We start from the raw sequence: 228,881 nt of genomic DNA, 5'->3' as shown, positions 1-228,881 counted from the left end.
ACAGTCCCGGTCTACAGGCCTCTGGCGACCGGAAACGGTGTAGTCGCGAATTTTCGTCAACCATAAGAAACAGGGGAAAGGGTCAAACCCATGAGCAAGAATTATCGCATTCTCGACCTCATCCGGCGCAACCGCTCGCCGCTCGAAAATCACCTCATCGACGGTCTCGTCGACGGCCGTGTCAGCCGCCGCGACTTCATCCGCCATGGCAGCCTGCTCGGCCTGTCGCTGCCGCTGCTGGGCGGCATCACCACGGCCGCGGGCCTCGGCGCCATGCCGTCGCTCGTCCGGGCGCAAGGCGCGCCAGGCGCCACAATCCGCGTCGCAAGCAGCGTGCCGGCGGCGACGATCGATCCTGTCACCATCGCCGATGCCGGCGGCCTGCTGATCATGCAGCAAGTCGCGGAGTTCCTCTGCGTCGACGGCCCCGATCTCGTGCTCAAGCCGGCGCTGGCTGAAAGCTGGAAGCCGAACGACAACGGCTCGGTGTGGACTTTCAAGCTGCGCAAGGGCGTGAAGTTCCATAGCGGCGGCGAGATGAAGGCCGACGACGTGGTGGCCAGCATCGACCGGATCGCCGACCCGGCCAACTCGTCCAACGCACTGTCGGTGTTCACCGGCATCCTGTCGAAGGGCGCCAGCAAGAAGGTCGACGACTACACGGTGGAATTCCACCTCGACGCCCCGAACGGCAACTTTCCCTACATGGTGTCGTCCGACAATTACAACGCCGTCATCGTGCCGGCGAGTTACAAGGGCGACTACGAAAAGAGCTTCGACGGCACCGGGCCCTTCAAGATCGACAAATACACGCCAAAGGTCGGCGCGTCCTTCGTCCGCAACGAAGGCTACTGGGGCGAGAAGGCGCTGCCGGAACGCACCGAATTCACCTTCTTTGCCGACATGCAGCCAATGATCCTGGCGCTGCAGGGCGGGCAGGTCGACATCATCAACCAGATGCCTGTGCTGTCTGGCGTGGCGCTGCTCAACGATCCCAACATCGACATCATCAGCCTGAAATCGTCGGCGCACCAGCAACTGCACCTGCGCTGCGACGACGGGCCGATGAAGGATGCGCGCGTGCGCCGCGCCATCGCGCTCAGCCTGGACCGCGACAAGCTGGTCGCGGGCCTGATGAAGGGGCGCGCCGTGGCTGGCAACGACAGCCCGTTCGCCCCGGTTTATCCCTCGACCGATGCGAGCGTGCCGCAGCGCAAGCAGGACATCGCGCAGGCCAAGCAACTCATGGAGGCGGCGGGCGCGGGCAAGGGCTTCAAGATGACGCTGACCACCGAGCGCTATCTCGAAATCCCCGAATACGCCCAGCTCATCCAGAACTGGGTCAAGGAAATCGGCATCGAGCTCGAGCTCAACATCCTCGACCAGAGCGCCTATTACGGCGACGCCGTGTTCGGCAAATCGAACTGGCTGGACTCGGAAATGGGCATCACCGACTACGGCCACCGCGGCGTGCCGAACGTCTATCTTGCCGCCCCGCTGAAGAGCGAAGGCACATGGAACGCGGCGCACTTCAAGAACAAGGACTACGACGCGCTGGCGACCAGCTATATCGCGGCCCTCGATCTCGAAGCGCAGAAGGCGACGGCAGGCAAGATCCAGAAACTTCTGCTCGAGGAGACGCCGGTCATCTTCGGCTATTTCTACGACTATCTGACGGCGACGGCGAAGGGCGTGGCCGGCGTGCAGCCGACCGCGATGTCGCAGCTGTTCCTGGAAAAGGCGTCGAAGGCCTGAGCGGAAGGGAAAGCCAATCCTCTAACAGCCAGCTTCCTGACGGGAGCTGGCTACTCAGGGAGTGTTAGCCATTCTCTCCTTCCTTGTCCGGCGCGTCTCGCTTTCGCTCGTCACGCTGTTCCTGCTCAGCATCATGGTCTTCCTGGGCGGGCAGGTGCTGCCCGGCAATGTCGGGCGCGCCATATTGGGGCCGTTCGCCGACCAGCGCGCCGTCGATGCGCTCAACCATTCGCTCGGCGTCGACCGGCCACTGCTTGCCCAGTACTGGAGCTGGATTTCAAACTTCGTCCAGGGCGACATGGGCACGTCCTACATCTTCCGCTCGCCGGTCGCCCCCTTCGTCATCGATGCGCTGGGAAATTCGATGAAGCTGGCGGCGGTCGCCTTCGTGCTGGTGGTGCCGATCGGCATCCTTGGCGGCGTCGTCGCGGCCCTCAACCTCAACCGGCCGCTCGACCGCATCATCAGCCTTGGCGGCCTGTCAGTGACGGTGCTGCCGGAGTTCGTCACCGGCATCATCCTGATCCTGATCTTCGGCGTCTGGCTGCGCTGGCTGCCGATCTCGGCGGCATGGCCGCGCGATGCCGGTTTCTTCACGCAGCTTTACTACCTGATCCTGCCGGCGCTGCCGCTGTTCCTGGTGCTGTTCGGCTATATCGCGCGCATGGCGCGCTCGGGCATGATCGAGGCGCTCGATTCCGACTATACGCGAACCGCGGTGCTCAAGGGCCTGCCCTGGCGCACGGTGATCTGGCGCCATGTGCTGCGCAATGCGCTGCTGCCGACCATCACCGTCATTGCCACCCAGACCGGCTATCTCATCGGCGGGCTGGTGGTGATCGAGACGCTGTTCCGCTACCAGGGTATCGGCTCGCTGATCTTCACCGCTGCGCGCGGCAAGGATTTCCCGATGCTGGAATCGGGCATCCTGACCATTGGCATCGTGTATGCCGTGGCCACCCTTGTGGCCGACTTCCTCTATTCCGTGCTCAATCCACGCATCCGGCTGGGGTCAGAACAATGAGCGCCGTCCAGACCAGTCCCGCCAGACAGGACGACACCCGCCAGCGCAGCCCCCTGGCGGAGGTTTTGTCCTCGCTGCTTCGCTCCGGCACCTTCCTCGTCGGCATCACCATCGTGCTGTTCTGGGTCGCCTGTGCGCTGTTCGGCGAACATTTCGCGCCCTACGATCCGCTCGCCGACGACATCATCAACGCGCTGGCGCCGCCTTCGGCCGAACACTGGTTCGGCACCGACCAGATCGGCCGCGACGTCTTCTCGCGCGTCATCGTCGGCTCGCGCGACATCCTGACCGTGGCGCCGCTGGCGACATTGCTGGCGACGGTGGCCGGCACGGCGCTCGGGCTGCTCACCGGTTACTTCCGCGGTATCGTCGACGATGTCGTCAGCCGCATCCTGGAAGCCTTCATGGCAATCCCGGTGGTGATCGTGGCGCTGCTCGCCATCGTGGCGCTCGGCACGTCCAAGACCACCGTCATCGTGGTCATCGGCCTGAGCTTCGCGCCGATCATCGCGCGCACCGTGCGCTCGGCGGTGCTGGCTGAGCGCGAGCTCGACTATGTCGCCGCGGCCCAGCTCAGGCATGAGAGTGCGCTGCATACGATGTTCGTCGAGATCCTGCCCAACGTCATTCCGCCGATCCTGGTTGAAACGACCGTGCGGCTTGGTTATGCCATTTTCGCGGTTGCCACGCTTTCCTTCATGGGCTTCGGCATCCAGCCGCCGTCGCCGGACTGGGGGCTCTCGATTTCCAGCAATTACGGCATGATCGGCGGCGGCTTCTGGTGGACCGTGCTGTTCGACGCGCTCGCCATCGCCTCGCTGGTGATCGGCGTCAACCTGGCGGCCGACGGCGTGCATGGAGCCTTCAATGACTGAACCCTCCAAGACCCGGAAGGCGCAGGCCCAGAACGCACTCGACCTCAACGACCTGTCGGTCGCTTATCGTGTTTCCGGCCGAAACCGGGCGGTGCTGCGCAATCTCAGTCTCACCATCGGCCAAGGCGAGGCCTATGGGCTGGTCGGCGAATCCGGCTGCGGCAAATCCACGGTCGCCCTTTCCGTCGTGCGCTACCTGCCGCGAAACGGTTCCATATCAGGCGGCGCGATCTCACTCGACGGACAGGACGTCATGAAGCTCGATGCCGAGGCGCTCAGAAAGATGCGAGCCGAAAGCGTCTCAATGGTCTATCAGGACCCCGGCAAGGCGCTGAACCCGTCGATCCGCATCGGTCGCCAGCTGACCGAGATCTTCGAGCTTGGGGGCAAAACGGGGCAGGCAGCCGAGGATCGCGCAATCGCCATGCTGAACCGGGTGCGGATCTCCGATCCGGTCAGCGTCATGCAACGCTATCCGCACCAGCTTTCCGGCGGCATGCAGCAGCGCGTGGCGATCGCCATGGCGCTGGCCAACGATCCTTCGATGCTGATCCTGGACGAGCCGACGACCGGCCTCGACGCGACCGTCGAAGCCGAGGTGCTCGACCTGATCGCGCAGCTGCGGCAAGAATTGTCGGCCTCGATCCTGTTCATCAGCCACAATCTCGCCGTCGTCTCCAACATGTGCGATCGCGTCGGCGTGCTCTATGCCGGCATGCTGGTCGAGGAAGGGCCGACGGAGGCCGTCTTCAACGATCCGCGCCATCCCTATACGGTAGCGCTGCTGCGCTGCCTGCCGCGCGGCGGCCAGCGCAAGGACCAGGGCCGCCTCGACACCATCCCGGGCTTTTTGCCCGGCATCGGGGCCGACATCAAGGGCTGCCCCTTCACCGACCGCTGCGCTCTCGCTACCGACCGCTGCCGCAACGAGTTGCCGCCGCTCTACGAACTGGGCGGCCGGCTGTCGCGCTGCCACTATCACGAGAAGGCGCAATCCCTGCCGCGCGCGACGCCCGGCGACGCGCCCGCCGCGCCGAAAGCCGCAGCCGCGCCGGTATTGCGGGTCGCCGGGCTGAACAAGACCTTTGCCAGCCATGGCCATTCGCTGCGCGCGGTGAAGGACGTGTCGCTCGATCTCAGGCCGGGCGAAACGCTCGGGCTGGTCGGCGAGTCCGGCAGCGGCAAGACCACTTTCGCCAGGCTGCTGCTCGGCCTCGTGCCGCCCGACGACGGCGGCAGCATCGAGCTCGAGGGCAAGGCGCTGGCGCCGCGGCTGGGGGACCGCAGCGACGACCAGGTCAAGGCGATGCAGATCGTCTTCCAGAACCCGGACTCCGCACTCAACCGCTCGCATTCGATAAGGCATCTGATCGGCCGCGCGCTGAAGCGGCTGGCCGGCTTGAGCGGCAAGGCGCTCGAGGCGCGCCTCGACGACCTCGTCCGCTCGGTGCGGCTGACCGACCGGCATCTGGCCGTGAAGCCGCGCCAGCTGTCGGGCGGGCTGAAACAACGCGTTGCCATAGCGCGCGCCTTCGCCGGCGATCCACGCATCGTCGTGTGCGACGAGCCGACCTCCGCGCTCGACGTGTCGGTGCAAGCCGCGATTCTCAACCTGCTCGCCGATCTGCAAGCGAAGGAAGACGTCAGCTACATCTTCATCTCGCATGACCTTGGCGTGGTGCGCTACCTCTCAGACAAGATCGCCGTGCTCTATCTCGGCCGCATCATGGAACTCGGCCCGTCGGAAGACGTCTTCTCCGGCCCGCATCATCCCTACACCGAAGCGCTGCTGTCGGCCGTGCCCAGGCTCGACCAGACCGAGACGGCGCGCATCCGTCTCGACGGCGAAATCCCCAGCGCCGCCAATCCGCCGCCGGGCTGTGTCTTCCACACGCGCTGCCCACGCAAGATCGGCCCGATCTGCGAACAGCAGGAACCGCCGCTGGCCGAGGCGCGCCCCGGGCACTCGATCCGCTGCCATATTCCCTACGCGGAACTCGCCAGGCTGCAGAGGCCGGCAGCGGTCGATACCGAGCCGGCGTAGCCGAACATACGGCCCCTGCCCTTCACGGATGGCCGGCCATGCTGAAGGACCGGTCGCCTTCGGCAAAGCCCTGCTCGCCGGCCCAATCCCTCGTCAGCGCCCGCAATCCCGCCAAGGCCACGTCGAGCACATCCGACGACGCCGGATTGCTGGGATAGGCAAGATAGATCGGCCGCTGGAACACGGGCGTGTTCGCGACGCGTTTCATTTCGCCGCGCTCGATATGGCCGCTGACGGCGCTGAGCGGCAGATAGGCGGCGGCTTGCTGCGACAGCACGTGCTGCAAACCGATGAAGACCAGGCCGGCCGAAATGGCCGGCTTGACCATGCCGGCAAACGCCCGATCATGCTCGATGCGGAATTCGAGCCCCCAGTCCATCAGTATGTAATTCTCGGTCCATGGCTTCGTCTGCGCGGCATGCTGGACAAGCACGACCTGATCGACGGCCAGCGTTTCGTAAACGATTCCGGGATGCGGCCGCGGCAGATAGAGGATGCAGATGTCGAGCAGGCCTTCGGCCAGTTGGTCGATCGCCAGATCGGGAAAACTGCCCTCGAGCCGTAACGCAACGTTCGGCCGCTCGGCGCGCATCCATTCGACCCATGGCGAAGTGATGCGCTCCCACAGATAGGCGGGCGCGGTCAGCCGCAGCAGTGTTTCATAGCCATCGGGAACGGCGATGTCCTGCCTCGATTGCTCCCAGGTGCGGGTGATGGCGGACGCATGCGGCAGGAACTGGCGGCCGGCCGGCGTCAGCGTGATGCCATCGCGGTCGCGGACGAAAAGCCGTCGCCCCAACTGCTCCTCCAGCACTCTTATCCGCGCACTGACGGTGGACTGGGCAAGGTTCAGCCGATTGGCCGCGACGGTGAAGCTGCCATGCTCGGCAATCTCCAGGAAACTGCGCAGGTTTTCGGTGTCCATGTCTTGGCTCTCCGCATCGAAAATTCCGATGGCCCCTATCAAAAAATATCGCTTTCCGCTGGCGGTCAACGATGAACTAGATGGCCTGCCCCAATACAAGCGAGGATTGCAGCCATGCCGAAGCGTTTCGAGAGGATCGACATCGCCCGCCGGAATCTCACTGCAATCGAAAATTCCGCTGTCGACGAATTGCTGGCCGGCCGGCTCGACCGACGCGATTTCCTGCGCCATGGCAGCGTTCTCGGCCTTTCGCTGCCGTTCTTGGGCAGCCTTCTCGCCGCCGCCGGTCTCGGCACGCAAGAAGCCCGCGCCGAAGGCAAACCGGGCGGCACGGTGCGCGCCGGCGTGGCGACGCCGGGCGGGGCCATCGATCCCGTCACCTACTACGACAGCGGCAGCTACCAGCTGGTTTTCCAGACCGCCGAATTCCTCTGCGTCACACAGCCGGACCTCACGCTGAAGCCGGTGCTGGCGGAAAGCTGGTCGCCGAACGAGGACGGCAGCGTCTGGACGTTCAAGCTGCGCAAGGGCGTGAAATTCCACAATGGCGAGGACTTCAAGGCCGACGACGTCGTCGCGACCTTCGACCGGCTGGCCGACCCGGACGGGGCCTCGAACGCGCTTTCGGTGTTCAAGGGCCTGCTGTCGAAGGGCGGCACCCGCAAGGTCGACGACCACACCGTCGCCTTCCATCTCGACGTGCCGAACGGCAGCTTTCCCTATTCGGTGTCGATCGACAACTACAATGCCGTCATCCTGCCGGCGAGCTACAAGGGCGATTACGAAAAGACCTTTGAAGGCACCGGCCCGTTTCGGCTGGAGAGCTACACGCCGAAAGTCGGCGCGACGTTCATCCGCAACCCCGATTATTGGGGCGAGAAGGCGCTGCCCGACCGGCTCGAGTTCAAATTCTACGGCGATGTCCAGCCGCGCATCCTGGCGCTGCAGGCCGGCGAAGTGGACATTCTCGACGCCGTTCCGCTCGATGTCAGCCAAGTGGTGCTGAACAGCCCCGACATCACCGTGCTGCGCGTCGCCTCGACCGCGCACCGCCAGCTCCACATGCGCTGCGACATGGCGCCTTTCACCGACAAGCGCGTGCGCCAGGCGCTGGCGCTGTGCATCGACCGTTCCAAGCTGGTGGATGGGCTGTGCCGCGGGATGGCGGCGACCGGCAATGACAGCCCGTTTGCGCCGGCCTTCCCCGCGACCGACAGAACGGTGCCGCAGCGCGCCCAGGACATCGCCAAGGCCAAGCAGCTTATGGAAGCCGTGGGCCTCGGCAGCGGCTTCGACATCACGCTGACGACGCTGCGCTACTCCGACATTCCCGGCTACGCGCAGCTGTTCCAGAACTTCGCCAAGGAGATCGGCGCGCGCGTCTCGCTCAACATCGAGGACCAGGACAAATATTACGGCAAGGCGGTGTTCGGTCAATCGGACTGGCTGGACAGCCCGCTCGGCATCACCGACTACGCCCATCGCAGCGTGCCGAACGTGTTCCTGAAAAGCCCGCTGGTCAGCGACGGTCCGTGGAACGCGGCGCATTTCAAGAGCCCAGCCTATGACGGCATGGTCACTTCCTATCTCAAGGCGCTCGACATCGGCGCACAGCGCGCGGCGGCGTCAGACATCCAGAAGCTGCTGCTCGACGAGACGCCTGTCATCTTCAGCTATTTCCCCGACCTCCTGGTGCCGGTGCGCAAGAATGTCAGCGGGCTGCCGCCGATCGCCGCCGGCCTGCTGCTCGACCGGGTGTCGCTGGGATAGGGGCTGGATGGACAATTTCTGATTTCGGGCGGCGAGGCTATCCGCCAGCGGGCTGCGAAGGGCGATGGGGGGCCATTGTTCGAGCCGCTCGACTCAGGAGAAGCCCGCCGCCCGGAAACCCACTCCGATACGATGACTCAATCCAGCTCCATCTCGCTTTGCGCGAACACTCGATGACAAAAGAAAAGAAACGGGAGACTACCATTCGCAAGCCTCATTTGCGCGGCCGCGGGCCGCATTTTCCCTTGCTCGACACGATCGTGCAGTATGAGTTCGAGCCCGGCTACGTCGCCTTCACCATGCCGATGCAGAAGCGGCTGCGCGTGCAAGTGGGATCGATGATCGTCGCCGACACGACCAGGGCGCTGGTGTTCTACGAATCCGATCACCTGCCGGTCTACTACTTCCCGATGAGTGACGTGCGCGAGGAGTTCCTGCTGCCGAGCAGGACGACGACGGAAGATCCGTTCAAGGGCCTGGCTACGCACTACTCGCTCAACACCGGCATCACGCTGGTCGAGGATGCCGCCTGGCGCTATCTCGACCCGGTCAAGGGCTGTCCGCCGATCGCGGACTACATGTCCTTCTACTGGCCCAAGATGACGCACTGGTATGAGGAGGACGAGGAGATCTTCGTCCACGCCCGCGACCCGTTCCGGCGGGTCGACTGCCTGCCGTCCTCACGGCGGGTGCAGGTCATCCTGGACGGCGAGCAGGTCGCCGATTCACGGCGCGGCGTGTTCCTGTTCGAGACCGGCCATCCGGTACGCCATTATCTGCCAATCTCCGACACGCGGCTCGATATGTTCGCGCCCAGCCGCTACATCTCGCGCTGCCCCTACAAGGGCATCTCCAACTACTATCACGTGACGACGGGCAAGAAGCGCCACGAGAACCTCGTCTGGTATTATCCCGAGCCGGTGCATGAGGCTGAGCGCATCAAGGGCCTGGTCTGCTTCCATCACGAACTGGTCGACAAGATCCTGGTCGACGGCGTCGAGATCCCGAAAGAAGCCACGGCCGCCTCCGACGGCTATTTCTAGCCGTGTCGCCATGCCCGCGCTGAAGGCTTGATCGGAACGCGGGACAGCGCATACCCTCCCTGAAGCAGGGAGGGCTATCGATGGATCTTTTCAAGCTGGACGGCGATGTCGCGCTGGTTACCGGTGCCGGCAGCGGCATCGGCCAGGCAATCGCGATCGGATTGGCGCAGGCCGGCGCCGACGTCGCCTGTTTCGGCCATGCATCGAAGGGCGGGCTGGAGGAGACCGCACAGCGTATCACCGCGCTTGGGCGCAAGGCGCTGGTGCTGACGGGCACGGTGACGTCCGAGGGCGATCTCGCGGCGGCGACCGACCGCGTCGAGAGCGAACTCGGCGCCCTGACGATTGCCGTCAACAATGCCGGCATCGCCGGATCGGAGCCGGCCGAGACAATGGCCCTGGAGACGTGGCGGAAGGTGCACGAGGTCAATGTCGCCGGCGTGTTCCTGTCCTGCCAGGCCGAAGCGCGCAAGATGCTGGCGCGGCGCAAGGGCTCGATCGTCAACATCGCCTCGATGTCGGGCACCATCGTCAATCGCGGGCTGACGCAGGCGCATTACAATTCCTCGAAGGCCGCCGTCATCCACATGTCGAAGAGCCTCGCCATGGAGTGGGCCGACCGCGGCCTGCGCGTCAATGTGGTCAGCCCGGGCTACACGCTGACGCCGATGAACAAGCGGCCGGAGGTGGCGGAAGAGATAAAGATCTTCAAGCGCGACACGCCGATGGGGCGCATGGCGGCGCCCGAGGAAATGGTCGGGCCGACCGTGTTCCTGGCCAGCCGCGCGTCGAGCTTCGTCACCGGCCTCGACCTGATCGTCGATGGCGGCTACGTCTGCTGGTAAGGTGGCTCGGCAGGTGGGTTGGGTGCGACCTCGCCTGCGGTCCGAATTATGCATCCAGCAAAGCCTTAGTCGTTGCGCGCGATGAACGTTGGTATATATAATTTCATCCCATGAAACCGTCCTGGCGATGGGGCTTGCCGGGCCGATAGCCGAGGTCAGGGGACCCTGATGGCTCGCATTTTGCAGGGCGCCATAAGGCTGGCAATCGACCGGCAGGTGATCGCTGTCGTAGCGATGCGTCGGCAGCTATGACGCCGACCCTCTCAGCACCATTTCCGCAAATCAAAAACTCAGCACAATCCCGCCTGCGCCGGTTTTGGCCGCGCCATGGCGGAAACGGCCTTGCGCAAAGGCAGGTCTTTCCAACACAATCAAGAAAAAACCCAACAAGGGCAGAAAGACGCAAGAAGGGAACGAACGATAACCGTCACAGCTTGAAGGAGAACAAGCATGTCATTTCGGAGCAGAGTTTCTAAACTGTCCCTGGGCGCCGCCGCGCTCGCGGCACTGAGCCTGCCAACGCTTTCCGTCCACGCCGCAGCCCCTGAATCCAACGACCCCATCAAGATCGCGCTGTTCGACTGGACCAGCGTCAACCTCAACGCCAAGATTCTCGGCGGGATTCTCGAAAAGCTCGGCTACACCGTCGAATATCCGACCGCCGACTACCTCTCCAGCCTGACCACCGGTCTCACCAATGGCGACCTCGATATCGGCCTGGAATTCTGGGACACGACCGCCGGCGAGGCGATGAAGGCTTCCGACGCCACCGGCCAGACCGAGCGCCTCGGCAAGCTCGGCCCCAAGGCCAAGGAAGAGTGGTGGTTCCCCGAATATATGAAGGAGAAATGCCCCGGTCTGCCCAATTGGGAAGCGCTGAAGGACCCGAAATGCGCCGAGGCTTTTTCGACAGCCGAGACGGCACCCAAGGGTCGTTATCTCGGCGGTCCGGTGACCTGGGAGGGTTTTGACGACGAGCGCGTCGAGGCACTCAAATTGCCATTCACCGTCATCCACGCCGGCACCGACGCGGCGATGTTCGCGGAGCTGGATTCGGCCTATCAGCGCAAGGCGCCGATCATGCTGTGGATCTATTCGCCGCATTGGGCGCCGGCCAAATACAAGGGCGAATGGGTTGAATTCCCCGAATACACGCCCGAATGCTACAGCGACCCGAAATGGGGCACGAATCCCGACGCCAAATATGATTGCGGCAAGCCGCATGGCGAGATCTGGAAATACGCCTGGAACGGCATGAAGGACAAATGGCCCGTCGCCTACAAGGTGGCCAAGGCCTACACGGTCGACACCGACGAGCTCAACAAGATGAGCGGCGAGATCGACCTCGGCGGCAAGACGCCGGAGGACGTCGCCGCCGCCTGGATCGCCGCCCACGAAGCCGACTGGAAAGCCTGGGCACAGTGATCGCTCCGACTGGAGAATGAGACCCGGCCGTCGATCGGCCGGGCCTCAATCGTCGATATTCCAGAAGGACGCTTGAATGCCTGACAAGACCGAACACGGACCGAACGCTGCGGGCGCGCCAAAGGATGCCCGCCCGATAAAGCTGGCTTGCCGCAATGTCTGGAAACTGTTCGGTTCGAGCGCGGCGAGTTTCATCCGCGAGCGCGACGGCAAGGCCAGCATGGCCGATGTCGCCGCTGCCGGACTGGTCGGGGCGGTACGCGGCGTCGATCTTGAAATCCGCCAGGGCGAGGTCTTCACCATCATGGGGCTCTCGGGGTCGGGCAAGTCGACCCTGGTGCGCTGCATGTCGCGTCTGGTCGAGCCGACGCACGGCAAGGTCGAGTTCGAGGGCAAGAACCTGCTCAAGATCTCGGATGCAGCGCTCATCGAACTCAGGCGCCACCGCATGGGCATGGTGTTCCAGAATTTCGCGCTGCTGCCGCATCTCAACGTGCTGGACAACATCGCCTTTCCGCTCAGCATCCAGGGGCAGGACCGTGCGACGCGCGAAGCACGCGCCCGCGAAGTCATCGAGCTTGTCGGCCTGCGCGGCCGCGAGCATTTCTATCCGCGCGAACTTTCAGGCGGCCAGCAGCAGCGTGTCGGCATCGCCCGCAGCCTGGCGACCAAGCCGGAGATCTGGTTCCTCGACGAACCGTTCTCGGCGCTCGACCCGTTGATCCGCCGCGAGATGCAGGACGAGTTGATGCGATTGCAAACCATGCTGCACAAGACCATCGTCTTCATCACCCATGATTTCGACGAGGCGACAAGGCTGGCCGACCGCATCGCCATCATGAAGGATGGCGAAGTCATCCAGATCGGCACGCCGGAGGAACTGGTGGTTAATCCCGCGACAGACTATGTCGCCGAATTCACCCGCGACGTCGACCGCGCCAAGGTGATCTCGGCGAAGAGCCTGATGCGCGCCTGCGACGGCGCCGAGCATGGCGGCACGGTGGCGCCGGAGGCCAAGATTGCCAGCTTCTCGGCCAGCATCGTGGCGGGCGGCAGACCGTTCGCGGTGATCAACGGCAGCGGCAAGCCGATCGGCGAGGTGACGCCGCAAGCGGTGATCGACCTGCTCGCCGGCATCGAGAGGTCAGGAGCCGGTGCATGACAGTAACGGCAAGCGCCAGTGGGACGAGGCCGCGACCGGCGCAGACCCGGCTGCTGGTCTGGGCCGCAGCGCTTGGCGTGGTGCTGGTCGTGTTCCTGCTCCAGGACAGTCTCCCCTGGGCCGTCAATTATCCGGCCGAGGCGATCGTGCCGGTCGCCGACTGGATCAGCGCCCTGATGCGCTGGATAAAAATAAACCTGTCATGGCTGACGCGGTCGATCACTGCCGTGCTCGGCGTGCCGCTCGACTTCGCGCTCGACCTTCTGGCTAAGAATTTCAAGATCGGCCACGGCGCCGACGCCTATGTGCTGCCGCGCCTGTCCTGGATCGGCATCTGCGCGGCGGCCTTCCTCGCCGGGCATGCCGCTGGCGGTCGCAAGCTCGGCATGCTGGTCGGCGGCTGTTTTCTCTACATCGCGCTGTTCGGCCAATGGACCAGCGCCATGCTGACGCTGGCGCTGATTTCCATCGCCGTGCCATTCTGCATCGCCACGGGATTGTTCGTCGGCATCTGGGCTTGGCGGAAACCCTGGGCGGAGCGGCTGGTGGTCTCCCCTGCCCTCGATCTGATGCAGACCATCCCGACCTTCGCGTACCTCATCCCGATGCTGCTTCTGTTCGGCAACAGCCCGGTTTCGGCGATGATCGCCACCGCCATCTTCGCCACGCCGCCAATGGTGCGGGCAACGATGCTCGGCCTGTCGCGGGTGCCGTCCGAGATCGACGATTTCAGCGAGATGGCCGGCTGCACGGCGCGGCAGAAACTGTGGCGCGTGCTTTTGCCGTCGGCGCGGCCGACGCTGATGGTCGGCGTCAACCAGGTGATCATGCTGGCGCTGAACATGGTGATCATCGCCTCGATGATCGGCGCCGGCGGGCTAGGCTATGACGTGTTGCTGGCGCTGCGTGCGCTGAAGGTCGGCGAAGCCATGGAAGCGGGGCTGGCCATCGTGGCGCTAGCCATCGCGCTCGACCGGCTGAGCCAGGCCATCGCCGCCAACCATGCAAAAGGTCACGTCCACCGGCAAGTCCAGCCCGCCTTCTGGCGGCGCAATCTGACGCTGGCCGTCGCCATCCTGATCGTCACCACACTGCTTGGCCTCTTCGTGCCTGCCTTCGCGGCGGTGCCGAAGGCGATCACCTTCACCACCGCGCCATTGTGGAAAGCGGCGGTGAATTGGGTGACGATCAACTTCTTCGATGTCATCGAGGCGTTCCGCGTGGCGCTGATCCTTAACGTGCTGAACCCGGTGCGGGCCTTCTGCGAGGGCTTTCCGTGGCTGGGCGCGGTGTTCCTGCTCGGCCTTGCCGGCTTTCAGCTTTCCGGGTTGCGCCTGGCCGCTCTGGTGGCAGTGCTGACCGCCTTCTGCGCCGTCACCGGGCTGTGGGAAAAGACGATGGCGACCGTCTATCTCTGCGGCATCTCGGCTTTCATCGCTTGCCTGATCGGCATTCCGATCGGCCTGATGGCCGCGCGCAGCGACCGCTTCGAGAAGGTGACCACGCCCGTCATCGACACGCTGCAGGTGCTGCCCTCCTTCTGCTTCATCATTCCGGTGGTGATGCTTTTCCGCGTCGGCGACGTCACCGCGATGATCGCAACGATCGCCTTCGCCGTGGTGCCGGGGATCCGCTACACCAATCACGGCATCAGGCAGGTGCCGCCGGCACTGATCGAGGCGGCCAAGGTTTCGGGCTGCACGCCGCGCCAGACTTTCTTTCGCGTGCAATTGCCACTCGCGCTGCCCGAGATCATGCTGGGCGTCAACCAGACGATCCTGATGGCGTTGGCGATGATCATCATCTGCGCCATGGTCGGCACCCGTGATCTCGGCCAGGAGGTGTTCATCGCGCTGTCCAAGGCCGATTCGGGCCGCGGCATCGTCGCAGGGCTCGCCATCGCCTTCATCGGCATCGTCGCCGACCGGCTGTTCAATGCCTGGACGGCCAAGGCACGGGCGAGGCTGGGTTAAAGCTCAACCGGCGAACTTATCAAGGGAGGAAGACATGACCAGCAGGATTGCCCGCTGCACCTGTGGCCAATTGCAGATCCGCTGTCCGCAACAGCCGGCCAAAATATCGCTTTGCCACTGCCTGGACTGCCAGCGGCGCACCGGCAGTCCGTTCGGGATAGCGGCTTTTTTCGATGCCGACGCGATCGACATCGACGGCTCATCCCAGACATTCCGGCGCAATTCCGATAGCGGCTTTCCCGTCACGTTCCACTTTTGTGGAAACTGCGGCTCGACGGTGTTCTGGTATCCGTCGCGCAAACCGGAGGCGGTCGCTGTCGCGGTCGGCTGTTTCGCCGATCCGTCTTTCCCTGCGCCGACGCAAGCCGTCTATGGCGAAAGCCGCCACGACTGGGTCGTGTTGCCGGCCTGAAAGCCGCTACTCCGCCGCGACGCCCTTCACTTCCAGATAGCTCTCCATCGAATCGTCCAGCGCCTGCAGCCACGGCGTATGGTGCAGCGGCGCCATGGTGCCGGTCATCAACGAGCGGTAGGAATGGTCGCGGAAGCTCATGATGTCTTCCACCTTGTGGTGCTCCCATTCCATGAAGGTCTGGTTGACCGCCTCGACGTCGAAGCCGGGATAGTCGGTCTGGTCCATCAGTTCCTTGGTGTAGTCGCCCTGGAACCAGATCATCTGCTCGGCGTCTTCCAGCGTCTCCTCGCGCGCCCGCCATCTGGCGCCGTGCTCGGCCATTGCCTGCGCGGACGGCAGCTTGATGCGGCCCATGATCACGTCGCGCGCGAACCAAGCCTGCGCGTCGAACATGTTGAAAGTGTAGAACTGGTCCTGCATGCCGATGTAGAAAAGCTTCGGGTTCTTCTCCCAAACGACGCCTTCATAGAGATCCAGCGGCCACATGCGGTTGGCGGTCTTGAGCTTCAGGTCGTCGGTGAGGAAAGGGAAGGAATGGAGATAGCCGGTGCACAGGATGATTGCGTCGATATCCTTGGTTGAACCATCCTTGAAATGCGCGGTCTTGCCGACGACCTTCTGGAGCAGCGGCACCTCTTTCCAGTTCTCAGGCCATTTGAAGCCCATCGGCTTGGAGCGGTAGCTCGAGGTGATCGACTTCGCCCCGTATTTGTAGCACTGCGAGCCGATGTCCTCGGCCGAATAGGAGCGGCCGATGATCAGGATGTCCTTGCCCTTGAATTCCATCGCGTCGCGGAAATCGTGGCTGTGCAAGATGCGGCCGTTGAAGGTCGAGAACCCCTCGAAATAGGGAACGTTTGGCACCGAGAAATGCCCGGACGCGACGACGACATTGTCGAACTCTTCCGAATAGGTGACGTCGTTGGTGCGGTCATGCGCGGTGACGGTGAATTTCTTCGTCTCGTCCGAGAAGGTCACCATGCGCACAGGACTGTTGAAGCGCACCCATTTGCGCACGCCTGACTTTTCGACGCGGCCCTTGATGTAGTCCCACAGCACGGCGCGCGGGGGATAGGAGCCGATCGGTCGGCCGAAATGTTCCTCGAACGTGTAGTCGGCGAATTCCAGGCATTCCTTCGGCCCGTTCGACCAGAGATAGCGATACATCGAGCCGTGCACCGGATCGCCATGCTCGTCGAGGCCGGTGCGCCATGTATAATTCCACAGGCCGCCCCAGTCGGACTGCTTTTCGAAGCAGACGATCTCGGGAATGTCTGCCCCTTTGTCGGCCGCTGACTTGAAGGCCCTGAGCTGTGCTAGGCCGGACGGTCCGGCCCCGATGACGGCAACGCGAGTGTTCATTTCCGGGCCTCCATTTTTTTGATTTCCCCAGCGAAACAAATTTCACTGGCAGTGACAGTAATTGGCCCTTCGGCACTGTCAACAGTCATATGCGGGAGCGGCGTTTGCGCAAGGCGGATTCCTGGCGAAGAACCCGCATTGGCCGAAATCGCGGGATTGGCGCATGCGACATAAGACGGCTTGCCGACGCGGCTGCGCTCATGTATCGCCACCGAACATGTTCACCTTGAGTGAAATAAATCCGCGAAGTCCGGGGGGCGACATGGCGAAAAACGCTTCAAATCCAAAGGCCGGTGCTGGAGCCGGCGGCGCAAAGGCAAAGCCGCTGCCAAAGGTCTCGGTGGACGGGAAGACCATCCGCGCGCCGCTTACCCAGAACCCGCACGCCATCCGCGACACGCGTGAAAAGGTGCTGGAAGTGGCGATCGGCCGCGAGGTGCGCGCGTTCCGCAAGAAGCTCGGCATCACCGTCGCCGATCTGGCGGTCGCCACCGACATTTCGCTGGGCATGCTGTCGAAGATCGAGAACGGCATCACCTCGCCGTCGCTGACCACCTTGCAGGCGCTGTCGCGGGCGCTGGGTGTTCCCGTCACCGCCTTCTTCCGCCGCTTCGAAGAGGAGCGCAGCGCCGTTTTCGTCAAGGCGGGCGAAGGGTTGGACGTCGAGCGCCGCGGCACGCGCGCCGGCCACCAGTACAATCTGCTTGGCCATATCGGCTCAAACACCAGCGGCGTCGTCGTCGAGCCCTATCTGATCACGCTGACCGAGGATTCGGACGTGTTCCCGACCTTCCAGCACGAGGGCATGGAATTCCTCTATATGCTCGAGGGCGAGGTCGTTTACCGGCACGGCAGCAATCTCTATCCGATGAAGCCCGGCGACAGCCTGTTCTTCGACGCCGACGCCCCGCACGGACCGGAGCAGCTGACGAAACTGCCCATGCGCTATCTGTCGATTATTTGCTATCCGCAGAGCGCGGGTTAACGGGGCTCGATTCCTTTTTTACAGCATTGGCGATTGGCGAAAGCCGAAGTGACATCCGATCTCCCCCCTTGAGGGGGAGATGTCCGGCAGGACAGAGGGGGGCGAACCGCGATGACGCATAATCTCGTATCCTCCAACAACCGCCGCAATGCGCGCAGGATGCGCAAGGTGATGACCGACGCCGAACTCAAGCTCTGGAATGAGATCAGGGCACGTAGGTTGATGGGACTGGGGTTCTCGGCGCCAGATGCCTATCGCCGGCCATATCGTCGATTTTGCATGCCCGGACACAAAGCTGATCGTCGAGCTTGATGGTTCCCAGCATGGCCAAGCCGAAGCGTTGGAATTGGACGCTGCAAGAACCGCCAAGTTCGAAGCCCTGGGCTGGACCGTCCTGCGCTTCTGGAACGACGATGTTATCCGCGACATCGACAGTGTCTGCCAGCATGTCGTGATTGTGGCCGGACTGGGCGGCGGGTGAGTTTCGCGGAGCGTTAGAGGTTGGACATTGGGCAAGGCCTGCGCTCCACGGCGCCCCCCTCTGCCCTGCCGGGCATCTCCCCCTCTTGGGGGCAGATTGGCTGCTTGGAGGGCAGCGTCAATACAGCAATCAATCCGGCCCGAATCCCGGGCTCGTCGCACTGCCATCATCCAATTTCGACAGCCACTCGACCAGTGTCGGGCGGTAGCGCGTCAGCCCCTTGTAGGTGGCAAGCTCCTCGGGCAGGTCGCGGACGACGCGGTGCAGGCGGCGCGCCCATTTCGGTTGCGTCACCAGCTCGTCCATCTTGATCAGGTAGCAGCGGATCGGGAAGACGATGGCGTTGGAGCGCGGCAGACGCCAGAAGCTCTGCAACTCGACGCGCAGATGCACCTTGTCGCCGACATTGTCGGGCGTCACCGTCGCCCGGTCCGGGCCCCATTTGTGATAATTCTCGGGGCTGGTGTCGAGGCGCGGATTGACGGTCATGGTCCAGTTCAGGCGACGCGCCGGCTTGCCCTGCTGGATGTTGATGAGGAACTTCAGCGCCCTGACGAAAATCCCCTTTTCATGTGCCAGCGGTACCGGCGCGTGCCACTCGAAGAAGTTCATGCCGATGTCGAAGTCGAGCGACCAGTCGGCCTGGGTGGTGACCATTCCGGCATCCATCCAAAGATTGCCGTCGCGCTGATCGAGGATGCAGAAATCGCCCTGGCTCTGGCGGGTGATGTACTCCATCGGCCCGTAAGGCAGCGTCGTTGTGTCGCCGAAGGTGAAGGTGTCGTCGATGCCGAGCGGCCGGTTGATCCAGCGCCAGCGATCGCCGTCTCGGGTCAGCGTGAAATGCTCGGGATAGCCCAGCGCCTGCTGCTCCATCAGAAGTTCGAGCAGATCCCAGCCGGCGAGCGTCATGTGCGGCAGCGACTGGCAGCGCAACGGATCCTCGGCCAGGACCAGAGCGCGGTCCTGCATCTCGGCGACATAGTGCTCATCGACATCTATCAGGTTTTCCAGCACGCTGCCCTTCGGACCGACGACATGCGGCTCGATGTTGACCGCATACATGTAGCTGTCTTCATGGAACGGAAACGGGAACCGCCTGATGTGCTCAGGGCTGTTCCTGAAGGTGAAGTCGTCGCGAAACGTTTCCTTGCGAAAGGTGATGCCCAAGCTCGCCTCCTATCTTTCCAAGACCAGCGATTTGCCTTCGAAGCGCGACACGCACGGCATGATCTTGCAGCCGGAGCGATGATCTTCCTCGCTCAGCCAATGGTCGTTGTGGATGAACTTGCCGTCGGACGCGATGACGTTGGTTTCGCATTGGCCGCAAACGCCGCCGCGGCAGAGATAGGGCGGATCGACGCCGGCCGCCTCGATCGCCTCGAGCAGGCTCTGCTGCTCGCCGACCCGGATGCTCTTGCCGCTGACGGCCAGCGTCACATCGAAGGGCAATCCCGGTTGCGGCGCCGCGAAATGCTCGAAATGCACGGTCTCCGGTGGCCAGCCAAGCGCGGCGGCGCGCTCGCGCACCCAGCCGATCATGCCTGCCGGACCGCAGACATAGAGATGCGTGCCGAGCGGCTGCGACGACAGCAGCCGGTCGAGGTCTATGCGTTCCCCGCGGTCGTCGTGATAGAGCCGGACCCGGCGGCCGTAGCGCTGTTGCAGCACATCGGCATAGGTGCCGAGCGAAGCCGTGCGGCAGGTGTAGTGCAGTTCGAAATTGCCGCCATCGCCTGCCAACTGCGCGGTCTGGGCCATGAAGGGCGTGATGCCGATGCCGCCCGCCAGCATCAAATGTTTCTTCGCCCGGAGATCGAGTGAGAACAGATTGACTGGATAGGAGATCACCATCTCCAGGCCGGGCTTGACGCTCCGGTGCATGAAAAGCGAGCCGCCCCGGCCGACATCGTCGCGACGTATCGAGATCGTGTATTCGCGCGTGTCGAGCGGCGAGCCCATCAGCGAATAGGGATTGAGCCTTGTGCGGTCGCCGTCGCGCATCTCGACCACGACATGGGCGCCGCCTGAAAAGGTCGGCAACAGCTCGCCGTCGCGGCGGCGGAAATGAAAGCGGGTGACCAGCTCGTTGACGGGGACAACATCGCTGACGACGACGTCGAGTTTGGTGGTGCCGGTGCTCATCGGAAGACCTCCTCGAACGGAGGAATTTCGCTGCGATCCTCGGCACTGATGCAGACGCCCTGGAACGCCGCCAGCCGCCGCGAATAGTGGTCGCGCACCAGAAGTAGCAGGCCGCAATGCGAGCAGGTGGCGGGTTGCGTCGTTACATTCTCGGTGATGCCCTTGCAATGCACGCACTGCACGCGGCGCGCCAGCGAGCCGCGATGTTCGGTCTGGATCGCGGTGTGGTCGATGCCGGCATCGAGCGCCACCTGCATGGCCTGGCCGATCAGCCCTTCGGTACCGGCGAGATAGAGGCGCAGGCCCATATGCGCGTTATCAAGCGTCTGTTTCAGCCGCGGCAGCAGGCTGGCGAAGGACGGCGCCTGGTGGAAGCGCGCCGGTTTCAGCGCTTCGAGAGCGGCGACATGCTTGTCGTCCGGCCCGGGAATGAAGACGATTTCGGCACCGTCGAAGAACCTGTCCGGAGCCGTTTTGGCCATGTCCGCTATCGCGAGCGCACCCTCGGCATCGGCGATGAAAAGATGATGCTTGCCGGGCTGCGGCGACAAGATTCCGTAGACGGGCCGGCTGATGATCGACTTGGCTGCCATTCTCTGCTTCGCGCCTCGAACCCTCGCTTCGACTATGCCTCAGCCTTTCGCCGTGCGCTTGGTCTTCCTTGGGTCATCGAACGGCAATGGCTGCGCCGTCGCCTTGATCGATCCGCTCCTGTTGCGGATCTCGAGCCTTGTGTCCTTGACGGCGCAGTCGACGTCGAGGCGGGCGATGCCCATCGATTTCTCGACCAGCGGCGAATACATGGCGCAGGTGACGACGCCGACTTGTCTGCCATCGCGATAGACCGGAGCGCCCTCGTCGGCCGGCTCCTTGCCGTCGAGCAACACGCCATAGATCTTGAAGCGCTCCTTGCCCTTGAGACGGTAGTGCTCCTCGGCGCCGCGAAAGCCGGTCTTGCCCGGGCTGACGGTGAAGTCGAGGCCGAGTTCCCACAGCGTGTCGCCGGGGCCTTCATTCTCGAACGGATATTTCTGCGAATTGTCGTAGGGATAGAACAGGAGATAGCTCTCGACGCGCAGCATGTCGAGCGTGGTGAAGCGGCACGGGATGATGCCGGCGCTCTTGCCCTCGTCGAGGATCCTGTCCCAGATCGTGCCGGCATCCTGGCCGCGGCAGAAGATTTCATAGCCGCGCTCGCCGGTATAGCCGGTGCGCGAGATCATCACCGGAAAACCGAAGAGCTGCGTCTGCATGTGATGGAAATAGTTGAGGTCGCGAATGCCCGGCACGTGCCTGGCAAGATAGTCGACCGCCGCCGGCCCCTGCAGCGAGAGGTCGTGCAGATTGTCGTCGAAGCGCAGCGACACGTCCCTGCCCATCGCCGCCCGCTGCAACTCCTCATGTCCGGTTCCCGAGCCATGCACCACCATCCAGCTATTCGGCCCGGTGCGGTAGAGGATGCAGTCGTCGGTGAATTTTCCCGCCTCGTTGAGCATGCAGGCATAGGCCGATTTGCCGGGATAGATTTTTTCGACGTCGCGCGTGGTGGCGAGATCGATGAGGTGCGAGGCGTGCGGGCCTGTGATGTGGACCTTCTTCAGGCCCGAGACATCCATCAGCCCGGCTTTGGTGCGGATAGCGATGTATTCCTCGTCGGCATCCTTGTCGTAGGTCCAGGCGGTGCCCATGCCGCTCCAGTCTTCGAGTTTCGAACCCAGCGCGCGATGGCGATCCGCCAGGGTTGAAAATCTCCAGGATGCCGTCATCCGATCCTCCGTTCGATATTTTGATTATGTTCCCTGCTCCTGTGCGCGCGGGCTGGAGCTTTGAGCGAATATTGATCGCAAACGCGTGGGGCCTGCAATCCCCTGAAAGCAAATAATTTCATTGTCAGGCAAAATTCGTCATCCGAACAAGGCGGTTAACTCTGCGTAAATTCGCCTTGACAATTTCCGAATTCGGTCTGAATTTATGAAAAAAATTTCACTCTCTTGAAAGAGAACGGCGGGCGGTGGATTCGGAACCGGACGTCGAAAAAGGGGAAAACCGATGTCAGACCTGCAGCAGCGCATCGAGGCGCTGTACCGTTCCGACTTGCGCGGATCCGCGCTCCTGATCGTCTGCCTGTGGGCGACGATCCTCTTCGTCCTCTTCATGACATGGCCGCATATCCCGCATGACGGCATCAAGGCCGTCGTCGCGATTGCCGCCGCCGCGGTGCTGATCTTCAACACGGCGGCGATCCTGGCCATGGTCAACCACTACAAGGAAGACAAGGAGTTCATCTACGGGCTCGACATCAAGAATTACGACCGCAACCGCAAATCCTGAGAGGGGAGAGAAGCATGTCCCGCTACACGCCGCCGCAACAGAGCAAGGCCGGGCAGGTCTTCGATATCGCCGTCGTCGTGGTCGCCATCTTCGTGGCGCTGTGGCTGCCGCTGAAACTGGGATTGGCGGGAGCAGCCAAGTCCATCGATGCGCTCGACGCCAAGACTTGGGAGGCGCTCGGCCAGAACCCGACCATGGCCTCGATCTGGGAAAGGCTCGGCTATACGCCCGAGACCGCGCACGACATCATCCAGAATCGTTTCCACTACATCATCGACTGGCCGACGCTGGTTGTCATGGCAGCCGTGTTGATCGGTTATTTCGTGTTCCTGTTCCGGGCATCCGACCGTGAATATCGCGACGTCATCAACGAGAAGTTCGACGAGAAATAATCCGGGGACAGACCATGTGGATAGTACTCTCTTACGCATGCTGGGGCATCTCGATCGTGCTTGCGCTGTGGATGCTCTACGATTGGTTCAAGGTCGATACGACCTACTCCGAGGATATGCTGACGTCCTCGCGCGAAGGCGAACTTGAAGCCGCTTCCGAAAAACACCGGATCTGAGTGGGGATTGATCGATGACGGTCGTGGTTGAAACTGCGGGTTCGGCAACAAATGGCGACAGGGTCTCGCTGCTTCGGGTGCTTGGCCCGGCCCATGTCTGGGCGTTGGGTGTGGGCATCGTCCTGGTCGGCGAGTTCACCGGCTGGAATTTCTCCGCCGACAAGGGCGGCGCGCTTGCCGCGCTGATTGTCTGCTGGGTCGTCGGGCTGCTCTATACCTCGGTCGCCATGATCGATTCCGAAGTGACGTCGACGGTCGCCGCCGCGGGCGGCCAATATGCGCAGGCCAAGCACATCGTCGGGCCGCTGATGGCCTTCAACGTCGCGCTGTTCCTGGTCTTTGCCTACACGATGCTCGAAGTGTCGGACGCCATCCTGCTCGGCGACACGATCGTCGCCAAGGCGGGCGTCGAGGGTCTCACCCACAACTCCTTCATCGCCGCCACCATCGTCGTCCTGGCATGGCTCAACTATCGCGGCGTGCTGATGACGCTCAACGTCAACTTCGTCATCACCGCGATCGCCTATATCTCCATCGTCATCCTGTTCTTCTCGGTCAGCCCGTGGACGCAAGGCGCGGTGCTGAAGCTCAACGAATTGGTCACCCCGGACAATGCGCTGCCCTATGGCTGGATCGGCGTCATCGCCGCTTTCCAGTTCGGCATCTGGTACTATCTCGGCATCGAGGGCACCACGCAGGCGGCCGAGGAAGTGCGCTCGCCCGCGCGCTCGCTGCCTTATGGCACGATGGCCGGCATGATCACGCTTCTGATCGCCGCCGCCATGACCTGGTATGTCTGCGCCTCGCTGATGCCCTGGGAATATCTCGGCATCACTTATTATCCGCTGTGGGACGCCGGCAAGCTGACCGGCAACCCGCTGCTGGAAAACCTGCTGTTCATCGCCACGCTGCTTGCCGCACTGGCGTCCGCCAATGGCTGCATCAACGACGCGGCGCGCGCCTGGTTCTCGCTCGGCCGCGATCGCTACCTGCCGAGCTGGTTCTCGGCGGTGCACCCGAGATACCGCACGCCCTACCGCTCGATCCTGTTCCTGCTGCCGATCGCGCTCGCCTTCGCCTTTATCGCCGACCTCAACCAGGCAATCACCTTCTCGATCCTGTCCGGCGTGCTGCAATATACGTTCATGAGCATCAACATCATGATGTTCCGGAAGAAGTGGCCTCTGGGTTCGATCCGCCGCGGCTACACGCATCCCTTTCACCCGCTGCCGGCGATCGTCTTGTTCTGCCTGTGCGTGGTCACCTTCTTCGCCATCTTCCTCGGCTTCGGCTCGCAGCTCATCGCCATGGTCGCGTTCTATTTCCTGATCTCGCTGTGGTTCCATTTCTACCGCTACAAATTCGTGCGGCGCGGCGACCAGTTCACCATGCCGTGGCCGAAACCGCAGGGCTATTGATGGGAGTAGGCCCGTCCGAATTGGGCGGGCCTGGCATGACGAAATGTCCGAGGTGACGTCAGCACTGCTTGCCGGGGCGGCTGTCCTGGCTCTCGTCCTGCACTTTGCCTGGCTGGCACGCCGCAGCCGCGACAGGGCTGCCGTGGCGCGCGCCGCCGACCAGGCCAGCATCCGCGCCGTCATTGCCGACGCCGAAGATGTCTCGGACGGTACTGCCGGCGTCGTTACGTGGGAAGGCTCGTGGAACGGCCAGCGCGTGCAGTTGCGCACCATCGTCGACACGCTGGCGACGAGAAAGCTGCCGGCGCGCTGGCTCAGCGTATCGATAACGGAGAAAACAGCCGTGCCCGGCACCTTCGACATGATGATGCGGCCGGGCTCGCCGACGACATTCTCCAATTTCGACCATCTCGACCACACGCTGCCGAAGGCGCCCGGCTTTCCCGCCGAGGCGGTGCTTCGAACGGACCGCAGAGGCGTGCGCTTCCCGCAAAACATCATCGCCGACCATCTGGAGCCCTTTTCAGAAGGACGCGCCAAGGAGCTACTGATCACGCCAAAGGGTGTGCGTATCGTCTGGCTGCTGGCCGAAGCCGAGCGGGCCCGCTACGGTGTCTTCCGGCAAGCCGCTTTCGGTGACGCGCAAATCGACCCGGCGCTGATCTCGCGGCTGCTCGTATCCCTTTCGGGACTGCGCGACGCGATCAACAGGAACGAACGGAAAGCGGCATGACCGGCGCAACCCCCTCGCCCGGACCTACCAGCCCATATATCGTCTTGGGCGCGGCAACCCTGCTGCCGGGCAGCGGCCACGTCATGCTGGGCGTTCCCACGCGCGGCCTGCAGTTTCTTTTCTTCATGGTCATCCTGGCCTGGGTGACGGCGAAGATCGCCCCGCCCGACGCCAGCTTTGTCGGCCGCCACGCCGGCGGCTTCCTGATCTATGCGCTGTCGATCCTTGACGCCTACAAGATGGCTCGTATCCGGACCGCCAAATGGGCCCATTCCATGCGCCGGCAAGGCGATGGGCCGCCGGATGGGACAAAATACAACGCGTAACGAGAGGAATATTTTTTTCATACCAATTGAATTCCCCGAACTCATTCGATACATCATTTTTAGCTACAAAGGGTCTGGAGGCTGGCATGTGCGGAATCGTTGGACTTTTCCTCAAGGACAAAGCGCTGGAGCCGCAGCTCGGTGCGATGTTGTCGCAGATGCTGGTATCGCTCAGCGATCGCGGACCCGACAGCGCCGGCATCGCGATCTATGGCGCGCCGTCCCGCAACGAGGCCAAGATCACCATCCAGTCGCCGAGGCCGGAGCGTGATTTCCGTGGACTGGACGCCGAACTCACCAAGGCGCTCGGCGTGCCGGTGAGCGTCATGGTAAAATCGACGCATGCCGTCATCAGGACCACGCCCGAAAAGGTCGATGCCGCGCGTGAGACCATCCAGTCGCTCAGGCCCGACATCCGCATCATGGGTGCCGGCGAAGCCGTGGAAATATACAAGGAAGTCGGCTTGCCCGAGGCTGTGGTCGACCGCTTCGACATCCGTGGGATGACCGGAACGCATGGCATCGGGCACACCCGCATGGCGACGGAATCGGCGGTGACGACGATGGGCGCGCATCCGTTCTCGACCGGCGCCGACCAGTGCCTGGTGCACAATGGCTCGCTGTCCAACCACAACAACGTTCGCCGCGAACTGGTCCGCGAAGGCATGAAATTCGAGACCGAGAACGACACCGAAGTGGCGGCCGCCTATCTCTCCTCCCAGATGGCGCATGGCAAGAACCTCGGCGAGGCGCTGGAGGGCACCCTCTCAGATCTCGACGGTTTCTTCACCTTCGTCGTCGGCACCAAGAACGGCTTCGGCGTGGTGCGCGACCCGATCGCCTGCAAGCCCGCCGTGATGGCCGAAACGGACCAGTATGTCGCCTTCGGCTCGGAATATCGCGCGCTGACCAAATTGCCCGGCATAGACAATGCGAGAGTCTGGGAACCGGAACCCGCAACCGTCTATTTCTGGGAGCATTGAGTTCATGCCGGCAACAAAACTTTCAACCGCGGCGGCGAGCGACCATGCCTCCCGGGTGTTCGACCTGGACCAGATGTCGTTGCGCGAGCTCAACCAGGCACTGCACAATCTGACGCCAGGCTCGAACGAGACCGCCTGGGAAGTGTTGAACCCGAAGGGCAGCCATTCGGTCGCCGTCGGTGTCGACCAGCCGGTCAGCATCGATGTGCACGGCAGCGTCGGCTATTACTGTGGCGGCATGAATTCCGGCAGTGCCATCACCGTGCATGGTTCGGCGGGACCCGGCGTTGGCGAAAACATGATGTCGGGGTCGATAACAGTCAAAGGCGACGCCAGCCAATATGCCGGCGCCACCGGCAAGGGCGGGCTGCTCGTCATCGAGGGCAATGCGTCCTCGCGGTGCGGCATTTCGATGAAAGGCATCGACATCGTCGTGCACGGCAATATCGGCCATATGTCGGCCTTCATGGCGCAGTCCGGCAATCTGGTGGTGCTGGGCGATGCCGGCGACGCGCTCGGCGATTCCATCTACGAGGCACGGCTGTTCGTGCGCGGCAAGGTCGACAGCCTGGGCGCCGACTGCATCGCCAAGGAAATGCGGCCCGAGCACCTGGAACTGCTGCAGGGCCTGCTCGATCGTGCCGGCGTCACCGGCGTCAAGCCGTCGGAGTTCAAGCGCTACGGCTCGGCGCGCACGCTCTACAATTTCAATATCGACAACGCCGACGCGTATTGAGGCAGCATGACCTATCGCAACCCGCCGACGACGCCGCGCAAATCCGCGACTTTCGACGACTACACGCTTTCCGAGATCCGCCGCGCCGCGGCCACCGGCATCTATGACATCCGGGGCGCCGGCGCCAAGCGCAAGCTGCCGCATTTCGACGACCTTCTGTTCCTGGGCGCATCGATCTCGCGCTATCCGCTCGAAGGCTATCGCGAGCGCTGCGACACATCAGTCGTGTTGGGCTCACGCCATGCCAAGAAGCCGATCGAGCTGAAAATCCCGATCACCGTTGCTGGCATGAGCTTCGGCTCGCTGTCGGGCCCGGCCAAGGAAGCGCTCGGGCGCGGCGCGACGCTGTCGGGCACCTCGACCACGACCGGCGACGGCGGCATGACCGAGGAAGAGCGCGGTCATTCCAAGCAACTCGTCTACCAATATCTGCCGTCGCGCTACGGCATGAACCTGCGCGATCTGCGCCGCGCCGATGCAATCGAGGTCGTCGTCGGCCAGGGCGCCAAGCCTGGTGGCGGCGGCATGCTGCTCGGACAGAAGATCTCCGACCGCGTCGCCGAGATGCGCACGCTGCCCAAGGGCATCGACCAGCGCTCGGCCTCGCGCCATCCCGACTGGACCGGGCCGGACGATCTCGAGATCAAGATTCTCGAACTGCGCGAAATCACCGACTGGGAAAAGCCGATTTACGTCAAGGTCGGCGGCGCCCGCCCCTATTACGACACAGCGCTTGCGGTGAAGGCCGGCGCCGACGTCGTCGTCGTCGACGGCATGCAGGGCGGCACGGCGGCGACGCAGGAAGTGTTCATCGAGAATGTCGGCCAGCCGACGCTCGCTTGCATCAGGCCGGCGGTGCAGGCGCTGCAGGATCTCGGCATGCATCGCAAGGTGCAGCTGATCGTCTCGGGCGGCATCCGCAACGGCGCCGATGTCGCCAAGGCGCTGGCGCTCGGCGTCGACGCGGTCTCCATCGGCACGGCTGCCCTTGTCGCGCTCGGCGACAACGATCCCCGCTGGGAGGCGGAGTACAACGAGCTCGGCACCACATCAGGCGCCTATGACGATTGGCACGAGGGCCGCGACCCGGCCGGCATCACCACGCAGGATCCCGAACTGATGAAGCGGGTCGATCCGGTGGCCGCCGGCCGCCGGCTGGCGAACTATCTCAAGGTGATGACGCTGGAGGCGCAGACCATCGCCCGCGCTTGCGGCAAGAACAGCCTGCACAATCTCGAACCCGAGGATCTCGTCGCGCTCACGATCGAGGCCGCCGCGATGGCCGGCGTGCCGCTGGCCGGCACCAACTGGATACCGGGGAAGAACGGCTTCTGATCAACAAAGGGCCGAAGGCCATATGCTCTAGGGCCAACAATCGACAAAAAATGGGGAACTTCCGTGACAGTTGATCTTGCAGAGTTCGCAAGGGCGAAAAACGTCAAATATTTCATGATCTCCTACACCGACCTGTTCAGCGGGCAACGCGCCAAGCTGGTGCCGGCACAGGCGATATCAGATATGCAGAAGGATGGCGCCGGCTTCGCCGGTTTCGCTACCTCGCTCGACCTCACGCCGGCACATCCCGACATGCTGGCGGTGCCGGATCCGAATTCGGTTATCCAGCTGCCCTGGAAGCCTGACGTCGCCTGGGTCGCCGCCAACTGCATCATGGACGACAAGGAGGTCGACCAGGCACCGCGCAACACGCTTAAGCGACTGATCGCGGAAGCCGCTAACGACGGCATGCATGTCAAGACCGGCGTCGAGGCGGAATTCTTCCTGATCTCGCCCGACGGCAAAACGATCTCCGACGAATATGATACGGCGGCGAAACCATGCTACGACCAGCAAGCGTTGATGCGCCGCTACGACGTCATCGCCGAGATCTGCGACCACATGCTGGCGCTCGGCTGGGGCGCCTACCAGAACGACCACGAGGATGCCAACGGCCAGTTCGAGATGAACTGGGCCTTCGACGATGCGCTGGCGACCGCCGATAAGCATTCTTTCTTCAAGTTCATGGTCAAGTCGATCGCGGAAAAGCACGGCCTGCGCGCCACCTTCATGCCCAAGCCCTTCCAGGGACTGACCGGCAATGGCTGCCATGCGCACATCTCGGTGTGGGACAAATCAGGCAAGACCAATGTCTTTGCCGACAATTCGATGGAGCTCGGCCTGTCGGCCAAGGGTAAGCACTTCCTCGGCGGTATCATGAAACATGCCTCGGCTCTCGCCGCCATCACCAACCCGACCGTCAATTCCTACAAGCGCATCAACGCGCCTCGCACCATTTCGGGCGCCACCTGGGCGCCGAACACGGTGACCTGGACCGGCAACAACCGCACCCACATGGTGCGCGTGCCCGGCCCCGGCCGCTTCGAGCTGCGGCTGCCTGATGGCGCGGCCAACCCTTATCTGCTGCAAGCCGTCATCATCGCCGCCGGCCTCGACGGCATCCGCTCCAAGGCCGATCCCGGCAGGCGCTACGACATCGACATGTACCAGCACGGTCACACGGTGGAGGGCGCGCCGAAATTGCCGCTCAACCTGCTCGACGCGTTGCGCGAATTCGACAATGACAAATCGCTCAAGACGGCGCTGGGTGAGGAATTCTCGTCGGCTTATCTAAAGCTGAAGCACCAGGAATGGAATTCCTATGCTTCGCACTTCACGCAATGGGAGCGCGACCACACGCTGGATATCTGACCGGCGCAGCGTGCGAGCGACCTCGGAATGAACGTATGAAATATTCGATCTTCTCGCTCGCCCGCGCCGCCTTCTCCGGCCACAAGAACTGGCAGCGCACCTGGCGCGACGCCAGCCCGAAGGACCGCTACGACGTGGTGATCATCGGCGGCGGCGGGCATGGTCTGGCCACCGCCTGGTTCCTCGCCAGCGAGTACGGCATCAGGAATGTGGCCGTGCTGGAAAAGGGCTGGATCGGCTCCGGCAATGCCGGCCGTAACACCACCATCATCCGTTCCAATTACGGCCTGCCCGGCAACACCGGCTTCTACGAATTATCGATGAAGCTGTGGGAGCGGATGGAGCAGGACCTCAACTACAACACGATGGTCAGCCAGCGCGGCGTCATAAACCTCTATCACTCCGACGCGCAGCGCGACGCCTATGCGCGGCGCGGCAACACGATGCGCATCAACGGCATCGATGCCGAATTGCTCGACCTTGCCGCGGTCAAGAAGATGATGCCGTTCCTGAATTTCGACAATGCGCGCTTTCCCGTGCAAGGTGGGCTCTTGCAGCGGCGCGGCGGCACGGCGCGGCACGACGCGGTGGTCTGGGGCTACGCCCATGCGGCGAGCGCGCTCGGCGTCGACATCATCCAGAATTGCGAAGTGACGGGCTTCGTGCGCGACGCCAACGGCAAGGTGACCGGCGTCGGGACCTCGCGCGGCAAGATCGGCGCCGGGAAAGTCGGCATGGCCGTCGCGGGCTCCTCCTCGCGCGTCGCCGCGATGGCGGGCCTGCGCCTGCCGATCGAAAGCCATGTGCTGCAGGCTTTCGTCTCCGAGGCGATCAAGCCGCTCATCCCCAATGTGATGACATTCGGCGCCGGCCATTTCTACGTCAGCCAGTCGGACAAGGGCGGCCTGGTCTTCGGCGGCGACATAGACGGCTACAATTCCTACGCCCAGCGCGGCAATTTGCCTGTGATGGAAGACGTCTGCGAAGGCGGCATGGCGCTGATGCCGATGATCGGCCGTGTGCGCCTGCTGCGCCAGTGGGGCGGCATCATGGACATGTCGATGGACGGCTCGCCGATCATCGACAAGACGCCGGTCGACGGGCTCTACCTCAATGCCGGCTGGTGCTATGGCGGCTTCAAGGCGACGCCGGGCTCAGGCCTCGTTTTTGCCCACCTGCTGGCCCGCGACCAATCCCACAAGGAGGCCGCCCGCTTCCGGCTCGACCGGTTCCGGTCCGGAGCCGTGATCGACGAAAAGGGCCAAGGCGCCCAACCGAACCTGCACTGAAGGCCCTGCCATGCGCATCACCTGTCCCTTCTGCGGCGAACGCGAACTCGGCGAGTTCACCTATCTCGGCGACGCCAAGCCGGTGCGTCCGGCGACTGGCGCTTCGGAGGACGATGTCTTCGACTACGTTTACCTGCGCGACAATGTCGCCGGCGTGATGGACGAGAATTGGTACCACGGCGGCGGCTGCCGGGCGTGGCTGAAGGTCACCCGCAACACGCTGACGCACGAAATTTCGGCCGTGGAGCCAGCGGCGGGCGCCGGGGCGAGGCAGGTTGCGAAATGAATTTTTCTGTCCAGCTCAGCGCCGCGAACTCCGCCAGGCCTCTACCTCCCCCTTGTGGGGAGGTCGGACCGCAGGTCCGGGTGGGGGTCTGCGCCGCCCCCCCACCCCGCTGCTTCGCAGCGACCCTCCCCACCAGGGGGAGGGTAAGAAGCGGCAGGGCGATGAGCGGCAGCGCGACGCCAGTGCATGGGACTGCATCGTGACTTCCTCCCAATCCCATCGTCTCCCGACCGGCGGCCTCGTCGATCGTTCGTCACCGCTGAGCTTCCGCTTCGATGGCAAGACGTTCTTCGGCTTCGAGGGCGACACGCTGGCGTCGGCGCTGATCGCCAACGGCGTCAAGCTGGTCGGCCGCTCGTTCAAATACCACCGTCCGCGCGGCATTCTGACCGCTGGCTCGGAAGAGCCCAACGCGCTGGTCGAACTGCGCACCGGCGCACGCCGCGAGCCGAACACCAAGGCCACGACCGCCGAGCTCTATGAAGGGCTCGAGGCCGCCAGCCAGAACCGCTGGCCGTCGCTCCATTTCGACGTGATGTCGGTCAACCAGCTCTTCGCGCCGATCTTCGTCGCCGGCTTCTACTACAAGACCTTCATGTGGCCGGCGAAATTCTGGGAGGCGATCTACGAGCCGGCGATCCGCCGCGCCGCAGGCCTCGGCCGCGCCGCCGGCGTTGCCGATCCCGACCACTATGACAAGGCCTGGGCGCATTGCGACGTGCTGATCGCCGGCTCCGGCCCGACCGGGCTTGCGGCGGCCCTTGCCGCCGGCCGCTCCGGCGCCCGCGTCATCCTGTGCGAAGAGGATTTTATTCCCGGCGGCCGCCTGCTCTCGGATGGCGGCACGATCGACGGGCTGCCGGCAGACGAGTGGCTGTCGCGAACCCTGGCGGAACTCGAGGCAATGCCCGATGTCCGCATCATGACCCGCACGACGCTGTTCGGCGTCTACGATGGCGACACCTATGGCGCGATCGAGCGGGTCAACGACCATCTGCCCTCGCCGCCCGAGCACCAGGTGCGCCAGCGCATGTGGCGCATCGTGGCCAGGCGATGCGTCGTCGCGGCCGGCGCCCTCGAGCGGCCGGTCGTCTTTGCCGGCAACGATACGCCCGGCGTGATGATGGCTTCGGCCATGCGGACCTATGTCGCGCGCTATGCCGCCGCGCCGGCAAAACGCATCGCGCTGTTCACCAACAATGAGGATGGCTGGCGCACGGTCGAGACAGTACTCGGCGCAGGCTTGCAGATTGCGGCGGTCATCGACGCACGGCCTGACGTCTCGCCCGCCCATCGTTCGCTCGCCTCGAAGAGCGGCTTCCCGGTGCTGCATGGCGCCGTCAGCCGTGCGGACGGCGGCAAGGACGGTGTGAGGAAAATCTCCGTCTCTCTCACCGGCGGCGTGCGAGCCGAAGTGGAAGCGGACGGGCTTGCCGTCTCCGGCGGCTGGAACCCGGCGGTCGGGCTCACCTCCTATCATCGCGGCCGGCCGAAATGGCGCGACGACATCGCCGCCTTCGTGCCCGACGGCGCGCCTCCCGGCATGGTCGCCGCCGGTGCAGCCAATGGCTCGTTCGGTCTCGGCGCCTGCCTGGCGGGAGGGTTTGCAGCAGGCGCGGCGGCCGCGCTCGACGCCGGGCGCTGCGGCAAGGCCGGCACAGCACCGACTGCCGATGACGAGGCGTTCTCGTTGACGCCGCTCTGGCATGTCGCCGGCAAGGGCAAGGCGTTCGTCGACCAGCAGCACGATGTCACAGCTTCCGACATCGAACTGGCGCAGCGCGAGGGCTTCGAGTCGGTCGAGCATCTGAAGCGCTACACGACGCTCGGCATGGCGACCGACCAGGGCAAGACCTCCAACGTCGCCGGCCTTGCCATCATGGCCGTGGTGTCGGGCAAGTCCATTCCCGAAACCGGCACGACGATCTACCGCCCGCCCTATGTGCCGGTCGCGATCGGCGCCTTTGCCGGCCATCACCGCGACGAGACTTTTCACGCCACAAGGCTGACGCCCTCGCATCACTGGGCCGCCGAACAGGGTGCCGTCTTCGTCGACACCGGCCTGTGGAAGCGCGCGCAATGGTATCCGCACACGGGCGAGAAGGACTGGCTGGAATCAGTCACACGCGAGGTCAAGACGGTGCGTTCCGGCGTCGGCTTCTGCGATGTCTCGACGCTCGGCAAGATCGACGTGCACGGCCCCGATGCCGGCGCCTTCCTCGACCGCGTCTACATCAACACCTTCTCCAGCCTCGCCGTCGGCAAGGCGCGCTACGGGCTGATGCTGCGCGAGGACGGGTTCGTCTACGACGACGGCACGACCTCGCGGCTGGCCGAGGATCATTATTTCCTCACCACCACCACCGCCAAGGCCGGACTGGTGATGCAGCATCTCGAATTCTGCCGGCAGGTGCTGTTCCCGGAACTCGATGTGCAACTGACCTCTGTCTCCGACCAGTGGGCGCAGTTTTCGGTCGCCGGGCCGAAGACGCGTGATCTGCTGAAGGAGATCGTCGATCCGGCCGAGGACCTGTCGAACGAGGGCTTCCCCTTCATGGGTGCACGCGAAGTCGCGCTGCGCGGCGGCATCAAGGCGCGGCTGTTCCGCATCTCTTTCTCCGGCGAAATGGCGTTCGAAATTTCGGTGCCGGCGCGCTATGGCGAGGCGCTCGTGCGCAATCTGATGCTGGCCGGCAAGCCGTTCGGCGTGACGCCATACGGCACCGAGGCTCTTGGCGTCATGCGCATCGAAAAGGGCCATGTCGCCGGACCGGAACTGAACGGCACGACCACGGTCGCCGACCTCGGCCTGGGCAAGATGATGTCGACCAAGAAGGATTTTGTGGGCCGCGTCATGGCCGGGCGCGAGGCACTGGTCGCGCCGGACCGGCAGGTCATCGTCGGCATCAAGCCGACCGACAAGGCGCGGCGGCTGCGCTCCGGCGCGCACATCGTTCCGAAGGGCCAGACGCCCGGACCTGATAACGACCAGGGCTATGTCACCTCAGTCTGCTTCTCGCCGACATCGGATCAATGGATCGGGCTTGCTCTCGTGGAACGTGGTCGCGAGCGTATCGGCGAGGCCGTGCGCGCGCACGATCCGCTGCGCGCAGAGGAGTATGATGTCGAACTGTGCAATCCCGTCTTCTACGACCCGGATGGAGGGCGCCAGCGTGGCTGAATTTACCTGGGATGCGCGCAGCCCTCTCGACCGCACGCTGGTCGTCGGTCCGCGTGGCGCGCAGGGCGATACCGGCGTTTCGCTGACCGAGATCCGCAATTTCGACCTCGTGCAAGTGATGGCACGCCGCGGCAAGGCGGGTGACCTGGCCAGGGCTGCGACGGCGTGTTTCGGCATTGCCGGTCCGGATGCGCCCAAGGCGGTGCGGATTGCGGACGCCACGCTGATCTGGTCCGGGCCGGATCAGTTTTTCGTGCTGTCGAAGAGTGGCAAGCACGGGATGAAGGCGCTTGCTCCTCTGCTTGCCGGATCGGCTTCGCTGTCCGACCAGTCGCATGCGCGGGCGCTGATCAGCATCTCCGGTGACAAGGCGCGGGCGATGTTGGCCAAGCTTTCATCGCTCGATCTGCATGCCGGTGTGTTCGCGGTCGGCTCTGCCGCCGCAACCTCGATGGATCACACCAGCGTCACGCTCTGGCGTGGGAATGATCGGGCGGACGGACAGGCGGTGTTCAACGTTCTGGTCTTCGCGACCTTTGCCGAGAGCCTGTGGCACACGATGCTCGATGCGGCGGCGGAATATGGTGTGGATATCAGCCATTCCGAGGAAGTGACGTAGCTTTGCGCACGCCCTTCCCTTCTCCCCTTGTAGGAGAAGGTGGCCTCGCGGAGCGAGGTCGGATGAGTGGCGCTCCAGCTTGGCAATGACGGCACGCCGTCACCCACCCCCTCAACCGTCTCGGCGCTGGGCACTGATCCACCGCCCTGGGGCGAGCCACGAATCTCGCCCCGTCCTTCGGACCCCACAAGGGGAGAAGGAAGAACCTGCCCCACCACCGCCTTGCCAAACCCACCCGCACTGCTATTCTTGCTGCTAAAATAATTTCACACACAGGCAAACTTGTTTCTCGAACCGCAAGGCTGAGATGAGCCAGTCGCCCTACCCTGCCGTCGCATCCGGACCACCCCGGCCGAGCCTGATCCTGCGGCCCGGCCAGATCGCGCTGCCGCCGGGCATGGAGCGCTATACGGTCCAGGGCAATGGTGCGGTGCTGATCGAGGTCGAGGCCGGCGACACCATCACGGTGCGCAATGTCGAGGGCGGCCAGGCTTGCGAACTGCTGGCGTGGGATGGCACGGGTGCGACCGATCCCTCCATCCTCGGGGAAAAATCCAACAGCAATGCCGCCGGCATCAAGGTGCTGCTTGCCGAGGGCGATGACAGTCTCGCGTCCCTGCGGCGCGGGCTCGCGCGCCGGCAGGTGCAGCTCGACCAGGCCAAGGCGGTGCGCGTATTCGGCGGCGCCACGCCGGCCGGCACCGAACAGGCTTTCAGCGTTGCGCGCGTCGGCTCGGTGGTGATCGCCGCGCCCGGCGGGCCGATGCTGGTCGACGGCCATGATACGGCGACGCCGCTTACCGTGATCGTGCGGCGTGCCACCATCCGTCCGGCGGCGAAGTCGCAATTGGCCGACCCGCTCGCCGATCCGGTGCTCGACCTGCGCGTCCATTCGGCGACGGCGGAATCCTATTTCGTCAAAGCCGGCGACTATCTGCAGATCATCGACGTCGACGGGCGCCAATGCACCGACTTCCAGTGCTTTTCGGCGCGCAAGCTGGACAGGGGGCTCGACCATCCGCTCGATGTGACGACGACACGCACGCTGATGGGATCGAGCTATCCGATGCCGGGGCTGCACTCGAAATATTACGACCAGGACATGGAGCCGCTGGTCGAAGTGGTGCAGGACACATGCGGCCGGCACGACGCCTTCGCGCTCGCATGCGCCGCCAAATATTACGATGACATCGGCTATCCCGGCCATGCCAACTGCTCGGAGAACTTCAACCGCGCGCTGTCGGACAAGGGCGTCACGCCACGCGCCGGCTGGATGGCTATCAACTTCTTCTTCAACACGGCAATCGACGCGCATGGCGTCATGGTCTCCGACGAGCCATGGTCGCGGCCAGGTGACTATGTGCTGCTGCGGGCGCTGACCGACATCGTCTGCGTGTCCTCCGCCTGCCCCGACGACACGACGCCGGCCAATGGCTGGGACCTGACCGACATCCATGTGCGCACCTATTCCGGCCAGCACAAATTCTCGCGTGCGATCGCCAGACGCATGACGCCCGATTCGGAACCGAAAATGACCCGCGAGACCTCCTTTCATTCGAGCTTTGCCAAGCACACCCGCGACTTCGTCGAGTACAGGGGCTATTGGCTGGCCAATTCCTTCGCCAGGGAAGGCGCGATCGCCGAGTACTGGGCCTGCCGGCAGGACGCCGTGATCATGGACCTGTCGCCGCTGCGCAAATTCGAGGTCACCGGCCCGGATTCCGAAGCGCTGCTGCAATACACGCTGACCCGCGACGTCAAGAAGCTCGGCGTGGGCCAGGTCGTCTATTCCGCCATGTGCTACGAGCATGGCGGCATGATCGACGATGGCACGCTGCTCAGGCTCGGCAAGGACAATTTCCGCTGGGTCGGCGGCGACGATCTGTCCGGCGAATGGCTGCGCGAGACGGCGACAAAGCTCGGCCTCAACGTGCTGGTGCGCTCGTCCACCGACCAGATGCACAATATCGCCGTGCAGGGGCCGAAGAGCCGCGACATCCTGAGGAAGGTGATCTGGACCTCGCCGCTGCAGCCGTCGATCGAGGAACTGGAATGGTTCCGCTTCGCCGTCGCGCGCATCGGCGGCGGCAATGGCGTTCCGGTCGTCGTCTCGCGCACCGGCTATACCGGTGAACTCGGCTACGAGATCTGGTGTCATCCGCGCGACGCCGAAAAGGTCTTCGACGCGATCTGGGCCGCCGGCCAGCCGCATGGATTGAAGCCGATGGGCCTGCAGGCGCTGGACATGGTGCGCATCGAGGCCGGGCTGATCTTCGCCGGTTACGAGTTCTCCGACCAGACCGACCCGTTCGAGGCCGGCATCGGCTTCACCGTGCCGCTGAAGTCCAAGACCGACGACTTCATCGGCCGCGAGGCGCTGATCCGGCGCAAGGAGAACCCGCAGAACAAACTGGTCGGGCTCGACATCGATGCCAACGTCGCGGTCGGCCATGGCGATTGCGTGCATGTCGGCCGCGCCCAGATCGGGGTCGTCACGTCGGGCATGCGCTCGCCGGTGCTGAACAAGACCATCGCGCTGGCGCGGCTCGATGTCACCCACGCCGCCATCGGCGCGCGAGTTGAAATCGGCAAGCTCGACGGCCACGCCAAGCGGCTGCCGGCGCGAGTCGTGGCCTTCGCCCATTACGATCCGCAGAAGACCAGGCCGCGTTCCTGACCGCGGCCTTCCGGGCATACGGGATTGCCCATCGGCGGCGCCGCGGGGCACATTTGTGCGCCCGCCCGCAAGCGTGATGTGCACGGCGCGACAAAACGCTTGACGTGAAAGCGCGCCGGATCAATCTTCACTCCTAAGAAAAAAATACGACTGAGTGGAAACACTGAAGTCGCGGCGATATTGGCCGGGAGCAAGCTTCGCACAGCCGAGGCGTCGCCGGCGGGGAACATCAAAAAGGGGAATTCACCGACATGAGCACCATAAGCACAGTCCTGGACCAGCCTGCCGAAAGCAAGCTGCTCAGGCATATCGACTGGCGCGGCGCCTTCTGGGTGGCGAGCGGCGTCCCGGCCCTCGTCCTGTTCTCGATCGGCGGCATTGCCGGCACGACCGGGACGCTCGCTTTCCTGATCTGGACGGTGTCCATGGTCATGGGCTTCCTGCAATCCTTCACCTATGCCGAGATCGCCGGCCTGTTCCCGAACAAATCGGGCGGCGCCTCGATCTACGGCGCCACCGCCTGGCTGCGCTACTCCAAGTTCATCGCGCCCTTGTCGGTATGGTGCAACTGGTTTGCCTGGTCGCCGGTGCTCTCGCTCGGCTGCTCGATCGCCGCCGCCTATATCCTCAATGCGCTGGCGCCGGTGCCGATCTTTACCGACACGTCGCCCGAGGTCGCCGCCTATATCGCGGCACATGCCGGAACGAGCGCCGGCGACGCCATTACCGCGGTGACCGCGGCGGCGACCCCGGCGATCCGCACGTGGTCGGCGTTCAGTCACACGCTGGGTCCGGTGTCCTTCACCTTCAACGCCACCTTCTTCATCGGCGCCGTGCTGATGCTGATGATCTTCTCGATCCAGCATCGCGGTATCCTGGGCACCGCCAATGTGCAGAAATATATCGGCCTGCTGGTCATCGTCCCGATGCTGATCGTCGGCGTCGTGCCGATCTTCACCGGCCAGATCAACTGGGCCAATTTCTCGCCGCTGGTTCCCTTGGCCGCCGCCTATGCGCCAGAGCCCGGCGCCTGGAACATCGCCGGCTGGACGCTGGTGCTCGGCGGCATGTTCATCGCCGCCTGGTCGACCTATGGCTTCGAGACCGCCGTCTGCTACACCTCCGAGTTCAAGAACCCGGGCACCGACACCTTCAAGGCCATCTTCTATTCCGGCCTGCTCTGCATGCTGCTGTTCATCCTGGTGCCGTTCACCTTCCAGGGCGTGCTCGGCCTCAACGGCATGCTGGCGACGCCGATCGTTGACGGCTCAGGCGTGGCGGATGCTCTCGCCGGCATGGTCGGCGGCGGCGGGCTTATCCACAGCCTGCTGGTGATGCTGATGATCCTGGCGCTTGTGCTGTGCATCATGACGGCTATGGCCGGCTCCTCGCGCACGCTCTACCAGGGCTCCGTCGACGGCTGGCTGCCGCGCTACCTCAGCCATGTCAACGAGCATGGCGCGCCGACGCGGGCGATGTGGACCGACCTGTGCTTCAACCTGATCGTGCTGGCGATCGCCTCGGCCGATGCGACGAGCTTCTTCTTCATTCTCGCCGTATCCAATTGCGGCTACATCATCTTCAACTTCCTCAACCTCAATGCCGGCTGGATCCATCGCATCGACAACGGCCATATCGCGCGGCCATGGAAGGCCCCGACGTGGCTCTTGGGGATCGGGGCGGTCTTCGCCTATGTCAACGCGATCTTCATGGGCGCCGGCGCCAAGGTGTGGAACCCGATGGCGCTGTGGGCCGGGCTGATCACCGCGGCGCTGATCATCCCGGTGTTCTGCTTCCGCCATTACATCCAGGACGGCGGCAAGTTCCCCGACCACATGCTGGCCGACCTCGGCATGGCGGGAGCGGACCTCTCGGTGAAGAAGGCGGGCATGCTGCCCTATCTGACGCTGGTCGCCGGCGTGGCGGTAATGCTGATCGCCAACTGGTTTTTCGTCATCTGATTTGCCTGACGGGCAAGCGGCCTTCGGCTCCGCAAGAACAGAAATTGGCCGGTCTCAAATGAGACCGGCCGATTTCGTTCATTCAGCCGCCAAAGCGAGTTGCGGCCTCTCGACGCCTTCGACGGTTTCTGGTTCGGGCGTCTGTTCGTCGGTCGGCACCTTCTTGCGCTCGCGGCCGAAGAACAGGGCGTAGCCAGCGGGCAGCACCAGGATGGTGAGCACGGTTGCAACCAGAATGCCGCCCATCATGGCGTAGGCGAGCGGCCCCCAGAATACGCCGCGCGAGATCGGGATCAGCGCCAGAACCGCGGTCATTGCCGTCAACACGATCGGCCGGAAACGGCGCACAGCCGAGCCGATGATCGCTTCGGAGCGTTCCATGCCTTTCGCGATGTCCTGGTCGATCTGGTCGACGAGGATGATGGAGTTTCGCATGATGATGCCGAGCAGCGCGATGACGCCGAGGATGGCGACGAAGCCGAACGGCGCGCCGCTGATCAAAAGGGCCGCGGCCGCACCGATGATGCCGAGCGGACCGGTGGCCAGCACCAGCATCGCCTTGCCGAAATGCTGCAGCTGGACCATCAGCAATATGACGATGACGGCCAGCATGATCGGCGCCTTGGCGGCGATGGAAGCCTGGCTTTCCGCCGAATCCTCGGCACCGCCCTGGATCTCGATCTTGTAGCCGGGCGCCAGGCCGTCGCGCAGGCCCTTCATGTCGTTGTACATCTTGGTGACGACGTCGTTGGACTGCACGCCGTCGGGCAAGGTCGCCCGCACGCTGATGGTCGGCAAGCGGTCGCGCCGCCACTCGACGCCTTGCTCCAGCACCGGCACAACCTTGGCCACCTGCGACAGCGGCACGAAGCCACCGAAATCGGTCGGGATGTAGATGGAATCGACCGAGGACAGCAGCGCGCGGCTGGCATCCGGCTCGCGGGCGACGATGGACACCGTTTCTTCGCCGTCGCGGAAGTCGCCCAGCGGCGCGCCGGACATGGACGCCTGCAGCATCTGGCGAATGCGTTGCGAGGTGACGCCCAGCGCGCGGGCGCGGTCCTGGTCGATGACCAGCTTCATCGCCGGCACAGGTTCCAGCCAGTCGTCATGGACGGCGCCGAGCAGCGGGTTGGCCTGGAATTTCGCCTTCACCTGGTCGGCAATGCGCCGCACTTCCTGGCGGTCCGGACCCATGACGCGCATCTGCACCGGCCAGCCTGTCGGCGGCCCGAGGAACAAGCGGTCGACCTTGCCGCGGATGGAGGGGAAGTCCTGCGCCAGGATGGTACGCAGCTTGACGATCAGCCGCTCGCGCGCCGGCTCGTCATTGGCCATCACAAGAAGCTGGGCGAAGTTCGGATTCCTGAGCTGCTGGTCCAGCGGCAGGAAGAAGCGCGGCGCGCCTTCACCGATATAGGTGGCGATGAAGCGCTTGTCCTTGTCGTCCATCATCTTGGCTTCCAGCGCCTTGGCCTGCGTCTCGACTTCCTTGATGCTGGTGCCTTCCGGCAGCCAGAGATCGACGAGGATTTCCGGGCGAGACGATTGCGGGAAGAAGTTCTGCGGAATGAACTGGAAGGCCCACAGGCTGGCGGCGAAGGTCACCAGCGTCATCGTCAGCACGATGATGCGATGGCGCACGGCCCAGGTAACGGTCGAGCGAAGCCGGCGATAGAAGCTGGTGTCGAAGACGTCGTGGTGGGAGCCGGCATGCTTGCGCTGCTTGAGGATCATATATCCCAGCCATGGCGTGAAATAGACCGCCACGAACCAGGACACGACGAGCGCGATGCCGACGACGTAGAACAGCGTGCGGACATATTCGCCGGCGGTGGAGGCGGCGAAGCCGACCGGAATGAAGCCGGCGGTGGTGATCAGCGTGCCGGTCAGCATCGGGAAAGCGGTCGAGGAATAGGCGAAACCCGCCGCCTCGATCTTGACCAGCCCCTCCTCCAACTTGCGTTCCATCATCTCGACGACGATCATGGCGTCGTCGACAAGCAGGCCGAGCGCGATGATCAAGGCGCCGAGAGAAATGCGCTGCAGGTCAATGCCGATCTCGTACATGATGGCGAAAGTGGCGGCCAGGACCAGCGGGATGGCGATCGCAATGACAAGTCCGGAGCGCCAGCCGATCGACAGGAACGAGACGACGAGCACGATCAGCAGCGCTTCGCCGAGCGCATGCATGAACTCGCTGACAGCGTCCCTGACGACCTCGGGTTGGTCCGATATCTGGTCGACGGAGACGCCATAGGGCAGCGCCTCCTCGAATCGCTTGTAGGTCGCCTCGACGTCCTTGCCGACATCGGTGACGTTGAAGCCCTTGGCCATGACGACACCGAGCTGGACGCTCTCGTGGCCATTGAACCGGTACTTGCGCTCGAAAGGATCCTCCAGCCCCGAGCTCACGGTGGCGATATCGCCAAGGCGCGTCACCTGGTTGCCGGCGCGCAAGCGCAGCTCGCGAATGTCGGCCGCCCTGGTGACATCGCCCTCAACCGAAATGCGGACCGAGCGCAGGCCGGTGTCGACAGAGCCTGCCGGGTCGACATTGTTCTGTCCCTTGATCGCGTTCTGCAGGTCGGTCAGCGTCAGGCCGCGCTCGGCCAGCGCCTTGGACGAGACGTCGATATAGATCTTCTCGGGCTGGTCGCCGATGATGACCGCCTTCTCGACGCCGGGCGTCGTCAGCAGCATGTCGCGGGCCTGGATGGCGAACTTCTTCAATTCGGGATAGCTGAAGCCATCGCCGCTGATGGAATGCAAGGTGATGAAGGTGTCGCCGAATTCATCGTTGAAATAGGGGCCGAGCAGGCTCTGCGGCAGATCGCCTGCTATGTCGCCGACCTTCTTGCGCACCTGATAGAAGGCGTCGTTGACCTGGGCAGCATTGGTGTCGCCCTTGATCTGAACCGTGATGATGGTGCTGCCGGCGCGCGTGTAGGAGCGCACGAAGTCGAGATGCGGCGTTTCCTGCAGCTTGCGTTCGATCTTGTTGACGACCTGGTCTTCCATCTCCTGGATCGAAGAACCCGGCCAGATCGCCTGCACGACCATGACGCGGAAGGTGAAATCGGGATCTTCCTTCTGGCCCATGCGCATCAGGCCGAGCGCACCGGCAAGGATGATCAGGCCGAACAGGAAACGTGCGATGCTCGGATGCCCGATCGCCCAACGCGAGAGGTTGAAAGGCCGCTTTTCAGTGTTGCTGTCGGTGGTCATGGCGCCAGTCCAGTCCAATTGATCTGCAAGGCAGGTTCATCATGCCGTTCATGCGTTCTTCGTCTGGCTTCCGGGCGGCGAAGCTCCCTCAAGCGGAGAGACTCGCATCGCGTGTGACGCGACACTGATGCGGGGGAGCCATCTTGCCGGCGTCTCGACGATCGGGCGCCTGCCGCCCGGAAACCATGGCCTGCCCGGTCTTGCGGCTCGCGCCGCCAAGACAGGGGGGGCTTTCGTAGTGCCTGGCTGTCAGCGCAGGCTGCTGGTGGCAGCGTCGTCCGCCGCCGAGGCGGACTGCTGGAGACTATCGCCGGACAGCTTGACCTTCAGATTGTCGGTCATGAACTGGGTGCCAGCGGCAACCACGACGTCGCCCTGCTTGAGGCCGTCGGCAACCGCGACGCCATCGGCGGTGAAGTTCGCGATCTTGACCGGACGCGAATGCACGGTGTCGCTGCCGCGGTCCACGGTCCAGACGATCTTCTGGCCGTCCTTTTCAGCCAGGGCGCTGAGCGGGATCGAGACCAGCTGGGTCTTGCTGTCGATCGACGCCTGCACGTTGGCGGTCATGCCGAGCAGCACGCGCGGATCGTTGGGAAGCGAGACGCGAACGGCGAAGGTACGCGACTGCGGGTCGGCGCTGCCGGCCACTTCGCGGACCTTGCCGGCAAGCGTCAGCGCATCGTCCGCCCAGAAGCTTGCCTTGACCTCCTTGCCCTGCCTGAAGCCGGCAATATCCATTTCCGGTACCGCGATCAGCACTTCCTTCTCGCCATCGACGGCAACCGTCATCACGGGCGTGCCGGCACCGACCACCTGGCCGACATCGGCACTGACCGCGGTGACGATGCCGTTCTCGCTCGCCTTGAGGTCGGTATAGTGGACCTGGTTCTGAGCCTGGGCGAGGGTCGAGCGGGCGGCATCGCGCGTCGCGACCGCCTGGTTGTAGGCCAGCGTCGCCTGCTCGAGCTGCGATTTCGGCGCGAAATTCTTGGCATAAAGCTGCTCGGCGCGCTTCCTGGCGAGATCCACCGTCTCGACCTGGCGCTCGGCGGCGTCAAGGCTCGCCGCGGCGCTTTTGACCGAAAGCTCGTAGTCGGAGGGATCGATGCGGGCGAGGACGTCGCCCGAGGTGACATGCTGGCCGATGTCGACGAGCCTCTCGGTGACCTTGCCGGCAACGCGGAAGCCGAGATTCATCTCGGTGCGAGCACGCACCGAGCCGGAGTAATCGAGCTGGCGGGTGGTCTGCGCCGCGCCGATCTCGACGACCTTGACGGGGCGGATGATATCCCTGACCTCCGCCTTCTCCTGGGAACAACCGGCCAGGCCGAGTGCCGCGACGATCAGGCCGGCAACCGGCAGCCAGCGGATAATGGAATTGGACGAAGACACCTTAGCACTCCCAAACTGGAGATTGACTGTCGTTGCCGGCGCCCGGCGGGCGGCGGCTATTTCTTCAAGGCCTTGATCGCATACTCGATGAGGTCGTCGGGCATCGCCCGGTTGGTCTTGGCAAGACACTGGGCCACCATCTGCGGGTGGCACAAAATGACCGTGGCGGCGCCGAAGCAGCGCGACGCAATCACCGGATCCTGCTCCCTGAATTCGCCGGCCGTGATGCCCTCGCGGATCACCTCGGCAAAAAGATCGTGGATACTGTCGACATGCTTGTCGATGACGCCCCAATCGCGCTCGAGGGCGACGATGACCATCTCATGGACCTTCTGGTCGTCGAGCATGACCTCCATGGTCATCTTGTACTGCGCGTGCACGTAGCGCCGCAGCCGTTCCTCGGCGCTGATCGGCAAATGCATGATCTCGTAGGCCATCCTGTAGCTGGCCCCGAGCATCCGGCCACAGACCGCCTGGTGGATTTCGACCTTGGACGCAAAGAAGCGATAGATGTTGGCTGGCGACATGCCGAGTTCGCGGGCAATGTCGGCGACATTGGTCTTGCCGTAGCCATAGTGCCGGAACAGGCGCTCGGCGCAATCGAGAATGCGCGTTACATTCTCCTGGCGAGCGGCATCGGCGACGAGGTTGGCGGTTTCGGACATAGCCTCTTTCGATTTACTAGTGATGAATTTTAATTTTCGTCACTCGTAAATCGAAAGGAACGCGATGTCAACGCGGATTCGGCGTACGCGTACAAAATGGTGACAGATGGTGACAGTGAGGGGGTGGCTCGCCTCGCACTTCGTCATCCCAGGGTGAAGCAGTCGCGAAGCGACGTAGCGGAAACCTAGGATCCATGCCGTGGCCTTGCGGCCGTGCTCCGGCAGTCGAGGATGGCTGCTGTGGGCTACAGTAACTTCCTGATCCGCCTCATTTTTTGACTGACATCGGGGCATGGATCCTGGGGTCTGCGCCGCGTCGCTTGGTCCTTGCGTCGCCCTGGGATGACGAAGTCACAAGGCCCGCCGCAAATGTCGGGGTCATCGCAAGAGCGGCCATGCGGCCTACGCCTCCTTCGCCATCTCCCTTAGCCGGAATTTCTGGATCTTCCCCGTCGAGGTCTTGGGAATCTCGGCGAACACCACCGCTTTCGGCAGCTTGAAGCGGGCAAGCAGCGCACGGCAATGCTCGATGATCTCGGCCTCGGTCGCTGTCTTGCCGGGCTTCAGCTCGACATAGGCGACCGGCACCTCGCCCCATTTCTCGTCCGCCCGCGCCACCACGCCGCAAGACGCAACGGACGGGTGCTTGTAGAGCGCGTCCTCGACCTCGATCGAGGAAATGTTCTCGCCGCCCGAAATGATGATGTCCTTGGAGCGGTCCTTGAGCTGGATATATCCATCCGCATGCATGACGCCGAGATCGCCGGAGTGGAACCAGCCGCCGGCGAACGCCTCGTCGGTGGCCTTGCGGTTCCTGAGATAGCCTTTCATGACGATGTTGCCGCGAAACATGACCTCGCCGATGGTCTGGCCGTCGGCGGGCGTCTGCGTCATCGTTTCGGGATCCATCACCGTGAGGCCTTCGAGCGCGGCGTAGCGGACGCCTTGCCTGGCCTTCCTCGTGGCCCTCTGCCCCTTCTCCAGATGATCCCACTCATTGTGCCATTCGTTCACCACCGCCGGGCCGTAGGTCTCGGTCAGACCATAGAGATGCGTGACGGCGAAGCCGGCATCGGCCATGCCGGTGAGCACCGCTTCCGGCGGCGGCGCGGCGGCCGTGTTGAAGGTGACGGCTTGCGGGAACTGGCGCTTGTCCTCATCCCTGGCGTTGATCAGCACCGACATGACGATCGGCGCGCCGCACAGATGGGTGACGCCATGGTCGGCGATGGCGTCGTAGATCTGCTTCGGCCGAACCCAGCGCAGACAGACATGGGTGCCGGCCTGGACGGCCAAGGTCCACGGAAAGCACCAGCCATTGCAGTGGAACATCGGCAGTGTCCACAGATAGACCGCGTGCTTGGCCATGCCGGCATGGACGGTGTTGGCGTAGGCCATCAGCGCAGCACCCCGATGATGATAGACGACGCCTTTCGGGTTGCCTGTCGTGCCCGAGGTGTAGTTGAGCGAAATGGCGTCCCACTCGTCGTCTGGCATCGACCAGGCGAAATTCTCCTCGCCCTCGGCAACGAAGGCCTCGTAATCAAGAGTGCCGATGCGACCACCCTTCGGATAGGGAGCGTCCGCGGCGTAGTCGGGATCGTCATAGTCGATGACCAGGGGCTTCACCTTGGCCAGATCGAGCGCTTGCCGAACCACTCCGGAGAATTCGCGATCGACAATAAGCACCCTGGTCCCGGCATGGTCGAGCTGGAAAGCGATCACGGCGGCGTCGAGGCGAGTGTTGAGCGAATGCAGCACCGCCTTGGCCATTGGCACGCCGAAATGCGCCTCCAGCATCGGCGGCGTGTTCGACAGCATCACCGTCACCGTGTCGCCCTTGCCTATGCCGCGCCTGGAGAGCGCCGAGGCGAGCTGCAGCGAACGCCGCCAGAAATCGCGATACGTCACGCGCTGCCGGCCATGGATGATGGCGACATGATCGGGATAGGTCTTGGCGGCCCGCTCCAGATAAGTGAGCGGCGTCAGCGGCGGGTGGTTGGCAGCGTTCCTGTCGAGATCCTGTTCGTAAGGGTTGCCCATCGTGTCCTCCCCGTATGTCCCTTTGCCGATATGTTCTAACCACAGGCTGGGGCCGCGTCACCAGCAACGATGCCACGACAAAGCGCGTCTGGCGCAATGATGATCTAGATTTGCCGCGCGTAAAGGCATCGCGTACCTCCGCGCGGTTTGACTTTTGTCGAGAGCCGTGACTAATGTCAGCCGAGGAGAAGGCATGGCGATCCGACCGGCAGAACAACTTATCCACAAGGCCGCCTGGCTCTATTATGCGCATGGCCTGCGCCAGGACCAGGTGGCGAGCCAGCTTAACATTTCCCGCGCCTCGGTTGCCATGTATCTGCGCAAGGCGCGCGAGACCGGCATCGTCAACATCTCGACCTCGACCCAGCTTTTCACCGACGACGTCATGGCGCGCAAGCTCGAGGATGCACTCGGTCTCGACGCGGTCTGGATCGCGCCGGAAAACGGCCATATCGCCGATCCCGCCACCGACATCGCGGTGCTGGCGGCGAGCGTCTTTCTCGAACTGGTGAAAAAAGGCGACCGCATCGGCGTCGCCTGGGGACGCACCGTCTACATGATCGCCGACATCATGTCCTACGCCGATCTCCAGGATGTCACCGTGGTGCAGCTCTGCGGCAATCTCGGCGCGCCCTATTCCTATCGTCCCGACCAGTGCACGATGGAGATCGCCCGGCGGCTCAACGCCAAGGGCATCAATTTCTACGCGCCGCTCGTGCTGACCACAGAAGAGCTGGCGCGCGGCCTGCGGGCCGAGCCTGTAATCCGCGAACAGCTGTCGAGCATCCACGAATGCGATCTGGCGCTGTATTCGGTCGGCGCCGTCGATGCCGACAGCCATCTGGTCAAATGCGGCGCGCTGACATCAGACGAAATGGCCGACCTGCGCAAAGCAGGGGCGGCCGGCGTCATTGCCGGGCAGATCATCGATGCCGAGGGCAAGGTGCTCGACTGCGGCTACAACAGGCGGGTGATCTCGGCGGAGCTTTCCTCGTTGCGCGCCATTCAGAAGCGGCTGATGGTGGTGCAGGAGAACAGCAAGTTCGAACCCCTGCTCGCTGCGATCGACGGCGGCCTTTGCACGCATCTGGTGGTCGGCGCCGACATGGCGCAGCGGCTTCTGGATCATGCCGGAGCGCCAGGCAAAAAGGTATCCTAGAGACCATTCCTGCCGCGGCCGTCATCAGGGCGTCGCGGCATTCCTGTTTCACCACGATGACAGCAACCGGACGAAGCTAATGAAGAACCTGTGGAATGACGGCGACGCGGAGAAGATGGTTGCCGACTATGCAAAGAAAGGCGTCGGACGCGACCTCGCGCTACGCGTCTACACGACGCGCCTGCTGGGCGGCGAACCGAGACTGGTGCTGCATGGCGGCGGCAACACCTCCTGCAAGACCAAGGCGACCGACCTCGTCGGCGACGAATGGGACGTGCTGTGCGTCAAGGGCAGCGGCTGGGACATGGCCGTCATCGAGCCGGAGGGCTTGCCGGCGGTGAAGATGGGCGCGCTCATCAAGGCGCGCGCGCTGGACAAGCTCTCCGACGAGGACATGGTCGCGCTGCAGCGGGCGAACCTCATCGATCCGTCCTCGCCCAATCCTTCGGTCGAGACTTTGCTGCATGCCTTCCTGCCGCACAAATTCGTCGACCACACGCACTCGACCGCCATCCTGGCGATCGTCGACCAGGAAGACAGCAAGCCGTTGGTGAAGACGGTGTTCGGGGCCAAGATGGGTTACGTGCCCTACATCATGCCGGGCTTCGACCTCGCCAAGGCGGCTGCCGACGTTTTCGACGCCGACCCTGATGTGGAAGGCCTGATCCTCGACAAGCACGGCATCTTCACCTTCGGCGACGACGCCAAGCAGGCCTACGACCGGATGATCCACTATGTGAATGTCGCCGAGGAGTATGTAGCCAAGCATGCCAAGCCCAAGGCGGCAAAGGCCGCGCTTCCGGCGAAGCTCGCGACGCCGGCTTCCATCGCTCCTATGTTGCGCGGCGCCGTGGCGGTGGCACGCGGCGAAGGCCGCTTCGACCGCATGATCAGCGATTTCCGCACCTCGGATGCGATCGTCGATTTCATCAATTCGGCCGAGATCGCCGACTACGCCGCGCGCGGCGTGTCGACGCCGGACCTGTCGATCCGCATCAAGACCGGGCCGATGGCGGTGCCGGCGCCAGATGCGGACAAGGCCGGCGACTACAAGGCCGTCATCAAGAGCCATGTCGACGCCTTCGCCAAGGAATACCGCGCCTATTTCGACACCAATGACGCGCTCGACGACGTCAAACGCACCATGCTCGACCCGATGCCGCGGCTGACGCTGGTGCCAGGGCTCGGCATGTTCGGCCATGGCCGCACGCTCAAGGATGCCAGGATCGCTTCCGATGTCGGCGAAATGTGGATCGAGGCCGTGCGTGGCGCCGAGGCGGTCGGCCGTTTTCATCCGCTTTCCAAGGCCGACCTGTTCCCGCTCGAATACTGGTCGCTGGAACAGGCCAAACTCGCCTCCAACAAGCCGAAGCCGCTGACCGGCCAGGTCGTGCTGATCACTGGCGGAGCCGGTGCGATCGGCGCCGCGACAGCCAAGCTTTTCGCCGACAATGGCGCCCATGCGGTGGTCGTCGATCTCGATGGCGAAAAAGCCGCTGATGCGGCCAAGAAAGCGGGTAACAATTCGATCGGCGTCGCCGCCGACATCACCGATCCGGCGCAGGTGCGTGCCGCCTTCGACAGTGCGGTCGCCGTGTATGGCGGCGTCGACATAGTGGTGTCCAATGCCGGTGCCGCCTGGGAAGGCCGGATCGGCGAACTTGACGACGCGCTGCTGCGCAAGAGCTTCGAGCTCAATTTCTTCGCCCACCAGTCGGTGGCGCAGAACGCGGTGCGCATCATGCTCGAACAGGGTACCGGCGGCGCTCTCCTGTTCAACACCTCTAAGCAGGCGGTCAATCCGGGTCCGAAATTCGGCGCCTACGGCGTGCCGAAGGCGGCGACGCTGTTCCTGTCCAGGCAATATGCACTGGATTACGGCGCGCATGGCATCCGTTCCAACGCCGTCAATGCCGACCGCATCCGCTCCGGGCTGTTGACCGACGCCATGATCGCCAGCCGATCGGGCGCACGCGGCGTGTCGGAAAAAGAGTACATGTCCGGCAATCTGCTCGGCCAGGAGGTGACGGCGCAGGACGTGGCGCAGGCTTTCCTGCACCACGCGCTGGCCGACCGCACAACCGCCGACGTAACGACGGTCGACGGCGGCAATATCGCGGCGGCGCTGCGGTAGCACGGTCACGCACAGCGCAGACGGCAGGCTTGCAAGAACACCCGTTTGTAGCTACATTGTGGCTCAACAGTAAGGAGTCGCAACATGGCTACGGATACGGTTGTCCGCGCTCGAATTGATGCCGCGACAAAGGTCCAGGCTACCGAAGCCCTGGCGGCAATGGGACTGTCGGTCTCCGACGCCATTCGCCTGCTGCTGGTCCGCGTCGCCGCCGACAAGGAATTTCCCTTTCCGGTGAAGGTGCCGAACGCAACCACCCAAAAGGCCATTGCCGAATTGGAAAAAGGCAAAGGCAAGCGTTTCGCGTCAGCCGACGAATTGTTCAAGGATTTGGGCATCTGACATGCCGACGCCCGTTCACTCCGGGCAATTCCGCAGGGACGTTAAGCGCATGGAGAAGCGTGGCAAAGATCTCGATAAATTGCGCGAGTTGTTGGGCCTGCTCATCGCCGGACTGGAACTGCCGGCGCGTTATAAGGATCACCCTCTAAAAGGCGACTGGAAAGACTATCGGGATGCGCATGTAGAACCTGATTGGCTCTTGATCTACCGCATTGCCGACGATGAGCTGCGGCTTGCCCGCACCGGCTCCTACTCCGATCTGTTCAACGAATGAAGACAGCAAAAAAGCCGCCTGCAGTTGCTGCAAGCGGCTGTTCCAAGTGTGAGCGAATTGCAATATCGATTGGCCTACTTCGCGTTCGGGTTCGGCATCCAGGCCGGCATGGCGACATCGGCATGGGCGAACTGCGGCAGCTTGGCCGACAGGTCCTCCATATTCTTGATGTCCTTGTCGAGAAGGTCCTTCTGGGTGATCAGCGTCGGCGGCACGACGACGTTGTGTCCGGGGTCTTCGCCGGCCAGCAGCTGCGCCAGCGCACGCACCGAGACCTGGCCGACGACGGCCGGATTGGTGGCCGCGGTTGCCGCCCAGGCGCTGTCGGGCTCGCGCATCGCCGCAATGTCGGAGGTCGAGATGTCGGCCGAATAGATCTTGATGTCCTTGTTCAGGCCCGCCTCGTCGACGGCGATCTTCACGCCCTTGGCGAACTCGTCATAGGGAGCAAACATCACCTTGATGTCGGGATGGGCGGTCAGCACCGAGCGCGCCTGGTTGGCGACCGAGTTGGCGATCGGGTTGTCCAGCGTGCCGAACATGGCGACTTCGTTGATGCCCGAGTATTTCTTCTTCACGTCGACCCATGTTTCATTGCGGCGGTCGAGCGGGGCTATGCCCGCGACATAGACATAGCCGGCCTTCCAGCTCTCGCCATTGTCCTTGACCGCCTGCTCGAGCGCGAGGCGCGCAAGGTCGCGGTCTGACTGCTCGATCTGCGGGATCTTGGGGTTGTCGACGTTGACGTCGAAAGCGACCACCTTGATGCCGGCGTCGACCGCGCGCTGGGCGGCGTCCTTCATCGATTCCGTCAGGCCGTGCTGGATGATGATACCCTGCACGCCAAGCGCGATGGCCTGGTCGACCATGTCGGCCTGGAGGGCGGCGTCCTGGCGGCTGTCGAGCACGCGCAGGTCGACGCCGAGGGCCTTGGCCTGCGCCTCGACGCCGGACAGATAGGCCTGGAAGAAGTCACCGGTCGAGAGATAGCGCACCAGGGCGATCTTGACGCCAGGCTTGTCGAACGGTGCCGGGCGATCGGCAGCCAGGGCCGTCCCCTGCATCAGCAACGCCGCGCCGGCGAGCCCGAGCGCTGCCTTGCCCAAAAGTCTTCTTGTGATGTTCACGTCGTTTCCTCCACTTGTTGAAATGCAACCCGGTCGAAATCTATGTCCTGCCCCTGCCGGAAAGAGCGAAGGTGAAGACAAGGGCGACGACCAGAACGGCGCCCTTGATGAAATCCTGCGTGTAGTACGGCGCGTTCATCATCGTCAGGCCCTGCAGCAGGACACCGACGAAGACGGCGCCGACAGCCGTGCCGAACGCGTTCGGCTTGGCGGCGCCGAGCACCGCGTAGCCGATCAGCGCCGCGGCGACAGCGTCGAGCAGAAGATTATTACCCGAGGCGATGTCGCCGCGTCCAAGCCGGGCGGCGAGCAAAATACCGCCGATCGAGGCAAAAACTCCTGAAATGATATAGGCCCAGATTTTGTATGCCTTGACAGGCGCGCCGGCGAGCTCGGCGGCGCGCTCATTGGAGCCGACGGCATACATCATGCGGCCGAAGCGGGTGTATTCGAGGAAGAACCAGATCAGCACCGCGAGCACCGCCAGGACGACCACCGAGACCGGAATGAGATTGGGGATGAAGAAGTCGAAGCGGTGGCGGCCGAGCGCCAGGAACGCCTCGCCGAACTTGCCGTTGGCGACCGAGCCATCGGGCATGGTCATGCCGGTGGCGATCGAGCGGCCTTCGGTCGGGATACGCTGCAGGCCGACCAGCAGGAACATCATGCCGAGCGTCGCCAGCAGGTCCGGCACGCGCATATAGACGATCAGCCAACCATTGATGAGCCCAACGACAACGCCGATCAGCAGGCAGACGATGACCGCGACGACAGCGTTCTGCTCCAGCACCACCATCACATAGGCCGCAGCCATCATGGCTGACGTGGCGACCGAGCCGATCGACAGGTCGAAGCCACCAACGACCAGCGTGGCGGTGACGCCAAGCGCCAGCACGCCGGTGATAGCGACCGACTGGAAGATGAAGACCGCGCTTTGCGGCGAAACGAAACCGTCGGCGGCAATCGCGAAATAAGCGACGAGCCCAAACAACAGGACGATGAAACCGTAGCGGATGGCGTGGTTGCGCTGCGTCATTCAGCGCCCCCGCGCGCCGCTGCCGTTTTTACCCAACTCGAACCCATGCTCTCCATTCCAATTGTCATCGTCAGTTCTTCAATTCCAGCCGGTCAAGCCGCGCGGTGCGGCAGCCCACCGGCCACCTCGGCCAGCAGGCGATCGAGATCGATGTCCGCGTTGCGATGTTCGCCGACGATGGTCTGCTCCGACATCACCAGGATACGGTCGGCCGTCTCAAGAGCCTCGTCGAGTTCGGTCACGAACAAAAGCGTCGTGCGGCCATTGGCGCTTGCCCTCAGCTTGGCGGCGATGTCGCGCCTGGCCGAGATATCGACGCCCTGAAACGGCTCGTCGAGAATGAACAGCCTTGCATCCTGCGCCATCCAGCGGGCGACCATCACCTTCTGCTGGTTGCCGCCGGACAATGCCGACATTTCGTCCTTCTCGGAGCGGCAGACGATGCCCAATTCCTGGATCTGCCGGCGCGCCGTGGCGCGTTCCAGGCGGCGCTTGAGCACGCCCAGGTTCGACATCCTTCTCAGAAACGGCAGGCTGACATTGCGCTCGATGTTGAAGCCGCCGACGATGCCGCTGGTGGCGCGATCCTTGGCGACGAGGAAGACGCCGGCGGCGATCGCATCGCCGGCCGAGCGCGGCGCGTAGGGTTTGCCGTTCATCGTCATGGTGCCGGCGAGCGGCCTGCGCACGCCGAACAGCGTCTCGGCAAGCGCTGTCTTGCCGACGCCGACCAGCCCGGTGACGGCAACGACCTCGCCGTCGCCAAGTGTCATCGACATCGGCCTGGCGCCTTGGGCGATGCGCAGGCCTTCGACGGTCAGCACCGCCTTGGCCGAGTGCCTGGCGACGATCTGGTCGAGGTGGATCTTGCGGCCGAGCATGGCATTGACCGCACCTTCGTAGTCGAGCGGCTTCTTGTCGAAGACGCCGGACACGGCGCCGTCGCGCATCGAGACGATGCGGTCGGCAAGCCGCCTTATGTCGGACATGCGGTGCGAGATATAGAGGATCGCCACGCCTTGCGCGCGTAGCCTGTCGACCAGCGCAAAAAGCCGATCGGCTTCGGCGCTCGATAGCGATGAGGTCGGTTCGTCGAGGATCAGCACTTTCGGCTGATGTGCCAGCGCGCGGGCAATCGCCACCATCTGGCGATCGGCCAGCGAGAGATCGCTGACGCGCGCCTTCAAGTCGATCGCCAGATCCATGCGGTCGGCAACCGCCTTGGCCTCGCGACGCACACGGACCGGGTTGAAGAGCACCGGGGCGCCACTGCCGCTCAGCCTGTCCAATGTCAGATTGGTCGCCACGTCAAGGTCGGCGACGACACCGTCATTGATGTTCTGGTGAACGGTGACGACGCCAGCGCGGATCGCTTCCGCCGGTCTTCCTGGCGCAAAGTCCTGGCCGGCCAGGGTCATGGTGCCGCCGTCGCGTTCGTAGACGCCGCTGACGATCTTGACGAGGGTGGATTTGCCGGCGCCGTTGGCACCCATCAGGACGGTCACTTCACCGGCATGGAGTTCGAGCGAGACGCCGCCAAGCACCTCGTTACGGCCAAAGGATTTCTTCAGTCCCTCTACGCGGAACACGGCATTGCCGACCATGCGTTCCTCCCTGACGGTGACGCTATGGGCTACATCGGCAATTGTCAACACGATTGACAATTGCCAGTGCGCTACCTAGCTTGGCCCCGCCGCCGTGGCTCCGCTATTATGAGGGACGAGCAGGAGAGGTGAGGATGACCGGGAAAACGCCGTTCGAAGCACTGTCGGTGGAGACGCTCGCCACGCGGCTCGGCAGCAACGAAGCGCTCACCCAGCGCATCGGCGAGGACACCAGCCGCTGGAAGGTGCGCGAGGTCGGCGATGGCAATCTGAACCTCGTCTTCATCGTCGAGGGCGACAAGGGCGCGGCTGTCGTCAAGCAGGCCCTGCCCTATGTCCGGCTGGTCGGCGACAGCTGGCCGCTGCCGCTGAAGCGTTCCTTCTTCGAATATCACGCGCTGACACGGCAGGAGGCGCGCGCGCCGGGCTCGGTGCCGGCCATCTACCATTTCGACGAGACCCAGGCGCTGATCATCATGGAGTATCTGTCGCCGCACATCATTTTGCGGCGGGCGCTGATCGAGGGCCGGCAATTGCCGAACATTGCCAGGGATATCGGGCTGTTCATGGCCCGCACCCTGTTCCGCGGCTCCGACTTCTCGATGGTGACCAAGGATCGCAAGGCGGACCTGGCGCTGTTCGCCGACAACGTCGAGCTGTGCGACATCACCGAGAATCTGGTGTTCTCCGATCCTTATTTCGACGCCAAGATGAACCGGCACACTTCGCCGCAACTCGACGCCCTGGTCGCCGAGTTGCGCGCCGACCGCGACCTCAAGGTGGAAGCGCAGCGCCTGAAGCATCTTTTCGCCGCCAATGCAGAGACATTGCTGCATGGCGACCTGCATTCCGGCTCGATCATGGTCACGGATACAGAGACCAGGATGATCGACCCTGAATTCGCCTTCTACGGGCCGATGGCGTTCGACGTCGGCATGTTGCTCGCCAATTTCTGGATGGCCTTCTTCTCGCAGCGGGGTCATGAGCAGAGCGGCAAGCGCGACGCCATGCGCGCTTATCTGCTCGATGTCACGGCGCAGACATGGTCGGTGTTCCGCACCGAATTCTCGCATCTGTGGCGCACGGAGCGCAACGGCATGCTTTATCAAAAGAGCCTGTTCGAGGATCAGGGCGACAGGCTCGGCGCCGAGCAGGCGCTCGACCATGTGCTGCACCAGATCTGGGACGACCTCCTCGGCTTTGCCGGCATCGAGGTGCACCGGCGCATCCTCGGCCTCGCCCACAATGCCGATTTCGAAACCATTGCCGACGAAGACCTGCGCGCCACATGTGAAGCGAGGGCGCTGAAGTTCGGCCGCCACATCGCCGTCAATAGGCGTCATATCCACAGCATCGACGAGGTCAACAACCTGGCCGCGCTGATCGAACAGGAGAACCGCATTTGAACGTCGGCGAGCGCCACTATCGCACCATCTGGCTGAGCGACGATGGGCGCTCGGTGGAGATCATCGACCAGCGCTGGCTGCCGCATGACTTCCGTGTCGTGAAGGTCGATACCGTTAACGGCATCGCCACCGCCATCCGCGACATGTGGGTGCGCGGCGCGCCGCTGATCGGTGTCACCGCTGCCTATGGCGTTGCCATGCAGATGGCGGACGATCCGGCGGATGCCGCGCTCGATGCCGTCTGGGAGACGCTCCACGAGACGCGTCCCACGGCGATCAATCTGCGTTGGGCGCTGGATGAGATGCGGCGGCTCCTGCGGCCGCTGCCGACGGAACAACGCGCCGCAGCCGCCTATCGTCGCGCCAGCGAGATCGCCAACGAGGATGTCGGGCTCAATCGCGCCATCGGCGAGAACGGTCTCGCCATCATCAAGGACATCGCGGCGCGCAAAAAGCCGGGCGAAACCGTCAACATCCTGACCCATTGCAACGCCGGCTGGCTGGCTACCGTCGACTACGGCACGGCCACCGCGCCGATCTACCTGGCAAGGGAGGCCGGCATTCCGGTCCATGTCTATGTCGACGAGACGCGGCCGCGCAACCAGGGCGCCCAGTTGACGGCCTGGGAGATGGCCGGCCACGGCGTGCCGCACACGCTGATCGTCGACAATGCCGGCGGCCATCTGATGCAGCGCGGCGCAATCGACATGGTCATCGTCGGCACCGACCGCACGACGGCCGACGGCGACGTCTGCAACAAGATCGGCACCTATTTGAAGGCACTCGCCGCCGCAGACAATGACGTGCCGTTTTACGTTGCGCTGCCTTCGCCGACCATCGACTGGACGGTGGGCGACGGACTTGCCGAAATCCCGATCGAGGAACGCTCCGGCGACGAGGTTTCGCTGGTGTGGGGCAAGACCGCGAGCGGCGAGATCGCCCAGGTGCGCGTCTCGCCGGAAGCGACGCCCGCGGCAAACCCCGCCTTCGACGTGACGCCGGCGCGGCTGGTCACCGGCCTGATCACCGAACGCGGCGTCGCCAAGGCCTCGCGTGAAGGGCTGAAGGCGATGTTCCCGGAGCGTGGATAGCCGGCTCTCGCAAAGGCAAGGAACCACCTTTCGCTGTTCAGAAGGTGCTGCTCTTTGCGATCTCCAGCGAATTGACGAAATCCAGTGAACGCCGCAGCGCGCTCCGAATGGTGGCGATATCCACCGGCGCGCTCCGCCGTTGGGGATCACGGTGCTGCGGGCGCCGCAGCCGCAATGGCAGTTCGATGCTGGCCGGCAGCGTCGCGGGAAGCGTTGCCCAGTACGGTTCGTAGCCGATCGAGCCGTCGCCGATAGCGCAAAATGTCCATCCCTCCCCGGTGCTGACGACATCCTTCAGATGAGCATGCCCAACGGCATCGATGGCATCAGCGATATCTTGCGCCGGCTGCACCGTCTCGTTGCTGTAGGTAAAGACATTTCCGGCGTCGTGGTTCAGGCGCACGTGCCGCGATCCGATGTCACGGATGAAGCCTGCCCCCAACCGGGCGCTGCCGAGCAGATCGCCTTGGCCATGTCCGGGATTCTCGAGCGCCAGGACGATGCCGACTTCCTCCAGCCTCGGCAGGAGGGCGTCAATCGTTTTGCGGATCGCCGCGCTGTTTCTCGCCGGGCCGGCATTGGTAATCAGGAAGGACGCACCAAGACCGGCGGCAAAGCCGATGCGCCGGGACAAGGCGTCGGGGGCATCGGCCCCCGACAGGTCGAGATGAGCCGACACGGCATTGATCCCGAGCCCGGCATGTTCCGCTGCCTGGCGCAGCTTCGCGGCGTGCGCAGCCGCAAACATGCCTTCATCGAAATCGACATAGCCGCGAATGAAGGCCGGCTCGACATGGAGGGCACCGGCCGCCGCAATCTCCTCGATGGCCAATTCCATGGAATAGCCATCGAAGAGCGCGGTCGATACCGATATGATCCGGGCCGGCGAAGGCAGGGCTCAGGCTCCCTTGCCGTAGACGATCAATTCCGAAGCTTCCTTCACCTTGGCCGGTGTGAGCGCTTCGCGCCAGTCGTCCCGGACCACGACGCCTTTGGCGAATCGCATCAGCCTCAGCGCCGCATCGGACGGCACTTTCGGAGAGAAGCCGAACCACATGGCGATCTCGACGTTCAGATGGCCTATCAGGAAGTCCAGCGCGGCCTGTCTGGGAATGCCATATTTGCGCTCACACTCCTCGACGGCCTCGACCATGGTGTCGACGAAGGGCATGGCCACCATTTCGGACAGGCCCGGCTCCAGGATCGCCAGTTGTTCGACCGTGACGCGATGGCTGTCGATGATCGGCGACCACATGGCCCTGCACACTTCCTCGCCAAGCGCATAGTGCTCTTCCGGACCTTGCATCAGGGCACAGACGATCGATTGCCTGGCGATGCCGCCATGGTAATCGCGACGCGCGGCCCATTCCGTCTCTTCGCCGAACAGCGGCGGATGGCAGGGATGGCCGACGAAATAGGTGAGATCCGGCCGATCCGCGGGCAAGTCGCCGGCATAGGGCGCTGCCGCATCCAGAATGAGGATCATGGTGCCCGCGGCAAGCATCGGCGAGATCTGCCGCGCCACCTGGCCGATGATATTGTCCGGCAGGGCCATTACCACCACCTTGGCGCCGGGAATGCCCTCGTCCATGGCGACGGCGCCGATATCGGCCTCTCCCAGCCGCTTGCGGCCGGCCTCGCCGATCTCCACGGCGCGGACATCGTAGCCCGCTTCGATAAGCTTGCGCGTCACGCGGAAGCCCATCTTCCCTCCGGCTCCAAGCACCGCCACGGATGTCGTCATTTGCTTCTCTCCCATTTGCCATGATGGCGCGCCGATGGCGCAAATTCAGCCGAACGCTTGCAGCGCGGCTTCGAGCTCCGGATGCGTGGCGGCGTAGTCGCGTGCGGGAACCCCTGCCGCCGCGGCTTCGAAAGCATCATGCAGGCTTCGAACGCCGGCGGCCGGCCCGCCTGGATGCGCCATGATCCCGCCGCCGCAGCAATAGATGAAATCGTCCGAGCCGAGCCTCGTATAGGTCTCGGCCGCCTGCACAGCGGTCTGTCCAGACGAAAACACCGGCATGACCGTATCGGGACGGCCAGCCCGCTCGAACATCGGGGTGAGACAGCCATGGGCCGACGCCATCACCGATTCGTCCGGCTCGCAGAACTTGTTGGACAACCCGTTGACGTGCATGTGGTCGATGCCCGCCAGGCGCCAGAATTTCTGATAGGCGAGATAGCTCATGCCGAGATCGGGAGAGCGGCTGAAGAGGCCCCATCCGGCCCGATGGCCGTGCAGCGCAACGGCGGAGTGGCGGCGCATCTCGATGACGGCGGACAGGCCGACAGAATTCAGGACCAGCATGGCGCAGGTCCCGCCACGGCGCTCGATCAGATCCAGCTGGCGACGCATGGCGTCGATGTCCCCGGAAATGTTGGCCGCATACATGACCTTGCGCCCGGTCCTGTCGGCGTGCCTGTCTATCACCGCCATGACCGCTTCGAACCGGTGTTCGAACGGCGAATGCGGAGGGTCCCCCATCAATTCGTCGTCCTTGATGAAATCAAGCCCCGCGGCAATCAGCGTGTCGGCCAGGGCCGCCGTCTCCTGCGGGGTAAGACCAACGCTCGGCTTGACGATGGTGCCGATCAGCGGACGCCCGTCGACGCCGGTCAGGCGACGCGTTCCCTCGACGGCGAAGGCCGGCCCTGGGTAGGCATCCGCGAAGGCATCGGGAAAGGTAACGTCGAGGAGACGCATGGCCGAGAAATGATGCAGCTCGAATAGATTGCCGAGAACCGTCGACCAGACCGAAGCCAGCACTGTCCCCGTATTCTCGATGTTCCAGGAAAGGCCCACCTTGGCCCGGTGCGGCCTCACGGTCGCATTTTTTGGCGAGCGCGAGAACGGCAACGCCTCGCTGTCGACCTCGGCAACATCGCTGATGAATTCGACGCGGGCTCCGAACCTGCGCAGCAGCTCCGGCGTTTCTCCGGGTATGGCGCGGAAAGTCCCGCTTGATTGTTCGCCCGCCATCGCAGCCGCGGCAACCTCCAGCGGGTAGCGGGTTTCGATCAGATAGGTGGCGCGGAGGCGACCGGACAATGCAGGCTTCCCGACTGGAATGACGTTCACGGAGTGACCGTTAGCACCAAAAAGAAATCATGTCATCATATGAGTTTTCTCGGGCAAAAAAATTTCGGCGGCCGCTCAGCCGGCTCCGCCGCCGGCCAGTTTCGAATAGAGCTCGTTGGCGCGGCCAATGTGGTCGGCCATTGCCGCGCTCGCGCCTTCCGGATCGCCGCCGGCGATTGCCTTGTAGATCCGCTCATGCTCCTCGACCGTCAGCCGCTCGGCGCCTTTCATCGCCACCAGATCCCGCTTGAAACGGGACAGCCATTCGAGCATTCCCTTCGCCACCGCCGCTATCATCGAATTGCCGCTCATCTCCGCAATGACGGCGTGGAACTCCATGTCGGCAGCTACAAACCGGGCTTGGTCGCCCTTTGCCTCGCGCAAATGACGCAAGGTCTCCGCGAGGCGTTCCAAACTCTTGGCCGTAGCGCGCCGCGTGGCTATCCGAACCAGGCCGGTTTCCAGCAAGAGCCTGACTTCCTTGAGTTCTTCAAGCCCGCGAGAGTTCGTCGCCAGCATCATGACCATCGCCGCTGAGACCTGATCGACGATGACATCAGGCGTCGGATTGATGACGCGGGCACGTTCTCCGTGCGAGATCCTGATAAGTCCCATCTGCTGCAGCGACAGCATCGCTTCCCGGATCGAGGGCCGGCCGACGCCGATCATCGTCATCAGTTCCTTTTCCGACGGCAATTGAGAGCCGGGCGGGAATTCGGATGTCGAGATTGCCGCCATCAACCGGTCAAGCACCTCCACATACAGTTTCTTTTTCTGGACCGGCTCCATCCGTCCCTCCCTGGGTGTTCGCGGAACAATCGATCCCGAGTCGCGTCGGCAGACAAGGGTCCCGCCATCGATTGACATTACATATATGATGACCTAACGTCCGTCTACGGCCGGATTTGGACCGGTCGCCAGTTGCCGGGGCAGGCCGGCTCCGTTTGGCCAAGGAAAGAACGAAGCCGACGGCCGAGCTTCGTCTCGTCCTTAAATCAAAGGAGGTTTCGGCAATCGAGGTTCCGGTGCCCGCTTGCCTATTTGGTATGCTGGTATAACATGTAGCTGGTATGGCGTCTTTCGGAGGACGTCGTAACGGAATGGCAGAAGGCCGACGTATCGGCCGGTGTTTTTTGGGAGGAAAATATCATGAAGTTTTCAACCGTGGCGGCGCTTGCCGGCGCCGCGCTGGTCAGCGTCTCGGCTGTGCCGGCAATGGCGTCACCGGATGCGCCGGTGATCGCGCTCGCCAACGCCTATTACGGCAACACCTGGCGGCACCAGATGGTGGAGGCTTTCGAAGCCTCGGCCAAGGAAGCCAAGGCGGCCGGTCAGATTGCCGACTACGTCGTCATGAACGGCGACGGCTCGGTGGCGCAGCAGAACAGCCAGATCGCCGAGCTGATCCTCAAGAAGGTCGACGTGCTCGCCGTCGATGCCGCCTCGGAAACCGCGGTCAACGGGATCATCGAAAAAGCCTGCAAGGCCGGCATCATCGTCGTTTCGTTCGATTCGGTCGCCTCGGCGCCCTGCAACTACCAGCTCAACTTCGACTTCAAGGGCTACAAGGCAGCCCAGGCCGAGGCCGTCTTCAAGATGATCGGCGGCAAGGGCAACGTCATCCAGGTGCGCGGCGTCAAGGGTTCGGCGCCCGACAACGACATGTTCAACGCGCAACAGTCGGTGCTGGCCAAATATCCCGATATCAAGGTTGTCGCCACGGTCTACGGCCAGGCGACCGCGTCGGTCGCACAGGCGGCCATCGCCAACGTGCTGCCCTCCCTGCCGCATGTCGACGCCGTGCTCGCACAAGGCGGCAGCGACGATGTCGGCATCGCCCAGGCGTTCGTCCAGTATGGCGGCGACTATGCCGGCAAGATGCCGATCATCGAAGGCGGCGGCGGCACCGACTTCGTCAAATGGTGGGCCGAGGAGAACGCCAAGAACGGCTACCAGACGGTCTCGATGAACACCACGCCCGGTATTGGCGGCGCCGCGTTCTGGCTCGGCCTGTCGCTGCTCAAGGGCGCCAAGGCACCCAAGATGATGATCATGCCGGTGGCCACCGTCGATGCCGGCAACCTCAAGGAATATGCAAAGCTGCCTGGCGGCCAGATCATCAGCCCCAGCTATTCGCTCGACTGGGTCAAGCAGAACCTGCTGAGCAAGTAAGGTTGGCAATGCCAGGGACCGGGCGCCGCGGAACGGCCGCGCCCGGTCCCTGCCCGTGAAGAAACGGAGGACGAATGTCCCATCTCGCCGTAGCCCCGGAAGGCGCAGCCGCCGCGGTGCTCGCCGATCCGACCCGGCAGAGCGTTGTTTCGCTTTCCGGGATCACCAAGAGCTTCGGACCGACGCTGGCGAATGCAGAGATCGACCTCGCCGTCTCCACCGGCGAGATCATCGGGCTGGTCGGCGGCAACGGCGCCGGCAAATCGACGCTGATGCGCATCCTGTGCGGGGCGATGTGGCCGACCCTGGGCTCGATTTCGTTTGCCGGCCAGAATATCGGCTTCGCCGGCTACGACACGGCGGAAGCACAGCGCCGCGGCATCCGCATGGTGCACCAGGAATTGTCGCTGTGCGCCAACCTCTCGGTGGCCGAAAACTTCTTCCTGGAAATTCCGGCGGATGCCGCCAACCGGCCGGGCTGGCGGGCACTCTACAGGGCGCGCGCCCGCTCGGCGCTGGACGCCGTCTTCCCCGCAAACGGCATCGATGTGAATGCCGAAGTCGGCCACCTCTCCATCGCCGAACGGCAAATGGTCGAGATTGCGCGCGCCGCCGCGACCCCCGGTGTCAAGCTGATCGTTCTTGACGAACCGACCTCCTCGCTCGATCTCGATCGCTCGAGACAGTTGCGGGCCTTCATCCGCGAGCGGGCCAAATCCGGCCTCGCCTTCATCTTCATCAGCCACAAGCTTCAGGAAATCATCGACATCGCCACCCAGGTGGTCGTGCTGCGCAATGGACGCACCGCCTGGCGCGGCGATGTGGCCGAGACGTCGATCGGCAGGCTGGTGCAGCTCATGGGGGGCGACGCCAACTCGATCCACCAGCATGGTACCGCCACCACCGGCAGCCGCGAAGCGCTGGTGCGATTGTCCGGGTTCCTGACGGCCGAACTCGGCCGCGACATCGAGATCGGCCGCGGTGAAATCATCGGATTGGCAGGCCTCGAAGGCAGCGGCCAGAAGGAGTTGCTGCACGCAATCTTCAAGCCCGATTCCGGAACGGATGCGGCCGTCGCCAGGAACGGTGAAGCCGGTTTCATCGCGGGCGACCGCCAGAAGGAAGGCGTGTTCCCCTTGTGGAGCGTGCTTGGGAACATCAGCATCGGCGCCCTGGCACGCCGCCCGGCGCTGGGCCTGGTCTCGGACCGCGCCAACCGCGCGGCAGCGGCGGATGCCGCCGGCCGGCTGCGGCTCGACGAAACCCGCTTCGGATCCAACATATTGGAGCTCAGCGGCGGCAACCAGCAGAAGGCGCTCGTCGCCCGGGCGCTCGTCGCCGACACGCCGATCGTCCTGCTCGACGACCCGACACGCGGCGTCGACATCGCCACCAAGCAGGACTTCTACCGCCTCTGCAACGACATTGCGCGAGGCGGGCGCACGCTCATCTGGCACACGACCGAAGATGCCGAACTCCTGGCCTGCGACCGCGTGCTGGTGTTTTCAGGCGGCTGCATCGTCAAGGAACTGGCCGGCGAGGCGATCACGGAATCAGCCGTCGTTGGAGCGTCCTTTGCCCAGCAGACGGACAAAGCCGCCAGTGCGGGACGCAGCGGCGCTGCCGGCGCCGGGCTTGCCCGCAGGCTGGTGAATGCTGCCCCCTTCATCGGCCTCGCCGCCGTGCTGGCGGTGATGATCTCGGCCAATCCGGCGGTCGCCTCCATTTTCGGGCTCGACCTCTTGCTGATGCCGGCGCTGTCGCTGGTACTGGTGACCGCGGCGCAGATGTTCATCGTCGGCGGCAGCGAGATCGACCTCGGCGTCGGCGCGTTCGCGGGGCTCGTCAGCGTGCTCAGCGCCACGCTGCTCTACGACCAGCCGTGGCTCGGCGCGCTGGCGCTGGCTGCGGCGATCGCCGCCTATGCCGGCCTCGGCGGCCTGATCCAGGCGCGCAAGATCCCGGCCATCGTCGTCACGCTGGGCGCGTCCTTCATCTGGGTCGGGATAGGCTATGCGCTGCAGCCGACGCCGGGCGGCGCCAGCCCCGAATGGCTGTCGGCAATGTTCAACTGGTCGCTCGGCTTCGTGCCAACCTCGATCATCCTCATCGCCGCGGTGGCAATCGTGGTGTTCGTGATCGACCGGCTGCCGCTCGGCGTGGTGCTGCGCGGTTTTGGCAACAATCCGACCGCGATGATCCGTTCCGGCTGGTCGCCGACGCGCTACGCGCTGGTGCGCTACCTCGTCGCCGGGCTGTTCGCCGCCGCCGCCGGCCTGTCGCTGACGGCGATCAATACGGCGAGCGACATCAATTCCGGCAATTCATTCACCCTGCTCAGCGTCGCCGCCGTGGTGATGGGCGGCTGTTCGCTGTTGGGCGGCGTCATCTCGCCGGTCGGCGCCGTCGCCGGCGCGGTCACGCTGGCGTTGATCGGCGCCCTGCTCGGCACGCTGAGCGTGAGCAGCGACTTCAATGCGGCGACGCAGGGATTGATCCTCATCGCCCTGCTGACCTTGCGCAGCCTGACCGCGGACCGCAGGAGCGAACAATGAACGCGCTTGCCGCCTTCAGCCCTTGGGCGCAGAAAAACCGCTGGATCTGGTCGGCGATCGGGGTGCTGCTGCTCTGGCTGGTGCTGTCCATCGTCACCAACCGCTTCAGCCTCTCCAGCCTGTCGGGCATCGTTCTGTCGGCCTCGTTCCTAACGGTCGTCGGCATCGGCCAGATGTTCGTCGTCACCACCGGGCGCGGCAATATCGACCTTTCCGTGGCCTCGGTGATCACGCTCAGCGCTTTCGTGGCGCTGCTGACCATCAAGGGCCAGGACGCCAACCTCGCCGTCGGCGTCGGCGCCGCGATCCTGCTCGGCCTTGCGGTCGGCGCTCTCAACGCGCTGCTCGTCGTCGGGCTGAACATACCGGCCATCATCGCCACGCTGGCGACGGGCTATGTGCTGGCAACCGCAACGCTGCTGTCGAACCGCGCGATATCGGGCTTCGCCGTCAGTCCGCTGTTGAAGACGCTGGCGACGGGCCGCGTCGCGGGCGTGCCGATCATGGCAGTCATCGCCATCCTGGGCGTCGCCGCAACGTCGTTCGTGCTACGCTATACCGTTTACGGACAACTGCTCTCGGCAGTCGGCCAGAACCGCGCGGCGGCGCGGCTAGCAGCGATCCGCAACAACCGGGTCATCGCCTCGGCCTTCATCATCTCCTCGGTGCTGGCCTCGCTCAACGGGCTGCTGCTGGGCGCCTATATCGGCGGCGCCTTTCTTGAAATGGGCCAGCCCTATCTCCTGCAATCCATCGCCGCGGTGGTGCTGGGCGGGACGCTGATCTTCGGCGGCTCCGCGACGGCGCTCGGCACATTGTTCGCCAGCATCCTTTTGATCCTCATCGTCACGACCATGCAGATCATCGGCCTGCCGCCCGGCGCGCAGGACATCGTCCAGGGCATCGTGGTCATTTTCGTTCTGGCGCTGGCCGGCCGGCAGGTGCTGTCGCGGCGCGCCGCCATCGACCCCGCCGCCCTCGAGAGCGCAGCCGGCGACGGCACGGCGAAACCTAAGGCGGGCGCTGCGGCAATCAGGCCGCAGTGACAAAGCAGAGAATGATTTCTCTTGCCAAGATGGTAGAGTGATCATACCAGTATATAAGGTGACGATTGGCGAAACCATCGTTCAATGTTTAGGAGCAAGGCTAGATGACGACGATCGCGCTGTTCGGTGCCGGCGGCAAAATGGGTTACCGCCTATCGACCAATTTCCGCGGCTCGCCCTATACGATCCGCCATGTCGAGGTCAGCGACGCCGGGCGCGAGCGGCTGAAGACCGGGCTGGGCTTCGATACGGTCAGTGCCGACGAGGCGCTGGAAGGCGCCGAGGTGGTGATCCTGGCGGTTCCGGACACCCATATCGGCAAGGTCGCGGCAAGCATCGAAAGCAAGCTTGCGCCGGGCACGATGGTGATCGTTCTCGATGCCGCGGCGCCGTTTGCCGGCCATTTGCCTGATCGTCCCGACCTGACCTACTTCGTCACCCACCCCTGCCATCCGCCGATCTTCAATGACGAAACCGACATGGCGGCCAAGAAGGATTATTTCGGCGGCGTCAAGGCCAAGCAGCACATGGTCAGCGCACTGATGCAGGGACCGGAAGCGGACTACGCCAAGGGCGAGGCCATCGCCAAGATCATCTGGGCGCCGGTGATGCGCTCGCACCGCGTTTCCGTCGAGCAGATGGCGCTGCTCGAGCCCGGCCTTTCTGAGACCGTGTGCGCCTCGCTGCTGGTGGTCATGAAGGAAGCTGTCGACGAGGTCGTGGCGCGCGGCGTCGACCAGCAGGCGGCCCTCGATTTCCTGCTCGGCCACATGAATGTGCTCGGCGCCGTAATCTTCGGCGAAACCAAAGGCGTGTTCTCCGACGCCTGCAACAAGGCCATCGAATTCGGCAAGCCGGTGCTGATGCGCGACGACTGGAAGCGGGTCTTCGAACCGGAAGAGATCGCAGCCAGCATCCAGCGGATTACCTGAGCGGCCGCCGCTTAGATACAGATCACCTGAATTAGTGGTTGACTCATTATACCAGTTAGCTTTAGCTGTTCCCGGACTCGGATCGGTCATGCTTCGTTGGAAGTTTGAAGTTGATGCGAGTGGAGGACGGCGGGAGCGGAGCGAGGAGCAGTTCGGATGACAGCCCGGCGATCGGCTCTGAAATCCGGGCGGCGCACTGCCGGCCCTGCCTGACGAATTCAATCGTAGATAGAGGCCTCGAAACGATCGAGGCATGGGTTTCAACGGGAGGACTTCATGAAACTGACACGCAGAATGACGCTTGCCGCCTTCGCAGGCGTGCTGGCACTCGGCACGGCGATGCCCGCCTACGCGGCGGATCTCATCGCCATCATCACCCCATCGCACGACAATCCATTCTTCAAGGCGGAAGCCGTCGGCGCCGAAGCCAAGGCCAAGGAATTGGGCTACGAGGCGCTGGTGCTGGTCCATGACGACGACGCCAACAAGCAGTCCGAGCTGATCGACACTGCGATCGGCCGCGGCGCAAAGGCGATCATCCTCGACAATGCCGGCGCCGACGCCACCGTCGCCGCCGTACAGAAGGCCAAGGACGCCGGCGTCCCTTCCTTCCTCATCGATCGCGAGATCAACGCCACCGGCGTCGCGGTGGCTCAGATCGTCTCCAACAACTACCAGGGCGCCCAGCTCGGCGCGCAGGAATTCGTCAAGCTGATGGGCGAGAAGGGCAATTTCGTGGAGCTGGTCGGCAAGGAATCCGACACCAATGCCGGCATCCGCTCCAAGGGCTATCACGACGTCATCGACGACTATCCGGACCTGAAGATGGTCGCGCAGCAGTCGGCCAATTGGAGCCAGACCGAGGCCTATTCCAAGATGGAATCGATCCTGCAGGCCAATCCTGACATCAAGGGCGTCATCTCCGGCAACGACACGATGGCGATGGGCGCCTATGCGGCGCTTGCCGCGGCCGGCCGCAAGGACGTCATCGTCGTCGGCTTCGACGGATCGAACGACGTGCGCGATTCCATCACCTCGGGCGGCATCAAGGCGACGGTGCTGCAGCCTGCCTATGCCCAGGCGCAGATGGCGGTCGAGCAGGCCAACGACTTCATCAAGAACAAGAAGTCGCCCGAGAAGGAAAAGCAGCTGATGGACTGCGTGCTCATCAATGGCGACAATGCCGCTAAGCTGGAAACCTTCGCGCTGAAAAACTGAGCCGGCGCAACGCGAACAGCGAGGGGCGAACCGAGGTTCGTCCCTCGCTCCTTTTCACCAGGATGCCTCGACCGCCATGCAGAAAAAGCCGAGTTGGCCGATCCTTGCCCTGACCGCCGGCATCGCGCTCAGCGCCTGCAAGATCCTGCCGACGCCGTCGGCGCAAGGCGACGGCAATGCTTCCGCCTTCAACCCCGACAAGATGGTCGAGGACATATGGGCGGCGAAAGTCATCCCCTACCTGCAGCAGAAGGCGGGACCGTTCGCCGAGGTCCATGCGCTGGCGAAGACCGATCCGGCCGCGGCCGGCGCCAAATACGGCAATCCGAAGAAGCAGGCGAATTCGCCATGGACTTTCGCGGTCCGCGTCGAAGGCAAGATCGTCGCCGCCAATACGCAGTCGCGCGCGGCCACCATCGACGTCGACGCCGACGGTGACGGCAAGGCGGACGCGCGCGTCCAGATTGGGCCGGCGATGCGCGGCACGGCGCTGCGCGACAGCCTCGACTTCGTCCAGTTCAACGACTTCACCAACCAGATCGACTTCGCCCAGTTCGGCAAGGCTTTCAATGCCCATGCCGCCAAGACAGTGCTCGCCAAGCTGCCGCGCGAGGCGCTGGAAGGCCGCACCGCCAAGGTGCTCGGCGCCTATACGATCGAAGGCGGCCAGGACCTGCCGCTGGTGACGCCGGCGGAGGCCGAGATCGGGCCGAAGCCATGAGCCAGGCGAATGGCCATGACGTCATCCTCAAGCTGGAGGATGTCTCGAAAGTCTATGCCGGCACGGTCGCGGTCAAGCAGGCGAATTTCGAAGTGCGCAAGGGCGCGGTCAACGTGCTGGTCGGGGAAAACGGCGCCGGCAAGTCGACGCTGATGAAGATCATCGCCGGCGTCGAGCAGCCGACCGTAGGGCGCATCCTGCTCGAAGGCGAAGAGGTCTCTTTCTCGTCGTCGGGAGATGCGGTCGACCGCGGCATCGGCATGGTGTTCCAGGAGCTGAACCTGTTCGGCAACCTTTCGGTCGCCGAGAATATCTTCGCCACGCGCGAGATCACCAACCGCTTCCGCAAGATCGACCGCAAGGAACAGGAGCGCCGGGCCGGTGAATTCCTGGAGCGGCTGGAAGCCGGCATCCGGCCCGACATGCTGGTCGAGGATCTGCGCATCGGCCAGCAGCAGCTGGTCGAGATCGCCAAGGCGGTTTCGCTCGACGCCAAGATCCTCATCATGGACGAGCCGACCTCGGCGCTGAGCGCCGCCGAAGTCGAGATCCTGTTCAAGGTGATCGCCGACCTCAAGGCGCGCGGCGTCGCCATCGTCTACATCTCCCACCGGCTGGAGGAACTGATCCGCATCGGCGACTACATCACCGTGCTGCGCGACGGCCGCATCACCGGCCAGGAGCAGATGAAAAACGTCGATACGCAGTGGATCGTGCGGCAGATGATCGGCTCGGACGCCAAGGACTTCGCCAAGGCCGACGGCCATGTGCCGGGCGCGGAAATCTTCCGCGCCGAGGAGATCTGCCTGCCACGCGTCACCGGCGGGCTGGCGGTCGACCACGTCTCGCTGTCGCTGCGCGCCGGCGAGATTCTCGGCATATACGGGCTGATGGGTGCGGGGCGCAGCGAGCTGTTCGACTGCATCATGGGCCGTCACGGCCATGCCAGCGGCAGGATCTTCATCGCCGGAAAGCAGGTGAAGGAGCGCGACACGACGCGCCGCATCCAGCGCGGGCTGGCCTTGATCCCAGAGGACCGCCAGCGCGAGGGCCTGGTGTCGATCCTGTCGGTCGCCAGCAACCTGACGATGGCCAGCCTGTCGCGCTTCGTGCGCCTGTTTCACATCCGCGGCGGTGCCGAGCGGCAGGCCGTGATGCAGATGGTGCGGGAACTCGCAATCAAGGTCGCCGACCCGGCGCAGGAGGTCTCGTCGCTGTCGGGCGGCAACCAGCAGAAGGTGGTGATCGGCAAGGCGCTGCTCACCGGACCGAAAGTGCTTCTGATGGACGAGCCCAGCCGCGGCATCGATGTCGGCGCCAAGGCCGATGTCTTCCGCACCATGCGCAAGCTTTCGCGCGACGGGCTGGGCATCCTGTTCGCCACCTCGGACCTCGACGAGGTGATGGCGCTGTCCGACCGCATCGCGGTGATGAGCAATGGCAGATTGACCGGCATGTTCGACCGCGCCGAAGCGACGGAGGCGGCGATCGTCGCCGCGTCGGCGCTGGGCCACGGACCGGCCGCACATGGGGAGCAACGCTGATGACTGACATTCCGGCCAAGGCTGCCGCTTCCTCCGCCTCCAGCGGCTCGGCGCTGCTGACGCTGATGAAGCTCAGAACCTTCATTGCGCTGATCGCCGTGCTGGTGTTCTTCTCGATCGCGGCGCCGAACTTCCTGTCGGCCGCCAATCTGATCCTGATGGCCAAGCACGTGGCGCTCAATGCCTTTCTCGCCATGGGCATGACCTTCGTCATCATCACCGGCGGCATCGACCTTTCGGTTGGCTCGATCGTCGGCCTGTGCGGCATGGTGGCCGGCTACCTCGTGCTCAACGGCATCGACCTGCAGATCGGCTACACCATCTATTTCAATGTCGTCGAGATCGCCTTGATCACGCTCGCGGTCGGCATGCTGATCGGCGCCGTCAACGGGCTGCTGATCACCAGGCTCAACGTCGCGCCCTTCATCGCCACGCTCGGCGTGCTCTATGTGGCGCGCGGCTTCGCGCTGCTTTCCTCCGACGGCCGCACTTTCCCCAATCTCGTCGGCAAGCCGGAACTCGGCACCACCGGCTTCGGCTTCCTGGGTGCCGGCCGGCTGCTCGGCCTGCCGGTCTCGATCTGGATCCTGATCGTGGTGGCGCTGGGGGCGGCCTATCTCGCCCGCTACACGCCGCTTGGCCGCCACATCTTCGCCGTCGGCGGCAATGAGCGCGCCGCGCGCATCTCGGGCGTGCGCGTCAACATGGTCAAGATGTTCGTCTACATGTTCTCCGGCTTCTGCGCGGCAATCGTCGGGCTGATCATCTCGTCGGAGCTGATGGCCTCGCATCCGGCGACGGGCGAGAGCTTTGAGCTCAACGCCATCGCCGCGGCGGTGCTTGGCGGCACTTCGATGTCGGGCGGCCGCGGCACGATCGGCGGCACCATCGTCGGCGCCTTCGTCATCGGCATCCTTTCGGACGGGCTGGTGATGATGGGCGTGAGCTCGTTCTGGCAGATGGTGATCAAGGGCCTCGTCATCATCGTCGCCGTCGTCGTCGACCAGGCGCAGCGCCGGCTGCAGCAGCGCGTTACCCTGATGCAGATGGCAAAGGCGGGCTGAGCATGGCGGAGTTGCGTGGAGCGCTGATCGGTTGCGGCTTCTTCGCCGTCAACCAGATGCATGCCTGGCGCGATATCGAAGGCGCCTCGATCGACGCCATCTGCGACCGCGATCCGGAGCGGTTGCGGATCGTCGGCGACCAGTTCGGCGTGGTGCGGCGCTACACCGATGCGGCGGAACTTTTCGCCGCCGAGACCCTCGACTTCGTCGACATCGCCACCACTGTCGGCAGCCATCGACCGCTGGTCGAGATGGCGGCAGCGCATGGCGTTCCCGTCATCTGCCAGAAGCCGTTCGCGCCGACGCTTAGCGATGCCAAGGCGATGGTCGCGGCCTGCGCCAAAGCCGGCGTGCCGCTGATGGTGCATGAGAACTTCCGCTGGCAGTCGCCGATCCAGGCGGTGCGCGCTGTGCTCGACAGAGGCGAGATCGGCACGCCGTTCTTCGGCCGCATCTCCTTCCGCTCCGGCTACGACGTGTTTTCCGGCCAGCCCTATCTGGCAACGGGAAAACGCTTCATCATCGAGGACCTCGGCATCCACATCCTCGACATCGCCCGCTTCCTGCTCGGCGACGTCACGAGCCTGACCGCGCGGACCACACGCATCAACCCCGCCATCGCCGGCGAGGATGTGGCGACGATGCTCATGGATCATGCCGGCGGCGCCACGTCGGTTGTCGATTGCAGCTATGCGACGAAGCTTGCCACCGAGCCGTTCCCGGAAACACTTATCGAACTCGACGGCGTCGACGGCACGATCCGGCTGGCGCAGGGCTACCGGCTGACCGTCACCGGCAAGAGCGGAACCAGAGTGAGCGATGTCTCGCCGCCGCTCCTGCCCTGGGCCTCGCGGCCATGGCACAACATCCAGGAAAGCGTGCTGGCCATCCAGCGGCACTGGGTCGACTGCCTTGTCGGCGGCAAGGAGCCGGCGACCTCGGGCGCCGACAATCTGAAGACATTCGCCCTGGTCGAGGCCGCCTATTCGGGTGCTGCGAGCCGCGAACCGGTGCAGATCGAAGCCTTGCTGCAATGACGGCCGACGTGTTCGATCTTTACGGCACACGGGCGGCCGAAGCGGCACCGATCCTGCTGCAGGCGGGCGCGCTGAGTGCCGAGCTGGTCAATGGCAATCTGCGCACAATCCGGCATGCCGGCACCGAAGTGCTGCGCGCCATCGCCTATATCGTACGCGACCGCGACTGGGGCACTTATGAGCCGGAGCTCACGGACCTGACCATCGACCAGAAGGTCGACCGTTTCTCGGTAAGCTATGAGGCGAATTGCACCGGCCCGGGCGGCAGCAGCCTGCGCTTCCACGCGACGATCGAAGGCTCCGCCGACGGCAGGCTGGTCTTCGATGTGGCCGCACTGCCGGAGAGCGATTTCGAGACCAACCGCTGCGGCTTCTGCATCCTGCATCCGATCGCCGGCCTCGCCGGCAGCCCGGTGACGGTGGAGCACACCGATGGCAGTGTGGTGGACACGGAACTGCCTGATCTGATCGACCCATGGCAGCCCTTCAAGGACCTGCGTGCCATCACCCATGCAGTGCGTCCCGGCGTCAGCGCCGAATGCAGGATGGAAGGCGATACTTTCGAAATGGAGGACCAGCGCAACTGGTCGGACGCCTCCTACAAGACCTATGTGCGGCCGCTGGCCCTGCCGTGGCCCTATGTGCTGCCGGCCGGCGAACCGCTGCGCCAGACGGTGAGCCTGCGCCTCACCGGCGGCGCCGGGATGCCCGCCGCGACCGCGAATGCCGAACCGGTCCGCATCGAACTCGGCGAGACCGGGCCGAGGCTGCCCGATGTCGGCGTGATCGTCTATCCCGAGGGCGTCGAGGCAACGCTGGCCGAACTGCCGATGCTCGCAAGGCTCGGTCCGCAGCAACTCCTGTTCCACTTCGATCCGACGCGCGGCCACGGCCTGGACGCGCTGCGCGCCCATGCCCGGCTCGCCGCGGCGCATCCCGCCTCGACCACGCTCGAATGCGTGGTGGCCTGCACGGGCGACCTCGATGCCGAATTCTCCGATGTCGCCGATATGGTGCGCCGGGTCGGCCTGCGGCTCGATGCGGTTGCCGTCTCGCCTTCGGTCGACCGCCAGTCGACGCCGCCGGGCAGCGCCTGGCCGGCATGCCCGCCGCTGGAAGAAATCTATGCCGCGGCGCGGCGCGCCTTTCCCGGGATCCGCCTCGGCGGCGGCATGTTCAGCTATTTCACCGAGCTCAACCGTAAGCGCGTGCCCGCCGACCAACTCGATTTCGTCACGCACTGCACCTGTCCGATCGTTCACGCCGCCGACGATCTCAGCGTCATGCAATCGCTGGAGGCGCTGCCCTTCATCACCCGGTCGACCCGGGCGATCTTCGGCGACAAGCCTTACCGGATCGGCCCGTCGACCATTGCCATGCGACAGAACCCCTATGGCGGCGCGACCAAGGACAATTTTGCCGGCCAACGCATTGCCATGGCGAACCGTGATCCCCGCCATGCCGCGCAGTTTGCCGCCGCCTGGACCATTGGCTATGCCGCGCGCGTCGCGCCGGCCGGGCTGGAGATGCTGACACTGTCCAGCATCACCGGACCATTCGGCGTGCTGGCCGCATCCGGCGAACCTGTCGCCGAGGGATCGCCGCGGCCGATTTTCCGGGCCGTCCAAGGGCTTTGCGAACTGGCTGGGCTCGCGCATGTTGCCGCGAAAACAAGCGACGAGACGCGTGTTGCGGCGCTGGCCGGTCGCGCCGCCTCGGGCGACATTGTCGTCTGGCTGGCGAACCTGACGGCGAACGACGTCCCGGTTGATGTTTCGGCACTGGGTCAGGGCCATCTTACGATGTCGCCCTACGCCATTGTCCGGGTTGGCTAGAGCTACTTATCGGAATTCATCACATAGAGCGCACGCGAGCGTTCGAGATGCTTGATCATCGCCTTTTCGGCGCCGTCGGCATCCCGGTGCTCAATGCGGTCGATGATCTCCTCATGCTCGGTAAGCGTGTATTGTTCCTTGCCGGTCCAGATCAGCATCTCGGTGTGGTATTCCTTCAGCCAGCCGAGCGTGGCTTCGCTGACTGCGACATAGATCGGATTGCCCGATATCGCCGATATCTGGGTGTGGAACTTCATGTCGGCGGAGATGAAGGCTTCGGAATCACCGCGCGCGGCGCGCTGCTCGGCCACCGTTGCCCTGAGCCGCTGCACATCCTCGGCGGTCGCCTTTTCCGCGGCTTCCCTGACCATGCCGCGCTCGAAGAAGATGCGCGCCGTCTTCAGGTGCTCCAGCGTGTCCCTCGATGAAGACAGGATGATCTTGGCCGCGCCGTCGACCTGCTTGATGATCGATTTGGCGGTTAGTTGCAGCACCTTGGCGCGCTCGCCATGCGAGATGGCGACCAGTCCCATATTGCTCAGCGCCTGCATGGCCTCGCGGATCGCCGGCCGGCCGACCTCGAAGCGCTCCATCAACTCGCGTTCGGACGGCATGTCGTCGCCCGGCTGCAGCTCGCCGCTGGTGATCAGCCGCTTCAGCCTTGCAAAGACTTCGTCGGAAAGTTTGCGCCGGACGATCGGCTCCGAACGGTTCATCGTGACGAATCACTCCCTGGCCCGGTTCCTGTTTAGCATTCCAGGCAGGATTACCGGAATGCCTGCGCCTGGAGCGGTCCCGCGATTTCATGCAATCGCCAAGCCGCGCCAGCTGTTTGTTCCAGGCATTCCGAACGAAAAACGCCGCTCATTTCCCGGAATTGCCGAAGCCGGCCCTCTTGCCGAAGTCGGGATATTGCTTGCAATACTTAGGTACTCATTATACCAGATTTCCTGCGCGACAAAACTTTTTTCGAACCCTTTTCGAGCGGCCGACAGACCATGATCACGCTTACCTATCGCATCGAAACCTCTGGCAGCATCGAAGCGCTGGCGGCCAAGATCGCGAGCGACCAGTCGACCGGCACCTTCGTCCCACTGCCCGGCGAGACCGAGGAATTAAAGGCGCGTGTGGCGGCTCGTGTGCTGGCGATCAGGCCCCTGCCCGATGCCGAGCAGCCGTCGCTTCCCGGATCCGGGAACGGCCCCTTCCGGCGCGCCGATGTCGATATCGGCTTCCCGTTCGACGCCATCGGCACCGACCTGTCGGCGCTGATGACGATCGCCATCAGCGGCACCTATTCGATCAGGGGCCTGTCCGGTATCCGGGTCATCGACATGAAGCTGCCGGAACAATACCGGGGCGCCCATCCCGGCCCGCAATTCGGCGTTGCCGGCAGCCGCAGGCTGACCGGGGTCGAGGGCCGTCCCATCATCGGCACCATCGTCAAGCCGGCGCTTGGCCTCAGGCCGCACGAGACAGCCGCGATGGTGGGCGAACTGATCGAAGCCGGCGTCGATTTCATCAAGGACGACGAGAAGCTGATGAGCCCGGCCTATTCGCCGCTCGCTGAGCGGGTGAAGGCGATCATGCCGCTGATCCGCGACCACGAGCAAAAGACCGGCAAGAAAGTGATGTACGCCTTCGGCATCTCGCATGCCGATCCCGACGAGATGATGCGCAACCACGATCTGGTGCTGGAAGCCGGCGGCAATTGCGCGGTCGTCAACATCAACTCCATCGGATTCGGCGGCATGGCTTTCCTCAGGAAGCGCTCCGGGCTGGCGCTGCATGCGCACCGCAATGGCTGGGACATTCTCACCCGCCATCCCGGCCTCGGCATGGATTTCAAGGTATGGCAGCAATTCTGGCGGCTGCTCGGCGTCGACCAGTTCCAGATCAACGGTATCGGCTCGAAATACTGGGAGCCGGACGATTCTTTCATCCGCTCTTTCGAAGCGGTGACCACGCCGCTGTTTTCATCATACGATTGCGCGCTGCCCGTGGCCTGCTCCGGCCAATGGGGCGGCCAGGCGCCCGAGACCTATGAGCGCACCGGCCGCACGGTCGATCTCCTCTATCTCTGCGGCGGCGGCATCGTCAGCCATCCGGACGGGCCCGGCGCCGGCGTGCGCGCGGTGCTGCAAGCGTGGCAGGCCGCAGTCAAGGGCATTGCTCTCGACGAGTTCGCGCGCGACCATGCCGAGCTGGCACGCTCGATCGAGAAATTCAGCGACGGCAAGGCGGCCTGAGCGAAGCCATGCAGAACCTGCTCCTGAGCTATTATGGCGACGACCTCACCGGCTCGACGGATGTCATGGAGGCGCTCGAGCTCGGCGGCGTGCCGACGGTGCTGTTCATGCGTCGGCCCGACGAGCGCCTGCTGGCGCGATTTGCCGATTGCCGGGCCGTTGGACTGGCCGGCACCAGCCGAAGCGAAACGCCGCAATGGATGGAGCAGAATCTGGCGCCCGCCTTCGAATGGCTGAAGAGCCTCGAAGCGGCGATCTGCCATTACAAGATCTGTTCGACCTTCGATTCCAGCCCGACGGTCGGCAATATCGGCCGCGCCATCGAGATCGGCCGGCGCATCTTCGGCCAGAGTAGCGTGCCGATGGTCGTCGGCGCGCCGCAGCTCAAGCGCTACACGGCCTTCGGCAATCTTTTCGCGGCGTTCCGCGGCGAGTATTTCCGCATCGACAGGCATCCGGTGATGAGCAGGCATCCGGTGACGCCGATGAACGAAGCAGACCTGCTCGTGCATCTCTCGCGCCAGACCAGTCTCAGCTCCGGCCTTGTCGACCTGGCTGCATTGCAGACCGACGATCTCGCGCAAACGGTCGACCAGGCCGTGCAAAACAGGGCGATCATCCTGTTTGATGTCGAAAGCCGCCAGACACAGAGACGCGTCGGCGAACAGATCTGGCGCATCCATGACCAAGGCCATGGCTTCGTCGTCGGATCCTCGGGCGTCGAATATGCCTTGCTTGCCGAATGGGCCGGCAAAGGCATTGCCTCCGGGCAGGCGTCGTTCGCGCCGCCGGGACCGGTAGACCGCCTCGCGGTGGTCTCGGGTAGCGTGTCGCCGACCACCGAAAAGCAGATCCGCCACGCCCTTGCCCACGGTTTCGACGGCGTCGAGATGGATGCCATGCAACTGGTCACGGAGGGCGCCAAGGAGGCAATCGAGCGCGCCGTCGCGAGCGGATTGGCAAGCCTGGCTGCGGGGCGCAGCGTCATCCTCTACACCGCGCTTGGCCCACAGGCCGACCGTGGCGCCGAGATCGACCGGATCGAAGGTGCGCGAAACACGCTCGGGCGAGCGCTGGGAACAATCCTGCGCCGGTTAATCGTGGAACAGAAACTCAAGCGCGCGGTGATCGCCGGCGGCGACACCTCCAGTCACGCGCTCGGACAATTGGCCATCGACGCGCTGACCGTGCGCATGCCGTTGCCGCAATCGCCGGGATCACCGCTCTGTGTCGCCCATGGCGGCGGTGCGATCGATGGACTCGAAATCGCGCTCAAGGGCGGCCAGGTCGGCACCGACGCCTATTTCGAGACGATCCGGTTGGGAAGCTAAGCCGTTGCCATGATGACGTGAGCCTGAATTTTGGCGGCCACCGCGCCGCTGCCATGTCTGTCTGCAATCGCGGATGCGGCGTAGTCGGTCGCGGCTTGCAGCTTCCCTGCCTCCCGGGCCTCGATTTCGGTGCGAAGCACAGTTCCCTGGCAATAAGCGACGGCGGGAAGGCGCGGCGAGGATGCACGGCTTTGTTCGGCTCTCGTCTCGATCATCACAGGAGAAAAGCCAGCCTCCTCCAGCTCGCGACGGATCACTGCCTTGTCGTGGTAGCCATGCGGCGTGCGTGCCAGAAAGCGCGGCGGATCGTCGGGGAAGATCCTTGCGAGAGCATTCGTCACATCATCGGCAAAGACGTTCTCCTCGATGCGATCCCATACGCTGAACAGGAAATGTCCGCCCGGCCTCAGGACACGCCTGGCTTCGCGGTAGGCCGATGGCCGGTCGGGAAAGAACATCGCACCGAACTGACAGCAAACGAGGTCGAAGGTCGCATCTTCAAACGGCAGCGCCAAGGCGTCCGCTTGACGCCATGTGATGCGACCGTCGGGAGGTTGTCGCGAAGCGGCATAGTCGAGCATCGGCTGGTTGAGGTCGGTTACCGTATAGCTTGCGCCGGGAGACAGTTTCGGCGCCAATGCACGGGTAACGACCCCGGTGCCGGCAGCCGTCTCCAAAACGGCGGCGGGCGACAGGGACGCTGCTCGTCCTGCAATATCCGCAGCGAAGGGCTCGAAAATCAACGGCACCATATAGCGGTCGTAGCTTTCCGGTATGGAGCCAGCGAATACCTTGTCCGTTTCCAGCATTGCCACCACCCGCCCTCTGCCTAGAGGCTCGGGAGATTAGCATATCATTCCTTGTTTTGCGGCGTTTTCGGCGGAGGCGGCGAGTCCAGCTCCAAATCAAAGAGATAGAGCATGATGTCGTCCGAAAACCGCTTCGCGCTTATGGCATCAGGCCTTAGTACAGAGGCTCGGCCATGTGCTTGGGCGCCGGCCACTGCGTCGTGACGCCGGGCTGCACCGGCCGCTCGAGATAGGTCGACAGCACCACGTAGCTGCGCGTCGAGGTGACGCCGGGTGTCTCGTAGAGGCGCGACAGCAGGCCTTCGAGCGCCCGCGTGTCCTCCGTACGGACCTTCAGCAGCATGCAGGTGTCGCCGGCAACCGTGTGGATCTCCTCGACCTCCGGATATTGCGAAACCGCCATCAGCTCCGGCGTCTTGCCCCAGCCCTTGGTGTCGATATGCACGAATGCCAGCAGCGGCTTCTTGACCGCCTTGGGGTCGATGATGGCAGCCGTGCCGCGAATGGCGCCGCTGCGCCGAAGGCGCTTGACGCGCTCATGCGCGGCGGGCGGCGAGAGGCCGACACGATCGCCAAGCTCAGCATAGCTGACCGTGGCGTCGTCGACGAGAACGCCTAATATCTTTCTGTCGATCGCGTCGAGATCGCGGGGCGCCGGCCTGTTCTGCGGAATGCCATTTGTTTCTTCGTCCATAGTGGAAATTCCCGATTGTAGCCGAATAAAATACGGCCATTATGAATATATGTCGAACAGCGATCAAGCAGCAACCCTGGGTGCGAATGCCCGGCCGCCCATCCCGGCGCTGGCCTATCTCTTGACCGGATGCATCGCCGTCATCGGCTCGAACTCCCTGGTGCTGGGTCCGATTGCTCCCGCCGTGGCCGTGTCGTTCGCGACCAGCGTGCCTGTCGTCATGATGGCGGCCGCCGCGTTCGGCCTCGGCACCTCGGCGAGCGCCTTGTTCCTGGCGCGCTACATCGACCGGGTCGGCGCGCGCCGGATCCTTCAGGCGGCCTTGCTGCTGGCGTTGGCGCTTGTCGCAAGCGCTGCGGCGCCGACGGTGACGGCGCTGGTCGCCGCGCAGCTTCTCGCCGGCGTCGCCGCCGGCGTCGCCATGCCGGCAATCTATGCCAGCTCCGCGGCGATTGCCCCACCTGGACGGGAAAGCGGGACGATCGGCGTTGTGCTGACCGGATGGACGCTGAGCATGGTGGCCGGCGTTTCGCTGTCGGCGGTGCTTGCCGATCTCGTGCACTGGCGGGCCGTCTTCGCCGCCGTGGCGCTGCTGGCGGCGCTGGCGCTTGGCAGCCTTACCGCGTCGTCACTCCCGGATGTCAGAAAGGCCGGCCCGGCTCCAGCGCCGCTCGAGGCGCTCGGCATTCCCGGCATCGTGCCGCTTCTGATCGCCTGCGGCGCTTTCATGACCGCCTTCTACGGTGTCTATGGCTATCTTGGCGACCATCTGCACAGCGGGCTGGGCCAGCCGGTCAGCGCCAACGGCCTGGCCGCACTCGCCTATGGCGCCGGGTTCGGCACGGCGGCGCTCTTCGACGGCATCATCGATCGTCTGGGGGCTCGCCGCGTCATGCCCTTCGCTTACCTGCTCGTCGCCATCGTCTATGTCGCGATCGCCGCAACAAGCAACAGCTATGGCATGACGCTCGCCATGGTGGCGGCCTGGGGTCTCGCCAATCATTTCGGATTGAACGTGCTGGTGATGCGCCTGTCGGCGCTCGATCCGTCACGGCGCGGCACGATCATGGGCTTGAACAGCGCGGTGACATATCTGGCGGTCTTTGTCGGCACCACCGGCTTCGGGCCGCTATATTCGGATTTCGGCTTTGCCGCATCGGCAATGGTGGCGGCGTTGCTGATGCTGGTCGCGGCTTCGGCCGCCGCCTGGCGCACGCGCCAGCCACACAGGACGTGATGGGCCACCAGCCCGCGCGCGGTTGACAGCGGCGCCCCTGCCCTTCCATACAAAGCCGTTAATGTTCTCAGGGCGGGGTGAAAGTCCCCACCGGCGGTAAGGACTCCTGATTGCGCATGATTTCTTTCCGAAAACCGGTCCGGTTTTCGGGGTCATGCGCGGGACCCAAGCCCGCGAGCGCTTTCCGGCAAAACCGGAAGGGTCAGCAGATCCGGTGTGATTCCGGAGCCGACGGTTACAGTCCGGATGGAAGAGAACGAAACGGAAGACGGACCGCCCCGGCGGCCGGTTTTCGTATCGTGCGTCCTGATTCTGGTTCGAAACGGAAGGATGGACCCATGAATCAGCATTCCCACAAAGACTATGAAACGACCCGCGTTGCCGTTGTCAGGGCGCGCTGGCACGCGGATATCGTCGACCAGTGTGTCGCTGCCTTCGAGGCGGAGCTTGCTGCACTGGGCGACGGCCGCTTTGCCGTCGAAATCTTCGACGTGCCCGGCGCCTACGAGATCCCGCTGCACGCCAAGACATTGGCCGAGACGGGTCGCTACGCCGCGATCCTCGGCGCTGCCTTCGTCGTCAATGGCGGCATCTACCGGCACGAATTCGTCGCCGGCGCGGTCATCGACGGCATGATGAATGTGCAGTTGACGACCGGCGTGCCGGTGCTTTCGGCGGTACTGACGCCGCACAATTACCACGACAGCTCCGAGCACCACCGCTTCTTCCTCGAGCACTTCCAGGTAAAGGGCAAGGAAGCGGCCGGCGCATGCCTCCAGATTCTGGCGGCGCGAAGGCACATCGCCGCCTGAAACAGCCGAGAGCGGGGTGGAAATCGCGGTAACAGCCTGTAGTATCTCGGGAAAATGCCGAGTTCGGGAGGATGCCGGTGCAGACCAAGAAGATCATCAATGACGGCAACCGTGCCGTCGACGAGATGCTAGAGGGGATTCTGGCCGCGCATCCCAGCCATCTCAGGAGCGCGGACGGCAGCCCGCGCTCGATCATCGCCCGCAACGGACCGCGTCCCGGCAAGGTCGGGCTCGTCGTCGGCGGCGGCTCGGGCCATGAGCCGACCTTTCTCGGTTTTGTCGGCAAGGGCCTGGCGGACGCGGCGGCGATCGGCAATGTCTTTGCCTCGCCGCCACCCGATCCCATCCTTGAATGCGCCAAGGCGGCGAACGGCGGCGCCGGCGTCCTGTTCACGTACGGCAACTATGCCGGGGACGTGATGAATTTCGACATGGCGGCCGAATTGGCCGCCATGGACGATATCGAGGTGCGCACGGTGCTGACCACCGACGATGTCGCCTCGGCACCGCGCGACCAGCGGCAGAAGCGCCGCGGCGTCGCCGGCAATTTCTTCGTCTTCAAAGCGGCCGGCGCGGCCTGTGATCGCATGCTCTCCTTCGACGAATGCGAGCGCATGGCGCGCAAGGCCAACGACCATACCTTCACCATGGGCGTGGCGCTGTCGCCCTGCTCGCTGCCGCAGACCCGGCGGCCGAATTTCGAGATCGGCGCCGACGAGATGGAGATCGGCATGGGCATCCATGGCGAGCCGGGCATCGCGCGCGGCAAGCTCGGGACCGCCGACGAGATCAGCGACGAGATGCTGGACAATATCCTTGCCGAGATGGCGCCTTCGCGTGGCGACAAGGTTGCGGTGCTGGTCAATTCGCTGGGCTCGACACCGTTGATGGAGCTCTACATCATGAACCGTCGCGTCAAGCAGCGTCTCGACGACATCGGCGTTTCCATCCATGCGACCTGGGTCGGCAATTACTGCACGTCGCTCGAAATGGCCGGCGCCTCGGTGACGCTGTTCCATCTTGATGGCGAGTTGCAGACCATGCTCGACCATCCGTGCGACTGCGCCATGTTCCGTGCCGGCTGAGGAGCGATCCGTGAGCATCGATAGCGCTGACCTGAAGAGAATGTTCGATGCGATCGCGGTGGCGATCGAAGCCGACAAGGACCGGCTCTGCCAGCTCGACGGCGTCATCGGCGACGCCGATCACGGCATCGCCATGGCGCTCGGCTTCAACGCAGTGCGCGACGCGCTGGCGCCACTCGACCTGACGGCGACCGAGCCGACCGCGCTTCTCAACATGGCGGCTAAATCGTTCCTCAACGCGGTCGGTGCGTCGTCTGGCCCGCTCTATGCCACCGCCTTCATGCGCGCCGCCGCTGCCGTCAAGGGCAAGACCACGCTAGCTGATGCGGATGTCGTCGCGCTGTTCCAGGCGATGGCGCAAGGCATCCGCGATCGCGGCAAGGCCGAGATCGGCGAGAAGACGATGATCGACGCCTGGTTGCCGGCGGCGGAAGCGGCCGGCGCCAGCAATGCGGCCGGAAAGGGCCTTGCCGAAAGCCTCGACGCGGCAGTGAACGCGGCGCGCCGGGGGGCGGAGGCGACCAAGGACATGATCGCCGTCAAGGGCCGCTCCTCGCGGCTCGGCGAACGCTCGCTCGGCCATATCGACCCCGGCGCCGCCTCGGCCGTGACCGTCATCGAGGCTTTGCGCGACAACCTGGCTTAGGCCTGCTTCGCTTCATCGAGCTTGTTGATCGCCTGGACATTGCCGGCCGACGGTCCCTTCTCGTCGAACTCCGAGGCCAACCAGGTATCGACGATCGCCTTGGCGAGTTCCGGGCCGATGACGCGGGCGCCCATGGTGATGATCTGCGCGTTGTTGGATTTGGCGGCGCGCTCCGCGGAATAGGTGTCGTGGGTGAGTGCCGCCCGGATGCCAGGCACTTTGTTGGCCGAGATCGAGACGCCGATGCCGGTGCCGCAGAACAGGATGCCGCGGTCGTTCTCGCCGTCGATGATCGTCTGGGCGAGCTTTTGTGACAGGTCGGCATAAAAGCCGGCCTGGCTGAGGTCGCTGACGGTGAGGCCGGATTTTGTCGCGAGATGCGCGGCGATGACATCAAGCAACGGCTTGCCGGCGCTGTCGGCTCCAATGGCTATTTTCATGGTCGTGTCCTTTCTTGAATGAGATTTCGTTCGTTCAGATCGCCGCCGAGGCGCGCCTGAGGATGTCGATGTAGCCCTCCGCCTGCCAGGCCGAGCGGCCGATAAAGAGGCCATCGATGCTGGGCTGGCCGATCAGCTCGGCCGCGTTGCCGGGATTGACGCTGCCGCCATAGAGCACCGGCGGGATGGACGGCAGCAGGCCGCCGGCCACTTTCTTGATCAGCGCCTGCTGTTTTTCGGCATAGGCGGAGCTGGCCGGAATACCCTTGTCGCCGATCGCCCAGACCGGCTCATAGGCAAACAGGATTTTTGCCGCCTTCGCCTCGCCTTCGAGGAACAGCAGCGCACCCTCGACCTGGCCGGTCAACACCGCATCCGCCTTGCCGTTTTCGCGCTCCGCCAGCGTCTCGCCGACGCAGATCAGCGGTATCAGTCCGTGCTTGACGGCGGCCGCCGTCTTCAGGCCGACGGTGCGATCGGTCTCGCCGAAATGCTCGCGCCGTTCGCTGTGGCCGAGTTCGACCATGTCGAGACCGCAGTCGCTCAGCATCAGCGGCGAGATCTCGCCGGTCCAGGCCCCGGCATCGGCCCAGTGCATGTTCTGGGCACCGACCTTGACCCGCGTCGACGACAGCGCCTGCTTGACCTCGCGCACCGCCGTGAACGGCGGGATGACGAAAGGCTGGATGCGCTCGTCGAAGCCTGGCACGAAGCCGGCCAATGCCCCGGCGAAATCCAGCGCCTCGGCGAGCGTCTTGTTCATCTTCCAGCTTGTACCGACCCAATAAACCACGCCTGCGCTCCTTGATCCTCAATCCTTGTTGGCGACCACCGTCAGCGAAACGCCGGCGGCATCCAGTGCGGCGCGCATTCCCGGCTCAGGCGCGCGACCGGTGAAGACGGCATCGAAGGCATCGAGTTCGGTCAGGAAATGCAGCGCCGTGCGGCCGAACTTGCCGTGATCGACCAGCAGATATTTGCGCGTCGCTGCTTCCATCATCAGCCGCTTGATCTGCACCACCTCCTGGTCCTGGTGGAAAGCGGAGGCGCCATGGACAGCCGATGACGACAGGAAGGCGACGTCCGCGCGCAGCGATCTCAGCGAAGCCTCGGCAAGCAGTCCGAAGAAGCCGTGGAACTTCTTGCTATACTGGCCACCGAGCGCAATCAGGTCGATGCCCCCGGCGCCGGCCAGGTCCTGGATGACGGCCAGATTGTTGGAGATCACCGTCAGCGGCTTGAAATCGGCGAGATGCCGTGCGATGCCGCCAGCCGTCGAGCCGTCGTCGATGATGACAGTCTGGCCGGGTTCGATCACCGCGACCGCGGCCGCCGCAAGACGCTGCTTTTCCCCTGTCGCCTGCTTTTGCCGGTAGCGAAAATCGCTTTCGAAGAGACCGCTCGGCTGGATCGAAGCGCCGCCACGCACCTTGCGCAGGAAACCGCTCTCCTCAAGGTCGTCGAGGTCACGATGCACCGTCATCCTGGAGACGCCAAAGCGTGAGGCAAGATCGTCGACGCTCGCCGCGCCGACGTCCATCAGAAAGTCCATGATGCCTTGACGCCTGTTATCGCTCTTCATTGCTGCCGATGTCCGCCAACCGACGCTGGCTCCTCGATAAGATAACATATTTCTTCCTGAAACTATCATGATTTTTGTGATAATGAGATGTTTTCCTGGGATATTCCCGTGGCTTTCATCACGGCCCTGTAACAAGAATTGCTGCCGGGACGGTGTCTGACGGTTGCGGTTGCGCGGAAATCCGGCCAGAAGCATCGGTGGGCTGGACGATGCGCGGACAGCCAGCAAGCACAGGTTAGAAACCAGATACGGGAGACTATTCGTTGGCTCGCATCACACTGAGACAATTGCTCGATCACGCCGCCGAATACGGCTATGGCGTGCCGGCCTTCAACATGAACAACATGGAACAGGGCCTCGCCATCATGGAGGCTGCGGAGGAGACCAAGTCGCCGGTCATCCTGCAGGCAAGCCGCGGTGCGCGTGCCTATGCCAATGACGTGGTGCTGGCCAAGCTGATCGATGCGCTGGTCGAGATCCATCCCGACATCCCGGTCTGCATGCACCTCGACCACGGCAACAACGAGGCTACCTGCGTCACCGCGATCCAGCATGGTTTCACCTCGGTGATGATGGATGGATCACTCAAGGAGGACGGCAAGTCGCCGGCCGACTACGCCTATAATTCGGGCATCACCAAGCGCGTCGTCGATATGGCGCATTGGGGCGGCGTTTCGGTCGAAGGCGAGATCGGCGTGCTGGGCTCGCTGGAGAGCGGCGGCGGCGAGCAGGAGGACGGCCACGGCGTCGAAGGCGCGATCAGCCACGACCAATTGCTCACCGATCCGGTGCAGGCCGAGCAGTTCGTGCGCGACACCCATGTCGACGCGCTGGCGGTTGCCATGGGCACCAGCCACGGCGCCTATAAATTCTCGCGCAAGCCGGACGGCGCGGTGCTGGCGATGAACGTCATCGAGGAAATCCACCGCCGCCTGCCGAACATGCACCTGGTCATGCATGGTTCGTCCTCGGTGCCGGAGGATCTGCAGGAGATCATCAACAAATATGGCGGGCAGATGAAGCCGACCTGGGGCGTGCCGGTGGAAGAGATCCAGCGCGGCATCAAGCATGGCGTGCGCAAGATCAACATCGACACCGACAACCGCATGGCGCTGACCGGCGCGATCCGCAAGGTGCTGACGGAAAATCCCTCGGAATTCGACCCGCGCAAATATCTGACGCCGGCGATGGCGGCGATGAGGAAGCTGTGCAAGGAGCGTTTCGAGCAGTTCGGCACCGCCGGCAACGCGCCGAAGATCAAGCCGCTGCCGGTCTCGGAAATGGCCAAGCGTTACAAAGCGGGCAGCCTCGATCCGAAATTCGGCTAAACGACCAGTTCCCGGAGCGGTTCAGTGTTGGATAGAACCGCCGAACCGCTCCAGCTCTTTACGGGATGAGAACACCGGCCGAGGTCGCGGAACGTCCTGCGCGGCGAGCCCAACCGTGTCAAACAGGCTCGCGCCAGGGCTGCATTGCTGTCGATGACGACCAATCCGTTCGTAGGGTTGAGGCTGGCGGCCACCACCGACAGTTCGGTGCAGCCGAGAACGGCCGTATCGGCGCCGGCCGATCGCGCGATTTCAAGCGCGCGCTCGGTTTCGCTCGCCGCCTCCGCGATCGAACCACCCTTGACCAGGCCGATCGCTCTATCGACGCGACCCTGGAATTCCGTGACGGCGGGAAAGCAGAGCTCAAATCCCGCCGCCGACATCCTGTCCCGATAGAAGCCGGAGACCAGCGTGCCCTGCGTGGCGAGGATCGTAACCTTGCCTCGGCCCAGGCTACGATGGGTTTCAGCTACGACCGCGTCGGCGATATGGATGATCCGCGCCTGCGAGCTCGCCGCCAACTGCTCATACCAATGATGGGCGGTGTTGCACGGCATCGCGATACAGGCAACGCCGAGCGCATTGAGCGTCGAGACCGCGGCTTTCAAAGACGCCAACGGACCGTCATGGCCGGCAAGGATCGCCTCGGTCCTGTCAGGCAGCTGTGGCACGCTGAGGATGACGGCGGGCACATGCTCATTGTCCCGGAACGCCTGGGTCATTCGGGTCAGCTTGAAGTAGAAGTCAGCCGATGCCAACGGCCCGAGGCCGCCAATGACGCCGAGCTGGAGGCTGATGCCATGGTCGATCATCGAGCGGGCTCGGCTTCGAGCTGTTCCGACGCCGCTTCGACAGACTGCGTTGTCTCCCTGTGGCTGGGCGCGATCATTGCGGTGCTCGCCGCAACGGTGCAGACGCTGGACAGCGTCATGAACGTGTCGACGGCCGCGTCGACCGCGACGAACAGGGCGAACGCCGCCTCGAAGGGAATCTTCAGGTAGCCACAGACGATCGACATCTGGGACAGGATGAGCAGGCTGCCCATGCCGCCGGTCGTGAGCGCGAGAAGCGCCGAGGTGATGCCGACGAGCAGGAGGTCGGGGATTACCAGCGGACGGCCGTAGAGCTGGGCGATGAAAAGAACACCAGACGTGTAAAGCAGCGCCGGGCCTGTCCGCAGCAATGCCGCCTGCAGCGGCACGAGCAGCTCGACGACCACGAGGCTGAACCGCAGACGCTCGCTCAGCAGGTTGATGACCCACGGAAGCGAGGCGACGGTAGAGCGCGTGGTGATGGCGACCATGAGAAGGGGCTGACAGGTCTTGATCGTGGCCCAGTAGCTTCGCCGAGAGCGGATGGCGATAACGGCAAATGCGCCGGCGATGAATGTGAGGCAGGAAAGACCCATCACCAGCAGATAACCGCCCATCAGCGTGAGCGGCTTGGTTCCGGTCGACGCGGTCTGATCCGCGATCAGGATGAAGGTTGCAAACGGCAATCCCCAGATGAACCAGTTGGTAAGGACCGTGCAGGCCCGGTAAACCGCGTTCAGCGCCTGAGACAGGCTCATGGACGAAGGCTGGGGAATCTTGCCCATCGCGAGCCCGAAAAGCAGGCAGAACAGCAGGACCTGGATGGTTTGACCGGAGGCCAGCGCGCTGAAGACGTTGTTCGGTACAAGATCGAGCAGTATCGAACGCCCGGTGTCGGATCCCTCATTGGGTGGTGGTTGGTAGGGGAATGCGAGATCGGTGGATACACTGCCCTGCGAATTGATGAACTCGCCAAGCTCGATGCGCGATTGAGGATTCTCGATCTGGCCCGGCTGAAGGACAAGCGAGTAGGTGCCACTCACCAATACGCTCAGGAACGACACGACCAGCACCGCCATACCCACCCGGCCAAGGTAACGGACCGAGTTCGGATCCTGAACCATCGACATGATCGAGAAGATGACCGACGAGACCAGGTAGGGCAGGACGACCATCTTGAGGAAATTCAGGTAGAGCTGCGCCACAGGGCTGATCGCATGGGCAAATGCTGGATAATAGAGGCCGCAAAGGATTCCCGCCCCGATCATCGCAATCGTCGTCGCGGGCGAGCGCAATATGCGCCTCGCCGCCAGGCGCCAATCGAAAGCCAAGGGTCCGGCTGCTTCCGTGACGGCCATCGTCAGGCTTTGCTCCCCAACCGGTAGCGCGCGATGATCTCGTCAGTGTTGAGAACCTGCTGACCGCGCGCGAGATCGAGGTAAAGGTCGATAAACGCCGCGAGATGCGGATTGTCCGGTCGCACACCGATTGCGATCGTGTCTACCTTGTCGGTCAGCGTGATCGAGCGCGCGGCGACCGTCATCGACGGATCGTCGACCATCAGCTTCTTGATCTCGAAATCGTCGCGATACGCCATGTCGATCGTCCCATCGCGGATCGCATCGACAACCATGTCCCAGCCTGCAAAACGATGAACTTGTGCATGCGGAAAGGTCGTCGCCGCATAGGTTGCGAATGAAGAGCCCTCGATCACGCCGAGATCGCCCGAGAAATCGCGGATGATCTGCTCGGGTGGTTTGCCTTGCGCGATGCGCGCCAGGTTGAGGCGATTGGCGATGAGGCCTTGGTGCAGCATGGCATAGGGCCGGGAATAGAGGATTGAGCGGCCACGGCGAAGGGTTCGGCTGAGCTTGCCGATGGCTATGTCCGCCTGGCCGGAAGTCAGCTGTTTCACCATGCCGTCGAACGTTGCGGCGGATCGGTCGAACACCGGCTCGACGCCAAGCTCCGCTGCTATGCCGCGGGCCAGTTCCATGTCTATGCCGCTGTCCCCCGATCCATCGGCCGGGAAAAATGGATCGGAGGCAAAGGCCGGCATCGCAATGCGCAGCGCATTGTCGCTGATGACGGGAGCGATCTCCGCCTGCTGTCCTGGAGTGTTGGCCGCCCGAGCTTGCGCGACCAGCAAGCCGACGCTTCCGGCCGTGAGCAGCGTGCGACGTGTAACCGACATGCGGATTCTCTAGTTCGCGAGGGAAGCCGGACAACAAATCGGACCAATTCGCAGTATGCATGGCGAAGTTAAACAAAAGTATCTTTCGCATTGTACTTTTATAGCAATCAGCAGCGCAGGCTGCCGCAATACTCGCATTATGTAATGTATCTGGGATATCTGATTGCTTCGCTGGCGGGCCAACCGGTTGGACCGCCAACAGGCGCGAGTGGCATCGGCTGCCGCCCCGACCTCTACCCGGTTTTCGGCAGCAGATCAGGCCTGCCCGTGTCGATAAAGGGCGCCCAGTAGTCGACCGATTCGCGGATCATGGCGACCACCTGGTGGTCGACCGGTTCGCGCTCGCGAAACGACAGTTCGAGGCAGATCTCGTTGTCGGTGCCGCCGCCGCGCCGCACAGTCTCCAGCAGCTTTTCAGGCGTGATGCGGCCGTCCCTGTTGTGAGCCGCGGTGAACGGCCAATGGCCACCCTTGTTCATCGACGATTGCTTGATGTGGATGATCGGCGACTTCCTGGGGAAAGCCTCGGCCCAGGCATAGGGATCGATATCGGCCGGGTTGCTGGAGGTGACGTCGCCATGGTCGATGTCGACCATCATCTCCAGCGGAATGGCCATGCCGGCCGCGTCGATCGCATTCTGCAGCAGCCTGCAATTCTCGATCGTGTGGCCGAACTCGCGGCCGACCGACATCGGCTCCCAGAACAGGTAGTTAAGCCCGGCCGCGCGGGCGTGTTCGGCGACCTCGCGCCAGCATTCCAGTGCAATGTCGAACAGGCGCGCGCGGCGCGCGGGATCATCATAATCGCGATGGGTGAAGATCGCGAATTGGGTACCCATGCCGCCGGCGCCAAGCTCGGCCGAGATGTCGGCAAAGGTCTTGAACCAGCCGACATAGTAGCGGCGCACATCCGCGTCTGGATGGCCGAAATGGTTGAGCCGGCCGTAAGGACCGGTCATGCCCGAGGTCACGCGCACGCCCGTGCGGGAGAGTGCGCCACGAAACAGGCGGACGAATTTCACGATCGTCGCCGCCGGCCAGCCCGGATTGACGAATTCATGCGTGAGCTGAATGTCCCTGATGCCGATGTCATAGGCGATGGTATCGACCAGGTCGTCAGGCTCGGCAAAGCGGTTGACCAGCGGATTGGTGTTGAGGGAGAGCGTGAATGCCACGATCGCGATCCTCTCAGCCCTTTCGCGCTACATTGGCGATGATTGCCATCACCCTGCCCTCGCCAGCCGGCTCGCGCACCAGTGTTCGAAAGCCGATCTCTCCTCGGCGGAAAGATGCAGGCCGTGCTTGGTGCGCCGTTCGAGAATGTCGGCCGGTGTCTCAGCCCATTCCTGCTTGAACAGGTAACTGGCCTCGCGCTCGAAGAAATCCTTGCCGAAGCATCGCCCGAGTTCCGCGAGCGAACGGGCCGCGCCGACCAGAAGGCGTGTCCTGGTGCCGTAGAGCCGGCCGTAGTGCTTGAGCAGCGATGCAGGCATCCATGGATACTCCCGCCCGAGATCGCCTAAAAACTGTTCGAAATCGGCATTGGCGATGTCGCCGCCAGGCAGATGCGCCTTCGCCGTCCAGGGCTTGCCCATCCGGGGGAAGAACGGAGCGATCCTGTCCAGCGCATGCTCGGCGAGCTTGCGGAAGGTGGTGATCTTGCCGCCGAAGACGGACAGCAGCGGCGCCTCAGCATCCGGCGCGTCGAGTTCGAAAATATAGTCGCGGGTCACGGCACTCGGGTTATCGGCATTGTCGTCATAGAGCGGCCTGACGCCGGAGAACGAATAGACGACATCGCCGCGCGCGAGGCCGCGCTTGAAATAGCGGTTGACCACCCTGATCAGGTATTCGATCTCGCTCTCATCCGCCGCCACGTCCTCGGGTCGGCCGTCATAGGGAATGTCGGTGGTGCCGATCAAGGCGAGATCGCCCTGATAAGGATTGATGAAGATCACCCGCTTGTCGCTGTTCTGGATGAGGTAAGCTTGGCGGCCCTCCCAGAATTTGGGCACGACGATATGGCTGCCCTTGACCAGGCGGACATTGCGCGTCGAGTTCTGGCCAGCAACGCGGTTGATGATGTCGTTGACCCAAGGGCCAGCGGCATTGACCAGCGCCCGCGCTCGCACGGTGGTTTTCACGCCGGTCTTGCCGTCGCGCATCTCCACCGACCAGAGGCCGCCTTCCCGGCGGGCGGCGGTGCAGGCGGTTCGGGTGAAGATCTTCGCTCCGCGCTCGCGCGCATCCAGCGCATTGATCAGCACGAGACGGGCGTCGTCGACCCAGCAATCGGAATATTCGAAACCGCGCTTGAACTCGTCCTTGATCGGCGCGCCCTCGGGCGCGGTGCGCAGGTCGAGCGTGCGGGTGGCCGGCAGCCGCTTGCGGCCGCCGAGATGGTCGTAGAGGAACAGGCCGAGCCGCACCAGCCAGGCCGGCCGGTCGTCAGGACTGTGCGGCAGCACGAAGCGCATCGGCCAGATGATGTGCGGTGCCGATTCCAGGAGTACCTCGCGCTCGATCAGCGCCTCGCGCACCAGGCGGAACTCGTAATATTCGAGGTAGCGCAGGCCGCCATGGACGAGCTTGCCCGATCGCGAACTGGTGCCTTCCGCCAGATCGTCCTTTTCGCACAGGATGACGGAGAGGCCGCGGCCTGCTGCATCGCGGGCTATGCCGGCGCCGTTGACGCCGCCGCCGATGACGAAAAGGTCGACGATTTCGGGTCCGCCACTCATCTCGTCACGATCTCGCTGCCGGATTTACACACCATGGCTGCCGCCTCAGCACGGATTGACCGGAGGCAGCCCGGCGATATAGCGGCGCACTTCCTCGGCGGCCTGCTCGGCCGCATAGGTCACGGTGCGCACCGAGGCGCCGGCGATATGCGGCGTCAGCGTCACGTTGGGAAGCTGCAGCAAGGGCCAGTCCGACGGCACAGGCTCGACCGCGAACGTCTCCAGCATGGCGCTGGCGATCTGGCCTGAAACAAGCGCCTCATAGAGTGCGTCATAGTCGACCAGCGGCCCGCGCGCCGTGTTGACGAAGATCACCCCGGGTTTCATCCGCGCGATGGTGTCCTTGCCGATCAGGCCGCGCGTCTCCGGCGTCACCCGCGAATGCAGCGTGACCACGTCGGAGCGGGATAGGAGATCGTCAAGCGCGACCAGTTCGACGCCGGCGTTGCGGTCCTCTGCGCTCAACTGCACATAGGGGTCGCTGACCAGAACGTGGCAGCCGAAAGCGCGCAGCAGCCTGACTACCTTTGTTCCGATATTGCCGTAACCGACGACGCCGACCGTCATCTCGCTAAGCTCGCGGCCGGTGCGGTCGGCGCGGTAGAGATCGCCGCGCCATTCGCCCCTGCGCAGCGCTTCGTGGCCGACCCGGATCAGCCGCGTTTCGGCCAATATGGCGCCGATGGTGAATTCGGCCACGGCGGTCGCGTTGCGGCCGGGCACGTTGACGACGGTGATGCCATGCGCGCGCGCCGCTTCCATGTCGATGTTGATCGGGCCGCCGCGCGACACCGCGACCAGCTTCAGGGCCGGCAGGCGGCGCATCATGCCCTCCGACAATGGTGCAAGCTGGGTGACGAGGATCTCGGCATCGCCAATGAACTCGACGACCTCGTCGGGACGGCCGAAATACTCCTTGACCTTGTCGAGGCCGAGCGCCGGATCGCCGAATTCCATCGGCTCGTCGGGCCAGGCGGTCTGCAATGTCCTGACATCGAGGTCACCGCTCGCGACCTTCTCGATTTTGGCGCGAAACACCTCCGGAAGCATGAAGTTGTCACCAATGATCGCTATTTTCCTGGGCATACTCGACTTCTCAATTTGCCTGCACCGAAGCCATCGCGCGCCAGACCGGCCGCAGCGCCTGGTGCGCCAACATGTAGGACGGGGTCATCCTGTCGTAGATCGCGGCGAGGTCCCGATCACTCGGCTCCGCCTCGCCAAGCAGCGGCGTCACCCATTCCGCGACGCATTCGTCCATCGACTTGTACAGGCCGACGCAGACCGCGGCTATCATCGCCGCGCCGGCCGCCCCGGCCTCCTCGCGCTGGCTGGTGCGGATGTCTGCGCCGACGGCGGCTCCGAGGATCTTGCGCAGCGCCGGGCTTCGGGCGGCGCCTCCGGTCAGCCGGATCTCGCGCGGCAATGGCCCCATGGCGGCGTAGCAATCGCGCGCCGCGAAGGCCAATCCCTCGAAGACGGCGCGCACCAGGTCGGCATAGCCGTGGCGCGAGGATATGCCGACGAAGCCGGCCCTGGCATTGGCATCGACGAACGGCCCCCGCTCGCCGGCCTCGGACACATAGGGCTGGTAGAGCAGCGAGGCGGGCTGCGAGGCGGCGATCCAGGTGTCGACGAGCGCGATCATCTCGCCATTGCTGCGGGTGATGCCTTGCGAAGCGAGGATGCCGGAAGCGAGCCCAAGCACCCAGTCGATGTTGAGGGTCGCCGCCATGTTGGACTGCATCTGCGCGAACACGCCGGGCGCCGGCATGGCCATGGTGTAGCCGGTTGCCGCCTCGTTCAGTTGCACGTCGTCCGGCGTCTCGGCCAGCCGCATATGCATGCCGGTGGAACCGATGATGGTGCAGCCGGGCTTGCGCTCGCGGTCGAGCAGGCCGGCGCCAAGCGCGGTGCAGACGACGTCGACATAGCCGAGCACGACCGGCGTGCCGGCAAGCATGCCGGTGGCGGCGGCCGCCGCCTGCGACAGACCGGCGCTGTGCCTGGTGCCGTCTGTGACCGGCGGTAGCAAATGCCTGAGGTCGGCGACGCCGAGCACGTCGAGCACATCCTCGCTATAGTCGCGGGTGCGGAAATCGCCAAAGGTGAAGGTTCCCTCGGAGGGGTCGGTGGCGCGCTCGCCGGTCAGCTTGAAATAGAGCCAGTCCTTGCAGTGAAACGCCGTCGCCGCCTTGTCGAGCATTTCAGGCATGTTGCGCTTCATGAACACGAACTGCGAGCCCTGCTGGCAGGCGGCGAGCCCGCTGCCGGTCTTTTCGAAGCGCAGCCGGTCCTCGGGCCGCGCGCGGATCTCCTCGACGACGCCGGCGGCGCGCGCGTCGAGCCAGAGCCAGCCCTTCGCCACCGGCTCGCCCTTGCCGTCGATCAGCCAGGTGCCGTCGCCCTGCCCGGTCACCGCGATGGCGATGGTCCGGCCGGCGAGATCGGGCACTTTCTCGGCGAGCTGGCGCAAGGTCGCCGCCGCATCCGCCCATGTGCGCGCAAGATCCTGTTCGGCGCCGCCGCCCGGCCGCGTCTCGTAATGGTTCGGCGTTGCCGCGGCGGCGATCTGCCGGCCTTTCGTGTCGAAGGCGATGGACTTGATGACGGAAGTACCGGCGTCGATACCGATCAAGAGATCACGCATCAGGCGAGCTCCATGCCGTGCGAAATGGCCTCGCCGCTCGCCTGGTCGAAGACATGCAGGTTCTTCGGGTCGATGCTGACATTGATCGGCGCGCCAAGGTCCAGCCGGGTGCGGTCGTGCTCGACCAGGACCAGCGAGCCGCCGGCGAAATCGGCCGCTATATGGGTCTGGTCGCCAAGCCATTGATTGGCCGAAACCCTGGCGGGGACCCCTTCCTTCGAGCGCCGCACCGCGTAAGGCCTGATGCCGATGACGACGCGCTCGCGGCTGAGCAACTGGTCGCGGACGGGAGCGCTGAAGGCGTCCTTGTCGTAGTCCAGCGACAGCCCGTCGGGAAGCCTGAGATTGATGCGCCCGGCGGTGGCGCCGACATAGGCCTCGAAGACATTCATCGGCGGCTCGCCGACGAAGGTGCCGGTGAACAGGTTCGCCGGACGCTCCTTGATCCTGTCCGGCGTATCGAACTGCTGCAGCACGCCGCCTTCCATCACCGCGATGCGGTCGGCAAGCGCATTGGCCTCGGTCTGGTCGTGCGTGACCAGGATCGCTGTCAAGCCGCGCTCCTTGATGAAATGCTTGATGCGGCCGCGCAGCACGGCACGCAGCTGCGGTTCGAGCTGCCCCATCGGCTCGTCCAGCAGATGCAAATCGGCGTCGCGGATCAGCGCCCGGCCGAGGCTGGCGCGCTGCTGCTGGCCGCCGGAGATAGAGCTTGGGTAACGCTCCAATATGTCCTCGATCTCGAGCAGTTTGGCGATGCTGGCGACCCTGGCCTCGACCTCGCTTCTGGGCAGCCGGGCCGCCTTGAGCGCGAAGGCCATGTTCTCGCGCACCGTCAGCGGCGGGTAGAGCGAATAGCCCTCGAAGGCCATCGCCACGTTACGCCTGACCGGCGGCAGCGTGTGCACCTGGCGGCCGGCGACCGAGATCGCGCCGCGCGACACCTCCTCGAAGCCGGCGATCATGCGCAAGGTCGAGGTCTTGCCGCAGCCGGACGAACCGAGCAGCGCCACGATCTCGCCCTTGCCGATCTCCATCGTCAGCTTCTTGACGGCGTGGACGCCCCGGTCGATCGGGCCATAGAATTTGTCGACGCCGGAAATGGTGAGTGCGCTCGCGCTCATGCGGCTTCTCCGTTGCGCAAACTGACGACATTCTTCGAGCCGATGCGCTCGCCGCCGGCGCGATCGAACAACAGGGCGCTCTTGCCGTCGACGGCAATGTGGGCCTTGCCTTCGCTGCGGCCCGGTGTTCCGGCCGGCCGCGAAACCAGGATCTCGCGGCCGCGCAACGTGCGCACCAGCGTGACGATCTTTTCGTTGAGCGGGGTTTCGGCCTCGACCGTCACCGGAATGGCGCCGGGTTCATTTTCGCCGACGAAATGCAGTGCTTCCGGCCTGAGCCCGATGATGCAGTCGCGGCCGACCGCGGTCTCGGGAGCCCCGGCGAGATGGACCTGCACATTCGACAGGGCGACATGGATTCCCTTGGCGCCAAGCGCCGGCTTGACGTCGAGCAGGTTGATGGTCGGGTCGCCGAACAGCCGGGCGATCTCGACATTTGCCGGCTCGCGATAGATCTGTTCGGGCGTACCGAGCTGGCTGATGACGCCTTGCGACATGACCGCGATGCGGTCGCCGAGCGCCATGGCTTCCTTATAATCCTGGGTGACGTAAACGACGGTGGCGCCGCGGTCGGCAAGCAGGCGCGGCAGTTCGAGCCGCATCTCAAAACGCAGCTTGGCGTCGACATTGCGCAAGGGATCGTCGAGCAGCAGCAGCGGCGGCGAGCCGACCAGCGCACGGGCAAGCGCGGTGCGCTGCTTCTGGCCGTTGGAAAGAGCGCGCGGCTTATGGGAAAGCACATGGGCGATCTTCAACAGCTTGGCGACGCTCTCGACGCCGGCCTTGATCGCGCCCTGCGACGACCGCTTGGCCTCCAGCGGCGTCGCGATGTTGTCGAACGCGCTCATATGCGGAAACAGCGCGAAATTCTGGAACGCCATGCCGACGCCACGGAATTCGGCGTCGACGTCGGTCATGTCCTCGCCGCCGATGAGGATCTTGCCTTCGTCGGGGTCGATGACGCCGGCGACGAGGCGCAGCAGCACCGTCTTGCCGGCGCCGGAGGGTCCGAACAGGACCAGCGTCTCACCGTCAGCGACGGTCAGCGAAAGATTGTCGAGCACGGTCTGGCTCTTGTAGCGCTTGACGAGGTTTCTGAGTTCGAGGCTGGCCATGGAACTACCCCTTCACCGCGCCGAGCGACAGGCCTTCGACCAGATAGCGCTGTGCATAGAGGGCGAGCGCCAGCGTCGGCGTGATCGACAGGACGATGGCCGCCGAGATCTGGCCGTACTGGATGCCCGAGGAGGTGATGAAGGCGAGCGCGCCGACCGTCACCGGCTGCTTGTCGGCCGAGGCCAGCACCAGCGCGAAGACGAAATTGTTCCAGGCGAAGATGAAGGCAAGCAGGCCGGCAGCGGCGATGCCGGGGCCGGCGAGCGGCAGCGCGATCTTGCGGAAGGTGGCAAACCAGGAATGGCCGCCGATGCGATAGGCATATTCGATGTCGGCCGGAATATCCTCGAAATAGCCGCGCACGATCCACAGGATCAGCGGCAGGCAGATCAGCTGGTAGACCCAGATCAGCCCGATATAGGTGTTGGCCAGCCCGAGCTTCTGGAAATAGAGCGTGAGCGGCAACAGCACCAGCAGGGCCGGCGCGAACCTGAACGACAGCAGCGTGAAGGCGATGTCCTCCGAGCCGCGGAACTTGTGCCGCGCGAAGGCGTAGGCCGCCGGGACGCCGAGCAGCAGCGAGACCGCCACCGAGGTCACCGACAGGAACACCGAATTCCACAGGTTGCGCATGAAGGCGATGTCGAGCGTGCCGGCGGCGGTCGTCAGCTTGCCGGTGATCAGCGCTGTGTAATTGGCAAGCGTCGGCTCGAAGACCAGCTGCGGCGGAATGCGCAGGATGGTCTCGTTGGTCTGGAACGACATCATCAGGATCCAGACGATCGGGAACATGAAGAAGATCACGACCAGCGTGAGTGCCGCGCCGCGCAGGGTGCGTTCAAGCAAGGAGGTGTGTTCCATGGCTGCCTCCTCCTATGCCTGGCCACGGGCGCGCTCGCGCAGCCTGAGCCAGTTCTTGATGAAGATGTTGGAGAGGAAATAGGTGATCGCCCACAGGATGATCATCAGCGCCGCCGAGCGGCCGACATTGGTCGACTGGAAGAAGTTGAGATAGGCCTCGACCTGGAAGACGGTCAGCGTGTCGCCCGGTCCTCCTTGCGTCATGGCGTAGATGATGTCGAACTGCTGGATGGAATCGAGCAGGCGGAACAAAGTCGCCGTCAGGATATACGGCGTCAGCATCGGCAGCGTGATGCGGAAGAAGACGAAGCTCCTCGGCACGCCATCGAGGGCCGCGGCCTCGAAGGGCTGCGTCGGCAGGCTGCGCAGGCCGGCAAGCAGCAGGATCATGATGAAGGGCGTGTAGACCCAGATATCGACGAGAACGACGGTGAACAAAGCCGTCGACGGCGACGAGGCCCAGCGGAAGTCCTGTAAGCCGATGAGGCTGGCAAGATAGCTCAGCACGCCGAAGCCGGGATTGGTCATCAGCTTCCACATCAGCGCGGCCAGTGCCGGCGCCGTCATCAGCGGCATCAGCAGCATGATCGAGATGAAGTTGTTCAGGGTCGAGCGCTTCTGCAAAAGCAGCGCGATGGCGAGGCCGAGAAGCAGTTCCAGCACCACCGTGGTGCCGGCATAGAGCAGCGAGATCTTGAGCGTGTTCCAGAACTTCGGATCGGTGAAGAAGGAGATATAGTTGTCGCCCCAGTTGAACTGCCGCGCCCAGGGCTGGCTCAGCCGATAGCGCTGGAAGGAATAGACGACCGAGGTCAGGAACGGAATCAGGATGCCGATGCAGACCAGCAGAGCCGGCAGGCTGAGCACGTAGGGCAGCACTCTCTTGCTGATCCTGAAGCCCGAGGGCTTGGGCCTTTGCGATACCACCGCAGTCATCGTGCTGCTCCGTTGTCCCTGTCGCTCCGCCCTGCCGGCCGCCCAAGGGAGCAAGGCGGCCGGTCGGGCGAATTGGCGGCCACCTTACGGCCCCGCGTCGCAATCTTGAAAAGGTCAGGTGAGGACCGGCCTGCCAAGGCTGGCCGGTCCTCTGTTACATCTAGCCGAGGCCGGCTTCCTTGAGCTGGCCGTTGATGCTTTCGGCCAGCTTGTCGAGACCCTCGTCCACCGGCACTTCCTTGGCCACCATCTTTTGCAGCGTCGCCGCCCATTCGGTGGTGAGATCGAAGAACAGCGGCTGCGCCGTGAACTTGATCGAGGCGCCCGGCGCCGAGGCGTCGAACATTTCGACATAACCGGGATAGCTCTTGTTCAGCTTCTCGCGGAACGTCTCATCCTTCCAGACCGACTGGCGGACCGGATTGACGAAATCCATCTTGGTGGCGCCGAACAGAGCATGCTCGGGTCCGGAGGCCCACTGCATGAAGTACCACGTGGCGTCCTTGTCCTTGGAGAAGTTGGACATCGACAGCGACCAGATCCAGATGTTCGGCGTTGGCGCCTTGGCCTCCGGGTTGGCCTTGAAGGCGGCAAAGGCAAGCTTGCCGGCCATCTTGTTGTCGCCGCCATTCATGAAGTAGCCGAGGATGTCGGCGTCGAAGATCATCGCCGAGGCGCCGGCGCCGAGATCGGCGCCGACCTGGTACCAGGTGTAGGTCGACCAGTCCTTCGGACCGCTTTCCTGGATCATCTGCACCCATTGCTTGTGGAAAGCCTTGGACTGGGCGGTGTTCATGGCGGCCGACAATTTGCCGTCGGCCGACACGTTCAGGTCCTTCTGGTCGAAATTGGCGTAGGCCGAAAGGAAACCCGGATGGATCGTCGCCCAGGAGCGCGACCCGCGCACGCCAATGCCGTAGACGCCGCCGCCGACATCCTTGGTGAGCTTGGCGGCCGCGGCCACCATCTCGTCCATATTGCCGGGAACCTTGACGCCTGCCTTGTCGAACATCCCCTTGTTGTAGGTGATGTTGTTTTGTTCGAAGCCCCACGGAATGCACCATTGCTTGGCGTCTTCGGACCCCAGGGCCCCGCCCGGCTTGCCGTTCCAGGCGCAGGAGTTCTTGACGCCGGGCAGGAAGTCATCCCAGGCATAGTTGGGGTTGGTCTTGGCCGGATCCTTGATCCATTCATTGAGGTCGGTGATCCAGCCGGCTGGGCCGTAGGTCCAGGTCATATAGGCGCCGGTCATGAAGGCATCGTATTCGGGCGAGCTCGCCGACAACGCGGCCGTGACCTTGTCGAAATAGACGTCTTCCGGGAACACGTCGTAGACGACATTCATGCCGGTCAACTGCTTGAAGTTTTCGAGGTTGGCGATCATCGCATCCGCATAGGGATGCTTGTTGAGCAGGAGCTTGATGGTCTTGCCCTGGTGCGCCTTCCAGTCGAAGTCGGCGGCCAGCGCCCGGGTCTGCCCAAGATTGAGCAGCGTACCGGCCGTGCCGGCGGCAAGGCCCATCGCACCCAGGCCCTTGATCAGCCCACGACGGTCGACTTGTCCGCGCAGGAAAGCGTCAATGAGGTCTTTCTCTTTCTCATGCATTTGGTCTTCTCCTCCACAGGGTAGTTTTAACTGAACCGACGCCGGCTACCCGACTGGCGTCTCCTCCACGAGCGATCGCGCTGTCCGCTCATCAGTTATCAGGCCCTTGAGATAGCGGCCCTCCAGCACCGCTTTGACGGCTCGAACCTTGACCTTGCCGCCGGCGACCGCGACGATCCGGCGGCTGGCGATGTCCTCGCGCGCCAGCGCCAGCGCCCGATTGGAAAGGGTTGTCGCCACCGCTTTGCCGGCATCGTCGAAGAAATGGCCGAGCAATTCGCCGACGCCGCCATTGCGGCGGATCTCCTCCATCTCGCCCTTCTCGATCATGCCGGTGGCGACGAGCGAGGCTTCGCGTTCGGCCGTGCCGATGCCGGCAAACAAAAGGTCGGCGGATCTTGCGAGATCGAAAACCTCGCTGATGCCCTTCTGTCCCAGCAACACCGCGCGGTCGTCCACCGTGTTGGCGAACATTGGCACCGGCATCACATAGGCTTCGGCGCCGGTGCGCTCGGCGAGGCGGTGAATGACGTCATGCGGGTTGGCCGAGAACTTCCGCGTCAAGCCGCCGAGCAGCGAAACGAAGCGGATCTTGTCTGTCGAGCTGCGCGGCAGGTATTCCACGCAGGCGGCGAGCGTGCGGCCATGGCCGACGCCGATCAGCGCCTGCTCGCCGCGTTCGATCTCACGCTTGAGGAATTGCGCGCCGGCGATGCCGAGCGCCTTGAGCGGCAACTCCTCGGAATCGAAATCGGGAACCACCTCGCAATAATCGAGGCCGTAGCGGCGCGACAGCTCGTCCTCGAGCTCGACGCATTCCGAGACTTCGCCGTCGATATAGACCTTCACCAGCCCTTCCTGATTGGCCTTGGTGATCAGGCGGTGGGCCTTGAGGCTGGTCAGCCCGAGGCGCTTGGCAACCTCGGATTGGGTCAGGCCGCCGGCGTAATGAAGCCAGGCGGCGCGTGCCGCCATGCCGGTTTCATCATCGCGCAAGAGGCCGTTTCCAAATCCAACCACGTTCCGCCCTCTGATATTTTTTTCAGTTTCTGCAAAATTTTTCACATGGACGCATCGGAGTCAAGCGCCAAGCGCCTGCAAACGCTGATTTTCAACGAGAATGGACGAGCGAACACCGGGCGTGGCACCGGTCAGGGTCACAGCGGCAGCGAAAGAAAGCGGTGTCGACTTACGTTTCGCACAGGAACTCGATCACCATCGTCGCCGTCCAGGCGAAGCGGCGGCGCCCAGCATTCGCCGGTGAGCGGATCGCACCATTCGGCAAGCCGCTTTCGGGTGATCAGGTCCAGGCTGAACTTGGTGGTGCGCCGGCGACGTCGAGGTGCCCGGCAGCGGCCAAGGCCGCCGGCGAGCAGCGCCTATTGCAACGTCCGCGCCGCGAATGGCATGGAATGGTCGTGCGCCATGCCGGCATCGGCATCTTCCACGCCGAGCCCGCGGTCGAGGCCGGTGGCCACCACCGAAACCCTGAACCGGCCTTCCATGCTCTTGTCGAAGATGGCGCCGACGATGATGTCGGCGTCTTCATAGACCTCTTCACGGATTCTCGTGGCGGCCTCGTCCACCTCGAACAGGGTCATGTCGCGGCCGCCGGAAATCGAGACCAGCACGCCCTTGGCGCCCTTCATCGACATTTCGTCCAGCAGCGGGTTGGCGATGGCGGCTTCCGCCGCCTTCATCGCCCGGCTATCGCCTGACGCCTCGCCGGTTCCCATCATGGCGCGGCCCATGCCGCGCATCACCGATTTGACGTCGGCGAAGTCGAGGTTGATCAGGCCTTCCTTGACGATGAGATCGGTGATGCAGCTGACGCCGGCATAGAGCACCCGGTCGGCGATGACGAAGGCATCGGCGAATGTGGTCTTGGCGTCGGCGATCCGGAACAGGTTCTGGTTGGGGATGACGATCACGGTGTCGGCGCTTTCGCGCAGCCGCTCGATGCCCTCTTCGGCCATCTGCATGCGGCGCCTGCCCTCGAAAGTGAACGGCTTGGTGACGACGCCGACCGTCAGGATGCCTGCCTTGCGCGCCGCCTGGGCGATGACCGGCGCGGCGCCGGTTCCGGTGCCGCCGCCCATTCCGGCGGTGACGAAGCACATGTGGGTGCCGGCCAGATGGTCCATGATCTCGTCCAGCGATTCCTCGGCCGCGGCGCGGCCGATCTCGGGAAGCGATCCGGCGCCCAGCCCTTCGGTCACATGCGCGCCGAGTTGGATCAGCCGCGTCGCCTTGGACATGGTGAGCGCCTGTGCATCTGTGTTGGCGGCAATGAATTCGGTGCCCTGAAGCTGCTCGGCGATCATGTTGTTGATGGCGTTGCCGCCGCCGCCGCCGACGCCGACAACGGTGATCTTGGGTCTCATCTCGGAGATCTCGGGCTTCTTGAACTCGGCCATGCGTCTTCTCCTTCGCCAGTCGCTCGCGCTTCACGCCCCGCCAGATCGATCACACCGCAAAACGGCAATCGACGCAGAGCGGCGTGACGAATCAGTCCGCTCGGATGGGTGTCCCAAAAAGCCAGAGAGCGGCCAGAGGTGCAAGTGCGGGGAAGGTCAAGATTTGTGATAGGGACGTTTCATATCCCCACGACGGCCGCGCATGCCCGAGAGTGATGCCGGCATCCCGGCTTCACCCTGCGCGCGCCAAGCCCGATGCCGAGCCTTGGCTTTCCACGCTCTTGCCTCTATGTTTCGGTCGCAGATCGCGCAACTGGTTTTGAAATGCCTCCCGACATCCCAGCTAATGACTTGAATAAATAGGGAAACATCCGGCTGCGGCCAGATATGGATCCCGAAAACTCACAAGCCATTTTTACCAGGGACAGCGCGGCCGATCAGGGCTCGGGCACCTTCGAAACCAGAGGTTGGAAATTGGGCGATGCAATTGCGGACGTTCTGAGCTGGCTTGAGAGCCGAAACGACATCCAGAGCCTGAGGGCCGCGGTGTGCGACCTCAACGGCATCATGCGGGGAAAGCGCATCCCCGTCGAGCAGGCGCGCAAGGCACTGGAGGGCAAGCTGCGCATGCCCTATTCGCTGATCGGGCTGGACATCTGGGGCGAGGATATCGAAGGCAACGCGCTGGTGTTCTCGACCGGCGACGCAGACGGATTGTGCCAATGGACCGGCCGCGGCATCCTTCCGGTGAACTGGACGGCGCATCCGACCGCCCTCATCCCGCTCTGGCTCGCCGACGAAGGCGGCGCACCGTATCTCGGGGATCCCCGGCGGGCACTGGCCCGTATCCTCGACCGCTACAAGGCTTTGGGCCTGACGCCTGTGGCCGCCACCGAGCTCGAATTCTATCTTGTCGACCCGCAATCGCAGCGACCGGTCGGGCCTGTCTCGCCGGTCACCGGGCGGCGTCTGGATTCCGACGCGGCACTGTCAATCGACGAGATCGACGACTTCGAGGCCTTCATCCACGACATCTACGAAGCCTGCCGAGCACAAGGCATTCCCGTCGATACCGCCATTGCCGAGAACGGCGTCGGCCAGTTCGAAATCAATTTGAACCATGTCGCGGACGCGCTGCGGGCGGCCGACGACGCCGTCCTGTTCAAGCGCACGGTGAAGGGCATTGCCCGCAAGCACGGCTTTGCCGCCTGCTTCATGGCCAAGCCTTATGGCGACCGAGCCGGCAACGGCTTCCACGTCCATTTCAGCCTTGTCGACGCCAACGGGCGCAACGTCTTCGACGACGGCACCGACCAGGGCTCCGGCATTATGCGCCACGCTGTCGGCGGACTGCTGGCGGCGATGGCCGAGAGCACGCTGGTGTTCGCGCCGCATTTCAACTCCTACCGCAGGCTCCGGCCGAGATCCTACGCGCCGACCGCCGTCGCCTGGGGTTACGAGAACCGCATGGTCGCGATCCGCATTCCCGGCGGCCCGACTGGTGCGCGCCGGATCGAGCATCGCGTGTCGGGAGCGGACGCCAATCCCTATCTTGTGCTTGCCGCCATACTGGGCGCGGCACTGGTCGGCATCGAAAGGCAGATGTCACCGGGCGACCCAACCGGGAATGATGGGCAAGGCCTTGCCCCGGCCAAGTTGCCGCCGGACTGGGCATCCGCGATCGCGGCCTTTGAAAGCGGGACGCATGTGGCGGAGATCTTCCCGGCGATCCTGCGCCACTCTTTCATCGCCTGCAAACGCCAGGAACTGAATACATTCGCGCTCAACGTCAGCGACTTCGAGATCGAGACCTATCTCGAAAGCGTCTGAGGCTGCGCTGACCGACAGCAGCGGCGTCGGTTCAGCACGACCTTCGAACGCAAGGGCTTGCGGTGCTGTCGCTGACCGGGCATAAACATGATCTTCAATCATGTTTATGCCCGGGATAAGCAGAATTGACCTTCGTCGCGCGCATGGAGAGCCGGATTCAGGGATTTGCCGTGATCGGCGAGCTGAAATGGCACGTCTGGGACGGCGTCGTCGCCGACCTCTGGGATGTCTCATGCGGTGACAATGCCGAGGGTTATTACGTCTCTCCCGACCCCCGGCTGTTCGTCGCTCTCGATATCGACGGCGACGGTGCCTTCGTCGTCGAAGGCGCCCAGGGCGAACCGCGCCGCCACAACCAGGCGTTTTCCGCAGCCTATATACCGGCCGGGGTGCCGATCCGCGGCCGCGTCGAGGGACTCAAACGGATCAGGCATCTCGACCTGCATTTCGACGCCGCGACACTGACCCGCCGCTTCGGCCGCAGCCTCGATCGCGATGCCTTGCAGATCTCGCGCCTCCAGTTTCGCGATGATCGGATCGCCACGCTTGCCGGCCTTATCGCCGCTGAATGCGGCAGCGAGTGGAACCTGCATGATCTTTATGGCGAAGGTCTGCTCAACGCCTTGTTCGCATGCCTTTTCCAGATAGACCGGCCAAGTGCCGCCAGGCGCCGGTCGCCCCTGCCCCGCCGCAAACTGCGCCTCGTCACGGATTACATCGACGCCCACTGCCTGGACAGGATCCGCCTTGCTGATCTTGCCGCGCTGACCGGCCTGTCCGAAACCGCGATGAGCCATGCCTTCAAGGCAGCAACGGGCGTGCCGCCGCATCGCTGGCAGATGCAGGCGCGGATCGACAGGGCAAAGGCGATGATGGCGCATGAGGCTGCCTCGCTTGGCGACATCGCGCAGGCCACCGGCTTCTTCGACCAGGCGCACCTTACCCGCGTGTTCAAGTCCGTGGTCGGATTGACCCCGGGTGCGTGGATGAAGAGCGCCGGCCGCCGGTGACATTTCCGCAACACGGCACCGCGATATCAGTGGTTTGGACAAGAATGGACAAGCCGCCCAAATCAGTCCAATGACCCGTTGATAAGTTGAGGTAAATCATCAAGTATCTCAACGACGACAGACGGGGACTTTCCTGATGAGCAGAATTTACCGGATCAAGGCGCTTCTGGCGGCTGGCGTCGCCGCTGCCGCGACGATCCCGCCAATGCCGGCGTTCGCGCAGACGGCGCAATCCAGCACCCAGCTCGAACCGGTCGTTGTCGAGGGCGAGGCCGGAGACAGCGCGACCGGGCCGGTCGACGGCGTCGTCGCCAAGACAACCAGAACCGGCTCCAAGACGGCGACCGACATCAAGGAGGTCCCGCAATCCGTCTCGGTGGTCGGACGGCAGGAGATCGAGGATCAGGGTGCACAGAAAGCTGACGAGGCGCTGCGCTACACCGCCGGCCTCTTTGCGCAGCCTTTCGGTCCCGACAGCGACACCAACTGGATGTACATTCGCGGCTTCGATGCAACGGCCACCGGCACCTACATGGATGGCCTCCAGCTGTTCAGTTATGGTTTCGGCGGTTTCTATGTCGACAGCTTCGGCCTTGAGCGCATCGAAGTGCTGAAGGGGCCGGCCTCGGTGCTTTATGGCGGCAGCAATCCGGGCGGCCTGGTCAACTATGTCAGCAAGCGCCCGGATTTCGAACGCACGCGCTATGTCGAAACCGGCATCAACGATGCCGGCAATGTCTATCTCGGCTTCGACATCGGCGATGTCGCCAGCAACGGCACGGTCAGCTACCGGATGACGGGCAAGGTCGCCGGCGGCGATACCTACAGCGACCTGCAGAACGGCTGGCGCGGCTTCATCTCGCCGAGCATTAGCTGGAAGCCAGACGAAGCGACCACGCTAACCATACTGGCCAATTACAGCCACATCGACGAGAACCATAATGGCGGCAGCTTCCTGCCCTACGATGGCACCGTGGTCGATCACATTGTCGGCGGCGTGAACTATGGCCGCATCGATCCCGATGCGAACTTCACGGAGCCGAGCATCGATCTCTACAAGCGCGAACAGGGCTCCCTCGGCTACGAGTTCGAGCACACGTTCGACAATGACTGGACCGTTCGCTCCAGCGCCCGTTTCACCGCCGCCGACATCAACGAGGTCAGCGTCTATCCGAACGGCTGGTCAACGATCGGAGGGCCGACCGAGCTGGCGCGGATCAATTTCGATCATGACACCACGGCCAAGACGTTCCTCGCCGACAACCAGATCGAAGGCAAGGTGGCGACCGGAGCGATCGAACATACGATCCTCGCTGGCGTCGATTTCAAATATTACAACATCGACCAGGTACAGTCGTCCGGCCTCTACGATCCCAATTATGACAATCCAATCGACGCTTTCGATCCGGTGTACGGTTCGCCGCTGACACCTCGCGTCAGCTATCTCAATCAGGACCTGACGCAGAAACAGCTTGGCTTCTATGCACAGGATCAAATGCGCTTCGGCGACGGCTGGCTGGTGACGCTGAACGGCCGCTACGACCGTGGCTGGCTCGAAGCCGACAACCGCCCGACCTATTACTCGGCGGGCTCCAGCACGCAGAGCAGCACGGTTGGCGATTTCTCCGGCCGCGCCGGCCTGGCCTATGAGTTTGCCAACGGCGTAACCCCCTATGCCAGCATCGCCACCTTCTTCAATCCGATCATCGGCACCGATGCGATGGGCAATCTGTTCAAGCCGGAAGAGGGCACGCAATACGAAGTCGGCGTGAAATACGTGCCGACTTTTATCGATGGCCTGTTCACCCTGTCGCTGTTCGACCTGACCCGCCAGAACGTGCCGTCGAATGTCACTCCCTTCACCCAGATGCAGACCGGCGAGGTGCGTTCACGCGGCGTCGAACTCGAAGGCAAGGTGAACGTGACGGAGGATTTCCGGGTTACCGGTGCATTCACAGCTTACGACATCGACATCACCAAGGACGCCAACCCGGCGCTCATCGGCAAGACGCCTTTCATCGTGCCGGAAGTGATGGCTTCCGCATCGGTCGATTACACCTTCCGTGGCGACTGGTATGACGGCATCTCGATTGGCGGCGGGTTGCGCTATATCGGCTCCTCATGGGCAGACAATGAGAATACGGCGAAGGTTCCGGCGGTGACGCTGGCCGACCTGAAGCTCGGCTACGAGAAGGAGAACTGGGGCGTCGACCTCAACATCACCAACCTTTTCGACAAGACCTATGTGTCGAGCTGCCAGACAACGCTCACCTGCTCCTACGGCGAAGGCCGCTCCTTCAAGCTGAAGGCGCACACGAGTTGGTAATCATGGACCGAACCCGCCGGCGATGATCCATCCGCCCAACAGACGGCAGGTGCTTGCGCTAACGGCCGCGGCCTTGCTGCCGCCGGTTGCCGGCAGGACTACGACGACAAATGTTGCCGCGATCGATTGGGGCATGCTGGAAACGCTTCTGGCGCTCGGCATCGAGCCGGCGGCGGCGGCCGAACTGATCCAGTTCCGCAGGATTGCGGTCGAGCCTGCAATTCCCCAATCCGTGACCGATCTCGGACTGCGCGGCACGCCCAACTACGAGCTGTTGCGCATCGTCGCGCCGGACCTGATCGTCATCTCCAATTTCTACGAGTACCAACGCCCGATTCTGGAGCGCATCGCGCCGGTGTTCGCGCAAACCGTCTACGAGGCCGGAGTGCCGCCCTACGCACTCGCCGAGGCAGCGACGCTGGCCCTGGGCGAAAAGCTCGGACGACCGGCCGAAGCGAAGCGTTACGTCGACGAAACCGCCGACGACATAGCGCGGCGTCGCGCCGCCATGCCAACCAGGTCCGCACGGCCGGTCTTTGTCATTAGCCTCGGCGACTCCAGGCACTTCCGCGCCTTCGGCCGGGACTCCATGTTCGGTGACGTGCTCACGCGGCTCGGCCTGGTCAATGCCTGGTCCGACGAGACAAGTTACAGCGCGGCAGCACCCGTTGGCCTGGAGGCGCTGGCGCGGGTGCCCGAGGCCTCCATCCTGATCGTCTCGCCCTTGCCGGCGGACGTCGGGCGCTCGCTTCCCACCAATGCCTTGTGGAACGCGCTGCCGGCCGTGCGCCAGGGCCGCGTCGCGGTGCTCGAAGCCATCAACCATTTCGGCTGCCTGCCGTCGGCCCGCCGCTTCGCGCGCCTGGCGACGGCGGCGCTTGCGGGTCATGCTTCGTGACGGAGCGCGCTGTGGCCCGAAGCAAGATACCTCACCGCACCATCGGCGGCGCGCTGTCGCCCATCATCCTGTGGGGCCTGCTCGCGGGGCTGGCCGCACTCTTGTTCGCATGGCGCGTCGGCATGCAGCAGCCGGCATCGGTGCCGGGCGATCTCCGCCATGTCATCCTGTTCTACAGCTCGCTGCCGCGCGCCGTCGTAGCGGTGCTGGCGGGCGCCGTGCTCGGCCTGTCCGGCCTGCTGTTGCAGCATGTGCTGCGCAATCCGCTGGCGGAACCATCGACGCTCGGCATTTCGGGCGGCGCGCAACTGGCGATGACGCTCGCCTCGCTTTACGCGCCGTTGCTGATGGAGCGATCGCAAGGGCTGGTGGCCTTTGCCGGCGGCACCGCCGCTGTGCTGCTGGTGCTGGCGTTGACCTGGCGGCGCGGGCTGGAGCCGGTGTCGGTCGTGCTCGCCGGAATGATGGTGGCGCTGACCGCGAGTTCCGTCAGCGCCGCGCTGATCCTCGCCAATGGCGATTACCTGTTCTCGCTGTTCATCTGGGGCGGCGGGTCGCTGGTGCAGCAGGATTGGCGACCGGCCATCGCGCTGACGATCAGGCTGGCGGCCGGCGCCGCCGCGGCGCTGATGCTGCTGCGGCCGCTGACCATCCTTGGCCTCGACGACGCCTCGGCGCGCGGCCTTGGCGTTGCCCGCCACACCAGCCGCTTTCTCATCATCGCGCTTGCGGTGTGGATGGCAACGACTGTCGCGGCGCAGATCGGCGTCATCGGTTTCGTCGGCCTTGCCGCGCCGGCGCTCGCCACGCTTTCGGGCGCGCGCACCCTGCGGCGGAAGCTGATCGCCGCGCCGCTGATTGGCGCGGTACTGCTGTGGCTGACGGACGGGCTGGTCCAACTGGCCGCCGGCTCCGGCGGCGAGCGTATTCCGACCGGCGCGGGAACCGCGCTTCTGGGCGGCCCACTGCTGCTGTGGCTGTTGCCGAGGCTGCGCATGTTCGAATGGCCGCATCTCGGTTCCAATGGCGCGGCACCGCGCAAGGCTCGCCGGCCATGGCTCATCATCTTCGTCCTGCTTGCGCTCACATTTGCCGCCGCCGCCTTGGCTCTCGTCGTCGGGCGTGGACCGGCAGGGTGGTCGATCGCCGGCTGCGACCTGCTGGCCGATCTCGTCTCCTGGCGCGCGCCGCGTGTCGGCGTGGCCGCGGCCGCCGGCGCGATGCTCGCGGCGGCGGGCGTGGTCATCCAGCGCGTTACCGGCAACCCTCTGGCGAGCCCCGAAGTGCTTGGCGTCGGCACCGGCGCGGGCGCCGGTCTGACCGCCGTGCTGACGGTCAGCGCAACGACCGGGCTCGGCTGGCAGCTCGCCGGCTCGGCCGCGGGCTCACTGGCGGCACTGGCCGCCATGCTGGCCATCGCCGCCAAGGCAAAGTTCGGCGCCGACCGATTGCTGCTTGCCGGCATTGCCATGAGCGCACTGTGCAGCGCGCTGATCACCGCGACGATCGCGATGGGCAATACACAGTCCTATGTGCTGTTGCGCTGGCTGAGCGGTTCGACCGGCCAGGCGACCGCCCTGGACGCAGCCGTTGCACTGGCCTGCCTGTTGCCACTGACGCTGCCGCTTTTTCTTGCCGCGCGCTGGCTGGACATCCTGCCGCTCGGGGCCGACAGCGCGCGCGGACTTGGCGTGCCCGTAGCCGGCGGGCGGCTGATGCTGGTCGTCGTCAGCGCGCTCCTGACCGCGCTGGCCGCTTTGATCGTCGGCCCGTTGAGCTTCGTCGGCCTGATCGCGCCACACCTTGCCCGGCTCCTCGGCTTTTGGCGCGCACGCATTCATCTTGCCGGGGCGATGCTTCTGGGCGCCTTGCTGATGACCATATCGGACTGGCTGTCGCGCATGGCGGCCTTCCCGTACGAACTGCCTGTCGGCCTGTTCGCCTCACTGCTCGGCGGGCCGTATCTCGTCTACCTGCTTGCCAAGGGCGTGCCTCGTCAGGGCTGACGCGGTCCGGGCATGTCAGGAAGACCATTCGGCCTTCAGCACCGAGACCGCCGCCTCGCTGTTGTGGACGTAGTCATTGGCGTCCGGCTGCTTCTGCACCATGAGGATGAACAGAAGGTCGGTCAGAGTCAGCTGCGCATCGCGCGCGGTGATGGACGATGAGCGCGCACGCTCCTCGTCGGCGATGGTGTAGAGGCAGATATCGGCAACGCGGCTCAGCGGATTGTCGTGCAGGCCGGTGACCGCGATCACCATGGTGCCGCGCTTGCGGGCAAGCTCGGCGATGCGCAGAGTTTCGATGCTGGCGCCCGAATGGGAGAGCGCGAACAGCACATCGTCAGGCCCGAGCGTCGAGGCATTGGCCATCTGGATATGGCTGTCGCTGTCATGCAGCACATTGCGGCCAAGCTTCATCAGCTTGTAGGAGAAATCACGCGCCACCAGCGAGGAGGCGCCGACGCCGGCCAGATGTATGCGGCGCGCACCATCCAGCAATTCCAGCGCCCTGGAGATGATCCGCTCGCTGTTGGCGGCGACGGTCCGCTCCATCGACAGAAGCTTGCTGCCGATCAGCTTCTTCAAGATGACCTGATAGCCGTCGCCGACTTCGATCGAACCGTGGATCATACCGGCCGGCACCTGCCATTCCCGCGCCTTGGCTTCGCTGACGGCGAGCTTGAGCTCCTGGTAGCTGGCATAGCCGAGCTTCTGGCTGAATTTGACGACGCTCGACTGGCTGCGCCCGATCTCAGCCGCAAGAGCAGCCGTCGACAGCCGCAGCATCTCCTCGGGATTTTCGACGATGTACTGGCCGATCTCACGATCGCCGGGCGCCATGCCGTCGAGCTTGGCATTGATCCTGTTCAGAACGGACATGATCCCCCTTGCGCTTTGGCGTCCAGCCGCACGGCCAAGGAATAATTTATTCCAATTTCGATTGACAGCCAAGAACGCGGAATTAATTCTTAAGCGGGCCGGATTGAGCTCGGGAACAGCTTTCGAGAGCGCCGCGCCCGGACGCGGCCCGGCGCACAAGGTTTCAGCCATGGACAGACTGCGCATCGTCGGCGGGCAAAGACTGCAAGGCGCGGTCACCATATCGGGCGCCAAGAACGCCGCTCTGCCGCAGATCGCGGCGGCGCTGCTAAGCCCCTACCCGCTCGAACTGACCAACCTGCCCGATGTGACCGACGTCGAGAACATGCTCGGCGTGGTGCGGCTGCACGGCGCCGAGGTGACGCGATCGGCCCATGCCGCGACGATCGACACCCGTGCCGCCGTTTCCAGGGAGACGTCCTACGACACCGTCAGAAAGATGCGCGCGACGGTGCTGGTGCTGGCGCCGCTGCTCGCCCGTTTCGGCCATGCGCGGGTTTCGCTGCCTGGCGGCTGCGCTATCGGCGCGCGGCCGGTCGACATGCATGTCGCCGCACTCGCGGCGCTGGGCGCCCGCATCGCCATCGAGAACGGGCTGATCGTCGCCTCGGCGCCGAACGGGCTCACCGGCACGCGCATCGTCCTGAGCTCGCCGTCGGTCGGGGCGACGGAAACCGCCATGATGGCGGCGACCACGGCCAAGGGCGAAACCGAAATCCTCAACGCGGCGCGCGAGCCCGAAGTGGCCGACCTCGCGGCTTGCCTCAACGCGATGGGCGCGCGTGTCGAAGGTGCCGGCACACATCGCATCCTGATCGCCGGCGACACGGACTGGCGCGCGGCCAGGCACGACATCATTCCGGACCGGATAGAGGCCGGCACCTATGCCATCGCCGCGGCGATCACCGGCGGGCAACTGGAACTGACGCATGCCCGGCTCGAGCACATGGCCTCGGTGGTGCAACTGCTGGAGGCGACCGGCGTCGGCGTCTGGCCGGGCGACCGCGGGCTCATGGTGTCGCGCGAGCGGCCGCTCAAGGCCGCCGACGTCACGACGGAACCCTATCCGGGCTTTCCGACCGATCTCCAGGCGCAGTTCATGGCGCTGATGTGCTGCGCGCAGGGCGCGTCGCTGCTGCGCGAAACCATTTTCGAGAACCGCTTCATGCATGTTCCCGAACTGATGCGGCTCGGCGCCAACATCAAGCTGCAAGGCACCACCGCGCTGGTGCGCGGCGGCGAGAAACTGCATGGCGCGCAAGTCATGGCCACCGATTTGCGCGCCTCGGTGTCGCTGGTGCTGGCGGCCTTGGTCGCCGAGGGCGAGACGACCATCAACCGGGTCTATCATCTCGACCGTGGCTATGAGCAACTGGACCGCAAGCTGCGTCTGTGCGGCGCCGACATCGAGCGGCTGAGCGCATGAACAACGGCCGCCCCGATTATTTTCTCGGCGTCGACGGCGGCGGGACCGGCTGCCGCGCCCGTATCGAGGACGCCGAAGGGATCGTGCTGGGACAAGGCCTCTCGGGTCCGGCGTCGACGCGGCTCGGCATCGACGCGGCCTGGGCGTCGGTTGCCAAGGCCTTTGGCGCGGCGATCGAGGAGGCAGGGTTCGGCGCGGCCGAGACCACCCGGATCCACGCCGGCATCGGTCTTGCCGGGATCGGCCGCAAGGGCGCGCTGGAGGCGCTGCGGGCGATCGCGCATCCCTTTGCCAGCATCGATTTCGTCAGCGACGGCGTCGCCGCCTGCCTTGGCGCGCATTCGGGCCAGGACGGCGCCATCGTCATCGCCGGCACCGGTTCGATCGGGCTCGGCTTCGTCGAAGGGCGCGACCTGCGCGCCGGAGGCTATGGCTTTCCGATCTCCGACGAAGGCAGCGGCGCCGATTTCGGCTTGAAGGCCGTGCAGCTGGCGTTGCGCGCCCATGACGGCCGGCATGAGCGCACGGCACTGCTGGCGGAAGTCATGCAGCGTTTCGAGAACGACCCGATGCAAGCCGTGGCCTGGATGGACCGCGCCAGCGCCACCGACTATGCGGCCCTGGCGCCGATGGTGATGCGCCACGCCGACCAAGGCGATCCGGCAGGGCGGCGCATCGTGCAAAAGGCCGCCGAACAGATCGACACGCTGGTGAGGGTTCTGGTCGAAAAAGGCGCGCCGCGCGTGGCCCTGCTGGGCGGGCTCGCCAGTCCGCTCGAACCATGGCTCGCACCCGACGTTCGCCGGCGCCTGAAAGCCGCCGATGGCGACGCGGTTTCCGGGGCGATCATTCTTGCCCGCAGGTCACTCGGCAAGCATTAGCGCGGAAGGAATAATTTATTCCATCTTTCCGTTGACGGACCGAATATTGAATTCTAATACGTTAACGAAACGGGGTAGCATAACGAAATACGCGTGTGCCGGAGCCAAAGAGGAACCACTTCCGAACAGGCTGAGCGGCCTGATTTTTGAAAGCACTGGGATGAGCGAGCAAGGTTTGATGTCCGAGCTGGACCGGCTGGTTTCCGAAGGCCGGAATCCGCGGACCATGGACATCGACCTGCTGCCGACGATCGATGTGCTGCGCAAGATCAACGACGAGGACCGGGTGGTTCCGGCAGCGGTCGAAAAGGTGCTGCCGGACATCGCGGCCGCGGTCGAGCGCATCGTCCTCGCCTTCCAGAAAGGCGCTCGGCTTATCTATATGGGCGCCGGCACCAGCGGCCGGCTGGGCGTGCTCGACGCCTCGGAATGTCCGCCCACTTTCGGCGTGCCGGAAGGCATGGTCGTTGGCCTGATCGCCGGCGGGCCCGACGCGCTGGTGCGCTCGACCGAAGGGGCCGAGGATGATCCCAAGATGGGCGCCAGGGCCTTGCAGGACATCAAGCTCACCCCGGACGACGTGGTGGTCGGCATCGCGGTCAGCGGGCGCACGCCCTATGTGATCGGCGGGTTGAATTATGCCAAGCAGGTGGGGGCAACGACGGTCGCCCTGTCCTGCAATCCGGCATCGACCATAGCAGGCATTGCCGACATCGCCATCTCGCCGGTCGTCGGTCCCGAGGTGCTGACCGGCTCGACGCGGCTGAAATCCGGAACGGCGCAGAAGCTGGTGCTCAACATGCTGAGCACGGCCTCGATGATCCGCATCGGCAAGAGCTACCAGAACCTGATGGTGGACCTCAATCCGTCCAACAGGAAACTGGTCGCCAGGGCAACCAGGATCGTGATGCAGACCACAGGCTGCACGGCGGCGCAGGCGCGCCAGGCGCTCGGCCGGACCGGCAACGACGTGAAGCTGGCGATCCTGCTGACCATCACCGGGCTTGAGGTCGAGGAGGCGCGCGCAGCCCTCGCCAAGGCAAGGGGTTTCCTGCGAAAGGCAATCAGCGACGAGACGCATGAAGGCGCTTGAGACCAGACGGCGTGAAGCTGCTTTACACAAGACGGCGCGAAGCCGCATAGACTGGGCCGATGCTCCAAAGCGCGTGTGTCTTGGAAGCGGTCCGCAGAAACTGCAAGGGCATCGGGTTCAAGCAAAGATGGGAGACGAGAATGGTTCACCTCACAAGAAAGCTGCTGTCGGGCGTCACGCTCGCAGCCATGCTCGGCATCGCCACGGTCTCGACGCAGGCGGCGACGCTGCACATGGCCTGGTCGCAGGACGCAACGGGACTTGATCCGCACAAGCAGACGGCCTTTTCCTCGCTGCGGCTCCTGGAGCTGATCTATGAGCCGCTGGTGCGGGTCGATGCCAGCCTGCAGATCATCCCGGCCATCGCCACGTCCTGGGAATTCTCCAAGGACGGCAAGGAGCTGACCTTCAAGCTCGATCCCAAGGCGAAATTCCAGGACGGCGCTGCCGTGACCTCGGCCGACGTCAAGGCGTCTTTCGAGCGCATCCTGGACGAGAAGACAGGCGCCGCCGCCCGCGCCAACTTCCTGTCGATCGCCAGCATCGACACGCCGGACGTTGGAACCGTCGTGTTCCATTTATCGCAGCCCGACGCGCCGATCCTGACGGCGATGAGCGACATCAACGCGGCCATCGTGCCGGCGGCCGAGATCAAGGCCGGCTCGATCGGCACCAAAACGGTCGGCTCCGGCCCGTTCAAGCTCGATAAATGGGACCCCAACGCCAAGGAAGTCTTGAGCGCCAACAAGGAATGGGCCGGCGGCGCGACCGGCGTCGACGGTATCGAAATCAGCGTGCTGCCCGATGAAGCGGCGATCCTCGCCGCCATGCGCACCAAGCAGGTCGATTTCGCGCTGCTCAACGATCCGCTCGTCGCCACGCTGGTGCCGAAGGAGGCTAGCCTGCAACTGAACCGCGCGCCGGTGCTGGCCTATAACGTGCTGCAGCTCAATCCGTCACGCAAGCCGATGACCGAACTCAAGGTGCGCCAGGCGATCTCCTGCGCCATCGACCGGCAGGAGGTTCTGGACACCGCCGCGCTCGGTGAAGGCAAGGTCACCGGACCGCTGACCATCCCAGCACTTGCGACCGATCCAAGCCAGCTCTTCTGCTACAAGCGTGATGTCGAGAAGGCCAAGAAGTTGATGGCGGAGGCAGGCTTTGCCGACGGCTTTTCGGCGACCGTGATCGGCGCCACCGGCGAGCCGCCGACGGCGGCGGCAGAAGCCCAGGTCATCCAATCGCAGCTCGCCGAGATCGGCGTCAAGCTCGACATCAAGATGATGGAGCTCAACGTCTATGTCGACGCCTGGCTGAAGGGCGATTTCGACATGGCGATCGCGCTCAATGGCGGCCGCGCCGACCCCTACACCATGTATAACCGCTACTGGACCAAATCAGGCAATCTGCAGAAGGTGGCCAACTACATCGACGATACGCTGGACAGCCTGATGCAGAAAGGCCGCGCCGAGACCGATCCGGCCAAGCGCAAGGCGATCTTCACCGAGTTCGAGAAGCACCTCGCCGAAGTCTCGCCCTGGATCTGGCTCTACACGTCCTACAGCTATACCGCCCAGCAGAAGAACGTCGCCGGGTTCGTGCCGACGCCGACGGGCACGCTGTTCAGCCTCAGCAAGGTTACCATCCAGCAGTAGCCGTGGGCGGCCCTGGAGACGGATGATTTCAGGTTGAATCGACCTGAAATTTGAATCCGCCTCCAGATCAAAGGGATAGAGCATGATGTCGTCCGAAAACCGTTTCACACTTTTCGGCATCATGCTCTAGACGAGAGGTCTTCTTCGCGTGAATTATCTGATGCGACGACTTGCGGCGTTTCCTCTCGTCCTGCTTGGCGTGTCGATCCTGGTCTTCGTGGCGATCCGGATGGTGCCGGGCGATTCGATCACCGCGATGCTGGGCACCGAAGCCGGCCTGCTGACGCCGGCACAGCGCGATGCGCTCGCCGCCTATTTCGGCATCGACCAGCCCTGGTTCGTCCAGTACTGGCGCTGGATCGGCGGCATCCTGCACGGCAATTTCGGCATCTCCGTCACCTATGGTAGGCCGGTATTGGACGTCATCCTCGAGCGCTTCCCGCTGACGCTGGAACTGGCCGTGCTGTCGATGATCATCGCACTCGCAGCCGGCATGCCGGCGGGCATCTACGCCGCCACGCATAGTGAGAAACTGTCCGACCTCGGTGTGCGCGTCGTCGCTATGATCGGCCAGTCGACGCCGAGCTTCGTGCTCGGCCTTTTGATCATCTACGCGCTGTCGGCCGGCTTCGGCGTGCTGCCGGCCATGGGCGAATTCACGCCGCTCTGGCAGGATCCCTTGCGTAATCTCAGCCAGCTGATCCTGCCTGCCATCACGCTCGGCTTCGCCTTCGCCGCCTCGGTCACCCGCATCTCGCGCTCGGCCATGCTCGACGTGTTGAGCGACGACTATGTGCGCACCGCCCGCAGCAAGGGCGCCTCGGCGCGCAGCGTCATCTGGCGACATGCGCTCCCCAACGCGCTGATCCCCGTGGTGACGCTGAGCGGCATCGAGTTCGGCTATCTCCTCGGCGGCGCGGTCATCGTCGAGCAGATCTATGCCCTGCCCGGCCTCGGCCGCATGGTGCTCGACGCCATCCTCCAGCGCGACTACGCGCTGGAGGATGGCAGCGTGCTGTTCATCGCCTTCAACTTCATGATCGTCAATCTCCTGGTCGACCTCGCCTATGTCGCGCTCGATCCGCGCATCCGGCTGGGCGAGCAGTGATGCGCATGCTGCGCGCCATCTTCAGGCACAGCAGCGGCCGTATCGGCGGCGTGATCGTCGGCGTCTATCTCCTGGTCGCCATCCTCGGCCTGTTGGGACTGACCCCGCACAATCCGATCACGCAATACCGGGTCGACCGGCTGCATGCGCCCAGTGCCGCCTACTCGATGGGCACCGACCTGTTCGGCCGCGACGTGGCGAGCCGGCTGATGGCGGGCGTCGGCCAGTCCTTCACAGTGGCCTTCTTTTCGGTCGCCTTCGCCGCGCTTGCCGGCACCGTGCTTGGGCTCGCCGCCGCTTGGCTCGGGCGTCGCTGGGACGGCGTGCTGATGCGGATCATGGATGTGCTGCTGGCTTTTCCTGCCATTCTTCTGGCGCTGCTGATCGTCACCGTTGCCGGACCGGGCACATGGACCAGCGTGGTCGCCATCGGCATCGTCTATACGCCGATCTTCACACGAGTGGTGCGCGGCCCTGCTTTGTCGCTCAAAGCGCGCGAATTCGTCGACGCCGCGCGCACCTTCGGCAGCAGCTCCAGCTACATCGTCACGCGGCACCTGCTGCTCAATCTGGTCGCGCCGCTGACCGTCCAGGTGACGCTGGCGCTCGCCTGGGCATTGCTGACCGAGGCCGGCCTGAGCTTCCTCGGTCTCGGCACGCAGCCGCCGGCCGCTTCGCTCGGCCTGATGCTGAGCGACAGCCGCAATCTGATGGAAACCGCCCCATGGCTGATGATCTTCCCCGGCCTGGCGATCATGATCAGCATTCTGGGCTTCAACCTCTTGGGCGACGCCTTGCGCGACATCCTCGATCCGAGGATGCGGAGAGCGCTCGCATGATCCCGCTTCTGTCGGTCCGCGACCTGAACGTCGGCTTCGGCCGCGACCCGAAAGCCAATGAGGTGGTGCGCGGCGTCAGCTTCGACCTCGCCGACGGCGAAACGCTGGCCATCGTCGGCGAAAGCGGCTCGGGCAAGTCCGTCACCGCACTGTCGATCAACCGTCTCATCGATTTCGGCGGCGGCCGCATCACCGGCGGCGCCATGACGCTGAAACGGGCCGACGGCAGTCTCTTCGACCTGACGACCGCGACCGAGCCGCAACTGACCGGGATTCGCGGCGCAGAGATCGGCATGATCTTCCAGGAGCCCATGACCTCGCTCAATCCTGTGCTGACGATCGGCACCCAGATCGAGGAATCGTTCCGGCTGCATCGCGGCCTGACCGGCCGGCAGGCCACGGCGGCGGCCAAGGACGCGCTCGACCGGGTGCGCATCCCCGATGCGGCAAGGCGGCTGAAATACACGCCCAACCAGCTGTCGGGCGGCATGCTGCAAAGGGTAATGATCGCCATTGCGCTCGCCTGCAATCCGCGCCTGCTGATCGCCGACGAACCGACCACGGCGCTCGATGTGACGGTACAGGCGCAGATCATGGCGCTGCTTGCGGAGCTCAAGCAGGAAAGCGGCATGTCGATGATCTTCATCACCCACGACATCGGCCTTGTCGCCGGGATCGCCGACACGGTGATGGTGATGCAGAACGGGCAGGCCGTGGAACAGGGCGAACTGAACCAGGTCCTCGACAGGCCGCAGCACGCCTACACACAGCATCTGTTGCAGGATGTGCCGCATTTCGCCCACGGCCGCGCGACACGCGCGGACGGACAGCGCGGCAAGAATACAAGGACCGACCCGGCCCTTGAGGTCAACGGCCTGGTGGTGCGGTTTCCGCTCAGGAGCAGTTTCTTCAGCCATGCCAGCGGCGCGGTGCACGCCGTCGACGGTGTCGACTTCGACCTGATGCCGGGAGAGACATTGGCCATTGTCGGCGAGAGCGGCTCGGGCAAATCAACCACCGCGAAAGCAGTCCTTGGGCTGGTGCGCTCGACGCGCGGCAGCTTCTCGGTCGGCGCCCGGACGGCCTCGGCAAAGCACGGCGCCAAGCCCGTGCAGATGGTTTTCCAGAATCCCTACGCTTCGCTCAACCCGCGGCTGAGCATCGAGAGCATCCTGGCGGAGCCGGTGATCGCCAATGGCGGCCGGGCGGACGCCGAAACGCGAGCCAGGATGGCGAGCCTGCTGGAGCGCGTCGGCCTGCCGCAGAACAGTTTGCAGCGCTATCCGCACGAATTCTCCGGAGGCCAGCGGCAAAGGCTGTGCATCGCCCGCGCGCTGATGCTCAACCCGTCGGTCGTCGTTCTGGATGAAGCGGTTTCCGCCCTCGATGTTTCAGTGCAGGCCAAGGTGCTGGAGCTGCTGGTCGACCTGCAGCGCGAGTTCGGGCTGGCCTATCTGTTCATCTCGCACGATATGGCTGTCGTCGAGCGGATCGCTCATCGCATCGCCGTCATCTATGCCGGCCAGATCGTCGAGATCGGAGACGCGGCCTCGGTGCTGTCGGCGCCGAAACATTCCTACACGAAGAAGCTCATATCAGCGGTTCCGGCCATCGACCGGCGGCATGAGCGTTTCGAGATCGACACACGCCAGGTGCCTTCCCTGGTGCGCCCGCAAGGGTTTGAGCCGGCGCCGGCGAGATGGGAGGAATTTGGGGTAGATCATATGGCGAGGGTGGAAGGGTGATGCATGGTGCCCTGGGCTCGGTTAGGTCGGCGGGACAGCACCCCCCTCTGTCCTGCCGGACATCTCCCCCGCAAGGGGGGAGATCGGATGTCGCCTCGGCCTTCGCCAATCTCCAATGGTGGAAGGCTGGCGGGACATCAACTCTGCCAATCTCCCCCCTTGCGGGGGAGATGCCCGGCAGGGCAGAGGGGGGTGTGACGGAACTCGGCCTTTCAGGACGCCAGCATTGAGCCCCCTCGCCCAGATCTTCGACCGCGCGTTCCAACCGCTCGCAGCAGCAGTGGCCGCCAAGCGCATCCCCGGTGGCGTGCTCGGCATCGTTGACAGGAATGGCGACCGCATCACCAGGGCGATCGGCTCAGCCCAACTCGTGCCTAAGCAGCGACCGATGCGTGAGGAGACCTGGTTCGACCTGGCATCCCTGACCAAGGTGATCTTCACCACGCCGCGCATTCTGGCGCTGGCTCAGGACGGTGCCATCGATCTCGACGCACCACTCGTCTCGGTGCTGCGGGACCTACGCCAGTACGACGCGAATGCCTGGGAGCGGAAGGTGACGTTTCGCCAGTGCCTCGGGCACCAGACGCCCTTCCCGGCCGTCGAACCGATCTATACCTATGGGCGCGACCCCGACTTGCTGCGCGCCTTCATCCTGCAACGGGAATGGCGGGCCCGCGATCCCGTTTATTCCGACATCAATTTCATCCTGCTCGGCTTTGCGCTCGAACGGCTGTCGGGGAAAAGCATCCGGGACATGGAGCCCGGCCCGGGCTTTGCGTGGTCCGCCGAGCCCGATCTAGCCGCTGCAACAGAAGACTGCACCTGGCGCCATCGGGTTCTGTCCGGCGAGGTGCACGACGACAATTGCGCGGCGCTGCAAGGCGCCGGCCATGCCGGCCTGTTCGGCACGGCGGCCTCGGTGCTCGATTTCGCCCAAGGGCTGCTGGACGGCGCATCCGAACGGTCGATCGCGCCGATGCGCACGCCCTTGTCCGCCACCCGCACCCATGGCTGGGAGCGTCCCTATGACGGCTGGTCCGGCGGCGCTTTGTGCGGCCCCGGAACGATAGGCCATACCGGCTTTACCGGCACGGGGCTGTGGATCGACTTCGACAGAGGCAAGGCCTGGACCTTGCTTACCAACCGGATCCATCCGACACGTCACTTCGACAGCGGAATCGTCGCGCTTCGCCAAGCGGTCGGCGATCTCATCAATGGAGTTCGATAATGGAATCCATCTGGGCCGTCGGCCTGATGACCGGCACCGTGCTGGACGGCAACATCGATGTCGCCCTGATCAAGACCGATGGCGAGCGCATCGACGATTTCGGCACCTACCGGCTGATGCCCTACCCCCCGTCGATCCGCTCGCTGCTGGAAGAGACGCTGAAGCAGGCGCGAGCCTGGAATTTTGCCGGACCGGAGCCGGCGATCTTCCGCGAGGCCGAGGAGGCGCTGACGCGCGCGCAATCGGCGGCGGTCAAGGAGCTCGTAGAAGGTTATGGGATGACGATGGCGGATATCGGCGTCGTCGGCTTCCACGGCCAGACCGTACTGCATCGCGCGCCGCAAATCGGCCGGCTCGGCCAGACCCGGCAGCTCGGCGACGGCGAATTGATGCATGCGATCCTCGGCACCAAGGTTGCCTACGATTTCCGCTCTGCCGACATGCGCGCCGGAGGACAGGGCGCACCGTTGGCGGCCGCCTATCACACCGCGCTGATGCGCAGCGCCGGCGCCAGCGGCGAGGTGGCCGTGCTGAACCTCGGCGGCGTCGCCAACATCACCTGGTGGGACGGCGGCGACAATGTCGTTGCCTTCGACACCGGCCCCGCCAACGCGCCGCTCAACGATTTCATCAAGTCGAAGGGGCTCGGCGAAATGGACCGCGACGGCGCGCTTGGCCGGGCGGGAACGGTCGACGAAGCCCGGCTCGCCAAGCTGCTGCAACACCCCTATTTGACCAAACCCTATCCGAAATCGCTGGACCGTTTCGACTTCGGCGCCACCATGGCGGATGGCCTGAGCGCCGAGGACGGCGCCGCGCTTTTGACCGCCTTCACCGCCGCCGCGGTCGGCAAGGCACTCGACCTTCTGCCGAGCCGGCCGAAAAGACTGGTGGTCAGCGGCGGCGGTCGCCACAACCCGACGATGATGGCAATGATCGCCAGCCGCGCCGGTATCGAGGTGGTGCAGGCCGAAAGCCTCGGCTGGAGCGGCGACGCGGTGGAGGCAGAATGTTTTGCCTTTTTGGCGGTGCGCGTGCTGCGCGGCCTGCCGATCAGTTTTCCCAGCACGACGGGCGCGCCGCAGCCGATGCGCGGCGGACGGCTGGCCGGTTGATCAGCCCGCCGACAGTTTTTTCTGCAGGAAGACGCGGCTGCGGCCGACGGGGAAATCGGCGAGTGTTCCGAAGGGCTGATAGCCCTGGCGCTGATAGACCCTGGCGGCGTTGGGGTTGAAGGTGTCGATCCAGGCGTTCTGGCAGCCACGCGCCATCGCCTCCTTCTCAGCCGCGTCCAGCATCGTGCCGGCCATGTGCCGGCCGCGCAGCCTTTCGTCGACCCACAGCCATTGCACGTAAAGCCAGCCCCAGGCGGTGTAGCCCGAAATGCCCGCGACAATCGCGCCGGCCTCATCACGCACGAACACCGCAAGGGCCTTCCTTTCGGAAGCGCCGACATCGCCGTCGTTGAACGCCATCAAACGCTCGCCGAGAAAGGCGAGCTCCTCGGGCAACGGGGTTGCCGTCGTTTCAAGTGTCGTGATCATGGCTCATCCGAAATGTGCAACGGGAGACGAACAGAGTTACGAAGGCCGGAGCGCCTGCGCAACGCCTATGTCCGTCCCCGAACAGCGTGCCGGTCCGGGTCGCCACCATTGCGGAATTCGGAGGCGGAAATGCCGTAGCGCTTGAGCTTGTCGTAGAAGGTCTTGCGCGGCACGCCGAGTGCGTCGATGGCCCCGCGCACGTCGCCGGCATGATCGCGCAAGGCTTCCCGGATGAGTTGCGCCTCGTAGCGGCCGACCCGTCCGGGCAGCGCCGCTGAGGGCTCCGGCAAGCGCGCGGACGTTGCCCTGGCCTCCTCGTCGGGCCCGAGGCCGAGCGCGACGCGGTCGGCAAAATGCGCGAGCTCGCGCACATTGCCCGGCCAGTCATGCGACTGGAGATGGTCGCTCACCGCGGCATTCACCGCCGCGACCGGGCGGCCGAAACGCTGCGAGGCCTTGCCCAGGAAATGCCCGAACAGCATCGGGATGTCGCCGCGCCGCTCGCGCAGCGGCGGGATGCGCAGCGTCACGACGTTGAGGCGGAAATAGAGATCCTCGCGGAAATCGCCGCGCTGGTCCGGCCGACCCAGATCGACCTTCGTTGCCGCGACGACCCGCAGATCGAGGCGGCGCGTTTCGTTGGAGCCGAGCGGGGTGAGGCTGCGCGTTTCCAGCACCCGCAGCAGCTTGACCTGTAGCGGCGGCGGCATGGATTCGATTTCGTCGAGGAACAGCGTGCCGCCGCTCGAATGCTCGATGCGACCGATTCGCCGCCGCTGCGCCCCGGTGAACGCGCCCGGCTCGTGGCCGAACAGCTCGCTCTCGATGACGGTCTCCGGCAGAGCGCCGCAATTCAGCGCCACGAAAGGCTTTGCGCGGCGCCGGCCCCATCGGTGCAGGAGATCCGCCACCACCTCCTTGCCGGTGCCGGTCTCCCCTTCCACCAGCACGTCGACATCCATGTCGGCGATCTGACGCAAGGTCTCGCGCAGGCGGCGGATGGCGGGCGCCTCGCCGATCAGCGGCAGGCCGTCGGCGGCCTGTGCGGCGGCCTCGTGCAGCCGCCGGTTCTCCATCACCAGCCGCCGCTTTTCGCTTGCCCGCTTCAGTGCCTCGACAAGGCGCTCGCCCGCATAGGGTTTCGGGATGAAATCGTAGACGCCGTCCTTGAGCGCCGCCACCGCGAGATCGACATCGCCATGCCCGGTGACCAGGATCACCGGTATGTCGATGTCGATCGCCCTGATGCGATCGAACAGCTGCAAGCCGTTCATGCCGGGCATGCGGATATCGCTGACAACCACGCCCTGGAAATCCCGGTCGACGGCGGCAAGCGCTGCCTCCGCGGCCTTGAACGCGATCACGCCGAAGCCGGCAAGCTCGAGCAATTGCGTGGTGGCGTGAAGCAGATCCGCGTCGTCTTCGACGAGCGCGACCAGCCCTGATCCCTCAGTCATTCAATTCGCCTCAGATCTATGGTGAAGGATGCGCCTTTCGTGCTGCCCGGATCGAGGCGCAGCGTGCCGCCCAGTTCCTGGGCGATCTCCTGCGAGATCACCAGACCGAGGCCAAGCCCCTTTTCCTTGGTGGTCTGGAACGGCATGAACAAATTGCCGGCCGCTTCCGGCCCGAGGCCAGGTCCATTGTCGCGCACCGAAACCAGCACCCTGTCGTCGCGCTCGGCAAGCTCGATCTCGATGCGCGGATCGGGCCGGTCCTTCAGGGCATCCAGCGCATTCTGCAAGAGATTGACCAGGATCTGCTCCAGCCGGATTCGGCTGGCCATGACCGTCGGCGAGGCGGTGCCGCGCGGCTTGACGACGGTCACGCCGGAATCGCGGATGCGGCCGGACAGGAGCGACAGCGCGCCGTCGATCGCTTCGCGCACGGGCAATGGCGAGGCGGCGACGCCTGGCCGCCGTGCGAAGGTGCGCAGCGTGCTGGTGATGGCGCCGATGCGCTCGGTCATCGACACGATCGATGTCAGGTTGCCCGAGACGGATTCGACTTTGTCGCCATGCAGGAAGCGGCCGGCATTCTCGGCGTAGGTGCGTATCGCCGCCACCGGCTGGTTGATCTCATGCGCGACGCCGGCGGCGATCTGGCCGAGGATGGAAAGCCGGTTGGCCTGGGCGAGGTCGTCGCGCAGTCGGCGGACCTTGGCCTCGGCGTTTTCGCGCTCGGCGATCTCGCCGGCAAGGGCGGTGTTGGAGCGGGTCAGTTCCGCCGTTCGCGTGCTTACCCTGCTCTCCAGTTCAGCATTCATGCGCGCCAGCGCTTCCTGCCTCACGCGGCGCGCACGGCGGCGCCTGAGAAGCACGTAGGCAAGTAAACCCGTGAACAGCAGCGCCAGCAGCGTGGTCAGGCGTGCCGTGTTGGCTGCCGACGTCAAAGCGGCATCGGCAGGCGTGAGCAGCCACAGACGCCAACCGGGAACGGCGCCGGGCAGGTCCTGCGCCACTTCGACGAACTGGCGCGATTTTCCGGCATTGTCGATTGTCGCCAGGCCGTCACCGGCACCGCGTCGTATCGGCAGCGGTTCGAAGCCGGTTTCGGCAAGTTGAAGCTGCGCGTGAGCTGTCGCGGCATCCGCGGCCGAGAGCGGCGCAAGCGCGTGGAACCGCCACTCGGGCCAACTGGTCGCCAGCACGACACCGCGCTCGTCGGTGACAAATACGACAAAGCCGCTGGAGCGCCAATTGGCTTCGACGCCGTCGAGTTCGACCTTCAGTACGGCGACGCCGAGCGGCGTCTTGCCGTCATCGACGCGGCTGGCGAGATAAAGTCCCGGCCTGCCGCTGATCGTGCCGAGGCCATACTGGCTGGCGGCGCCCTTGGTCATGGCGTCGGTGAAATAGTGGCGGAAATTGTAGTCGATGCCGACGAAGCTGCCCGGCTCGCCGGCGTTGCTGGCCGATATCGCGATGCCTGCCGTGTCGATGACATAGATGGCGGATGCCGAGGCGTCGGCGGCAATGGCGCGGAGCTTGTCGTCGAGCGCTGTCTCTTGCGTTTTGCCGGCCCGGCGCAACGCGTCGCGCACGGCATCGTCGCGTGCCAGCACCAAGGGAACGAGACGCTGCTTTTCGATTTCGCCGGTCAAGGTGCCCGCCGCCAGCGGCAAGGCTGCCAGTGCTCCGTCGCGGAGATCGCCGGCAGCCTGGTTGGCGGCAAGGCGCCCGGCAATCGCGACCGCTCCCGCCAGCATTGCCAGGCCGATCAGGAGAATGAGCCAGCGGCCGTCACGCAGCCTGGCCATCGCTTCACGCAGCAGGTCGCGGCCGGCGAATTCCGGGGATGCGCTATCGATGTCTGCCTGCGGCGTCTGCCCTCTCCACCGTTCGCTGTTCAGCAGCCACTGTAATGCGAAACTCCGCCCAGGCAAACAAGGGTGAGTGCGGAAATCCGCACAGGCCTCCATTGAAACGGGGACAAAACCGCCGGAAATCCAGGGTTCCGGCCTTTTCTCGATCTGGCACGGCGCTTGCAAAACTCTCGACAGCGGCGAGCGACCGGAGCGCCGCGATGGGAGAAGTCTTGCGGGGCGGCGCGTGCCGTTCCCTCCGGCCAGGGAGATAGCAGATGCACATGGCAGACCAATCACGCGCGCCCGCCGCGCAGCGCAAGCCGCTTTACGCCCAACTCTACGTGCAGGTGCTGGTGGCGATCACCGTCGGTATCCTGCTCGGCCATTTCTATCCGTCGCTCGGCGAGAGCATGAAGCCGCTTGGCGACGCCTTCATCAAGCTGGTCAAGATGATCATCGCCCCGGTTATCTTCCTGACGGTCGCCACCGGCATCGCCGGCATGAGCGACCTGCAGAAGGTAGGCCGCGTCGCCGGCAAGGCGATGCTCTACTTCCTCACCTTCTCGACACTGGCGCTCATCATCGGCCTGATCGTGGCCAATGTCGTGCAGCCCGGGGCCGGCTTCAACATCGACCCGGCGACGCTCGACGCCGCGACCGTCAACAGCTACGCCGCCAAGGCGCACGACCAGTCGGTCACCGGCTTCCTGATGAACATCATCCCGACGACCATCGTCGGCGCCTTCGCCGACGGCGACATATTGCAGGTGCTGTTCTTTTCGGTGCTGTTCGGCATCGCGCTGGCCCTGGTCGGCGACAAGGGCGCGCCGGTGCTCAATTTCCTGCAGGCGCTGATGGCGCCGATGTTCAAGCTGGTCAGCGTGCTGATGAAGGCAGCCCCGATCGGCGCCTTCGGTGCCATGGCCTTCACCATCGGCAAATACGGCATCGGCTCGGTCATCAACCTCGCCATGCTGGTCGGCACCTTCTACATGACCGCTTTTCTGTTCGTGTTCATCGTGCTGGGCGCCGTCTGCCGCTACAACGGCTTCTCCATCCTGTCGCTGATCCGCTACATCAAGGAGGAGCTGCTTCTGGTGCTGGGCACCTCGTCTTCGGAAGCGGCACTGCCCTCGCTGATGGAGAAAATGGAGAAGGCCGGCGCGAAGCGCTCGGTGGTCGGGCTGGTCATCCCGACCGGCTATTCCTTCAACCTCGACGGCACCAACATCTACATGACGCTGGCCGCGCTGTTCATCGCGCAGGCGACGAACATCCACCTCTCCTTCGGCGACCAGATCCTGCTGCTCCTGGTGGCGATGCTTTCCTCCAAGGGGGCGGCCGGCATCACCGGCGCCGGCTTCATCACCCTTGCCGCCACGCTTTCGGTGGTGCCGGCCGTGCCTGTCGCCGGCATGGCGCTGATCCTCGGCGTCGATCGCTTCATGTCGGAATGCCGGGCGCTGACCAACTTCGTCGGCAATGCGGTGGCGACGCTGGTGGTGGCGCGCTGGGAAGGCGAGCTCGACGAGGCCAAACTGGCCAGGGCGCTGGCGGGAACGGCCGACGACAGCCTGCCGGCGGACATCGTTCCAGCCGAGTAATCGCAGCGGCCGCATAGCGATAGCAAATGGCCGGAGGCATCGCTGCCTCCGGCCATTTTTCGTGTGTTCATCGTGTGAGGCGGCAGGACTTGCGCACGCCGCGCAGCCCGGCCATCAGTGTCCCTCCCCATGTCCGGGATATCTGTTCGGCCCTTCGACAGGCACGCGGGCCGTGCCGTCGTCGAACAGGACAAGGCTTGCCGCGCCGACCAGCCCGGCGTGGCGGCCGAGCTGGGCCTGAACCACCGGCACGTCGCGATAGGCGCGCATGGCGCGCTGGCGGATGGTCGCCTCTATTGCCGGAGCCATCAGATCGAGGCCATTGGCGATGCCGCCGCCGACGACCAGCACGTCGGGCGAATAGAGATGCAGGAGGTTGGTGAAGCCGACGCCGAGCCAGCGCGCTTCCTCCTCGAGCAAGGCCAGGGCGAGATCGTCCTGCAGCCGCGCCGCATCGACGACATGGCGGCCCGTCACCTCGCCGTTGGCCGAGAGGCGGCGCAGCGTCGAGCCGTCGAAGGCCGACGTCGCGGCATTGGCGCGGCGGCCGAGCGCGGTGCCCGAAGCGATGGCCTCAAAACAGCCGACGACACCGCACATGCAGCGCTCGCCTTCATTGGTGATGGTCATATGGCCGATCTCGGCGGCAAGGCCGCGGCGGCCGTGCAGGATGCGCCCGTCGACGACGACGCCGCCGCCAATGCCGGTCGAGACGGTGACGAAGACAAGCGAACGGGCACCGTGGCCGGCGCCGAAGCGCCACTCGCCAAGTGCCGCGGCATTGGCGTCGTTCTCCAGCCGCACCGGCAAGCCGAGCCGCCGCTCGAGGATGTCGGCCAGCGGCACGTCCAGCCAGCCGGCGAGCGTCGGCGGCCCGACCGCGATGCCGGCCAGCGGATCGAGCGGTCCCGGCGCACCGACGCCGACACCGAGGATGGTAAGCGCCGGTGCCTCGGCATGGATGGTCGCGGCGAGAGCCTCGATCTGGCCGATCACCACTTCGGGACCGGCCTGCGCCTGTGTCGGCACCGCCGCGAATGCCAGTATCTTGCCATCACGGTCGACCAGGGCGGCACGAAGCTCGGTGCCGCCCAGATCGATCGCGAGAGCGGCCTCGTTGCTCATGCCGCGACTTTCAGCCCGTGCAGCCAGCCGATGCGGCCGGCCAGATCCTTGTCACCGAAGGCGAGCGAACCAAGAACCACGGTCTCGGCACCCGCGGCACGCAGCAGCGGCACGGTCTCATGGCGGATGCCGCCGTCGGCGGCAAGAACCACGTCCGCCTCGCGTCCGGTCTTGCGCAGGATGGCGCGGGCCTCAACCAACCTGTCGCAGGCTTTCTCCGAAAGGCCTTGCCCCTTGACGCCGATCGCGGTTCCCAGAAGCGTGACGAACGCGACTTCGGACACGAAGGGCCTCACCGCTTCGACCGGCGTTTCCAGCCGCAGCACGACGCCGGCTTCGGCGCCAAGTTCGCGCGCCAGCCGCACGGCGCGCAATCCTGCTTCGCCATTCTCGGCATGGGCGCTGATCATGTCGGCGCCGGCCTCGATGAATTGGCGCGTCTGTTCCTCGACGATTGTCCCGTCGACCATCAGATGGACATGGATGGGCTTGGCCGTCAGTTTGGCAATACGGGCGACCAGATCGGGGAAGAACAGGAAGGACGGCGCGAAGTGGCCGTCAGCGACATCGATGTGGTGAAGGTCGACATAGGGTTCGATGCGCTTCAAGTCGCTCTCGAAATTGGCGAGATCGGCCGACCAGAGCGAGAACTCGGCGATCAGACGATCGCGCGGCAATGCGGCGATGGCGGCCGGGCCTGAAAGGGGTTTCGAGATCATGACTGGTCCTGGTTGTTGAAATTTCTATCGAGAAAGCCGCCGATCGCGGCACGGATTTCGGCGAAGTGGCGATCCTTGTCGCTGGCCTTCGGTGTCACCTCGGTGAAGATCGCGTTGAGGATTGTCTTCGCCAGTTCGCGCGCGGTCGCCAAGGGATGGACGAGATCGACGCCGCTGCCGATGACCAGTGTGGGGATTGAGAGGGCAGAGGCTGCGGCCCGCGAAACGCCGGGCCCATCGCCGGCGATTGCCCGCATCATTTCGGCGAAGTCCGCTGCATTGTCGCGTTCGAAGAAACCGAGCAACGACGCCAGATTGTCGGGTGCCTCGGCGCGGAACCGGGCGGCCGTGGCCGAAGCGGCAAAGACGGCGCGCGCCTCGTTCGGCGGGCGGTTTCGGATGAGCTCGGCCACTTCCGCATAGGGACGCATGTTTTCAGGTGCCGCGTCGAAGGCCCAGGCCGGACGGACCAGCACCAGGCCGGTGACGCGCTCGGGATGCCGGACGGCCAGGCGCAGCGCGATCGCCGCACCCATCGAGATGCCGCCGGCGACGAAGCGTTCGATGCCGGCCGCATCGGCGGCGGCCAGCACGTCGTCGGCGAACATGGCGATCGAAAGGGGGCGCTTGTGGCCGGCACCGGAGCCGCCTTGCGCCCGGCATTCGACGGTGAGCCGGCGTCGCGACGGGCTGTCGGGAAAATTCTGCGCCACCTGGGCGGCGTCACCGCCGAGACCGTGCTGGAAGACGACGGAAAGCCTGCCTTGCTCCGTGTCGAAGACACGAAGCGCAGCATCGTCGCGAAGCATCATTGTCGGCGCGACGCTCATCGGAGCAGCCCGCGCAGAAACGCGGCGACGGCGGGAGCTTCGTCGGCCGACAATCCGTGCGTGACGAGCGGGCCATCGAATTTCACAGCGTTCAGCCGCGCGACGAAATCCGGAAAATCGACTATGCCCTCCCCTGTTGTGGCGAAGCGGCTGTCGCTATGCCTGTCCTTGGCATGCGCCATGGCTATATGGGCGGCGGCCTCGTCGATCGCCGCCGCGACGATGGCGCGCGCCTCGCCCGGCGTCGCATGCTCGAACAGGTTCGCCGGATCGAGCACGATCTTCAGATGCTTCGAGCCCATGTCGGCGATCAAGCGGGTGGCATCCTTCGCCGAGTTGACGATGTTGGCCTGTTCGGGCTCGATGCCGAGATCGACGCCTGCGCCTTCGGCCAGCGCCAGCGCCTTTTCCATCTCAGTGGCCATGTCGGACCAGGCGGCCGGTGTGGCGTTGTCGGGATGATAGGCCCATTGGTCGGCTGCATTGCGCGAGCCGGTGCAGAGCGTGACCAGCGGAACGTCGAGGGCGGCGGCTGTATCGATGACGACGGCAAGGCGGCGAAGACCATCATCGCGCACCGCCTTGTCTGGATGCGCCATGTTGTAGGTGCCCGACAGGGCGGCGAGCGATACGCCTGTTGATCGGGCGGCGGCGCGAATGGCCGAAATGGCTGCGTCCGGCACCGCATCGGGCATCGACGGCAGGCCGGCGCAAGCGAGATTGAATTGCGTCGTCTCATAGCCCGCCTGCCGCACTGCTTCCAGCACAACAGCCGGCTCGGTGCCCGCAAAGGTCTTGGCGAAGACGCCGAGACGCATCAGACCGCACCCGAGACGGAAGCGAGCTCGATCCGCTCGCTGGTCTCGACAGAGCGGGCAATGGCGACCATGGCGCGGATCGAGGCAATGCCGTCCTCGACATTGGCGCCGCGCATCGGCGCGCCGTTCAGCACCGTGTCGGCGAGACCTTCCAGTTGGCGGCGGAAGAAATGGCCGTCGGCGCCGAGCGGTTTTCGCGAGGTCGCGTCCTTCTCATGGAAGATATCGACCTCGCTGGCGCGGAAGTACCAGGGATTGAACGTCTTGGCGATGACGGAGCCGTTCTCGCCATAGAGCTGGAAACCCTCGTGCCAGTCCATGCGTACGGCGACGGTGAGATCGAGATGGCCGAGCGCGCCGCTGGCGAACTCGGTCTCGACGAACCAGCAATAGGCGCCGAAGCGTTCGTTGAGACGGGCGCGTACGGCCGTGATCTCGCCGCAGAGGAAGCGGGCCGTATCGACGAGATGCGAGCCGTGCGCCAGCATGAAATACTGCCGGAGATCCGCCTTCGGATTGCCGGACGGTTTCTTCGCCAGCTTGCTGGTGACAGGCAGCGGCTGCACCGCATCCGTGTTGGTGTAGCGGTGGGTGGAATCGCAATACCAGGCCTTCAGCGCCAGCACCTCGCCCATTTCGTCGCGGACGAAGTCGCGCGCCGCCTCCAGCGCCGGATCGAAGCGTTTCATGTGGCCGACCTGCAGGATCCTGCCGGAGCGTTTCACCGCCGCTGCCAGCGCCTCGCCTTCCTCGACCGAAGTTCCGATCGGCTTTTCGCACAGCACATGCTTGCCGGCGTCGAGCGCCTTGATCGACATCGGCACGTGATAGGCGTCCGAGGTGGCGACGATGACCGCTTCCAGCTCCGGATCGGCGAGCATCTCGTCATAGTCGGCATACATCTTCCGCGGCTCATAGCTGACGCCCATGCGGGCGAGCAGGTCGGGTGCGGCGTCGCAGATGGCGTAGAGGTCGGCATTGCCTGCCTTGACGCAGGATTCCAGATGCGCGAACTGCGCGATGGGGCCGCAGCCGAGCACGCCGACCCTGAGGCGCCTGTCCTGTTTCCTGATCATCGTCTCAGGCTCCGTAGCCGCGCATCGTCTGGCGGTTGGTCTTGACCGCGCCGGCAGGATCGGCGGCGGCCGTGTCGGATTCTTCCTCAAGCACCAGCCAGCCGTTGAAGCGCGGCGCCCTACCGACGATCTCGATCACTTCACGGGTGTCGCAGACGCCTTTACCCAGCATCGCCCAATCGCCCTTGGCGTCGACGTCCTTCAGATGGATGTAGCGGATGCGGTCGCGGTAGGTGGTAAGCGTATCGGCCATGTCCTTGTGGCCGCGCAATATGTGGCCGGTATCGGGCACCCAGCCGACCAGGTCGGGTTCGAGCAAGGCAAAGATCGCGTCGTAGTCGGCGCGGTCGAACAGCAGCGTGTTGTGGTGCGAACTCGGATGCACTGCGACCTGGACGCCGGCCTTGCGCCCGAGCTCGCCGGCCCTGTTGTAGACCTCCGCGGCGATAGCGAATTTGTCGTCGCGCGAGCCGTTGGAGACGACGGTCGCCGAGCCCATCGAGACAAGCGCACCTGGGAACGCGGCAGCGAAATCGATCCAGCGCCTCGCGGTTTCGAGATCGGCGCCGATCTCGTCCTTCAGCGTGAAGCCGCTTTTCGAACCGAAGGCGAAGGAGACCAGCGTCAGGCCGGATGCTCCAAGCGCCGCGGCGAACTCCGTCGGCTTGCCTGCATAGCGGCCGATCATGGTGTCGGTGATTTCGATGCCGGCATAGCCGCCATCGGCGATCGCCTTCAGGAGATCGTCGGGGCCGCCGGTCCAGGCCTTGCCGAGCATTTCCCAGGTGAAGGTCTGGCAGCCGACCTTGAGCTTCGTCTTCGTCATGTTGTTCATTCCTTGACGCTGCCCTGGGTTTCCTTGGCGCCCCTGGGTTTCGCATGGTCTATAAAAATTTTACGCGCGTCAATATTCAAAATGTTGTATAGCGGCTTGCGGGGAGTGATCCGTTGCCGGCGCAATGGATCCGGCAGAGCGTGGCCGCATCGGAGGAATGACACAGAAAATGCACGGACGATCGAAGACGAAGCTTGGGATCGGCGTCGTCGGATGCGGCAACATCTCGATGACCTACCTGCGCAATGCCGCCCTCTTCGGCAGCATCGAGCTGCGCGCCTGCGCCGACATCTCGGCCGACATGGCGGCGCTGCGGGCGAAGGAATATGGCATCCGCGCGCTCGGCGTCGACGCCATGCTGGCCGATCCCGAGATCGATCTCGTCCTCAACCTGACCATCCCGGCTGCGCATTTCGACGTTTCGCTTTCGGCGCTTTCGGCGGGCAAGCATGTGTTTACCGAAAAGCCGCTGGCGACCTCGGCCAGCGACGGGCGCCGCCTGGTGTCGGAGGCGGCCAAGCGAGGGCTGCTGCTCGGCTCGGCCCCCGATACTTTCCTCGGCGCCGCCGGGCGGCGGGCGCGCCGCCTGATGGATGAAGGCGCCATCGGCCGCGCCGTGACCGGCACAGCCTTCATGATGGGCCGCGGCATGGAGCACTGGCACCCCAACCCACAATTCTACTACCAGCCGGGCGGCGGCCCGGTGTTCGACATGGGCCCCTACTATCTGACCATGCTGGTCAATTTGCTCGGTCCCGTCCAACGCGTCATGGCAATGGCGACGCGGGGCCAGCAGGAGCGGCTGATATCAGCCGAGGGACCGTTCAAGAACACGACCTTCAAGGTCGGCACGCCGACCAACGTGCTGTCGCTGCTCGAATTCCGGTCAGGCGCGACAGTCACCTTCGGCGCCTCATGGGACGTCTTCAAGCACTCCAACCATCCGATCGAACTGCACGGCACGGAGGGCTCGCTGCGCCTGCCCGACCCCGACACGTTCGGCGGCACCGTGTCCTTGTCCGAGCGCGGCGCGGAGTGGAAGGATTTCCCCAGCGAGGGCGAACTCTACGGCGCCCGCAACTGGCCCTATGCCGCGCCCGACCGCGCCAACTATCGCATGCTCGGCGTCGCCGACCTCGTGCGTTCGCTCGCGACAGGTGCCACGCCCCGCGCGTCCGGCACTCTGGCGCTGCATGTGCTGGAGATCATGGAGGCGATCCTGCACTCCGGCGAAACGAAAAACCCGGTCGCCATTGCTGGCGATGTCGTCCAGCCGGCCCTACTCTCGGAGGACGAGGCGCGCGACCTGCTCGCCTAGATGCAATCATGACGGAGATTGCGATGACGCTCGATCCTGATGCTCTGCGTGCCCTGGAAATCGGCCGCGCGGCCGGCGGTGCGCCGTTCGAGAACGGCAGCGTGGCGGCGGCGCGGGCCGCCTACAACGCTTCGTTCCCGGCGCAGCAGGGCGAACATGAGCCGGTCGCGGCGACGTCGCAGCGGCAGATCGACGGACCGAACGGCCCGGTTCCGATCCGCATCCATCGCGGCATCGGCGCACCGCGAACCGGCGCGCGCGCCGTGCTCTATCTGCATGGCGGCGGCTGGGTCATCGGCAATCTCGATTCGCATGACGAGATCTGCCGCTGGCTGGCCAATCTGGCCAATGCCCTCGTCGTCTGCCCCGATTATCGACTGGCACCAGAGCACAAATTCCCCGCCGGGCTCGAAGACTGCGCGGCAGCGCTCCGCTTCATGGCGCAAGACGCCGGGGAGCTCGGCATCGATCCTGCCCGTATCGCCGTTGCCGGCGACAGCGCCGGCGGCAATCTTGCCGCCGTGCTGGCACTGCTCGCCCGCGATGGGCAAGCACCGCCGCTTGCTGCCCAGATCCTGATCTATCCCAACACCGATGCCCGCCAGACGGCGGACAGCTACCGCCGTTTCGGCAACGGGTTTGGACTGACCGCCGCCACCATGGCCTGGTTCCGCGACCACTATGTGCGCACCCCGGACGACATCAAGGACTGGCGCGTTTCGACGCTGCTGGCACCGAGCCTTGCAGGCGCGGCGCCGGCGTTTGTCGTGACCGCCGGTCACGATATCCTGGCCGACGAAGGGACCGCCTATGGCGAACGCCTGCTCGCTGAAGGGGTGCCGCTGGTCCTGCGGCACTGGCCGGGCCAGATCCACGGCTTCGTCTCGATGGGCCGCTATATTCTCGCCGCGCGGCAAGCGATGAGCGAGGCCGCCGCCTGGCTCCAATTGCAGACGCGCGCTCAGGCCGACTGACGCATCACCAGGGTCGCGCCGAGCTTGACGTTTCGCACGAGGTCATGCGCGGGCGGGCGGGCCTCGTCGAGCAAGGCCAGCAGGATCTCGACGCTGCGGCCGGCCATTGCGGCGAAGTCCTGCGCCATGGTGGTGAGCGGCGGACAGGTGTAGCGGCTCAACGGGTGGTCGTCATGGGCGGCGACACGGAAATCGCAATCGGGCTTGCGGCCGATCTTCAGCCCGCGCGTGAAGGCGGCCGACATGATGCCGAAGGCGAGACGGTCATTGGCGCACAGAATGGTGCGGCCAGGCAGGCCTCCCTTCTCGAGCGTCCTTTCCATCCATTCATGGCCGATCCGCTCGAAGTCCCAGGTGTAGTCACGCGCCGCGTTGATGACGACAGGCTCAAGGCCGGCGGCCCGCATCGTCTCGATATAGCTTTGCAGTCGCTCGCCCGAATTGTGGTTGACGTGCGGGATGTCGACATACACCGGCGGCTCGCCGGACCGGCAGAGATAATCGACCATGATCGACGTGCTCTGGTGGTTGTCGTTGCCGACGAAGGGCGTGTCACCCTCGATATAGGTGTCGAAATAGACGATCGGGATGTCTTTGCCCATCCGTTCGAAGACGCCCGGCTCGGAGACCGATCCCAGCGGGGCCACGATGGCGCCGGCCACCTTCAGCGAGGTGAGCGTCTTGACCGATTCCGACTCAAGCCTGGGCGAACCGTGCGAGGAGATGACGATCGGCCAAAAACCCTCGTCGCGGCAGCGCAGTTCAATGCGGCTGACCATCTCGGCATAGAACGGATCGGTGATCGCCGGCACGACGATGCCGACATTGCGGGTGCGCTTGCGGTTGAGATTGCGGGCGAAGAGGTTCGGCTGATAATCCGAGGAGCGAAGCGCGGCCTCGATGCGGGCGCGCGTCGCCGGCTTGACGCTTGCCGGATCATCGAAATATTTCGACAGGGTCGGCCGTGACACGCCGCACGCCCGGGCGAAGTCATCCATCGTGCGGTGCGTCTTTTCCGCCATCGATATTCAGGGTCCCTTGCCCTCGCCGCCCCGGCCGACACCAGTCACGCGGCCGTTGCCTGGAAGCAGCAATGCTCGACCGAACTTGTCCAGTCAAGTTTTAACGGTTCCCAATGGATCGCAGAGTCATTACGCGCGTCAAATTATTTATTGACGCTTTCAAAGCGGCACTGGAGCTTCAGAAGGAAGCCAAGGGGATAGGCCCGGTCTTGCATCGACGATGATAAGCTCGCATTGGGCGCATCCATGGGCGGGAGGCGTCCGCGACGCCTCCCGCCCCCGAACATCATTCGCCCCGCATCGTCGCCTGGAAGGCCGGCAGGTGCTTTTTCTGCGCTTCCAGCATGCGTTCGCGGTAGACGCCGTAGATGACATCGGTGTCGTGCAGGGTCACGCCCGCGATCGTCGGCGAGGCGAAGACCGGCAGTTCGATGCCGCGCTTGGCGAGCTGCTCGGCGGTACGCGCGACCAGCTCATGCGCCAGGATCATGGCGAGCACGGTCGACGAGCCCGACACCGGACGGCTCCAGCCCTCGACCGGCACGATCGCATCCTCGATCGGCGAGCAGGTGTCGATGACGAGATCGGCCGCGTCGGCCAGTCGCTTGCCGGAGGAGTGCGTCGCGGGCTTGTCGAGATTGTTCTTGCTGGTGACCGCAACGACGAAGATGCCGCGCTTCCTGGCATAGAGCGCCGTATCGATGCCGGAAGAGTTGCGGCCGCTGTGGCCGAAGATGATGATGGAGTCACCCTTGTTGAGCGGCTGATGATCCAGGAATTTTTCGGCGTATTTCTCGGTGCGCTCCAGCCACAGCAGCTCACGCACGCCGCCGGCGCCGAGCACATTGTGCCACATCACGCGCGGGTCCGTCAGCGGGTTGAAACCGACATAGCTGCCGTAACGCGGAAACACTTCCTGCACCGGCAGCACCGAATGGCCTGAACCGTAGAGATGGATCAGACCGCCGCCTTCAAGCGAGTCGGCAAAGCGGCTGGCTGCCTGGGCAAAGGCCGCTTCATTGGTTTTCGCTGCCTGGTCGATGAGGGCGGCGAGACGGTGAATGTAGAGGTCGGACACGTGGGTACTCCTGTTAAGTGTCTGCTTGGGTGATGATGGATCAGCTTCGCGGATTTGACGGGACGCGCCCGGCGCGCAGCGTCGAGCGTATCTCGTAGCGGTCGCCACGCATGATGGAGACGGTGAACTCGAACGGACCGCGCTCGTCGGTGGCGATACGCTCGACCACGAAAGCCGGACTGCCGATCGGCAGATCGAGCAGCTCGGCATCCGCCGCGCCAACCGCGCCGACGCGATAATTCTCGCGCGCCGCCACCGGCACGATGCCGTAGTGGCGCTCCAGCGCCTCGTACAGCGATCCCTGCAGCAGGCCGGCGTCGAGGAAGCCCGGCACACGTGCGGCTGAGAGCTGCGCCGTCTGGATGCCGATCGGTTCGTTGTTGCCGAGCCGCAGCCGCCGGATGCGCACCACCGGGTCACCCTCCTCAATCTCCAGCGCGCCGGCCGCTGCCGCATTGGCGGTGGTGAGGCTGCAATCGAGCAGGCGCGAGCCGGCAACGACGCCGATATTGCCCATCTCCTGAGTGAAGCTCGTCAGTTCGCGGGTGCCGGCGACGAGCGTGGTGGAGCGCACGAAGGTGCCGCGTCCGTGTTCGCGGCGCAGCAATCCGCTTTCCTCCAGATTGCGCAAAGCGTGGCGCAGCGTGATGCGGCTGACCCCGAACAGCGCGCCCAGCCGGTCTTCGGCCGGGATCTGGTCGCCCGTCGCCCATTCGCCGCTCTTGACGATGGCGCGGATGGCCTCCTCGACCTGATACCAGAGCGGCTCGGGCCTTCTGCGATCCGGCTGCTGAAAACTGGCTTCACTCATCGGATCTGTCTCCACCCGCTTCCGGCCTGCCCGGCCACTGCCGCACCGACCAGGCCTGCGCCAGGGCCGAACGCGCCAGCCTTGAGAGAAATGCCGCGCAGATGCGGCGGCAGTTGGCGCCGCAGCGCGGCAAGCAGCGGCGGTCCGATGACGTCAAGCGCATCGGCAAGGCCGCCGGAAACCAGGATCACCTGGGGGTCGAGCAGCGCGACGGCGCCGGCAAGCGCGGTGCCCAGCCGGCGCGCCGGCAGCTCGAGCAAGGTCTGTGCCGCGAGTTCGCCCGCCTGGGCAGCCGCGATCAGCTGGCGGCCGCTGGCAAGGCCGACCTGACCGGCAAGCGCGTCAAGCGCACGGCCCGATGCAACGCGCTCCAGCCAGCCGCTGCGCTCCTCGCCATGGTCCTTGATGTCGGCGCAGGCCCAGCCGAACGAGCAGGCGCCGCCATGCGTGCCGGCGACGATGCGGTGGTTGGCGAGCACCGCCGAGCCTATGCCCGTGCCGATTGCCAGCAGGATCGCATCCGACATGCCCTTCGCGCTGCCTTCAACGGCTTCCGCCAGCAGGGCGATCTGCGCGTCATTGCCAACGGCGACGCGCAATTGCGGGAACAGCGCCGCGATGTCGACACCGTCGAGCCAAGGGAGATTCGGGATCCAGCGGCAGACCGACCCCTCGACGAGACCTGGCACCGCCAGGCCCAACGCCTTGACCGCGCCAGCCTCGGCGCAAAGCGCCGCGATACGGGCGACGAAGGCATCAAGGCTTGCCGGCGCCGGTTCGCGGCTCGGCCTCTCCAGCGCGCTGACATTGCCGGACTGGACGGCGGCACGCAGATTTGTGCCGCCGAGATCGATGGCCAGAACCCGCGTCATCGGCGCCCTCCGGCAGCCGGTGGCGCGAACAGACCGCTGCCGGCGTTCCAGGAATGCGAGGCCGCCGCGAAGGCCTGCGCATGGCGCGTGCCGCGCAGGCAGCCGCGCAGACGGTAGAGCGCGCTGTAGTAATCGACATAGGGGAAGCTGCTCAGGCCCCGCGCCAGCTCGTATTCATGCACCGCCTCGCTCCACGCCTCGAAGCCGTCGCTGACGTCGACCAGGTGCTCGGGGCGGAAACCGTCATCGTCCTCCCAGTTCTCGCCGAACAGCAGCAAGCCCGGCGTAAAGGCGGCATGGTCGCGCGCAACAGTCGGAAGGGCGGCGAAGAAGATGCCGGTCTGCGTCAGCTTGGCTGCGGCGCGATGGTCCTTGTGCCAGCTGCCATGCCAATGGGTTATGACCACTTCCGGCTTCAGCTCGCGAATGACATCGCACAGTTTCAGCGCCGTCTCGTCATCGGAAGGCAGGAAGGCGTCATGCAGGCCAAGATTGCGCATGGCGACGCCGAGGCGAGCGGCGGCCCTGCCCGCTTCCTCTTCCTTCTGAGCGCAATAGTGCTCGGGGATCAGGCACGGATGGCCCTGCTCGCCCATGCTCAGGTGCAGGAACGTCACCGTGGCGCCCCTCATTACGGCGGCCGCCGCCAGCGGTCCGGCGATCACCTCGGCATCGAAGGCATGCGCGCCGACGACCAGGATGGATTTGGCGGCATAGATCCTGTCCTCGATCATTTCATGCCTCCCCCGGCGCCTACGCCCTCTCGAATCTGGCGGGCGAGCAGACAATACATGATCAGGATCGGCGCCATGGAGATCGCCAGCGAGGCGAACACCAGGCCCCAATCGGTGCGGTACTGGCCGACGAAGACGCTGATGGCCAGCGGCACGGTCTTGTAGCGGTCGTCGAAGATGAAGATCAGCGGGAAGAAGAAGTCGTTCCACACGGCGATCGCCGTGAAGATGGCGACGATCGACACCGCCGGCTTCACCATCGGCAGGATGATCTGGAACAGGATGCGGACCTCGCCGGCGCCGTCCATGCGTGCCGCCTCGTCGAGTTCGGAGGGCAGGACGCGCATGAAATTGGCGAAGATGAAGACGGCGAAGGGAATGCGGATCGCCGAATAGACGAGGATCAGTCCGGTCAGGGAATCCAGCAGGCCGAGATTGCGCATCAGCGTGAACAGCTCGACCGAGGCGAGCCTTATCGGCAGCATGATGCCGGACAGGAACAGGCCGAGCATGATGGCGTTCCAGCCCAGCCGATAGCGGCTGAGCGGATAGGCGGCCATGGCCGAGACGATGATGGTGAGGATGACCGCGCCGGCGGTGACGATCAGGCTGTTGATGAAATTGTGGCCGAGGTCGGCGCGCGTCCAGGCGTTGACGAAATTGTCGAAGGCCCAGCTTGCCGGCAGGCCGAGCCGGTTGTCGTAGATTTCGGCCGTCGACTTGAAGCAGGAGACGACGAGGATGTAGAGCGGCAGCAGCACGGCCGCCGTCCACAGGGCAAGCACCGTCCAGCCGGGCAGCCGGGAAAGCCGGCGCGAGATCACGGGATTGCCTGCCATGGTCAGCGCGCTCATAGCTGCACCGTGCGGCGGTCGAAGAAACGCAGCATCAACAGCGTGCCGACGCTGAGGATGAGGAACAGCATGGTGCCCAACGCCAGCGCTAGGCCGATGTCGGTGATGCCGACGGCGCCCTCCGCGCCGAAGGCCAGCCTGTAGAAATAGGTCACCAGCGTGTCGGTCGAATAGCTCGGATTGCCCTGCACGCCTTGCATCACATAGACGATGTCGAACTGGTTGAAGGTGTTGATGAAGGACAAAGTCGTCAGCGTGCCCAGCGCCGGCATCAGCAAGGGCAGCGCGACGGAGAACAGCATGCGCGCATTGCCGGCGCCGTCGAGTTTCGCCGCCTCGAAGATCTGGCCCGAAATCTGCCGCAGGCCCGCCGTGTAGATCAGCACCGGCAGGCCCATCCAGTTCCAGGCGTCGACGGCGACCAGCATGGCCAGCGCGGTGTGGCTGTTGCCAAGCACGGTCAGGCTGCCCTGATGCAGGCCAAGCCCGTTCAGCGCCCATTCGACCACGCCGCCCGGCGCCAACAGCAGGCGCCACAGCGCACCGACGATGACCGGGCTCAGCACCGCGGGGAAGAAAAAAACCGACTGGAAGAAGGCAGCACCCCTGTCGCGCAGGAACAGCAGCCAGGCAAACAGCAGCCCGATGCCGTTCTGGAAGACCATGATGCCGAAGAACCAGGCGGTGTTGTGCCAGAGGGCGCCGTAGAGCCTGGCACTACTGGGGAAGACGAACAGGCGCGAAAAATTCGACAGGCCGGCGAACTCGGTGATGCGCAGCCCCTTCCAGATGAAGAAGCTGCCCCACAGCGACATCGCCAGGGGATAGAGGACGAACAGGGCGTAGACGGCCAGCGCCGGCAGGATGAAAAGCACGGCCATGCGCTGCTGCGTTCGCTTCAGGCTGCTTTTGCGGCGACGATCGATCATGCGTGGCTTGCCCGGTGGGAGGCCGGCCGCATTGCGGCCGGCCCGGCTCCTTACTGCTTCGGCTTGAACCAGGTGGCGACGGCGGCCTGCATGTCGGCCGCCAGCTTCTCCGGTGCGATGTTGCCTTCGACCATGTCGATGATCTCCGCTTGCAGGACGGAAGAGGCCGTCGGCGACTGCCAGCGGAAGCCGACCAGCGTCAGGTAGGGCGTCGAGTTCTTCGACATCTCCATCATCTCGGCCAATACCGGGTCCTTCACCGTGACATCGGTGCGGGCCGGCGGCCAGCCGAGTTCGTCTGCGAACATCTGCGCGAATTCGGCCGAGGCCATGAAGTCCAGCACCTTGATCGCGGCTTCCTTGTTCGCGCTTTCGGAGACGAGGCCGTAGGAGCCGTCCGAGAAGGCCGAGGTGTAGAGCTTTGCCCCCGCATCGTCGGCCGGGAACGGGAAGATCGAGAATTTCAGCTTCGGGTTCTGCGATTTGAAGCTGCCATTCTCGAACGAACCGCCAAGAAACATCGCGGCCTTGCCACCAATGAACTGCTGGGTGGCGGTGGTGTAGTCGATCCCGGCGAAGCCGTCGGGGAAATAAGGCTTCAGCTCGGCGAAGCGCTTCAGCGCCGCGACATAGCGCGGATCCTCGAAGGTCGCCTTGCCGGTCATCATCTCGTCGTAAAAGCCGGGGCCGTAGACGGTCGGGCCGATGACGCCGACGCCGATCTCCAGCTCCCACGCCGAGCCGTTGGCGCCGCCGGTGGCGATCGGCGTGATGCCGGCCGCCTTCAGCTTGTCGCAGGCGGCGACGAAATCCTTGTAGGTCTTGGGGACCTCGATGCCCTGCGCGGCAAAGATATCCTTGTTGTAGAAGACGCCCATCATCGGCACCGAATAGGGCACGCCGTAGAGCTTGCCGTCGGAGCGCCCACGCGCGCCGCCAAGGGCTGCGTCCGGCATGCTCTTCAGTTCCGGCACGCTCTCGTCGAGCGCGTCGAGATAGCCCGCCTCGACGAAAGGCTGCAATTCGCCATAGGCCTTGAGCTGGGCGATGTCGGGCCCGCGCCCGCCACGCAACGCCGTGCTCAGGCGGTTCTGGTAGTCGGCATCCGGCGTGAACTGGATGTTGACCTTGATGCCTGGGTTCTTGGCCTCGAAGGCATCGAAGATGCGGCGCATCGCGGCTTCGTCCTCGGTGCGCCAGCTCCACAGCGTCACCGTGCTGTCGGCCCGCGCCGGCAGGCTGGTGAACAGGCCAGCGCAGGCGGCAAGGCCGCCGATCAGGCCAAGGGCTGCGCGTCGGTGAATTGAAAGCATGCTCATTGCCAGTCTCCCATTTTTATCTGTCCTTGGCGTCCCACGCCCTATCGACGCCGCGGAGAGTCATTCCTCAGGAAAGTCATTATAACGACATAGCAGCATCCGCAAGAGGTCTGACACTCCCTCCGGGAACGGCTGGGCTAAGCCAATCAACCATGATTCCTTCATAGCTAACTGTATTTCAACTGCAAATTTCGTATGTGAACGGACAGCAGAGAAATCAGGGACAGCGCCATGCGCAGCTTTTTCGCAATCGGGCCCTTGCGCCAATGCTTCATGTTGTCATAACGTCATCGTGATCGCTAGCCTGAGGGAGGATGAGGATGTCTCTTGCCTGGACTTCGAAACTGGCTCTGGCCGCGAGCCTGGCCATCCTGCCCGCCAGCGGCTGGGCGCAGTCGGTCAACATCTCCTATCTCACCCATTGGTCGCCGGAGACGGTCGCATTGCTGGAAGCGGCGGCCAAGGACTATGCGAAGACAAATCCAGATGTCAGCGTCACCGTGCGCGCCGTTCCCTTCGGCGATCTCCTGACCACGCTGCGCTCCCAGGGCGGCGGCGCGGACGGTCCCACGATCGGCGGCATCTACGATCTCTGGTTGCCTGAACTCGCCCGCGACAAGCTCGTCGCGCCCGCCCCCGACCCCGTCGCCGAAGAGGTCAAGGGAGCATGGCCGGCTGGCGTGGTGAGCGCCGCGTCGGTCGGCGGCAAGCTCTACGGCATTCCCAACGAGATCGACGTCTACGCGCTGAACTACAACAAGGCACTGTTCAAGCAGGCCGGCATTACCGCTGCGCCGAAGACCTGGGACGAGTTCAAGAAGGCGGCGAAGAAGCTGACCAACAAGGATGCCGGCCAGCAGGGTTTCGGCATGATCAATTCCTGGGCGGCGGGCGTCGTCCATCCCTTCGCCTCGCTGCTGGCCTCCAATGGCGGCGACCTGGTCAAGGACGGCAAACCGGCGCTGGACACTCCGCAGGCCGCGCAGACCTTCCAGCTCTATGAGGATCTCATCAAGTCGGGCGCCAGCGTGCCGGCCATGGCGACGGCAGACGCCAACACCACTGGCCCCTTCCTCGACAATTTCGTCTCCGGCAAGACCGGCATGATCATCATGGCCAATTGGTGGGAAAGCGCGCTGAAGGCAGGCATGGGCGACAGGTTCGCGGATATCGCCACCGCACCAATCCCCGTCGGCCCGAGCGGCGACAAGCCGCATTCGATCTCCTATTCCTGGATGACGGTGGTCAACGTCAATGCCGGCGAGGCCGAGCAGAAGGCCGCATGGGAATTCCTGGCCTGGCTCAACAATCCGAAATCCGGCAAGAACGGCGCCTCGGCGATGTCCGACATCTTGATGTCGATGGGCATCCTGCCCTCGCGCAGCTCCGATATCGAGGCCCACAAGGACAAGCTCGGCTCGGAATTCCTGTCGGGCTATGTCAGCGTGCTGGCCGACGCCAAGCCCTTCCCGGTCGTGCCGGGCGGACAGGAGTTCTCGGAATCCCTGCAGCAGACGCTGGAGGCGTTGCAGTACGGCCAGGTCTCGGCCAAGGATGCGCAGGCGACGGCACAGGCGGACGCCGCCTCGATCCTGGAGCGCGCCGCCAAGTAGACCGAACCATGATCAACAGGTACCGTGCCTCGGCGGGCATCATGCTGGCGCCCGCCGTGACGCTGATCGGCATCTTCATCCTGTTGCCGATGCTGCTCACCGTCTGGCTATCCTTCCAGGACTGGTCGACGCAGACGCCTTTTTCCAATGCGGCCTTCATTGGCTTCGACAATTTTCGCGAGATTTTCGGCGCCTCATCGGTCGGACGCGACTTCAAGGGCGCGTTGATCAACACCTCCATCTACACCGCGCTTTCCGTCATCCTCATCCTGCCGCTCTCGGTCGCCTTCGGGCTGATGGTCCACCAGCACGATGTTGGCGGCGGCACGGCGCTGCGGACCGTGCTGTTTTCCACCTATATGGTACCGATGATCGCGGTGGCGCTGGTGTGGTCGAAACTCTATTCGCCTGGTGAAGGGCCGCTGAATCAGATGCTCGGCCTGATCGGCGTCGGCCCGCAGCCCTTTCTGTCGTCCCCGCGCTCGGCGCTGATCTCGATCGTCCTGCTCAATGTGTGGCAGCAGGTCGGCTATTTCACGGTGCTGGCGATTGCGGGGCTGACCCAGATTTCCGGCAGCCTCTACGAGGCGGCAAAACTCGACGGCGCCAACCGGTTCGAGCAGTTCCGCTTCATCACCTTGCCGTTGCTGCGGCGCACACTCCTGTTCAGCGCGGTGATCGCCATCATCAACGCCGTGCAGGTGTTCGAGCCGGTGGCGCTGATCACGCAGGGCGGGCCGGTCGGCTCGACCAATGTCTTGACCTATCACATACGCCGCGTCGGCATCGAGCGCGCGCAGGGCGGACTGGGTTCGGCCATGGCCGTCATGCTGATGCTGTCGCTGATCGTCGTGGTCTGCGCTCTGTTCGCCTTTGCCAACCGGAAGGATCAGGAATGAGCGCCGGATCGTCGAGCCGGTTGCCGCGCAGACGCCCCGCCGGCCGCAAGGCGCTGCTGGCCACGCTCATGCTGCTCGTGGCCGTGGCGTCGGCCTTTCCGCTGGTTTGGATGGTTCTGTCCAGTCTCAAGACTCCGGCCGAGAGCATGCAGGTGCCGCCGGTGTGGATCCCGCACACGCCGAGCCTCGACGCCTACGGGAAAGTTTCGGGCGTGGTCAATGTCGGCCGTTCTATGTGGAATTCCCTGGTCATCGCCTCGATCACCACAGCCGGTATCCTCATCACCAGCATGATGGCCGGCTACGCCTTCGCCAAATACCACTTCCCCGGCCGCTCGCTTTTGTTCTCGGTGCTGATCGCGACCATGTTCCTGCCGCCGATCGTGACGCTGATCCCGCTCTATCGCCTCGTCGGCTCGATCGGCCTCAATGCCAGCCTCGCCGGCATCATCGTGCCCAACCTCGCCAATGCCTTCGGTATCTTCCTGATGCGCCAGTTCATTGCAAGCGTGCCTGACGATCTGATCGACGCTGCGCGCATGGACGGCGCCTCCGAACTGCTGATCCTGTTCAAGATCGTGGCGCCCAGCGTGGCGCCGGCGATCGCGGCATTGGCGCTGTTTGCCTTCGTCTATCACTGGAACAGCTATCTGTGGCCGCTGACCGTGCTACAAGGCAACGCCGACGCCTATCCGATCGTCATCAGCCTCAGCCGGCTGTTGAGTTACAACAGAGGCGCCGTCAACACCGGGTTGGTGATGGCCGGCGCGACGCTTGCCGTGCTGCCGCCGCTCATCCTCTTCGTCCTGCTGCAGCGCTTTTTCGTCGATTCCATCGTCGGCTCGGCGATCAAGGGGTAGCCGCGCTCAAAGGTTTCTGCCCGGAGGAGGCGACGCGACAAAATCGCGGATCAGCGCGACCACCGCCTCCGGCTGTTCGATGCAGGGAATATGGCCGGCATTAGGAATGATTTCGAAGCGGGCGCCGGGGATCAGCGCTGCCAGCGAGCGGACGAGATCGGGCGGTGTCGAGCCGTCCTGGTCGCCGACCATGCAAAGTGTCGGCACCGCGATACGCCGCGCGGCCTCGGTGAGGTCGGCGTCGCGGACCGCCATGCATGTCCCGATGTAACCCGGCAGCGCCTGCCTGGTCAGCATATTGCGGCAACCGGCAAGGTCGGCCGCACGCGCGGCATGGAAGCCGGGCGTGAACCATGCTTCCATCACACCGTCGGCTATCGCCTCGATCCCATCGCGCTCGACGGTGGCGATACGCTTATTCCAGCTCTCGTCCGTGCCGATCTTGTGCGCCGTGTCGGACAGGATCAGAGCCTCAACGCAGCTGGGATGACGGGTATAGAGCCGCTGCGCGATCAAGCCACCGACCGACAGGCCGAACAGCACGACCCTGCCGAGATCGAAATGATCGATGAGGCCCAGGAGATCGTCGACATGATCATCGATCGACCGGATGCCGCTGCCGATATCGGAAAGTCCGTGGCCGCGCTTGTCGTAGACCAGCAGAGGCATGTCACCGCTTAATTGCGAGATGACATCGTCCCAGATGCGCAAATCGGTACCCAGCGAATTGATGAAGATCACCGGCCGCGCGGTGCCGGTCGCCTCGACATAGCGGTGGTGCAGCGCAAGGCCGCCAATGGTGACGAACGGCACGATTTCGACCCTCCCGGCTCCCACAGTGCATGAGGCATCTGGTTGGGTAAAATGATATTTTGAGGCATCGTTGTAGGACATCGGCCGTTCTGGCACACCGGTCTTGCGCGAACCACAATGACGGACGACCAATGACAGACCGCCGCAACGTCCTTTTCATCATGTGCGACCAGCTGCGCTTCGACTATTTGAGCTGCGCCGGACACCAGACCCTGCACACGCCGAATATCGACCGGCTGGCCAGCCGCGGCGTGCGCTTCACCAACGCCTATGTGCAATCGACCGTGTGCGGGCCCTCGCGCATGAGTGCCTATACAGGCCGCTATGTCCGCTCGCACGGATCGACGCTTAACGGCGTGCCGCTCAGGGTCGGCGAGCCTACGCTCGGCGAGCATCTGCGCGAGATCGGCGTGCGCTGCGCGCTGATCGGCAAGACGCATATGAGGGCCGACGAGGAAGGCATGGAGCGCCTCGGCATCGACAAGACGTCCATCATAGGCGTGCGCGTCGCCGAATGCGGCTTCGAACCGTTCGAGCGCGACGACGGGTTGCATCCGTCGTCCGCCTACGATCCCGACCCGGCCTACGACCAATATCTGCGCGAGCACGGCTTCGATGCCGCCAATCCGTGGGAGCACTGGGCCAATTCCGGTGAAGGCGAGAACGGCGAGAATTTCAACGGCTGGCTGCTCGTCCATGCCGACAAGCCGGCGCGCATTCCCGAGGAGCATTCGGAAACGCCCTACATGACGCGCCGCGCCATGCGCTTCATCGAGGAGGCCGAGGCAAAGGGCGAAGCCTGGTGCGCGCATCTCTCCTACATCAAGCCGCACTGGCCCTACATCGTGCCGGCGCCCTATCACGACATGTACGGCAAGGCCGACATAAAGCCGGTCGTGCGCAGCGAAGCAGAACGCGTCTCGCCTCACCCGATCTTCGAAGCCTTCCAGCAGGAGCGCTATTCCAGGAACTTCTCCCGCGACGAGGTCCGCGAAAGGGTCGTTCCCTGCTATATGGGCCTGATCAGGCAGATCGACGATCAGTTGGGCGGATTGTTCGAGTTCATGGAGCAGCGCGCCCTGTTCGACAACACGATGATCGTGTTCACCTCCGACCACGGCGACTATCTCGGCGACCATTGGCTGGGCGAAAAATACCTGTTCCACGACGTCGCGGCCAAGGTGCCGATGATCGTCTGCGATCCGCGCCGGCAGGCCGACGCGACGCGCGGCACGACGTCCGATGCGCTGGTGGAGATGATCGACCTCGCGCCCACCTTCCTCGACTTCTTCGGCGGCAAGGCGAAGCCGCATGTTCTCGAGGGCCGGTCGCTGCTGCCGCTGCTGGCAGGCCAGGACGTGAACTGGCGGCGGCACGCGGTGAGCGAGTACGATTATGGCGGCGATGCCGCGCGGCTGAAGCTCGCTATGCCGGTCGCCGACTGCAAGCTCTACATGATCACCGACGGCCGCTTCAAACTGGTCCATGGCGAGGGCCTGGCGCCGATGTTCTTCGATCTGCACGGTGATCCGGACGAGCTGCGCGACCTCGGCACCGAAGCATCGGCGGCGGCCGACATCGAACGACTGCGGCAGGCGCTGTTCCGCTGGCTGGCGCTGCCCAACAACCGCATCACCGCCGCCGAGGAATGGCTGACGGGAAACGACGACAGGATGCGGCACTTCGATCCGTTGATCGAGCCCGGCGTGCTGATCGGCTACTGGGACGAGGCCGAGCTCGCCGAACAGCGCGAAAGACGCAGGCGCTGGCTGTCACGCGGGTCGGGAGAATGAAGCCCGCAGCCCTTGTTGTGGACGACATGAATTTCAGAGCGCAAGGCCAAGGCAGGTTGCGAGCAGCCCGGCATCGAGAGATCGATGCCGGGCTGCCTGATGTGACGGCCTATTGGAGCTTCGCCTGCAGGGCATTGACGTCGTCGGTGGTCATTTCACCGTCGGTCGTTACCTTGCCGTCGACGATCTTCCACAGGCGGAACGGACCGGTGATGTCGCCATATTTGTCGAAGGCGACCGGGCCGATGACACCTTCGTAGCGGATCGGCTTGCCTTCCTTGATCAATCCGAGCGCCTTGGCGAACTCGTCCTTGCCGGCAAAGATCGGCGCGCCAGCCGGATCGACCGCCTTGTACATGGCGTCCTTGATCTTGGCCGGATCCTCTGAGCCGGCGATGGCGATTGCCAGGCCGACAATGGCGCCGGCATCATAGGAACGGTCGGCCGCAGGATTGGACGGTTCGATGCCCGAAAACTCCTTGTAGTTCTTGGTGAAGTAGTCGGTGGAGGCGGTCGGGCTGGTGCCGGACGAGGTGCCATAGGCCTCCTTGAGATAGTCGGCGCCGACGGACTCGATGAAGTCCGGGCTGTTCATGCCGTCATTGAGCAGGAATTTCTGCACGCCCCCTTGCGAAATCCAGGTGCGGGCGACGGTGGCGCCGTCGACCGGCGTGCTGACGAGATAAAGCCCGTCGGGCTCGCCGGCCATGGCCGCCGTCACTTCCGAGGCATAGCTCGACTGCTTCTCGTTGTAGGGCGTGTCGGAGACGACGGTGCCGCCGAGCGCTTTGTAGGCGCGCGAGAATTCGGCCACCATGTTGACGCCGAAATCATTGTTGACATGGATGATCGACAGCTTCTTGAAGCCCTTGTCGATGGCGTATTTCGCGGCGGCCACGCCTTGCAGCGCATCGGAGGTGATGGTGCGGAAGAAGATGCCATTGGTCTTGCCATCGCGCCCGAGCGCGGTCAGCGTCGGCGAGGACGAAGCCGGCGAGACCTGGACGATCTTGGCCGGTGCGGTGACCGAGGTCAGGATCGGGATCGACACAGAGGAGATGATGCCGCCGATGATCACCGGCACCTTCTTGACCTGAACCAACTGGGTCGCCGCATCGACGGCGATGTTGCCCTGGCTCTGGCTGTCGCGCGTGTCGGTCACCAGATCGCAGCCGCGAACGCCGCCGGCGTCGTTGATGTCGCGGAAGGCCATCTCGACCGATTTCGCGCCGGCCTGGCCGTATTCACCGGCCGGTCCGGTCAATTCCATGACGAGGCCGACCGTGATCTTGCAGTCGGCGGCATGGGCCGCGCCGGCGATCGTCACGAGAGCGAGCGCGGTGGTGAGTTGGAGTATCGTCTTTCTCATTGTTGTTCCCCTTGAGCTACACGAATTGAGTTACACGAACCAAATTTCACGCCTGGAGCCTGTTCAGCTTTCCGGCATCTGCAGCCAGGTTTCATGCAGATGTCGCCATTCGACGCCGTTGGGCGCCGATGGATTGGTGGTGAAGAGCGCACTCGACTGACGGCGGCTATGCTTGCCGCCTCGCAACTGCGCCTCGACATAGAGCACGACGATCGCGTCGCCGGTTTGCCAGCCCGGCCGGATGTCCTCGATCGAGATGGCGAAGGCTTCGTCGCAGGAAGCGCGGCTTGCGCGGACATGGTCGACGACCGCATCGCGATCGAGGACCGTGCCGTCAGGCGTGACCATGGCCAGGCCTTCGCCCATGACGCGTTCGAAGCGGCTGAAATCGGCCTTGCCGACGCGCGATGCGACGAACCAGTCGACGAAGAAGCGATGCAACTCGATGATTTCGGTGCTGGCCCGCGAAAACAGGCTTTCGGTGGTGGCGCTCATGGCCGGGCCGCGTTGAGGTTGTAGTGCATGATCGAGCCGTGGCGGCCGTGACGGTCACGCTCCAGCGTGTAGACGTCGCCGAGGGGACCCCGGCTCTGGGCGATCACGGCGCCGATCTCCGCCCGGTCCTCGGCCCCGAGCGCGACATCCATGATCTTCGCATTGGCCAGCGCATGCGCCTGGTTCCGGGCGCCGACGATGACGGCCGCCACTTGCGGCTGCTCGAGCACCCAGGCGCTGGCGACAGTGGCGATGTCGACGCCGTGGCGGTCGCCGATCCGCTTCAGCACACTGAGTAGGGTCTGGAAGAGCTCCCAGCCGCCGAAGTCGTCGATGATCAGCTTGTATTTGACCAGCGAGCGGTTTTCGAGCGGCATGTCCGGTTCGGCGACGCCGAGCCATCTGTCGCCGAGAAAGCCGCCGGCCACCGAACCGTAGCAGAGAAAACTGACGCCGTTGCGCGCGGCGAGCGCGGCGAGGCTCGCCGCCGGACGCTGGTCGAGGACGGAGTATTGCAGTTGCTGGCTGACGACTGGCACGCCGGCCGATAGGATTTCGCCCAGGCGCTGCGTATCGAAATTGGTGGTGCCGACATTGCGCACCTTGCCTTCCAGCCGGAGCTCGTCGAGCCAACCCATCGCGTCGACATAGCGAGGCACTGAATAGTCCCACCAGTGGAACTGCACGAGGTCGAGCCGCTCGGTCTTCAGCCGGCGCAGAGACTGGTCGACTATGCCTCTGATGTAATCGCGGCTGATGCCGGCGAGCCGCTCGAGGTCCGGCACGAGCTTGGTGTGCACCCTCATCCTGGCGGCGGCATCGAGACCGCGTTCGTTGGCCAGACGCAGCCGCGCCGCTCCGATCAGCTCCTCGACGCCGGTGTAGATATCGGCGCAGTCATAGGTCCAGATCCCGGCGTCGAACGTGGCGATCAGGTCAGATACTGCCTGCTGACGGTCCACCGCGCCGTGGCCGCCGGCCAACTGCCAGCCACCGCGAATGACGCGCGAGATGGTGTAGCCGGGGTTGAGTTCGAAAGCCTTGGCGGTCATCTCTGCTCACTCTCCTTCGGCAGCGGCACCGCCGTGGTCTCGGCGTGACTGAACCGCCGTTTGCCGGTCCTGACGATCCTGAGCCTGCTGGCGCAATTGGGATCGGGACAGGCGATCTCGGCATCCGAGGTCATCCAGTCATTGGCATGGGTGGGGCGCTGCTTCGCCGCCAGCAGCGGCAGCACGGCCGCTATGGAATAGATCGAAAATCCCTGGCCCGCCGGCATCGACAGCATCTCGCCCTTCAGCTCGAAATAGTCGCCGGGCTTGGCGCCGCAATAAACCGCCTTGCCTTCGGGCACGACAGCCTCGACGCGGAGATCGAAAAGTTCGAAGCTGTCGTCGCGTTCAGCCATTTCAGCTCTCCAGCCGCGTGAAGGTGACATCGCAGGCGCCGTTGCGCCGAATGATGCCGCAGGCAGAAGCAAACTGATCGCGTTGCTCGGGCAGCACCTGCGCAACCACGCTTCCCGCCAGCCAGCCGATCGGAAACAGCAGGCGCGCGCCTTGCCCGTAGAACAGGCCGATGTCGAAGATCGCATGCGGGTTGCCGCCCCACATGCGCGGCGGCACATAGGAAAGCACGATGTCGCCGGGCTGCGGCGTCAGCGTCGCGTTCTCCGCCGGCAAGGCCTGGGCAAAGGCCTCGCCGTCCAGATGCGCCGCGGGGATCGGACAGGAGATTTCCGGGCCGGTCCACATGGCATGAATGCCCGCGACGACGCGCGGCTCGGCCAGGTAAGACCACAGGAACGTTGCGTTCTCTGGCGCTTTTTCCGGCAGCAACTGCGCCGTCACCGACAGCTCGGAATGCGGCTCGGTGATCCTGATGATGCGTCTGGTCATATCAGGCATTCACTCCGCTTTTGCCGTCAACTTCAGCTTGTCGCGCAGGAAAGCGAAAGGGCGGCTGATGTCGGCCACCAGCGCCTCGCGTGCGGCCTGGGCATCCTGCGCCGCAAGCGCGGCGACGATGCTGCGATGATAATGGGCGGTGTCGACCTCGCCGGCCTCGGAAAAGGCATAGATTGCAACTCGGATGCATGGTCCCGACTGCAGCCAGAGGCTCTCGATCATCGGGATCAGCACGGCGGAACCGCAGGCGCGATAGATTTCGAAATGAAAGCTCTGATTGAGCGTCACCTCGCGGTCGACATCCTTCTTGTGCTTCAGCGCCCGCATCTCGTCCCATTCACCGAGAATAGTTTCGATGGTGGCGATCTGACGCGGATCCATGCGCGCGGCGGCAAGCGCGATTGCCTCGCCTTCGATCAGGGCACGGGCGCGCAGGAGGTCGTCGATGCGTTCCAGCGTGATCGGCGGCACCCGCACCGAGCGGTTTGGAAGCGCTTCCAGCGCCTTTTCCGTGATCAGCCGCCCAAGCGCCTCGCGCACCGGCATGGTAGACGTGACCAGCGCATCGGCAAGGCCGCGTATGGTCAGAACCTGGCTCGGCTCGAAGAGACCGCCAATCAGCGCCCTGCGCAATTCGGAATAGACGCGGTCCTGCACCGTCTCGCGGCCGACCGGCGCGAGTTGCGCGGCGATGACCTCGTTGGTGCGCTCGACAGCAGCCCTTTGCATGGCGTTCCCGATCTTGGCCTTTTCGGCGGCCTGGCCTGTTTTCGGCTTGCGGAGAAAATTAAAGCTGATTACCGTGATCAAAGCAAGTGTGATCACAAATCAAAAATCAGAAAGCGGCAAAGATCGCTTCGGCCAGAGGGCTTGATGAACGACACGGCGAAACGGCATGGGACGGAGACCCAGGCGCCGGTTTTGGCAGCAAAGAACGTCGTGCGGCGTTTCGGCGGCCTTGTCGCCGTCAACGATGTCTCGTTCGAGGTCCGCCCGGGCGAGATCCTCGGCCTGATCGGCCCCAACGGCGCCGGCAAGACGACGATGTTCGACCTGCTCGCCGGCAGCATCCTGCCTACAAGCGGCGAGATACGTCTCAACGGGGCGCTCGTCTCCGGTGAAGCAGCGCACCTGCGCATTGGCCGCGGTCTTGGGCGCACCTTTCAGATTCCCCGGCCCTTGCCCAATCTCACGCTGATCGAAAACGTCATGCTCGCCGCGCAACGTCAGGCAGGGGAGCGGCTGCTCGCCAATTTCCTGATCCCGTGGCGGGTCGCCGCCGAAGAGAAGGCAGCCGCCGAGAAGGCTGCCGAACTGCTTGAACTCGTCTCGCTCACCCGGCTGGCGCACGAACCGGCGCGGGTGCTTTCCGGCGGCCAGCGCAAACTGCTCGAACTTGCCCGTGTGATGATGGCCGACCCGGCCATCATCCTGCTCGACGAGCCCGCGGCCGGCGTCAACGCCACGCTGCTCGAAGTCATCATCGACCGCATCCGCGACATCAACAAAAGCGGCATCACCTTTCTTCTGATCGAGCACAACATCGACATGGTGACCCGGCTTTGCCATCGCGTTCTGGTGATGGCGGGCGGCGAGCTTCTGTGCGAGGGCACGGCCGACGAGGTGGCGCGCGATCCGCGCGTCATCGAGGCCTATCTCGGGGGCGCGGCATGAGCGGGACCGTGCTTGACGTCCGCAACCTCGAAGCCGGTTACGAGCCCGGCGTGCCGATCGTGCGCGGTGCTTCGATCACCGTGAGGAAGGGCGAAATCGTCGTCGTTCTCGGCCCCAACGGTGCCGGCAAGTCGAGCCTGATCAAGGCAATTGCCGGTCTCGTCCCGGTCACCGGCGGCACCGTTCTCCTCGACGGCAAGGATATCACCACCGCACCGGCCCACACCATGGTGCGGCTTGGGCTCGCCTTCGTGCCTCAGACCGAGAACGTGTTTCCACTGATGTCGGTCGACGACAATCTCAGGGTTGCCTGCGGCATTATCGAGCGCCGCGAGGTTCCCGCCCGCATCGACGAGATGTACGCGACCTTCCCGGACCTGGCGCGCCAGCGCCGTATCGCCGCCGGCAATCTGTCGGGCGGGCAGCGCCAGATGCTGGCCGTGGCGCGGGCGCTGATCGTCCATCCCAAGGTGCTGGTGCTGGACGAGCCGTCGGCCGGCCTGTCGCCGAAATTCGTCTCGATGGTGTTCGAGATGCTGGCCGGCATCCGCAAGTCCGGAGTCACCATCCTGCTGGTCGAACAGAACGCCAAGGCGGCGCTCGCCATCGGCGACCGCGCCTATGTGCTGGTCGAAGGCAAGGACCGGCACGAGGGCATCGCCTCTGAACTGTGGAGCGATCCGGTGGTCGCCGAGCTCTATCTTGGCCAGCGCCCGGACAGCGCCGGCAAGGCCGCGCCTTCAGGCAAGGGAAGTGCGGCATGAACCTGCAATTCATCGTCGACGGATTGCTGACGGGCTCGATGATCGGCCTCGGCGCCATCGGCGTGACGCTGACCTATTCGATCCTGCGCTTCTCGAACTTCGCCCATGGCGACTTCATGGCCTGGGGCACCTATGCGACGCTGGCCGTCGTAGGCGCCATCGGCGCGACGATCGGCAAGGTGGTGCCGATCGCCCCGCTTTCCTTCGGGTGGCCTCTCATCGTCGCGCTGGTCGTCGGCATGGCATTCACCGCCCTGCTGGCGCTGCTGCTCGACAAAGTGCTGTTCGCGCGGCTGCGCTCCCAGGGCCAGGCCATCATCGTGGTGATGGCAAGCTTCGGCGCCTCGATGGCGCTGCGAAGCCTGCTCGAGTTCACCTTCACCTCACGCCCGACCTATTTCAGCCGCGCCATCCAGATCGCCATGCCGGTCGGCTTCGGCATCCGCATCACGCCGGACCAGATCGCGCTGTTGCTGCTAACGGCGATTCTGGTGTTGGGCGTACACCTGTTGATGACGCGCACGCAGACCGGCCGGTCCATGCAGGCCCTGAGCCAGAATGCAGCACTTGCCCGCGTCGTCGGCATCGATGTCGCCAAGGTGGTGCGCGTCACCTGGATCCTCGGCGCAGCGCTTGCCTGCGTCGCCGGCGTGATGATCGGCATCCTGGTGCAGATCCGCCCATTCATGGGCTTCGACATGCTGCTGCCGATGTTCGCGGCCGCCATTCTGGGCGGTATCGGCAGCATCCCGGGCGCCGTGCTCGGCGGGTTGATCATCGGGCTCACCGAGGCCGCCGCGGTGCAACTGATCGGCGCCGAATGGCGCGCCGCGGTCTCCTTCATCATCTTGATGGCGGTGCTGTTCGTGCGGCCGATCGGCCTTTTTGGTGTGAAGGAACGCTGATGGACCTGCTCGGCTATGGCGCTTTCTTCCTGACCACGGCGCTGATCTTTTCGTTGGTCACGCTGGGGCTCAATCTGCAATGGGGGCTGACTGGGCTCTTCAATGTCGGGCTCGCCGGCTTCGTCGCCATCGGCGCCTATACATCGGCGCTGCTGACGACGCCGGACGATGCCGCGCGTCTGGGCGGTTTTGGGCTACCGATCCTGGCCGGCTGGGTCGGCGCCATGGTCGTCGGCGGCATCGCCGCGGCCCTGACGGGCATCGCCACGTTGCGGCTCAGATCCGACTACCTTGCCATCACCACCTTCGGCGTCGCCGTGGTCGTGCAACTGGTCGCGCTTAATGCGCAGAAACTGACCGGCGGTCCGTTCGGCATCGGCTTCATCCCGCGCCCTTTCGGCAGCCTCGCCGAGACGCCGCTGCTGTTCAACCTGTCGAACCTTGCCGTCGTCTCGGCGGTCACGCTGGTCGCCTATCTGGCGCTGGAGCACCTGTCTCGCAGCCCGTGGGGCCGGGTGCTGAAGGCGCTGCGGGAGGACGAGCGGGCGGCGATCTCGCTCGGCAAGAGCGCGCGCTTCTACCGTGTCCAGGCCTTCGCGGTCGGCGGCGCCATCATGGCCCTAGCGGGCGCCTTGCAGGCGCATTTCACCGGCTTCATTGCGCCGGACAATTACCTGCCGATCCTGACCTTCCAGGTCTGGGTGATGCTGATCGTCGGCGGCTCGGGCAGCAATGCCGGTGCCGTCATCGGCAGCATCCTGGTCTGGGGGATATGGGCCGGGTCGGGCACGCTCACCAGCGCGCTGTTCCCGCCGGAGCAACAGGCCCGCGCCGCATCCCTGCAGATCGTGGCAATCGGCGTCATGCTGTGCATTATCCTCCTGGTCCGCCCCAACGGACTGTTCGGGGAACGGCCGCGGCGGGCACGGCTCGGCAAGCGGGCGAAGGTGGCCGCCGGCGAGAGCGGCTCGTGACCGCAATGGCCCGGCAGGAAGCGCTTTCGCTTTGGCACGCGGTCAGCCGTGAGACCCGCCTCCGCCCGGCGCTGGAAGGCGAGCTCGATGTCGACCTTGCCATCGTCGGCGGCGGCTTCACCGGCCTTTCGACGGCCTTGCATGCCGCGGCCAGAGGTCTTTCGGTCGCCGTTCTCGAGGCCGAAACCATCGCCTGGGGCGCTACCGGCAGGAATGCCGGCTTCATCGTGCCGAACTTCGCCAAAATGGATCCGGATGCGATAAAGGCCCATCTTGGACCCGAGCGCGGCGAGAGGCTGATCGAATTCGCGGCCGGCAGCGCCGATCTGGTCTTCGGCCTGATCAGGCGGCACGGCATCGAGTGCGACGCGGTGCAGAGCGGTTGGATCCAGCCGGCACATTCCCCTGTCGCGCTCGAAAAGGTCAAATCACGCGCGGGGCAATGGGCGGAGCGCGGCCGACCGGCCGTCGTGTTGGACCGGCAAGAAATCGAGGCGCTGACCGGCGCCCGCGGTTATGTCGGCGGTTGGATGGATCGTTCAGGAGGCGTGCTCAATCCGGTCGCCTATGCGCGCGGCCTGGCCGACGTGGCGGAAAAAGCCGGCGCGCGCCTGTTCGAGCACACGCGCGTCGCCGCGATCGACCGTATCGCGGACGGCTGGTCGCTGAAGACGCAAATGGGTTCGGTGCGCACAGGAAAGGTGCTGATCGCCACCAACGCCTATGGCGGACAGCTCAATCCGGGGCTTCGGAAAACCTATTTCCCGCTGAAAATCTTCCAGATCGCGACGGCGCCGCTGCCGCGCGAGGTGCGCAGCCGCCTGTTGCCCGGCGGGCAAGGCGTCGGCGACACGAGACGCAATCTCTTCACCTACCGCTTCGATGCCGAAAACAGGCTGATCAGCGGCGGCATGCATGTCTTCGGCCCCGGTGCGGACCGACGCCTGCCGCAGACGATCCAGCGGCGGCTGGCCCGGCATCTCGAGCTCCCGGACCTGCCGCCGCTCGCCTATGGCTGGTCGGGGATGGCAGCAGTCGAACCCGATTTCCTGCCCCACCTCATCGATCTCGGACCGGGGCTGATCGCAGGTCGCGCCTGCAACGGTCGCGGCATCGCCATGACCACGGCCATGGGCAAGGTGCTTGCGGACTGGGCTAGCGGAACCGACGCCCGCGATCTGCCACTGCCCTTTGCGCCGCCGTCGCCGATGCCGTTCCACAGCCTGCTGCGCTTCGCGCCAAACGCGCTGCTGCCGTGGAGCATGCTTCGCGACCGGCTGGACAAGACCGCATAGGCCGATCGCGGGGCGCGACGGCATCGCGTCGTCATTCGGCCGCGCGAAGGTTCCCCGCCAGCACCGCCGCCGCCATGGCGATGTCCTGTTCTATGAAGGTCCTGACGTCGGCGCCGTTGCGCTGCGCCAATGCCGCGACGATCTTGCGATGCGCCTCGTTCGACTGGGGTTTGTAGCGATCGGCCTGCATCAGGAGCTTGAGATAGGGCCCAACCCGCCCCCAGAGATCACGGATCATGTTGAGGAGGATCGGGGCCCCGGCATGCCGGTAGATGGCGAAGTGGAAGGCCTCGTTGAGCGCGAGATAGGCCCCGGCGTCGCCCGCCTCAATCGCGCGCTGCATGCCCGCCAGCGTGGCCTGTATGTCGACCAGCCCGTCTTCGGTGATGCGCGACGCGGCCATCTCACCCGCCAACCCCTCCACAGCGACGCGGATGCGCGTCAGTTCCTCGAAGGCGGGGGCAGACAGCAAGGGCACGATGATCGAGCGGTTGTTCTGCAACTCCAGAAGCCGCTCGGCGATGAGCCGTTGCAGCGCCTCGCGGATTGGTGTCGTCGAAATGCCGAACGTCTCGGCAAGCTTGCGGATGACCAATGTCTGGCCCGGGCTGAAGCCGCCCGAAATCAGCTCCTGCTTGAGCGCGCCATAGGCGCGGTCGTTCAGGGTCTGATGTTCGAGCTTCAGCATGTCGATTGCCGCACCCTTTCCTATCCCCTCACCAGCGAGACAGGGTGCGATCGAGCGTTTCGGCAAGTTGCTCGGCATTGTCCCTGGCGAACGGCAGCGGCGGCCTGATCTTCAGCACGTTGCCGCGCGGACCGCACGACGAGATCAGCACGCCGTCCTCGCGCATGGCTTCGACGACCGCCGACGTCCTGGTGGAGGCCAGCGCCTCGTCCCCCTCCGCAGTCAACTCGACGCCGAAATAAAGACCGTTATGCCTGACATCGGCGACCATGGCGTGGCGACCCTGCAAGGCGCGCAGCAGCTCGCCCGTATAGGCCCCAACCGTGCGCGCATTCTCGACCAGCCCCTCGCCTTCGATCACGTCGAGCACCGCGATGCCGACGGCGGCGGCGACAGGATTGCCGCCGAATGTGTTGAAGTAGCCGGTGTTGGAACCGAAGGAGGCAACAAGCTGCGGCCGCACGATGACCGCGGCCATCGGATGCCCGTCGCCGATCGGCTTGCCCATGGTGACGATGTCAGGTTCGAGGCCGTAATTGGCGAAACCCCACATGCCCTGGCCGAGCCTGCCGAAGCCGGACTGGACTTCGTCGGCAATGACGATGCCGCCCGCCTTCCTGACGTGATCGGCCGCCTCGCGCATCACCGATGCATCGGGGAAGAAAATTCCGTCGCTGGAAAATGCCGAGTCGAGCAGCAGCGCCGCCGGGCGCACGTTCTGTGCGCGCATGTCCTCGATGGCGGCGGCGACATTCCTGGCGAAATCGCGCGCGGCCCGGCCCTGGTTGCGAAACGCATCCGGCGCTGCCACGGTCCTGTGCTGCGCGGGCACGCCTTTTGCCCCGACCGCTGCCGGCGACAGCTGCGCCGTGGCGATGGTGGCGCCATGATAGGCGAAATCGGTGATGATCACGCCGGTATTGCCGCTGGAATGCTGGGCGATGCGGATGGCGAGATCGTTGGCCTCGCTGCCGGTGCAGGTGAACATGGCATGGCCGAGATGAGGCGGAAGCGTGCCGAGAAGTCTTTCCGCGTAGTCGAGGATGATTTCGCTGAGATAACGCGTGTGGGTGTTGAGCGTGGCCGCCTGCCCCGACAGCGCCTCGACGACACGTGGATGGCAATGCCCGACCGAAGCGACGTTGTTGTAGGCATCGAGATACTTGCGACCCTGGGCATCGTAGAGCCAGACGCCGCTGCCACGCACGAGATGGATCGGGTTGCGGTAGAAGGCGCGATAGGTCGGGCCGAGCAGCCTGGCACGGCGCTCGAGCAGCGCGGATGCTGATGCACCGGCATCGGCGGAGGCATTTGCGGGCGAGGATTGGGACACGAGCGTCTACTCCGGATTGGAATGATCGAGGAAATAACGGCGGGCATCGCTGTGTGACAGTCCGTCCAGCCGCTCGAGCGAGGCCCAGACCTCGGTGATGAGGCGCAGCACATAATCGCGCTTGGCCGGGAAGCGCTCCGCCTGCCAGGTGGCAATGTTGGCGATGAGAGCAAGGCGGGCACGGATCAGGTCGAACAGGATGCCGATCTCCTCGGCCTCGAGCGGCTGCACCGACTGATAACCGGCGACGAAGCGCGCGGCGGGCGCCAGCGGGTGACCGTCGGCTGGCCAGCGGTAGACGGCGCCGATGGCGAGATCGCAGATCAGCGGCGAATGGATCATGTCGCCGAAATCGAGGATGCCGCTGACGATCTCCGGCCGCGATGCGTCCATCACCACATTGTACGAGTTCATGTCGTTGTGGACGATCTGGGCGCGCAGGCTGGGGATGACGGGTGCGGCGTGCTCCTCGAAGGCATCGATGACGCGCTCGACCATGGCCCGGCGCCCGGCATCGGCGATATGTGCCAGCATGGGCCGCGTCTTGGCGACCTTGCGGATATCCCACAAAAGATCGCTGCCGGCGGCCGGGTGGAAAAAGCCGCGCAGTGCCCGGCCAAGCCGAGCGAGGAAGATGCCGAGATTGCGATCTTGCACAGGCGATACAGGCGAGCGCGAAAGCAACTGGCCGGGCAAATAGGTGACCAGGCGGATGATGCGCGGCTGCGAATCGCCGATGCTGACGGCGAACTGCGCATCGCCATCGAGGCTTTTGCGCACCGAAGGAATCGGTAAAGCGGGGTCGACCGCAAGGATGTGGTCCAGCGCCCTGTTCTGGAAATCGGTGAAGCCGGCCTCTTCCGCCGGATGCGAGATTTTCAGGACAAACTCGCCATTGCTGTCGGTGCGGATGTGAAAATTGTGGTCGCGCTCCCCGGGCAAGGGCTGAGCGGTGCCGGCAAGGCCGTAGTGCTGGCGCAGGATGGCAAGCGCTTCGGCGATCGAGACATCGGGCGCGTCCTCGGCCAGCGTTTCGCCGAATGCATCCGTCAGGGCGCCGGTCATGGTCTTGCCTCGGGGTCGACAGGCTCCAGCCCACACCAGTCAGCGATGAACAGCGCGATCGTCTGGGTGACCTTGCGTACGGATTCGAGTTCCACCGCCTCGTCATAGCCATGCGGCATGCGGCAGATCGGACCGTAGACGATGGCTGGCGTATCGGCGTAGAGGCCGAAGAAGCGCGCATCGGTGGTTGCCGAGGTGACGTGTTCCTGCAGCGGCTCGCCCCAGACGGCGGTATGGCTGCGGCGCAGCACGGCTTCCATCTCGTCGGCGCCCTCCAGCACATAGCCCTCGGCCATGAAGCCATTGTAGGTGATCCTGGGCGGGCGGTTGGCCATGAACGGATCGGCGCGGGCCGCGTCGGCGATGCAGGCCTCGAGCTCGGCTCTGGCATCCTCCAGCTTCTGGCCGGGATAGGTGGCGACACGCATCTCGAACACGCAGCGCGCGGGGACGCTCGATGTCCATTCGCCGCCTTCGATCTTGCCCAGATTGAAACGGATCGGATGCGGGTGATCGCAGAAATGCCTGTCGTCGACCTTGCGCGCGTTCCAGGCGATTTCGAGCTGCTTCAACGCCTGGATGATGAGGAAAGCCTTTTCGATGGCGTTGGCGCCGGCCGAGAAAGCGCCCGACGCATGCTGGGGATCGCCGTCGACCTCGACCCTAAACCAGATCGGACCGACCTGCGCCCGCATCAGCTTCGGCTCCAGCGGTTCGGGGATGAAGGCTGCGTCGGCGCGGTAACCGCGCTGCAGGCAAGCGAGCGCGCCATTGCCGGTGCACTCTTCCTCGACCACCGATTGCAGGAAGACCTTCGCGGCCGGCTGATAGCCGAGGCGGCGCAGTGCGGCCAGCGCGTAGAGGCAGGCCGAGAGCCCAGCCTTCATGTCGCCGGCGCCGCGACCATGCATCCAGCCGTCCTCGATGACCGGATCATAGGGATCGCGCAGCCAGCGATCGAGCGGGCCCGTCGGCACGACGTCGATGTGGCCGTTGAGGATCAGCGAGCGGCCGGTCGCGTTTCGCGGCATGTGGGTGGCGACGACGTTGAAGGCGTCGTCATAGGAGACGGCCACGGGCGAAAAGCCCGGCAGGTCGCGGATCGCATCGACATCGACACGCCACATGTCCACCGTATAGCCATCTGCTTCATACGCGGCTGCCATGAAGGATTGCGCCGCGTGTTCTTCGCCGCGTTGCGAGGGGAAGCGCACGAGGTTCGCGAGGAATTCCACCTGCCGCGCGAAGCCGTCGTCGACCGCGTTCAAAATGGCCTCGTCGGCAATTCGCTCAGGCATGATATTCCGCTTTCCGTTCGATGGTGTATCATATCTCATATGCCATCTCTGTGAAACGCAAGGGACAGGCGGGCCAAAAATCTTGACCCACCTCGGGAGCCTCTTGGCAGGCGAGCGCAGAGTTGGCATCAGCTTCTTGCGCGCCGGTGGGGAAGGTCGAGGACAGATGTTGGTCACCGAAGGCAGATTGCCTGATGAAATCACCAATCTAACGGTTGGCTATCGGCGGGTGCCGGCCGGCAAGATCGTCAATGCGGTGACATGGATGGAAGCGCGCGCGCCGGTGCCGGGTCTCGCGCGGCCGTTGACCATGACAAGGATCGCGAAACCCGACAGTGCTTCCTACCGTGCAATCTTCCTGGAGATCGGCGCTCCCTGGCTCTGGGATCACGCCGCCGAAATGTCGGATGCCGAGATCGCCGCGCATTTCGCCGATCCGCGCCAGCATCTCTATTACGGCCATGATGAAAGCGGCGCCCATGTCGGCATGGTCGAGTTCTCGGCGGCCGAGGACAACGAGATCGAGATCACCTATTTCGGCCTGTTCCCCTCCCTGACCGGCCGCGGCTTCGGCAAGCGGCTGATGGCCGGCGCGCTCGACCAGGCATGGCGTCTTCGGCCCAGCCGCATTTGGCTGCATACCAGCAGCTTCGACCATCACAGTGTCATCGGTTTCTACAGGGCCTGCGGATTTGAGCCCTTTGCGACCGGCTTTGAAATCGCCGACGACCCCAGGACCAAGGGAACGTTGCCGCGTGATGCGGCGCCGCAGATTCCCTTGATCGAGACGGACTGGTCCCCCGACGCCAGATGAAAACGCCTTCACAACCAGCCAGGCATCTCGGCATCGACGGCCTTGGCGCCAGCCGCCGTCAGGTCGCCTGCACCGCTGGCAGCCGCTCACGCAATTCGTCGACAAGCACCCTGATGTTTTCGGAATAGTCGATGGGCACGACGACGAGATGCACGCCGCCGCCGGCAAAAGCCTGCTCCAGCGCCGGCCGGAATTCGGCGACCGCGCCGACCCTGGTTCCCTTGGCACCATAGGCCTCGGCGTATTTGACGAAATCGGGATTGCCGAAGGTCATGCCGAAATCCGGAAACTCGTCGACCGCCTGCTTCCAGCGGATCATGCCATAGGCGTGGTCCTCGAGCAGCAGGACGACAAGATTGAGCTTGAGCCGGACGGCGGTCTCCAGTTCCTGGCTGTTCATCATGAAGCCGCCATCGCCGCAGATGGCCATGACGCGGCGCTGCGGATGGAGCAGTGCCGCCATCATCGCCGACGGCAGCCCCGCGCCCATGGTGGCCAGCGCATTGTCGAGCAGCAGCGTGTTGGCCATGCGCGTGCGGTAGTTGCGCGCGAACCAGATCTTGTACATGCCGTTGTCGAGGGCAAGGATCCCGTCGGCGGGCATCACGGCGCGCACGTCATGCACGATGCGTTGCGGCGTGAAGCGGTCTTCCGTGGCGCGCGCGGCGATGCGGCTCAGAATGCCTTCGCGCAACGGCAACAGGGCCTGCGCGTTGGGGATCTTGCCCTCGATGCGATCCGCCAGCAGCGCCAGCGAAGGGCCGAGGTCGCCGACGATCTCGGTCTGTGGGAAATAGACCTGCTCGACATCGGCGGTTTGATAGCCGACATGAATGACCTTCGGCCCGTTGACGCCCATGATGAAGGGCGGCTTCTCGACCGTGTCGTGACCGATGGTGATGATCAGGTCGGCCTGTTCGATGGCCTCGTGCACGTAGTCGCGTTCCGAAAGGGCCGCCGTTCCCATGTAGAGTTCGGTGCCGCCGGGCACGGTGCCCTTGCCCATCTGCGTGGTGAAATAGGGAATTTGGGTGCGCAGCACGAACTGGGCGACATCGGGCGTGACGCGCGGCCGCGACGCCGCGGCGCCGAACATCAGCAGCGGACGTTTGGCCTCGATGATCATGCGGGCGGCGCGGTCGAGCGCGCCCGCACCGGCCAGCGGCAGTTCGACCGGATGCGTCGGCACCAGCGGGACATCCTCACACTCAGCCGCCGCAATGTCTTCCGGCAGTTCCAGATGCACGGGACCCGGCCGCTCTTCCTGCGCGACGCGGAAGGCTTCGCGCACCAGCGAGGGGATCATCTTGGGCGAGACGATCTGGCGCGACAGCTTGGTCAGCGGTTTCATCGCCGCGACGATGTCGACGATCTGGAACCGCGCCTGCCTGGACGACAGGATTCCCTTCTGGCCGGTGATCATGATCATCGGCATGGCGCCGAGCAGCGCATAGGCCGAGCCGGTCGTCAGATTGAGCGCGCCGGGGCCGAGCGTGGTGATGCACACACCTGGCTTGCCGGTGAGCCGGCCATAGGTCGCGGCCATGAAGGCGGCCGCCTGCTCGTGACGGGTCAGGATGAGCTGGATCGAGGAGCGGCGGATGGATTCGACGATGTCGAGATTCTCCTCGCCCGGAATGCCGAATATCCGGTCGACCCCTTCGTTCTCGAGGGCCGCCACGAACAGATCCGAACCTTTGGTCATCAACCGTCTCTCCCGCAATGCGCGTGCATGCCGCCAGCTTTGCCCCATATCACATTGGAAAGCGATGCCTCAAAGAGCCGGAGGCGCCTCTCCACGGAATGTCCGCGCGATCCAAAACGAGAGTGGCCGCGAGCGCTGGCGATCAAGCCATCCGTTTCGGCAAGGCGGCCGCCAGCGCATCGACGGCCAGCCGAACTTTCAGCGGCAAGTGAGGCGTCTGCAGCCAAAGGGCGTGGCAGTCATAAAGATATCGCGGCTGGTCCGGCAAGAGCTCGACCAGCGCGCCTGCCTGAATGCGCTCGCGAACCAGCCACCATGGCAACCAGGCGAGCCCCATGCCCTCGGCCGAAGCATCGGCGATGGCATCGAGATCGTCGAGCCGCAGCCGGCTGCCGGGCATGATCTCCTGTGCTGGTTGTCCTTCGCGCGGGAACAGCCAAGGCTGAACGGCTTGGCCGAGCCGGCGATATACGATGGCATGATGATTGGCGAGATCTTCGATCCGCCGTGGCTCGCCCTGAATTTTCAGATAGGACGGCGCCGCACAGACAATCATGTCCTGGCTCGCGACGCGGCGCGCGATCACGCCTGCCCTGTCCTCCAGATCACCGGTTCGGATGGCAAGATCGTAGCCGTCCTCGGCAAGATCGGCGAAGCGGTCGCTGAGCGACAGATCGAGTTCCAGCATCGGATATTGCCGCGCCAGTTTCAGCAGCACGGGTGTTACGCAGTGGCGGCCGAAATGCGCCGGCATGGTGACGCGCAGCTTGCCCCGCGGCTCCGAGATTTGGCCGGCGGCAAGTTGATCGGCAGCTTCGGCCTCGGCCAGCACCAGCCGACAGCGGTCGTAGTAGGCGCGTCCGAACTCGGTGAGGTTCTGCCGGCGCGTGGTGCGGTTGAGCAGGCGCATGCCGAGACGCTCCTCCAGAAACCGGACGTGTTTGCCGACCATCGGTCCGGACAGATCGAGTGCGGCCGCGGCCGCCGCGAACGAGCCGAGGTCGACCGCCCTGACGAACACGGCCATGCTCTCAAGCCGATCCATATTCGAAACTCCTGGTTTCTACTGTTCTGCTCCGAAGGCCATTTATCCGACTTCATCTTACCGGCATAGCTCCTTTCGGTTCAGACAATTAGGAGTAGACCGAATGGCGCGCGTCGTTCGCTTTCATCGGCATGGTGGCCCCGAGGTCCTGCGGATCGAAAATGTGGATCTTCCCCTACCCGGCCCGGGCGAGGTTCAGATCCGCGTCAAGGCGCTCGGCCTCAATCGCGCCGAGGCGCTGCTGCGCGCGGGCACCTATATCGAGACGCCCACCCTGCCCTCCGGGCTTGGCCTGGAGGCCGCAGGCCTCATCGAAGCGGTCGGCGAAGCCGTGACGGGTCTGGCTCCGGGTGATGCCGTCAGCGTCATCCCGCCGCAATCGATGATCCGCTGGCCGGCTTACGGAGAGCTTGTTACCTATCCTGCCGGGCTCGTCGTCAAAAATCCGATATCACTCGACTGGCGGACCGCGGCCGCGATGTGGATGCCGTACCTCACCGCCTATGGCGCGCTGATAGACATCGCCAGGCTGCGCAACGAGGACTTCGTCGTCATCACGGCAGCCTCGAGCAGCGTCGGGCTTGCCGCGATCCAGATCGCCAACAGCGTCGGCGCGACGGCGATCGCGGTGACACGGACCTCGACGAAGAAGCAGGCCCTGCTCGACGCCGGCGCGGCTGAAGTCGTGGTCCTGGCCGAGGAGGATCTGGAGGCGCGGCTACGCCGGATCGCCGGGCCGCGAGGCGTGCGCATCGTGTTGGAGGCGATCGGCGGCCCGATTTTCGAGCCGCTCGCGGCTGCGATGTCCCGTGGTGGCATTCTCATCGAATATGGCGGGTTGAGCTCCGAGCCGACGCCGTTTCCCTTGCCCGCCGTGCTTGGCAAGACATTGACGCTGCGCGGCTACCTCGTCCACGAGATCACCGGCGACCCAGCGAAGCTGGAAGCCGCCAAGGCGTTCATCCTCGAAGGGCTGGAGGCCGGCACGCTGAAGCCGATCATCGACAGGACCTTTCCATTCGAGCACATCGTCGAGGCGCATCGCTATCTCGAATCGAACGAGCAGTTCGGCAAGATCGTGGTGACGGTCTGAGCAGGGACGCCGGGGTCGTTGGCGCAGGCGCGGTACCCAACGCTCGAAGCGCAATGACGTCAGCGATGGGGAACAAATTCGATCCTCGCGGACAATGTCGCTCTTGAAGGCGCGGTTCTCCATTCCTAACTCTCGCATGCGGGCCGGGCCCCTCTGACTGTCGCACCTCGCGACCGTGATGTCGGACCGCTTTAACGGGCCCGTTTCCATCCTTTCGGTCAAGCGGGCTCATCTCTTTTGGTTTGGAGCCCCATATGACATCGTCTTCCCTTCTTGGATTGGTTTGCCCCTCCTGCCGCGTCGCGCTCGTGATGAGCGAACGCCAGGGTATCGAGATCGATTATTGCCCGCAGTGCCGTGGCGTGTGGCTTGACCGAGGCGAACTCGACAAGATCATCGAGCGATCGGCCAAGGAGGCCTCGCCCGCGCCACAGCCGGCAGCGTTCTCCCAGCCCCAGCATGGCCGGGACCGCGATGACGACTATGCGCGCTCGCAGGGCCACCGCTATCCGAAACGGAAGAAATCGTTCTTCGAAGAGCTGTTCGATTGACCGCACGCCGGTAGCCGGCCCGACGTCTGTCGAGAATTTCCGAAACCCATCGATAAAGGTCCGTCCAGATGATTTCCCGCACAAGCCGATTTGCCGCCCTGTTTGCCGGACTGTTCCTGGCATTCTCCATGGTCGCGGTAGACCATGCCGAGGCCCGTCGCGGCGGCAGTTTCGGCAGCCGCGGCATGCGCACGTTCCAATCAGCGCCGCCGACCAGGACCGCTCCGGCGCCGACCGCTCCGGTCGAGCGTTCGATGACGCCCAATACCGGCGTGAACACCGCGGCCCGGCAGCCGCAGGCCGGCCCGCAGAGGCCCGGCTTCATGAGCGGCTTCGGTGGAACGATGATGCGCGGCCTGCTGATCGGCGGCCTGATCGGGCTGCTCCTGGGCCAGGGCTTCGGCGGGCTGGCGGGCATGTTCGGTTTCCTGCTGCAGGCCGTGCTGATCGGTGGCGCCATCATGCTGGCAATCAGGTTCTTCCGGTCGCAATCCGCGCGTGGCCCCGCCCCTGCGCTCGCCGGCGCCGGCAATGCCTCGCGATTTGAAAACCGCGCAGCCGGACAGAGCGATGCCAACAATGCGCGTTCTTTCGCCATTCCCGGCTTTGGCGGCGGTTCAGGCGGAGGCTCCGCGGCGGCCACCGGTTCCGATGAAATCCGGCTCGCCCAGACCGACCTCGACGCATTCCAGCAGCTGTTGAGCGATGTCCAGGAAGCGTTCGGGCGTGAGGATCATGCCGCGTTGCGCAAGACGACGACTCCCGAAATGGTGTCCTATCTCTCTGAAGAGCTGGCCGACAACGCGAAGAAGGGCCTCAGGAACGAGGTATCCGACGTCACCCTCCTGCAGGCCGACATCGCGGAAAGCTGGCGCGAGGATGACCGCGACTATGCCACGGCGGCCCTGCGTTATGAATCGCGCGACGTGATGCGCGAACGGGCCAGCGGCAAGGTCGTCGAGGGCGACGAGGATCATCCCACGGAGACGACGGAGCTGTGGACCTTCACGCGTCAGAATGGCTCGAGTTGGAAGCTCTCGGCAATCCAACAGGCCTGAGCTCCAGCGTGCGAACTCGCGTTGACAAAGGCGACCTGACGACGGCCGGTCCGGCTGTGTCAGCAGCCTTCCATGGCCGGCAGCTCTCAAGATAGGAATTTTTTCTTGACCGGGTGAAGGCAACTATGGTAGATATTTATCTATGGTGCTGAGTTGCGCCAGGAACCCGCCGCGCAGGCGGGTTTTTTTCGTTCAATGCTCCGTCAACAGCTCCGGCGAAGGCACCCGTCAACCCGGATCGCCCGGCCTGAGCTCCGGCCCGTTTCCGTCCGAAGCTCGATGCCGATGTCGCGCACGGTTCACCGCACGATCTTGACGCACATCGGCGTGCCGATCTCGATGGCACGGCCGGTGTCGGTCAGCCCGCCGCTCTCGGCGTCGCGCGCGAAGATCGAGATGCGGTCGGCATTCTGGTTGGCCGAGAACAGGTGGCCGCCGGACGGCGTCAGCGCCAGGTTGCGCGGCGTGGCGCCCCCGCAAGGGACATAGCCGACGAGGCTCAGCGCGCCACTTTGCTGGTCGACGGCCATGATGACCACGCTGTCATGGCCTCGGTTGGAGCCGTAGAGGAAGCGGCCGTCGGGCGAGATCTGGATATCGGCGCAGTGATTGGCCTGGCGCGCCTCGGCCGGCACGGCCGGCCTGGCGTCGATGGTCGAGAGCTTGCCGCTTGCCTTGTCCAGCGCCATCGACACGATGGTCGAATCCAGCTCGTTCATGACGAAGACAAAACGGCCGTTCGGATGCAAGGCGAGATGGCGTGGACCGGCGCCCGGCGGCAAAGCGGATTCGGCCAGTTTGGTCAGATTGCCATCGTGCTCGATCCGGTAGGACACCAGCCGGTCGATGCCGAGATCGGCGACAATGGCCGTTCCGCCGGCGATGGTTTCGGTGACGCTATGGGCATGCGAGCGCTCCTGCCGGGCTGGATTCGGGCCAGTGCCCTTGTGCGAAACGCTAGCCAGAGGAGCCGACAAGGCGCCATCGCCGTCGAAGCCATAGACCGCGACTGCGCGATCCGGACCGCCCTCGCCCATGCCGTAATTGGCGACCAGCAGCTTCGTGCCATCGTGGGTGATGGTGTTATGCGCGGTGATGCTGCCGAGTGACGGCTGCTTGTTCAGGTAAGTGAGCGTGCCCGAGGCGCGGTCGAAGCCGTAGGCCGAAACCGTTCCTTCGCGCCAGGCGAAGACTTCCGAATTGGCGTAGAGGCGCGAACCATCCGGCGTCACCGAAAGGAAGGTCGGATTGTCGATGTCACTGGTCTCGGCCAGCTTTCGTGTTTCCAGCGTCTCCTCGTCGAAGCTGTAGACGCCGAGGCCGACGCCGCGTGCGCCCTGAAAATAGGGCGCCTCCCGGTTCAGGCTGCCGACAAAGACCAGACAGGCATCGCGCATGTTTTCCTCCCTGTTCCGCCGGGCTCGAGCGCAGCGGGAACAGCCAAAATTTCGCCCGTCCTCGCTTGCAACGCAACCCCATATGTGAAAATAGTATTTACAAAAGAAGATTGACGGGAGGAGACGTCGTGCAATCTGGCGCCTTGACGGGTGTTCCGAAACTTGTGCCGTGCCTCGCGCAGTGCCAGCGGAGCCAGCGATGAACGACTTCGCACCGACCGTCGGCGTCGCCTCGACGCATCCGGCCAACATGCCCGCGGAACATGCCGCCTTGCCGGTTTGGAACGCCGAGAACTGGTTCTACGAGGACTGGCCGGTCGGCCAGAAGATCCGCTCGTTGCGCCGCACCCTGGCCGAAGGGGACAGCCACCTGTTCAACACGCTGGTGCTCGACATCCATCCTTACGTGCAGGACCAGATGTTTGCCGAGACGGAGGGCATTTTCGGCAAGCGGCTGGTGGCCGGCGCCTTCGTCTTCTCGGCTGGCCTGGGGCTCGTCGCCACCAATTGCGTCAATGCGTTTTCCTATGGCTACGACAAGCTCCGCTTCATAAAGCCCGTCTTCATCGGCGACACGATCTATTCGATCCGCTCCAACCTCGACAAGACGCCGCGCTACAAGGACATGGGGCTGATCCGCGCCAGCTACGAGGTGTTCAAGGGCGAAGGCGAACTCGTTCTCTATTGCGAGCATCTGCAGACTGTGAAGTACCGCAACCCTGCCGATTTCCTCGGCAAGACGGAGAAGTAGAAATGCCGGCAGCAGCCGAATTGCCGCTTGCCGGTCTCGTCGTCGTCGACATGAGCCAGTTCCTGTCCGGGCCCTACTGCTCGCTCAGGCTGCTGGATCTCGGCGCCCGCGTCATCAAGATCGAGCGTCCGGACGGCGGCGACCTGTCGCGCCGGCTCTATCTCAGCGACACCGAGATCGGCGGTGATTCCACCATCTTCCATGCCATCAACCGGGCCAAGGAAAGCCTCGCCATCGACCTGAAGGACGAGGCGGATCTCAAGGCGCTGCGCGGCCTGCTGGCCAAGGCCGACGTGCTGATCCAGAATTTCAGGCCGGGTGTCATCGAACGGCTCGGCCTCGACTACGAGGCGGTCCGCAAGATCAACCCGCGCCTGGTCTATGCCTCGATCAGCGGCTATGGCGAGGACGGCCCATGGGTCAAGCGGCCCGGCCAGGACCTCCTGGCGCAGGCGCGCTCCGGGGTGATGTGGCTGAACGGCGACGAGGACCAGGGGCCGGTGCCGTTCGGGCTTGCTATCGGCGACATGCTGGCGGGCGCGGCATGCGCGCAAGGCATACTGGCCGCCCTTGTGCGGCGCGGCATCACCGGCCAGGGCAGCCATATCGAAACCAGCCTGCTGGAAGCGCTGGTCGACTTCCAGTTCGAGGTACTGACCACGCATCTCAATGACGGCCGGCGTTTGCCGCGCCGCTCCAGCTTCCGCAGCGCGCATGCCTATCTGTCGGCACCTTACGGCGTCTATCCCGCCAAGGATGGTTACCTCGCCATCGCCATGACACCGATCCCGAAACTCGCCGACCTGCTGTCGCTGGAGGAACTGGCGCCCTACCGCGACAAGCCGGCATCCTGGTTCACCGCGCGCGACGACATCAAGGCGATCGTCGCGCAGCGGATCGCGACCAGGACGGTCGACGAGTGGCTTGATGTTCTCGAACCCGCCGACATCTGGTGCGCCAAGGTGCTGACCTGGCCGGAAATGCTGGCAAGCGGGGGCTTCCAGTCGCTCGACATGCTGCAGACGGTGACGCGCGAGGACGATGTCTCGATCCTTACCACCAGTTCGCCGCTCAGGGTCGACGGCATCAGGGCCAAGGTCGACCGGGCAGCACCGCGCATCGGCGAGCATAGCGCCGCGATCCGCGAGGAGTTCGGCCTGTGACCACGCGCTTCCTAAAGCCCACGCTCAGGGGCATGACCTGGAACCATCCGCGCGGCTATGATCCGATGGTCGCCTGCTCGTCGCTGTGGAAGCAGAAAACCGGCATTGCCGTCGAATGGGACAAGCGTTCGCTGCAGGACTTCGAGTCCTTCCCGGTCGAGGAACTGGCGCGCGCCTATGATCTGATCGTCATCGACCATCCGCATGTCGGCCAGATCACCGCCGAACGCTGCCTGGAGCCGCTCGATGTCGCCGGCCGCGAGGCGGAGCGCGCGGCACTTTCCTCCGGCAGCGTCGGCCAGTCCTATCCGAGTTACACATGGCAGGGACGGCAGTGGGCGTTTCCCATCGATGCCGCGACGCAGGTCCAGGCATGGCGGCCCGATGCGCTTGGCGCACCGCCATCGCGATGGAGCGAAGTGCTCGATCTCGCCCGGCAGGCACGCGTGCTGCTGCCGTTGCGGCCACCGCATTCGATGATGGTGTTCTTCACGCTCGCAGGCAATCTCGGGCATGCTTGCGCGACCGACCCGTCCAACGATCTCATCGACGACGAGGCCGGCAGCGAAGTCTTCGAGACAATGCGCGAGATTGCCGCGCTGGTCGACCCGGCCTGCTTCGAGATGGATCCGATCGCCGTTTCGGAGCGGATGGCGCAGGCCGGATCCCCGATCGTCTGCGCACCGCTGATCTACGGCTATGTTTCCTACGCGATGGCCGGGTTTCGCCCACATCGCCTGGCATTTGGCGACATCCCTGTTGTCGGATCCAGCGGCCCGATTGGCACGGCGCTTGGCGGCACAGGCATAGCGGTGTCGGCCTTCTCGAAGGCGAAAGAGGCGGCAACCGATTTCGCCTACTGGCTCGCCAGCGGCGAGGTCCAGCGTGGCCCCTATGCCGCGGCCGGCGGACAGCCCGGCCATGCCGCGGCCTGGGAGGATCAGGCCGTCAATGCGGCGACCGGCAATTTCTATCGCGATACGCGCGCGACCCTGGAGGGCGCATGGGTGCGGCCTCGCCATGATGGTTACATGGCGTTCCAGCAGGCCGCGTCCGACCGCGTCAATTCCGGCATGACCTCAGGGCATCGTTCCAGCCAGGTCATTGCCGATCTCAATCGCCTGTTTCGGCAGAGCGCCCCGGCGCAGGCGACCGGCACTGCCGGTGGAGGAGCCTGAAAAAATTGAACGGAGGAGACAAATGAAAAGCCTGATCCGCGGCCTTGTGGCCGCAACCGCCTTCGCCTCACTCGCAACGACAGCTTTTGCCGAAGACGTACAAGGCGTCATCAGCGGGCTGCCCGATGAACTCAAGGCGCAATATGACGGCGCGCCGCAGACGGTGCTGCCATCGGCCTGGGACAATTTCAACCCGCCGTCCAAGCCATGGAAATGGTGCCATTCGGAATCCTACCAGGGCAACCCCTGGCGGGTCACCGTCACCAAGGAGCTGAAGCGCCTGGTCGACGGGCTGATCGCCGACGGCACCGTCTCCAGCTTCGAAGTGTCGGATTCCAACAACGACGCCAGCCAGCAGATCAACCAGATCCGCGCCTTCATCGACAAGAAGTGCTCGATCATCACCTCGATCCCGGGCTCGGCAACAGCGCTCGATGACGCCATCGATGCGGCCGCCAAGGCAGGCATCCCGTTCATCACCGCCGCCGGTTCGGTGACCAGCCCGAACGCGATCAATGTCGATTCCAACTATGCGCGCTGGGGCTACGACATGATGACGGCGATCGGCAAGGCCAAGCCTGATGGCGCCAGCATCCTGCTGGTCGAGGGCATCGCCGGCCACCCGATCGTGGTTCAGGAGCGCCAGGGCGCCGACAAGGCGCTGGCGGAAAACCCCAAGCTGAAGATCTCGCGCACGGTCAACGGCAATTGGACGGCCAATGTCACCAAGACGGTGGTGCTGCAGGCGATCGCCACCAACCCGGCGCCGATCGATGCGGTGTGGACGACAGGCAGCGAAAGCCGCGTCGTCGCGGAGGCGTTCGCCGAAGCCAGCCGGCCGGCGCCGCTGATCACCGGTTCGATCACCGGCGATGCCCTGGGCTACTGGAAGGCCAATCCCGACAAGTACCGCTTCGAGGGCCATGCCGTGCTGCCGCACTGGACCGCCGAAACGCTGTTTCGCGTCGGCGAACGCATGCTCGACGACCAGAAGCCGAAGCTGAACACGCTGCTCATTCCGATTCCGCCGGTCCACAATGCCGATCTCGGCGCCTGGTACAAGGACTGCATGACGACGGATGCCGTATCGATCTTCCCGGTGCCGCCCAAGGATCCGATGCCGGAAGAATGGCTCGACGCCTATTTCTCCAACCCGGCGCCGACCAAGGGATGGGACTATTCGAAGGTGCCAGACGCCTGCGCGAAGTGACGCCTGGGCCAGATAAGACCTCGACAAGCCGGCTCCTTTCGGAGGGCCGGCTTGCCAGCTTCGAAACGCGACATGCTTGAAATCAGAAACATATCCAAACGCTATGGCGAGACGGTCGCGCTTGCGGACGCCTCGATCGCGTTCCGGGCAGGAACCATCCACACCATCCTGGGCGAGAATGGTTCGGGCAAGAGCACCATGGTCAAGCTGCTGTCCGGCATCGTTCAGCCCGACAGCGGCACGGTCCTGCTGCAAGGCAGGCCGTTTTCGGGCGGAACCCCCTCGGCCTTCCAGGCGCAAGGCTTCGCCACGGTCTTCCAGGAAGTGCTGATCGCGCCGGACCGCAGCGTGACCGACAATATCCTGCTTGGCCTCGACGGCCTGGTCCGGCGCGCGGTTCCCCGCAACGAGCGGCGCGACAGGGCAGCCGCCGCCCTCAAACGTTTCGCCGTCACCAACGTTCCGCTCGACATGCCCGCCGGGCAGTTGCCGCTCGCAGCACAGCAACTCGTCGTTCTTGCTCGTGCGGTCGTGCGCGATCCAAAGATCCTGATCCTCGACGAAGTGACCGCAGCACTCGACTTCGCCGACCGCGAGTCCGTTTTTTCGCTGATGCGCACGCTTGCCGGCGAAGGCTGCCTGATCCTGTTCATCACCCACCGCATGGATGAGGTGACGTCGCTTTCGGATCGCATCTCGATCCTGCGCGGCGGCAGCGTGGTGCGCACCGAGGAGCGCGGCGCTTCGACGCCGGCGGAGCTTCTCAAGGCGATGGCGCCACGCACCGCCGCGGAGCTGGCGCATGGCTGATCGCGCCGCCCTCACTATCCGCGACCTCGTCATCGCACCGGACGCCAGCCCGATCATGCAGGCGGTCGCCGCCGGCGAGATCGTTGGGCTCGCCGGCCTGGATGGCCACGGCCAGGAGCTTTTCCTCGAGATGCTCGCCGGCCTAGTCGCGCCGCTTGGCGGTTCGATAACCCTCGATCTGCCCGGCGCATCCCGCGCCATCACCGGCTTCCGCAAGGCCGTATCGAGCGGCATCGCCTATCTTCCGCGCGGGCGTGCCAAAGGCATTTTCCCGACGCAATCGGTGCTCGACAATTTCGCCGTCTCGACGCTGTCTCGCGATACCCGCCTCGGCCTGATCAGCCCGGCGGCGCGCAAGGCGCGCTACGAGGCCTATCGCGAAAGGCTGTCGATATCGGCGCCTCGGCCCGACGCGCCGATCACCACCCTGTCCGGCGGCAACCAGCAGAAGGTGCTGTTGGCGCGGGCCCTGGCGCTGGACCCCGCAATGTTGCTTCTCAACGACCCGACGCGCGGCGTCGACGTAGCGACCCGGCATGTTCTCTACGACGTCTTTCGCGGGCTGGCTTCCGACGGCATGGGGCTCGTCATCCTGTCCAGCGAGATCGAGGAGATCCTTCTTCTCTGCCATCGCGTGCTGGTGTTCCGCGAAAATGAAGTCGTGGCGGAAATCGCCGGCCAGGCGATGACCACCGGGAACGTGATCGCAGCCATGTTCGGACGCGCGGCATGAGACCCTTCGCACGCATCCTGTCCCTCGGCCGAAGCGTCGGCTTCGCCGTCGTACTGCTGATCGCCCTGCTGGCGATCAATCTGATGCTGAGCCCGGCACGGTTCCAGCCGGGCTCCTGGGGTGCGCTGGTTGGTCTGGCGGCGCCGCTGATCGGTGCGGCCATCGCCTCGACGCCGGTGATCCTCGCCGGGCGCGGCGGCATCGATATTTCGGTCGGGCCGCTGATGGGCTTCGTCAACGCCATCGTGATCCAGGTGCTTTTCCTGCGCGCCGGAATATCCTCGCCGCTGGCGCTTGTTCCGGCGGCGCTGCTCATCGGTGCGCTGGTCGGGGCGGCGAACGGTTTCCTGGCGACCATCGTGCGCATCCAGCCGATCGTGGCCACGCTCGGCACCTATCTGATCCTGACGGGGGTGACGCTGACCATCCTGCCGGCGCCGATCGGCCCGGCGCCGGCCTGGCTGAAAGCCCTGGCGGGCCCACTCTCGCTTCTGCCGCTGGCCTTGATGTTCCTTTTTTGGTGGCTGGTGCGGCGCAGCCCTTATTACGACCAGCTGATGGCGGTCGGCAGCGACGATCGCGCCGCCTATACGGCCGGCGTCGACGTCACGCTCGTGCGCTTCATCGCCTATGTCATGACCGGCATCCTGGGCGGCTGCGCCGGACTGATGCTGACTGCGCTGATCGGGTCGGCCGATCCCAACATCGGCCCGACCTACACGCTGATCGCCATCGCCGCCGTGGCGCTCGGCGGTGTCAGTCTTGCCGGCGGCCGTGGTGGCGTCGCGGGTGCCGCGATCGGCGCTGTCGACATCTTCCTGCTGCAAAGCGTGCTGACGACGTTCAACGTCTCGACCTTCGTGCTGCAGATCGCCTACGGCGCCATACTGGTGCTGGCGGTGATGCTGACCGCGCTGCAGGAACGCTTTGCCATCGGGAGGCGCTGACATGGCTGGCCGAAATCTATTCGCGACAACCAATGCCCGTGTCGTCGGCGCCTTCTGTGTTGCCGCCCTTCTGCATCTTGCCGGCATCATCCTCATTCCGGGCTACTCCAGCCCGTTTGCGGTGCGCGCCATGCTGGTGCTTGCCTCGCTGCTCGCCGTCGCCTCGATCGGGCAGACGCTGGTCGTCATCATGGGCGGCATCGACCTGTCGATCCCGTTCGTCATCGGCTTTGCCAATGTCGTGGCCGCGCAACTCTACGGCGATGGCTGGAATTTTGTCCTGGTCTGCGGCCTCGTCGGCGTGCTGGCGATCCTTATCGGTGGCCTGAACGGGCTCATCGCGCGCAGCCTCGACATCCAGCCGCTTATCGTCACGCTCGGCATCGGCATGGTCGTGCAAGGGCTGGTGCTTTTATGGACCGCGGGCTTCCCTTCAGGCTCCGCGCCGCAAGCGGTTTCGAGCTTCGTGTCGATCGGCGGATCGGCCGGGCCACTGCCGGTTCCATGGCTGGTGCCCTGTCTTGTCGTGCTGGCGGCGCTCGTCGTCCTGGTGCTGGAGCGGACGCCCTATGGGCGCCGGCTCTACGCACTCGGCAGCAATCCGGGTGCCGCGCCTCTGGCGCTGATCGGTCCCGTCCGCATGTGGGTGATCACCTATGCGGCAAGCGCCTTCTTCGCCGCGGTGGCGGGCGTTCTGCTGCTCGGCTTCACCGGCTCGGCCTATGGCGATGTCGGGCAGCCCTACCTGTTCCAGACCATCGCGGCCGTGGTCGTCGGCGGCGCGGCGCTGGTCGGCGGGCGCGGCAGCTATCTCGGGACCATTGCCGGCGTGCTGGTGCTGACCGAGATCAACACGCTGCTCATCGGGCTGGGCTTCCAGCCCTCGGCGGTGCAGGCAGCACTCGGCTTCATCATCGTGCTGTTGGTGTCGCTCTACGGCCGCGAACGGCACGTTTCGGCGACGATCTGAAGAGCCCCAAGCAGAGCCGGTTAAAGCCGCCAGAGCTTGCGGGCGTTCACCGAGAGCAGCCTGTCGCGTTCCGCAACACTGCAACCGGCAAGCAGCGCATGGGTCGCCGCCACCCAGGTCGAGAGACCGCCACCCAGCGTGCAGACCGGCCAATCGCTGCCCCAGACAACACGATCCCATCCGAACGAACCGATCGTGTGTTCGACATAGGGCCGCAGCGTCTCGACCGTCCAACTGCCGGGATCCGCATAGGCGACGACGCCGGAAATCTTGGCCACGACGTTGGGACGCCGCGCGATTTCGCTCATGTGTTCGCGCCACGGATGCTCGCCATTGCCCTTGATGTCGGGGACGCCGCAATGGTCGAGCACGAACTGGACGTCGGGCGCCAGATCGGCGAGCGCGATCGCCTTGGGAATCTGATGCGGTAGCACGACGAGATCGAAGGTGAGCCCGGTGCCGCCGAGCCGCCGGATGCTGTCCCGGAATAGCGCGCCTTCCGAGAGTTCATCGGGCATGACGTGGAGGACGCGGCGAAAACCCTTGACGAACGGCTTTGCTCGCTGGCGCTCGAGATAGGCCGCAAAATTGGCCTCTTCCGGACGGCAGGCGGCGATCGCCCCGGCCAGCATGCTGCCGGCCTGTCTCGACAGGCCTTCGACACGTTCGGTCTCGGCCTCGATATCGGCAGGGTCGACATCGACCTCCATATGCAGCACACGCTCGACGCCGACACGTTGAGCTTCCACGCCGTACTCCTCATAGGAGAAGTCGCGGTTGAGAGCGGGCACGCCGGCAAGCCACGGGTAGCGCAAGGCCGAGCGGTCGATGAGGTGCAGGTGGGTGTCGATGATCATGGCAGGGCTCCTCCCGTATCTTTCACATCATCTCACGGAGGAATTCTTCATTCAAATAAGAATTACACCGATGAACCGACGGCCGACCCGGCCAGACGCGACAGCTTTTCACATGTGGCCAGCAGCAGTTCGATGGTGCGGGTCATGTCCGGCGCGGACGGTGCGTTGACGACGGTGATGTAAGGAATCGAAAGCGCCGCGATCGCCTTGCCGTCGGAGCCGCGCACCGGTGCCGACAGATTGTAGACGCCGGCAGTCTGCATCGAGGCCATCATCTCATATCCCCGTTCCCTGATCTGGTCGAGACGGGCAAAGAACTCGGGCGGCTGCGCCGTATTGTCGGTGCTGCGGACATGTTCGGAGATCATCATCTGGCGCTCCTCCTGCGAACGGAAAGCGAGCAGCACATGTCCCGAACCGGTGTCGAACAGGCTGATGTGGGCGCCGACCCGGATCGAGATGCCCCAGTAGTTCGGCGCCTCCTGCTGGCCGATGACCACGGCGGAACCGCGATCAAAAACAACGAGTTGGTTGGCCTGCTGCGACGTCTCCGCCAGCTCCCGCATCAACGGCGTCGCATAGGAAACCAGCCGCCGCACCGGCGCGTGCAGTTGCGCCAGGCCGAACAGCTTGAGCGTCAGTGAATAGCGGTCACCGTCGAGCCGCGTGACATAACCGCGTCGCACCAGCCGGTCCAGCATGCGGTAGAACTCGTTGGGGCTGCGGTCGAGCTTCTTGGCGATTTCCGCCTGCGTCAGGCCGCCGTCGACGCCGGCCAGCAGTTCCAGGATGTCGAGCCCCTTGTCGAGCGCAGGCGCGCGATACCGCTCGTCTTCGCTATCATCCATGGGCTTTCCCTCCAGTGAAATCGATTCTTCATATACGCAGGAATGCTGCCGGCGGAAACAAATTTCGCCTTGACGTATCCATGAATGTTTTGTTTGTATATGAATGTAACACTTCTTGTCATCAGACGAGTTGCGGTCGCCGCCAAGGCGCACCCAGGGAGGATACCAATGAACAGACTGCTTTCCGGCGTGTGCGCCGGCGCATTGTTGCTTGCGTCAGGCGCAGGCGCGGCCCTTGCCGGCGACCTGCCCGGCAAGTTCGAAGGCGTTACCGTCGACGTGAAGCTGATCGGCGGCCAGCAATATGAAAAGCTCTACGAGCGTATCCCCGAATGGGAGAAGGCGACCGGCGCCAAGGTCAACATCCTGACCAAGAAGAACGGCTTCGACATCGACAAGGAGTTGAAGTCCGACATCGCCTCGGGCAGCACCAACTGGTGCGTCGGCTGGAACCATTCCTCCTTCGCGCCGCAGTATACCGGCCTCTATACCGACCTCAGCAAATTGCTGCCCAAGGAAGAGATCGACGCCTTCGTGCCATCGACGATCAAGGCGGCGACCATAGATGGCAAGCTGGAGATGCTGCCGCGCGCGCAGTTCGACGTCTCTGCCCTCTACTACCAGAAGAGCCTCTACGAGAACGCCGACAACAAGGCCAAGTTCAAGGCGAAATACGGCTATGATCTGGTGCCGCCGGACACCTGGAAGGAAGTCACCGACCAGGCCGAGTTCTTCGCCAACCCGCCCAACTTCTACGGCACGCAGTTCGCCGGTAAAGAAGAGGCGATCAACGGCCGCTTCTACGAGATGGTGGTGGCCGAGGGCGGCGAGTATCTCGACAAGGACGGCAAGCCGGTCTTCAACTCCGAAGCCGGCGTGCGGGCGCTCGACTGGTTCGTCAACCTCTACAAGGCCAAGGCCGTGCCGGCCGGAACCACCAACTATCTCTGGGACGATCTGGGCCAGGGTTTTGCCTCGGGCACCGTCGCCATCAACTTGGACTGGCCGGGCTGGGCCGGCTTCTTCAACGATCCGAAGTCGTCGAAGGTCGCCGGCAATATCGGCGTCAAGGTCGCGCCGAAAGGCTCGTCCGGCAAGCGCACCGGCTGGTCCGGTTTCCATGGCTTCTCGGTGACCGAGAACTGCCCGAACAAGGAGGCCGCGGCATCGCTGGTGTGGTGGCTCACCAATGAGGACAGCCAGAAGCTGGAAGCCGCCGCGGGCCCGCTGCCGACCCGCACCGCGGTCTGGGACTGGGACCTGAAGCAGGCCGAAAACGATCCTTACAAGAAGGAGGTCCTCTCCGCCTTCCAGGAAGAAGCCAAGCACGCCTTCGCGGTGCCGCAGACGCCTGAATGGATCGAGATCTCGAACGCCGTCTATCCCGAATTGCAGGCGGCGATCCTCGGCGACAAGACGTCCAAGCAGGCGCTCGACGAAGCCGCCGCCAAGGCGACGCAAATCCTCGAAGACGCCGGCAAGCTGTAGAACCGCTCCCAAGGCCGCCTCCCCCATCAGTCATGGGGGAGGCGCTCGCGTTTTAGGGCGCGCACTGCCTCGGGTGTTCCACGATGACGATGCCTGCCCCGCCCGGCTCGACAGGCGGCAATCGAATGCAACTCACAGGGTCCCAATGAAGGGCTTCAAGCCATCCGCGCCATTCCTGCTGCTGCTTCCGGCGATGATCGTGCTGGCGGCGGTCGTCGTGGTGCCGTTGCTTTTGTCGCTCTATTCCAGCTTCACGCCGTTCCGCCTGACCAAGCCCGAAACGTTCTTCGTCTTTGTCGGCTTCCGCAATTATCTCTCGATCCTGGCGAACGCCGATTTCTGGTGGGCGTTCGGCCGCACGGTTCTGTTGCTGACCATCGCGCTCAATCTCGAAATGCTGCTGGGCCTCGGCCTCGCCATGCTGGTCGAAAAGGCGACGCGCGGCCAGCGCATCCTGCGCACGCTGATGATGTTTCCGATGATGTTCTCGCCGATCCTCGTCGGCTTCCAGTTCAAGTTCATGTTCAACGACAATATCGGCCTGGTGAACAACGCCCTGCAATCGCTCGGCATCACCAGGGATGCCATTGCGTGGCTGATCGAAGGCCATCTCGCCTTCATCGCCATCTCGATCGCCGAGATCTGGTCGTCGACGGCGATCTTCGCCATCCTGATCCTCGCCGGGCTGCTCGCCATGCCCAAGGAGCCAATCGAGGCGGCGCGCGTCGACGGCTGCACGCCGTGGCAGACGTTCCGCTATGTGACCTGGCCGTTCGTCATGCCTTTCGCCTACATCGCCATGACCATCCGTTCGCTCGACGTGGCGCGCGCCTATGACATCGTCAAGATCATGACCGATGGCGGGCCGGCGGGCCGCACCGAGCTTTTGTGGACGCTGGTGGCGCGCACCGCCTACAGCGACGGGCGCATGGGCATGGCCAACGCCATGGCCTATTTCTCGATCCTGTTGTCGATCGCCTTCACCGTCTACTTCTTCAACAAGCTCGCCGCGGCGCGCACGCAGATCGGTGCGGAGTGGTGATGGACGAGAATTCTTCCGCCCGCCTCAAGCGCCGGCTGCTGGGCATCGCCTATCGCATCGGCCTGTTCCTGGCGATGCTGACCATCTGCCTGCCCGGCCTGTGGATCGTGCTTTCGTCGCTGCGGCCGACGGTGGAGATCATGGCCAAGCCGCCGGTGTGGATCCCGCAGCAGATCTCGTTCGACGCCTATGTCGCGATGTTCTCAGGGATCGGCAAGGGCGGCATCCCGGTCATAGAATATTTCCGCAACTCGCTGATCATCTCGGTGACCTCGACGATGATCGCGGTGGCCATCGGCATGGCCGGCGGCTATGCCTTCGCGCGCTACCGTTTCCGCGGCAAGTCGGGCGTCTTCCTCGGCCTGATGCTGACGCGCACGGTGCCGGGTATCGCGCTCTCGCTGCCGCTGTTCTTCCTTTATGTCAGGCTCGGCATCATCGACACGCATTTCGGACTGATCCTGGCCTATGTCGCGCTCAACGTGCCGTTCACCATCTGGCTGATCGACGGCTTCTTCCGCCAGGTGCCGAAGGACCTCGCGGAAGCCGCCCAGATCGACGGCTGCACCCGCTGGCAGGCCTTCTGGCAGGTCGAGTTCCCGCTTGCCGGGCCCGGCATCGCCTCCGCCGCGATCTTTGCTTTCCTGACCTGCTGGAACGAGTTCGCGCTGGCCTCGCAGCTTACCCGCTCGGTCAGCGCCAAGACCCTGCCGGTCGGCCTGCTCGACTACACGGCCGAATTCACCATCGACTGGCGCGGCATGTGCGCGCTCGCCGTGGTGATGATCATCCCGGCGCTCACCCTCACCTACATCGTCCAGAAACACCTTGTCGGCGGCTTGACCTCCGGCGCGGTGAAAGGCTGATCCCATGGCAACGGTTTCCCTCCAAAAGCTGACCAAGCGCTACGGCAATGTCGGGATCGTGCACGGCATCGACCTCGACATCGCGGACCGCGAATTCATCGCGCTGGTCGGCCCCTCCGGCTGCGGCAAGTCGACGACGCTCAGGATGATCGCAGGGCTGGAAGAGATCAGCGCCGGCTCGATCGAGATCGGCGGCCGCGTCGTCAACGATTTGCCGCCGCGTTCGCGCAACATCTCGATGGTGTTCCAGTCCTACGCGCTTTATCCCCACATGACGGTGCGCGAGAACCTCGGCTTCTCCCTGAAGATTGCCGGGGCCGCCAAGGAGGATATGGAGCGCCGCGTCGCCGAAGCCTCGGCCATCCTCGGCCTCGACACGCTGCTCGACCGTCGCCCGTCGCAACTTTCCGGCGGCCAGCGCCAGCGCGTCGCCATGGGCCGCGCCATCGTACGCGATCCCGACGTGTTCCTGTTCGACGAGCCGCTTTCAAATCTCGACGCCAAACTGCGCACGCAGATGCGGACCGAAATCAAGAAGCTGCACGCCAAGGTGCGGTCGACGGTGATCTATGTCACCCATGACCAGGTCGAGGCGATGACGCTTGCCGACCGCATCGTCATCATGCGCGACGGCCATATCGAACAGGTCGGCACCCCAGACGAGGTGTTCCGACGGCCGGCGACGCGGTTCGTCGCGGGCTTCATCGGCTCGCCGCCGATGAATTTGCACGAGGCGACGATCGATGACGGCCAGCTGGTTTTCGCCAGCGGCGAAAAGCTGCCGCTGCCTAGCCAATTCAAAGCCAATGTCGCCAGGGGTAACAACGTGGTGTTCGGGTTGCGGCCCGACGACATCTACCCGACCGGCCATGGTATCAGTTCCGGTGGTGCCGCAGACGTCCACCAGATCGAATTGCCGATCACGGTCACCGAACCACTCGGCAACGAGACGCTGGTGTTCGTCGAATTCAATGGCGCAGACTGGGTTTCGCGCATGCTGAACCCAAGAGCTTTGAGATCGGGCGAGCGGGTGGCCATGAGCCTCGACCTGTCGCAGGCGCACCTGTTTGCCGCCGACACGGGAAAGTCATTGCGGAGCTGACGACATGGCCACGATCGAAAAGATAGAACTGCGGATGGTGGACCTTGTGCCGAAGGTCAAGCGCACGGACGCGATCCAGAGTTTCGTCAGCCAGGAAACGCCTCTCGTCACGATCACCGATTCCGACGGCGCCGTCGGCACCGGCTACAGCTACACGATCGGCACCGGCGGCTCGTCCGTGATGCGGCTCTTGTCCGACCATCTGGCGCCGCGCCTGATCGGCCGCGACCCCGACATGATCGAGGCGATCTGGCACGATCTCGAATTCGCCACGCACGCCACCACGATCGGCGCGATCACGGCCATCGCGATCGCGGCGATCGACACCGCGCTTTGGGACCTGCGGGCGAAGAAGCAGGGCCTGCCTCTGTGGAAGCTGGCGGGCGGCGCCAAGGACCGCTGCCCGCTCTACACGACGGAGGGCGGCTGGCTGCACATCGAGACGCAGGCGCTGGTCGATGACGCGCTGGCCGCGAAGGCCAAGGGATTTCGCGGCTCGAAGGTGAAGATCGGCAAACCGCACGGATCGGAAGATCTGGCGCGGCTGGCGGCGGTGCGCAAGGCGGTGGGCGACGGCTACGAGATCATGACCGACGCCAATCAGGGATTCTCCGTCGACGAAGCGATCCGCCGCGCAGCGAGGCTGCGTGAACTCGATCTCGCCTGGATCGAGGAGCCGCTGCCGGCCGACGACATCGATGGCCATGTCAGGCTGTCGAATTCGACGCAGACGCCGATTGCCATCGGCGAGTCGCTCTATTCCATCAGGCATTTCCGCGAATACATGCAGAAAGGCGCCTCTTCGATCGTGCAAGTCGATGTCGGTCGCATTGGCGGTATCACGCCCTGGCTAAAGGTGGCGCATGCGGCGGAGGCCTTCGACATCCCGGTCTGTCCGCATTTCCTGATGGAATTGCATGTCAGCCTCACCTGCGCTGTTCAGAACGGCCGGTATGTCGAGTACATTCCGCAGCTTGACCAGTTGACCGGCAAGCGCATGCGCATCGAGGATGGGCACGCTCTGGCACCCGAGGAGCCCGGCATCGGCATCGATTGGGACTGGCACGCGGTCAAGGCCATGAGCATCGCCGAATTCACCACGGCGATCACGAAATAGGGGAACGAACATGCAGCGGATGGGAATGGTTCTGGGACTGAAGCCGGAAAAGGTCGAGGAATATGTGCGCCTCCATGCCGCCGTCTGGCCCGACGTGCTGACCATGATCTCGGCTTGCAACATCGAGAACTATTCGATCTACCTGAAGCGGCCGGAGAACCTGCTGTTTGCCTATTTCGAATACCACGGCACCGACTATGCCGCCGACATGGCCAAGATGGCGGCAGACCCGAAAACACAGGAATGGTGGGCCCTCTGCATGCCTTGCCAGGAGCCGCTGGCGACCCGCAAGGAGGGCGAATGGTGGGCTTCGATGGACGAGGTCTTCCATCATGACTGAAGGCGGTTTCGACCCTGCCTCACTCATCCAGTCCTGGCCTAAGCCTACAAAGCCCCGGCCGATCGTCACCTTTGGCGCAGGTTCGATTGTCGGCGATGCCCATTTTCCCGCCTACCGGAAGGCCGAGTTTCCGGTTGCCGGCCTCTATGATCCGGACCAGGCCAAGGCGCGGACGTTGGCCGAGAAATGGGGTGTCACCGCATTCCGCTCCGTGGAAGAAGCCGCCGGAATCAACGATGCGATCTTCGATCTCGCGACACCGCCCGGTCGGCATGCCGAGATCCTGAAGGCGCTTCCCGAGGGGGCGGTCGCACTGATCCAGAAGCCGATGGGCAACTATCTCGGCGAGGCAACCGAAATCCTCGAAATCTGCCGCGCCAGGAAGCTCAAGGCTGCGGTGAATTTCCAATTGCGTTTCGCGCCGATGATGCTGGCGCTCAAGGACGCCATCGCCAAGGGATGGCTCGGCGAGGTCGTCGACTTCGATGCCTGGCTGGCGCTGGCGACACCTTGGGAACTGTGGGAATTCCTGCTCAAGGCGCCGCGCGTCGAGATCGCGATGCATTCGATCCACTATCTCGACCTCGTCAGGCAATTGCTGGGCGAACCCAAAGGGGTGCACGCCAAGACGCTCGGCCACCCCAACCATACCGTGGCTCAGACGCGCACCAGCGCCATCCTCGACTATGGCGACACCGTGCGCTGCGCGCTGTCGATCAACCATGACCACAAGTTCGGGCGCCGGCACCAGGCCTGCGAATTCCGCATCGGCGGCACCGAGGGCGCGGCCTATCTCAAACTCGGCCTCAACCTCGACTATCCCCGCGGCGAACCGGACATCCTGGAAATATACCCGAAAGGCGGGACGGATTGGATTGCCGTGCCACTCGCAGGCGAATGGTTCCCCGATGCCTTTGTCGGGCGTATGGCCAATGTCCAGCGTTTTGCTTGCGGAGAAGACGACGAGCTGGTCAGCTCGGTCGAGGACGCCTGGAGCACGATGGCGCTGGTGGAAGCCGCCTATAAATCGAGCGCGGCGCCGGCGACGCCGCTGGCCGAAAAGCCGTAAGGCAGGACATGGAACAGATCATTTATTTCGAAGACTACGAGATCGGCTCCTCGCGGCTGACCAGCGGCCGCACCATTACCGAGACCGATTTCGTCGTCCATGCCGGCCACACCGGCGATTTCTTTCCGCACCACATGGACGCCGAGTTCATGAAGACGACGCCGTTCGGCCAGCGCATCGCGCACGGCACGCTGGTGTTCTCGGTCGGCATCGGACTGACGGCAAGCGTCGTCAATCCCGTTGCCTTCTCCTATGGCTATGATCGGCTGCGTTTCATCAAGCCGGTGTTCATCGGCGACACGATCCGCACGCGCACCACCATCGCGGCCAAGGAGGACGATCCGAAGCGGCCGGCCGCGGGCCGGGTCATCGAACGCTGCGAGGTGATCAACCAGCGCGACGAAGTGGTGTTGGCCGCGGATCACATCTACATCGTCGAACGCAAACCCGGCTGAGGCAGCGCTACGATCCGGTGGCGCGCGCGGTGATGCGCTCCAGACCGAGCAGCAGCGCCAGGGTCGCCACCACCAGGATCATGGTGAGCGCTGCTCCCGCAAAGATGTCGCCTCGGTCGGTGAGGCTGAAGATCGACACCGGCAGCGTCACCCAACCCGGCGGATAGACCATCACGGTGGCGCCGAGTTCACCCATCGACAGTGCGAAGCTGAGCCCGAACGCTGCGACCAGATAGGGTGCGAGCAGAGGCAAGGTGACGTGCCAGAGGCGGTAGGCCGGCCGCGCGCCGAGGCTCGATGCCACCTGTTCGAAGTCGGGCGAGAGCCGCGCCAGGCCGGCCGACACATTGCCGAAGGTGAAGGCCGATATCAGCACGAAATGCGCGATCATGACGATCGCGATCGTACCGTTGAGCAGCAGCGGCGGATGGCTGAAGGCGACCAGCAGGCCAAGGCCGACGGAGACCGAAGGCACGGCGCTGGGGATGAAGAACAACAGGCCGAGCAGGCGCCGCAGCGCATGCCCCTGGACCCGCAGCGACAGCGCCGCCCAGGTGCCGCTGACCAGCGCCAGCGCGCTGGCTGCAAAACCGGTGAGAAGGCTCGCCTTGACCGCATCGCCGGCCGCGCCATGCAGGACGTCGCTGTAGTGTTCCGTCGTCAGGCTGCTCGGCAGCACCCCGTTCCACTGGCCGGCAAGGCTGGACAGGAGAATGACCGCAAGCGGCGCCAGGAACAGCACACCGAAGATCAGCGCGAAGAGGAGCCACAGAACGAGGCGACCGGAGCGGGACCAGACGAGCATGGCTAGACCCCCAGCCGGCCGGCTGCGAAACGATAGAGCCCGAACAGGCCGAGCGACAGCGCGATGTTGATCAGGGCGATGATGCAGGCGACCTGATAGGCCGATTCCTGGATCGCCTTGCCATAGATCAGCAGCGGCAGCGTGATGACCCCCTTGGCGCCGATGAACAGCACGATGCCGAACTCGTTGACGGTGAGCAGCAGGCAGAGGCTCCCGCCGGCAATGAGCGCCGGGATGGCGGCCGGCAGGATGATTTGGCGCACGATGCGGAACGACCGCGCGCCGAGCACGCTTGCCGCTTCGATCTGGCCGCGGTCCACCAGCGAGAAGGCGGCAAGCAGCGGCCGTAGGATGAACGGCGTGTAGACAGTGACCTCGGCCAGCACCACGCCCCAGCTCGAATAGAGAAAATCGACGGGCGGCGACGGCAGTGAAAAGGTCTCCATCAGCCCTGCGTTGAGCATGCCTGCGGAACCGTAGAGGAAGGTGAAGGCGAGCGTCACCAGGAAGGTCGGCAATGCGATGAAGGTGTCGATCAGCCTGGCGATGAAGCCGCTGCCGGGGAACGGAACGAAGGCCAGGATCAGTGCCAGCACGAGACCGACGATCAGGCACCCGGCAGTCGCGGTAACCGAAATCGTCACCGTGTTGATCAGCGCGTTGAGGAAGAAGCGCGAATGCAGGACGCGGATCACTTCGGCGACATTGGCAACGCCGCTGTCGTCCAGGAAGGCCTGCCGGGCGATGAGCGCCAGCGGATAGAAGAACAGCAGGGCCAAGAGTGCGGCCGGCGGCACGATCCAGAATCTGCCAGGCTCTCTCCTGACCGCTGGCGAGGCCATAGCGACAGCCTCAGACACCGGCGTCTTCCGGAACGAGCGAGGTGTCGGTGGGCGCGAAGAACAGCGGCACCTTGGCGCCGGGTTCCGGCAGGGCCATCGGCAGTCTCGTCGCCGAGACGCGCACCGTCGTGCCGTCGACATCGAGCACGAGATGGGTGAGTTCGCCTTGCCAGTGCACCTCCAGGAGCGTGCCGACAATGCGATTGGTATGGTCGCCATCGGCCGTCAGGCTGAGGTGCTGGGGCCTGATACAAAGCAGGCTCTTGTCGCCGGCCTTCTCGTCACGGCCGGTGCCCATCAGCACCGCGTCGCCATGCCTTGCCGCGGCAAAACCCTTGGAGCCGGCAGCCTCGGCAATGGTGACCGGCAGTAGATTGGCGCGGCCGAGGAACTCGGCGGTGAAGCGGTTGGGCGGGCGGCGGTAGAGCTCGGTCGTCGGTCCATGCGAACAGACCGAGCCGTCGCGCATGATGGCGATCTTGTCGGCGAGGGTGAGCGCCTCTGTCTGGTCGTGAGTGACATAGAGGATCGTCAGGCCCGGCAGGCTGCGGTGCAGCCTGGCGATCTCCTCGACCATATTGCGGCGGATCTGTGCGTCCAGCGCCGAAAGCGGCTCGTCAAGCAGCAGCACGCGGGGCCGCACGGCAAGAGCGCGCGCAATCGCGACACGCTGCTGCTGGCCGCCGGAAAGCTCGCGCGGATAACGTGCTGCATAGGCAGCCATGCCGACGGTGCCGAGCGCATCCTTGACCCGCTCGGCGATCAGCGCCTTGTCGGCGCCCTGAGCCCTGAGGCCGAAGGCGACGTTGTCCTCGACCCGCATATGCGGAAACAGCGCGTAGTTCTGGACCACCATGCCGAGCCCGCGCTCATAAGGCGGCAGATCGGTCACATCCGTCGCGCCAATGCGGATTCGTCCGCTTCTCGGCCGCACGAAGCCGGCCACCGCCCGCAAGGCGGTGGTCTTGCCGGAGCCGGACGGGCCGATCATCGCCAGGATCTCGCCGGGAGCAATATCCAGGGTCAGCGGATGCAGAACGACATGCGCGCCATAGGCGACAACGACCTTGTCGAAATGGACGTTGGAGCCGGCGCCGCGAACCTTCGCGGCGTCGATGTCCATGACACTGGTCCCAGTAAAAGCGGCGGCCGACATGGCATGGTCCTCCGGATTGGCAGGGATCAACTTCCGGTCGCTTCGTTCCACCGCTTGACGTAGTCAGGCAGCTTGGCCAGAGCGTCATCCCAGTTCGGCGACCAGATGGTCAGGCCCTTCATCGCCTCTTGCGCCTTCGCGAAATTGGCGTCGTTCGGCGTCACATCCTTGCGGGCCGGCAGGCCAAGTGCCACGGAACTGACCTTCGACTGAGCTTCCTTTGAGAGCAGGAAGTCGATCAGCTTCTTGCCGTTGTCGGCATTGGGCGCGCCGGTTACCAGGCCGATCTCATAGGGCAGCGCAAAGGTGGAGCGCACGCCGTCAGGCCCCGCCGGCCAGAACACCTTGATATTGGGATTGTCGGCCATTTGCGACATGTTCATCTGCAAATCGCCGTTGGCGACATGCAGCTCGCCCTTGTTGACCAGCGCCGTCAGCTTGCCGGTCGAAGCGGAGGGGCCGACATTGTTGTCCTGCAATTTCTTCATGAACTCGAAACCTGCATCCTCGCCGCCGAAGGCATGGATGATCTGCAGCATGACAGCGGTGCCGTCGCCGGCCTGGCCGGGCGTCGAGTATTGGATCTTGCCCTTGAATTTCGGGTCCAGCAGGTCGTCGTAGCTCTTCGGCGCTTCCGAAAGCACGGCGCTGTTGTAGATGAAGTTCATGTAGTTGTTGACCAGCGGCCGGTATTTGTCGGTGCCGCCGTCGATCTGGTCCGCCCCTTCGGGCTTGTAATCCTGCAGCAGGCCGCCGGCGGCGGCGCGCTGCACGAAGGGCGGCAATGTCACCAGCACGTCCGCTTGCGGGTTCGACTTCTCCTTGGCGACACGCTCGACGACACCGCCCGAACCAGCCTCGATATACTGCACCTTGATGCCGGTGGCCTTGGTGAAGGCGGCGAACTCGGTTTCGAACCAGCTGCCGTTGCCGTCATGCAGGCCATCGGCGGAGTAGATGGTGACGACGCCATCTGCCATCGCCGGTCCGACGAGGGCAGCCGACGCCAGCAACGCGGCGAAAGCCGCGACCGTGGTTGCGTTGCGTGATTTCATGTCCAGTTCCCCTTTTTTGATTGATGGCACATTCTGCGATGCACTGTGGCGACGGCGCCGGCTGCTTCTGCTTCGATTAGTACCGGCAGCGTCGTCGTTATGGACAACTCTGGGGATTGGGAATCGATAAGTAAAATCTATTTATTTTATGACAGGCAAACTTCATCTGATAGTTGTCATGGAACCGTCGCAGTCATGTCGCGAACATATTTCGGCCTGCTCAGGGCAGGCCGTCGAAGCGTTTGAGCAGGTGATGATCAGACGAATGAAACGCCAGAAGTCTGCGCCCGCAACCGCGGGTCGGACGAGCGCACGATCACCGGCCGGCCGTCGAGAATCTCAAAGCAGCGCGCGAGCGTGTCGTCCTCGAGCCGGCGCATCGCCTCATGCGTAAAGAAGGTGAGGTGCGGGAACAGGATGACGTCGTCGCGGCCGAAAAGCGCGCTCATCGGATGGCCCGATTTGGCCAGCGGCTCGACCGAATAGACGTCGAGCCCGGCGCCGCCGATGCGCTCGGAAACGATCGCCTCGACAAGGGCCGCCTCGTCGATGAGCGCGCCGCGCGAGACGTTGACGATGATGGCGGAAGGTTTGAGACAGGCGAGTTCAGCCTTGCCGATCAGGCCGCGCGTGCTGTCGTTCAGCACGCAATGGATTGAGACGAAGTCGCAGGCGCGAAGCATTGCCTGGAGGTCGTCGGCTTTTTCGATGCCGGCGGCGCGCATCGTTTCGGCGTCGACACCAGGATCGAAGCCAAGAAGCCGCGCATGAAATCCGTGGCCGGCCATGCGCGCCATGCTGCGGCCGATTTTGCCACAACCAACGATCCCAAGCGTGGCGCCTGAAATGTCGCGTCCCAGCCAGCGCGGCTCGGGCCAGATCCAGCCATCGCGCGATACCGCCGCGGTGATGGCGGGCAGCCGCTTGGCCAGCGCGACCATCATGGCGAAAGCACCTTCGGCGACGGTTTCCTCGGCATATTCGGGCACGTTGACGACGGGGATACCGCGCCGCATGGCAGCGGGGATATCGATGGCGTCGATACCGACGCCATATTTGATGATGCCCTTCAACCTCGGCGCCGCGTCGATCACCTCCGCAGTGACTGGCGTGTAGCACATCAAGAGCAGATCGGCGTCGGCGACCGCGGCTTTGAGCTCCGCCTCGGAAATGCCGTCCGGCAGCGTCACCAGCTCGACACCCCTTGCCCGCAAGCCGGCATCGATGCCCGGGCATTCGAGCTCGCGGTCGGTACGGACGGCCTTCACGGTAAGGCCGTCAGCACGGCGCGTTCGACGATATCGAGCGCACGGTCGAGATCGGCTTTCGAAATCACCAGCGGCGGCGACAGCGTCAGCACGTTGCCGTGGCTGACCTTGAAGCTCAGCCCCCGTTCCAGGCAGGCATAGAAGACGCGTTCGGCAAGATCGCGCGCGGGCTGGCGCGAGGTACGGTCCTCGACGAGTTCGACGCCGACCATCAATCCCCTGCCCCTGACATCTCCGATATGAGGCGAGCGCCCCATCAGATCCTGCATGCGTCCCAGCATATGCCGGCCAAGCTCGGCCGCACGCTCGACCAGTCCTTCCTCCAGGATGATATCGATCGTCGTCAGCGCCGCGCGCGTCGTCACCGGGTTCTTCTCGTGGGTGTAGTGACCGATGGCAAAACCGCCGGTGACGTCGAGATCGCGGCGGGCGATGACAGCGGCGATAGGCAGGATGCCGCCGCCGAGCGACTTGCCGAGAACGACGATGTCCGGCGTCACGCCGTCATGCTCATGGGCGAAGAATTTTCCGGTCTTGCCAAGGCCGGTCGGGATCTCGTCGAAGATCAGCAGCGTGCCGTGCCGGTCGCAGGCCTCGCGCACCCGATTCCAGAAACCGGGCGGCGGCGGGTTGGGCGTCGCCCGCATCGGCTCGGCGACGACCGCGGCCACATCCTGTTCGCGACCGAGCACATAGGCGATCATGTTGGCGCAGGCGAGCCCGGAGGCTTCCAGGGTGCCGTGGCCGTAAGGACAGCGGTAGCCGTCCCAGGGCGCGACATGTTCGGTGCCGGTCATCATCGGGCCGGCGATATGGGAACGGAAGGTCGCTTCGCCGCCGACGCTTGCGGCACCGAAGCCGGCGCCATGAAAGGCATCCCAGAACGAAACCGTCTTGAAGCGACCGGTCGCGGCGCGCGCGATCTTCAGCGCCACCTCGATGGCGTCGGAACCGCCTGTCGTGAACAGCACCTTGCCGAGATCGCCGGGCGCCAGCTCGGCCAATTTCTCGGCCAGTTCGACAGCGGGTTCGCAGGTGAAGCGGCGCGGCGCAAAACAGAGGTCGTCGAGCTGTTTCTTGATCGCGGCGACCAGCTTCGGATGGCCATAGCCGAGATGGTGCACGCTGTTGCCGTGGAAATCCATGAAACGGCGGCCGGCGGTGTCCTCGATCCAGATGCCTTCGGCCTTGGCAATCGTCGAAAGACAGGGGCTGGACAGGCTCTGGTGCATGAAGGCCGAAGCGTCGCGGTCAAGCAGTCCGCGGATGCGCGGATCGTCCTGGCCGGAATCCCAGCGGCTGCGGGCCGCCGTGGTGTTGGAATCACCCTCGGTATGCACAAGCTCTTTGATCGCGACCATAACCCTCTCCGAAACGCGAATGAGGGAGCGTGGAACGCTCCCTCTCTGTTGTTCTGTCAGCCGAGTGGTCCGGTCAGGACCAGGGCAGCGAAAACGTCTTCACATTGGTGTAGCTCTTCATCGCCTCGATGACGCCTTCCTTGTAGCCATTGCCACTGTCCTTGATGCCGCCGAAGGGCGACATCTCGATGCGGTAGCCCGGCACTTCCCAGATGTTGACCGTGCCGACCTCAAGGCCGGCAATATATTTCTGCATGCGGGGGAACGAGTTGGTGCAGACGCCCGACGACAGGCCGAAGGCGGTCGAGTTGGAGAGCCTGATCAGCGCCTCGTCATCGTCCGGTGCGCGCACGATCGGGATGATCGGGCCGAAGGTCTCTTCCATCACCAGTTCGGATGTGTGCGGCACGCGATCGACGACGATCGGCGGCAGCAGCGCGCCTTGCCGGCCCGGATTGTAGAGGATTTCGGCGCCCTGCCCGGCGGCCATGTGGACCCGGGCTTCGAAGAGTGCCGCCGCCTTCTCGTGCACGACGGTGCCGAGATCGGTCGTGCGGTCCATCGGGTCGCCGAAGCGGATCTTTCGGGCCCGCTCCAGCACCAGCGGCACGAAGCGGTCGGCGATGCTTTCCTGGACGAGGATGCGCTTGACCGCCGTGCAGCGCTGGCCGGAGTTCTTCGTGGCGCCGGCGACGGCGAGATCGGCGGCCCTGGCCAGATCGTCGTCCGAGAGATCGTTGAGGATGATCAGCGGATCGTTGCCGCCGAGCTCCAGCACCTGGCGCTTGTAGCCGGCTGTGCGGGCGATCATCTTGCCGACCGGCACGCCGCCGGTAAAGGTGATCAGGTCGATGTTGTCGTTGGTGATCATCTCGTTGCCAATGTCGGCCGGCCAGCCGGTCACCACCGAGAGCATTTCCGGCGGCAGGCCGGCTTCGTAGAGGATGTCGGCCAAAAGCAGCGCCGTCATCGGCGTCAGTTCGGTCGGTTTGACCACCACGCAATTGTTGGTGGCGATCGCCGGCGCCACCTTGTGCGAGACCATGTTGAGCGGATGGTTGAACGGGGTGATCGCCGAGATCGCCTTCAGCGGCTCGCGCGTGGTGAAGATCTTGCGCGCTTTGCCGTGCGGGGTGAGATCGCAGGAGAAGATCTGGCCGTCATCCTGGATGCACATCTGCGCCGACAATGTGAACACGTCATAGGCGCGGCCGACCTCATAGAGCGAATCCGTCTTGGAGATGCCGAGCTCGAGCGTGATGAGATCAGAGATTTCTTCCCGGCGCGACGCGAGTTTTTCCGCCGTGCGGAACAGGATCTGCTGGCGCTCGTAGCGCGTCAGCTTCGACCTGTAGCCGGCGGCGATCTCGAAGGCCTGGCGGGCATGCTCGGCGCGGCCGGCAGGCACGGTGCCGATAACGGTGTCGTTCCAGGGATAGCGCACCTCGACAACGTCGTCGGCATCAACCTTCTTGCCGGCGATGCGCATCGGCTCGTGGCGAACTTTGATGGCAGGGTCGAGTTGGGTCATGTGCTCTGCTCCAGCAGATTCTTGGGTACGTCGCGGCGAGGGTCGACCCCCACTCCGGCCCTTCGGGCCACCTCTCCCCCGATCGACGGGGGAGAGGAAATCAGGTGAGGTCAGCGCCCCAGGCTTGGCGCCTTTCCTCTCCCCCGTCGATCGGGGAGAGGTGCCGAGCGGAGCGAGGCGGAGTGGGGTCGACCAGCGCCATCTTGGAGGCGACACCGGCACCCGACCCATCCGTCACGCGAGCGCGGCCGCCATCGTCGCGTAGTAGAACGCGTCGAAGTTCCTCAGCACGGGCTCATCAGGCAAATCGGCCAGCACGCGGTTGACGATGAACGGAACCTCCTGCTCGGTCAGCCCGCCATGCGAGCGCAGCGGCTCGTTGAGGGCTGCCAGGTCGTGACGGTGTTCCGAGGTGCCGATGGTCTTGTTCTGCGTCGAGATCAGCACGATGTCGCCGATGCGGTCGGCCGGCAGTTCGAAACGCTCGCAGGCGGTCGGGCTGTCAACAACCAACATGATGCCGTCGATCTTCGCCAGCCGCGCCATGATGTCGGCCTGATCGGCGCCGTCAGGAAGGTAGGCGGTGGCGAACGAGCCTAGCGCGCCGTGATGCACGACATAGGGATCTGTGATCGGCAGGATGACGCGCGCGGCATCCTTGCCCAGCCATTCGTCGAGCAGGTCCTGGACATAGACGACGTCAGGCGAACCATCCTGCTTGTGCTTGGGCTTCATGCCGTGGTCGGCGGTCACCACGATTGCCGCGCCCAGCGCATCAAGCTCGGTCAAGTACTTGTCGAACATCTCGTAGAAGGCGTTGGCCTGCGGCACGCCGGGTGCGTATTTGTGCTGCACATAGTCGGTGGTGGTCAGATACATGATGTCGGGGCGGAATTCCTTCAGCAGTTGGACGCCGGCGGCGAAGACGAATTCCGACAGTTCGGCCGAATAGACTTCCGGCACCGGCAGCCCAAAGTGCTTCGAGGCATTGTCGATGCCGTGCTCGGCCTTGGTGGTGGTGTCGGATTTTTCGGCCGAGAAGCACAGCGCGCGGCCGTCGTCGAAGGCGAGGCCCTTGCCGAGCAGCGCACGCAATTTGTCCTTGGCGGTGACCACCGCGACCTTGGCGCCGGCATCGTAGAAGGCCTGGAAGATGGTCGGCGCGCGCAGGAAGCGCGGGTCGTTCATCATCACTTCCTTGCCGGTTTCGCGCTCGTAGAGGTAGTTGCCGCAAATGCCGTGCACCGACGGCGGGCGGCCTGTGGCTATCGACAGATTGTTGGGGTTGGTGAAGCTCGGAATGACAGAATGCGCAAAACGCACCGTGCCTTTCTGCTTGATCCTGACCAGCGCCGGCATCAGCCCGGCCTTGATGGCTTCTTCAAGATAGGCCGGCTCGCAGCCGTCGAGGCAGATGGCGATGGCCGGGACACGTGGCCAGGCGTAGGTGCGGCCGTTGACCGCGACGTTGATGGGAGACATCTGGTTCATCGAAGTCCTCAAAAATTCTGCCGCTTCAGGCGGCGAGTTTGGCGCGCTCGGCGATTGCCGCCGCGGGAGGAGCGGCGGTGTCGACGTCCATCTCCTTCAGCGACTGCGCCGCCGCCTCTACGACGCGACGCATGACATGTTCGTCCATCTGGCCGATGCAGCCGATACGGAAGCTATCGACGACGGTCAGCTTGCCCGGATAGATGATGAAGCCCTTGTCCTTCATCAGCTCGTAGAAGCGGTCGAAGGCGAAGTTGGCGTGGGCCGGGTTGAAGAAGGTGACGATGATCGGCGACAGCCAGCGATCCCTGAGCAATGTCTCGAAGCCGAGCTCGCGCATGCCGGCCACCATCACGTCGCGGTTCCTGGTGTAGCGGGCGCCGCGGCCGGCAACACCGCCCTCGGCCTCGTGCTGGCGAAGCGCTTCGAGGAAGGCGGCGACGACATGGGTCGGCGGAGTGTAGCGCCACTGCCCGGTCTTGTTCATATGCGCCCACTGCGCATGGACGTCGAGCGACAGCGAATGGCTGCGGCCCTTGGCGGCTTCCAATTCGCTCTTGCGGGCGATGATGAAGCCGAAGCCCGGCACGCCCTCGATGCACTTGTTGGCGGACGAGACCATCGCCTCGTAGCGGATCTCGTTCACGTCGAGCGCGATGGCGCCGAAGGCGCTCATGGAATCGACCAGCAGCTTGCGGCCCTTGGCATGGACGGCTTCGGCAATCTCGGCGACGGGGTTGAGGATGCCGGAACTGGTCTCGCAATGGATGGCGATCACATGCGTGATGGCAGGATCGGCCTCGAGGGCGGCGGCCACCTCGTCGCCGCGCGGCGGCAGGTAGTCGCCCTTGTCGATCAGCGTATAGGCGCGGCCGAGATACTGCATGGTCTGGGCCGCGCGCAGGCCGTAGGCGCCATTGGCCAGGACCAGAACCTTGCCGTCCTTCGGCACGAACGAACCCAGCATCGCCTCGACGCAGAAGGAGCCGCTGCCTTGCATCGGCACACAGTCGAATTCGCCTTTCGCATCGCCGGTCAGCGCCAGCAGGCGCCGGCGCATGTCTGACGTCATGGCGCGGAAATCGCCGTCCCAGGATCCCCAGTCGCGCAGCATCGCCTGCTTGACCGGATAGGAGGTGGTGAGCGGCCCCGGCGTCAGCAGGTACGGCTCGCCCAGCGCCGGACCGGCCAATGGCTCCGCGGCAAATTTCGTCTCGGCGAGCATAGTGTCCTCCGCTGCTTGTTATGTGGAGACATTCTTGGCTGGAACGACGTATTTGTAAAATCGTTATTTTGTATTGATGTATAAGCTCACCCGATGATCTGGCTTGCAGTCGAATTATTGCCCGGCGGGATAATCGCGCCTCCAGCCGAGCGCAGCCTGCGTGGTATCCATGACATGTGCGTGACCGTGGGCGATCATCCCCAGATATAAGAAGAATCGTTTTTTCATGCCTTTTTGCCTGCGAGGCTTATGATAGGGTGGCGGCCGGAACTCGGATCTTGAAAGCTGAGAACATGCGCTACGTTCAATTGCGAGCCTTTCACCAGGTGGCGATATCAGGCGGGTTTTCACGTGCCGCGGAAGCGCTGTTCCTGACGCAGCCAGCAATTTCGGACCAGGTGCGCAAGCTCGAGGAAGAATATGACGTGCTGCTGTTCAACCGGAACAAGAAGCAGGTCACGCTGACCCATTCGGGCCAGAAGCTGCTCGAAATTACCCACCGCATGTTCGACACCGAGCAGCAGGCGCTCGAGCTTCTGACGGAATCGCGCGCCCTGCGCTCCGGCACGCTGCGCATCGTCGCCGACGCCGCGCATCATCTGCTTCACATCCTCGGCAGTTTTCGCGCGCGCTATCCCGGCGTCCAGGTTTCGCTACGCGCCGGCAACACCGAGACGGTAATCAGCAGCCTCTACAGCTATGATGCCGACATCGGCGTGCTGGGCGAGGTGCCGACCGGACGGGACTTCGAGGTGCTGAAACTCAATTCGACGCCGATCATCGCTTTTGCGTCGGTCGATCATCCGCTGTCGGGCAAGAAATCATTGAGCCTCAAGCAACTCGTGCAGGAATCGCTGGTCATGCGGGAGCGCGGCTCCAAGACGCGCCAGAAGCTCGAGGATCTGGCCGCGGCATCGAAGGTCGAACTCAGGCCGGTGATCGAGGCCGAAGGCCGTGAAGCCGTCCGCGAGATCGTCGCCTCGGGTGCCGGCATCGGCTTTGTCTCGGCGGCCGAATTCGGCCAGGATTCGCGGCTGGTAGCGATCGCGCTCGACGCGCCTGAGACGTTGATGGACGAAGCGCTGATCTGCCTGCGCGAACGCAGCGGCGGCAAGCTGGTGCGCGCCTTCCTCGACATGGCGCGTTCGATGTCGGCGGATTAGACGGCGGCCCTGATCTCCTCCACATCCGCTTTCACCCGTTCCGACTTCGGATCGTAAGGGGTGCGCAAATGTGCCGTGGCCGCGTGGCGAACGCCGGCAAGATCGATCTCGAAACGGCCGCTAGCCAGAAACGCAGCGTCGACGCCCGTCTCGTTCTCGATCAGCCCGAGCGCCACCGAGCGGCCAAGCGTGTGACCGTAGGCGGCCGAGCGGACCTCGCCGACGGGCTTGCCGTCGCGCAGGATCAGCTCGCCGCCCCACAGCATCGGCTCGGCATGGTCGAGCGTGAACAGTACGATGCGTTTTGCTGGCGCCGTCGACGGCTTGGCCTCGACCAGCGCGTCACGGCCGATGAAGCCACCCGATTTGTCCATGGCGACGGCGAAGCCAAGCCCCGCCTGCCAGGGGGTAATGTCAGGCGTCAACTCATGGCCCCAGGCGCGAAAACCCTTTTCGATGCGCAAGGCATTAAGCGCGTAGTAGCCGGCGTCCAGGAGGCCGAATTCGCCGCCAGCCTCGTGCAGCGCCTCGTAGACGCCGACGGCGAATTCCGTCGGCACGATCAGCTCCCAGCCGAGCTCGCCGACATAGGTCATGCGGTTGGCGTAGGCGGTAGCGTAGCCGATATCGATCTCGCGGATGGTGGCGAAGGGGAAGCCGGCGTTGGAAAGATCGGCCGACGACAATTTGCCCAGTAGATCGCGCGAGCGCGGCCCCATCAGCGCCAGCACCGCGTAGGACGAGGTGACGTCGGTCACGATGGCATGTGCGTCCGGTGGGATGTTCCTGGCGATCCAGTCGGCGTCGTGGACCGCTTGCGCCGAACCGGTGACGATGAGGAATTTTTGCGCACCAAGTCGCATTACGGTCAGATCGCTTTCGTACCCGCCGCGCGCGTTGAGCACGCCCGTGTAAACGGATGTACCGACCGGTACATCGACATTGCCGGCGCAGATGCGGTTGAGCAGGGCACAGGCGTCGCGGCCCTGCACGAGAAGCTTGGCGAAAGAGGTCTGGTCGAATACGGCAACAGCCTCGCGCGTCGCCTTCATTTCGCGCTTGACTGCCTCATGCCAGTTCTGGCGGCCGAAGGCATAATCGTTCCCGGCCCTCTCTCCCGGGGCCGCGAACCAGTTGGCGCGCTCCCAGCCCATCTTGGAACCGAAGCAGGCGCCCCTGGCGGCCAGCCGGTCGTAGAGCGGCGAGCGGCGGAAGGGTCGGGCGGTGTCCAGCTCGCGGTTCGGCCACGGCATGGCGTAATGCAAACCGAGCGTCTCCTTGACGCGATCATGCAGCCAGCGCGGATTGTTGTTGAAGGCGGCGAAGCGCCTGATGTCGACAGGCCACAAATCCATGGTCGGCGCGCCGTTGACGACCCACTCGGCCAGCGCCTTGCCGGCACCGCCGGCGCTGGCGATGCCCATCGAGTTAAAGCCGGCGCCAACATAGAAATTCTTCAGCTCCGGCGCCTCGCCGAGGAGAAAATTGTTGTCGGGCGTAAAGCTTTCGGGACCGTTGTAGAACTTCTTGACCTCGGCTTGCGCCAGTTGCGGCACGCGCACCAGCGCGTTTTCCATCAGAATCTCGAACTGATCCCAATCGTCCGGCAGCAGCCCGAACTCGAAATTCTCGGGGATGCCGTTCATGCCCCACGGCTTGGCATGCGGTTCGAAGCCGCCCATGACCAGCCCGCCGACCTCTTCCTTGAAATAGATGAAGCCGTCCGGATCGCGCATGACGGGCAGGTCCGGATGCACACCCTCGATCCGGCCCGTGACGATGTACATGTGCTCGGCCGAATGCAGCGGCACCGAGACGCCGCACATCAGCCCGACCTTACGCGCCCACTGGCCGGCGCAGTTAACGACGATCTCGGCGACGATGTCGCCACGGTCGGTCTCGACACCGCAGGCGACGCCGTTTCTCACCGTGATGCCGGTGACCTTGACCCGCTCGAATATCCTCGCGCCGCGATTGCGCGCGCCCTTGGCGAGCGATTGCGTGAGATCGGTCGGATTGGCCTTGCCGTCGCCAGGCAGCCAGACCGCGCCGACCAGATCGTCCGTCGCCATGACCGGCCACAGATCGCCGGCTTCGCTCGGCGAGATGACATCGATCTCAACCCCTTGCGCACGCGCCGACGCAGCCGTGCGCTTCAGCACCGTCATGCGGTCGGCGGTGCGCGCCACCGACAGCGAGCCGCAATTCTTCCAGCCGGTCGCGAGACCGGTCTCGGCCTCCAGTTCGCCATAGAGTTGAGTGGAGTATCTGATCAGGCTGGTCATGTTGGAATGGCTGCGCAATTGCCCGACCAGGCCCGCGGCATGCCAGGTGGTGCCGCCGCTGAGCTGCCCCTGTTCGAGCAGGACGACGTCGGCCCAGCCAAGCTTCGTCAGGTGATAAGCGACGGAGCAGCCGATGATGCCGCCGCCGACGATCACGACGCGTGCCTGCGTTGGAAATTCATGTGCCATGAGGGTTCCGCCATCTTGAGGGATGGTCGGCAAGCTAACACAGGAAAGTCAAATATCAAGCCAAAAAGTCACAAAATATCACATCAAGATGGGATGATCAGTTCCGGCCCTTTTTGTAAAAGCGCGTCGGCAAGCGCAGTTTGCGGCCGGGCGTCGACGATAACGCCGGCGGCGCGGTCGAAATTCGGAATCCTGAGCGGCGTCAGCTTGCCGAACTTGCTGCTGTCGAGGACGAAATAGGTTTTGCCGGCGAGCGCGATCATGCGGCCGCGCTGCTCGGCACCGGCCCTGGTGAAATCGGTCACCTCGCCATTCGGCGACAACGCGCCGCCGCCGAGAAAGGCGATGTCGACGCGAAAGCGCGCCATTGCATCCAGCGCATCGATGCCGGAAGCGGCCTCCTCGCCTGGGTCGACTTCACCGCCCAGTATGTGCACGCGCATGCCGGGGACATGGCACAGATGCAGTGCAATCTTCAGGCTGGTCGTGCAGATAGTGAGATCGCGCAGGTCGCTCATGGCATGCGCGACGGCCAAGGTGGTGGTGCCGGAATCGAGGAAGACCACCATACCGCTGCTGATAAGGCCGGCCGCCGCCCTGCCGATCGCCGCCTTGCCACGCGCATTCTCCCGGCTGCGCAGGCCCATTGCCGGCTCGCTCGGCTCGAAGCGAGCGGCGCCGCCATGCACGATGCCGAGCCGTCCCTGGTCAGAAAGCAGCTTCAGGTCGCGGCGGATGGTCTCGCGCGAGACGTCGAAAAAGCCGGCCAGTTCGGCGACGCTGACCGAGCCCTGGGCACCCAGGCGCCTCAGGATCTCGTCATGACGGCGGGGAGCAAGGGCACGTGCCGGCAGACGGCTGTCGGGGGACATGGAGGGCCTCATATCGAACGAATAATGTTGCGATATGTGGCAGTGAACCGGCCAGGAGGCAACCGCGAGGACGGCGTGGCCATGGCCGATCCATAAGGTCCGGCCTGTTCGGGATGCTGGTCCGGCGTCAGCGTCCGCGCAGGCTTTGCAGATTGTGCACGTGGACGTGGTCTCCGGCCGCCACGGCAGCCGTCAGGCGGCCGATCGCCTCGCCGTATTTTCGTACGGTGGAGCCGGCGGCCAGGTCGTGCAACGCCAGCTTGTGACCGGCTTGCAGCGCGGCGCCGGCCTTGAGGACAAGCCCCTCGCGGGCGCCTCGCGTCGTCACTTCGGCGCCTGCCTCGACTGGTTCGACGAGGACAGCCACGTCGTCGTCAGCGTGCAGCACTATGGCTCCAGGCTTGGTCATGCGCCGGCAAGCCGGACCTGGACGCCGGTCGCGTCTTCGCGCAGCTTCAGCACGGCGCCGACATCCTTGCCGGCCATGCCGGCGTCCATCGCCTCCCTGAGCACGGCAAGCGTGGCGCCCCCGACCGGCGTCTCGACGCCGAGCGCATCATTCATCGCCAAGGCAAGCCGGCAATCCTTGTGGGCGAGCTTGACCATGAAGCCGGGCTCGAAGTCGCCCTTGAGCGCGCGGTTGTGCATCGCCACCGCCAATTGCTGGTTCCAGGCCATCGTCGTCTTCAGCACGCTGATCATGGTGTCGAGCGTCAGGCCCGCCTTGGCGCCGGCGACCAGCGCCTCGGAGCTGGCCGTTATAAGCACGCTGGCCAGCAGGTTGTTGGTGAGCTTCATTGCCTGCCCCATGCCGAGCCCGCCGCAATGGATGAGGTCGGCCCCCATGCTCGACAGTATCGGGCGCGCGCGCTCCAGCACGGCGGCATCGCCGCCGATCATCAGCGTCGAGGTTCCGGCGATGGCGTGCTCCACCGTCTTGCCAACAGGGCTGTCGATCATGTCGACGCCGCGTTGCGCCAGCCATGCGCCGATACGCTGGGTGGTCTGCGGGTCGATCGTGCTCATGTCGATATAGAGGCTGCCGGCCCTGAGGCCATGGCCGATGCCGTCGGCACCGAGCACGGCCGCCTCCACATCAGGCGCATCCGGCAGCATGGTGATGACGATTTCCGATTGCTGCGCAACCTCGCGCGGCGACGCCGCCGCCCGGGCGCCGGCGTCGACGAGTTTTTTCACCGCCACGGGATTGAGGTCGAAGACCGTCAGCGCGTGTCCCGCCTTGAGCACGTTGCGGGCCATGGGTGCGCCCATGGTTCCAAGCCCGACAAAACCGACTGACGTCATGGATCAACTTCCTTCCCTGAATGACTCTGAATGCGCGTGCCGCCCGAACTCCTCAGGACGGCACTTTCCACTGGTCGAGCTGCCATGCCGGCAGGCCACGCAGATCCTTGGCATTCTTGTCGGTGAAGCCGCTTTCGTCCGGCACCTTGCCCGTGCCCTCATAGGCTTTCTGAAGCAGCGGCGCCGCCTTGCCGAAGGCGGCCTTGACCTGGTCCCAGCTCAGCGCCTCAGGAATCATCTTGCCGGCAACCATGAACTGGGAGATCTGGCTGATCGCCGCCGCATCGCCTTCGGTCGGCCAGACCCAGCCGCGCTGGAAAAGCACCTCGTCGCCGATGACCTTGGCGCCCAGCGCAGGATCGAGCCCCCAATATTTGACAACCGACTGCGAGATCTCCCGCGCGTCGATCTTCTGGAGATCGGCAAGCGCGCGTTGCGCGGCCGTCAGGAAGGCCTGGCCGAGCGCGGCATCGTCGCCGACGATGCGGTCGCTGCAGATCCAGAAGGAACGGTGCAAATAGTAGCCGTCGGGGTAGAATTTCGACTTCTTGACGCCGGGCAGCATGTGGCCTTCGCCCTCGCCCGCGGGTCCGCTGTAGCCGGCCTCGGTATAGCCGAACGAATTCATGATCCCGGTGAGGCCGGTTTCGGCATTCGCCTTCAGGAAGGCCGGGTAGATCACCACCGACGCGTCCATGCCCTCCGGGAGGGACGCGGCAACGGCCTGGGTCGGCGTGTTGACGATGTTGATGCCGAAGGCGCGCGGGTCGGCGTCGCCCAGTTCCTGCAGCAGCATTTGCGAGAGCGCGTTGTAGGGGTCGCCGCCGACAAGCGCGCCGACGGTCTTGCCCTTGAGGTCGCCGATGTTCTTGATAGCGGAGCCCTTGCGGGTCGCCAGCACCATGCGCATGTGGCCCTCGCCGACGGTGAGGATGTTGATCGGCTGCGCCTGCGAAAGCAGCCGCACGATCGGCGTGTTGCCCCACATGCCGACGTCGAGATCGCCGGAGACGAAAGCTTCCACCATCGGCAGCGCGGAGGGATAGTCGCGCCAGTCGACCGTCAGGTCGTAGCCGAGTTCGGCGGCCGCCTTCTCCAGCAGCTTTTCGTTGATCATGCGTTGCGTCAGCGGCGAGTTGCCGGCCGCGTAAGGCTGGCGGCCGATCGAGACCTTGGCCGGCTTGCGGTCCTGCGCCCGCACGATCGATGGCATGGCCAGCGCGGCGGCCGCGGCGCCACTCAGGACTGCGCGTCGGTTGAATGCGGTTTCCAGAAATTTCCTCATGACAATCCTCTCCCTGTTGTCGTTTCAGTTCATCGTTGCGCGGTAAGCCTCTTCGCGGATCAGTTCCCAGATCGATTGGCTGAGCCTGGCGAAATCGCCGGAGCGCCGCGTCTCGTCGCCGCGTGGCCTGGGCAGGTCGATGTCGATGACCTGCTTCAGGCGGCCCGGATGGCTGCTGAGCACCGCGACCCGGTCGGCCAGGAACACCGCCTCGTCTATGGCGTGCGTGATGAAGACGACCGTCCGTCGCTCGGCGGCGGGGCGGTCCTGCCCCCAGATGCGCAGCAATTCGTCTTGCAGGATGACGCGGGTCTGCGCGTCCAGCGCCGCCAGCGGCTCGTCCATCAGCAGGATTTCCGGCTCGTTCGCCATCAGGCGCGCCAGTGCCACGCGCTGGCGCATGCCGCCCGATAGCTGGTGCGGGTACTTGTCCTCGGAGCCGGTCAGGCCGACCATTTCGACGGTACGGCTGACGCGGTCGGCACGCTGCGCGGGCGAAAGCCTCGCCCCGGCCGGCCCATAGATCAATCCGAACTCGACATTGCCGCGCACGGTGCGCCAGGGAAACAGGGCATAGTCCTGGAACATCACGCCGCGTTCGGCCCCCGGTCCTTCGATCGGCCTGCCGTTCAGGCTCATCGTGCCCGACGTCGGCCTGTCGAGGCCGGCGAGCATGTTGAGAACGGTCGTCTTGCCGCATCCGGATGGGCCGACGATAGCCATGAACTCGCCGGCCTTGATGTCCAGCGACAGGCTGTCGACCGCCACCACGGAGGCAGATTCCCCGAAAGATTTGCTGACGCCGTCGAGGCGGATCTTGGCATCGCTCATGGCTGGCTCCACGGCACGGCGAAGGCGAGTGCGGCACGCAGGATGCGGTCGAGCGCGAAGGCCACGATGCCGACCGCGATCATGCAGACCACCATGCCGTTGAGGTTGATCGAATAGGCGTAGAAGACGAACATCATCTGGCCGATGCCGCCGCTGCTGCCGGACTTCGCGCCGACCGCGAGCTCGGCGGCAATGATCGCCGTCCAGGCGATGCCGAGGCCGATGCGCATGCCGACCAGAATGGATGGCAAGGCAGCCGGCAGCAGCACCACCCGCATCCGTGTCAGCGGCGCCAGCCCCATGGTCAGCGCGGCGCGCATCAGACTGGGCTCGATGCGCTTCACGCCCGAGATGGTGTTGATCAGGATCGGGAAGAAAGCGGCATAGGCAACGATGGCAACCGCTGCCCCGGAGCCCGAGCCCAGCCAGAGGATAACCAGGGGCAGGATGGCAAGTGCCGCTATCGGCCGGAAGGTCTCGACCAGCGGATCGAGATTGCGCTCGACGGCCGGCATGCTGCCCATGGCGATGCCAAGCGGTATCGCCAGCAGCGCGGCCGCCGCGAAGCCGGCGAAGACCCGTCCGAGGCTGGTGGCGAGACCGGCCAGGAGATCGCCGTCGCGCAGCATGGAAATGGCCGTTTCGGCCACCGTGCTGGGGCGTGGCGCCTGGGCGGAGCCGGACGCGAGAGCTTCCCAGACGACCAGCAGCAGCACGGGAACGATGAGGCGAAGCGCAAACCTGTTCATCGCGCCACCTCCGTCCGCGCCCACGGAGTCAAGACATCAGAGAGCCAGCGCAACCCCTTGTCCGTCAGGAAGCCGAGCAGGCCGATGGCGACGATGAAAGCCATCACCGTCGGCGTCGACAGCATGCTGCGGTAGTATTCGATGGCGTAGCCGAGGCCGTTCGGCGCTCCTACCAGTTCGGCAGCGACGACGGCGGTCCACGAGGCCGCCACCGCAAGCCGCGCCGAGACCAGGATCGCCGGCAGCGCCGCCGGAACGATGACGCGCCGCATGATCGCCCGCCCGGACAGGCCCATCGTGCTGGCCGCCGCGACGAGCCGCCTGTCGACGGCGGCGGCGCCCGCGGCGGTGCCGATCAGCAGCGGGAAGAAGGCGGTATAGAACATGATGAACAGCGGCAGCCGATGGCCGATGCCGAACATGTAGAGCGCAAGCGGTATCCATGCGATGCCGGCTATCGGCCGCAGGATCTCCACCGGCAGTTCGAGCAGATCGTTCCAGAGCCGGCTGCGGCCCATCAGCAGCCCGAGCGGCACCGACACGGCGGCGGCCGCCGCGACGCTTGCCAGCAGCCGGGCCAGACTGATCCCTGCATTGCCGAGCAGTTCGCCGTTGAGGGCCGTATCGCGTAGCGCAAGCGCAACCGCGACCGGCGACGGCAAGAGCAGCTTCGAAGGCACGAACAACGAGCCGACATACCAGGCAAGGACGAACAGGCCCATCGTGCGCAAATACACGAACAGGCTGGTCAGGCGCGCAAAGCGCATTGTCCTTTGGCTGGCATCGTTCGAGGGGATAGCCGTCACAACGAGCCCCGCACGCGGGTCGGAACTTCGAGCCCTTCCCCCAAAATCTCGCCGAAGGTGAGGGTGCCGCCAGCGACATCGAGGATGGTCGCCAGCAGCCGGTTCGCCGCTTCGGCGACGGTTTCGGTCCCCTCCGAAACCGGGCTGGCGTCGAAATCGATCTGCTCAGGCAGCCGGCGAGCCGTCTCGCGCCGCGCCGTGATCTTGATCGTCGGCGCGAGCGCGCTCGCGGTGCTGTTGCCTGGTCCGGTTGTGAACAGCATGATCTGGGCACCGGCCGCGGCGAAGCCTGTCATCGATTCCGGCGAGAAGGACGGGCCGTCCATGAGGTAAAGGCCGCCGGCGGTGACCGGTTCGGCCATGCCGAGCACGCCGTCGATGCGGCAAGTTCCCGTCTTGGCCAGGGCGCCGAGCGACTTCTCCTCGATCGTGCTCAACCCGCCGCGTATATTCTCCTCGCCCGGATTGTTGCCGGTCAGGCTGTGGCCGGAAGCGGCGGCGAAGCCTTCCTTGCGCTCCACGGCCTGCAGGATCTGTCGTGCCACCGTTGCATCGCGAGCGCGCGCCGCGAGTATATGTTCTGCCCCCAGCCACTCGACGGTCTCACCGACAATGACGGTGCCGCCATGCGAAACCAGAAGATCGACCGCGGCCCCCACGACCGGATTGCTGACCAGACCCGACGTCGCGTCAGAATGGCCGCATTCGATGCCGACCACCAGCTGCGCGCCGGGCAAGGTCTCGCGCCGGATCCGCGAAGCCTCGCGCAGCAACGCCGCACCGCGCCTGATGCCCTCGCCCATGACCGACAGCATGTCCTCATGCTGCTCGGCGAAGGAAACGCTGGCGACCGGCTTGCCGCAAGCCGAAATGCGGGCCGCGACCATCTCGGTCGTCGCCGAATCCACTCCGACCACCAGAACGGCGGCGGCGTTCGGATTGCGGCCGAGACCGACAAGTTGATCAAGGTGCAGGCCGAGGTCCGGCTCGATGTGCCCCCTGCCCGCGCTCGTCGCGGCCAGAAGCGCGCCTTCGAGACCCGCCGCGATTCGCTCGCTGACACGCAGCGCCAAACCATTGATGCACAGGATCAGCACATAATTGCGGATTCCGGCGCGGCCATCGACCCGCCTGTAGCCACTGAATGGCGGCAGGCCGTCGATTTTGTCGGCACCGGAGGCAGGCAGTGGCATTGGCGTTTCCAAACGGTCGCGAGCGTGGCAATCTCTTCAAATCTCAATATTTGATCAAATGTCGCCTTGGCAAGGGCAAAATTGACTTCTTTCGATCGCCGTGCGAGCAATATTTGCTCAAATCAGGGTAGGCTTGGATGCATGGCGCGTATTCCCGACGTTCAGAAGCTTCTTCGAGACGACATCGTTTCCGGAGCCATTCCATTCGGGGCAAGGCTGAGGATCGACGATCTCGCCGGCCGCTATGGCGTAAGCCACATGCCGGTCCGCGAGGCCTTGCGCGCCTTGAGCGGCACGGGACTGGTCGTGCTGGAACCCAATCGCGGTGCCAGCGTCAGGACGGTCCACATGTCGTTTGTGATCGACCTGTTCGATATCCGCAGCGCCGTCGAAACGATGCTGGCACGGCGCGCCAGCGAAAGGCGCACCGCCGAGCACCTGCGCGATCTGAAGGCCGCGCAGGACATGCTTGAGCAAAGAGTGGCCAGCGACGACTTCCTTGCCGTCCCACATGCCAACAACATCTTTCACGGCGTCATAAACGAGGCGGCCGGCAATCCGGGCGCGCTGTCGATGGTGGATCGCAACTGGCTGCTGGTGGCGGCGATCTGGCAACGCTACGGCTATGACGAGGGGCGCTTCCATGGCGTCATCGACGATCATCGCCACATCATCCGGGCCATAGAGCGCCAGGATGCCGGCTCGGCGGCGACCTTGATGGGCGCGCATATCGAAAAGGCCAAACACGACCTCCTGGCGCGCATCGCCGTCGATCCCAAACCCGATATCGGCCGGCAATGACGGCCGGGTTCGAGGTCGCGGCGTCGACGGGCGATACGCTGGGCGAATCGCCGACATGGCTGGCGCGGGGCGGAGAGCTGTTCTGGGTCGATCTGCGGCGTCCTTGCCTGCACAGGCTGCGGCCCGAGACAGGAGCGGTGACATCGTGGCCGATGCCTGAGGTCATCGGCTCGGTGGTTCCACGAGCATCGGGCGGTGTCGTCGTGGCCTTGCGGCAAGGTCTCCACGCATTTGATCCCGCCAGCGGCGCACTGAGCCTGCTGGCGCGCGTGGAGGATGGGCCGCCCGAGCATCGGCTGAACGACATGAAGTGCGATCCCGGCGGCGGCATAATCTGCGGCAGCATGTGGGACTATGGGCTGCATGCGTCCGGGGCGCTTTACCGGATCGACGCCGCCGGAAGTTCGAGCCGGATCCGCGACGGGATCGCCGTGCCCAATGCGATCGCCTTTGCCCCGGATGGCCGTACCGTCTACTTCACGGATACGCGGCAAGGCGACATAGAGCGGGCGGATTTCGACCCGGCGAGCGGATTTGTGGGGCCGTGGTCTCTGTTCGCCGACCGGCACGCGGCGCCTGGAAAGCCCGACGGCGCCACCGTCGATGCGGACGGCTTCCTCTGGAATGCGCGCTACCAAGGCGGCTCGCTGGCGCGGTTCGCGCCCGATGGCCGGCTCGACAGGCTGGTCCCTCTGCCAGTCACTCAGCCGACCTCCTGCGCCTTCGGCGGTCCAGGCCTGAAGACACTGTACGTGACGACCGCAACGCAGAAGCTGACGGAGGATCAACTGGCCAACGAGCCCCTGGCGGGTTGCCTGCTTGCACTCGACGTCGGCGTGGCGGGACTGCCGGAGCCGGCTTTTGCCGGTTAATCTCGGCTATTGCCAGCCGAGATGGCGGCCACCCGTCGCCTGCAGGTCCGCCCCGGTGATGAAGCTGCCGGCGTCGGAGCAAAGCAGCAACGCCGCTCCCGCCATCTCGCGCGCCTCGCCGGCCCGCTGCATCGGCGCGGACCCCTTCTGGATCTCCGCCCATCTGGCCGCGTCCTCGCGGCGCCAGCGATTGCGCTCGGTAACGACAAGGCCGGGCGACAGGTTGTTGATCGTCACCCCGTGTGGCGCATAATCCTTGGCAAGGTTGAACGACAGATTGTGCTGCGCGCTCTTCAGCGCGGCATAGACGGCGAGATCGGATTCGGGCCGCGTCTGGTTGATGCTGCCGATCGTCAGCACACGGCCCCAGCCATTGTCCTTCATGCCGGGCAAGGCGGCCTGCAGCAATTCGATCGTCGCCTTGAAGTTGATCTGGATCTGGTGCTCGATCTGCTCGGCGGGTAGATCGAGGAAAGGCGTGCGGTACTGGATCGAGGCGCAGACGACAAGCACGTCGACACCACCCAACGCCTCGATCGCCGCCTGGACACAGCGAGCCGCCTCTCCGGCCCGAGCGAAATCAGCATCGATGGCGACGCCGCGCCTGCCCTTCCCGCGAATTTCACGGACAGCTTCGGCGGCCGCATCCGGCTGCCCGAATGCCACGTCGGCGTCGCGAGCGAAATGGACGGCCACATCGGCGCCCGCCTCGGCAAAAACCCGCACGATCTCACGACCGATGCTGACGCTGCCGCCGGTCACCAAGGCGCGCCGGCCAGCCATCGTGAAGCGCTCGGCAAGAGCCAGCGCATTCTGGATGTCGATCTCTTCCTTTTGCACCGTCAATAGCCCAGCCTTTCCAATTTGATCACACTTTTCTTTGGAGTGCTCTTCAAAACGCATTTTCAGGGAGAAATCCAGAACCAATTCTTCCATTTGATCAAATCAGGCAAGCTGAAAAGCAGCGTCCCTGGCGGCAGCGGCTAGACGAGGGCGTATAGCCCGTCACGCGCGCCCATCGGAATTGGACAAGATTCTAAGATTTCGCGACAGACCGTCGCCCTCTATGGCGTTGACCAGTGTCTCGCTGCCTTGGCGCAGATGCTGCGTCAAAACGCTGACGGCCTTGCCGGCGTCGCGTCGCCGGCAAGCGGCCAAGAGGTCGCGATGCTCCGTCTGCGAGCGGGCGCGGTAGTCGAGGTTCGACAACAGGATACGGACGTAGCGGTCGGCCGCATTATGGTGCGCCTCGATCAGGCCGAGCAACCGGCGATTGCCGCAGGCGTCATAAAGCGCCAGATGAAAGGCCCGGTTCAGCACGCCCCACCTGCCGACATTGCGCTCGGCATCGATCTGATCGAGCACCTGTTCGGCCTCGTCCAGCTTGCCGCCGGGCAGGCCGGGAATGGAGAGCCGCAGTGCCTCGCACTCGAGCAGTTCGCGCACGGCATAGATCTCTCGGATCTCGTCGCCGTCCATTCTGGCGACGTGCGCACCCTTTGTCGGGTGGATGGACACGATGCCTTCGGCCTCGAGCTGACGAAGCGCGTCCCGGATCGGCATCCGGCTGAAGCCAAACTGCTCGGCCAGATCATCCTGGCGCAACGTCGTGCCGGCCTTCAGGGTCCCGCTGGCAATGGCCTCGCGCAAGACATTGGCGACCTGCTCGGCAACCGTTTGCGGCCTCTCGATCAAGCCTTCGCCAAATCCGCGCAATCCATGCTCCCATTTCACGTATCGTCAGCTTAGGGGAAAGCTTCATTCTCGGATATAGGTATCCATGTGTACGAGAAGAGTTGCAAGCCGGCGGCGATGCGCCCGGCATGGACGCGAGATCGCCGCGGCGAAACCTTCGGAACGGGAATGGCTTGCAGTTTGGCCCGCGGAAACAGCAAAACCGGCAGCCGCCAGCCGCATGCGGTGAGGCCCGCGCGGCATTGGCGGCAGCGATCATGGGGGCAGGATATGACACTCAGAATGGTAGTGCTTGACGGCAAGCCGCTCAGTGCGGCTGATGTGGCCGAGGTCGCACGGCGCAACGCCCGCCTCGAGTTGGGCGGTCAGGCGATGCGCCGCATCCGCGAGAGCCGTGCGCTCATCGAGCATCTCACGCAACTTGGCAAGCCCATGTATGGCGTCACCACCGGTCTCGGTGCGTGCGTGGATACGCCGCTTGCGCAGGCCGACCTGATCGCGTTCCAGCATAGCGTACCGCTCAGCCACAGTATGGGCATCGGCCCCGCCCTTCCGACGGAGGCCGTGCGGGCGCTTATGGCCGCAAGGATTTCAGGCATGGCGGCCGGCGGCACCGGCACCTCCGAACATGTGGTCATGGGCCTTGTGGCGGCACTTAACGCCGGGGTTCATCCGGTGATCCCCAGTTGGGGATCGATCGGGGCGGCGGACCTTGCCGCCCTCGGGCATATGGCAAGGGCGCTGCGCGGCGACGGCGAAGCGGAGTTCCAGGGCAAGATCATGCCGTCCGCCGAGGCGCTGGCTCTCGCCGGGCTCGAACCACTCAACCTGCGCGAGAAGGACGGCCACGCCATCATCGTCGCGAACAGCCTTTCGACCGGAACGGCATGCCTGTGCCTGGAAGACGTCGCCCATCTCATCGACTGGTCGCTGGCTGCCGTGGCCCTCAATTATGAGGCATTCCGCTCATCCGTCAGCGCAATCAGCGAGGAGGCGCTGTCAGCCCGCCCGGCATTCGGCCAGCGCGAGATCGGCGCGCGTCTGCGGGCGGAACTGGCGGGAAGCGGCCTGTGGGAGGACAACGCCGCGCGGCGTCTCCAGGACCCGCTCAGCTATCGCTGCGTGCCGCAGGTGTGGGGCGGCCTGCTGCATGCGTTCGAACAGGCGAAGCTGGCGACGGAGATCGAACTGGCTCATTCGGGCGACAACCCGGTTATCCTGCCGGAGATCGAGCGGGTCGTCTCGAACGGCAACTTCGACCTGACGGCGATGACGCTGGCCTGGGAACAGCTCGGCCAGGCGCTTGCGCATTGCGCGGTCGGCACCGCCAACCGTTGCATGAAGCTGATGTCGCCGATAACGGCGGAGCTGCCGCGCTTCCTGTCGGCCAGGGGTGGGAGCCGCCAGGGCTACGCGGAGCTGCAGAAACCGCTTGCCGCGCTGGAAGTCGAGATCCGGCACCTCGCCAACCCGATGTCGCTCAGCCCGCTTGCCGTTTCGGACGGCATCGAGGATCAGTCGTCGATGGCCCCGCGCGTGGTGGCCAAGACAGCCGAGATCGTCGAGCGGCTGCGTTATCTCGTTGCGATGGAACTGATCTTTGCGGCTACGGGGGTAGAATTGCGCGGTGTCGTCGACGGCATGGGCGACGGACCGCAGCGCACCTTCGCCGCCGTGCGCTCCCTTGTCAGCCCGCTTGACGACGACCGCGAAATGAGCACGGACATGACACGGATCGCACGGATGGTGGCGGGCCCACGCGACTGACGCGCCAAGGCGCTCGGCGAGCCCATGGCCCGCGAGCCTCTCCTCACGCAGAAAAGGACACGCCTCTGCGGCGCATGCCTGCCTGCACGCCGTGGACGATCAGCCGTGACAGGATTTCCATGTCGGGCGGCATTCGTGGACGCCAGATATCCAAAAGCAGGGCCACGCGAGGCTTGTCGGCGTTGTTTGTCACTTCATGAGGGAACGTGTCGTCCCACAACAGACACTCGCCGTCGGCGATCCGCCTCTCCTGATGATTGATCATCATGACCGTCGCCGGACGACCATCTGCCTGTCGAGGGATCACCAGGCCGAGATGGAACCTCATTATGCCCCTGAATGGGCCGCGGTGGCTGGGAATGTGCTTGCCCGGAGCCAGGAAAGAGATCGCCGCCGACTTCACCTCAGGGCATTCTGCAAGCAGCCGGTCGAGGACCGGCATTCGCGCGAGGTTTTGCGGAACCGCGACATCGTAAGCCTTGAGCACGAACATACGCCAGTCGCGACCGTCATTGGCCGAGATGTCGGCCTGTTCAGGCATGATGTCGTGGAAGCGGGGCGCCTTGCCCACGGCAAGCGCTTCGTCGCGGATGGCCTGCCAGGCGGCCGTGAACTTGGTGGCGTTTGGAAATTCGCTGGCGGTATCGAGGATCGCCGGCGCGTCGATGCGCTTTTCGTAGATCCGCCGCACCAGACCGGATGCAAGATCGTAAACTTGAGACATTTCATGGCCTCGAGGACATCATGAAACGAATATCCGGCAATTAAGTTGCTGATCTTGTTCGGCGTATGCCTGTCAGCACGAATTCGTGACCGACGAACAGTCCCGCGATCCCGCGCCTTGTTGCTGGCGTTCGTCAGCGTTCAGGGGCGCGTTCGACCAGACGAAACCTGTAGCGATCCCGTATGAATTCATTGAAGAAGCGCCCCTTGGAAGAGGCGGCTTTGAAGGCAGCGTAGGTCTCGGGCTCCACGTCTTCGTAGTCGTAGCGGTTTCCGCTCGGTACGAACCAGACCGAAAGCGCCCTGGTGGTGGGATCGTACTGTGTGCTGCGGATGGCCGTAGAAGGCATTGGCGTTCTCCCGGATGGATAATCCGGGGCGCAAACGGAAGTTCCAACTGTGCCGGGCAGCCCTGGCCGACAGGCCTTTCCATTCGGGAGCAGCGCAGCCGGATCGTCCGTCCGCGCCAGGAGATGAAGGAGCCGGCCCGCTTCTGCCGAGCCGGCCCCAAGGGATCAGAACGCCGGCTCGACCGCGTTGACATTGTCCTTGGTGACGACCGTCAGCGGGATCGGCAAACGGTCCTTGACCTCCTTGCCGTCCATGATCTCCGCCATGGTGTTGATCGCCAGGCGGCCGTCCTCGACCGGCGACTGCACGATGGTGGAGTACATTTCGTTGGTGCGGATCGATTCGAACGCGTCCTTCTGGCCGTTGATGCCGACGATCGGCGGTGCCGCCTTGGACGGATTGGCCTCCTTCCAGGCGTCGATGAAGCCGCGCGCCATGGTGTCGTCATTGGCATAGACGCCGCTGATCTGGTCGCCGAAACGGGTGATCAGGTCGCGGCTGACCACCAGCGCCTTCTGCTGGTCGAAATCGGCATTGACCGTATCGAGCACCTTGATGTCGGCGCTGGTTTCCTTGAGACGATCGGTGAAGCCGCCGACGCGGCCGATCGTCGTGCCGTTGCCGGCCTGGCCGGCGATGATGACGACGGAACCCTTGCCGCCAAGCGCCTTGCTGAGCGAGTCGGCCGCAAGCTTGCCTTCCTCGTAAACGTCGGGCCCGGTGAACGACTTGATGAACGGCTTGGCATCGTCGCTCATCGGCGAGTTGATGAGGATCGCGGGAATGTTCGCCTGCTGTGCGCGGGCGAGGCCCGGTATGTAGGCCTGCGGGTCGAGCGGCCACAGGATGATGCCGTCAACCTTGCGCGCGACGCAGGTGTTGAGCTGCTCGGTGCCCTTCTGGACGTCGAAATCCTGGCTGAGGCTCAGGATCTCGATGCCGAGCTCGCCGGCGCGCGCCTGGAGCGCCTTGTTGGCCGGCGTCGCATAGGCATGCGAATCCGCGGCCGTGACGTAGCAGACCGTCTTTGCACTGGCCCAGCCCGTCGAGGCCAATATTACCGCCATGGCGGTAATGTGGAGCATGCTTTTCTTGCCAACCATAGGTTTCCTCCCGATCATGTATTTCCTCCTTGAGTGATTGGATTGTCGCGAATGAGCGCGGGGCCTGTGCCCGGCGCCCTCCCCTTGGTAGTCACGGCCCGATCGAGCACGACGAGCAGGATCAGGATAAGCCCCGACACGACTTGCTGGACGTATGCGGGAACGGATTGGAACTCCATCGCGATGGTCAGCGAGCCGATCGTCAGCACGCCGCCAAGCGTGCCGAGCGCGGATCCCTTGCCGCCTTCGAGGCGGGTTCCGCCGACCACGACCGCGGCAATGACGGCGACCGTCAGTTCCGAGCCGAAGACGGGCGAACCGGTGTTGGTGACGAGGCTCTGGAGAACGCCTGCGAGACCGGCGAGCGTGCCGGCGAAGACGAAGCCCAGAAAAACGATGCGATCGGAGGCGATGCCGCTCTCCTTGGCCGCCGCCGGATTGGACCCGACCGCAAAGACATTTCGGCCCGGTATGGTACGCGTCAGCCAGACATGCAGCAGCACGATCAGAACGATGAACAGCGCACTGCGGATGGTGAAGATTTCGAGATGGATCTTGGCGAACGCCAGCGAAAGCATGATGTCGGTGCCGGTCACCGGCTGGCTGTTGGTGATCCAATGCGCGAGCGAGCGGAAGATCAGCATCGTCGCCAGCGTCAGCACTAGCGAGTTCACCTTCAGCCCGACGACCAGCGCGCCGTTGATGGCGCCTGCCAGCATGCCGACCAGGATACCGACAAGTGCGGCAGGCAGGATGCCGATCTCGCGCTGCAGGATGACCGACATGATCCCCGCCAGCGCGAACACCGCGCCGCCGGAGAGGTCGATCTGGCCGGCGACCAGAAGCACCGTAAGTCCAATGGCGATCAGGCCGATCGTCGCCGCCCGGTCGAGGCCGAGTCCGAGGGTCGATGCGGAGAAATAACCCGGAACCGCCAAGGCGGAAATGATCAGCGTCAGGCCGAGGATGATCACCACCCTGTGCCGCGAGGCAAGCGCCAGGAACCTCATCACGCCACCCCCCTCTTGCGCAATGCCGCGTCCATGCCGACGGCGCCGACGATCAGGATGCCGAGGACAAAACCCTGGATCGGCGTGCGCACGCCGTCGAGCACCATGACGTTGGTCAGAAGCTGCACGAAGATCAGGCCCGCGATCGCCCTCGGCACCGAGCCGAAACCGCCGATAATCGACACGCCGCCGACCACGACCGCGGTGATGGCGCTGAACTCGTAGCCGGCGCCGATCAGCGGCCGCGCGCTTTGCAAGGTCAGGCCCAGCAGGCCGCCGCTGACGCCCGAAGCCAACGCCGTGATCACGAACGCACCGGCCTTCACCGCTCGCACGGGCACCGCGCTCGCCTCGGCGGCGCTGTAATTGCCGCCCGTGGCGAGCGTCCACCTGCCCCAGAAGGAGCGCGAGAGGACGAAATGCCCTATGAGAGCGATCAGCAGGAAAATCAGCACCACGACCGGGACGCCGAAGAGCCGGCCCTTGGCGAATTCGGCCGAAGCGGGATTGTTGCCATAGACGATGACGCCGCCGACGGCCGCCTGCACGATGCCCAACCCGATGGTGCCGATGCCGAGCGTAGCGATGATGGGATTGATACCGACATAGCCGACCAGCACGCCGTTGAGCAGGCCGATAAGGCCCGCAAGCGCCACCGCCAGGACGAAGGCAGGAACCGGCCCGATCATTGGCTGCAGCCCGAGCGAAAGGATGGCCCCGCAGGCGATGGTGGCCGGCACCGACAGGTCGGCCAAGCCGCCTGCCACAAGCACGAAAGTCATGCCGACGACGACGATGCCGACAATGGACATCGAGGTCAGGACGTTGAGCAGATTGCCCGTGGTGAAGAAGGCGGGGCTGACGAATGAGCCGTAGAGCATCACTGCAAGGATGGCAAAGCCAAGCCCCGCCTTGGACAGGACATCGGCAAGCCTGCTGCCGCGCGTGAAGCGGTCATTGCGGTTCGCCCCGCTGGTCTCCATGGCCGCATCAGTCATGCCGCCTCCCCCGTCGCCAGCGCCATGATGCGCTCCTCGCTCAGTTCGGCGCGGGCGAGCGGCTCCGATGCGCGGCCGTCGCGCATCACAACGACGCGATCGCAGACGCCGAGGATTTCGGGGAGTTCCGACGAGATCATCACCACCGCCATGCCGTCGGCGACAAGCCGGCCGATGATGCTGTGGATTTCGGCCTTGGCGCCGACGTCGACGCCGCGCGTCGGCTCGTCGAGGACGAGCACAGAGGGCTTGGCCGCGAGCCATTTGGCGATGACCGCCTTCTGCTGGTTGCCTCCCGACAACAGGTTGATGCGCCGCTCCCCGTCGGGCGGCGAAATGGAAAACTGCTTCACATAGGTCGCCGCCAGCGAACGGTCGGCGCTGCGCCTGATGCGGCCGAAGCTGGTCAGACGCCGCAATATCGGCAGGCTGATGTTCTCGCGGACCGACATGCCCGGAACGATGCCGTCGCCCTTGCGGTCCTCGGGGACGTAGGCGATCCCGGCTCGCACCGCCTCGGAAGGAGAGTTGATGGCGACCTTGCGCCCGTTGACGCTGACCGTTCCCTCCACCAGCCGCGACAGGCCGAAGATGGCGCGCGCTACCTCGGTGCGCCCCGCCCCGACCAGTCCGGTCAAGCCCAGTATCTCGCCGGCGCGCACATCGAAGCTGACATCGCGGAAATGCGCCCCGTCGCCGATGCGTTCGACACGCAGCACGGACTTGCCGATCGCGGCCGGGCTTTTCGGGAACACGTTGGCGACCTCGCGGCCGACCATCAGCCTGATCATCTCGGCCGCGGTTATGCCGTCGATCGGACGGGTCTCGATCATTGAGCCGTCGCGCAGCACGGTCACCTCGTCGGCGATCTCGAGAACCTCCTTCAGCCTATGGCTGATGTAGACGATGGCGATGCCGTCATCGCGCATCTTGCGAAGGATCCGGAACAGCGCCGCGGTTTCGTGCTCGCTCAGGCTCGATGTCGGCTCGTCCAGCACGATGATCCTGGGCTGCGCCGCGTAGGCCTTGGCGATCTCGACCAGTTGCTGCTGGCTGATCGACAGGTCGCCGAGCCGCGCGCGCGGGTTGATGGCCGCGCCCAACTCGTGGAGGACGGCGGCGGCCTTCCTGACCATTTCGCCCTTGTGCAGCCAGCTCCATTTGCCGGGCATGCGGCCGAGATAGACGTTCTCCGCGACGGTCAGGTCGGGAACAAGATTGATCTCCTGGTGCACCATGCGGATGCCGAGCGCCTGGGCGTCGGCGGGACGCCGCATGCGCACTTCGGCGCCGCCGACGAGGATCGTGCCGGCGGTCGGAGCGTAGGATCCGTTGAGCACCTTCATCAGCGTCGATTTGCCGGCGCCATTCTCGCCGACGACCGCATGGACGGTGCCGAACCGGACAGCGAAATTGACGTTCGACAGGGCCTTCACGCCGGGAAAACTCTTGGAGATGCCTCTCATGTCCAGGGCACAATCGGCGGCGGCACTCATCTGGGCTTGGTCCTCCCTGGTAGCATGCGGGCAGCGTTATGTTAGTATAATGCACTTCAAGGCACGGTTCGGCCCACCTCGAGCCCGCCCGAAGGCCCCTTTCAGCGCATCCGCACCAGGCACTTCACCATAGGCTGAAAATCACGCAACGGGCGGCACTATTGCACTAATATAATAGTTCTGGCAAGCTGGATCTGACCGCTCCCGTCACTGGCGTCGGATCGCAACGAACCCGGCGTCGCAAGCAGGTGCATTCCGTTTGACATTCGAATAATTTTGCCATTTCAGGTGGACGAACGATGGGATTTTCCATGGATCTAGATCCTTCGACCCTCAATCGAGCCCTCCCGCTGCGCGACCAGATCTACAACAAGATCCGCAACATGATCGTCGTCGGACGGCTGAAACCGGGTGAGGTCATCAATGAGATCGCAATTGCCGAAGCGCTGGGCGTCTCGCGCACGCCCGTGCGCGAAGCGGTCAAACGCATCAGCGACGAAGGGCTCGTCAAGATCCTGGCGCAGACCGGCACCTACGTTGCTCCCATCAGCCGGGCCGACCTCGAGGAAGCCTATGTCATCCGGCGTGCATTGGAGATGGAGAGCGCCAGGCGCGCCGCCGCCAAGCTGACGCCGGCTGCCTGTGAATTGCTGGAAGACAACATGGCCGCGCATAAGCTCGCCATTGCGCGCGGCAGGTACGCCACAGCGATTCAGCTCGACGACGTCTTTCACCGCACCATTGCTGAAATATGCGGCTTGCCGATGATCTGGCGCGCCGTCGACATCTCAAAGGCGCAGATGGATCGCGGCCGCTATCTCGCCATTCCGAAGCCCGGCTATGGCGAGCAGACGATCGAGCAGCACGAGGCCATTCTGGACGCGCTGAAGCGTCACGACGCCGAGGGCGCCGCACAGGCAATGGAGCATCACCTCGAGACGTCATTTCGCAACACGCTCGAAGTCGCCGCCGAGCTTCTCGACTGACGACCTCGACTGAGCGCTGAGACGGGCGGCGCAGGTTTGAGGTCCCGAACCTGGCATCCGACCGGCTTGCCGATGCCTGGTGAGCCGTGTTCGCAGCTTGACCGTTGACAATCTATTATATTAGTATTCCGATCCATTCGGCGGCATTGTGCCGGCGGGGCTTTTTCAGAGTTCGTAATGGCGCGGTTCATCCAGCTTTCGCATGCCGACAACATCCTTCTGGCGGTCGATCCGTTGATGATCGGCGACAAGGCAGGCGACATCCCCGCGAAGGCGCGCATACCGCGCGGCCACAAGATGGCGATCCGCGACATCGCTTCGGACGAGCCGGTCGTGAAATACGGACAGACCATCGGATTCGCCCGCGGGCCGATCGCCGCCGGCGATTGGGTTCACGAGCACAATGTATATCTGCGCAATTTCGAACGCGACTATCTGTTCGGCACCAACGCCAGCCAAACGCCTGTCGTCCCTGAAGCCGAGCGCGCGAGCTTCATGGGTTACCGCAGGCCGAGCGGCAAGGTCGGGACGCGCAACTTCATCGCTGTCCTGACCTCGGTGAATTGTTCGGCCAGTGTCGCCCGCTTCATCGTGGAAGAGGTCAACCGCTGCGGCATCCTGCGCGACTATCCCAATGTCGACGGCGTGATCTCACTCGTCCATGGCACTGGCTGCGGCATCGACACCAAAGGCCCCGCTTACGACCTCTTGAAGCGCACGCAGTGGGGTTTTGCCACGAACCCCAATGTCGGCGGCGTGCTGATGGTCGGGCTCGGCTGCGAGGCGTTCCAGATTCCGCGCTGGATGCAGTCCTACAACATCGAGGAGAGCACGACCTTCCGCACGATGACGATCCAGGAGACCGGCGGCACACGCAACACGGTCGAGGCCGGGGTCAAGGCGATCGTCCATATGCTGCCCATCGTCAACGCCGCGCAAAGGACGCCACAACCGGCCTCCGAACTGGTGCTCGCGCTGCAATGCGGCGGGTCGGACGGCTATTCCGGCATCAGCGCCAATCCGGCGCTTGGCGCCGCCGTGGACCTGCTTGTCGCGCAAGGCGGCACGGCGGTGCTGTCCGAGACGCCGGAGATCTACGGCGCCGAACATCTGCTCACCATGCGTGCGGAAAACCGCGCGGTCGGCGAGAAGCTGATCGAGCGTATCCGCTGGTGGGAGGACTACACAGCCAAGCACGACATGGAGATGAACAACAACCCGTCTCCCGGCAACAAGCTCGGCGGGTTGACGACGATCCTGGAGAAGTCGCTCGGCGCGTCCGCCAAGGGCGGGACGACCAATCTGCGCGCGGTGCTGGAATATGCCGAACCGATCAACGAACGCGGCCTCGTCTTCATGGACACGCCCGGCTACGATCCGGTTTCGGCAACCGGCCAGGTCGCCGGCGGCGCGAACATATTGTGCTTCACCACCGGGCGCGGTTCGGCCTTCGGCTGCAAGCCGACGCCCTCGATCAAGCTTGCCTCCAATTCCTTCATTTTCGAGCAGATGCGCGAGGACATGGACATCAATTGCGGGGACATCCTCGACGGCGTCACGCTGGACGACAAAGGCCAGGAGATCTTCGCAGAGATCCTGCGCGTGGCATCGGGTGGGCGTACCAAATCGGAATCGCTGGGCTACGGCGACAATGAGTTCGTGCCCTGGAATCTCGGCGCCACCATGTAGCGACATCGCCCGCCCGCAACGGGCAACCTCAATTCACTCAACCAGAAAGAACGCTCGGCATGAACAGGATCGATCTAGACGGCCAACACGCCGTGGTCACCGGAGGCGCGCAAGGCCTCGGCTTCGCGATGGCCAAACGTTTCGTCGCCTCCGGCGCGACGGTCACCTTATGGGACGTCGACGAGGCGCGCCTCGAAGCGGCCAAGCGCGACCTTGGCAAGGCCGCCACGACCCTGGTCGTCGACATTGCGGATTGGGAGGCGGTGGACGCCGCGCGGGCAAAAACCGAGGAGAGCGCCGGCAAAATCTCCATCCTGGTCAATTCTGCCGGCATTGCCGGTCCCGCCGCCCCGCTCGACAGCTACGACATAGAGACGTGGAAGAAGATCATCGACATCAACGTCAACGGCACCTTCTACGTCAACCGCGCCGTAGTGCCCGGGATGAAGGCGCGCAATTACGGGCGGATCGTCAACATCGCTTCCGTCGCTGGCAAAGAAGGCAATCCCAACGCCGCCGCCTATTCCGCTTCGAAGGCGGCGGTCATCGGCATGACCAAATCGCTCGGCAAGGAGCTCGCGCAATATGACATTGCAGTCAACTGCATCTCGCCGGCCACCGCGCAGACTCGAATCCTCGAACAGCTCACGCCCGAGCACATCGAATACATGCGCTCGCGCATTCCACGCGGCCGTCTGCTGGAGGTCGACGAGGCCGCCGCCATGGTCGCTTGGCTCGTCTCAAAGGAAAACAGCTTCACCACCGCCTCGACCTTCGACCTGTCGGGCGGGCGCACGACCTATTAGTCGAATACCCGCGCGCCGCGAAGCGTCTGCGCCGCGGCGCGCCGGTACACCGGCACTTGCTGCCTCACGGAGATGCGGCCGCGTCGCCTGCGAAGACTCGAGCTGCCTGGATCTGGGGGCGCACCATCAGGTAGAACGCGACGACGTGCGTGATCATCAGCAGTGGGACATAGATTACGGGGATCGCGTATGCAGCACCCAACTGCCCCGCCAGCTCAGGAAGACCGGCTTGGCTGCCGTGATAGTAGTCGACGGCGATATCGATCGTCCCCACGAGATTGAACGCGACGACGGACAACCAGAACAGCGGACGTATCCTCGTCGTCAAAAGCGCCAGCATGGCCAACACTCCGGTTGCGAAGTCGCCATAGGCGGCGAAGGTGGCGAAATCAGCCGGCAAATCGCGCCCGACGACGCCTGGAACGATGAAGACAAGCCCGAAGAAGCGGAAGCTGTGCAGCGTGGCGATGGCACGTTGCGCCTCGACCAGGTTGACGGATCTGAGCCGGGGCAAGACATACACGCCGACGCAGAGCAGCCAAGGCACGTAGCCTAGAGCGAGATGTAACAGGAAAATGGTTGCAGGCGACATATGGCCTCCCAAGAGATGTAAGGCGCAATTTACGCCCGCTTCCAGCGGTCGACTATTCGCGATAATGTTGACGGGGCATGAAGCAGAACTTCACAATCCGGAAAGGTGCGCTCGACGGCGTGGAGGCGTTCCTCGGCGTCGCGCAACACCGCAGCTTCCGAAAAGCGGCCGCGGAGCTCGGCGTCACGCCATCGGCGATCAGCCAGGCGGTGCGCGCGCTCGAGGTGCGCGTCGGTGCGGCGCTCTTCATGCGCACGACGCGCAGCGTCGGCCTGACCGAAGCCGGCGAACGGTTCCTTTCGCGCGCAAAGCCCGCTTTCGAGGAACTGGTCGCCGCAAGCGAAGTCGCACGTGAACTTGGGCAGCGGCCGACCGGGCTGTTGCGCCTCTCTGTGCCGCGCGCCGTGGTGCCGATCCTGCTGGAGCCGCTGGTGGCATCCTTTTGCCAGGCCTATCACGAAGTAGAGGTGGAGATCGCCGCAAGCGGTGAGCTGGTCGACCTGGCGGCCGAGGGGTTCGACGCCGGCATCCGGCTCGGCCAGTTCATCGCCGCCGACATGGTCGCGGTTCGGCTGACGCCGCCGTTCCCGCTCGTGGTCGTCGGCAGCCCTGGCTATCTGCGCCGGCAGAAACGGCCGGAGCGCCTCGACGATCTGCGCGGCCATGCCTGCCTGCGCATGCGCCGCTCCAACGGATCGATCGCGCCTTGGCCCTTCATCGACGGCAACAAGACCGTCGAGGCAATCGTCTCCGGGCCGCTGGTCGCGCATGATTACCCGACACTGCTTGGCGCGGCGATCCAAGGTGTCGGACTTGCACAGGTGCCAGGCCCTCTCACCGAAGCCCCGATTGCCGATGGCCGGTTGCAAGCGTTGCTCACGCCCTTCGCCGTCACGACGCCGGGCGTTTTTCTGTATTATCCCGACAGACGCCAGGTCTTGCCCAAGCTGCGCGCGTTCATAGAGCATGTGAAATATCGGGGGACGGACGCCGAAGGCGCGCGAACTCCCTGAGGCCACCGCCCTCGGTGACGTGCTTGCCTGCTCGTGCCGCGCTAATTGGCGAGAAGGGCCGCGATCACCGCGGCGGTAACCTCGGCGGTGCTCGCGGTGCCACCGAGATCGGGGCTGAGATATTCCGCCCGGTCCGTGACAAGCTCGATCGCAACCATGAGGCGCCGCGCGGCGGCCTGCTCGCCGAGATGCTCAAGCATCAGGCTCGCCGTCCAGAACGATCCGAGCGGATTGGCGACGCCCTTGCCGGCAATGTCGAAGGCCGAACCGTGGATGGGTTCGAACATGGACGGCCGGCTGCGCGAGGGATCGATGTTCGACGTCGAGCCGATGCCGAGTGATCCACCCAGCGCGGCGGCCAGGTCGGAGAGGATGTCGGCATGCAGGTTGGTCGCCAAAACCGTGTCGATGCTGCCGGGCTTATTGACCATGCGCTGGGTCATGGCGTCCACCAGCATCCAGTCGACGCTGAGACCGGGATAGTCGCGAAGCACGCCGCGCACGACTTCGTCCCACAGAACCATGCCGTGACGCTGCGCATTCGACTTGGTGACAACTGTCAGAAGCTTGCGGGGGCGCGACAGCGCAAGCTCGCAGGCGAAACGTGCGATGCGTTCTATCCCGGCGCGGGTAAAGACGGCGACATCCATGCCGACCTCGATAGGCAGTCCGCGATGGGCGCGACCACCGACGCCGGCATATTCGCCTTCGCTGTTTTCGCGCACGATCACCCAGTCAATCTGCTTGCCGAGATCGGGCCGCAACGGGCCGGTCAGCCCTGGCAAGAGGCGCGTCGGCCGCACGTTGGCGTATTGGTCGAACCCCTGGCAGATGGCCAGGCGCAGCCCCCAGAGGGTGACGTCGTCGGGAAGGTTCGGATCGCCGACCGAGCCGAAATAGATCGCATCGAAGCCCTCCAATTGCCCGAGGCCGTCCTGCGGCATCATGCGGCCGTTGCGGCGGTAATAGTCGGAGCCCCAGTCGAAGCGCTTGAAGTCGAAGGCCAGACCCGGCTCGACAGCGGTCAGGGCTTCCAGCACCTTCACGCCGGCTTCGACGACCTCCGGCCCGATACCGTCACCGCCGATGACAGCGATCCTATGCGAGGACATTTTCAGTTTCCTTCTCGATGGCAGCGACGATGGCGCCGCGGTTGTGGCCAAGCCATTGCAGCAGCATGCGGGTGGATTCGATCATCGCATAGGGATTGACGATGCCCTCGCCCGCGATATCGGGCGCGGACCCGTGCGCCGCTTGCGCCCTGGCTATGTCGCCTTCGCCGATGCACAGGCCCTACTGCTGATAATGCCGGCGGTTCTTCAGCCTAGCCGAGCGGCGTGCCACTTCAGGTGATCGTCCATGAAGGTCGAGATGAAGTTGTAGGAATGATCGTAGCCTTCCTGCATGCGCAAGGTGAGGTCGATGCCGGCCTTCTTGCAGGCTTCATCGAGCAGCCACGGACGAAGGCCTTCGTCAAGGAACCCATCGGCCGTGCCCTGATCAACCAGGAACTCGCCAAAACGGCGGCCGTCCTCGATAAGCAGCGTGGCGTCATAGGCGCGCCAGTCCCTGTCGTCGGCGCCGAGATATTTCTCGAGCGCAGGCCGCGACCAGCCAGCGGTCGTCGGCTGAACGATCGGCGCGAAGGCCGAGCAACTCCTGAAGCGGTCGGGGTTCTTCAGCGCGATCGTCAAAGCGCCGTGTCCGCCCATCGAATGACCCGATATTCCCTGGCGCGCCATGTCGGCAGGGAAGTTCGCGGCGATCAATCCCGGCAGCTCGTCGAGGACGTAGGAATACATACGGTAGTTCCTGGCGTAAGGCTGCTGCGTCGCATCGACATAGAAACCGGCGCCGCAGCCGAACTGCCAATTATCCTTCTCGTCCGGCACATCGGCACCGCGCGGGCTGGTGTCGGGGCAGACCACGATGAGGCCAAGCTCGGCCGCCAGGCGCCGGTACTCGCCCTTGTCCATGACATTGGCATGGGTGCAGGTGAGACCCGAAAGATACCACAGCACCGGCACCGGCCCATCGTTGACCTGCGGCGGCACGAAGACGGCAAAGGTCATATCGCAGGCGCAGACCTCTGAAGCGTGCGAATAAACACCCTGGACGCCGCCATGCGACTTGGACGTGGAAACGACTTTCATCAACTCTGCCTTTTCGTCATGACCTTTCCGTCCGACATAGCTGCCGGCCGCCGCACCCGCAACCTTCAGCCCTGCAAACAGCACCGGCGGCGTAACCGAGGTGCACCTTGGTCACGCCGCCGGTCGACGCCGGACTTTGGGAACACGCCGACCTGGCCGGGAGGCTGGAGGTAGCGAAAAGTCCGGGCATTTCTGTGGCCCGCCTTCTCAAGCCGACAGGGCTCCTGTCGGTCCAAGCGGGGATGTCCTCGGGCCCGCGGCGTGTGGGCCGCCCTCAGTAAACCACGACACTCCTGATCGACTTGCCCTCATGCATGAGGTCGAAACCCTTGTTGATGTCCTCGAGCTTCAGCGTGTGGGTGATCATCGGGTCGATCTCGATCTTGCCGTCCATGTACCAGTCGACGATCCTGGGCACGTCGGTGCGGCCGCGCGCGCCGCCGAAGGCGGTGCCCATCCAGGTCCGCCCGGTGACCAGCTGGAAGGGCCGCGTCGAGATCTCCTGGCCGGCGCCCGCCACACCGATGACCACCGACTTGCCCCAGCCGCGATGCGAAGCCTCCAGCGCCTGGCGCATCACCTTGGTGTTGCCGGTGCAGTCGAACGTATAGTCGGCGCCGCCGATCTGGTCGGCGCCGCGCTTGGTCATGTTGACGAGATGGGGAACGATGTCGCCGTCGATCTCCTTCGGATTGACGAAATGCGTCATGCCGAAGCGCTCGCCCCAGGCTCGTCTGTCGTTGTTGAGATCGACGCCGATGATCATGTCGGCGCCGGCAAGTTTCAGGCCCTGGATGACGTTGAGCCCGATGCCGCCGAGGCCGAAGACCACCGCGGTCGCGCCTTGCTCGACCTTGGCGGTGTTGATGGCCGCGCCCACGCCGGTGGTCACCCCGCAGCCGATGTAGCAGATCTTGTCGAAGGGCGCGTCGGGATTGACCTTGGCA

The 228,881-nt window shown here is 64.4% G+C and carries 208 protein-coding genes, 1 pseudogene and 1 riboswitch; of the genes and pseudogenes, 107 read left to right on the top strand and 102 right to left on the bottom strand.

What is annotated here, in order from left to right:
• Positions 1-90: 90 nt before the first annotated feature.
• The 4 genes from FJ951_RS09635 to FJ951_RS09620 all read left to right on the top strand — a co-directional run bounded on the left by FJ951_RS09635 (position 91) and on the right by FJ951_RS09620 (position 5,698).
• Complete coding sequence (locus tag FJ951_RS09635; protein WP_140514726.1) at positions 91-1,755, top strand: ABC transporter substrate-binding protein; 1,665 nt, start codon at positions 91-93, stop codon at positions 1,753-1,755.
• 70 nt (positions 1,756-1,825) lie between these two features.
• On the top strand, positions 1,826-2,779 hold the full coding sequence (locus tag FJ951_RS09630; protein ID WP_140498118.1) for an ABC transporter permease: 954 nt from the start codon (positions 1,826-1,828) through the stop codon (positions 2,777-2,779).
• The gene (locus FJ951_RS09625; RefSeq protein ID WP_140497909.1) at positions 2,776-3,654 is read left to right on the top strand and encodes an ABC transporter permease; all 879 of its coding nucleotides are present in this window, start codon (positions 2,776-2,778) and stop codon (positions 3,652-3,654) included. The genes FJ951_RS09630 and FJ951_RS09625 overlap by 4 nt, the downstream gene beginning before the upstream one ends.
• Positions 3,647-5,698, top strand: a complete 2,052-nt coding sequence (locus FJ951_RS09620; protein ID WP_140514724.1) for an ABC transporter ATP-binding protein — start codon at positions 3,647-3,649, stop codon at positions 5,696-5,698. The genes FJ951_RS09625 and FJ951_RS09620 overlap by 8 nt, the downstream gene beginning before the upstream one ends.
• 22 nt (positions 5,699-5,720) lie before the next feature.
• Here the strand turns inward: FJ951_RS09620 and FJ951_RS09615 are convergent, their stop codons facing one another.
• A complete protein-coding gene (locus FJ951_RS09615; protein WP_140514722.1) occupies positions 5,721-6,623 on the bottom strand; it encodes a LysR family transcriptional regulator in 903 nt (300 codons plus the stop codon).
• 114 nt (positions 6,624-6,737) lie between these two features.
• Between FJ951_RS09615 and FJ951_RS09610 the strand changes: the two genes are divergently transcribed.
• The 7 genes from FJ951_RS09610 (at position 6,738) to FJ951_RS09580 (ending at position 15,253) form a co-directional block, all read left to right on the top strand.
• Positions 6,738-8,393 (top strand): ABC transporter substrate-binding protein, encoded by a 1,656-nt coding sequence (locus FJ951_RS09610; RefSeq protein ID WP_140514720.1) that lies wholly within the window; start codon positions 6,738-6,740, stop codon positions 8,391-8,393.
• Positions 8,394-8,566: 173 nt separating this feature from the next.
• On the top strand, positions 8,567-9,436 hold the full coding sequence (locus FJ951_RS09605) for a DUF427 domain-containing protein (RefSeq protein ID WP_140497901.1): 870 nt from the start codon (positions 8,567-8,569) through the stop codon (positions 9,434-9,436).
• An 80-nt stretch (positions 9,437-9,516) separates the two neighbouring features.
• Positions 9,517-10,281: an SDR family oxidoreductase gene (locus tag FJ951_RS09600; protein WP_140514719.1), complete on the top strand. Its 765-nt coding sequence runs from the start codon at positions 9,517-9,519 to the stop codon at positions 10,279-10,281.
• Positions 10,282-10,731: 450 nt separating this feature from the next.
• Complete coding sequence (locus FJ951_RS09595; RefSeq protein ID WP_140514717.1) at positions 10,732-11,706, top strand: ABC transporter substrate-binding protein; 975 nt, start codon at positions 10,732-10,734, stop codon at positions 11,704-11,706.
• A gap of 76 nt (positions 11,707-11,782) precedes the next feature.
• The gene (locus FJ951_RS09590; RefSeq protein ID WP_140497895.1) at positions 11,783-12,868 is read left to right on the top strand and encodes a glycine betaine/L-proline ABC transporter ATP-binding protein; all 1,086 of its coding nucleotides are present in this window, start codon (positions 11,783-11,785) and stop codon (positions 12,866-12,868) included.
• Positions 12,865-14,841, top strand: coding sequence for an ABC transporter permease subunit (locus FJ951_RS09585; protein ID WP_140497893.1), 1,977 nt, complete (start codon positions 12,865-12,867; stop codon positions 14,839-14,841). Before FJ951_RS09590 ends, FJ951_RS09585 begins: the two co-directional genes overlap by 4 nt.
• 34 nt (positions 14,842-14,875) lie before the next feature.
• Positions 14,876-15,253 carry a GFA family protein gene (locus tag FJ951_RS09580; RefSeq protein ID WP_140514715.1) on the top strand — a complete coding sequence of 126 codons (378 nt, stop codon included), beginning with the start codon at positions 14,876-14,878 and terminating at the stop codon, positions 15,251-15,253.
• A 6-nt stretch (positions 15,254-15,259) separates the two neighbouring features.
• On the opposite strand, the gene FJ951_RS09575 is transcribed toward FJ951_RS09580, so the two are convergent.
• Positions 15,260-16,618, bottom strand: a complete 1,359-nt coding sequence (locus FJ951_RS09575; RefSeq protein WP_140514713.1) for an NAD(P)/FAD-dependent oxidoreductase — start codon at positions 16,616-16,618, stop codon at positions 15,260-15,262.
• 262 nt (positions 16,619-16,880) lie between these two features.
• Here FJ951_RS09575 and FJ951_RS09570 point away from each other — a divergent pair, with 262 nt between their 5' ends.
• Positions 16,881-17,603 (top strand): XRE family transcriptional regulator, encoded by a 723-nt coding sequence (locus FJ951_RS09570; protein WP_140497887.1) that lies wholly within the window; start codon positions 16,881-16,883, stop codon positions 17,601-17,603.
• A 111-nt stretch (positions 17,604-17,714) separates the two neighbouring features.
• Positions 17,715-18,084, top strand: a pseudogene (locus tag FJ951_RS09565) (endonuclease domain-containing protein).
• A gap of 129 nt (positions 18,085-18,213) precedes the next feature.
• Here the strand turns inward: FJ951_RS09565 and FJ951_RS09560 are convergent.
• From FJ951_RS09560 to FJ951_RS09545, 4 genes are read right to left on the bottom strand one after another with little or no spacing between them, the layout of a single operon-like run.
• Complete coding sequence (locus FJ951_RS09560; RefSeq protein ID WP_140497883.1) at positions 18,214-19,254, bottom strand: DUF3445 domain-containing protein; 1,041 nt, start codon at positions 19,252-19,254, stop codon at positions 18,214-18,216.
• Positions 19,255-19,263: 9 nt separating this feature from the next.
• Positions 19,264-20,229 (bottom strand): PDR/VanB family oxidoreductase, encoded by a 966-nt coding sequence (locus FJ951_RS09555; protein ID WP_140514711.1) that lies wholly within the window; start codon positions 20,227-20,229, stop codon positions 19,264-19,266.
• Positions 20,226-20,822 (bottom strand): dimethylamine monooxygenase subunit DmmA family protein, encoded by a 597-nt coding sequence (locus tag FJ951_RS09550; protein ID WP_140514709.1) that lies wholly within the window; start codon positions 20,820-20,822, stop codon positions 20,226-20,228. Before FJ951_RS09550 ends, FJ951_RS09555 begins: the two co-directional genes overlap by 4 nt.
• Before the next feature lie 39 nt (positions 20,823-20,861).
• Positions 20,862-21,995 carry an aminomethyltransferase family protein gene (locus FJ951_RS09545; RefSeq protein WP_140514707.1) on the bottom strand — a complete coding sequence of 378 codons (1,134 nt, stop codon included), beginning with the start codon at positions 21,993-21,995 and terminating at the stop codon, positions 20,862-20,864.
• A gap of 283 nt (positions 21,996-22,278) precedes the next feature.
• Here FJ951_RS09545 and FJ951_RS09540 point away from each other — a divergent pair, with 283 nt between their 5' ends.
• From FJ951_RS09540 to FJ951_RS09465, 16 genes are all read left to right on the top strand, one after another.
• A complete protein-coding gene (locus FJ951_RS09540; protein WP_140514705.1) occupies positions 22,279-22,560 on the top strand; it encodes a hypothetical protein in 282 nt (93 codons plus the stop codon).
• Between the two features lie 14 nt (positions 22,561-22,574).
• The gene (locus FJ951_RS09535) at positions 22,575-22,952 is read left to right on the top strand and encodes a hypothetical protein (RefSeq protein WP_140497873.1); all 378 of its coding nucleotides are present in this window, start codon (positions 22,575-22,577) and stop codon (positions 22,950-22,952) included.
• A 14-nt stretch (positions 22,953-22,966) separates the two neighbouring features.
• On the top strand, positions 22,967-23,128 hold the full coding sequence (locus tag FJ951_RS09530; protein ID WP_140514703.1) for a hypothetical protein: 162 nt from the start codon (positions 22,967-22,969) through the stop codon (positions 23,126-23,128).
• A gap of 14 nt (positions 23,129-23,142) precedes the next feature.
• A complete protein-coding gene (locus FJ951_RS09525) occupies positions 23,143-24,546 on the top strand; it encodes an amino acid permease (protein ID WP_140514701.1) in 1,404 nt (467 codons plus the stop codon).
• Between the two features lie 43 nt (positions 24,547-24,589).
• The gene (locus tag FJ951_RS09520; RefSeq protein ID WP_181165153.1) at positions 24,590-25,279 is read left to right on the top strand and encodes a hypothetical protein; all 690 of its coding nucleotides are present in this window, start codon (positions 24,590-24,592) and stop codon (positions 25,277-25,279) included.
• On the top strand, positions 25,276-25,605 hold the full coding sequence (locus FJ951_RS09515) for a hypothetical protein (RefSeq protein ID WP_140514700.1): 330 nt from the start codon (positions 25,276-25,278) through the stop codon (positions 25,603-25,605). Before FJ951_RS09520 ends, FJ951_RS09515 begins: the two co-directional genes overlap by 4 nt.
• 86 nt (positions 25,606-25,691) lie before the next feature.
• Complete coding sequence (locus tag FJ951_RS09510; protein ID WP_140497865.1) at positions 25,692-26,588, top strand: glutamine amidotransferase family protein; 897 nt, start codon at positions 25,692-25,694, stop codon at positions 26,586-26,588.
• Between the two features lie 4 nt (positions 26,589-26,592).
• A complete protein-coding gene (locus FJ951_RS09505) occupies positions 26,593-27,324 on the top strand; it encodes a GXGXG domain-containing protein (protein ID WP_140514698.1) in 732 nt (243 codons plus the stop codon).
• 6 nt (positions 27,325-27,330) lie between these two features.
• Positions 27,331-28,659, top strand: coding sequence for an FMN-binding glutamate synthase family protein (locus FJ951_RS09500; RefSeq protein ID WP_140514697.1), 1,329 nt, complete (start codon positions 27,331-27,333; stop codon positions 28,657-28,659).
• 63 nt (positions 28,660-28,722) lie between these two features.
• Complete coding sequence (glnT, locus tag FJ951_RS09495; protein ID WP_140514695.1) at positions 28,723-30,030, top strand: type III glutamate--ammonia ligase; 1,308 nt, start codon at positions 28,723-28,725, stop codon at positions 30,028-30,030.
• Between the two features lie 35 nt (positions 30,031-30,065).
• Entirely contained in the window at positions 30,066-31,319 is a 1,254-nt protein-coding gene (locus FJ951_RS09490) for a sarcosine oxidase subunit beta family protein (protein ID WP_140514693.1), read from the top strand.
• A gap of 10 nt (positions 31,320-31,329) precedes the next feature.
• Positions 31,330-31,605: a sarcosine oxidase subunit delta gene (locus FJ951_RS09485; RefSeq protein ID WP_140514692.1), complete on the top strand. Its 276-nt coding sequence runs from the start codon at positions 31,330-31,332 to the stop codon at positions 31,603-31,605.
• 199 nt (positions 31,606-31,804) lie between these two features.
• A complete protein-coding gene (locus tag FJ951_RS09480) occupies positions 31,805-34,786 on the top strand; it encodes a sarcosine oxidase subunit alpha (RefSeq protein ID WP_140514690.1) in 2,982 nt (993 codons plus the stop codon).
• Entirely contained in the window at positions 34,779-35,405 is a 627-nt protein-coding gene (locus FJ951_RS09475) for a sarcosine oxidase subunit gamma family protein (RefSeq protein WP_140514689.1), read from the top strand. Before FJ951_RS09480 ends, FJ951_RS09475 begins: the two co-directional genes overlap by 8 nt.
• 307 nt (positions 35,406-35,712) lie before the next feature.
• A complete protein-coding gene (locus FJ951_RS09470; RefSeq protein ID WP_140514687.1) occupies positions 35,713-38,082 on the top strand; it encodes an aminomethyltransferase family protein in 2,370 nt (789 codons plus the stop codon).
• Positions 38,083-38,333: 251 nt separating this feature from the next.
• On the top strand, positions 38,334-40,043 hold the full coding sequence (locus FJ951_RS09465) for an APC family permease (RefSeq protein ID WP_140514686.1): 1,710 nt from the start codon (positions 38,334-38,336) through the stop codon (positions 40,041-40,043).
• A 78-nt stretch (positions 40,044-40,121) separates the two neighbouring features.
• Here the strand turns inward: FJ951_RS09465 and FJ951_RS09460 are convergent, their stop codons facing one another.
• The 4 genes from FJ951_RS09460 to FJ951_RS09445 form a co-directional block, all read right to left on the bottom strand.
• Entirely contained in the window at positions 40,122-43,271 is a 3,150-nt protein-coding gene (locus tag FJ951_RS09460) for an efflux RND transporter permease subunit (protein ID WP_140514684.1), read from the bottom strand.
• Positions 43,272-43,520: 249 nt separating this feature from the next.
• A complete protein-coding gene (locus FJ951_RS09455) occupies positions 43,521-44,666 on the bottom strand; it encodes an efflux RND transporter periplasmic adaptor subunit (protein ID WP_140514682.1) in 1,146 nt (381 codons plus the stop codon).
• A gap of 56 nt (positions 44,667-44,722) precedes the next feature.
• Positions 44,723-45,331: a TetR family transcriptional regulator gene (locus FJ951_RS09450; RefSeq protein ID WP_140514680.1), complete on the bottom strand. Its 609-nt coding sequence runs from the start codon at positions 45,329-45,331 to the stop codon at positions 44,723-44,725.
• 402 nt (positions 45,332-45,733) lie between these two features.
• A complete protein-coding gene (locus FJ951_RS09445) occupies positions 45,734-47,374 on the bottom strand; it encodes an acyl-CoA synthetase (RefSeq protein ID WP_140514678.1) in 1,641 nt (546 codons plus the stop codon).
• 193 nt (positions 47,375-47,567) lie between these two features.
• Here FJ951_RS09445 and FJ951_RS09440 point away from each other — a divergent pair, with 193 nt between their 5' ends.
• From FJ951_RS09440 to FJ951_RS09425, 4 genes are all read left to right on the top strand, one after another.
• Positions 47,568-48,533, top strand: coding sequence for a sugar-binding transcriptional regulator (locus tag FJ951_RS09440; RefSeq protein WP_140514676.1), 966 nt, complete (start codon positions 47,568-47,570; stop codon positions 48,531-48,533).
• A 79-nt stretch (positions 48,534-48,612) separates the two neighbouring features.
• Positions 48,613-50,667: a bifunctional aldolase/short-chain dehydrogenase gene (locus FJ951_RS09435; protein WP_140514674.1), complete on the top strand. Its 2,055-nt coding sequence runs from the start codon at positions 48,613-48,615 to the stop codon at positions 50,665-50,667.
• An 84-nt stretch (positions 50,668-50,751) separates the two neighbouring features.
• Positions 50,752-51,009, top strand: coding sequence for a type II toxin-antitoxin system RelB/DinJ family antitoxin (locus FJ951_RS09430; protein WP_140514672.1), 258 nt, complete (start codon positions 50,752-50,754; stop codon positions 51,007-51,009).
• 1 nt (position 51,010) lies between these two features.
• Positions 51,011-51,283, top strand: coding sequence for a type II toxin-antitoxin system YafQ family toxin (locus FJ951_RS09425; RefSeq protein WP_140514670.1), 273 nt, complete (start codon positions 51,011-51,013; stop codon positions 51,281-51,283).
• A gap of 74 nt (positions 51,284-51,357) precedes the next feature.
• On the opposite strand, the gene FJ951_RS09420 is transcribed toward FJ951_RS09425, so the two are convergent.
• The 3 genes from FJ951_RS09420 to FJ951_RS09410 all read right to left on the bottom strand — a co-directional run bounded on the left by FJ951_RS09420 (position 51,358) and on the right by FJ951_RS09410 (position 55,050).
• Positions 51,358-52,410, bottom strand: a complete 1,053-nt coding sequence (locus FJ951_RS09420; RefSeq protein ID WP_140497833.1) for a substrate-binding domain-containing protein — start codon at positions 52,408-52,410, stop codon at positions 51,358-51,360.
• A 40-nt stretch (positions 52,411-52,450) separates the two neighbouring features.
• Positions 52,451-53,446 carry an ABC transporter permease gene (locus FJ951_RS09415; protein WP_140497831.1) on the bottom strand — a complete coding sequence of 332 codons (996 nt, stop codon included), beginning with the start codon at positions 53,444-53,446 and terminating at the stop codon, positions 52,451-52,453.
• Positions 53,447-53,538: 92 nt separating this feature from the next.
• Positions 53,539-55,050, bottom strand: a complete 1,512-nt coding sequence (locus tag FJ951_RS09410) for a sugar ABC transporter ATP-binding protein (RefSeq protein ID WP_140514668.1) — start codon at positions 55,048-55,050, stop codon at positions 53,539-53,541.
• A gap of 134 nt (positions 55,051-55,184) precedes the next feature.
• On the opposite strand from FJ951_RS09410, the gene mtnK reads away from it, so the two are divergent.
• Both mtnK and mtnA read left to right on the top strand, forming a co-directional pair.
• Positions 55,185-56,456: an S-methyl-5-thioribose kinase gene (gene mtnK, locus FJ951_RS09405; protein WP_140514666.1), complete on the top strand. Its 1,272-nt coding sequence runs from the start codon at positions 55,185-55,187 to the stop codon at positions 56,454-56,456.
• The gene (gene mtnA / locus FJ951_RS09400) at positions 56,453-57,547 is read left to right on the top strand and encodes an S-methyl-5-thioribose-1-phosphate isomerase (RefSeq protein WP_140497827.1); all 1,095 of its coding nucleotides are present in this window, start codon (positions 56,453-56,455) and stop codon (positions 57,545-57,547) included. The genes mtnK and mtnA overlap by 4 nt, the downstream gene beginning before the upstream one ends.
• A 37-nt stretch (positions 57,548-57,584) precedes the next feature.
• Here the strand turns inward: mtnA and FJ951_RS09395 are convergent, their stop codons facing one another.
• The 4 genes from FJ951_RS09395 to nanR all read right to left on the bottom strand — a co-directional run bounded on the left by FJ951_RS09395 (position 57,585) and on the right by nanR (position 61,418).
• A complete protein-coding gene (locus FJ951_RS09395) occupies positions 57,585-58,385 on the bottom strand; it encodes a sugar phosphate isomerase/epimerase (RefSeq protein WP_181172218.1) in 801 nt (266 codons plus the stop codon).
• Positions 58,386-58,445: 60 nt separating this feature from the next.
• A complete protein-coding gene (locus FJ951_RS09390) occupies positions 58,446-59,291 on the bottom strand; it encodes a phosphogluconate dehydrogenase C-terminal domain-containing protein (protein WP_140514663.1) in 846 nt (281 codons plus the stop codon).
• Positions 59,292-59,336: 45 nt separating this feature from the next.
• On the bottom strand, positions 59,337-60,599 hold the full coding sequence (locus tag FJ951_RS09385) for a ribulose-bisphosphate carboxylase large subunit family protein (RefSeq protein WP_181172217.1): 1,263 nt from the start codon (positions 60,597-60,599) through the stop codon (positions 59,337-59,339).
• 105 nt (positions 60,600-60,704) lie between these two features.
• Positions 60,705-61,418, bottom strand: coding sequence for a transcriptional regulator NanR (gene nanR / locus FJ951_RS09380; protein ID WP_140497819.1), 714 nt, complete (start codon positions 61,416-61,418; stop codon positions 60,705-60,707).
• A 360-nt stretch (positions 61,419-61,778) separates the two neighbouring features.
• On the opposite strand from nanR, the gene FJ951_RS09375 reads away from it, so the two are divergent.
• From FJ951_RS09375 to FJ951_RS09330, 10 genes are all read left to right on the top strand, one after another.
• Entirely contained in the window at positions 61,779-62,801 is a 1,023-nt protein-coding gene (locus FJ951_RS09375) for an ABC transporter substrate-binding protein (RefSeq protein WP_140514660.1), read from the top strand.
• Positions 62,802-62,875: 74 nt separating this feature from the next.
• Entirely contained in the window at positions 62,876-65,356 is a 2,481-nt protein-coding gene (locus tag FJ951_RS09370; RefSeq protein ID WP_140514658.1) for an ATP-binding cassette domain-containing protein, read from the top strand.
• A complete protein-coding gene (locus tag FJ951_RS09365; RefSeq protein ID WP_140514656.1) occupies positions 65,353-66,402 on the top strand; it encodes an ABC transporter permease in 1,050 nt (349 codons plus the stop codon). Before FJ951_RS09370 ends, FJ951_RS09365 begins: the two co-directional genes overlap by 4 nt.
• Before the next feature lie 104 nt (positions 66,403-66,506).
• Positions 66,507-67,334 (top strand): phosphogluconate dehydrogenase C-terminal domain-containing protein, encoded by an 828-nt coding sequence (locus FJ951_RS09360; RefSeq protein ID WP_140497811.1) that lies wholly within the window; start codon positions 66,507-66,509, stop codon positions 67,332-67,334.
• Positions 67,335-67,610: 276 nt separating this feature from the next.
• A complete protein-coding gene (locus FJ951_RS09355; RefSeq protein ID WP_140497809.1) occupies positions 67,611-68,552 on the top strand; it encodes a D-ribose ABC transporter substrate-binding protein in 942 nt (313 codons plus the stop codon).
• A gap of 76 nt (positions 68,553-68,628) precedes the next feature.
• Positions 68,629-69,273: a DUF2291 family protein gene (locus FJ951_RS09350; protein ID WP_140514654.1), complete on the top strand. Its 645-nt coding sequence runs from the start codon at positions 68,629-68,631 to the stop codon at positions 69,271-69,273.
• Positions 69,270-70,817, top strand: coding sequence for a sugar ABC transporter ATP-binding protein (locus FJ951_RS09345; protein WP_140514652.1), 1,548 nt, complete (start codon positions 69,270-69,272; stop codon positions 70,815-70,817). Before FJ951_RS09350 ends, FJ951_RS09345 begins: the two co-directional genes overlap by 4 nt.
• Positions 70,817-71,881, top strand: a complete 1,065-nt coding sequence (locus FJ951_RS09340) for an ABC transporter permease (protein ID WP_140497803.1) — start codon at positions 70,817-70,819, stop codon at positions 71,879-71,881. Before FJ951_RS09345 ends, FJ951_RS09340 begins: the two co-directional genes overlap by 1 nt.
• Positions 71,882-71,883: 2 nt before the next feature.
• Positions 71,884-72,918, top strand: a complete 1,035-nt coding sequence (locus tag FJ951_RS09335; protein ID WP_140514650.1) for a Gfo/Idh/MocA family oxidoreductase — start codon at positions 71,884-71,886, stop codon at positions 72,916-72,918.
• Entirely contained in the window at positions 72,915-74,753 is a 1,839-nt protein-coding gene (locus FJ951_RS09330; protein ID WP_140514648.1) for a hypothetical protein, read from the top strand. The genes FJ951_RS09335 and FJ951_RS09330 overlap by 4 nt, the downstream gene beginning before the upstream one ends.
• Before the next feature lie 2 nt (positions 74,754-74,755).
• On the opposite strand, the gene FJ951_RS09325 is transcribed toward FJ951_RS09330, so the two are convergent.
• The gene (locus FJ951_RS09325) at positions 74,756-75,469 is read right to left on the bottom strand and encodes a transcriptional regulator NanR (RefSeq protein ID WP_140514647.1); all 714 of its coding nucleotides are present in this window, start codon (positions 75,467-75,469) and stop codon (positions 74,756-74,758) included.
• Between the two features lie 282 nt (positions 75,470-75,751).
• On the opposite strand from FJ951_RS09325, the gene oiaX reads away from it, so the two are divergent.
• Both oiaX and FJ951_RS09315 read left to right on the top strand, forming a co-directional pair.
• The gene (gene oiaX, locus FJ951_RS09320; RefSeq protein ID WP_140514645.1) at positions 75,752-77,002 is read left to right on the top strand and encodes a 3-oxo-isoapionate-4-phosphate decarboxylase OiaX; all 1,251 of its coding nucleotides are present in this window, start codon (positions 75,752-75,754) and stop codon (positions 77,000-77,002) included.
• A gap of 8 nt (positions 77,003-77,010) precedes the next feature.
• Complete coding sequence (locus tag FJ951_RS09315) at positions 77,011-78,333, top strand: four-carbon acid sugar kinase family protein (RefSeq protein WP_140514643.1); 1,323 nt, start codon at positions 77,011-77,013, stop codon at positions 78,331-78,333.
• Here FJ951_RS09315 and FJ951_RS09310 read toward each other — a convergent pair.
• Entirely contained in the window at positions 78,330-79,142 is an 813-nt protein-coding gene (locus FJ951_RS09310) for a class I SAM-dependent methyltransferase (protein ID WP_140514641.1), read from the bottom strand. The genes FJ951_RS09315 and FJ951_RS09310 overlap by 4 nt on opposite strands.
• A gap of 154 nt (positions 79,143-79,296) precedes the next feature.
• Positions 79,297-79,836, bottom strand: a complete 540-nt coding sequence (locus tag FJ951_RS09305) for an Lrp/AsnC family transcriptional regulator (RefSeq protein WP_140514639.1) — start codon at positions 79,834-79,836, stop codon at positions 79,297-79,299.
• Positions 79,837-79,885: 49 nt separating this feature from the next.
• Between FJ951_RS09305 and FJ951_RS09300 the strand changes: the two genes are divergently transcribed.
• The 4 genes from FJ951_RS09300 (at position 79,886) to dhaL (ending at position 83,616) form a co-directional block, all read left to right on the top strand.
• Positions 79,886-81,073 (top strand): MFS transporter, encoded by a 1,188-nt coding sequence (locus FJ951_RS09300; RefSeq protein ID WP_140514637.1) that lies wholly within the window; start codon positions 79,886-79,888, stop codon positions 81,071-81,073.
• 59 nt (positions 81,074-81,132) lie between these two features.
• Positions 81,133-81,335, top strand: a riboswitch (FMN riboswitch).
• A gap of 76 nt (positions 81,336-81,411) precedes the next feature.
• Positions 81,412-81,885 carry a 6,7-dimethyl-8-ribityllumazine synthase gene (locus tag FJ951_RS09295; RefSeq protein ID WP_140497787.1) on the top strand — a complete coding sequence of 158 codons (474 nt, stop codon included), beginning with the start codon at positions 81,412-81,414 and terminating at the stop codon, positions 81,883-81,885.
• Positions 81,886-81,962: 77 nt separating this feature from the next.
• Positions 81,963-82,970 (top strand): dihydroxyacetone kinase subunit DhaK, encoded by a 1,008-nt coding sequence (locus FJ951_RS09290; RefSeq protein ID WP_140514635.1) that lies wholly within the window; start codon positions 81,963-81,965, stop codon positions 82,968-82,970.
• A gap of 10 nt (positions 82,971-82,980) precedes the next feature.
• Entirely contained in the window at positions 82,981-83,616 is a 636-nt protein-coding gene (gene dhaL, locus FJ951_RS09285; RefSeq protein ID WP_181172216.1) for a dihydroxyacetone kinase subunit DhaL, read from the top strand.
• Here dhaL and FJ951_RS09280 read toward each other — a convergent pair.
• The 3 genes from FJ951_RS09280 to FJ951_RS09270 are packed head-to-tail and all read right to left on the bottom strand — an operon-like array spanning position 83,613 to position 85,638.
• Positions 83,613-84,056, bottom strand: coding sequence for an RpiB/LacA/LacB family sugar-phosphate isomerase (locus tag FJ951_RS09280; protein WP_140497783.1), 444 nt, complete (start codon positions 84,054-84,056; stop codon positions 83,613-83,615). The two genes, dhaL and FJ951_RS09280, sit on opposite strands and share 4 nt — an antisense overlap.
• 34 nt (positions 84,057-84,090) lie before the next feature.
• On the bottom strand, positions 84,091-84,849 hold the full coding sequence (locus FJ951_RS09275) for a triose-phosphate isomerase (RefSeq protein ID WP_140514632.1): 759 nt from the start codon (positions 84,847-84,849) through the stop codon (positions 84,091-84,093).
• Between the two features lie 18 nt (positions 84,850-84,867).
• On the bottom strand, positions 84,868-85,638 hold the full coding sequence (locus FJ951_RS09270) for a DeoR/GlpR family DNA-binding transcription regulator (protein ID WP_140514630.1): 771 nt from the start codon (positions 85,636-85,638) through the stop codon (positions 84,868-84,870).
• A 263-nt stretch (positions 85,639-85,901) separates the two neighbouring features.
• Here FJ951_RS09270 and fba point away from each other — a divergent pair, with 263 nt between their 5' ends.
• A complete protein-coding gene (fba, locus tag FJ951_RS09265; protein WP_140497777.1) occupies positions 85,902-86,966 on the top strand; it encodes a class II fructose-bisphosphate aldolase in 1,065 nt (354 codons plus the stop codon).
• On the opposite strand, the gene FJ951_RS09260 is transcribed toward fba, so the two are convergent.
• From FJ951_RS09260 to ftsZ, 14 genes are all read right to left on the bottom strand, one after another.
• A complete protein-coding gene (locus FJ951_RS09260; RefSeq protein ID WP_140514628.1) occupies positions 86,963-87,778 on the bottom strand; it encodes an amino acid racemase in 816 nt (271 codons plus the stop codon). The two genes, fba and FJ951_RS09260, sit on opposite strands and share 4 nt — an antisense overlap.
• Entirely contained in the window at positions 87,775-89,136 is a 1,362-nt protein-coding gene (locus FJ951_RS09255; RefSeq protein ID WP_140514626.1) for a cation:dicarboxylase symporter family transporter, read from the bottom strand. Before FJ951_RS09255 ends, FJ951_RS09260 begins: the two co-directional genes overlap by 4 nt.
• Before the next feature lie 2 nt (positions 89,137-89,138).
• On the bottom strand, positions 89,139-89,972 hold the full coding sequence (locus FJ951_RS09250) for a transporter substrate-binding domain-containing protein (protein ID WP_181167181.1): 834 nt from the start codon (positions 89,970-89,972) through the stop codon (positions 89,139-89,141).
• A 233-nt stretch (positions 89,973-90,205) separates the two neighbouring features.
• Entirely contained in the window at positions 90,206-91,147 is a 942-nt protein-coding gene (locus FJ951_RS09245; RefSeq protein WP_140514624.1) for a TIM barrel protein, read from the bottom strand.
• Between the two features lie 48 nt (positions 91,148-91,195).
• Positions 91,196-92,713 (bottom strand): glycerol-3-phosphate dehydrogenase, encoded by a 1,518-nt coding sequence (locus tag FJ951_RS09240; RefSeq protein ID WP_140514622.1) that lies wholly within the window; start codon positions 92,711-92,713, stop codon positions 91,196-91,198.
• 45 nt (positions 92,714-92,758) lie between these two features.
• Complete coding sequence (locus FJ951_RS09235; RefSeq protein ID WP_140497767.1) at positions 92,759-93,799, bottom strand: 2-hydroxyacid dehydrogenase; 1,041 nt, start codon at positions 93,797-93,799, stop codon at positions 92,759-92,761.
• 10 nt (positions 93,800-93,809) lie between these two features.
• Positions 93,810-95,363: an FGGY-family carbohydrate kinase gene (locus tag FJ951_RS09230; protein ID WP_140514621.1), complete on the bottom strand. Its 1,554-nt coding sequence runs from the start codon at positions 95,361-95,363 to the stop codon at positions 93,810-93,812.
• Complete coding sequence (locus FJ951_RS09225) at positions 95,363-96,487, bottom strand: ABC transporter ATP-binding protein (RefSeq protein ID WP_140497763.1); 1,125 nt, start codon at positions 96,485-96,487, stop codon at positions 95,363-95,365. Before FJ951_RS09225 ends, FJ951_RS09230 begins: the two co-directional genes overlap by 1 nt.
• Positions 96,484-97,602, bottom strand: coding sequence for an ABC transporter ATP-binding protein (locus FJ951_RS09220; protein WP_140514619.1), 1,119 nt, complete (start codon positions 97,600-97,602; stop codon positions 96,484-96,486). The genes FJ951_RS09225 and FJ951_RS09220 overlap by 4 nt, the downstream gene beginning before the upstream one ends.
• Before the next feature lie 4 nt (positions 97,603-97,606).
• Entirely contained in the window at positions 97,607-98,464 is an 858-nt protein-coding gene (locus FJ951_RS09215; protein WP_140497759.1) for a carbohydrate ABC transporter permease, read from the bottom strand.
• Positions 98,465-98,476: 12 nt separating this feature from the next.
• Positions 98,477-99,400 carry a sugar ABC transporter permease gene (locus FJ951_RS09210; protein ID WP_013896837.1) on the bottom strand — a complete coding sequence of 308 codons (924 nt, stop codon included), beginning with the start codon at positions 99,398-99,400 and terminating at the stop codon, positions 98,477-98,479.
• A 160-nt stretch (positions 99,401-99,560) separates the two neighbouring features.
• Positions 99,561-101,006, bottom strand: coding sequence for an extracellular solute-binding protein (locus tag FJ951_RS09205; protein WP_140497757.1), 1,446 nt, complete (start codon positions 101,004-101,006; stop codon positions 99,561-99,563).
• A gap of 45 nt (positions 101,007-101,051) precedes the next feature.
• The gene (locus FJ951_RS09200) at positions 101,052-102,026 is read right to left on the bottom strand and encodes a sugar-binding transcriptional regulator (protein WP_181165158.1); all 975 of its coding nucleotides are present in this window, start codon (positions 102,024-102,026) and stop codon (positions 101,052-101,054) included.
• 359 nt (positions 102,027-102,385) lie between these two features.
• Positions 102,386-103,423 carry a cell division protein FtsZ gene (gene ftsZ / locus FJ951_RS09195; protein ID WP_140497755.1) on the bottom strand — a complete coding sequence of 346 codons (1,038 nt, stop codon included), beginning with the start codon at positions 103,421-103,423 and terminating at the stop codon, positions 102,386-102,388.
• 474 nt (positions 103,424-103,897) lie between these two features.
• Here ftsZ and FJ951_RS09190 point away from each other — a divergent pair, with 474 nt between their 5' ends.
• From FJ951_RS09190 to fhuB, 5 genes are all read left to right on the top strand, one after another.
• Entirely contained in the window at positions 103,898-105,253 is a 1,356-nt protein-coding gene (locus FJ951_RS09190) for a glutamine synthetase family protein (protein WP_140514618.1), read from the top strand.
• A gap of 125 nt (positions 105,254-105,378) precedes the next feature.
• Positions 105,379-106,263 carry an AraC family transcriptional regulator gene (locus FJ951_RS09185; protein ID WP_181171738.1) on the top strand — a complete coding sequence of 295 codons (885 nt, stop codon included), beginning with the start codon at positions 105,379-105,381 and terminating at the stop codon, positions 106,261-106,263.
• 136 nt (positions 106,264-106,399) lie between these two features.
• A complete protein-coding gene (locus tag FJ951_RS09180; protein WP_140497750.1) occupies positions 106,400-108,589 on the top strand; it encodes a TonB-dependent siderophore receptor in 2,190 nt (729 codons plus the stop codon).
• 49 nt (positions 108,590-108,638) lie between these two features.
• Positions 108,639-109,487 (top strand): ABC transporter substrate-binding protein, encoded by an 849-nt coding sequence (locus FJ951_RS09175; protein WP_246670980.1) that lies wholly within the window; start codon positions 108,639-108,641, stop codon positions 109,485-109,487.
• An 11-nt stretch (positions 109,488-109,498) separates the two neighbouring features.
• Positions 109,499-111,493 carry a Fe(3+)-hydroxamate ABC transporter permease FhuB gene (gene fhuB, locus FJ951_RS09170; protein WP_210239742.1) on the top strand — a complete coding sequence of 665 codons (1,995 nt, stop codon included), beginning with the start codon at positions 109,499-109,501 and terminating at the stop codon, positions 111,491-111,493.
• A gap of 15 nt (positions 111,494-111,508) precedes the next feature.
• On the opposite strand, the gene FJ951_RS09165 is transcribed toward fhuB, so the two are convergent.
• Positions 111,509-112,369, bottom strand: a complete 861-nt coding sequence (locus tag FJ951_RS09165) for a MurR/RpiR family transcriptional regulator (protein ID WP_140514614.1) — start codon at positions 112,367-112,369, stop codon at positions 111,509-111,511.
• Positions 112,370-112,538: 169 nt separating this feature from the next.
• Here FJ951_RS09165 and murA point away from each other — a divergent pair, with 169 nt between their 5' ends.
• The 9 genes from murA (at position 112,539) to FJ951_RS09115 (ending at position 123,459) form a co-directional block, all read left to right on the top strand.
• Positions 112,539-113,795 carry a UDP-N-acetylglucosamine 1-carboxyvinyltransferase gene (murA, locus tag FJ951_RS09160; protein ID WP_140514612.1) on the top strand — a complete coding sequence of 419 codons (1,257 nt, stop codon included), beginning with the start codon at positions 112,539-112,541 and terminating at the stop codon, positions 113,793-113,795.
• On the top strand, positions 113,792-114,676 hold the full coding sequence (locus FJ951_RS09155) for an N-acetylglucosamine kinase (RefSeq protein ID WP_140497741.1): 885 nt from the start codon (positions 113,792-113,794) through the stop codon (positions 114,674-114,676). The genes murA and FJ951_RS09155 overlap by 4 nt, the downstream gene beginning before the upstream one ends.
• Positions 114,677-114,836: 160 nt before the next feature.
• Entirely contained in the window at positions 114,837-115,769 is a 933-nt protein-coding gene (gene murQ, locus FJ951_RS09150; protein ID WP_140497739.1) for an N-acetylmuramic acid 6-phosphate etherase, read from the top strand.
• 140 nt (positions 115,770-115,909) lie between these two features.
• Positions 115,910-117,424 carry an ABC transporter substrate-binding protein gene (locus FJ951_RS09145; RefSeq protein WP_140514610.1) on the top strand — a complete coding sequence of 505 codons (1,515 nt, stop codon included), beginning with the start codon at positions 115,910-115,912 and terminating at the stop codon, positions 117,422-117,424.
• A gap of 148 nt (positions 117,425-117,572) precedes the next feature.
• Positions 117,573-118,532, top strand: a complete 960-nt coding sequence (locus tag FJ951_RS09140) for an ABC transporter permease (protein WP_140514609.1) — start codon at positions 117,573-117,575, stop codon at positions 118,530-118,532.
• Entirely contained in the window at positions 118,532-119,371 is an 840-nt protein-coding gene (locus tag FJ951_RS09135; protein ID WP_140514607.1) for an ABC transporter permease, read from the top strand. The genes FJ951_RS09140 and FJ951_RS09135 overlap by 1 nt, the downstream gene beginning before the upstream one ends.
• Positions 119,368-121,116, top strand: a complete 1,749-nt coding sequence (locus FJ951_RS09130; RefSeq protein WP_140514605.1) for an ABC transporter ATP-binding protein — start codon at positions 119,368-119,370, stop codon at positions 121,114-121,116. The genes FJ951_RS09135 and FJ951_RS09130 overlap by 4 nt, the downstream gene beginning before the upstream one ends.
• 226 nt (positions 121,117-121,342) lie before the next feature.
• Complete coding sequence (locus tag FJ951_RS09120) at positions 121,343-122,344, top strand: serine hydrolase (RefSeq protein WP_140514602.1); 1,002 nt, start codon at positions 121,343-121,345, stop codon at positions 122,342-122,344.
• Complete coding sequence (locus FJ951_RS09115; RefSeq protein WP_140514600.1) at positions 122,344-123,459, top strand: anhydro-N-acetylmuramic acid kinase; 1,116 nt, start codon at positions 122,344-122,346, stop codon at positions 123,457-123,459. The genes FJ951_RS09120 and FJ951_RS09115 overlap by 1 nt, the downstream gene beginning before the upstream one ends.
• Here FJ951_RS09115 and FJ951_RS09110 read toward each other — a convergent pair whose 3' ends face one another.
• The 3 genes from FJ951_RS09110 to FJ951_RS09100 all read right to left on the bottom strand — a co-directional run bounded on the left by FJ951_RS09110 (position 123,460) and on the right by FJ951_RS09100 (position 127,147).
• Entirely contained in the window at positions 123,460-123,888 is a 429-nt protein-coding gene (locus FJ951_RS09110; protein WP_140514598.1) for a GNAT family N-acetyltransferase, read from the bottom strand. It abuts the gene before it with no gap.
• A 65-nt stretch (positions 123,889-123,953) separates the two neighbouring features.
• Positions 123,954-125,345 carry a sigma-54 dependent transcriptional regulator gene (locus tag FJ951_RS09105; RefSeq protein WP_140514597.1) on the bottom strand — a complete coding sequence of 464 codons (1,392 nt, stop codon included), beginning with the start codon at positions 125,343-125,345 and terminating at the stop codon, positions 123,954-123,956.
• A complete protein-coding gene (locus tag FJ951_RS09100) occupies positions 125,342-127,147 on the bottom strand; it encodes a sensor histidine kinase (protein WP_140514595.1) in 1,806 nt (601 codons plus the stop codon). Before FJ951_RS09100 ends, FJ951_RS09105 begins: the two co-directional genes overlap by 4 nt.
• Positions 127,148-127,470: 323 nt before the next feature.
• Here FJ951_RS09100 and FJ951_RS09095 point away from each other — a divergent pair, with 323 nt between their 5' ends.
• Positions 127,471-128,799 (top strand): dicarboxylate/amino acid:cation symporter, encoded by a 1,329-nt coding sequence (locus FJ951_RS09095; protein WP_140497716.1) that lies wholly within the window; start codon positions 127,471-127,473, stop codon positions 128,797-128,799.
• A gap of 114 nt (positions 128,800-128,913) precedes the next feature.
• Here FJ951_RS09095 and FJ951_RS09090 read toward each other — a convergent pair whose 3' ends face one another.
• From FJ951_RS09090 to FJ951_RS09065, 6 genes are read right to left on the bottom strand one after another with little or no spacing between them, the layout of a single operon-like run.
• On the bottom strand, positions 128,914-129,924 hold the full coding sequence (locus tag FJ951_RS09090) for an ROK family protein (RefSeq protein ID WP_140514594.1): 1,011 nt from the start codon (positions 129,922-129,924) through the stop codon (positions 128,914-128,916).
• Entirely contained in the window at positions 129,921-130,643 is a 723-nt protein-coding gene (locus FJ951_RS09085; protein ID WP_140514592.1) for a ribulose-phosphate 3-epimerase, read from the bottom strand. The genes FJ951_RS09090 and FJ951_RS09085 overlap by 4 nt, the downstream gene beginning before the upstream one ends.
• The gene (locus FJ951_RS09080) at positions 130,640-131,473 is read right to left on the bottom strand and encodes an alpha/beta hydrolase (RefSeq protein ID WP_140514591.1); all 834 of its coding nucleotides are present in this window, start codon (positions 131,471-131,473) and stop codon (positions 130,640-130,642) included. Before FJ951_RS09080 ends, FJ951_RS09085 begins: the two co-directional genes overlap by 4 nt.
• A complete protein-coding gene (locus tag FJ951_RS09075) occupies positions 131,470-132,291 on the bottom strand; it encodes a sugar phosphate isomerase/epimerase (protein ID WP_140514589.1) in 822 nt (273 codons plus the stop codon). Before FJ951_RS09075 ends, FJ951_RS09080 begins: the two co-directional genes overlap by 4 nt.
• Entirely contained in the window at positions 132,291-133,367 is a 1,077-nt protein-coding gene (locus tag FJ951_RS09070) for a Gfo/Idh/MocA family oxidoreductase (protein ID WP_140497706.1), read from the bottom strand. Before FJ951_RS09070 ends, FJ951_RS09075 begins: the two co-directional genes overlap by 1 nt.
• A gap of 4 nt (positions 133,368-133,371) precedes the next feature.
• Positions 133,372-134,193: a sugar phosphate isomerase/epimerase gene (locus FJ951_RS09065; protein ID WP_140514587.1), complete on the bottom strand. Its 822-nt coding sequence runs from the start codon at positions 134,191-134,193 to the stop codon at positions 133,372-133,374.
• Positions 134,194-134,371: 178 nt separating this feature from the next.
• Here FJ951_RS09065 and FJ951_RS09060 point away from each other — a divergent pair, with 178 nt between their 5' ends.
• Entirely contained in the window at positions 134,372-135,520 is a 1,149-nt protein-coding gene (locus tag FJ951_RS09060; protein ID WP_140514586.1) for a Gfo/Idh/MocA family oxidoreductase, read from the top strand.
• 23 nt (positions 135,521-135,543) lie between these two features.
• Complete coding sequence (locus FJ951_RS09055; RefSeq protein ID WP_140514942.1) at positions 135,544-136,494, top strand: alpha/beta hydrolase; 951 nt, start codon at positions 135,544-135,546, stop codon at positions 136,492-136,494.
• Here the strand turns inward: FJ951_RS09055 and FJ951_RS09050 are convergent.
• From FJ951_RS09050 to FJ951_RS09015, 8 genes are all read right to left on the bottom strand, one after another.
• Positions 136,482-137,516: a LacI family DNA-binding transcriptional regulator gene (locus FJ951_RS09050; protein ID WP_140514584.1), complete on the bottom strand. Its 1,035-nt coding sequence runs from the start codon at positions 137,514-137,516 to the stop codon at positions 136,482-136,484. The genes FJ951_RS09055 and FJ951_RS09050 overlap by 13 nt on opposite strands.
• Positions 137,517-137,802: 286 nt before the next feature.
• A complete protein-coding gene (locus tag FJ951_RS09045; RefSeq protein ID WP_140514582.1) occupies positions 137,803-138,594 on the bottom strand; it encodes an SIS domain-containing protein in 792 nt (263 codons plus the stop codon).
• A gap of 40 nt (positions 138,595-138,634) precedes the next feature.
• Entirely contained in the window at positions 138,635-139,405 is a 771-nt protein-coding gene (locus tag FJ951_RS09040) for a GntR family transcriptional regulator (protein ID WP_140497696.1), read from the bottom strand.
• A complete protein-coding gene (locus tag FJ951_RS09035; RefSeq protein WP_140497694.1) occupies positions 139,402-140,277 on the bottom strand; it encodes an ROK family protein in 876 nt (291 codons plus the stop codon). Before FJ951_RS09035 ends, FJ951_RS09040 begins: the two co-directional genes overlap by 4 nt.
• Positions 140,274-141,011 (bottom strand): PIG-L family deacetylase, encoded by a 738-nt coding sequence (locus FJ951_RS09030; protein WP_140514580.1) that lies wholly within the window; start codon positions 141,009-141,011, stop codon positions 140,274-140,276. Before FJ951_RS09030 ends, FJ951_RS09035 begins: the two co-directional genes overlap by 4 nt.
• Positions 141,008-141,865, bottom strand: a complete 858-nt coding sequence (locus FJ951_RS09025) for a carbohydrate ABC transporter permease (RefSeq protein ID WP_140514577.1) — start codon at positions 141,863-141,865, stop codon at positions 141,008-141,010. The genes FJ951_RS09030 and FJ951_RS09025 overlap by 4 nt, the downstream gene beginning before the upstream one ends.
• Positions 141,862-142,794 carry a sugar ABC transporter permease gene (locus FJ951_RS09020; protein ID WP_140514575.1) on the bottom strand — a complete coding sequence of 311 codons (933 nt, stop codon included), beginning with the start codon at positions 142,792-142,794 and terminating at the stop codon, positions 141,862-141,864. Before FJ951_RS09020 ends, FJ951_RS09025 begins: the two co-directional genes overlap by 4 nt.
• 50 nt (positions 142,795-142,844) lie before the next feature.
• Positions 142,845-144,113 (bottom strand): extracellular solute-binding protein, encoded by a 1,269-nt coding sequence (locus tag FJ951_RS09015; protein ID WP_140514572.1) that lies wholly within the window; start codon positions 144,111-144,113, stop codon positions 142,845-142,847.
• 320 nt (positions 144,114-144,433) lie between these two features.
• On the opposite strand from FJ951_RS09015, the gene FJ951_RS09010 reads away from it, so the two are divergent.
• Genes FJ951_RS09010 through FJ951_RS09000 form a run of 3 tightly spaced genes read left to right on the top strand, consistent with a single transcriptional unit; the run spans position 144,434 to position 147,485 of the window.
• Positions 144,434-145,726 (top strand): sugar ABC transporter substrate-binding protein, encoded by a 1,293-nt coding sequence (locus tag FJ951_RS09010; protein WP_140514569.1) that lies wholly within the window; start codon positions 144,434-144,436, stop codon positions 145,724-145,726.
• A gap of 8 nt (positions 145,727-145,734) precedes the next feature.
• Positions 145,735-146,625, top strand: a complete 891-nt coding sequence (locus FJ951_RS09005; RefSeq protein ID WP_140497682.1) for a sugar ABC transporter permease — start codon at positions 145,735-145,737, stop codon at positions 146,623-146,625.
• The gene (locus FJ951_RS09000) at positions 146,622-147,485 is read left to right on the top strand and encodes a carbohydrate ABC transporter permease (protein ID WP_140497680.1); all 864 of its coding nucleotides are present in this window, start codon (positions 146,622-146,624) and stop codon (positions 147,483-147,485) included. The genes FJ951_RS09005 and FJ951_RS09000 overlap by 4 nt, the downstream gene beginning before the upstream one ends.
• Positions 147,486-147,491: 6 nt before the next feature.
• Here the strand turns inward: FJ951_RS09000 and pcaD are convergent, their stop codons facing one another.
• The gene (gene pcaD / locus FJ951_RS08995) at positions 147,492-148,298 is read right to left on the bottom strand and encodes a 3-oxoadipate enol-lactonase (protein WP_140514566.1); all 807 of its coding nucleotides are present in this window, start codon (positions 148,296-148,298) and stop codon (positions 147,492-147,494) included.
• A gap of 131 nt (positions 148,299-148,429) precedes the next feature.
• On the opposite strand from pcaD, the gene FJ951_RS08990 reads away from it, so the two are divergent.
• The gene (locus tag FJ951_RS08990) at positions 148,430-150,091 is read left to right on the top strand and encodes an alkaline phosphatase family protein (RefSeq protein ID WP_140514563.1); all 1,662 of its coding nucleotides are present in this window, start codon (positions 148,430-148,432) and stop codon (positions 150,089-150,091) included.
• Between the two features lie 109 nt (positions 150,092-150,200).
• Here FJ951_RS08990 and FJ951_RS08985 read toward each other — a convergent pair whose 3' ends face one another.
• The 6 genes from FJ951_RS08985 to FJ951_RS08960 form a co-directional block, all read right to left on the bottom strand.
• Positions 150,201-151,460 carry an ABC transporter substrate-binding protein gene (locus FJ951_RS08985; RefSeq protein WP_140514561.1) on the bottom strand — a complete coding sequence of 420 codons (1,260 nt, stop codon included), beginning with the start codon at positions 151,458-151,460 and terminating at the stop codon, positions 150,201-150,203.
• A 63-nt stretch (positions 151,461-151,523) separates the two neighbouring features.
• Positions 151,524-151,955, bottom strand: a complete 432-nt coding sequence (locus FJ951_RS08980) for a DUF4440 domain-containing protein (RefSeq protein ID WP_140514559.1) — start codon at positions 151,953-151,955, stop codon at positions 151,524-151,526.
• The gene (locus FJ951_RS08975) at positions 151,952-153,007 is read right to left on the bottom strand and encodes an aldo/keto reductase (RefSeq protein WP_140514557.1); all 1,056 of its coding nucleotides are present in this window, start codon (positions 153,005-153,007) and stop codon (positions 151,952-151,954) included. Before FJ951_RS08975 ends, FJ951_RS08980 begins: the two co-directional genes overlap by 4 nt.
• A complete protein-coding gene (locus tag FJ951_RS08970) occupies positions 153,004-153,363 on the bottom strand; it encodes a TIGR04076 family protein (RefSeq protein ID WP_140514555.1) in 360 nt (119 codons plus the stop codon). Before FJ951_RS08970 ends, FJ951_RS08975 begins: the two co-directional genes overlap by 4 nt.
• 1 nt (position 153,364) lies before the next feature.
• On the bottom strand, positions 153,365-153,853 hold the full coding sequence (locus FJ951_RS08965) for a DUF3830 family protein (protein WP_140514553.1): 489 nt from the start codon (positions 153,851-153,853) through the stop codon (positions 153,365-153,367).
• A gap of 9 nt (positions 153,854-153,862) precedes the next feature.
• Positions 153,863-154,591: a GntR family transcriptional regulator gene (locus tag FJ951_RS08960; protein WP_140497664.1), complete on the bottom strand. Its 729-nt coding sequence runs from the start codon at positions 154,589-154,591 to the stop codon at positions 153,863-153,865.
• Here FJ951_RS08960 and FJ951_RS28400 point away from each other — a divergent pair.
• The 6 genes from FJ951_RS28400 to FJ951_RS08935 are packed head-to-tail and all read left to right on the top strand — an operon-like array spanning position 154,590 to position 159,474.
• The gene (locus FJ951_RS28400; protein ID WP_181172215.1) at positions 154,590-154,736 is read left to right on the top strand and encodes a hypothetical protein; all 147 of its coding nucleotides are present in this window, start codon (positions 154,590-154,592) and stop codon (positions 154,734-154,736) included. The two genes, FJ951_RS08960 and FJ951_RS28400, sit on opposite strands and share 2 nt — an antisense overlap.
• A complete protein-coding gene (locus FJ951_RS08955) occupies positions 154,736-155,536 on the top strand; it encodes an ABC transporter ATP-binding protein (protein WP_140514551.1) in 801 nt (266 codons plus the stop codon). Before FJ951_RS28400 ends, FJ951_RS08955 begins: the two co-directional genes overlap by 1 nt.
• Entirely contained in the window at positions 155,533-156,300 is a 768-nt protein-coding gene (locus FJ951_RS08950) for an ABC transporter ATP-binding protein (protein ID WP_140497660.1), read from the top strand. Before FJ951_RS08955 ends, FJ951_RS08950 begins: the two co-directional genes overlap by 4 nt.
• Positions 156,297-157,205: a branched-chain amino acid ABC transporter permease gene (locus FJ951_RS08945; protein WP_140514550.1), complete on the top strand. Its 909-nt coding sequence runs from the start codon at positions 156,297-156,299 to the stop codon at positions 157,203-157,205. The genes FJ951_RS08950 and FJ951_RS08945 overlap by 4 nt, the downstream gene beginning before the upstream one ends.
• Positions 157,202-158,179 (top strand): branched-chain amino acid ABC transporter permease, encoded by a 978-nt coding sequence (locus tag FJ951_RS08940; RefSeq protein ID WP_181167207.1) that lies wholly within the window; start codon positions 157,202-157,204, stop codon positions 158,177-158,179. The genes FJ951_RS08945 and FJ951_RS08940 overlap by 4 nt, the downstream gene beginning before the upstream one ends.
• Positions 158,176-159,474, top strand: a complete 1,299-nt coding sequence (locus FJ951_RS08935) for an FAD-dependent oxidoreductase (protein WP_140514546.1) — start codon at positions 158,176-158,178, stop codon at positions 159,472-159,474. The genes FJ951_RS08940 and FJ951_RS08935 overlap by 4 nt, the downstream gene beginning before the upstream one ends.
• A 31-nt stretch (positions 159,475-159,505) precedes the next feature.
• Here FJ951_RS08935 and FJ951_RS08930 read toward each other — a convergent pair whose 3' ends face one another.
• From FJ951_RS08930 to FJ951_RS08915, 4 genes are read right to left on the bottom strand one after another with little or no spacing between them, the layout of a single operon-like run.
• Positions 159,506-160,162, bottom strand: a complete 657-nt coding sequence (locus tag FJ951_RS08930; RefSeq protein ID WP_140514544.1) for a GntR family transcriptional regulator — start codon at positions 160,160-160,162, stop codon at positions 159,506-159,508.
• A gap of 28 nt (positions 160,163-160,190) precedes the next feature.
• Positions 160,191-161,495 carry an aspartate aminotransferase family protein gene (locus FJ951_RS08925; protein ID WP_140514542.1) on the bottom strand — a complete coding sequence of 435 codons (1,305 nt, stop codon included), beginning with the start codon at positions 161,493-161,495 and terminating at the stop codon, positions 160,191-160,193.
• A gap of 6 nt (positions 161,496-161,501) precedes the next feature.
• Positions 161,502-162,560 (bottom strand): phosphotransferase, encoded by a 1,059-nt coding sequence (locus FJ951_RS08920; RefSeq protein ID WP_140514541.1) that lies wholly within the window; start codon positions 162,558-162,560, stop codon positions 161,502-161,504.
• Positions 162,557-163,858, bottom strand: coding sequence for an ArgE/DapE family deacylase (locus FJ951_RS08915; protein WP_181172214.1), 1,302 nt, complete (start codon positions 163,856-163,858; stop codon positions 162,557-162,559). The genes FJ951_RS08920 and FJ951_RS08915 overlap by 4 nt, the downstream gene beginning before the upstream one ends.
• Positions 163,859-164,024: 166 nt before the next feature.
• Here FJ951_RS08915 and FJ951_RS08910 point away from each other — a divergent pair, with 166 nt between their 5' ends.
• Complete coding sequence (locus FJ951_RS08910; protein ID WP_181171737.1) at positions 164,025-164,672, top strand: GNAT family N-acetyltransferase; 648 nt, start codon at positions 164,025-164,027, stop codon at positions 164,670-164,672.
• Positions 164,673-164,730: 58 nt separating this feature from the next.
• Here the strand turns inward: FJ951_RS08910 and FJ951_RS08905 are convergent, their stop codons facing one another.
• Positions 164,731-166,377, bottom strand: coding sequence for an acetolactate synthase large subunit (locus tag FJ951_RS08905; RefSeq protein WP_140514539.1), 1,647 nt, complete (start codon positions 166,375-166,377; stop codon positions 164,731-164,733).
• Between the two features lie 142 nt (positions 166,378-166,519).
• On the bottom strand, positions 166,520-167,422 hold the full coding sequence (locus FJ951_RS08900; protein WP_140514537.1) for a LysR family transcriptional regulator: 903 nt from the start codon (positions 167,420-167,422) through the stop codon (positions 166,520-166,522).
• Between the two features lie 103 nt (positions 167,423-167,525).
• Here FJ951_RS08900 and FJ951_RS08895 point away from each other — a divergent pair, with 103 nt between their 5' ends.
• The 3 genes from FJ951_RS08895 to FJ951_RS08885 all read left to right on the top strand — a co-directional run bounded on the left by FJ951_RS08895 (position 167,526) and on the right by FJ951_RS08885 (position 170,124).
• On the top strand, positions 167,526-168,515 hold the full coding sequence (locus tag FJ951_RS08895; protein WP_140514536.1) for a zinc-dependent alcohol dehydrogenase family protein: 990 nt from the start codon (positions 167,526-167,528) through the stop codon (positions 168,513-168,515).
• Positions 168,516-168,769: 254 nt separating this feature from the next.
• A complete protein-coding gene (locus FJ951_RS08890; RefSeq protein WP_140497640.1) occupies positions 168,770-169,066 on the top strand; it encodes a zf-TFIIB domain-containing protein in 297 nt (98 codons plus the stop codon).
• A gap of 68 nt (positions 169,067-169,134) precedes the next feature.
• Positions 169,135-170,124 carry a Tim44 domain-containing protein gene (locus tag FJ951_RS08885; protein ID WP_140497638.1) on the top strand — a complete coding sequence of 330 codons (990 nt, stop codon included), beginning with the start codon at positions 169,135-169,137 and terminating at the stop codon, positions 170,122-170,124.
• 299 nt (positions 170,125-170,423) lie between these two features.
• Here the strand turns inward: FJ951_RS08885 and FJ951_RS08880 are convergent, their stop codons facing one another.
• Positions 170,424-171,521, bottom strand: a complete 1,098-nt coding sequence (locus FJ951_RS08880) for a lactonase family protein (RefSeq protein ID WP_140514534.1) — start codon at positions 171,519-171,521, stop codon at positions 170,424-170,426.
• 199 nt (positions 171,522-171,720) lie between these two features.
• Here FJ951_RS08880 and FJ951_RS08875 point away from each other — a divergent pair, with 199 nt between their 5' ends.
• The 8 genes from FJ951_RS08875 (at position 171,721) to FJ951_RS08840 (ending at position 179,283) form a co-directional block, all read left to right on the top strand.
• Positions 171,721-172,272: a MaoC family dehydratase gene (locus tag FJ951_RS08875; protein ID WP_140514532.1), complete on the top strand. Its 552-nt coding sequence runs from the start codon at positions 171,721-171,723 to the stop codon at positions 172,270-172,272.
• Between the two features lie 2 nt (positions 172,273-172,274).
• Complete coding sequence (locus FJ951_RS08870; RefSeq protein ID WP_140497632.1) at positions 172,275-173,435, top strand: CaiB/BaiF CoA-transferase family protein; 1,161 nt, start codon at positions 172,275-172,277, stop codon at positions 173,433-173,435.
• A gap of 32 nt (positions 173,436-173,467) precedes the next feature.
• Positions 173,468-174,613 (top strand): extracellular solute-binding protein, encoded by a 1,146-nt coding sequence (locus FJ951_RS08865; RefSeq protein WP_140514936.1) that lies wholly within the window; start codon positions 173,468-173,470, stop codon positions 174,611-174,613.
• Between the two features lie 22 nt (positions 174,614-174,635).
• A complete protein-coding gene (locus FJ951_RS08860) occupies positions 174,636-175,823 on the top strand; it encodes an ABC transporter substrate-binding protein (RefSeq protein ID WP_140514530.1) in 1,188 nt (395 codons plus the stop codon).
• A gap of 72 nt (positions 175,824-175,895) precedes the next feature.
• Complete coding sequence (locus FJ951_RS08855; protein ID WP_140497628.1) at positions 175,896-176,633, top strand: ATP-binding cassette domain-containing protein; 738 nt, start codon at positions 175,896-175,898, stop codon at positions 176,631-176,633.
• Complete coding sequence (locus FJ951_RS08850) at positions 176,626-177,366, top strand: ATP-binding cassette domain-containing protein (RefSeq protein WP_140497625.1); 741 nt, start codon at positions 176,626-176,628, stop codon at positions 177,364-177,366. The genes FJ951_RS08855 and FJ951_RS08850 overlap by 8 nt, the downstream gene beginning before the upstream one ends.
• A complete protein-coding gene (locus FJ951_RS08845) occupies positions 177,363-178,313 on the top strand; it encodes an ABC transporter permease (RefSeq protein ID WP_140497623.1) in 951 nt (316 codons plus the stop codon). The genes FJ951_RS08850 and FJ951_RS08845 overlap by 4 nt, the downstream gene beginning before the upstream one ends.
• A 1-nt stretch (position 178,314) precedes the next feature.
• Positions 178,315-179,283: an ABC transporter permease gene (locus FJ951_RS08840; RefSeq protein WP_140514528.1), complete on the top strand. Its 969-nt coding sequence runs from the start codon at positions 178,315-178,317 to the stop codon at positions 179,281-179,283.
• A 20-nt stretch (positions 179,284-179,303) separates the two neighbouring features.
• Here FJ951_RS08840 and FJ951_RS08835 read toward each other — a convergent pair whose 3' ends face one another.
• Both FJ951_RS08835 and FJ951_RS08830 read right to left on the bottom strand, forming a co-directional pair.
• Entirely contained in the window at positions 179,304-180,140 is an 837-nt protein-coding gene (locus FJ951_RS08835) for an amidohydrolase (protein ID WP_140514526.1), read from the bottom strand.
• Between the two features lie 62 nt (positions 180,141-180,202).
• Entirely contained in the window at positions 180,203-180,988 is a 786-nt protein-coding gene (locus tag FJ951_RS08830) for an IclR family transcriptional regulator (protein WP_140514524.1), read from the bottom strand.
• A 168-nt stretch (positions 180,989-181,156) separates the two neighbouring features.
• On the opposite strand from FJ951_RS08830, the gene FJ951_RS08825 reads away from it, so the two are divergent.
• The 8 genes from FJ951_RS08825 to FJ951_RS08790 all read left to right on the top strand — a co-directional run bounded on the left by FJ951_RS08825 (position 181,157) and on the right by FJ951_RS08790 (position 188,467).
• Positions 181,157-182,476, top strand: coding sequence for a sugar ABC transporter substrate-binding protein (locus FJ951_RS08825; RefSeq protein WP_140514523.1), 1,320 nt, complete (start codon positions 181,157-181,159; stop codon positions 182,474-182,476).
• Between the two features lie 145 nt (positions 182,477-182,621).
• Positions 182,622-183,518 carry a sugar ABC transporter permease gene (locus FJ951_RS08820; protein ID WP_140514521.1) on the top strand — a complete coding sequence of 299 codons (897 nt, stop codon included), beginning with the start codon at positions 182,622-182,624 and terminating at the stop codon, positions 183,516-183,518.
• The gene (locus FJ951_RS08815) at positions 183,518-184,384 is read left to right on the top strand and encodes a carbohydrate ABC transporter permease (RefSeq protein ID WP_140497611.1); all 867 of its coding nucleotides are present in this window, start codon (positions 183,518-183,520) and stop codon (positions 184,382-184,384) included. Before FJ951_RS08820 ends, FJ951_RS08815 begins: the two co-directional genes overlap by 1 nt.
• Positions 184,385-184,388: 4 nt before the next feature.
• Positions 184,389-185,486, top strand: a complete 1,098-nt coding sequence (gene ugpC / locus FJ951_RS08810) for a sn-glycerol-3-phosphate ABC transporter ATP-binding protein UgpC (RefSeq protein WP_140514520.1) — start codon at positions 184,389-184,391, stop codon at positions 185,484-185,486.
• 4 nt (positions 185,487-185,490) lie between these two features.
• Positions 185,491-186,603 (top strand): mandelate racemase/muconate lactonizing enzyme family protein, encoded by a 1,113-nt coding sequence (locus tag FJ951_RS08805; protein WP_140514518.1) that lies wholly within the window; start codon positions 185,491-185,493, stop codon positions 186,601-186,603.
• A gap of 10 nt (positions 186,604-186,613) precedes the next feature.
• Entirely contained in the window at positions 186,614-186,943 is a 330-nt protein-coding gene (locus tag FJ951_RS08800) for an L-rhamnose mutarotase (protein WP_140497605.1), read from the top strand.
• Positions 186,936-188,012, top strand: a complete 1,077-nt coding sequence (locus FJ951_RS08795; RefSeq protein WP_140514516.1) for a Gfo/Idh/MocA family oxidoreductase — start codon at positions 186,936-186,938, stop codon at positions 188,010-188,012. The genes FJ951_RS08800 and FJ951_RS08795 overlap by 8 nt, the downstream gene beginning before the upstream one ends.
• Positions 188,013-188,020: 8 nt before the next feature.
• Positions 188,021-188,467, top strand: a complete 447-nt coding sequence (locus tag FJ951_RS08790) for a MaoC/PaaZ C-terminal domain-containing protein (RefSeq protein ID WP_140514514.1) — start codon at positions 188,021-188,023, stop codon at positions 188,465-188,467.
• 7 nt (positions 188,468-188,474) lie between these two features.
• Here the strand turns inward: FJ951_RS08790 and FJ951_RS08785 are convergent, their stop codons facing one another.
• The 9 genes from FJ951_RS08785 to FJ951_RS08745 all read right to left on the bottom strand — a co-directional run bounded on the left by FJ951_RS08785 (position 188,475) and on the right by FJ951_RS08745 (position 199,201).
• Positions 188,475-189,272, bottom strand: coding sequence for an ABC transporter permease subunit (locus FJ951_RS08785; RefSeq protein WP_140514512.1), 798 nt, complete (start codon positions 189,270-189,272; stop codon positions 188,475-188,477).
• Positions 189,273-189,274: 2 nt separating this feature from the next.
• Complete coding sequence (locus FJ951_RS08780) at positions 189,275-190,132, bottom strand: 2-aminoethylphosphonate ABC transporter permease subunit (RefSeq protein ID WP_140514510.1); 858 nt, start codon at positions 190,130-190,132, stop codon at positions 189,275-189,277.
• Positions 190,125-191,237, bottom strand: coding sequence for an ATP-binding cassette domain-containing protein (locus FJ951_RS08775; RefSeq protein WP_246670978.1), 1,113 nt, complete (start codon positions 191,235-191,237; stop codon positions 190,125-190,127). Before FJ951_RS08775 ends, FJ951_RS08780 begins: the two co-directional genes overlap by 8 nt.
• Before the next feature lie 59 nt (positions 191,238-191,296).
• Positions 191,297-192,325 (bottom strand): 2-aminoethylphosphonate ABC transporter substrate-binding protein, encoded by a 1,029-nt coding sequence (locus FJ951_RS08770; protein WP_140514506.1) that lies wholly within the window; start codon positions 192,323-192,325, stop codon positions 191,297-191,299.
• A 257-nt stretch (positions 192,326-192,582) separates the two neighbouring features.
• Positions 192,583-193,593 carry an NAD(P)-dependent oxidoreductase gene (locus tag FJ951_RS08765; RefSeq protein ID WP_140514504.1) on the bottom strand — a complete coding sequence of 337 codons (1,011 nt, stop codon included), beginning with the start codon at positions 193,591-193,593 and terminating at the stop codon, positions 192,583-192,585.
• Positions 193,590-194,954 carry an aspartate aminotransferase family protein gene (locus FJ951_RS08760; RefSeq protein WP_140514502.1) on the bottom strand — a complete coding sequence of 455 codons (1,365 nt, stop codon included), beginning with the start codon at positions 194,952-194,954 and terminating at the stop codon, positions 193,590-193,592. Before FJ951_RS08760 ends, FJ951_RS08765 begins: the two co-directional genes overlap by 4 nt.
• A 73-nt stretch (positions 194,955-195,027) precedes the next feature.
• The gene (gene phnY / locus FJ951_RS08755; RefSeq protein WP_140514500.1) at positions 195,028-196,485 is read right to left on the bottom strand and encodes a phosphonoacetaldehyde dehydrogenase; all 1,458 of its coding nucleotides are present in this window, start codon (positions 196,483-196,485) and stop codon (positions 195,028-195,030) included.
• 234 nt (positions 196,486-196,719) lie between these two features.
• The gene (gene phnA / locus FJ951_RS08750; RefSeq protein ID WP_140514498.1) at positions 196,720-197,976 is read right to left on the bottom strand and encodes a phosphonoacetate hydrolase; all 1,257 of its coding nucleotides are present in this window, start codon (positions 197,974-197,976) and stop codon (positions 196,720-196,722) included.
• 25 nt (positions 197,977-198,001) lie between these two features.
• Positions 198,002-199,201 (bottom strand): 2-aminoethylphosphonate--pyruvate transaminase, encoded by a 1,200-nt coding sequence (locus FJ951_RS08745; protein ID WP_140497584.1) that lies wholly within the window; start codon positions 199,199-199,201, stop codon positions 198,002-198,004.
• 293 nt (positions 199,202-199,494) lie between these two features.
• Here FJ951_RS08745 and FJ951_RS08740 point away from each other — a divergent pair, with 293 nt between their 5' ends.
• On the top strand, positions 199,495-200,364 hold the full coding sequence (locus tag FJ951_RS08740; RefSeq protein WP_140514934.1) for a LysR substrate-binding domain-containing protein: 870 nt from the start codon (positions 199,495-199,497) through the stop codon (positions 200,362-200,364).
• On the opposite strand, the gene FJ951_RS08735 is transcribed toward FJ951_RS08740, so the two are convergent.
• The 9 genes from FJ951_RS08735 to FJ951_RS08695 all read right to left on the bottom strand — a co-directional run bounded on the left by FJ951_RS08735 (position 200,361) and on the right by FJ951_RS08695 (position 209,879).
• Entirely contained in the window at positions 200,361-202,838 is a 2,478-nt protein-coding gene (locus tag FJ951_RS08735) for an FAD-dependent oxidoreductase (RefSeq protein WP_140514497.1), read from the bottom strand. The two genes, FJ951_RS08740 and FJ951_RS08735, sit on opposite strands and share 4 nt — an antisense overlap.
• Before the next feature lie 83 nt (positions 202,839-202,921).
• Positions 202,922-203,710, bottom strand: a complete 789-nt coding sequence (locus FJ951_RS08730; protein WP_140514495.1) for a DeoR/GlpR family DNA-binding transcription regulator — start codon at positions 203,708-203,710, stop codon at positions 202,922-202,924.
• Between the two features lie 127 nt (positions 203,711-203,837).
• Positions 203,838-204,119: a UxaA family hydrolase gene (locus tag FJ951_RS08725; RefSeq protein ID WP_140514493.1), complete on the bottom strand. Its 282-nt coding sequence runs from the start codon at positions 204,117-204,119 to the stop codon at positions 203,838-203,840.
• On the bottom strand, positions 204,116-205,015 hold the full coding sequence (locus FJ951_RS08720; protein WP_140514491.1) for an NAD(P)-dependent oxidoreductase: 900 nt from the start codon (positions 205,013-205,015) through the stop codon (positions 204,116-204,118). Before FJ951_RS08720 ends, FJ951_RS08725 begins: the two co-directional genes overlap by 4 nt.
• Positions 205,016-205,067: 52 nt before the next feature.
• Positions 205,068-206,300, bottom strand: coding sequence for a PhnD/SsuA/transferrin family substrate-binding protein (locus tag FJ951_RS08715; protein WP_140514489.1), 1,233 nt, complete (start codon positions 206,298-206,300; stop codon positions 205,068-205,070).
• Between the two features lie 24 nt (positions 206,301-206,324).
• Positions 206,325-207,131 (bottom strand): ABC transporter ATP-binding protein, encoded by an 807-nt coding sequence (locus FJ951_RS08710; RefSeq protein WP_140514487.1) that lies wholly within the window; start codon positions 207,129-207,131, stop codon positions 206,325-206,327.
• Complete coding sequence (locus tag FJ951_RS08705) at positions 207,128-207,880, bottom strand: ABC transporter permease (protein ID WP_140514485.1); 753 nt, start codon at positions 207,878-207,880, stop codon at positions 207,128-207,130. Before FJ951_RS08705 ends, FJ951_RS08710 begins: the two co-directional genes overlap by 4 nt.
• The gene (locus tag FJ951_RS08700; RefSeq protein WP_140514483.1) at positions 207,877-208,647 is read right to left on the bottom strand and encodes an ABC transporter permease; all 771 of its coding nucleotides are present in this window, start codon (positions 208,645-208,647) and stop codon (positions 207,877-207,879) included. Before FJ951_RS08700 ends, FJ951_RS08705 begins: the two co-directional genes overlap by 4 nt.
• Positions 208,648-208,682: 35 nt before the next feature.
• Positions 208,683-209,879: a UxaA family hydrolase gene (locus FJ951_RS08695; RefSeq protein WP_140514481.1), complete on the bottom strand. Its 1,197-nt coding sequence runs from the start codon at positions 209,877-209,879 to the stop codon at positions 208,683-208,685.
• A 141-nt stretch (positions 209,880-210,020) separates the two neighbouring features.
• Here FJ951_RS08695 and FJ951_RS08690 point away from each other — a divergent pair, with 141 nt between their 5' ends.
• Both FJ951_RS08690 and FJ951_RS08685 read left to right on the top strand, forming a co-directional pair.
• On the top strand, positions 210,021-210,680 hold the full coding sequence (locus FJ951_RS08690) for a GntR family transcriptional regulator (RefSeq protein WP_140497561.1): 660 nt from the start codon (positions 210,021-210,023) through the stop codon (positions 210,678-210,680).
• Complete coding sequence (locus FJ951_RS08685) at positions 210,677-211,552, top strand: SMP-30/gluconolactonase/LRE family protein (RefSeq protein ID WP_140514479.1); 876 nt, start codon at positions 210,677-210,679, stop codon at positions 211,550-211,552. The genes FJ951_RS08690 and FJ951_RS08685 overlap by 4 nt, the downstream gene beginning before the upstream one ends.
• A gap of 6 nt (positions 211,553-211,558) precedes the next feature.
• Here FJ951_RS08685 and FJ951_RS08680 read toward each other — a convergent pair whose 3' ends face one another.
• Both FJ951_RS08680 and FJ951_RS08675 read right to left on the bottom strand, forming a co-directional pair.
• Positions 211,559-212,392, bottom strand: a complete 834-nt coding sequence (locus tag FJ951_RS08680; RefSeq protein ID WP_246671702.1) for an SDR family oxidoreductase — start codon at positions 212,390-212,392, stop codon at positions 211,559-211,561.
• A gap of 165 nt (positions 212,393-212,557) precedes the next feature.
• The gene (locus tag FJ951_RS08675) at positions 212,558-213,268 is read right to left on the bottom strand and encodes a GntR family transcriptional regulator (RefSeq protein WP_246671697.1); all 711 of its coding nucleotides are present in this window, start codon (positions 213,266-213,268) and stop codon (positions 212,558-212,560) included.
• 249 nt (positions 213,269-213,517) lie between these two features.
• Between FJ951_RS08675 and hutH the strand changes: the two genes are divergently transcribed.
• Positions 213,518-215,014, top strand: a complete 1,497-nt coding sequence (gene hutH, locus FJ951_RS08670; protein ID WP_140514475.1) for a histidine ammonia-lyase — start codon at positions 213,518-213,520, stop codon at positions 215,012-215,014.
• A gap of 43 nt (positions 215,015-215,057) precedes the next feature.
• On the opposite strand, the gene FJ951_RS08665 is transcribed toward hutH, so the two are convergent.
• The 6 genes from FJ951_RS08665 to FJ951_RS08640 all read right to left on the bottom strand — a co-directional run bounded on the left by FJ951_RS08665 (position 215,058) and on the right by FJ951_RS08640 (position 220,695).
• Positions 215,058-215,738 (bottom strand): aspartyl/asparaginyl beta-hydroxylase domain-containing protein, encoded by a 681-nt coding sequence (locus FJ951_RS08665; protein ID WP_140514473.1) that lies wholly within the window; start codon positions 215,736-215,738, stop codon positions 215,058-215,060.
• A gap of 133 nt (positions 215,739-215,871) precedes the next feature.
• Complete coding sequence (locus FJ951_RS08660; RefSeq protein ID WP_140514471.1) at positions 215,872-216,087, bottom strand: KTSC domain-containing protein; 216 nt, start codon at positions 216,085-216,087, stop codon at positions 215,872-215,874.
• 165 nt (positions 216,088-216,252) lie between these two features.
• Positions 216,253-217,191, bottom strand: a complete 939-nt coding sequence (locus tag FJ951_RS08655; protein WP_140514469.1) for a sugar ABC transporter substrate-binding protein — start codon at positions 217,189-217,191, stop codon at positions 216,253-216,255.
• A 14-nt stretch (positions 217,192-217,205) separates the two neighbouring features.
• Positions 217,206-218,201: an ABC transporter permease gene (locus FJ951_RS08650; protein WP_140498090.1), complete on the bottom strand. Its 996-nt coding sequence runs from the start codon at positions 218,199-218,201 to the stop codon at positions 217,206-217,208.
• The gene (locus tag FJ951_RS08645) at positions 218,201-219,199 is read right to left on the bottom strand and encodes an ABC transporter permease (RefSeq protein ID WP_246671696.1); all 999 of its coding nucleotides are present in this window, start codon (positions 219,197-219,199) and stop codon (positions 218,201-218,203) included. The genes FJ951_RS08650 and FJ951_RS08645 overlap by 1 nt, the downstream gene beginning before the upstream one ends.
• Positions 219,196-220,695 carry a sugar ABC transporter ATP-binding protein gene (locus tag FJ951_RS08640; protein WP_140514467.1) on the bottom strand — a complete coding sequence of 500 codons (1,500 nt, stop codon included), beginning with the start codon at positions 220,693-220,695 and terminating at the stop codon, positions 219,196-219,198. The genes FJ951_RS08645 and FJ951_RS08640 overlap by 4 nt, the downstream gene beginning before the upstream one ends.
• Before the next feature lie 311 nt (positions 220,696-221,006).
• Here FJ951_RS08640 and FJ951_RS08635 point away from each other — a divergent pair, with 311 nt between their 5' ends.
• From FJ951_RS08635 to FJ951_RS08625, 3 genes are all read left to right on the top strand, one after another.
• Positions 221,007-221,681, top strand: coding sequence for a GntR family transcriptional regulator (locus FJ951_RS08635; RefSeq protein WP_140497544.1), 675 nt, complete (start codon positions 221,007-221,009; stop codon positions 221,679-221,681).
• A gap of 177 nt (positions 221,682-221,858) precedes the next feature.
• The gene (locus tag FJ951_RS08630) at positions 221,859-223,370 is read left to right on the top strand and encodes an altronate dehydratase family protein (protein ID WP_140514465.1); all 1,512 of its coding nucleotides are present in this window, start codon (positions 221,859-221,861) and stop codon (positions 223,368-223,370) included.
• A gap of 59 nt (positions 223,371-223,429) precedes the next feature.
• A complete protein-coding gene (locus FJ951_RS08625) occupies positions 223,430-224,176 on the top strand; it encodes an SDR family NAD(P)-dependent oxidoreductase (RefSeq protein WP_140514464.1) in 747 nt (248 codons plus the stop codon).
• Between the two features lie 64 nt (positions 224,177-224,240).
• On the opposite strand, the gene FJ951_RS08620 is transcribed toward FJ951_RS08625, so the two are convergent.
• Positions 224,241-224,768: a hypothetical protein gene (locus tag FJ951_RS08620; protein ID WP_140514462.1), complete on the bottom strand. Its 528-nt coding sequence runs from the start codon at positions 224,766-224,768 to the stop codon at positions 224,241-224,243.
• A 77-nt stretch (positions 224,769-224,845) separates the two neighbouring features.
• Between FJ951_RS08620 and FJ951_RS08615 the strand changes: the two genes are divergently transcribed.
• Positions 224,846-225,781, top strand: a complete 936-nt coding sequence (locus FJ951_RS08615; protein ID WP_140514460.1) for a LysR family transcriptional regulator — start codon at positions 224,846-224,848, stop codon at positions 225,779-225,781.
• A gap of 41 nt (positions 225,782-225,822) precedes the next feature.
• On the opposite strand, the gene FJ951_RS08610 is transcribed toward FJ951_RS08615, so the two are convergent.
• The 4 genes from FJ951_RS08610 to FJ951_RS08595 all read right to left on the bottom strand — a co-directional run.
• Positions 225,823-226,893, bottom strand: a complete 1,071-nt coding sequence (locus FJ951_RS08610; RefSeq protein ID WP_140514458.1) for a tartrate dehydrogenase — start codon at positions 226,891-226,893, stop codon at positions 225,823-225,825.
• Positions 226,880-227,011: an isocitrate/isopropylmalate family dehydrogenase gene (locus FJ951_RS08605; protein ID WP_246671701.1), complete on the bottom strand. Its 132-nt coding sequence runs from the start codon at positions 227,009-227,011 to the stop codon at positions 226,880-226,882. The genes FJ951_RS08610 and FJ951_RS08605 overlap by 14 nt, the downstream gene beginning before the upstream one ends.
• 89 nt (positions 227,012-227,100) lie before the next feature.
• On the bottom strand, positions 227,101-227,934 hold the full coding sequence (fghA, locus tag FJ951_RS08600; RefSeq protein WP_140514455.1) for an S-formylglutathione hydrolase: 834 nt from the start codon (positions 227,932-227,934) through the stop codon (positions 227,101-227,103).
• A 274-nt stretch (positions 227,935-228,208) separates the two neighbouring features.
• Positions 228,209-228,881 (bottom strand): zinc-binding dehydrogenase (locus FJ951_RS08595; RefSeq protein ID WP_140514453.1); only part of this gene is annotated, 673 nt, incomplete at its 5' end.

Origin of the sequence: Mesorhizobium sp. B2-2-3 (assembly GCF_006442405.1) — a bacterium.
Taxonomy (GTDB): domain Bacteria; phylum Pseudomonadota; class Alphaproteobacteria; order Rhizobiales; family Rhizobiaceae; genus Mesorhizobium.
The sequence above is the reverse complement of the archived record's forward strand: the minus strand, read 5'-3'. Positions and strand labels throughout refer to the sequence as shown.

What these genes read in the sequence shown, in the direction of transcription:
- FJ951_RS09635 (WP_140514726.1), top strand. Translation starts at nt 91, where the DNA reads ATGAGCAAGAATTATCGCATTCTCGACCTCATCCGGCGCAACCGCTCG.
- FJ951_RS09625 (WP_140497909.1), top strand. Translation starts at nt 2,776, where the DNA reads ATGAGCGCCGTCCAGACCAGTCCCGCCAGACAGGACGACACCCGCCAG.
- FJ951_RS09620 (WP_140514724.1), top strand. Translation starts at nt 3,647, where the DNA reads ATGACTGAACCCTCCAAGACCCGGAAGGCGCAGGCCCAGAACGCACTC.
- FJ951_RS09615 (WP_140514722.1), bottom strand. Translation starts at nt 6,623, where the DNA reads ATGGACACCGAAAACCTGCGCAGTTTCCTGGAGATTGCCGAGCATGGC.
- FJ951_RS09610 (WP_140514720.1), top strand. Translation starts at nt 6,738, where the DNA reads ATGCCGAAGCGTTTCGAGAGGATCGACATCGCCCGCCGGAATCTCACT.
- FJ951_RS09605 (WP_140497901.1), top strand. Translation starts at nt 8,567, where the DNA reads ATGACAAAAGAAAAGAAACGGGAGACTACCATTCGCAAGCCTCATTTG.
- FJ951_RS09600 (WP_140514719.1), top strand. Translation starts at nt 9,517, where the DNA reads ATGGATCTTTTCAAGCTGGACGGCGATGTCGCGCTGGTTACCGGTGCC.
- FJ951_RS09595 (WP_140514717.1), top strand. Translation starts at nt 10,732, where the DNA reads ATGTCATTTCGGAGCAGAGTTTCTAAACTGTCCCTGGGCGCCGCCGCG.
- FJ951_RS09590 (WP_140497895.1), top strand. Translation starts at nt 11,783, where the DNA reads ATGCCTGACAAGACCGAACACGGACCGAACGCTGCGGGCGCGCCAAAG.
- FJ951_RS09585 (WP_140497893.1), top strand. Translation starts at nt 12,865, where the DNA reads ATGACAGTAACGGCAAGCGCCAGTGGGACGAGGCCGCGACCGGCGCAG.
- FJ951_RS09580 (WP_140514715.1), top strand. Translation starts at nt 14,876, where the DNA reads ATGACCAGCAGGATTGCCCGCTGCACCTGTGGCCAATTGCAGATCCGC.
- FJ951_RS09575 (WP_140514713.1), bottom strand. Translation starts at nt 16,618, where the DNA reads ATGAACACTCGCGTTGCCGTCATCGGGGCCGGACCGTCCGGCCTAGCA.
- FJ951_RS09570 (WP_140497887.1), top strand. Translation starts at nt 16,881, where the DNA reads ATGGCGAAAAACGCTTCAAATCCAAAGGCCGGTGCTGGAGCCGGCGGC.
- FJ951_RS09555 (WP_140514711.1), bottom strand. Translation starts at nt 20,229, where the DNA reads ATGAGCACCGGCACCACCAAACTCGACGTCGTCGTCAGCGATGTTGTC.
- FJ951_RS09550 (WP_140514709.1), bottom strand. Translation starts at nt 20,822, where the DNA reads ATGGCAGCCAAGTCGATCATCAGCCGGCCCGTCTACGGAATCTTGTCG.
- FJ951_RS09545 (WP_140514707.1), bottom strand. Translation starts at nt 21,995, where the DNA reads ATGACGGCATCCTGGAGATTTTCAACCCTGGCGGATCGCCATCGCGCG.
- FJ951_RS09540 (WP_140514705.1), top strand. Translation starts at nt 22,279, where the DNA reads ATGTCAGACCTGCAGCAGCGCATCGAGGCGCTGTACCGTTCCGACTTG.
- FJ951_RS09535 (WP_140497873.1), top strand. Translation starts at nt 22,575, where the DNA reads ATGTCCCGCTACACGCCGCCGCAACAGAGCAAGGCCGGGCAGGTCTTC.
- FJ951_RS09530 (WP_140514703.1), top strand. Translation starts at nt 22,967, where the DNA reads ATGTGGATAGTACTCTCTTACGCATGCTGGGGCATCTCGATCGTGCTT.
- FJ951_RS09525 (WP_140514701.1), top strand. Translation starts at nt 23,143, where the DNA reads ATGACGGTCGTGGTTGAAACTGCGGGTTCGGCAACAAATGGCGACAGG.
- FJ951_RS09520 (WP_181165153.1), top strand. Translation starts at nt 24,590, where the DNA reads ATGTCCGAGGTGACGTCAGCACTGCTTGCCGGGGCGGCTGTCCTGGCT.
- FJ951_RS09515 (WP_140514700.1), top strand. Translation starts at nt 25,276, where the DNA reads ATGACCGGCGCAACCCCCTCGCCCGGACCTACCAGCCCATATATCGTC.
- FJ951_RS09510 (WP_140497865.1), top strand. Translation starts at nt 25,692, where the DNA reads ATGTGCGGAATCGTTGGACTTTTCCTCAAGGACAAAGCGCTGGAGCCG.
- FJ951_RS09505 (WP_140514698.1), top strand. Translation starts at nt 26,593, where the DNA reads ATGCCGGCAACAAAACTTTCAACCGCGGCGGCGAGCGACCATGCCTCC.
- FJ951_RS09500 (WP_140514697.1), top strand. Translation starts at nt 27,331, where the DNA reads ATGACCTATCGCAACCCGCCGACGACGCCGCGCAAATCCGCGACTTTC.
- FJ951_RS09490 (WP_140514693.1), top strand. Translation starts at nt 30,066, where the DNA reads ATGAAATATTCGATCTTCTCGCTCGCCCGCGCCGCCTTCTCCGGCCAC.
- FJ951_RS09485 (WP_140514692.1), top strand. Translation starts at nt 31,330, where the DNA reads ATGCGCATCACCTGTCCCTTCTGCGGCGAACGCGAACTCGGCGAGTTC.
- FJ951_RS09470 (WP_140514687.1), top strand. Translation starts at nt 35,713, where the DNA reads ATGAGCCAGTCGCCCTACCCTGCCGTCGCATCCGGACCACCCCGGCCG.
- FJ951_RS09465 (WP_140514686.1), top strand. Translation starts at nt 38,334, where the DNA reads ATGAGCACCATAAGCACAGTCCTGGACCAGCCTGCCGAAAGCAAGCTG.
- FJ951_RS09460 (WP_140514684.1), bottom strand. Translation starts at nt 43,271, where the DNA reads ATGACCACCGACAGCAACACTGAAAAGCGGCCTTTCAACCTCTCGCGT.
- FJ951_RS09450 (WP_140514680.1), bottom strand. Translation starts at nt 45,331, where the DNA reads ATGTCCGAAACCGCCAACCTCGTCGCCGATGCCGCTCGCCAGGAGAAT.
- FJ951_RS09445 (WP_140514678.1), bottom strand. Translation starts at nt 47,374, where the DNA reads ATGGGCAACCCTTACGAACAGGATCTCGACAGGAACGCTGCCAACCAC.
- FJ951_RS09440 (WP_140514676.1), top strand. Translation starts at nt 47,568, where the DNA reads ATGGCGATCCGACCGGCAGAACAACTTATCCACAAGGCCGCCTGGCTC.
- FJ951_RS09435 (WP_140514674.1), top strand. Translation starts at nt 48,613, where the DNA reads ATGAAGAACCTGTGGAATGACGGCGACGCGGAGAAGATGGTTGCCGAC.
- FJ951_RS09430 (WP_140514672.1), top strand. Translation starts at nt 50,752, where the DNA reads ATGGCTACGGATACGGTTGTCCGCGCTCGAATTGATGCCGCGACAAAG.
- FJ951_RS09425 (WP_140514670.1), top strand. Translation starts at nt 51,011, where the DNA reads ATGCCGACGCCCGTTCACTCCGGGCAATTCCGCAGGGACGTTAAGCGC.
- FJ951_RS09415 (WP_140497831.1), bottom strand. Translation starts at nt 53,446, where the DNA reads ATGACGCAGCGCAACCACGCCATCCGCTACGGTTTCATCGTCCTGTTG.
- FJ951_RS09410 (WP_140514668.1), bottom strand. Translation starts at nt 55,050, where the DNA reads ATGGTCGGCAATGCCGTGTTCCGCGTAGAGGGACTGAAGAAATCCTTT.
- mtnK (WP_140514666.1), top strand. Translation starts at nt 55,185, where the DNA reads ATGACCGGGAAAACGCCGTTCGAAGCACTGTCGGTGGAGACGCTCGCC.
- FJ951_RS09395 (WP_181172218.1), bottom strand. Translation starts at nt 58,385, where the DNA reads ATGGAATTGGCCATCGAGGAGATTGCGGCGGCCGGTGCCCTCCATGTC.
- FJ951_RS09390 (WP_140514663.1), bottom strand. Translation starts at nt 59,291, where the DNA reads ATGACGACATCCGTGGCGGTGCTTGGAGCCGGAGGGAAGATGGGCTTC.
- nanR (WP_140497819.1), bottom strand. Translation starts at nt 61,418, where the DNA reads ATGGAGCCGGTCCAGAAAAAGAAACTGTATGTGGAGGTGCTTGACCGG.
- FJ951_RS09375 (WP_140514660.1), top strand. Translation starts at nt 61,779, where the DNA reads ATGAAGTTTTCAACCGTGGCGGCGCTTGCCGGCGCCGCGCTGGTCAGC.
- FJ951_RS09370 (WP_140514658.1), top strand. Translation starts at nt 62,876, where the DNA reads ATGTCCCATCTCGCCGTAGCCCCGGAAGGCGCAGCCGCCGCGGTGCTC.
- FJ951_RS09365 (WP_140514656.1), top strand. Translation starts at nt 65,353, where the DNA reads ATGAACGCGCTTGCCGCCTTCAGCCCTTGGGCGCAGAAAAACCGCTGG.
- FJ951_RS09360 (WP_140497811.1), top strand. Translation starts at nt 66,507, where the DNA reads ATGACGACGATCGCGCTGTTCGGTGCCGGCGGCAAAATGGGTTACCGC.
- FJ951_RS09355 (WP_140497809.1), top strand. Translation starts at nt 67,611, where the DNA reads ATGAAACTGACACGCAGAATGACGCTTGCCGCCTTCGCAGGCGTGCTG.
- FJ951_RS09350 (WP_140514654.1), top strand. Translation starts at nt 68,629, where the DNA reads ATGCAGAAAAAGCCGAGTTGGCCGATCCTTGCCCTGACCGCCGGCATC.
- FJ951_RS09345 (WP_140514652.1), top strand. Translation starts at nt 69,270, where the DNA reads ATGAGCCAGGCGAATGGCCATGACGTCATCCTCAAGCTGGAGGATGTC.
- FJ951_RS09340 (WP_140497803.1), top strand. Translation starts at nt 70,817, where the DNA reads ATGACTGACATTCCGGCCAAGGCTGCCGCTTCCTCCGCCTCCAGCGGC.
- FJ951_RS09335 (WP_140514650.1), top strand. Translation starts at nt 71,884, where the DNA reads ATGGCGGAGTTGCGTGGAGCGCTGATCGGTTGCGGCTTCTTCGCCGTC.
- FJ951_RS09330 (WP_140514648.1), top strand. Translation starts at nt 72,915, where the DNA reads ATGACGGCCGACGTGTTCGATCTTTACGGCACACGGGCGGCCGAAGCG.
- FJ951_RS09325 (WP_140514647.1), bottom strand. Translation starts at nt 75,469, where the DNA reads ATGAACCGTTCGGAGCCGATCGTCCGGCGCAAACTTTCCGACGAAGTC.
- oiaX (WP_140514645.1), top strand. Translation starts at nt 75,752, where the DNA reads ATGATCACGCTTACCTATCGCATCGAAACCTCTGGCAGCATCGAAGCG.
- FJ951_RS09315 (WP_140514643.1), top strand. Translation starts at nt 77,011, where the DNA reads ATGCAGAACCTGCTCCTGAGCTATTATGGCGACGACCTCACCGGCTCG.
- FJ951_RS09310 (WP_140514641.1), bottom strand. Translation starts at nt 79,142, where the DNA reads ATGCTGGAAACGGACAAGGTATTCGCTGGCTCCATACCGGAAAGCTAC.
- FJ951_RS09305 (WP_140514639.1), bottom strand. Translation starts at nt 79,836, where the DNA reads ATGGACGAAGAAACAAATGGCATTCCGCAGAACAGGCCGGCGCCCCGC.
- FJ951_RS09300 (WP_140514637.1), top strand. Translation starts at nt 79,886, where the DNA reads ATGTCGAACAGCGATCAAGCAGCAACCCTGGGTGCGAATGCCCGGCCG.
- FJ951_RS09295 (WP_140497787.1), top strand. Translation starts at nt 81,412, where the DNA reads ATGAATCAGCATTCCCACAAAGACTATGAAACGACCCGCGTTGCCGTT.
- FJ951_RS09280 (WP_140497783.1), bottom strand. Translation starts at nt 84,056, where the DNA reads ATGAAAATAGCCATTGGAGCCGACAGCGCCGGCAAGCCGTTGCTTGAT.
- FJ951_RS09270 (WP_140514630.1), bottom strand. Translation starts at nt 85,638, where the DNA reads ATGAAGAGCGATAACAGGCGTCAAGGCATCATGGACTTTCTGATGGAC.
- FJ951_RS09260 (WP_140514628.1), bottom strand. Translation starts at nt 87,778, where the DNA reads ATGATCGACCATGGCATCAGCCTCCAGCTCGGCGTCATTGGCGGCCTC.
- FJ951_RS09255 (WP_140514626.1), bottom strand. Translation starts at nt 89,136, where the DNA reads ATGGCCGTCACGGAAGCAGCCGGACCCTTGGCTTTCGATTGGCGCCTG.
- FJ951_RS09250 (WP_181167181.1), bottom strand. Translation starts at nt 89,972, where the DNA reads ATGTCGGTTACACGTCGCACGCTGCTCACGGCCGGAAGCGTCGGCTTG.
- FJ951_RS09240 (WP_140514622.1), bottom strand. Translation starts at nt 92,713, where the DNA reads ATGAGTGGCGGACCCGAAATCGTCGACCTTTTCGTCATCGGCGGCGGC.
- FJ951_RS09235 (WP_140497767.1), bottom strand. Translation starts at nt 93,799, where the DNA reads ATGCCCAGGAAAATAGCGATCATTGGTGACAACTTCATGCTTCCGGAG.
- FJ951_RS09230 (WP_140514621.1), bottom strand. Translation starts at nt 95,363, where the DNA reads ATGCGTGATCTCTTGATCGGTATCGACGCCGGTACTTCCGTCATCAAG.
- FJ951_RS09225 (WP_140497763.1), bottom strand. Translation starts at nt 96,487, where the DNA reads ATGAGCGCGAGCGCACTCACCATTTCCGGCGTCGACAAATTCTATGGC.
- FJ951_RS09220 (WP_140514619.1), bottom strand. Translation starts at nt 97,602, where the DNA reads ATGGCCAGCCTCGAACTCAGAAACCTCGTCAAGCGCTACAAGAGCCAG.
- FJ951_RS09215 (WP_140497759.1), bottom strand. Translation starts at nt 98,464, where the DNA reads ATGGAACACACCTCCTTGCTTGAACGCACCCTGCGCGGCGCGGCACTC.
- FJ951_RS09210 (WP_013896837.1), bottom strand. Translation starts at nt 99,400, where the DNA reads ATGACTGCGGTGGTATCGCAAAGGCCCAAGCCCTCGGGCTTCAGGATC.
- FJ951_RS09205 (WP_140497757.1), bottom strand. Translation starts at nt 101,006, where the DNA reads ATGCATGAGAAAGAGAAAGACCTCATTGACGCTTTCCTGCGCGGACAA.
- ftsZ (WP_140497755.1), bottom strand. Translation starts at nt 103,423, where the DNA reads ATGGCCGAGTTCAAGAAGCCCGAGATCTCCGAGATGAGACCCAAGATC.
- FJ951_RS09180 (WP_140497750.1), top strand. Translation starts at nt 106,400, where the DNA reads ATGAGCAGAATTTACCGGATCAAGGCGCTTCTGGCGGCTGGCGTCGCC.
- FJ951_RS09165 (WP_140514614.1), bottom strand. Translation starts at nt 112,369, where the DNA reads ATGTCCGTTCTGAACAGGATCAATGCCAAGCTCGACGGCATGGCGCCC.
- murA (WP_140514612.1), top strand. Translation starts at nt 112,539, where the DNA reads ATGGACAGACTGCGCATCGTCGGCGGGCAAAGACTGCAAGGCGCGGTC.
- FJ951_RS09155 (WP_140497741.1), top strand. Translation starts at nt 113,792, where the DNA reads ATGAACAACGGCCGCCCCGATTATTTTCTCGGCGTCGACGGCGGCGGG.
- murQ (WP_140497739.1), top strand. Translation starts at nt 114,837, where the DNA reads ATGAGCGAGCAAGGTTTGATGTCCGAGCTGGACCGGCTGGTTTCCGAA.
- FJ951_RS09145 (WP_140514610.1), top strand. Translation starts at nt 115,910, where the DNA reads ATGGTTCACCTCACAAGAAAGCTGCTGTCGGGCGTCACGCTCGCAGCC.
- FJ951_RS09135 (WP_140514607.1), top strand. Translation starts at nt 118,532, where the DNA reads ATGCGCATGCTGCGCGCCATCTTCAGGCACAGCAGCGGCCGTATCGGC.
- FJ951_RS09130 (WP_140514605.1), top strand. Translation starts at nt 119,368, where the DNA reads ATGATCCCGCTTCTGTCGGTCCGCGACCTGAACGTCGGCTTCGGCCGC.
- FJ951_RS09115 (WP_140514600.1), top strand. Translation starts at nt 122,344, where the DNA reads ATGGAATCCATCTGGGCCGTCGGCCTGATGACCGGCACCGTGCTGGAC.
- FJ951_RS09110 (WP_140514598.1), bottom strand. Translation starts at nt 123,888, where the DNA reads ATGATCACGACACTTGAAACGACGGCAACCCCGTTGCCCGAGGAGCTC.
- FJ951_RS09105 (WP_140514597.1), bottom strand. Translation starts at nt 125,345, where the DNA reads ATGACTGAGGGATCAGGGCTGGTCGCGCTCGTCGAAGACGACGCGGAT.
- FJ951_RS09100 (WP_140514595.1), bottom strand. Translation starts at nt 127,147, where the DNA reads ATGGCCAGGCTGCGTGACGGCCGCTGGCTCATTCTCCTGATCGGCCTG.
- FJ951_RS09095 (WP_140497716.1), top strand. Translation starts at nt 127,471, where the DNA reads ATGCACATGGCAGACCAATCACGCGCGCCCGCCGCGCAGCGCAAGCCG.
- FJ951_RS09090 (WP_140514594.1), bottom strand. Translation starts at nt 129,924, where the DNA reads ATGAGCAACGAGGCCGCTCTCGCGATCGATCTGGGCGGCACCGAGCTT.
- FJ951_RS09085 (WP_140514592.1), bottom strand. Translation starts at nt 130,643, where the DNA reads ATGATCTCGAAACCCCTTTCAGGCCCGGCCGCCATCGCCGCATTGCCG.
- FJ951_RS09080 (WP_140514591.1), bottom strand. Translation starts at nt 131,473, where the DNA reads ATGAGCGTCGCGCCGACAATGATGCTTCGCGACGATGCTGCGCTTCGT.
- FJ951_RS09075 (WP_140514589.1), bottom strand. Translation starts at nt 132,291, where the DNA reads ATGCGTCTCGGCGTCTTCGCCAAGACCTTTGCGGGCACCGAGCCGGCT.
- FJ951_RS09070 (WP_140497706.1), bottom strand. Translation starts at nt 133,367, where the DNA reads ATGATCAGGAAACAGGACAGGCGCCTCAGGGTCGGCGTGCTCGGCTGC.
- FJ951_RS09065 (WP_140514587.1), bottom strand. Translation starts at nt 134,193, where the DNA reads ATGACGAAGACGAAGCTCAAGGTCGGCTGCCAGACCTTCACCTGGGAA.
- FJ951_RS09060 (WP_140514586.1), top strand. Translation starts at nt 134,372, where the DNA reads ATGCACGGACGATCGAAGACGAAGCTTGGGATCGGCGTCGTCGGATGC.
- FJ951_RS09055 (WP_140514942.1), top strand. Translation starts at nt 135,544, where the DNA reads ATGACGCTCGATCCTGATGCTCTGCGTGCCCTGGAAATCGGCCGCGCG.
- FJ951_RS09050 (WP_140514584.1), bottom strand. Translation starts at nt 137,516, where the DNA reads ATGGCGGAAAAGACGCACCGCACGATGGATGACTTCGCCCGGGCGTGC.
- FJ951_RS09040 (WP_140497696.1), bottom strand. Translation starts at nt 139,405, where the DNA reads ATGAGTGAAGCCAGTTTTCAGCAGCCGGATCGCAGAAGGCCCGAGCCG.
- FJ951_RS09035 (WP_140497694.1), bottom strand. Translation starts at nt 140,277, where the DNA reads ATGACGCGGGTTCTGGCCATCGATCTCGGCGGCACAAATCTGCGTGCC.
- FJ951_RS09030 (WP_140514580.1), bottom strand. Translation starts at nt 141,011, where the DNA reads ATGATCGAGGACAGGATCTATGCCGCCAAATCCATCCTGGTCGTCGGC.
- FJ951_RS09025 (WP_140514577.1), bottom strand. Translation starts at nt 141,865, where the DNA reads ATGAGCGCGCTGACCATGGCAGGCAATCCCGTGATCTCGCGCCGGCTT.
- FJ951_RS09020 (WP_140514575.1), bottom strand. Translation starts at nt 142,794, where the DNA reads ATGATCGATCGTCGCCGCAAAAGCAGCCTGAAGCGAACGCAGCAGCGC.
- FJ951_RS09015 (WP_140514572.1), bottom strand. Translation starts at nt 144,113, where the DNA reads ATGAGCATGCTTTCAATTCACCGACGCGCAGCCCTTGGCCTGATCGGC.
- FJ951_RS09010 (WP_140514569.1), top strand. Translation starts at nt 144,434, where the DNA reads ATGTCTCTTGCCTGGACTTCGAAACTGGCTCTGGCCGCGAGCCTGGCC.
- FJ951_RS09005 (WP_140497682.1), top strand. Translation starts at nt 145,735, where the DNA reads ATGATCAACAGGTACCGTGCCTCGGCGGGCATCATGCTGGCGCCCGCC.
- FJ951_RS09000 (WP_140497680.1), top strand. Translation starts at nt 146,622, where the DNA reads ATGAGCGCCGGATCGTCGAGCCGGTTGCCGCGCAGACGCCCCGCCGGC.
- FJ951_RS08990 (WP_140514563.1), top strand. Translation starts at nt 148,430, where the DNA reads ATGACAGACCGCCGCAACGTCCTTTTCATCATGTGCGACCAGCTGCGC.
- FJ951_RS08985 (WP_140514561.1), bottom strand. Translation starts at nt 151,460, where the DNA reads ATGAGAAAGACGATACTCCAACTCACCACCGCGCTCGCTCTCGTGACG.
- FJ951_RS08980 (WP_140514559.1), bottom strand. Translation starts at nt 151,955, where the DNA reads ATGAGCGCCACCACCGAAAGCCTGTTTTCGCGGGCCAGCACCGAAATC.
- FJ951_RS08975 (WP_140514557.1), bottom strand. Translation starts at nt 153,007, where the DNA reads ATGACCGCCAAGGCTTTCGAACTCAACCCCGGCTACACCATCTCGCGC.
- FJ951_RS08970 (WP_140514555.1), bottom strand. Translation starts at nt 153,363, where the DNA reads ATGGCTGAACGCGACGACAGCTTCGAACTTTTCGATCTCCGCGTCGAG.
- FJ951_RS08965 (WP_140514553.1), bottom strand. Translation starts at nt 153,853, where the DNA reads ATGACCAGACGCATCATCAGGATCACCGAGCCGCATTCCGAGCTGTCG.
- FJ951_RS28400 (WP_181172215.1), top strand. Translation starts at nt 154,590, where the DNA reads ATGGCGTTCCCGATCTTGGCCTTTTCGGCGGCCTGGCCTGTTTTCGGC.
- FJ951_RS08960 (WP_140497664.1), bottom strand. Translation starts at nt 154,591, where the DNA reads ATGCAAAGGGCTGCTGTCGAGCGCACCAACGAGGTCATCGCCGCGCAA.
- FJ951_RS08955 (WP_140514551.1), top strand. Translation starts at nt 154,736, where the DNA reads ATGAACGACACGGCGAAACGGCATGGGACGGAGACCCAGGCGCCGGTT.
- FJ951_RS08950 (WP_140497660.1), top strand. Translation starts at nt 155,533, where the DNA reads ATGAGCGGGACCGTGCTTGACGTCCGCAACCTCGAAGCCGGTTACGAG.
- FJ951_RS08945 (WP_140514550.1), top strand. Translation starts at nt 156,297, where the DNA reads ATGAACCTGCAATTCATCGTCGACGGATTGCTGACGGGCTCGATGATC.
- FJ951_RS08930 (WP_140514544.1), bottom strand. Translation starts at nt 160,162, where the DNA reads ATGCTGAAGCTCGAACATCAGACCCTGAACGACCGCGCCTATGGCGCG.
- FJ951_RS08920 (WP_140514541.1), bottom strand. Translation starts at nt 162,560, where the DNA reads ATGACCGGCGCCCTGACGGATGCATTCGGCGAAACGCTGGCCGAGGAC.
- FJ951_RS08915 (WP_181172214.1), bottom strand. Translation starts at nt 163,858, where the DNA reads ATGCCTGAGCGAATTGCCGACGAGGCCATTTTGAACGCGGTCGACGAC.
- FJ951_RS08910 (WP_181171737.1), top strand. Translation starts at nt 164,025, where the DNA reads ATGTTGGTCACCGAAGGCAGATTGCCTGATGAAATCACCAATCTAACG.
- FJ951_RS08905 (WP_140514539.1), bottom strand. Translation starts at nt 166,377, where the DNA reads ATGACCAAAGGTTCGGATCTGTTCGTGGCGGCCCTCGAGAACGAAGGG.
- FJ951_RS08900 (WP_140514537.1), bottom strand. Translation starts at nt 167,422, where the DNA reads ATGGATCGGCTTGAGAGCATGGCCGTGTTCGTCAGGGCGGTCGACCTC.
- FJ951_RS08895 (WP_140514536.1), top strand. Translation starts at nt 167,526, where the DNA reads ATGGCGCGCGTCGTTCGCTTTCATCGGCATGGTGGCCCCGAGGTCCTG.
- FJ951_RS08890 (WP_140497640.1), top strand. Translation starts at nt 168,770, where the DNA reads ATGACATCGTCTTCCCTTCTTGGATTGGTTTGCCCCTCCTGCCGCGTC.
- FJ951_RS08885 (WP_140497638.1), top strand. Translation starts at nt 169,135, where the DNA reads ATGATTTCCCGCACAAGCCGATTTGCCGCCCTGTTTGCCGGACTGTTC.
- FJ951_RS08880 (WP_140514534.1), bottom strand. Translation starts at nt 171,521, where the DNA reads ATGCGCGATGCCTGTCTGGTCTTTGTCGGCAGCCTGAACCGGGAGGCG.
- FJ951_RS08875 (WP_140514532.1), top strand. Translation starts at nt 171,721, where the DNA reads ATGAACGACTTCGCACCGACCGTCGGCGTCGCCTCGACGCATCCGGCC.
- FJ951_RS08870 (WP_140497632.1), top strand. Translation starts at nt 172,275, where the DNA reads ATGCCGGCAGCAGCCGAATTGCCGCTTGCCGGTCTCGTCGTCGTCGAC.
- FJ951_RS08865 (WP_140514936.1), top strand. Translation starts at nt 173,468, where the DNA reads ATGACCTGGAACCATCCGCGCGGCTATGATCCGATGGTCGCCTGCTCG.
- FJ951_RS08860 (WP_140514530.1), top strand. Translation starts at nt 174,636, where the DNA reads ATGAAAAGCCTGATCCGCGGCCTTGTGGCCGCAACCGCCTTCGCCTCA.
- FJ951_RS08855 (WP_140497628.1), top strand. Translation starts at nt 175,896, where the DNA reads ATGCTTGAAATCAGAAACATATCCAAACGCTATGGCGAGACGGTCGCG.
- FJ951_RS08850 (WP_140497625.1), top strand. Translation starts at nt 176,626, where the DNA reads ATGGCTGATCGCGCCGCCCTCACTATCCGCGACCTCGTCATCGCACCG.
- FJ951_RS08845 (WP_140497623.1), top strand. Translation starts at nt 177,363, where the DNA reads ATGAGACCCTTCGCACGCATCCTGTCCCTCGGCCGAAGCGTCGGCTTC.
- FJ951_RS08840 (WP_140514528.1), top strand. Translation starts at nt 178,315, where the DNA reads ATGGCTGGCCGAAATCTATTCGCGACAACCAATGCCCGTGTCGTCGGC.
- FJ951_RS08835 (WP_140514526.1), bottom strand. Translation starts at nt 180,140, where the DNA reads ATGATCATCGACACCCACCTGCACCTCATCGACCGCTCGGCCTTGCGC.
- FJ951_RS08830 (WP_140514524.1), bottom strand. Translation starts at nt 180,988, where the DNA reads ATGGATGATAGCGAAGACGAGCGGTATCGCGCGCCTGCGCTCGACAAG.
- FJ951_RS08825 (WP_140514523.1), top strand. Translation starts at nt 181,157, where the DNA reads ATGAACAGACTGCTTTCCGGCGTGTGCGCCGGCGCATTGTTGCTTGCG.
- FJ951_RS08820 (WP_140514521.1), top strand. Translation starts at nt 182,622, where the DNA reads ATGAAGGGCTTCAAGCCATCCGCGCCATTCCTGCTGCTGCTTCCGGCG.
- FJ951_RS08815 (WP_140497611.1), top strand. Translation starts at nt 183,518, where the DNA reads ATGGACGAGAATTCTTCCGCCCGCCTCAAGCGCCGGCTGCTGGGCATC.
- ugpC (WP_140514520.1), top strand. Translation starts at nt 184,389, where the DNA reads ATGGCAACGGTTTCCCTCCAAAAGCTGACCAAGCGCTACGGCAATGTC.
- FJ951_RS08805 (WP_140514518.1), top strand. Translation starts at nt 185,491, where the DNA reads ATGGCCACGATCGAAAAGATAGAACTGCGGATGGTGGACCTTGTGCCG.
- FJ951_RS08800 (WP_140497605.1), top strand. Translation starts at nt 186,614, where the DNA reads ATGCAGCGGATGGGAATGGTTCTGGGACTGAAGCCGGAAAAGGTCGAG.
- FJ951_RS08795 (WP_140514516.1), top strand. Translation starts at nt 186,936, where the DNA reads ATGACTGAAGGCGGTTTCGACCCTGCCTCACTCATCCAGTCCTGGCCT.
- FJ951_RS08790 (WP_140514514.1), top strand. Translation starts at nt 188,021, where the DNA reads ATGGAACAGATCATTTATTTCGAAGACTACGAGATCGGCTCCTCGCGG.
- FJ951_RS08785 (WP_140514512.1), bottom strand. Translation starts at nt 189,272, where the DNA reads ATGCTCGTCTGGTCCCGCTCCGGTCGCCTCGTTCTGTGGCTCCTCTTC.
- FJ951_RS08775 (WP_246670978.1), bottom strand. Translation starts at nt 191,237, where the DNA reads ATGGACATCGACGCCGCGAAGGTTCGCGGCGCCGGCTCCAACGTCCAT.
- FJ951_RS08770 (WP_140514506.1), bottom strand. Translation starts at nt 192,325, where the DNA reads ATGAAATCACGCAACGCAACCACGGTCGCGGCTTTCGCCGCGTTGCTG.
- FJ951_RS08760 (WP_140514502.1), bottom strand. Translation starts at nt 194,954, where the DNA reads ATGGTCGCGATCAAAGAGCTTGTGCATACCGAGGGTGATTCCAACACC.
- phnY (WP_140514500.1), bottom strand. Translation starts at nt 196,485, where the DNA reads ATGACCCAACTCGACCCTGCCATCAAAGTTCGCCACGAGCCGATGCGC.
- phnA (WP_140514498.1), bottom strand. Translation starts at nt 197,976, where the DNA reads ATGAACCAGATGTCTCCCATCAACGTCGCGGTCAACGGCCGCACCTAC.
- FJ951_RS08745 (WP_140497584.1), bottom strand. Translation starts at nt 199,201, where the DNA reads ATGCTCGCCGAGACGAAATTTGCCGCGGAGCCATTGGCCGGTCCGGCG.
- FJ951_RS08740 (WP_140514934.1), top strand. Translation starts at nt 199,495, where the DNA reads ATGCGCTACGTTCAATTGCGAGCCTTTCACCAGGTGGCGATATCAGGC.
- FJ951_RS08735 (WP_140514497.1), bottom strand. Translation starts at nt 202,838, where the DNA reads ATGGCACATGAATTTCCAACGCAGGCACGCGTCGTGATCGTCGGCGGC.
- FJ951_RS08730 (WP_140514495.1), bottom strand. Translation starts at nt 203,710, where the DNA reads ATGTCCCCCGACAGCCGTCTGCCGGCACGTGCCCTTGCTCCCCGCCGT.
- FJ951_RS08725 (WP_140514493.1), bottom strand. Translation starts at nt 204,119, where the DNA reads ATGACCAAGCCTGGAGCCATAGTGCTGCACGCTGACGACGACGTGGCT.
- FJ951_RS08720 (WP_140514491.1), bottom strand. Translation starts at nt 205,015, where the DNA reads ATGACGTCAGTCGGTTTTGTCGGGCTTGGAACCATGGGCGCACCCATG.
- FJ951_RS08715 (WP_140514489.1), bottom strand. Translation starts at nt 206,300, where the DNA reads ATGAGGAAATTTCTGGAAACCGCATTCAACCGACGCGCAGTCCTGAGT.
- FJ951_RS08710 (WP_140514487.1), bottom strand. Translation starts at nt 207,131, where the DNA reads ATGAGCGATGCCAAGATCCGCCTCGACGGCGTCAGCAAATCTTTCGGG.
- FJ951_RS08705 (WP_140514485.1), bottom strand. Translation starts at nt 207,880, where the DNA reads ATGAACAGGTTTGCGCTTCGCCTCATCGTTCCCGTGCTGCTGCTGGTC.
- FJ951_RS08700 (WP_140514483.1), bottom strand. Translation starts at nt 208,647, where the DNA reads ATGCGCTTTGCGCGCCTGACCAGCCTGTTCGTGTATTTGCGCACGATG.
- FJ951_RS08695 (WP_140514481.1), bottom strand. Translation starts at nt 209,879, where the DNA reads ATGCCACTGCCTGCCTCCGGTGCCGACAAAATCGACGGCCTGCCGCCA.
- FJ951_RS08690 (WP_140497561.1), top strand. Translation starts at nt 210,021, where the DNA reads ATGGCGCGTATTCCCGACGTTCAGAAGCTTCTTCGAGACGACATCGTT.
- FJ951_RS08685 (WP_140514479.1), top strand. Translation starts at nt 210,677, where the DNA reads ATGACGGCCGGGTTCGAGGTCGCGGCGTCGACGGGCGATACGCTGGGC.
- hutH (WP_140514475.1), top strand. Translation starts at nt 213,518, where the DNA reads ATGACACTCAGAATGGTAGTGCTTGACGGCAAGCCGCTCAGTGCGGCT.
- FJ951_RS08665 (WP_140514473.1), bottom strand. Translation starts at nt 215,738, where the DNA reads ATGTCTCAAGTTTACGATCTTGCATCCGGTCTGGTGCGGCGGATCTAC.
- FJ951_RS08660 (WP_140514471.1), bottom strand. Translation starts at nt 216,087, where the DNA reads ATGCCTTCTACGGCCATCCGCAGCACACAGTACGATCCCACCACCAGG.
- FJ951_RS08655 (WP_140514469.1), bottom strand. Translation starts at nt 217,191, where the DNA reads ATGGTTGGCAAGAAAAGCATGCTCCACATTACCGCCATGGCGGTAATA.
- FJ951_RS08650 (WP_140498090.1), bottom strand. Translation starts at nt 218,201, where the DNA reads ATGAGGTTCCTGGCGCTTGCCTCGCGGCACAGGGTGGTGATCATCCTC.
- FJ951_RS08645 (WP_246671696.1), bottom strand. Translation starts at nt 219,199, where the DNA reads ATGACTGATGCGGCCATGGAGACCAGCGGGGCGAACCGCAATGACCGC.
- FJ951_RS08640 (WP_140514467.1), bottom strand. Translation starts at nt 220,695, where the DNA reads ATGAGTGCCGCCGCCGATTGTGCCCTGGACATGAGAGGCATCTCCAAG.
- FJ951_RS08635 (WP_140497544.1), top strand. Translation starts at nt 221,007, where the DNA reads ATGGATCTAGATCCTTCGACCCTCAATCGAGCCCTCCCGCTGCGCGAC.
- FJ951_RS08630 (WP_140514465.1), top strand. Translation starts at nt 221,859, where the DNA reads ATGGCGCGGTTCATCCAGCTTTCGCATGCCGACAACATCCTTCTGGCG.
- FJ951_RS08625 (WP_140514464.1), top strand. Translation starts at nt 223,430, where the DNA reads ATGAACAGGATCGATCTAGACGGCCAACACGCCGTGGTCACCGGAGGC.
- FJ951_RS08620 (WP_140514462.1), bottom strand. Translation starts at nt 224,768, where the DNA reads ATGTCGCCTGCAACCATTTTCCTGTTACATCTCGCTCTAGGCTACGTG.
- FJ951_RS08615 (WP_140514460.1), top strand. Translation starts at nt 224,846, where the DNA reads ATGAAGCAGAACTTCACAATCCGGAAAGGTGCGCTCGACGGCGTGGAG.
- FJ951_RS08610 (WP_140514458.1), bottom strand. Translation starts at nt 226,893, where the DNA reads ATGTCCTCGCATAGGATCGCTGTCATCGGCGGTGACGGTATCGGGCCG.
- fghA (WP_140514455.1), bottom strand. Translation starts at nt 227,934, where the DNA reads ATGAAAGTCGTTTCCACGTCCAAGTCGCATGGCGGCGTCCAGGGTGTT.